180 protein-coding genes, 2 tRNA genes and 1 riboswitch (1 of these 183 cut by a window edge) are annotated in these 228,408 nt (G+C 36.3%); of the genes, 87 read left to right on the plus strand and 95 right to left on the minus strand.

Going from position 1 to position 228,408, the window contains the following annotated elements:
* Positions 1-528 carry the 5' portion of a M48 family metallopeptidase gene (locus tag A3EE_RS20230; protein WP_018342894.1) on the minus strand. 570 nt of this gene lie to the left of the window's left edge, so 528 of the gene's 1,098 nt are visible here — the first part of the coding sequence; its start codon is at positions 526-528; its stop codon lies beyond the left edge, outside the window.
* A 5-nt stretch (positions 529-533) separates the two neighbouring features.
* Positions 534-1,487 (minus strand): YjgN family protein, encoded by a 954-nt coding sequence (locus A3EE_RS0107840; RefSeq protein ID WP_018342895.1) that lies wholly within the window; start codon positions 1,485-1,487, stop codon positions 534-536.
* Positions 1,488-1,647: 160 nt separating this feature from the next.
* Here A3EE_RS0107840 and A3EE_RS0107845 point away from each other — a divergent pair, with 160 nt between their 5' ends.
* The gene (locus A3EE_RS0107845) at positions 1,648-2,268 is read left to right on the plus strand and encodes a pseudouridine synthase (protein ID WP_018342896.1); all 621 of its coding nucleotides are present in this window, start codon (positions 1,648-1,650) and stop codon (positions 2,266-2,268) included.
* 28 nt (positions 2,269-2,296) lie between these two features.
* Here A3EE_RS0107845 and A3EE_RS0107850 read toward each other — a convergent pair whose 3' ends face one another.
* The 3 genes from A3EE_RS0107850 to A3EE_RS22255 form a co-directional block, all read right to left on the minus strand.
* Positions 2,297-3,340 (minus strand): PorP/SprF family type IX secretion system membrane protein, encoded by a 1,044-nt coding sequence (locus tag A3EE_RS0107850; protein ID WP_018342897.1) that lies wholly within the window; start codon positions 3,338-3,340, stop codon positions 2,297-2,299.
* Positions 3,340-7,482: a T9SS type B sorting domain-containing protein gene (locus A3EE_RS0107855; protein ID WP_018342898.1), complete on the minus strand. Its 4,143-nt coding sequence runs from the start codon at positions 7,480-7,482 to the stop codon at positions 3,340-3,342. The genes A3EE_RS0107850 and A3EE_RS0107855 overlap by 1 nt, the downstream gene beginning before the upstream one ends.
* 368 nt (positions 7,483-7,850) lie before the next feature.
* Entirely contained in the window at positions 7,851-8,105 is a 255-nt protein-coding gene (locus tag A3EE_RS22255) for a cation-transporting P-type ATPase (protein WP_026209663.1), read from the minus strand.
* Between the two features lie 255 nt (positions 8,106-8,360).
* Here A3EE_RS22255 and A3EE_RS0107865 point away from each other — a divergent pair, with 255 nt between their 5' ends.
* The 4 genes from A3EE_RS0107865 to A3EE_RS0107880 all read left to right on the plus strand — a co-directional run bounded on the left by A3EE_RS0107865 (position 8,361) and on the right by A3EE_RS0107880 (position 12,882).
* A complete protein-coding gene (locus A3EE_RS0107865; RefSeq protein ID WP_018342900.1) occupies positions 8,361-9,218 on the plus strand; it encodes a universal stress protein in 858 nt (285 codons plus the stop codon).
* 42 nt (positions 9,219-9,260) lie between these two features.
* Positions 9,261-9,653, plus strand: coding sequence for an Hsp20/alpha crystallin family protein (locus A3EE_RS20235; RefSeq protein WP_018342901.1), 393 nt, complete (start codon positions 9,261-9,263; stop codon positions 9,651-9,653).
* A gap of 92 nt (positions 9,654-9,745) precedes the next feature.
* On the plus strand, positions 9,746-12,175 hold the full coding sequence (gene ppsA, locus A3EE_RS20240; RefSeq protein WP_018342902.1) for a phosphoenolpyruvate synthase: 2,430 nt from the start codon (positions 9,746-9,748) through the stop codon (positions 12,173-12,175).
* 248 nt (positions 12,176-12,423) lie between these two features.
* On the plus strand, positions 12,424-12,882 hold the full coding sequence (locus A3EE_RS0107880) for a DinB family protein (RefSeq protein ID WP_018342903.1): 459 nt from the start codon (positions 12,424-12,426) through the stop codon (positions 12,880-12,882).
* 299 nt (positions 12,883-13,181) lie between these two features.
* On the opposite strand, the gene A3EE_RS0107885 is transcribed toward A3EE_RS0107880, so the two are convergent.
* Positions 13,182-14,486, minus strand: coding sequence for a PQQ-dependent sugar dehydrogenase (locus A3EE_RS0107885; protein WP_018342904.1), 1,305 nt, complete (start codon positions 14,484-14,486; stop codon positions 13,182-13,184).
* A 112-nt stretch (positions 14,487-14,598) separates the two neighbouring features.
* On the opposite strand from A3EE_RS0107885, the gene A3EE_RS0107890 reads away from it, so the two are divergent.
* Positions 14,599-15,489 carry an SMP-30/gluconolactonase/LRE family protein gene (locus tag A3EE_RS0107890; protein ID WP_018342905.1) on the plus strand — a complete coding sequence of 297 codons (891 nt, stop codon included), beginning with the start codon at positions 14,599-14,601 and terminating at the stop codon, positions 15,487-15,489.
* A gap of 168 nt (positions 15,490-15,657) precedes the next feature.
* Here A3EE_RS0107890 and A3EE_RS0107900 read toward each other — a convergent pair.
* Together A3EE_RS0107900 and A3EE_RS0107905 are read right to left on the minus strand one after the other, a co-directional pair.
* Positions 15,658-15,731: transfer RNA gene (locus A3EE_RS0107900), tRNA-His, on the minus strand.
* A gap of 74 nt (positions 15,732-15,805) precedes the next feature.
* Positions 15,806-17,137, minus strand: a complete 1,332-nt coding sequence (locus A3EE_RS0107905; RefSeq protein ID WP_018342907.1) for a dihydroorotase — start codon at positions 17,135-17,137, stop codon at positions 15,806-15,808.
* 52 nt (positions 17,138-17,189) lie between these two features.
* Between A3EE_RS0107905 and A3EE_RS0107915 the strand changes: the two genes are divergently transcribed.
* Together A3EE_RS0107915 and A3EE_RS0107920 are read left to right on the plus strand one after the other, a co-directional pair.
* Complete coding sequence (locus A3EE_RS0107915) at positions 17,190-18,557, plus strand: DEAD/DEAH box helicase (protein WP_018342908.1); 1,368 nt, start codon at positions 17,190-17,192, stop codon at positions 18,555-18,557.
* A gap of 429 nt (positions 18,558-18,986) precedes the next feature.
* A complete protein-coding gene (locus A3EE_RS0107920; protein WP_018342910.1) occupies positions 18,987-19,796 on the plus strand; it encodes a glycerophosphodiester phosphodiesterase in 810 nt (269 codons plus the stop codon).
* On the opposite strand, the gene A3EE_RS0107925 is transcribed toward A3EE_RS0107920, so the two are convergent.
* The 3 genes from A3EE_RS0107925 to A3EE_RS0107935 all read right to left on the minus strand — a co-directional run bounded on the left by A3EE_RS0107925 (position 19,782) and on the right by A3EE_RS0107935 (position 23,304).
* Positions 19,782-21,413, minus strand: a complete 1,632-nt coding sequence (locus A3EE_RS0107925; protein ID WP_018342911.1) for a glycerol-3-phosphate dehydrogenase/oxidase — start codon at positions 21,411-21,413, stop codon at positions 19,782-19,784. The genes A3EE_RS0107920 and A3EE_RS0107925 overlap by 15 nt on opposite strands.
* Before the next feature lie 124 nt (positions 21,414-21,537).
* On the minus strand, positions 21,538-22,113 hold the full coding sequence (locus A3EE_RS0107930) for a hypothetical protein (protein WP_018342912.1): 576 nt from the start codon (positions 22,111-22,113) through the stop codon (positions 21,538-21,540).
* Between the two features lie 48 nt (positions 22,114-22,161).
* On the minus strand, positions 22,162-23,304 hold the full coding sequence (locus A3EE_RS0107935) for a DUF1573 domain-containing protein (RefSeq protein WP_018342913.1): 1,143 nt from the start codon (positions 23,302-23,304) through the stop codon (positions 22,162-22,164).
* 149 nt (positions 23,305-23,453) lie between these two features.
* Between A3EE_RS0107935 and trpS the strand changes: the two genes are divergently transcribed.
* Positions 23,454-24,422, plus strand: coding sequence for a tryptophan--tRNA ligase (trpS, locus tag A3EE_RS0107940; RefSeq protein ID WP_018342914.1), 969 nt, complete (start codon positions 23,454-23,456; stop codon positions 24,420-24,422).
* Between the two features lie 80 nt (positions 24,423-24,502).
* Here the strand turns inward: trpS and A3EE_RS0107945 are convergent, their stop codons facing one another.
* Complete coding sequence (locus A3EE_RS0107945; RefSeq protein ID WP_018342915.1) at positions 24,503-24,928, minus strand: hypothetical protein; 426 nt, start codon at positions 24,926-24,928, stop codon at positions 24,503-24,505.
* A gap of 175 nt (positions 24,929-25,103) precedes the next feature.
* On the opposite strand from A3EE_RS0107945, the gene A3EE_RS0107950 reads away from it, so the two are divergent.
* Positions 25,104-26,864 carry a phospho-sugar mutase gene (locus A3EE_RS0107950; RefSeq protein ID WP_018342916.1) on the plus strand — a complete coding sequence of 587 codons (1,761 nt, stop codon included), beginning with the start codon at positions 25,104-25,106 and terminating at the stop codon, positions 26,862-26,864.
* 75 nt (positions 26,865-26,939) lie between these two features.
* Here the strand turns inward: A3EE_RS0107950 and A3EE_RS0107955 are convergent, their stop codons facing one another.
* Together A3EE_RS0107955 and A3EE_RS0107960 are read right to left on the minus strand one after the other, a co-directional pair.
* Entirely contained in the window at positions 26,940-27,629 is a 690-nt protein-coding gene (locus A3EE_RS0107955) for a hypothetical protein (protein ID WP_018342917.1), read from the minus strand.
* 332 nt (positions 27,630-27,961) lie between these two features.
* Positions 27,962-28,813 carry a dienelactone hydrolase family protein gene (locus tag A3EE_RS0107960; RefSeq protein WP_018342918.1) on the minus strand — a complete coding sequence of 284 codons (852 nt, stop codon included), beginning with the start codon at positions 28,811-28,813 and terminating at the stop codon, positions 27,962-27,964.
* A gap of 1,013 nt (positions 28,814-29,826) precedes the next feature.
* Between A3EE_RS0107960 and serA the strand changes: the two genes are divergently transcribed.
* The 5 genes from serA to A3EE_RS0107985 all read left to right on the plus strand — a co-directional run bounded on the left by serA (position 29,827) and on the right by A3EE_RS0107985 (position 36,346).
* A complete protein-coding gene (serA, locus tag A3EE_RS0107965; protein ID WP_018342919.1) occupies positions 29,827-31,728 on the plus strand; it encodes a phosphoglycerate dehydrogenase in 1,902 nt (633 codons plus the stop codon).
* A gap of 176 nt (positions 31,729-31,904) precedes the next feature.
* Entirely contained in the window at positions 31,905-32,990 is a 1,086-nt protein-coding gene (locus tag A3EE_RS0107970) for an aminotransferase class V-fold PLP-dependent enzyme (RefSeq protein WP_018342920.1), read from the plus strand.
* A 2-nt stretch (positions 32,991-32,992) separates the two neighbouring features.
* Positions 32,993-33,397: a MaoC family dehydratase gene (locus A3EE_RS0107975; protein WP_018342921.1), complete on the plus strand. Its 405-nt coding sequence runs from the start codon at positions 32,993-32,995 to the stop codon at positions 33,395-33,397.
* The gene (locus A3EE_RS0107980; RefSeq protein WP_018342922.1) at positions 33,394-34,269 is read left to right on the plus strand and encodes a bestrophin family protein; all 876 of its coding nucleotides are present in this window, start codon (positions 33,394-33,396) and stop codon (positions 34,267-34,269) included. The genes A3EE_RS0107975 and A3EE_RS0107980 overlap by 4 nt, the downstream gene beginning before the upstream one ends.
* Before the next feature lie 121 nt (positions 34,270-34,390).
* Complete coding sequence (locus A3EE_RS0107985; protein WP_245553817.1) at positions 34,391-36,346, plus strand: sensor histidine kinase; 1,956 nt, start codon at positions 34,391-34,393, stop codon at positions 36,344-36,346.
* Positions 36,347-36,422: 76 nt separating this feature from the next.
* Here A3EE_RS0107985 and A3EE_RS0107990 read toward each other — a convergent pair whose 3' ends face one another.
* On the minus strand, positions 36,423-37,727 hold the full coding sequence (locus A3EE_RS0107990; RefSeq protein WP_018342924.1) for a pyridoxal phosphate-dependent aminotransferase: 1,305 nt from the start codon (positions 37,725-37,727) through the stop codon (positions 36,423-36,425).
* Between the two features lie 273 nt (positions 37,728-38,000).
* Positions 38,001-38,100: riboswitch (SAM riboswitch) on the plus strand.
* A 121-nt stretch (positions 38,101-38,221) separates the two neighbouring features.
* Between A3EE_RS0107990 and A3EE_RS0107995 the strand changes: the two genes are divergently transcribed.
* The 5 genes from A3EE_RS0107995 to A3EE_RS0108015 all read left to right on the plus strand — a co-directional run bounded on the left by A3EE_RS0107995 (position 38,222) and on the right by A3EE_RS0108015 (position 41,271).
* Entirely contained in the window at positions 38,222-38,461 is a 240-nt protein-coding gene (locus A3EE_RS0107995; RefSeq protein ID WP_018342925.1) for a hypothetical protein, read from the plus strand.
* 214 nt (positions 38,462-38,675) lie between these two features.
* Complete coding sequence (locus A3EE_RS0108000; RefSeq protein WP_018342926.1) at positions 38,676-38,987, plus strand: hypothetical protein; 312 nt, start codon at positions 38,676-38,678, stop codon at positions 38,985-38,987.
* Between the two features lie 118 nt (positions 38,988-39,105).
* The gene (locus A3EE_RS21280; protein ID WP_018342927.1) at positions 39,106-40,581 is read left to right on the plus strand and encodes a PAS domain-containing sensor histidine kinase; all 1,476 of its coding nucleotides are present in this window, start codon (positions 39,106-39,108) and stop codon (positions 40,579-40,581) included.
* A gap of 26 nt (positions 40,582-40,607) precedes the next feature.
* A complete protein-coding gene (locus tag A3EE_RS0108010) occupies positions 40,608-40,853 on the plus strand; it encodes a DUF6364 family protein (RefSeq protein ID WP_018342928.1) in 246 nt (81 codons plus the stop codon).
* A 1-nt stretch (position 40,854) separates the two neighbouring features.
* Positions 40,855-41,271 (plus strand): type II toxin-antitoxin system VapC family toxin, encoded by a 417-nt coding sequence (locus tag A3EE_RS0108015; RefSeq protein WP_018342929.1) that lies wholly within the window; start codon positions 40,855-40,857, stop codon positions 41,269-41,271.
* A 23-nt stretch (positions 41,272-41,294) separates the two neighbouring features.
* Here A3EE_RS0108015 and A3EE_RS0108020 read toward each other — a convergent pair whose 3' ends face one another.
* A complete protein-coding gene (locus A3EE_RS0108020) occupies positions 41,295-42,611 on the minus strand; it encodes an ABC1 kinase family protein (protein WP_018342930.1) in 1,317 nt (438 codons plus the stop codon).
* Positions 42,612-42,754: 143 nt separating this feature from the next.
* Complete coding sequence (locus tag A3EE_RS0108025; protein ID WP_018342931.1) at positions 42,755-43,426, minus strand: TetR family transcriptional regulator C-terminal domain-containing protein; 672 nt, start codon at positions 43,424-43,426, stop codon at positions 42,755-42,757.
* Positions 43,427-43,568: 142 nt separating this feature from the next.
* Here A3EE_RS0108025 and A3EE_RS0108030 point away from each other — a divergent pair, with 142 nt between their 5' ends.
* From A3EE_RS0108030 to A3EE_RS21285, 5 genes are all read left to right on the plus strand, one after another.
* Positions 43,569-44,018 (plus strand): hypothetical protein, encoded by a 450-nt coding sequence (locus A3EE_RS0108030; protein ID WP_018342932.1) that lies wholly within the window; start codon positions 43,569-43,571, stop codon positions 44,016-44,018.
* Positions 44,019-44,034: 16 nt separating this feature from the next.
* Entirely contained in the window at positions 44,035-44,736 is a 702-nt protein-coding gene (locus A3EE_RS0108035) for a hypothetical protein (protein ID WP_018342933.1), read from the plus strand.
* 35 nt (positions 44,737-44,771) lie between these two features.
* Positions 44,772-45,437: a hypothetical protein gene (locus A3EE_RS20250; protein WP_018342934.1), complete on the plus strand. Its 666-nt coding sequence runs from the start codon at positions 44,772-44,774 to the stop codon at positions 45,435-45,437.
* A 36-nt stretch (positions 45,438-45,473) separates the two neighbouring features.
* Entirely contained in the window at positions 45,474-46,163 is a 690-nt protein-coding gene (locus A3EE_RS0108045; protein ID WP_018342935.1) for a hypothetical protein, read from the plus strand.
* A 114-nt stretch (positions 46,164-46,277) separates the two neighbouring features.
* The gene (locus tag A3EE_RS21285) at positions 46,278-47,171 is read left to right on the plus strand and encodes a glycoside hydrolase family 16 protein (RefSeq protein WP_018342936.1); all 894 of its coding nucleotides are present in this window, start codon (positions 46,278-46,280) and stop codon (positions 47,169-47,171) included.
* Positions 47,172-47,257: 86 nt separating this feature from the next.
* On the opposite strand, the gene A3EE_RS0108055 is transcribed toward A3EE_RS21285, so the two are convergent.
* From A3EE_RS0108055 to A3EE_RS0108065, 3 genes are all read right to left on the minus strand, one after another.
* Complete coding sequence (locus tag A3EE_RS0108055; RefSeq protein WP_018342937.1) at positions 47,258-48,058, minus strand: LuxR C-terminal-related transcriptional regulator; 801 nt, start codon at positions 48,056-48,058, stop codon at positions 47,258-47,260.
* A gap of 262 nt (positions 48,059-48,320) precedes the next feature.
* Positions 48,321-49,121, minus strand: coding sequence for a helix-turn-helix transcriptional regulator (locus A3EE_RS0108060; protein ID WP_018342938.1), 801 nt, complete (start codon positions 49,119-49,121; stop codon positions 48,321-48,323).
* A gap of 240 nt (positions 49,122-49,361) precedes the next feature.
* On the minus strand, positions 49,362-50,924 hold the full coding sequence (locus A3EE_RS0108065) for a T9SS type A sorting domain-containing protein (protein ID WP_018342939.1): 1,563 nt from the start codon (positions 50,922-50,924) through the stop codon (positions 49,362-49,364).
* A gap of 411 nt (positions 50,925-51,335) precedes the next feature.
* On the opposite strand from A3EE_RS0108065, the gene A3EE_RS0108070 reads away from it, so the two are divergent.
* From A3EE_RS0108070 to A3EE_RS0108120, 11 genes are all read left to right on the plus strand, one after another.
* Positions 51,336-51,803, plus strand: coding sequence for an Lrp/AsnC ligand binding domain-containing protein (locus A3EE_RS0108070; RefSeq protein WP_018342940.1), 468 nt, complete (start codon positions 51,336-51,338; stop codon positions 51,801-51,803).
* A gap of 200 nt (positions 51,804-52,003) precedes the next feature.
* A complete protein-coding gene (sufB, locus tag A3EE_RS0108075; protein ID WP_018342941.1) occupies positions 52,004-53,449 on the plus strand; it encodes a Fe-S cluster assembly protein SufB in 1,446 nt (481 codons plus the stop codon).
* Between the two features lie 144 nt (positions 53,450-53,593).
* Positions 53,594-54,355, plus strand: a complete 762-nt coding sequence (sufC, locus tag A3EE_RS0108080) for a Fe-S cluster assembly ATPase SufC (protein ID WP_018342942.1) — start codon at positions 53,594-53,596, stop codon at positions 54,353-54,355.
* A gap of 17 nt (positions 54,356-54,372) precedes the next feature.
* Positions 54,373-55,650 (plus strand): Fe-S cluster assembly protein SufD, encoded by a 1,278-nt coding sequence (sufD, locus tag A3EE_RS0108085; RefSeq protein WP_018342943.1) that lies wholly within the window; start codon positions 54,373-54,375, stop codon positions 55,648-55,650.
* A gap of 146 nt (positions 55,651-55,796) precedes the next feature.
* A complete protein-coding gene (locus tag A3EE_RS0108090; RefSeq protein ID WP_157446939.1) occupies positions 55,797-57,056 on the plus strand; it encodes a cysteine desulfurase in 1,260 nt (419 codons plus the stop codon).
* 3 nt (positions 57,057-57,059) lie between these two features.
* Complete coding sequence (locus A3EE_RS0108095; protein ID WP_018342945.1) at positions 57,060-57,485, plus strand: SufE family protein; 426 nt, start codon at positions 57,060-57,062, stop codon at positions 57,483-57,485.
* Positions 57,486-57,489: 4 nt separating this feature from the next.
* Positions 57,490-57,816 (plus strand): SUF system Fe-S cluster assembly protein, encoded by a 327-nt coding sequence (locus tag A3EE_RS0108100; RefSeq protein ID WP_018342946.1) that lies wholly within the window; start codon positions 57,490-57,492, stop codon positions 57,814-57,816.
* A gap of 163 nt (positions 57,817-57,979) precedes the next feature.
* Positions 57,980-58,387, plus strand: a complete 408-nt coding sequence (locus tag A3EE_RS0108105) for a BrxA/BrxB family bacilliredoxin (protein ID WP_018342947.1) — start codon at positions 57,980-57,982, stop codon at positions 58,385-58,387.
* 99 nt (positions 58,388-58,486) lie between these two features.
* Positions 58,487-59,029, plus strand: a complete 543-nt coding sequence (locus A3EE_RS0108110) for a hypothetical protein (RefSeq protein WP_018342948.1) — start codon at positions 58,487-58,489, stop codon at positions 59,027-59,029.
* Positions 59,030-59,056: 27 nt separating this feature from the next.
* Complete coding sequence (locus tag A3EE_RS0108115) at positions 59,057-59,590, plus strand: hypothetical protein (RefSeq protein WP_018342949.1); 534 nt, start codon at positions 59,057-59,059, stop codon at positions 59,588-59,590.
* Positions 59,591-59,663: 73 nt separating this feature from the next.
* Complete coding sequence (locus A3EE_RS0108120) at positions 59,664-61,145, plus strand: DUF2079 domain-containing protein (RefSeq protein WP_018342950.1); 1,482 nt, start codon at positions 59,664-59,666, stop codon at positions 61,143-61,145.
* Between the two features lie 43 nt (positions 61,146-61,188).
* On the opposite strand, the gene A3EE_RS0108125 is transcribed toward A3EE_RS0108120, so the two are convergent.
* Positions 61,189-62,049: a WG repeat-containing protein gene (locus A3EE_RS0108125; RefSeq protein WP_018342951.1), complete on the minus strand. Its 861-nt coding sequence runs from the start codon at positions 62,047-62,049 to the stop codon at positions 61,189-61,191.
* Between the two features lie 23 nt (positions 62,050-62,072).
* The gene (locus tag A3EE_RS20260) at positions 62,073-62,822 is read right to left on the minus strand and encodes a TylF/MycF/NovP-related O-methyltransferase (protein ID WP_018342952.1); all 750 of its coding nucleotides are present in this window, start codon (positions 62,820-62,822) and stop codon (positions 62,073-62,075) included.
* Positions 62,823-63,084: 262 nt separating this feature from the next.
* Here A3EE_RS20260 and A3EE_RS0108135 point away from each other — a divergent pair, with 262 nt between their 5' ends.
* From A3EE_RS0108135 to A3EE_RS21290, 7 genes are all read left to right on the plus strand, one after another.
* A complete protein-coding gene (locus A3EE_RS0108135) occupies positions 63,085-63,675 on the plus strand; it encodes a 2OG-Fe(II) oxygenase (protein ID WP_018342953.1) in 591 nt (196 codons plus the stop codon).
* 96 nt (positions 63,676-63,771) lie between these two features.
* On the plus strand, positions 63,772-63,984 hold the full coding sequence (locus A3EE_RS0108140; protein WP_026209669.1) for a hypothetical protein: 213 nt from the start codon (positions 63,772-63,774) through the stop codon (positions 63,982-63,984).
* 115 nt (positions 63,985-64,099) lie between these two features.
* The gene (locus A3EE_RS0108145; protein WP_018342954.1) at positions 64,100-65,176 is read left to right on the plus strand and encodes a PAS domain-containing sensor histidine kinase; all 1,077 of its coding nucleotides are present in this window, start codon (positions 64,100-64,102) and stop codon (positions 65,174-65,176) included.
* 34 nt (positions 65,177-65,210) lie between these two features.
* Positions 65,211-66,287: a porin gene (locus tag A3EE_RS0108150; protein ID WP_018342955.1), complete on the plus strand. Its 1,077-nt coding sequence runs from the start codon at positions 65,211-65,213 to the stop codon at positions 66,285-66,287.
* A gap of 31 nt (positions 66,288-66,318) precedes the next feature.
* Entirely contained in the window at positions 66,319-67,038 is a 720-nt protein-coding gene (locus tag A3EE_RS0108155) for a class I SAM-dependent methyltransferase (protein ID WP_018342956.1), read from the plus strand.
* Between the two features lie 214 nt (positions 67,039-67,252).
* Positions 67,253-67,708: a cold-shock protein gene (locus A3EE_RS0108160; protein ID WP_018342957.1), complete on the plus strand. Its 456-nt coding sequence runs from the start codon at positions 67,253-67,255 to the stop codon at positions 67,706-67,708.
* A 155-nt stretch (positions 67,709-67,863) separates the two neighbouring features.
* Positions 67,864-73,236: a glycoside hydrolase family 9 protein gene (locus A3EE_RS21290; RefSeq protein ID WP_157446940.1), complete on the plus strand. Its 5,373-nt coding sequence runs from the start codon at positions 67,864-67,866 to the stop codon at positions 73,234-73,236.
* A 106-nt stretch (positions 73,237-73,342) separates the two neighbouring features.
* On the opposite strand, the gene A3EE_RS0108170 is transcribed toward A3EE_RS21290, so the two are convergent.
* The 4 genes from A3EE_RS0108170 to A3EE_RS0108185 are packed head-to-tail and all read right to left on the minus strand — an operon-like array spanning position 73,343 to position 77,870.
* Positions 73,343-74,632 (minus strand): MFS transporter, encoded by a 1,290-nt coding sequence (locus A3EE_RS0108170; RefSeq protein WP_018342959.1) that lies wholly within the window; start codon positions 74,630-74,632, stop codon positions 73,343-73,345.
* A gap of 39 nt (positions 74,633-74,671) precedes the next feature.
* The gene (locus A3EE_RS0108175) at positions 74,672-76,234 is read right to left on the minus strand and encodes an alpha-amylase family glycosyl hydrolase (protein ID WP_018342960.1); all 1,563 of its coding nucleotides are present in this window, start codon (positions 76,232-76,234) and stop codon (positions 74,672-74,674) included.
* Positions 76,235-76,257: 23 nt separating this feature from the next.
* Entirely contained in the window at positions 76,258-77,193 is a 936-nt protein-coding gene (locus A3EE_RS0108180; RefSeq protein WP_018342961.1) for an NAD-dependent epimerase/dehydratase family protein, read from the minus strand.
* 17 nt (positions 77,194-77,210) lie between these two features.
* Entirely contained in the window at positions 77,211-77,870 is a 660-nt protein-coding gene (locus A3EE_RS0108185) for a phosphoadenylyl-sulfate reductase (RefSeq protein ID WP_018342962.1), read from the minus strand.
* Positions 77,871-78,095: 225 nt separating this feature from the next.
* Between A3EE_RS0108185 and A3EE_RS0108190 the strand changes: the two genes are divergently transcribed.
* From A3EE_RS0108190 to A3EE_RS0108235, 10 genes are all read left to right on the plus strand, one after another.
* Entirely contained in the window at positions 78,096-78,503 is a 408-nt protein-coding gene (locus A3EE_RS0108190; protein WP_018342963.1) for a 6-pyruvoyl trahydropterin synthase family protein, read from the plus strand.
* The gene (gene folE / locus A3EE_RS0108195; RefSeq protein WP_026209671.1) at positions 78,466-79,155 is read left to right on the plus strand and encodes a GTP cyclohydrolase I FolE; all 690 of its coding nucleotides are present in this window, start codon (positions 78,466-78,468) and stop codon (positions 79,153-79,155) included. Before A3EE_RS0108190 ends, folE begins: the two co-directional genes overlap by 38 nt.
* Positions 79,152-79,604 carry a MarR family winged helix-turn-helix transcriptional regulator gene (locus A3EE_RS0108200; RefSeq protein WP_018342965.1) on the plus strand — a complete coding sequence of 151 codons (453 nt, stop codon included), beginning with the start codon at positions 79,152-79,154 and terminating at the stop codon, positions 79,602-79,604. Before folE ends, A3EE_RS0108200 begins: the two co-directional genes overlap by 4 nt.
* An 86-nt stretch (positions 79,605-79,690) precedes the next feature.
* Positions 79,691-80,230 (plus strand): RNA polymerase sigma factor, encoded by a 540-nt coding sequence (locus A3EE_RS0108205; protein ID WP_018342966.1) that lies wholly within the window; start codon positions 79,691-79,693, stop codon positions 80,228-80,230.
* A gap of 3 nt (positions 80,231-80,233) precedes the next feature.
* A complete protein-coding gene (locus A3EE_RS0108210) occupies positions 80,234-81,148 on the plus strand; it encodes a hypothetical protein (protein WP_018342967.1) in 915 nt (304 codons plus the stop codon).
* A 79-nt stretch (positions 81,149-81,227) separates the two neighbouring features.
* Positions 81,228-82,130, plus strand: coding sequence for a cell division protein FtsX (locus A3EE_RS0108215; protein ID WP_018342968.1), 903 nt, complete (start codon positions 81,228-81,230; stop codon positions 82,128-82,130).
* Positions 82,131-82,134: 4 nt separating this feature from the next.
* On the plus strand, positions 82,135-82,347 hold the full coding sequence (locus tag A3EE_RS0108220; protein ID WP_018342969.1) for a DUF3098 domain-containing protein: 213 nt from the start codon (positions 82,135-82,137) through the stop codon (positions 82,345-82,347).
* 3 nt (positions 82,348-82,350) lie between these two features.
* Positions 82,351-83,142 (plus strand): undecaprenyl-diphosphate phosphatase, encoded by a 792-nt coding sequence (locus A3EE_RS0108225; RefSeq protein ID WP_018342970.1) that lies wholly within the window; start codon positions 82,351-82,353, stop codon positions 83,140-83,142.
* 23 nt (positions 83,143-83,165) lie between these two features.
* Positions 83,166-83,846, plus strand: coding sequence for a tRNA pseudouridine(55) synthase TruB (gene truB / locus A3EE_RS0108230; RefSeq protein WP_018342971.1), 681 nt, complete (start codon positions 83,166-83,168; stop codon positions 83,844-83,846).
* Positions 83,843-84,775: a bifunctional riboflavin kinase/FAD synthetase gene (locus A3EE_RS0108235; protein WP_018342972.1), complete on the plus strand. Its 933-nt coding sequence runs from the start codon at positions 83,843-83,845 to the stop codon at positions 84,773-84,775. The genes truB and A3EE_RS0108235 overlap by 4 nt, the downstream gene beginning before the upstream one ends.
* Before the next feature lies 1 nt (position 84,776).
* Here A3EE_RS0108235 and A3EE_RS0108240 read toward each other — a convergent pair whose 3' ends face one another.
* Complete coding sequence (locus A3EE_RS0108240; protein WP_245553818.1) at positions 84,777-85,784, minus strand: endonuclease/exonuclease/phosphatase family protein; 1,008 nt, start codon at positions 85,782-85,784, stop codon at positions 84,777-84,779.
* A 111-nt stretch (positions 85,785-85,895) separates the two neighbouring features.
* On the opposite strand from A3EE_RS0108240, the gene gldC reads away from it, so the two are divergent.
* The 5 genes from gldC to A3EE_RS0108265 all read left to right on the plus strand — a co-directional run bounded on the left by gldC (position 85,896) and on the right by A3EE_RS0108265 (position 92,868).
* Positions 85,896-86,231, plus strand: coding sequence for a gliding motility protein GldC (gldC, locus tag A3EE_RS0108245; RefSeq protein ID WP_018342974.1), 336 nt, complete (start codon positions 85,896-85,898; stop codon positions 86,229-86,231).
* A 248-nt stretch (positions 86,232-86,479) separates the two neighbouring features.
* Complete coding sequence (locus tag A3EE_RS0108250) at positions 86,480-87,856, plus strand: TolC family protein (protein ID WP_083921255.1); 1,377 nt, start codon at positions 86,480-86,482, stop codon at positions 87,854-87,856.
* A gap of 27 nt (positions 87,857-87,883) precedes the next feature.
* A complete protein-coding gene (locus tag A3EE_RS0108255) occupies positions 87,884-89,011 on the plus strand; it encodes an efflux RND transporter periplasmic adaptor subunit (protein WP_018342976.1) in 1,128 nt (375 codons plus the stop codon).
* Positions 89,012-89,028: 17 nt separating this feature from the next.
* Positions 89,029-92,190 (plus strand): efflux RND transporter permease subunit, encoded by a 3,162-nt coding sequence (locus tag A3EE_RS0108260; RefSeq protein ID WP_018342977.1) that lies wholly within the window; start codon positions 89,029-89,031, stop codon positions 92,188-92,190.
* Positions 92,191-92,244: 54 nt separating this feature from the next.
* Entirely contained in the window at positions 92,245-92,868 is a 624-nt protein-coding gene (locus A3EE_RS0108265; protein WP_018342978.1) for a TetR/AcrR family transcriptional regulator, read from the plus strand.
* Positions 92,869-92,944: 76 nt separating this feature from the next.
* Here the strand turns inward: A3EE_RS0108265 and A3EE_RS21295 are convergent, their stop codons facing one another.
* The 7 genes from A3EE_RS21295 to A3EE_RS0108305 form a co-directional block, all read right to left on the minus strand.
* On the minus strand, positions 92,945-100,303 hold the full coding sequence (locus A3EE_RS21295; protein WP_020526091.1) for an immunoglobulin domain-containing protein: 7,359 nt from the start codon (positions 100,301-100,303) through the stop codon (positions 92,945-92,947).
* Between the two features lie 56 nt (positions 100,304-100,359).
* Positions 100,360-106,239 (minus strand): immunoglobulin domain-containing protein, encoded by a 5,880-nt coding sequence (locus tag A3EE_RS0108275; RefSeq protein WP_020526092.1) that lies wholly within the window; start codon positions 106,237-106,239, stop codon positions 100,360-100,362.
* A 106-nt stretch (positions 106,240-106,345) separates the two neighbouring features.
* Positions 106,346-107,152, minus strand: a complete 807-nt coding sequence (proC, locus tag A3EE_RS0108280) for a pyrroline-5-carboxylate reductase (protein ID WP_018342979.1) — start codon at positions 107,150-107,152, stop codon at positions 106,346-106,348.
* 58 nt (positions 107,153-107,210) lie between these two features.
* Positions 107,211-108,506 carry a glutamate-1-semialdehyde 2,1-aminomutase gene (hemL, locus tag A3EE_RS0108285; RefSeq protein ID WP_018342980.1) on the minus strand — a complete coding sequence of 432 codons (1,296 nt, stop codon included), beginning with the start codon at positions 108,504-108,506 and terminating at the stop codon, positions 107,211-107,213.
* Positions 108,503-110,209 carry a hypothetical protein gene (locus tag A3EE_RS0108290; protein WP_018342981.1) on the minus strand — a complete coding sequence of 569 codons (1,707 nt, stop codon included), beginning with the start codon at positions 110,207-110,209 and terminating at the stop codon, positions 108,503-108,505. Before A3EE_RS0108290 ends, hemL begins: the two co-directional genes overlap by 4 nt.
* Before the next feature lies 1 nt (position 110,210).
* Complete coding sequence (gene guaA, locus A3EE_RS0108295) at positions 110,211-111,740, minus strand: glutamine-hydrolyzing GMP synthase (protein ID WP_018342982.1); 1,530 nt, start codon at positions 111,738-111,740, stop codon at positions 110,211-110,213.
* Positions 111,741-111,905: 165 nt separating this feature from the next.
* Positions 111,906-112,334 (minus strand): tellurite resistance TerB family protein, encoded by a 429-nt coding sequence (locus tag A3EE_RS0108305; RefSeq protein WP_018342984.1) that lies wholly within the window; start codon positions 112,332-112,334, stop codon positions 111,906-111,908.
* A gap of 410 nt (positions 112,335-112,744) precedes the next feature.
* Between A3EE_RS0108305 and crtD the strand changes: the two genes are divergently transcribed.
* From crtD to A3EE_RS0108325, 4 genes are read left to right on the plus strand one after another with little or no spacing between them, the layout of a single operon-like run.
* Complete coding sequence (crtD, locus tag A3EE_RS0108310; RefSeq protein WP_018342985.1) at positions 112,745-114,217, plus strand: 1-hydroxycarotenoid 3,4-desaturase CrtD; 1,473 nt, start codon at positions 112,745-112,747, stop codon at positions 114,215-114,217.
* Positions 114,211-114,879 (plus strand): carotenoid biosynthesis protein, encoded by a 669-nt coding sequence (locus A3EE_RS0108315; RefSeq protein WP_018342986.1) that lies wholly within the window; start codon positions 114,211-114,213, stop codon positions 114,877-114,879. The genes crtD and A3EE_RS0108315 overlap by 7 nt, the downstream gene beginning before the upstream one ends.
* Positions 114,866-115,324 carry a sterol desaturase family protein gene (locus tag A3EE_RS0108320; RefSeq protein WP_033417704.1) on the plus strand — a complete coding sequence of 153 codons (459 nt, stop codon included), beginning with the start codon at positions 114,866-114,868 and terminating at the stop codon, positions 115,322-115,324. Before A3EE_RS0108315 ends, A3EE_RS0108320 begins: the two co-directional genes overlap by 14 nt.
* Positions 115,321-116,013: a lycopene cyclase domain-containing protein gene (locus A3EE_RS0108325; protein ID WP_018342988.1), complete on the plus strand. Its 693-nt coding sequence runs from the start codon at positions 115,321-115,323 to the stop codon at positions 116,011-116,013. Before A3EE_RS0108320 ends, A3EE_RS0108325 begins: the two co-directional genes overlap by 4 nt.
* Before the next feature lie 31 nt (positions 116,014-116,044).
* Here the strand turns inward: A3EE_RS0108325 and surE are convergent, their stop codons facing one another.
* The 6 genes from surE to dnaG all read right to left on the minus strand — a co-directional run bounded on the left by surE (position 116,045) and on the right by dnaG (position 123,661).
* Positions 116,045-116,821, minus strand: a complete 777-nt coding sequence (surE, locus tag A3EE_RS0108330; RefSeq protein ID WP_026209674.1) for a 5'/3'-nucleotidase SurE — start codon at positions 116,819-116,821, stop codon at positions 116,045-116,047.
* Between the two features lie 84 nt (positions 116,822-116,905).
* Entirely contained in the window at positions 116,906-118,123 is a 1,218-nt protein-coding gene (locus A3EE_RS0108335; protein WP_018342990.1) for a bifunctional 3,4-dihydroxy-2-butanone-4-phosphate synthase/GTP cyclohydrolase II, read from the minus strand.
* 29 nt (positions 118,124-118,152) lie between these two features.
* Complete coding sequence (locus A3EE_RS0108340; protein ID WP_018342991.1) at positions 118,153-119,349, minus strand: glycosyltransferase; 1,197 nt, start codon at positions 119,347-119,349, stop codon at positions 118,153-118,155.
* Positions 119,346-120,539, minus strand: coding sequence for a glycosyltransferase family 4 protein (locus tag A3EE_RS0108345; RefSeq protein WP_018342992.1), 1,194 nt, complete (start codon positions 120,537-120,539; stop codon positions 119,346-119,348). The genes A3EE_RS0108340 and A3EE_RS0108345 overlap by 4 nt, the downstream gene beginning before the upstream one ends.
* A 4-nt stretch (positions 120,540-120,543) precedes the next feature.
* A complete protein-coding gene (locus A3EE_RS0108350) occupies positions 120,544-121,668 on the minus strand; it encodes a glycosyltransferase family 4 protein (protein ID WP_033417730.1) in 1,125 nt (374 codons plus the stop codon).
* Between the two features lie 31 nt (positions 121,669-121,699).
* Positions 121,700-123,661, minus strand: coding sequence for a DNA primase (gene dnaG / locus A3EE_RS0108355; RefSeq protein WP_018342994.1), 1,962 nt, complete (start codon positions 123,659-123,661; stop codon positions 121,700-121,702).
* Positions 123,662-124,068: 407 nt separating this feature from the next.
* On the opposite strand from dnaG, the gene A3EE_RS0108360 reads away from it, so the two are divergent.
* The 7 genes from A3EE_RS0108360 to A3EE_RS0108390 all read left to right on the plus strand — a co-directional run bounded on the left by A3EE_RS0108360 (position 124,069) and on the right by A3EE_RS0108390 (position 134,243).
* Positions 124,069-125,172: an Mrp/NBP35 family ATP-binding protein gene (locus A3EE_RS0108360; RefSeq protein WP_018342995.1), complete on the plus strand. Its 1,104-nt coding sequence runs from the start codon at positions 124,069-124,071 to the stop codon at positions 125,170-125,172.
* 3 nt (positions 125,173-125,175) lie between these two features.
* Complete coding sequence (locus A3EE_RS0108365) at positions 125,176-125,430, plus strand: NifU family protein (RefSeq protein ID WP_018342996.1); 255 nt, start codon at positions 125,176-125,178, stop codon at positions 125,428-125,430.
* A 42-nt stretch (positions 125,431-125,472) separates the two neighbouring features.
* Complete coding sequence (locus A3EE_RS0108370; RefSeq protein ID WP_018342997.1) at positions 125,473-128,166, plus strand: D-alanine--D-alanine ligase family protein; 2,694 nt, start codon at positions 125,473-125,475, stop codon at positions 128,164-128,166.
* A gap of 1 nt (position 128,167) precedes the next feature.
* On the plus strand, positions 128,168-128,944 hold the full coding sequence (locus tag A3EE_RS0108375) for a PASTA domain-containing protein (protein WP_018342998.1): 777 nt from the start codon (positions 128,168-128,170) through the stop codon (positions 128,942-128,944).
* Between the two features lie 37 nt (positions 128,945-128,981).
* Positions 128,982-131,159: a T9SS type A sorting domain-containing protein gene (locus A3EE_RS0108380; protein ID WP_018342999.1), complete on the plus strand. Its 2,178-nt coding sequence runs from the start codon at positions 128,982-128,984 to the stop codon at positions 131,157-131,159.
* Between the two features lie 62 nt (positions 131,160-131,221).
* A complete protein-coding gene (locus A3EE_RS0108385) occupies positions 131,222-132,625 on the plus strand; it encodes an undecaprenyl-phosphate glucose phosphotransferase (RefSeq protein WP_018343000.1) in 1,404 nt (467 codons plus the stop codon).
* A complete protein-coding gene (locus A3EE_RS0108390) occupies positions 132,615-134,243 on the plus strand; it encodes a hypothetical protein (RefSeq protein WP_018343001.1) in 1,629 nt (542 codons plus the stop codon). The genes A3EE_RS0108385 and A3EE_RS0108390 overlap by 11 nt, the downstream gene beginning before the upstream one ends.
* Before the next feature lie 331 nt (positions 134,244-134,574).
* Here A3EE_RS0108390 and A3EE_RS0108395 read toward each other — a convergent pair whose 3' ends face one another.
* The 4 genes from A3EE_RS0108395 to A3EE_RS0108410 all read right to left on the minus strand — a co-directional run bounded on the left by A3EE_RS0108395 (position 134,575) and on the right by A3EE_RS0108410 (position 138,522).
* A complete protein-coding gene (locus A3EE_RS0108395) occupies positions 134,575-135,486 on the minus strand; it encodes a DUF6089 family protein (protein ID WP_018343002.1) in 912 nt (303 codons plus the stop codon).
* Between the two features lie 155 nt (positions 135,487-135,641).
* Positions 135,642-136,541 carry a hypothetical protein gene (locus A3EE_RS0108400; protein ID WP_018343003.1) on the minus strand — a complete coding sequence of 300 codons (900 nt, stop codon included), beginning with the start codon at positions 136,539-136,541 and terminating at the stop codon, positions 135,642-135,644.
* A gap of 171 nt (positions 136,542-136,712) precedes the next feature.
* Complete coding sequence (locus tag A3EE_RS0108405) at positions 136,713-138,113, minus strand: ammonium transporter (RefSeq protein ID WP_018343004.1); 1,401 nt, start codon at positions 138,111-138,113, stop codon at positions 136,713-136,715.
* Positions 138,114-138,183: 70 nt separating this feature from the next.
* Positions 138,184-138,522, minus strand: a complete 339-nt coding sequence (locus A3EE_RS0108410; protein ID WP_018343005.1) for a P-II family nitrogen regulator — start codon at positions 138,520-138,522, stop codon at positions 138,184-138,186.
* 504 nt (positions 138,523-139,026) lie between these two features.
* Here A3EE_RS0108410 and A3EE_RS0108415 point away from each other — a divergent pair.
* From A3EE_RS0108415 to A3EE_RS21830, 13 genes are all read left to right on the plus strand, one after another.
* The gene (locus A3EE_RS0108415; protein ID WP_018343006.1) at positions 139,027-140,400 is read left to right on the plus strand and encodes an NAD-dependent succinate-semialdehyde dehydrogenase; all 1,374 of its coding nucleotides are present in this window, start codon (positions 139,027-139,029) and stop codon (positions 140,398-140,400) included.
* A gap of 154 nt (positions 140,401-140,554) precedes the next feature.
* Positions 140,555-141,547 (plus strand): glycosyltransferase family 2 protein, encoded by a 993-nt coding sequence (locus A3EE_RS21300; RefSeq protein ID WP_018343007.1) that lies wholly within the window; start codon positions 140,555-140,557, stop codon positions 141,545-141,547.
* Positions 141,548-141,569: 22 nt separating this feature from the next.
* Positions 141,570-143,246 (plus strand): LIC_10190 family membrane protein, encoded by a 1,677-nt coding sequence (locus A3EE_RS0108425; protein WP_018343008.1) that lies wholly within the window; start codon positions 141,570-141,572, stop codon positions 143,244-143,246.
* A gap of 139 nt (positions 143,247-143,385) precedes the next feature.
* Complete coding sequence (locus tag A3EE_RS21050) at positions 143,386-144,546, plus strand: WcaI family glycosyltransferase (RefSeq protein ID WP_018343009.1); 1,161 nt, start codon at positions 143,386-143,388, stop codon at positions 144,544-144,546.
* 75 nt (positions 144,547-144,621) lie between these two features.
* Positions 144,622-145,446: an ABC transporter permease gene (locus tag A3EE_RS0108435; protein WP_083921257.1), complete on the plus strand. Its 825-nt coding sequence runs from the start codon at positions 144,622-144,624 to the stop codon at positions 145,444-145,446.
* 12 nt (positions 145,447-145,458) lie between these two features.
* Positions 145,459-146,634 (plus strand): ABC transporter ATP-binding protein, encoded by a 1,176-nt coding sequence (locus tag A3EE_RS0108440; protein ID WP_018343011.1) that lies wholly within the window; start codon positions 145,459-145,461, stop codon positions 146,632-146,634.
* Positions 146,627-147,391, plus strand: a complete 765-nt coding sequence (locus A3EE_RS0108445) for an FkbM family methyltransferase (RefSeq protein WP_018343012.1) — start codon at positions 146,627-146,629, stop codon at positions 147,389-147,391. The genes A3EE_RS0108440 and A3EE_RS0108445 overlap by 8 nt, the downstream gene beginning before the upstream one ends.
* A gap of 457 nt (positions 147,392-147,848) precedes the next feature.
* Positions 147,849-147,922, plus strand: a tRNA-Ile gene (locus tag A3EE_RS0108450).
* Between the two features lie 272 nt (positions 147,923-148,194).
* On the plus strand, positions 148,195-148,833 hold the full coding sequence (locus tag A3EE_RS0108455) for a type IV toxin-antitoxin system AbiEi family antitoxin domain-containing protein (protein WP_018343013.1): 639 nt from the start codon (positions 148,195-148,197) through the stop codon (positions 148,831-148,833).
* The gene (locus A3EE_RS0108460; RefSeq protein ID WP_018343014.1) at positions 148,830-149,681 is read left to right on the plus strand and encodes a nucleotidyl transferase AbiEii/AbiGii toxin family protein; all 852 of its coding nucleotides are present in this window, start codon (positions 148,830-148,832) and stop codon (positions 149,679-149,681) included. Before A3EE_RS0108455 ends, A3EE_RS0108460 begins: the two co-directional genes overlap by 4 nt.
* Positions 149,682-149,859: 178 nt before the next feature.
* Positions 149,860-150,495, plus strand: coding sequence for an HAD family hydrolase (locus tag A3EE_RS0108465; protein ID WP_018343015.1), 636 nt, complete (start codon positions 149,860-149,862; stop codon positions 150,493-150,495).
* Positions 150,488-151,750, plus strand: a complete 1,263-nt coding sequence (locus A3EE_RS0108470; RefSeq protein WP_018343016.1) for a site-2 protease family protein — start codon at positions 150,488-150,490, stop codon at positions 151,748-151,750. Before A3EE_RS0108465 ends, A3EE_RS0108470 begins: the two co-directional genes overlap by 8 nt.
* A 734-nt stretch (positions 151,751-152,484) precedes the next feature.
* Positions 152,485-152,625, plus strand: a complete 141-nt coding sequence (locus A3EE_RS21830; RefSeq protein ID WP_018343017.1) for a hypothetical protein — start codon at positions 152,485-152,487, stop codon at positions 152,623-152,625.
* Between the two features lie 237 nt (positions 152,626-152,862).
* On the opposite strand, the gene A3EE_RS0108480 is transcribed toward A3EE_RS21830, so the two are convergent.
* The 32 genes from A3EE_RS0108480 to A3EE_RS21320 form a co-directional block, all read right to left on the minus strand.
* Positions 152,863-153,408, minus strand: a complete 546-nt coding sequence (locus A3EE_RS0108480; protein ID WP_026209677.1) for a putative colanic acid biosynthesis acetyltransferase — start codon at positions 153,406-153,408, stop codon at positions 152,863-152,865.
* 180 nt (positions 153,409-153,588) lie between these two features.
* Entirely contained in the window at positions 153,589-154,029 is a 441-nt protein-coding gene (locus A3EE_RS21305; RefSeq protein ID WP_018343019.1) for a VanZ family protein, read from the minus strand.
* A 308-nt stretch (positions 154,030-154,337) separates the two neighbouring features.
* Positions 154,338-154,934 (minus strand): archaeosortase/exosortase family protein, encoded by a 597-nt coding sequence (locus tag A3EE_RS0108490; RefSeq protein WP_018343020.1) that lies wholly within the window; start codon positions 154,932-154,934, stop codon positions 154,338-154,340.
* Between the two features lie 9 nt (positions 154,935-154,943).
* A complete protein-coding gene (locus A3EE_RS0108495) occupies positions 154,944-155,144 on the minus strand; it encodes a hypothetical protein (protein WP_018343021.1) in 201 nt (66 codons plus the stop codon).
* Positions 155,145-155,157: 13 nt separating this feature from the next.
* Positions 155,158-157,890, minus strand: a complete 2,733-nt coding sequence (locus A3EE_RS0108500; RefSeq protein ID WP_018343022.1) for a T9SS type A sorting domain-containing protein — start codon at positions 157,888-157,890, stop codon at positions 155,158-155,160.
* Between the two features lie 579 nt (positions 157,891-158,469).
* A complete protein-coding gene (locus A3EE_RS0108505; RefSeq protein ID WP_026209678.1) occupies positions 158,470-159,465 on the minus strand; it encodes an acyltransferase family protein in 996 nt (331 codons plus the stop codon).
* Between the two features lie 79 nt (positions 159,466-159,544).
* On the minus strand, positions 159,545-160,396 hold the full coding sequence (locus A3EE_RS0108510; protein WP_018343024.1) for a glycosyltransferase family 2 protein: 852 nt from the start codon (positions 160,394-160,396) through the stop codon (positions 159,545-159,547).
* A gap of 35 nt (positions 160,397-160,431) precedes the next feature.
* Positions 160,432-160,878 (minus strand): VanZ family protein, encoded by a 447-nt coding sequence (locus tag A3EE_RS21310; RefSeq protein ID WP_018343025.1) that lies wholly within the window; start codon positions 160,876-160,878, stop codon positions 160,432-160,434.
* The gene (locus A3EE_RS0108520; RefSeq protein ID WP_018343026.1) at positions 160,878-162,026 is read right to left on the minus strand and encodes an acyltransferase family protein; all 1,149 of its coding nucleotides are present in this window, start codon (positions 162,024-162,026) and stop codon (positions 160,878-160,880) included. The genes A3EE_RS21310 and A3EE_RS0108520 overlap by 1 nt, the downstream gene beginning before the upstream one ends.
* Positions 162,027-162,048: 22 nt before the next feature.
* The gene (locus A3EE_RS0108525; RefSeq protein ID WP_018343027.1) at positions 162,049-163,434 is read right to left on the minus strand and encodes a hypothetical protein; all 1,386 of its coding nucleotides are present in this window, start codon (positions 163,432-163,434) and stop codon (positions 162,049-162,051) included.
* 5 nt (positions 163,435-163,439) lie between these two features.
* Positions 163,440-164,417 carry an aldo/keto reductase gene (locus A3EE_RS0108530; protein ID WP_018343028.1) on the minus strand — a complete coding sequence of 326 codons (978 nt, stop codon included), beginning with the start codon at positions 164,415-164,417 and terminating at the stop codon, positions 163,440-163,442.
* Between the two features lie 12 nt (positions 164,418-164,429).
* Entirely contained in the window at positions 164,430-165,599 is a 1,170-nt protein-coding gene (locus A3EE_RS0108535; RefSeq protein WP_018343029.1) for a glycosyltransferase, read from the minus strand.
* Between the two features lie 200 nt (positions 165,600-165,799).
* Positions 165,800-167,653, minus strand: coding sequence for an asparagine synthase (glutamine-hydrolyzing) (gene asnB / locus A3EE_RS0108540; protein ID WP_018343030.1), 1,854 nt, complete (start codon positions 167,651-167,653; stop codon positions 165,800-165,802).
* 187 nt (positions 167,654-167,840) lie between these two features.
* Entirely contained in the window at positions 167,841-169,001 is a 1,161-nt protein-coding gene (locus A3EE_RS0108545) for a glycosyltransferase (RefSeq protein ID WP_026209679.1), read from the minus strand.
* A 5-nt stretch (positions 169,002-169,006) separates the two neighbouring features.
* Complete coding sequence (locus tag A3EE_RS0108550; RefSeq protein WP_157446941.1) at positions 169,007-170,449, minus strand: hypothetical protein; 1,443 nt, start codon at positions 170,447-170,449, stop codon at positions 169,007-169,009.
* 209 nt (positions 170,450-170,658) lie between these two features.
* Complete coding sequence (locus A3EE_RS0108555; RefSeq protein WP_018343033.1) at positions 170,659-171,702, minus strand: glycosyltransferase family protein; 1,044 nt, start codon at positions 171,700-171,702, stop codon at positions 170,659-170,661.
* Between the two features lie 48 nt (positions 171,703-171,750).
* On the minus strand, positions 171,751-172,917 hold the full coding sequence (locus A3EE_RS0108560) for a glycosyltransferase family 4 protein (RefSeq protein WP_026209680.1): 1,167 nt from the start codon (positions 172,915-172,917) through the stop codon (positions 171,751-171,753).
* A 10-nt stretch (positions 172,918-172,927) separates the two neighbouring features.
* Positions 172,928-173,995 carry a glycosyltransferase gene (locus A3EE_RS0108565; protein WP_018343035.1) on the minus strand — a complete coding sequence of 356 codons (1,068 nt, stop codon included), beginning with the start codon at positions 173,993-173,995 and terminating at the stop codon, positions 172,928-172,930.
* A gap of 7 nt (positions 173,996-174,002) precedes the next feature.
* Positions 174,003-175,307, minus strand: coding sequence for a lipopolysaccharide biosynthesis protein (locus tag A3EE_RS0108570; RefSeq protein WP_157446942.1), 1,305 nt, complete (start codon positions 175,305-175,307; stop codon positions 174,003-174,005).
* Positions 175,308-175,327: 20 nt separating this feature from the next.
* Positions 175,328-176,410, minus strand: coding sequence for an acyltransferase family protein (locus A3EE_RS0108580; protein WP_018343038.1), 1,083 nt, complete (start codon positions 176,408-176,410; stop codon positions 175,328-175,330).
* Positions 176,407-177,405, minus strand: a complete 999-nt coding sequence (locus A3EE_RS0108585) for a glycosyltransferase family 2 protein (protein WP_018343039.1) — start codon at positions 177,403-177,405, stop codon at positions 176,407-176,409. The genes A3EE_RS0108580 and A3EE_RS0108585 overlap by 4 nt, the downstream gene beginning before the upstream one ends.
* 5 nt (positions 177,406-177,410) lie before the next feature.
* Positions 177,411-178,280: an NAD-dependent epimerase/dehydratase family protein gene (locus A3EE_RS0108590; protein WP_026209682.1), complete on the minus strand. Its 870-nt coding sequence runs from the start codon at positions 178,278-178,280 to the stop codon at positions 177,411-177,413.
* A gap of 107 nt (positions 178,281-178,387) precedes the next feature.
* A complete protein-coding gene (gene rfbH / locus A3EE_RS0108595) occupies positions 178,388-179,692 on the minus strand; it encodes a lipopolysaccharide biosynthesis protein RfbH (RefSeq protein WP_018343041.1) in 1,305 nt (434 codons plus the stop codon).
* A gap of 108 nt (positions 179,693-179,800) precedes the next feature.
* Positions 179,801-180,883, minus strand: a complete 1,083-nt coding sequence (gene rfbG, locus A3EE_RS0108600; protein ID WP_018343042.1) for a CDP-glucose 4,6-dehydratase — start codon at positions 180,881-180,883, stop codon at positions 179,801-179,803.
* 1 nt (position 180,884) lies between these two features.
* The gene (gene rfbF / locus A3EE_RS0108605; RefSeq protein ID WP_018343043.1) at positions 180,885-181,658 is read right to left on the minus strand and encodes a glucose-1-phosphate cytidylyltransferase; all 774 of its coding nucleotides are present in this window, start codon (positions 181,656-181,658) and stop codon (positions 180,885-180,887) included.
* A 211-nt stretch (positions 181,659-181,869) separates the two neighbouring features.
* A complete protein-coding gene (locus A3EE_RS0108610; RefSeq protein WP_018343044.1) occupies positions 181,870-182,907 on the minus strand; it encodes a ferredoxin--NADP reductase in 1,038 nt (345 codons plus the stop codon).
* Between the two features lie 61 nt (positions 182,908-182,968).
* Positions 182,969-185,440, minus strand: a complete 2,472-nt coding sequence (locus tag A3EE_RS0108615; protein ID WP_018343045.1) for a GumC family protein — start codon at positions 185,438-185,440, stop codon at positions 182,969-182,971.
* A gap of 5 nt (positions 185,441-185,445) precedes the next feature.
* Positions 185,446-186,222, minus strand: coding sequence for a polysaccharide biosynthesis/export family protein (locus tag A3EE_RS20300; protein WP_018343046.1), 777 nt, complete (start codon positions 186,220-186,222; stop codon positions 185,446-185,448).
* A gap of 490 nt (positions 186,223-186,712) precedes the next feature.
* Complete coding sequence (locus A3EE_RS0108625; protein ID WP_157446943.1) at positions 186,713-187,804, minus strand: glycosyltransferase family 4 protein; 1,092 nt, start codon at positions 187,802-187,804, stop codon at positions 186,713-186,715.
* 269 nt (positions 187,805-188,073) lie between these two features.
* Complete coding sequence (locus A3EE_RS0108630) at positions 188,074-189,153, minus strand: glycosyltransferase family 4 protein (RefSeq protein WP_018343048.1); 1,080 nt, start codon at positions 189,151-189,153, stop codon at positions 188,074-188,076.
* A gap of 117 nt (positions 189,154-189,270) precedes the next feature.
* Positions 189,271-189,927 carry a glycosyltransferase family 4 protein gene (locus A3EE_RS21315; protein ID WP_018343049.1) on the minus strand — a complete coding sequence of 219 codons (657 nt, stop codon included), beginning with the start codon at positions 189,925-189,927 and terminating at the stop codon, positions 189,271-189,273.
* A gap of 6 nt (positions 189,928-189,933) precedes the next feature.
* The gene (locus A3EE_RS21320) at positions 189,934-190,491 is read right to left on the minus strand and encodes a hypothetical protein (RefSeq protein WP_157446944.1); all 558 of its coding nucleotides are present in this window, start codon (positions 190,489-190,491) and stop codon (positions 189,934-189,936) included.
* A gap of 152 nt (positions 190,492-190,643) precedes the next feature.
* On the opposite strand from A3EE_RS21320, the gene A3EE_RS0108640 reads away from it, so the two are divergent.
* Positions 190,644-191,996 (plus strand): hypothetical protein, encoded by a 1,353-nt coding sequence (locus A3EE_RS0108640; RefSeq protein WP_018343051.1) that lies wholly within the window; start codon positions 190,644-190,646, stop codon positions 191,994-191,996.
* A 5-nt stretch (positions 191,997-192,001) separates the two neighbouring features.
* Here the strand turns inward: A3EE_RS0108640 and A3EE_RS0108645 are convergent, their stop codons facing one another.
* From A3EE_RS0108645 to A3EE_RS0108660, 4 genes are all read right to left on the minus strand, one after another.
* Positions 192,002-193,177, minus strand: coding sequence for a hypothetical protein (locus tag A3EE_RS0108645; RefSeq protein ID WP_245553819.1), 1,176 nt, complete (start codon positions 193,175-193,177; stop codon positions 192,002-192,004).
* 158 nt (positions 193,178-193,335) lie between these two features.
* Entirely contained in the window at positions 193,336-194,208 is an 873-nt protein-coding gene (locus tag A3EE_RS0108650) for a hypothetical protein (protein ID WP_018343053.1), read from the minus strand.
* Positions 194,205-195,359: a glycosyltransferase gene (locus tag A3EE_RS0108655; protein ID WP_018343054.1), complete on the minus strand. Its 1,155-nt coding sequence runs from the start codon at positions 195,357-195,359 to the stop codon at positions 194,205-194,207. The genes A3EE_RS0108650 and A3EE_RS0108655 overlap by 4 nt, the downstream gene beginning before the upstream one ends.
* Positions 195,356-196,393: a glycosyltransferase gene (locus A3EE_RS0108660; protein ID WP_018343055.1), complete on the minus strand. Its 1,038-nt coding sequence runs from the start codon at positions 196,391-196,393 to the stop codon at positions 195,356-195,358. The genes A3EE_RS0108655 and A3EE_RS0108660 overlap by 4 nt, the downstream gene beginning before the upstream one ends.
* Positions 196,394-196,614: 221 nt before the next feature.
* Here A3EE_RS0108660 and A3EE_RS22260 point away from each other — a divergent pair, with 221 nt between their 5' ends.
* A complete protein-coding gene (locus A3EE_RS22260) occupies positions 196,615-197,625 on the plus strand; it encodes an acyltransferase family protein (protein ID WP_018343056.1) in 1,011 nt (336 codons plus the stop codon).
* A gap of 5 nt (positions 197,626-197,630) precedes the next feature.
* Positions 197,631-198,668 (plus strand): acyltransferase family protein, encoded by a 1,038-nt coding sequence (locus tag A3EE_RS0108670; protein ID WP_018343057.1) that lies wholly within the window; start codon positions 197,631-197,633, stop codon positions 198,666-198,668.
* 25 nt (positions 198,669-198,693) lie between these two features.
* Here A3EE_RS0108670 and A3EE_RS0108675 read toward each other — a convergent pair whose 3' ends face one another.
* The 12 genes from A3EE_RS0108675 to A3EE_RS22175 all read right to left on the minus strand — a co-directional run bounded on the left by A3EE_RS0108675 (position 198,694) and on the right by A3EE_RS22175 (position 212,628).
* Positions 198,694-199,707: an acyltransferase family protein gene (locus tag A3EE_RS0108675; RefSeq protein WP_169334020.1), complete on the minus strand. Its 1,014-nt coding sequence runs from the start codon at positions 199,705-199,707 to the stop codon at positions 198,694-198,696.
* Between the two features lie 134 nt (positions 199,708-199,841).
* Entirely contained in the window at positions 199,842-201,131 is a 1,290-nt protein-coding gene (locus A3EE_RS0108680; protein WP_018343059.1) for a protoporphyrinogen/coproporphyrinogen oxidase, read from the minus strand.
* A gap of 86 nt (positions 201,132-201,217) precedes the next feature.
* Complete coding sequence (locus tag A3EE_RS0108685) at positions 201,218-202,912, minus strand: FkbM family methyltransferase (protein ID WP_018343060.1); 1,695 nt, start codon at positions 202,910-202,912, stop codon at positions 201,218-201,220.
* 52 nt (positions 202,913-202,964) lie between these two features.
* Positions 202,965-203,954 (minus strand): glycosyltransferase family 2 protein, encoded by a 990-nt coding sequence (locus tag A3EE_RS21325; protein ID WP_018343061.1) that lies wholly within the window; start codon positions 203,952-203,954, stop codon positions 202,965-202,967.
* 81 nt (positions 203,955-204,035) lie between these two features.
* Positions 204,036-204,929: a glycosyltransferase gene (locus A3EE_RS0108695; protein WP_245553820.1), complete on the minus strand. Its 894-nt coding sequence runs from the start codon at positions 204,927-204,929 to the stop codon at positions 204,036-204,038.
* A 2-nt stretch (positions 204,930-204,931) separates the two neighbouring features.
* Positions 204,932-206,053, minus strand: coding sequence for a glycosyltransferase family 4 protein (locus A3EE_RS0108700; protein WP_018343063.1), 1,122 nt, complete (start codon positions 206,051-206,053; stop codon positions 204,932-204,934).
* A gap of 160 nt (positions 206,054-206,213) precedes the next feature.
* Complete coding sequence (locus tag A3EE_RS0108705; protein WP_018343064.1) at positions 206,214-206,957, minus strand: glycosyltransferase; 744 nt, start codon at positions 206,955-206,957, stop codon at positions 206,214-206,216.
* A gap of 37 nt (positions 206,958-206,994) precedes the next feature.
* Positions 206,995-208,266, minus strand: a complete 1,272-nt coding sequence (locus A3EE_RS0108710) for an ABC transporter ATP-binding protein (protein WP_018343065.1) — start codon at positions 208,264-208,266, stop codon at positions 206,995-206,997.
* Positions 208,267-208,274: 8 nt separating this feature from the next.
* A complete protein-coding gene (locus tag A3EE_RS0108715) occupies positions 208,275-209,129 on the minus strand; it encodes an ABC transporter permease (RefSeq protein ID WP_018343066.1) in 855 nt (284 codons plus the stop codon).
* 10 nt (positions 209,130-209,139) lie between these two features.
* On the minus strand, positions 209,140-211,557 hold the full coding sequence (locus A3EE_RS0108720; RefSeq protein WP_018343067.1) for a GumC family protein: 2,418 nt from the start codon (positions 211,555-211,557) through the stop codon (positions 209,140-209,142).
* 9 nt (positions 211,558-211,566) lie between these two features.
* Positions 211,567-212,274: a polysaccharide biosynthesis/export family protein gene (locus tag A3EE_RS0108725; protein WP_245553821.1), complete on the minus strand. Its 708-nt coding sequence runs from the start codon at positions 212,272-212,274 to the stop codon at positions 211,567-211,569.
* A gap of 225 nt (positions 212,275-212,499) precedes the next feature.
* A complete protein-coding gene (locus A3EE_RS22175; protein ID WP_018343069.1) occupies positions 212,500-212,628 on the minus strand; it encodes a hypothetical protein in 129 nt (42 codons plus the stop codon).
* Between the two features lie 76 nt (positions 212,629-212,704).
* Here A3EE_RS22175 and A3EE_RS0108735 point away from each other — a divergent pair, with 76 nt between their 5' ends.
* Positions 212,705-212,959 (plus strand): hypothetical protein, encoded by a 255-nt coding sequence (locus A3EE_RS0108735; protein WP_018343070.1) that lies wholly within the window; start codon positions 212,705-212,707, stop codon positions 212,957-212,959.
* Positions 212,960-213,125: 166 nt separating this feature from the next.
* Entirely contained in the window at positions 213,126-213,479 is a 354-nt protein-coding gene (locus tag A3EE_RS22265; RefSeq protein ID WP_018343071.1) for an exosortase/archaeosortase family protein, read from the plus strand.
* 230 nt (positions 213,480-213,709) lie between these two features.
* On the opposite strand, the gene A3EE_RS0108745 is transcribed toward A3EE_RS22265, so the two are convergent.
* From A3EE_RS0108745 to A3EE_RS0108760, 3 genes are all read right to left on the minus strand, one after another.
* The gene (locus A3EE_RS0108745) at positions 213,710-222,691 is read right to left on the minus strand and encodes a hypothetical protein (protein WP_018343072.1); all 8,982 of its coding nucleotides are present in this window, start codon (positions 222,689-222,691) and stop codon (positions 213,710-213,712) included.
* Between the two features lie 541 nt (positions 222,692-223,232).
* The gene (locus A3EE_RS0108755) at positions 223,233-227,252 is read right to left on the minus strand and encodes a beta strand repeat-containing protein (protein ID WP_018343073.1); all 4,020 of its coding nucleotides are present in this window, start codon (positions 227,250-227,252) and stop codon (positions 223,233-223,235) included.
* Positions 227,253-227,646: 394 nt separating this feature from the next.
* Complete coding sequence (locus tag A3EE_RS0108760) at positions 227,647-228,366, minus strand: T9SS type A sorting domain-containing protein (protein WP_425386821.1); 720 nt, start codon at positions 228,364-228,366, stop codon at positions 227,647-227,649.
* Between the last annotated feature and the right edge of the window lie 42 nt (positions 228,367-228,408).

Genomic DNA, 228,408 nt, shown 5'->3' on the forward strand with positions numbered 1-228,408 from the left:
ATTTATTTTTTCGGCATATTCATTTACCAGTACAGTCTCAAAACTATCTATTTCCAATTTTTCAGCCATCTGTTCGAAAACGTATTCCCCTAATTCTTCATCGTAACTTGCAGGCATATTTTGAACAACCTGAACGGCCAGAAAAGGAATAAAATACAAATAAGAACAAACCACAAACGCAGCAACTGTTGCAATGACAATGCTTATCCGTTTCCAATTCATGGTTTCAATAAACATATCTGTTTTATCAAACTCCACTGTCGGATAATGGGCACGAATTTTAACGTTCAGAATATCATTTGAATACTCAATGGATTGATGTGGAAATTCTCCATACTTGAATAACGTTACACCTGCCAATACCCGAGCGGGGTGTATCTGATCAAGTTTCCAGATAACCTCTACAGTTTCTGCTGTGAAATAATCGGTATACGTCAACGTCCATCTATCAGCATAAAAACGTAAGGTCGCCTTATTAGCAATGGAATTCTTGCCCGAATAATAAATTACTGCAAATCCGTCTGTCATACTTACTAGAAAATATTAAGGTCTAATGCATCTGATAAATCTTCTCCTGTTGCATCTTTATAATCTGCTTCAGTCTGTGTGATCGCATTCATATCAATCTCATTACTGAAATGCATATTCGACAGTTCAAAAGTCATATCTCTGATTAAAACAAATACCATCCCTAAGCCTAATGTGAAAATAAGTATTAAAAAATCACCAAGAATCAATGCAAAATAGCTTCCACCGTCCATTGTCGATTTCACCGGATATTCTACTCCATTTTGCACAACACTTGTATTTCTAATCTTGAAATTTTTAAGTGATATCAAAAACCAAGGCATATAAATATAAAATGTTATTATAGTTAAAAACATTCCCAACCAATACTTGCCTAATAGAGGTAATCCTCTACCTGAAAATTTAAATTCGAGTGTTCCGAATCGAATATTGGACAATACATATTTGCGCATGTTAACAAGCAACCATGGAATATAGAAACCTATAGTTAAAATTGAGAATAGAATACCTAGTAAATAAATTTTATACAATTTGCTTAAACTACCTCTGTAGCCCATATGAATTCCTCTCCAGGAAGTACGAGACAAGCGATAACGCAATACACCATGAATAGCCAAGGGGATTAATGCCAGTACAACTAAATACAATACCCCTGTAGCTATTAAGACCATCTTAGGCTCACCCATCCATGTAAAGACCTTAACTGATCCGAAAAGAACCAGGAATAAAATAAATACTTTAATATAAGCTCTGAACATCTCTTTTCCGGTACCATGAAATATAAAGCGGCTGCCATGAAATTCTGTTTCAGAATACATGTACTGTAACATCTTCGCTTTAGCCCATGGGTAATACAATCCTAAGGTTATGATTGTAAAAAAGAAATTCACAAGCATGATCACAAATAACTTCGATGGCTGTGCAGTGAATGTTAAATTCGAATAATTTTTCAAATTCATTTTATTTTAGGAGTTAAAAAGTTAATCTTTCAATTTAATTAATAATTTGAAAGATTTTCATTACTCTGAAGCATTAAATTATCAACTACCTACTAGTAGCTAGTTTAAACAAATAAATCCCCTATTTTTACAGCTAAGACCGTCAAACGCTGCCTTTTAAATGCCTATCGAAACAATTTCTACAAACCGCTACTTTATCATCAATAAACCTTTTGATATGGTATCGCAATTTGTCAGTACGGATCAGGTTCGTTTACTGGGCGATCTGGATTTCGACTTCCCCGAAGGCACGCATGCGGTTGGGAGATTAGACAATGAATCGGAAGGATTACTAATTTTAACGACCAATAAAAAAGTAACACGACTTTTATTTCAGGGAGAAAAAAAACATACCCGCACCTATTTGGTTCTGGTAAAAAATATTGTCTCAGAAGCGACGGTAAAACAGCTTCAAACAGGAATTTCAATCCGGGTAAAAGGCGGCGAACAATATATCTCTTCTCCCTGCCAAGCATCTATTGTTTCTGATGCTAAAGCAATTTACCCATACGCATCTGATACACGCGAAGCCTATCCGCATACGTGGCTTTTACTCACACTCACAGAAGGTAAATTTCATCAGGTGCGCAAAATGGTATTGGCAGTAAATCACCGGTGTCTTAGACTCATTCGGGTATCGATTGAGAATATTGTATTGGGTGATTTAAAACCGGGTGTGGTAAAGGAATTTGAGGAAGAGGAGTTTTTCAGGTTGCTGGATATAGATCCTTCCAATAAATAATGTATTAAATCATTTTATATTTTACCTTTTAAAAAACAGGGCATTTTAAACGCTTCTGAATTTTCTTTTTTTCCTTCGTTTTAAACTCATAAGACAATGTTAATTCATGAGAGCCGCCTGTTCTTCCATTCGTAAGCTTCGAAAGCGTGTAGTCATAACTATATCCCATGTGAAAACCTTTATGAATAAAACCTACTAAAAACACCAACGCATCGTGATTCGTTTTTTCTCCCGGATATAATTTAATCGGAATACCTCTATACCAGAAACCAACAACCAATTGATTGTATTGCCCATACAGCCCTATATCTAACTGATCAGATTTCCCCTGCATTTTATACATAAAAGTTGGTGTGATACTTTTTTCTTCATCCGGATTCACATGTTTTTTTCTCCATTCCGGAGTAAAAGAAAATGTATAACCACCGAATAAACTTGCTTTAATAGGAAGTCTGCTTTCTCCTCTTATAAAAGTCTGGTTGGGACGTGTTAAATGATTCACGGAAATGCCAATCCAAAATTTTTCAGAATACAATAATCCTCCTGCTGAAACATCTGCATACGATACGGTTGTCGTATTGGGAAATTCATTTGTAGCGCCGCCTTTAAAACCATCGTCATTGTATTGCGAACCAAACGTCAATCTATTAAAGTCAATGCTTCTATTCACATAAGACAATTGAAGTGCGGGACGAAAAACAAGCTTCTTATTCAGATCGGCCTGAAATGCGTAGACCATTCCAATATCTGTAGACTTTAGTTTTGATGCAACAGATAAATCGGACGAAGCAATCACACCTACGCCACTTTTATATCTGGTAAAATAATGATCTGCAGAAATGGTATTCGAAATATACGATGCTTCCAGGCCAGGCCACTGATACCGTGTAGCAAAAATAGCACGACTATTCTCTTCTACTCCGGCAAAAGCAGGGCTCAGATATAGGGCATTAGCATAATACTGTGAATATTGCGGATCCTGTGCCTGTACAGAAATTACAGAACAAACCAGGACTGCACTATACAGCATGATGTGTGCGTATGCCTGGCATATTTTTTTCAGTATATGCATTATCGTACCAATGTTATACTACCTTTCATGACCTGATCTTTCTGTGTAACATCATAAATGCTTTTATAATGAATAATCCATGGGTAGCTACCAATCGGCATTTGCTCACCTCGATACATACCATCCCAACGTTTTTCTCTTTCGGTTGATATGAAAATAATTTCACCCCAACGGTTAAAGATCGTAATATTAAAGTCTGTAAAATTCTTTCCGAATATTTCAAGATCATCGTGTGTTCCGTCTCCATTCGGAGAGAAAGCACTAGGTACATACAATGCTGCTTCGCAGAAGTTCTTCACTTCAACCTGTCCGGTAACAGAGCATTGAAAGGCATCCCAGACAGTTACCTGATACGTACCTTCCTGAGAGATCTGAATTTGCTGTGACGTTTGTCCGGATGGAGTCCAAAGGAAAGTATTGCCATAGTTTGATCCGATAATCATCGGTCCTTCATCAAAGCAGTGCGTTATAGAATTGTTTGAAAAAATAGATTGTGTCGGTAGCGGCCGAACCGCCACATTCATTGATGCAGTTGTGCTACAGGAATGAACGTCTGTAACTTTTACCGTATAGGTCGTTGTATGTGCAGGCTGAACCTGGATTGTCTGCTGCTGCATTCCACCAGGCATCCATTGATAAGATATCCCCCCGGTTGCTGAAAGTGTTGCAGCACCCGCTGCACAAATAGTTGTGTCTTGTCCGACATTAACTATTGGCAATGGATAAATCGCTATTATATTTAAAGTGTCAGAAGCTACACAGCCATTGCCATCTGCAACACGAACCCAATAAGATCCTGTAAGATTTGCGGTAAATGTTTTTGTAGTTGCAGACGGACTCGTACCATTCCATGTATACGAAACAAAACCATTACCTGCGTTTAATACCAAACTCTGTCCCACACACAGCGAAGTATCTGCACCAAGATAGATGTTTGGCAATGGTTTAACTGTAAGATGTAATGTAACAATACTGTCGCATGCTAATGTTGCTAAGGTATCGTAATATGTACCTGTTTGATTATACACATGCAAACCGATAGCGTATGTTTGATTCATACAAATAACGCGATTGATTGTATTCCTTTTGTATGGGAGAACTGTCAGATTCAGAATTACAGTACTATCGCAGGTAGCAGTTGGTATTATGGTACGATATATTCCCGTTTGATTGTATGAATGTCCGGCAACCGTAGTACTCTGCCCTTCGCAGATTGTTTGTAGAAGAGAATCTTTTTTAGCAGACAACACCGTAAGGTTCAATATAACAATACTGTCACAACCTGTAGTAGAAAGTGTATCTCTGAATATTCCTGTAGTTTTATATGATTTTGTTCCGATCACAAATACATTTCCTGCACAAACGGTTCGAACAAGCGAATCTTTTTTATACGGCAATACTTTAAGATCCAACACGATTATACTATCGCAGCCACTGGATGCTATCAGTGTATCTGAATATATACCGGTTTGATAATAGATCTTATTTGCAGAAGCTTTACCTACACCTGCACACACGATAGCTCTAGTCGTATCTGCAATGCCATTTACTTTTAGATCTGTAATAATTAAATCATAACAGCCACCTGCATTCTGTACGGAATCTTTATAGATACCGGGCAGTGAATATTGATTTGTACCTACTGTTACGAGATCCCCTTTACAAATAGTAATATGACTCGTGTCTGATTTCTGCGGCAATATCAGAATAGACGTATGCACAATACTGTCACATCCCAATGTATTTGTCAGCGTATCGGTATATATACCAGGCAGAGTATACACATGTGAGCCTACTGTTATGTGTGTCGTACCGCAAAACGGAATGATCTGTCGCGACTCATCTTTCAAACCAACATGATACGTAGAACGAAATGTATCTGTACAACCATTGATGGTCACTTTTTTAGTAATGATGTATGTTCCGGTATCGGCAGGGCTTAACGCAGGAATGACTAATGAATCACCAACATAAATAGTACCATCAGGTCGCTTCCATTCATAAGAAAAAAATGTTGAACTTACACCTTTAAGCACAATTCTGCTTCCTGTACACGATGCTCCTTTTTTTATAACAGGAGGAAACTTTGCTGAATCAACTGTGATCTGTCGGAGATTGCTATTATTACATGCATCCTTTATCCGAATGCTGTATGTTCCATAAGAAGGCAACTGAAAGACATTGCTGCTCTGCCATGGAAACGTTTGCGGACCTGAAACAATTTCGTATTGATAAGGTGGTACACCTCTTGTACTGTCAACATTCAGCTGTACATAACTACTGCCATTACAAAAAACAGTTGTATTGGATTTAAATACATTGCTGCTGTAAGGAAAAATAGTGATGGTATCCTGAACATGCCAGCAATCCTGGTTGCCATCTGTAGCTGTACCGTCATACACACCACCGCCCATAGGATCATAGCCATAATAGATTTGCAGCATGTATTTACCTGGCTGCAATGAAGGAATAGAATCTACTTCATTATATCCTCTTCTATAATAGATCAACGCACCGGTTGTTAGATTAGTAACATACGTACCGATTGTCATAGAACTTCTGGGATCTATATACAACATATTATCACCCAAACAACCGTTCTTTACCTTATAAGAATAATTAAAATCTGCTATTGAAGAAGGAAATACAACCAGATTTCCAAACACTTCATTCCCACAGGTATCCCATGCTCTATAGGCATAAGTTCCCTCAGCAAGGTTTTTAAGAGAAAGCCCATTAAACGAATTTGGTGTAAATGTTTTTGGATAAGTGATTACATCACTGAACTCGTATTTTGGTTTGGTACTTTTTACAGATGAAGGTCCGGATAACAAAGTAATTTTAACCGAAGACGTAAAATTATAAATATTGAAATAACCTACAGCAGTTGAATCCATGCAACCTACACCGGAAGATGTTTCAACTCTGGGGGCAGCAATTACCGGCCATAAAATTGTTTTATCATATACCGTTCCGCAACCATCAGTCATGTGCAATTGATATGTCCTTCCGCTTACCTGTGGGTCAATTGTCAATGCACAATAAGTATAGGGACAAACGTCCGAATCTACTACTGTATTGGTTGCTACATCTGTTAATGTAAATGATAGAGACGGATTAGATGATGTCCAGGTATATGGATAATAGGGTGGATTTTTCATACGCAAACCTGCGCCCAGCTTATTACCACAATTGGCAATCGTACTGTAATCTAATTCAAATTCAAACGGTGAAGTCATTGCTCTCGAAGCACAAATCATGTTCCCACAGGTATCGGAAAGGCAGCCATAAATATAACTGCTGTAACCTATGCCTGCGCCTACAATCGTATCCCGTATTTCAAAATAGCCCGGTGCATACGTAATCGTATCCATGGGCACCGCGTATACATATTTCACCTGCACTCCTGCACTTGTATTTAGTGTAAGCTTTAAAGGCATGCGAGCTTTTTCCTTAAAGAGACGGATCTGCATAGAATACACAGCAGAATCACAGCTCAGTTTATTAACTGTAGGAACACCATCGTAAAAATGTGAAAGACCTGAGCCACCTGTAACAAGAACGACAGTACGCGTTTGATAATTCAGGCAGGCATCTGTCATTTTTATTGTATAGGTACCTTCTGTTAAATTTTTTATGCTATCACTTGCCTGAGGAGCTGTTGTAAAAGGAGATGTAACCTCCCAGGTAAAAGGAGCCTTACCTGTTCCGGTTACTGGGTGACCCAAAATCATTCCGTCAGAAGAACCCGGACAGATCGGATTAATCGCAGCGGGCTGCATATCAGGTAATCTATATGTACCATCGACAACAAATTGCTGATCTTTAAATGCAAAATCTATATCATATACACGCATGGTGTATGTGCCGGGAAACAAGGAATAAAAGGTTGAGTTGTTTTGAAGAGGTGCAGTAGATGGACCTGCAATAATTTCATAGATCAAAAACGGATCGGGCTTGTTGCTTGTTGCTGTAACAGTTACTGTTCCATTATTCCCGCAGGTACTTTCGGTTGTAGTAATAGATTGAATGGTTATGGCTGCATGAGCAGATGAACCTGCAAGTAGTAATAAGAATAAAAAAAGTACGCGGCTTTGTACACACAGGTATGAGATGATTTTGTAATACTGTAAATACTTCATAGCCTGCTTTCCTTTATATATCTATCATTCAGCTCTAATACTTTTTCAATATTCTATTATATAGATATCGAATTAAAGTAATTACAAAATGATCTATGAGTAGATACAGATTTTGTTCCTTTGGTAACCTTTCAATATAACAAATAAGGTATAAAGGATTGAAGCAATGCAAGCAAACAGTTCATATTAAATAAAGTATGAGATAATGATAACAATTTTTTAATAGCAACAGCTATTAACAATTGTATGTTCAACAGGTGAAAGGTAGTGAATGAGTGAAATACAAAACAGGTTTTATTACACATAAAAATATTTGAATGAATTGAGAAGACTTTAAGTTTTTCAAGGGTATTCGACCTCTCAGAATCCTAACACAATGAAATAACAGGAACTACCAGAACAGAATATAAAAAACGTTTAACCAATTCTCCTCTAGAAAATAAATAAGGGAAGCACCTAACAATAACAAGATCATTGGTTCTTTTAGAATGCTTTTTAATGCATTCAGTACAGGGTATTCTTTTTTTATAGTCATATTCATTTCTTCCATATGTTCTACGGGAAAGAAGCACTTGTTCGTTTGTAAGACCTTTTATACTTGTAGCTATTACAGACATCATCATAGATTGAGATTGCTACATTACTCAAAAGAGGTGAAATATGGTAACCAATATTTTGAATATTGTTCATACATGCGCTGTTACAACTTTTTATCAAAACTCATTAATCAAATAACAGTAATGTGTCAAAAAAGAAGCCTATACCGGTTAAAAAAAGGGGGTTCACCGATAACTAATAAAGATCATTGTGTCTAATGCTTTTTATCATACCCTTAATTAAATAGCTTTTATAATTTTAATAAACAACCACTTAAGCTTATGAAAACAATTTTAGTACCCACCGACTTTAAAAGCCACTCTGAAAAAGCATTGAAAGTTGCAATGAAAATCGCAGCAAAAGCAAGTGCAAAAATCATTTTGGTTCATTCTTTTGTCTTATATGTTACAGACATATATGCTACATCAGATATGGCCGTCGATATATATGAAGAAGAAAAGGAACAATCCAAAGAAATCCTACGCAACTACTGTGAAAAAATAAGATTAGAAAAAGATGTTCTTGGAAATCCACTTCAGGCAGAATACATCGTACATCAAAATTTTGCACCTTCAGAAATTCTTTTAACAGCTTTGAATACAAAGGCAGATCTTATTGTCATGGGAGCCGAGAAACATTCAAACCTATCAATTATTTTAGGAAGTATTGTAAATGAAGTTATGCATAAGTCTGATTGTCCAGTATTGCTGATACATGATGAAACTGTAGAATCTGATTTCAGCACAATTTATTTGGGTATTGAAGATTTACAGAAAGAACTTCCTTCTGTTCAGCAAGTCATTCCTTTCGCAAAAGTTTTTGATGCTACGATTTCCATCATTCATATAGACAGCCAGATCTTGACGATGCCGGATCTGCGAAACATGAACATTGAAAGAGCACAAGCCGAAACACTTCTGAATACATTAAAGCAAGAGTATGATTTTTCAGACATGTACCTCCGTTATTCGGTAGCAGATGAAATCATTCAAACAATGGATGCTATTCTTTTAGAAGAATCGCCGCAGATACTTGCTTTACGATACCAGAAAAGAAAATGGACAGATTCGATTTTTCATAAAAGCCTCATCCGGTATCTAATGATACATTCTAGTACCCCTTTGCTCATTATTCATTAACACATTTCTTTTTATACTATTTAACTTTTAAACAATTCACGTATGTCCCAGCAAAACACAAGTCCCGCTGTTAAGGCGAACAATGGCAATATCAAAAATGAATTATTTCCTTCTACATCTGCGCACTCCAAATCGTCCCTGATCCATAATCTTCCCGCTGCCAATATAAAAGACCTGCATGCGCATTATGAGATTGAACTGGCCGCTCCTGGTTTCAAAAAAGATAATTTTATGGTTAACATAAACAAACAAGTGGTAACAATTTCAGCAGATAAAAAACCATCGGAAAGAAAAAAATTCGTTCAGAGAGAATTCAAGTATGGCTCCTTCAAACGCACTTTTGCCTTACCCTTACCCATTCATAAAAAGAAGCTGAAAATGTATTACAAAAACGGAATATTACTACTTAGTGTTTCTAAGAAAAAAACTACTTGAACAGCATCTCTACTATCATCATTTGACAACAATTTTAACATAAGATTTCATCCATCATTTTTAATTGAATAACCACCTAAACAACTACCGCTATGAATACCTACATACTATCTTTCAACCAGATTAATATCAATACAATCGCTACTGTTGGAGGCAAAAATGCTTCTCTCGGAGAAATGTTCAACGGACTTAGTGAAAAAGGCATACGAATACCGAATGGCTTTGCAACTACAGCCTTTGCGTACAAACAGTTCTTAAAAACACACGGTCTATACGAAACAGTGTCAGAAACTCTTTCTACACTCGACACCAAAACATTTTCCAACCTGGCTTCTGTTGGTGAAAAAATCAGAAACATGATTCTGGCAACTAACATACAACCAGATCTTGCTTCAGAAATATGTACTGCATACAAACAGCTTTGGCTTTCTCCTACTATGCCCGTTGAGGTTGCGGTCAGAAGCAGCGCTACTGCAGAAGATCTTCCGGATGCCAGCTTTGCAGGACAGCATGAATCGTACCTGAATATTTTAGGGGAAGAACAATTGCTTCAAACATGTGTACGTTGTTATGCATCTTTATTTACAGACAGAGCAATTAAATACAGACACGACCATGGCTTTGACCACATGAGTGTATCTCTTTCTATCGGAATACAACGAATGGTGCGTTCCGATATGGCTTCTTCTGGTGTCTGCTTTACCCTGGATCCAGATTCAGGGACAGACACTGTCATACTGATTACAGGGGCTTGGGGATTGGGAGAAAATGTTGTTCAAGGTGCTGTAAATCCGGATGAATTCTATGTCTATAAAAAAGCACTTCGGGAAAACAAAAAACCGATTCTATCCAAGAAACTCGGTACCAAAGCAAAGACAATGATGTATAATCTGGATATTTCTTCCAGTGAACGGATTGTAAATGTAGATACCCCGGCTGAAAAAAGAACGGCCTTTGTACTAAGTGAACCAGAAATCATTCAGCTTGGCAAATGGGCGTTGCTTATTGAAGAACACTACAAAAAGCCAATGGACATTGAATGGGCTAAAGACGGAATAGATGGAAACATATACATTGTACAGGCACGCCCCGAAACTGTTTATAGCAAACACACCCAACTGGTAAGCATTACAGAATACCACTTAAAGGAAAAAGGAAAAATAATTGCCAGAGGAAATGCGATCGGAAATAAAATAACCAGTGGTAAAGCCCGCATCATAGAATCTCCAAAAGATTCAGATCTGTTGCAGGAAGGTGAAATATTGGTTACGGATATTACCAATCCGGATTGGGATCCAATTCTGAAAAAAGCATCTGCAATCATAACAAACAAAGGCGGACGTACCAGTCATGCAGCGATCGTTGCCAGAGAGATGGGCGCTGTAGCTGTAGTTGGCACAGGTGATGCAACCTCTTGCATCAAAGACGGGGATATCGTAACCGTATGCTGTTCAGAAGGAGAAAACGGACTGATCTATTCCGGAAAACTTGCATGGGAAGAAGTAACGACAACGATCACATCAGAAGATAAGCCGCATACAAAAGTGATGTATATTCTTGGAGACCCCGATCAGGCATTTCACCTGTCCCGTATCCCCAATGATGGTGTAGGGTTAATGAGACTTGAATTCATTATCAGCAATTCCATACAAATACATCCAATGGCTCTCGTAAAGTTTGATACACTAAAAGATCTTGATGCGAAAGCAGAAATCGAACTACTCACAGCAGATTATGCTGACAAGAAAGATTATTTCACAGAAAATCTCTCAAGAGCCGTTGCTACAATTGCTGCAGCCTTTTACCCAAAAGATGTTATTGTACGCATGAGTGATTTTAAAACGAATGAATATGCCAATCTATTAGGTGGAAAAGAATTTGAACCGAAAGAAGAAAATCCGATGCTTGGTTTCCGTGGCGCAAGCAGATATTACCACAAAGCATATGCAGAAGGCTTTGGACTTGAATGCAAGGCCATGAAGATTGTACGCGATGAAATGGGACTAACCAATGTAAAACTTATGATCCCTTTCTGCCGCACCGTTGCAGAAGGAACAAAGGTACTTTCCATTATGAAACAGTATGGATTAACTCAGGGAGAAAATGGACTGGAGATTTATGTTATGGCTGAAATACCAAGTAATGTAATTCTTGCAGAAGACTTTGCCGACATATTTGATGGTTTCTCTATAGGCTCTAACGACCTTACTCAGCTCACACTTGGAATTGACCGCGACTCTTCCATCGTCAACGAACTCTTTGACGAAAATAATGAGGCGCCTAAAAAAATGATACGTCAAGTAATTCAAGCAGCAAGGCTTGCCGGACGAAAAATAGGATTGTGTGGCCAGGCTCCAAGCGACTTTCCATTGTTTGCTGAATTCCTCGTAGAACAAGGGATTGATAGCATCTCCTTCAATCCCGATGCTTTACTTAAAGGAACAAAGAACATCCTGAATGCGGAGAAAAAAATATCCATTAAAGAGAAACAGTTATTAAATATGCTGGAGAAGATTGAATAAATCGTTTTCAGGAAATTTTGTTCCTTATAATATCATATCACAATAGTATATTATGCAGGCTCTATAAAACTTGTATCAATTACATGCAAGTTTTATAGAGTTTCTTTATACGTATTACATATTGCTATTCAGACAACAGCCTTGCTTATTTTAAACCAAAATTTCAATAAAACATTTTAGTAGATATTAACATTAGCTTAAAAAATGCCTACTAAAATTTTTATCTTTTAAAATCAAAGAGAAACCTTATGAAATCAGAAACACAATTACTTATGGCATTATGGATAGAAGCCCGGACACGTTTTTCAAATCAGTTAAAAACATTAAATGAACAGGACTTAAGGAAAAAGCTTAGCTATTCGCCAAATTCTGTAGGATTTCTCATACGTCATATCGGAGATGTTGAACTATTATTTGCCAAAAATATATTTGGTTCAACTGAAGTTAAAGTTACAGCCAAAACTGTCATCGAAAAAAAAGATACTGGAGAATGGACAAACTTACAAAACCTGAATGAATACGTGAATCATTCATTTGAAACGCTCAAATATATTATAGAAAAACAATCTGATACAGATTGGGAATCAGAAATTACAACCATTGAATTCGGCACAAAAACCAAAGCTGAAGCATTGGGCAGAATCATTTCGCACTCTGCATATCACGCAGGGCAAATAGCAATAGTTAATAAATACGGTACTGTTTAAAAGAATGCTCGTATATGAATGAATAATAAAGTTTAGTGTGCAAAACCTCTTCGCTTCTAAATGTCAACAATAATTATAAACCTCTAACTTGCCCTCTCTGTTCGGTTCGCTGCAATAAAGTGCTTTTGTTATTTGAAATTCATTTTAAAAAAACACACTAAAAAAAAGAAAGGTCTCTTGATTTCTCAAGAGACCTTTAGGGTAGATGGTTGAAATGTTCAACCGGTTTTATGAATACATCAGAACATTAATCGATTAAAATAATGACATATCAACTATTTAATCATTTACTCATATTGTTATTTTTTATACACAAAATATAAGGTACCGAATTTATCATCGGTGAAATAAAATGCATCTTCTCCTAAAGGAAATATTCCGCAAGGCCTTCCATGAATCTTATTGTTTTCATCTCTAAATCCTGTAATAAAATCTTCTGGCGCAGTATTTTCTCTTACTCTTTGCAGGCAATATCCCCTTCCTATTGCAGGATTATAAGATCCATGCTGCGCTACCAGGAAATAATTCATGAGTGCCGGATCTGAAGCCCTTTCTTTGCCAAACCAGGATAGTCCGAGAGGGGCAGTATGTGCTCCAAAATAACTAAAGGCGCCTGGAACATTTTTAGCACTAATTTTTATTTTTGAGGTGTCATATTTAGGATCGTCGTACACCTTATTATTTGAGTGATAACAGTATGGCCAGCCATAATGTTTGTTTTCAAGCAATCTAAACATAGCATCATCAGGCATGTCTGTTCCTAAGTGATCTGCTGCCATATTGGTTGCAAAAAGATTTCCTTCGGCCCACTCTAATCCTACCGCATTTCGTAATCCCTTTACAAATATTTTTCTATTCTTACCATCCGGATCCATCTCCACAACAGCAGCTCTTACTTCTTCCTTTTCAATACATGAATTACAGCTGCTGCCAACAGAAACATAAAGCTTATTATTGCTACCGAATTGAATGGTTCGGGTTAAGTGCCACCCACCATATCGGTAGCTTAAACCATAATCCGGATAGGTGTCCAGCACTTCAGGCTCTGATGATGGTTTTTCGTCGCCTTCTTCATAAGCATAACGAATCAATTGGTCTGTCAAAGCAATGTATAGCCAGTCTTTTCCTGAAGCATCTTTATAAAAGGCAATACTATTAGGATTGTGTAAATTCTCAAGATATGTGATTCGCTTTTTGAATGTCATGGACGAATCATCGAAGTCCGATAAGATGTATATCTTCCCTTTCTTATTATCTTCCAGATTATACATATCCGTTAGAAACAACTTTTCGTCAGGACTCTGTGCCATAAACCGGATTCTTTTCATTCCCCACGCCACTGCTTTAATGTCAAAACCTCTGGGAATATTAAGTGTAAAGGTGTCTCCGTTTGGATGCTGAATGGTATGTGGAATTAATTGCAATGCTGCTACATCGCCCTCCGGAAGAGGGATTACTGTTTCTACTGCAGCAGATGGTTGAGCTTCTGATGTTACATGTTCGATAACAGTTTGTTTGCTCTCACTGGATTCTTTTTCATCTGAACAAGAAGTTATTAAAAGAGAAATACACAGGAAAGCCCAAAGGCCATTATAAAAATTCATATACGTTTTGTTAAATACAGCTCAAATATGCAAAATTATATTTTTCTTCAAAAGAACAATAAAAAGGAATATTAGAACTTATATTTACCAGCGAATGATTCGTTTATCTCACATGAAAAATTTGATTTGGTTGATTTTATTAGGTCCTATTGCCTGTTCACAGAAAAACATTGAATATAAACAGGAGAAAGATCTTTATAAATCTGAAAATTTTACTGACTCTCTATTTAGCATTGGTATTGAAGGACCGTGTTATTATAAGGGATTCTTATATGTTGTGAATCTTCACAAGAGAGGCAATATCGCTAGAGTAGATAGTAATGGACAGGTTGAATTATTTGTTGAACTGCCTGAGGGAAGTATCGGAAATGGCATACGTTTTTTCAAAGGAAAAATGTTTGTCGCAGATTATAAGAAACATAATGTATTAATTGTAGATCCTGATACCAAAGAAATTTCCATGTATGCCCATAGTGATTTCATGAATCAGCCTAATGATATAACCATTCGAAATTCAGGTGTCATCTTTGCTGCTGATCCGAACTGGGGCAAATCGAATGGAAAACTTTGGAGCATTAATATTGATGGAACTACCAAACTTCTTGAAGACCGCATGGGCACCACTAACGGAGTAGAGATAAGCCCTGATGGAAATACGTTATATGTCAATGAAAGCGTTCAGAGAAACGTATGGAGGTATGATATTACTCCTACCAATGAGTTAAAAAATAAAACACTGTTTTATAAATTTGATGACTTTGGTATGGATGGAATGCGGGTTGATAGCCTGGGCAATCTATACATTACAAGGTATGGAAAAGGCACGATAGCAGTTATATCTCCTCTTGGGAAATTAATAAGAGAAATTAAGTTAATAGGTATGAAACCGACTAATCTTTCTTTTGGAGGAAAGGATGGAAAAAAAGTATTTGTTACAATGCAGGATACAAGAAGAATAGAAGTATTCGAGAATGAAGTACCTGGCAAAGACTACGTGTATTAAGTCTCTTTCCCTTCTCGTTTAGAAGATTCGTGCCTTTTATCGGATAGATCATGATGTGGCATGATAGCTTTGTAATATTGATAAATCTTAATACAACAACGTAGCTTTTTATTTTTATCACCCATATAAAAATAAAAAAGGTCTCTTGATTTCTCAAGAGACCTTTAGGGTAAATGATGGGGTTCGAACCCACGACCCTCGGTACCACAAACCGATGCTCTAACCAGCTGAGCTACATCTACCGTGTTCTAAAACGTTTGTTTTAGGTCTGCAAAACTACGACATAGCAGATAAAAATACAAGTCTTCTGCAAAATTTATCTTTCAAATATCAACCGTGCCCCTTTTTGTTCTTCATTAAACGTTCCATCGTGATAGGCCCAATGACCTGAAACAAAGGTATCTGTTACCTTAGATTTGAATTGATGTCCTTCAAAAGGCGACCAATTGCATTTTGAAACAATAGTATTTTTTCCCACAGTCCATGGGCTGTTTAGATCCACTAAAACCATATCTGCAAAATATCCTTCACGGATAAAACCTCTCTTTTCGATCTGAAATAACTTAGCAACATTATGTGCGGTTTTCTCAACGATCATCTCCAGCGAAATTTTTCCTTCGTGATATTTATCCAGCAATGCAACCAGACTATGCTGCACTAAAGGACCACCGGAAGGTGCATCCAAATATGGAAGCTCTTTTTCTTCGATCGTATGTGGCGCGTGATCTGTTGCGATCACATCAATACGCCCGTCTAATACTGCTTGCCAGATTGCTTCTCTGTCTGCAACCGTTTTTACTGCCGGATTCCATTTGATGTAATTTCCTTTCGTTGCATAATCTTCGTTTGAAAACCACAAATGATGTACACAAGCTTCGGCTGTAATTTTCTTTTCTTCCAGCGGAATATCATTTCTGAATAAATCTAATTCTTTCGCTGTAGAAATATGCAGGATATGCAAACGTGTACCGTGCTTTTTAGCCAGTGCTACTGCCTTCGACGAAGATTCGTAGCATGCTTCTTCGCTGCGGATCAGATGGTGATGTGTTGCATTCAGCTTGTCGCCATACAATGCTTTGTACTTCTCTGTATTCGCCCGCACAATCGGATCTTCTTCTGCATGAATTGCAATAAGCATTTTTACTTTCGAAAAAATCTCATCCAGCATGGCAGTATTATCTACCAGCATATCGCCTGTAGAGGATCCCATAAAAATTTTAATCCCGCATACATTCTTCGGATTCGTCTTCAACAACTCTTCAATGTTCGTATTGGTTGTACCCATGAAAAAAGAATAGTTTGCAAGACTGGTACGTGAAGCGATCTCATATTTTTCTTCCAGCAAAACCTGCGTTACCGCTGGCGGTTTTGTATTGGGCATTTCCATATAACTGGTGATCCCTCCAGCTACTGCTGCGCGGGATTCCGTATAAATTGTTGCCTTATGTGTTAAGCCTGGTTCTCTGAAATGTACCTGATCATCAATCAAGCCCGGCAATAAATATTTACCCGTTGCATCTATCGTTTGATCCGCTTCAGCAGCAATCTTTCCTATTTGTTTGATCAATCCGCCCTCTATCCATACATCTCCCTGAAAGATCTGACCTTCATTTACTATATTTGCATTACGTATTTTAATCGTGCCCATATTTCATTCTTATTTTGGGTCAAATTTAATCCATTATTTCATAGAATTTACCTTGAATTTCGAAGAACTTAAATTAAACAGACAGCTGCTGAATGCGATTGAAGAAGCAGGATATACTGAACCTACTGAGATTCAGTTAAAAGCCATTCCTCAAATCTTAGCAGGTCACGATATTATTGGTGTGGCACAAACAGGTACGGGTAAAACCGCTGCCTATGCCTTACCTATTTTGATGAAAATAAAATACGCTCAAGGCCATAATCCAAGAGCGGTTATTTTTGGACCAACACGCGAATTGGTTATGCAGATCGAAATTGCAGTTAAACAATTTGCTAAATATACAGACCTGCGTATTGTTGCGCTTTACGGAGGCGTTGGTACAAAACTTCAAAAAGAACACTTACAAAAAGGTGTGGATATTATCATTGCTACTCCAGGCCGTTTTCTGGATCTGTATTTAGAAGAAGAATTCGTTTTGAAAGAAGTTAAAACGATGGTATTAGATGAAGCAGATAAAATGATGGACATGGGCTTTATGCCCCAGCTTCGTAAGATGCTGGAAGTGATTCCGCGTAAGAGACAAAATTTACTCTTTTCTGCAACCATGTCTGAACGTGTAGAGCGTTTAACAGAAGAGTTTCTTGAATACCCAATGAAGATTGAGGTGACACCACAGGCTACCCCTGCAACGTTGATCAGTCAGAAATTATATACAGTCCCCAATTTTAAAACAAAAATTCACCTGCTGGAATACCTGATCCGGAAAGATGAAACTGTAACGCGGGCTATTATTTTTGTTCGTACAAAAAAATCCGCAGATGATATTTATAAATTCATCGTTCGCAAAACAACAAATACGTGTCGGATCATCCATGCCAATAAAGATCAGAACAGCCGCATCAATGCGATGGATGATTTTAAAGATGGATCGATCAAAATCTTAGTTGCTACCGATGTGGCGTCACGTGGTATTGATGTACGCGAAGTAAGTCACGTGATCAATTTTGATGTACCGATTATTTATGATGATTACATTCACCGGATCGGTCGAACCGGAAGAGCCAATCACACGGGTGTTGCGATTACTTTTGCTACAGAAGCAGAATTGTATCACATCCATAAAATTGAAAAGATCATTCGAATGCCGATTCCAGTAGAAGAACTTCCTTCAGAAGTTGAGATTACTGAAACAGGTTTTGAAGAAGCACAGGAATTTGCCCGAGAACTGGATTTTTACAAGAAAAAAGAGGATCCTACATACAAAGGAGCCTTCCATGAGAAAAAAAGAGAGCTAAAAACAGAGAACAAATCTTCTACGTTCAAACCCGGCAAAGCCTCTAAACCAAAGGTGTCCAAGGCGAATAAACCACAGCCGAAAGCGAAGCCTCAAAAACCTAAAGCACCGAAAAAGCCGAAATAGCAATAAAATGTGTATAAATATTTTTGCAACTATTGGAATTAACAATTGTATACAGTAAATTTGGTCATCTTAAAATAAAGAATCTTTAGATTTACATAGCTGATTTATCAAATCCCTCTGAAAATCTAAAAACATTTAAGATTCCATAGCTGGTTGAAAGATCCCGGAGTTTAGTTGGCCCCCCGCCGCTTGCTCCGGGCTTATTTTTTATATACGTTTTAAGTAATAAGTTTTAAGTTCTAAGAACTCATTATAAGTTATCAGATGTTTATTGCATTTCTGCCGCCGAAAATCGTATCTCTTCTTCCTTTCTTATAACTTATTACATAGAACTTATTACTTTTTTTCCTATCTTCTGTATCCATTTACCATTCTTTAAACGTATTAATTTACTGTTTACTGACCACTGTTTACTGACCACTGACCACTATGATAATACCAGCTTCTTTTGATATTCAAGGACATCGCGGATGCAGAGGACTATTACCTGAAAATACAATAGCTGCTTTCACAAAAGCATTATTAATGGGTGTAACAACATTGGAATTTGACCTGGTTATTTCGAAAGACAAACAGGTAGTTGTTTCGCACGACACATTTTTCCATCATGAAATTACAATGATGGTTGATGGCGAAGATGTGACCGAAAGCAATGAACATCAATTCAATTTATATAAAATGAATTATGCTGACATAAAAGAAATAGATGTCGGGATGAAACGCCACCCCAGATTTAACAGTCAGGTGAAAGTGCCGGCGGTAAAGCCTTTATTAAAAGAGCTCATCGAAACAAGCGAGCGTCTGTCTTCAAAAATATTATTTAATGCAGAAATAAAATCTACCGTTGAAGGTGATGGTATTGATCATCCCCAGATTGCCGAATTCTGTGATCTGGTCATTGCCCAAATTAAAAAAGCACATCTTACAAATCGTTTTACCATACAATCCTTTGATACACGCGCATTGGAGTATATGCATAAAATGTATCCGGAAATAAAACTTTCTTATCTGGTTGAAACAAAAGGAACATTGGAAAAACATTTGAAAGCGCTTACGTTCACGCCTACGATTTACAGTCCTGATTATACACTCTTAACAAAAAAGGATGTGGATACAGCACATAAGTCAGGCATACGTGTTATACCCTGGACGGTTAATACAAAAGAAGAAATTGAAACGCTCATTAAAATGGGTGTCGACGGTATTATAACCGATTACCCGAATTTATTTTTTGAGTAAAAGCTGAAACGCATCTGTATAAGCAATGCGTTGCTGATCAGTCCAGCTAAGTAAGATCTGCATACAGGAAATTAATTCCTTGTAATAGCCTTCCGCTTCATTGCGTCTGAAATAAAAATCTGCGGTACGTCTTATAATGAAATCTTCGGGTTTGCAAACAAACTCATGCTTGATGGTATATTGCAGCTGTGCTTTCAACCACTTAGGAAGATTGTGTAATGCAATGCGTTCATCGATCTGATGCAGCTCTGCAACATAATGTTCGATGTTGCTTCCATACAAGCGGATCAACCGTGTTGCAGTCAAGGCATCAATTCCTTCGCTTGTCAACTCTGGAAGCTTCAATGCAATAAACGCTTTCAAGCCTCCGTGCTTAGCAATGTCACCACCATACAACATGTGTTTCTCTGTTGTACAGGAATCAATGTCGTATGTATCTTTCAATCGTTCAGCCAGAATATCTGTGATGCGTTCAGCCATTTTGCGATAGCCTGTTAGCTTACCGCCGGCAATACTGAGTAAGCCTGTCTTACTTGTAAAAATCTCGTCTTTGCGTGAAATAGCAGAAGGAGACTTGCTGTCTTTCTGACGGATCAAGGGACGCAGGCCCGACCAGTAACTTTCAATATCTTCCTCTTTTAATTGAACAGTTGGAAACACAAGCGTAACACATTCGATCAGATATTTCTTATCGGATTCTTCTATGCCCGGCTCTTCAAAACTTCCTGTATATTTGGTATCAGTAGTTCCGATATACGTCTTCCCTTCTCTTGGAATTGCAAATACCATTCGTCCATCTCCAACATCAAAATAGGCAGCCTGCTTAATCGGAAACTTTGCATAATCCACTACAACGTGTACACCTTTTGTAAGAAGCAATTTATCTTTTCGTATATCTGCATCCTGCGCATCGATCCCGTCAACCCAGGGTCCGCTCGCATTTACAACTTCTATTCCTTTAAAAGTATATTCTTTATTTGAAAGTGTATCCAGCACCTTAACACCCACAATTGTCTGTGCTTCATAGATCAATTCTATAACTTTTGCATAGGTAAGAATTACTGCACCTTGTGTTTGTGCAGTATGTGCAACAGCCATTGTTAAGCGCGCATCATCGGTACGATACTCATAATAATGTATGCCACCTGTAACACGGGCTCCCGCGAGCAAAGGTTCCTGCTCTAAGGTAGCAGCTTTATCCAATACTTGTCTGCTTTCACTTTTCTTTACACCTGCTAGCAGATCGTAAATCCATGTACCTAATGAAGCCATCCACTGCGGCATAGAACCGCCTTTAATGATCGGCAATAACATAGGTTCCGGAACGGTTATGTGTGGAGCTAAATGATGAACAACGGCACGCTCTCTCCCTGTCTCTTGCACCAAGCCAAATTCCAATTGCTTTAAGTAACGTAATCCGCCATGGATCAATTTTGTTGAACGCGAAGAGGTACCTGAAGCAAGATCATTCATTTCAATCAACAAGGTCGGAATACCGCGGGTTTGTGCATCCAATGCAATGCCGCTACCGGTAATTCCTCCGCCAATCACAATCAAACCGAATTCGGTATGTGTTGCATTTTCTAAAAGTGCTTGTCGTTGTTGATAGTAGCTCAAAATACCTTCGTGTTTAAAAAGCAGTTAATTTTTAATTTTCAAATAATTAAACATGTATTAAAACGAAAATGATGTAAATAAGTTTTTGAATATGTTAACGGTTCGATTATAACTAATGTCTTGACTATTTTTTATAAACTGAATTAAATTTTAATCTTCCTAATTCTTCAAATGAGTCAACCTTTCCCCTTTTAATCAAATACCAGCCATCTTCAAAGAGTTTGTAAATTTTCACTTCACTTGGATAAACATAATCATAAGTGTCGAACTCATTTTCTGGCTCTTCAGGAATTTTCTTAGGTATTTCAAAAGCATAATATTCAGCACCAGCAATTCCATTCTTTATTGACTTTCCTTTAAAATCAGTTCCTTCTTTTAATTCAATTTTCCTGTTACTGTAAACAATTAAGTCAAAGTTTTTATTAGCAAAACACTGTGCCATAATAAAAGGCCCGGTGGAATCAGATACATTTATGCCTTGAATACCTCCTTGCCACATATCAAGAGAATCACAGTCTGTCAAAAAATCAAAATCGATTTTTTCAATTTTAACTTCCTCTCTAGGATGTATATTGGTATTTTTATCAATGATCGTATCTTGTACGATCTCTGTTTTTTTAATCAGAGATTCTTTATTAGATGAGTCTTCGCATCCCAATAATATATATGCTCCAAGTATTAAGATTAACAACTTTTTCATTTTATTATTGACTTTAATACTAAATTTATAACACAAAATATTTAACGTCTACTGTCCACTAACAGGCACAACAACCGGTAGTTCTTCTATCACCGTTGCTTTCAGCTTCACTATTACGATCGGGTTCGCAGCATCTGTTGAAAAAATACTGATCATTTTATCTTCTACACCCAAACGATCATTTGTATCAAAAACAATTTTAATAGTAGTTGATGCGCCGGGTTTTAATGTGACTTTATCAGCAAAGGCTTCTATACACGAACATGATGTGCGTACAGAACGAATCGTTAAGTCTGCCATTCCTGAATTGGTAATGCGTATTTCTCTTGTCGTTTTCTCATTTGTTTTGATTGAACCGAAATCAACAAATGTTTTATCAACCAGAATTTTTGGGCCCGTAACGGAAGCTTCTTCAGCAGGTGTATAAGTATCTTTTATTGTAGCAGTCAATACCAACGGCACTTTCGTCACCGTACTTCCCGACAAAAACAATACTTCAACCTGCTCAGCAAAATAACCCAGATTAGGAACATCCTTGGTATTCAACGAAACTTTGATCACACCGCGTTGTTTTGATTCAATTTTAGTTGGCAGTAAAACAACCTTCATATATGCCGGCAATTTCATTTTATCCGCTTGAATTAAAATGGTCTGACTTCCTGAATTGTAAACAGGAATCTCCATACTTACCGGACTCTTTGTAGACACAACTCCAAAATTGGCGTAATTTTTTTGCAGATAAATATTGTTGTATTTAAAAGAAGACGTGCGCTCCCATTCCGGCAATGGCTGCGGAGACGGAGTTACATAGCCTTGTACATATAAATTAATTGGCGCCTTTGAAGCATTACCTTTGACCGTAACTTTTTGATTGAATACGCCGGGATGATTTACCAGATCTACATACAACACAATCTGACCTTTTCCACCTGCATGTATGGTATCCGTTGGATAGTCCGGTGTGATGCATCCGCAGGAAGGATCTACATTTTCAATAATAAAATGTTCCGGACCAAGATTTACGAATTTAAAGGTGTGCGATAAAACACCTTGTTCTTCTTTCACCGGACCAAAATTAATAAGCGTATCAGAAAACTCTAAGTGTCCAATCTCTTTAATGGTTTGAGCTTGGGCAACAGCTGAAAAATATACACTCAATAAAAGTGTGCTTACGGTTAGGATGAACTTCATGTAAATAAACAGTTATAGTCAAAGATAGTAAATTTAGTTACTAGTTACTAGGTACTAGCTTCTAGTTACTAGACAATAAACTATTTCAGTATCTAGTAACTGGAAACTGGCAACTAGTAACTATATTTGTTCATTAACCAATACACAATATGGCCAGAATTTTAACAGGCATACAAAGCAGCGGCAGACCACATCTAGGTAATTTATTGGGTGCAATCCTCCCTGCAATTGAATTGTCCAATACACCGGGTAATGAGTCTTTATTTTTCATTGCAGATTTGCATACACTTACCTCATTAAAAGATGGAGCAGTACGCAAAGCCAATACGCATGCAGCAGCTGCAGCCTGGCTTGCATTTGGTTTCGATACAGATAAAAATATATTCTTTAAGCAATCAGATCTTCCTCAGGTATGTGAATTGACGTGGATTTTAAATTGCTTTACGCCTTATCCAATGCTGGCAAATGCGCATTCATTCAAAGATAAATCGAGCAAATTATCGGATGTAAATGCAGGGTTGTTTGTCTATCCGGTATTGATGGCGGCAGATATTTTAATGTACAATGCGGAGATTGTGCCTGTTGGTAAAGATCAGATCCAGCACCTGGAAATTGCCCGCGATATTGCTTCGGCTTTTAATAAACAATACGGCGAAACCTTTGTATTGCCGAAGGAGAAAGTGGATAACAATGTTATGACAATCCCGGGTATCGACGGACAAAAAATGAGTAAGTCGTACAACAACTACATTGATATCTTTGTCTCTGAAAAAGAATTACTGAAAGTAGTTAAGACTATTGTTACAGACAGCAAAGGATTGGAAGAACCGAAAGATCCGGATACCTGTAATGTTTATAAAATATATTCACTGGTAGCTGACAAAGATCAGATCACAGACATTCGTGCGAAATATCAGGCAGGTGGTTTCGGATACGGCCATGCCAAGCAGGCCTTATTTGACGTCCTTTGGACGAAATATGCGAAAGAGCGTGAATTGTTTAATTATTATATGAACAACACCCACGAAATTGATGCGAAGTTAAAAGCCGGTGCTGAAAAAGCCTGGGCGATAGGAAGTAAAGTATTTGCAGATGTTAAAGAGAAGGTCGGTTATTAAACAAAATAAATTTCATACTATAAAAAAGCCCTATAAGAAATGAAAACTTATAGGGCTTTTTCATGTATTGAGCGAGCAGGTTATTGACCTTCTCCCCAAACAACTACCTTTTTATCTTTACCCGTTATTAAGACCAATCTCAATGGATTTGGTACAAATATCAAACGTGTATCTGTATTTTTAAACTTTCCGCTTTCAACCAATACGCCTTGATCTGCAGCGATCTCAAACTGCTGACTTCCATCTGCATTTTTTGCTACAGGTTTATAATATGCACCAACATAAGCAATTGGCAATAACACATCGTTATCTGCATCGATCTTCACATGTACCTGATCCAGAACTTCTTCTAATTCATCTCCGTACGCATCTAAAAAATCATCTTCCATATCATGCAACTCTTCTTCAATGTCATCATAATCCTTATGATCGTAAGTAAGTGCATTCAATTCGTTCTTTTTAAGAACAATTGCTTCTAAATCTTTATTTAATTGTTTTAAATCCATTCGAAGTTAATGTGTAGAATTTCCTCCAAGGTAAGGGAATCCCTTCTTTTTTTGAAACCTTCTGCACTTTTTTTTCCAAAATTCAGGTAAAAACGTTATTTTAATAATACCGTATAATAATTCGATTTATATTGTAGAAATTTTAGTACCCATTAAATACTTAGTTTTAATTGTTATGAGCGAAATCACGACACAATTGCCAAAGGCAGACGATGCAACCAAAAAGAAAATTCAGACATGGCTGACCGGCAGTTATGATGCAGATACAAAAAAACAAATTCAATCTTTGGTAGACGCAGGAAAAGAAGATGAATTGATCGAATGTTTTTATAAAGATCTTGAATTTGGTACAGGTGGTTTGCGTGGACTTATGGGTGTTGGTTCAAACAGAATGAACAAATATACCATTGGTGCTGCTACTCAAGGTTTATGTAATTATTTAAAAAAGAATTTCCCGGGCCAGTCATTAAAAGCGGCAATTGCCCATGACAGCAGAAATAACTCAGATTTTTTTGCTCGTACTACGGCTGAAGTTTTTGCAGCAAACGGCATCAAAGTATATTTTTTCAAAGCGCTACGTTCTACTCCGGAACTTTCATTTGCCATCCGTCACTTCGGCTGTCAGACGGGTGTAGTACTTACAGCTTCCCACAATCCAAAAGAATACAACGGCTATAAAGCATACTGGAACGATGGTGCACAAGTAATCGCTCCGCATGATAAAAACATTATTACAGAAGTTCAGAAAATTTCAAGCATCGACGATGTTAACTTCAAAGCAGATCAATCATTGATTACAGAGATCGGTGAAGAAGTTGATAATGCATATTTAAATGAAATTAAAAAACTGACAGTATCTCCGGATGCAATCAAACGTCAGAAGGATATGAAGATCGTCTTCACTCCTATTCACGGTACAGGTATCGTTTTGGTTCCTGAAATATTAAAACGTTTCGGTTTTGAGAATGTACGTGTAGTGCAGGAACAAGCTGTTCCGGATGGCAACTTCCCTACGGTAGTTTATCCGAATCCTGAAGAGAAGGATGCTTTGAGCTTAGCTGTAAAGCAGGCTACAGAATGGGATGCAGACTTAGTAATGGCTACCGACCCGGATGCGGATCGCGTGGGTATTGCTATTAAAAATGATAAAAATGAATTCCAGTTATTAAACGGAAATCAGACAGGTAGTTTATTGATCCTATACATGCTGCAGGCATGGAAGAATGCAAACAAAATCACAGGCAAAGAATTTATTGTTAAGACAATTGTTACAACCGACCTGATCGAAAAGATCGCTACTAAGTTTGGTGTTAAGTATTACAACACACTTACAGGTTTCAAATACATTGCTGCAAAAATTAAAGAGCTTGAAGGCAAAGAACAATTCATTGCGGGCGGCGAAGAGAGCTACGGTTATTTGATCGGCGATAGCGTGCGTGATAAGGATGCGATCGCATCGTGTGCGTTCATTGCTGAAATGGTAGCCTATGCAAAAGATCAAGGCAAATCATTATACGACACGTTGCTTGATATGTATGTAGAATATGGTTTCTACAAAGAGAACCTGATCTCCTTAACAAAGAAAGGTAAATCGGGAGCAGAAGAAATTCAAACCATGATGAAAGAACTTCGTGCGACACCTCCGAAAACATTGAGCGGTTCTCCGGTTGAATGGATGTTTGATTACGACAGTCAGCTTGCAACAAACATTATTACTGGTGCAACTAAGAAAATTGAATTGCCGCAGGAAAATGTACTTCAGTTTAAAACAGCTGATGGTACACTAGTATCCGCGAGGCCTTCAGGTACAGAGCCGAAGATCAAGTTCTATTTCAGTGTAAACGAACCGTTGGCATCGAGAGCAGAATTTGCAGCCGTTGATAAAAAATTAGATGCGAAGATTCAGACCTTGATTAGTGATTTGAAATTGGCGTAACAAATTAGAAATTATGAATAAAAAAAAGCTCCGGGGAATACTCGGAGCTTTTTTATTTATTTCAAAAGGCAATTCTTACCAGAACTTCCACCAAGGCTTAAAGTTTTCAAAATCTGAAAGTTTATTTTCAAGTTTATCAACAGCAGATTCAGGTCTTAAGTCTACGTCAACAGAGGTGAATGTATATCCATCCATCATATGAAACGAATTAAAATCTACAGCATCCTCCAAAGGAGTACCAAGATACCTCGCATAAAAATCCATACCAAAATCTATCATTGCTCTCTCATTGAAAACAAATTCTCCTTGTCTATATTGAACTTTCCCATCCCATACAATAGCATCTTTTAAAAAAGGCTTTTCATGTTCTAAATGTTCTCCAAAACTTACAATTCTTTCATTTTGCTCATTCACCGCTATTAATCGAACAGTCGTTCCCGATTGGATCAATCCGATCCCCCATGCAATGTTACCAATACTCATAACGTTAATAGCGATTTCAGATGTAGGAAATACGCTTATAAGCTTTTGCTCAAAAGGTGGAGCATAAGGTGCTAATAATTGCGAAGGAAAATCCAGCAGATTAATAATTAAATGATTGTTGTACGTAGTTATGTAAACTTCATTTGCTGCCGGAACCAGACTTTCGTAATGTGTTTTCGAAGTTGTTTTAACCAAACCTTTAAAGCCTAGTTTTCGCAGTGTTTCTTGGTAGTTCGTGTTATTAAAATCTTTAACAATTATTGAAGAATATTTCCAACCCATATCGTATAGTTTTTATAAGAAGTTATTTCGACAAGGTAATTAAATTAATTCAATGTGAATTAATTTAACGAAATCAATTTGTACATAGTTGATATAGGTTTAACTCATATTGGGGATCTCCACCTCCAACCTAGCTACAAATCACGCTGCTGTTGCGCAGTCAACGACCCATAAAACTATTAAGCTAAAAAACTTTTTGTGTTCGCCGCGACGAACACAAAATAGTTACCTGACGAAAGAGCCTAAACAAAAAGTGGTCTGAAGAAAATAACTCTTCAGACCACTTTTCAATTTATTATAAGCTATCGAAATTTATAACTCATTACGCATAATTACAATAAAAATGCCTTCTTAATAAACGCCACACTCATCCCCCATGCTTCTTTTGTATATGCTTTGTTATATTGCGGATTGCTCGGATTTGCAAAGGCATGATCCGCATCAAAAATTCTGAAGGTGTAATTTTTATGTGCTGCAGTCAAATCTTTTTTAAATGTTTCAACCATCTCCGGATTGATCCACTTGTCTTTTGTACCAAAGATACCCAATACATCCCCTTTTAAGGATGTAAGTTTCGCAGGATCTTTTTCCGTCATACCATAATACATAACTGTCCCTTTACTTTTGTCGCCTGCCAGGATAGAAGATTGCAACGCCCAGCCGCCACCGAAGCACCAACCCATAGAGATGATCTCTGCTTTAGTCCCTGCAAATGTAAATGCGCCATTCAAGATAGAAATAATCCGTGCAGCATTTGCTGCGCCCATGTAAGCAGCCGCAGAATCTCTATTCGAAGTAACCTTACCATCGTACAGATCCAGTGCCATAATATTTACTTTACCGCCAAGATCCGCATACAATTTATCCGCATCTTTTTTGATGTAATCGTTTAAGCCCCACCATTCGTGGATTAGAAATACATATTTATTGCTTGACGACGAAGCTTTAATCATATAGGCATTTGCTTTTTTACCATCTGCAGCATCAAATTGTATCATTGCACCTTTTGCATCCACCAATGTATATGCCTTGGGAGATTTATGCGCCTTTCTGAAAGCAGCATCTGAACTGAATACAGACATACCTGAATTACTTGCAGCCGCAACTTTACAGCAGTTCGGCTGTTGAGCAAATGCCGTTGCACCAATTACAATTGAGGCAATTAGTAAAATTATTTTTTTCATAGTTGAGTTTATTTGAGTGTTATAACTGTTAAACATAATTTAGGCAGAATTGTTCGAATTCTATATGCATTAAAAAACGAATATCTTATACACGTGCAATTTGCTGCTGGCGTAAGTATATTACTCTTAAATTTATTGTATTAAGCTATTAAATCTAAACCTACACGATTTACACTGTATAAATTTAAAAGCACTTTTCATTCATTTTGTTCCTGCAATTTTCGAACTTTGTATTAGTAATGAAGGCGGGATTAACCTTCTATTTTTTATTGGTTTACCAAGCGCGAGCAAGAATACTTCAGCGCCCTATTTACTCCACATAATACTCTCACACGGAACATTCACGGAATATAGTCGGAAAATACCCGGAACATCCATGCTTGCACCAGTCTTTATGCATCATTCAGGCATACTCCTTTCGTACTTCTGCTATACTTTGCTGAGTACTTTTGCTTTGGATTCTCCTACTGTTTTTCTAAATATAACTACTTACTACAAACAGCATGTCCAATGCCTACATAGCCGATTACACACTTAATACAGATTTTTTCATTCAAATCACAGATATATTAACAGATTATCCACTTAAAATTCAAATACTATCAACATAAGTATGCCATCGAAAAAAGGCGTTTATTTATTTAAACAAGCAATCTCTTACTTATCAACCTCCATATTCACACAAAACCAACATTTTATCCATACAGCCAAGCCTGGTTATAAACATATCTCTAACTGAAAGTTATCCACTATATTTTCGCTTCTGAATCAATTAAAACCGAATCCTTTTATTACCAAAGCATTATTATTGGATTATCTCTGCCTATAAGCCTTTTTCAGACACTTTTAAACCAATATCTTTTATTACAGATTGCCCCAAGTGTTTGCCTCAAAAACTTCGTTTTTAGATAAAAAATGCGGAAATTTGCACCTCCTTACCTAGAGCACACGATCACGCTTGAGATAAGATTTAACAATTGATTACAAGAACAATTTAAGCATACAAAATTTGCATGGAAACAATCGAGAAGGTTCCGTATTTCGTCATTGACTTTGACAGTACATTTACTCAAGTTGAAGCTTTAGATGAATTGGCTACGATTTCATTAGCAGGTAATCCAAATCAACAGCAGATCATTCAACAAATCATTGATCTTACCAATCTTGGTATGGAAGGCAAAGGTTCGTTCAGCGAAAACCTTGTTAAAAGATTACAGCTTGTTAAAGCAAACAGATCTCACCTTGAACCATTGATTGAACTGTTACGCTCTAAAGTTTCCAAATCTGTAAAGCGTAACAAACATTTCTTCCGCGATTATGCAGAGCAGATCTACATTGTTTCTTCTGGCTTCAAAGAATTCATCTTGCCGATCGTAACAGAATTCGGCATCAAAGAAGATCACGTACTTGCAAACACATTTACGTTCGATAAAGACGACAACATCATTGGCTGCGATTCAAACAATCCGCTTAGTCAGGATAAAGGAAAAATCAAGTTAATGGAAAAACTTGGTTTGACAGGTGATGTACACGTGATCGGCGATGGCTACACAGACTACGAGATAAGAGGTGCAGGTCTTGCTACTAAATTCTATGCATTCACAGAGAATGTAAGTCGTGCTGCGGTAATTGCAAAAGCAGACAGCATTGCTCCAAACTTCGACGAAATATTATTCCAGGAAAAACTTCCGATGACGATCTCTTATCCAAAGAATCGCATTAAAGTTTTATTGTTGGAAAACATTCATACAGACGCTCTCAAATTATTCAGTGGTGAAGGTTATACCGTTGAAGTAATTGCGAGTGCATTGGAAGAAGATGAATTGATCGAAAAGATCAAAGACGTTTCTATCATTGGTATCCGTTCTAAAACAACGATCACTGCAAAAGTATTGGAGCACGCTCCGAAACTATTAGCGATCGGTGCATTCTGTATCGGTACAAACCAAATTGATTTAAAGGCTGCACAAAAGAAAGGTGTTGCAGTATTCAATGCACCATTCAGCAATACACGAAGTGTGGTTGAATTGGCAATCGGTGAGATCATCATGCTTTACAGACGTACGCTTGAGAAGAGTATGCAAATGCACTCCGGTAAGTGGGACAAGTCTGCTAAGAACTCATTCGAGATCAGAGGTAAGAAATTAGGTCTTGTAGGCTACGGCAACATCGGTTCTCAGCTTTCTGTGATTGCAGAATCACTTGGAATGGTTGTGTATTACTATGATATCGTTGAAAGACTTTCTCTTGGTAATGCTAAAAAATGCAACACATTAAAAGAATTGTTAAATACGGTAGATGTTGTTTCCTTACACGTGGACGGAAGACCAAGCAATAAAGGTATTTTCGGTGCGAAGGAATTCAATGAAATGAGACAAGGTTCTATCTTCTTAAACTTAGCGCGCGGACCGGTAACGGATCTTAAAGCGTTAGCAGAAAATCTGAAGAGCGGCAAAATCTTAGGCGCTGGTCTGGATGTATACGAATACGAACCAAAAAATAACGACGAAGAATTCATCAACGATGTACGAGGCTTACCAAACGTAATTCTTACACCGCACATTGGTGGTTCTACAGAAGAAGCGCAATCAAACATCGGCAACTTCGTACCAAACAGAATTACGGATTACATCAACAACGGTACAACATTGCACAGTGTTAACTTCCCGAATATTCAGCTACCTGAATTGCAGGAAGGTCATCGTTTCATGCACTTACACGAAAACCAACCGGGTGTGCTTGCACAACTAAATAACATATTCGCAAAACACAACATCAACATTTTAGCACAGTACTTAAAAACCAACGAACAGGTTGGTTATGTAATTACCGACATCGCTAAGATCTACGATAAAGAAGTGTTGAACGAATTAAAAGAAATCCCTGGAACAATCCGTTTCAGAACGTTATACTAGTCGCTAGTTTCTAGGTGCTAGTTACTAGACAATAGAAGATAGTTACTAGGCACTAGTTTCCAGTTTCTAGACAATAAAATATTAGTTCTAAATACACTTTTAAAATAACAAAGTCAGTTACTAGTTAAGTAGAAAAAAATCTAGCAACTAGTAACTGGCAACTAGTAACTAACAAAATGAACAATAAAATCTACTTTACCCCCGGCCCGTCTGAATTATACCCAACCGTTCGTCAGCATATGATCACGGCGTTGGATGAAAAGATTGGTGTTATCTCTCACCGCAGTAAGAAGTTTGAAGAAGTGTACAAAACAGCTTCAGACAATCTTAAAACATTATTAGAACTTCCTTCAAACTATGAAGTGTTGTTTCTTGCTTCTGCTACAGAGATCTGGGAACGTATCATTCAGAACTGTGTAGAGAAAAAAAGTTTTCATTGTGTAAATGGTTCTTTCTCAAAACGGTTTTATGAATTTGCCGGTGAGCTTGGTCGTGAGGCATACAAAGAAGAAGCTGCTTTTGGAAAAGGCTTCTACCCTGCCAACATCACTGTTCCTGCAGATGCAGAGATCATTTGCTTAACGCACAATGAAACCAGTTCAGGGGTTTCTATGCCTGTTGAAGACATCAATCAGTTCAGAGAAAAAAATAAAGAAGCATTGATCTTTGTTGATGCAGTATCTTCTCTTCCTTATCCAAAATTTGACTGGACTAAAATAGACTCTGCATTTTTCTCTGTGCAGAAATGTTTTGGTTTGCCTGCAGGCTTAGGTGTTTGGATCTTGAACGACCGAGTGATTGCAAAATCAAAAGCTTTGTTAGCGAAAGGACAATCTATCGGAACATACCATACGATTCCTTCAATGTTGGAGAAAGCGAAGGTAAATCAAACACCTGAAACACCAAACGCGATCAATATTTTCCTATTAGGAAAAGTTACGACAGATATGTTGCAGATCAGTGCAGATGGAATACGCAAACAAACAGAAGAAAAAGCAGCATTGATCAATAAATACATTGAATCAAGCAAGGTCTTTAGCTTTGGTGTTGAAGATGCGAGATTGCGTTCTATGACAACGATCGTTGCAAATACTACAATACTACCCGGCGATATCAATAAGGCATTAGAACCTTTTGACATGGCTGTTGGTGCAGGATATGGTTCTAAAAAAGAAACGCAAATACGGATTGCCAACTTCCCTGCACACTCTTTAGAGCAGGTTCAAAAGCTTGTTAAAACATTACAGGAAAAAATCGGTTAATTATGCTACAGGTTGGTGATACATATTCAGAAAAATTCTCTTATACACAAGAGCAGGTACAAGCATTTGCAGAACTTTCGGGTGATAAGAACCCGCTGCATTTAGATGCAGAATATGCGGCTACTACAATGTTCAAAAAACCGATCATTCACGGGATTTTAGGTGCAAGCATTATGTCAAAAATTCTTGGCATGCACTTTCCAGGAGAAGGAACTGTTTATTTAAGACAGGAAATAGATTTTAAGCGCCCCATGTACGTTGAGGTACAGTATGAGGCTCAACTTAAAGTTATTGAGATCAACAGCGACAAACACACTGCTGTTGTTGAAACAAAAATAGTAGATAAAGAAACAGGTAAAGTAAATGTATTGGGTAATGCCCATGTCATGCACAAAGATAAAATATGAAATTAGATAAGGAGTCGTTAAAGCTTGCACTTATATTCAAGGGTGCTATCGTAAAAAGATTACTTGCAGGAATGCTGGTACTTACTTCGATCACATTTGTATTGGTATATCTTCACAACAACAATGCAGAAGAATATAAAAAACTGAACATGACAATCAGTGGAGCGTTACCTGGCTACATGGGGGCTGCATTAGGTTTATTACTTGTATTCAGAAACTCTACAGCTTATGACAAATGGTGGGAAGCACGCAAAGAAGTAGGCGCACTTGTAAATACTGCCCGCAATTTAGCCATTACATTAAATGGGCTGCTTCCTTTCAATACTCCTGAAAGAAAAGACGTATCGCATTTATTGATCTGTTTTACATTTAGTCTAAAAGCACATTTAAGAGATCAAGTCGAAAAAACATCGCTTGATATTCTTTCTGAAGAAGATCGAGTATTAGTTGAAAATGCCAAACACAGACCGGTTGTAATTGCCAACATTATGACGAATAAAATTGAAAATGTTTGGAAACGCAAATTGATTACAGATATTCAACAAAGCCTTCTTATTGAAAAAATACACGGCTTGGTAGATATTTTGGGGAAATGCGAACGCATTAAAAATACTCCGATCCCAATGGCGTATATGTATTTATTGAAATTTCTGATTAATTTATACGTAATTATTTTACCATTCAGTCTGGTTGATGAGATCGGTTGGTTATGTATCCCTTTGGTAATACTTTTATATTACATTTTAATGAGTATTGTAATTACTGCTGAAGAAATTGAAGAGCCATTCGGTTACGATTTGAATGACCTGGAAATGGATAAAATTGCATTAAATATCAAAAACAATATTGAAGAAATTGTAACGCATGACTAAACCTCCTTCATATAGAGCTGCATTTTTTAAGTCGACGATAGTTATCCTTTTTGTTTTTTTAAATTTATTACTAACCTTAAATACCTTCGCCGGAAACACATGGGAGACAACAATCGCTCCCATGACCACAAACAATAGGCACGCCGGCGGAAAATACGTGCATACCTTCAACCCCAATAAGGCGATCTCTCCTGATAGTGCATTAAGGCTTGCTAAAAATTATTCCTTTAAGAAAAATGGAATTGATATATATTCAAGAGTAAGCACTATAAAACAGCCGGTATGGGTCTATTTTAAAACAGATAGTTTTATTTCATCTGAAACACATTTTTTAGTTATTGAAAATTGCAACTTCAATCTCATTACACTTTATGCATATCAAAATGACTCATTAAAACTCATTGAAAGAAAAGGTATGAGTCTGCCGTATCAAAAAGACAATTTATTCCCGGAACAAACTTCCTTTTGCATTCAGCCCAACACCATCTATTTTATTGAAGCATATGATTTATTCAATATTGTTTTACCCATCTTCATACGCACCAACACAGTTAATATAAAGAGTTCTGTTTTTAAAAATTATTTCAACGGATTTTATTGGGGTGTAATTTCAGTAATGGGTATCGTTGCGCTGTTCTTCTTTATTCGTTCTAAAGAACGAGCCTTTCTATATTATTCTCTTTTCTTATTCGGAACAATCGTTTTAAACCTGTGCCTTGAAGGATATCTCTTCGCTTATTTTTGGCCCGACCATCCTGAAATAAATACACATAAAATTGCCATATATGCATTAAGTGCTATAACAACTCCGCTGTTTGTTTATCATTTCCTGGATATTAAATCCTATTACCCAGGAACGAAGTTTGTCTTCCTGATCCTTACAGGTGTTTTTTTACTGATCCCGATTATGAGCTTTATGGGTTGGTATGCGCAAGCTCTTTATTCTTTGCAGATGATAGCGTTCCTGCAAATCATTGTATACATCGTATACGGCATTTCAATATGGAAGAAAGGCAATCAGAATGCATTGTATTTCATACTTGCCTGGTCTCTGTATTTATCTTCTATTGTATTTGCCGTTCTATCTTCTTTAAATATCATTCCGCGTACTACGTTTGTAAATAATTATGTACAGATCGGAACACTCATTCAGGGAGGTATTTTTTCTTTTATTATGGCAGGAAAGTATCAGCAATACAAACTGACGCATATTCAGTCGCAGGAAAAAATTATTGATGTGTTAAAAGAACGTGAATTGTTATTAACGAATCAAAATGACACACTTGAAACAACGGTATTCAATCGTACACAGGAATTAAATCGTACAAACAACGAGTTAAATACCCTGAATACAAAATTAAATGAATTGGTTTCTCAAAAAACATGGGAACTTCAAAAATCTCTTGAAGAAATCGTTAGCACAAACAATCAACTTCACCAATTCAATTACATTACTTCTCATAATTTACGAGGGCCTGTATCAAGCTTAAAAGGCCTGATCGAATTATATTCTGAAGAAAAAGATGCTACAGAACGTGCTGTTTACATTGAAAAAATCAGACATGTAATTAATCGAATGGATGAAATACTAATTGACCTGAATAAAATTTTATCTTATCGAAATAGCAATTCTATTAAAGAGCTTATTGATTTTGAAACAATGATCTCAAATAATTTAAGGCAATTAGAAATCCAACGAATTCAGGTAAATCTATACATAGATCCAAGTCTTGAGATATACGGCATCAAATCTTTTTACGAAAGTATTTTTTACAACTTGTTAACCAATGCCCAAAAATATTCGAGCCCGGAACGAACATTAAAAATTACGATACAAATAATCCGCTTAGCAGAGCATCGATTTACATTAACTGTGTCGGATAATGGTATCGGAATGGATGAATCTAAAACAGGAGATAAATTATTCGGCTTCTATAAACGCTTCCACACACACGTGGAAGGAAAAGGCCTGGGTTTATATATTACAAAAAATCAAATTGATATGCTAGGCGGTACGATTCGTGCCGAAAGCGAGTTAAATGTAGGCACGACATTTATTATTGAACTACCGTGTTAATGTAATATGTTTTATGTTCTAAGTTTTAAGAAAAAAAGTAAATCTTAAAACTTAGAACATATTACTTATAACTACTTCAGCTTTTCAAATATTCTCTGATCGCATCGCGGATGCTCGTGAATGTTTGCTGCAGCAATTCTTCATTCTCTTCCAGCAACGTTACTCTGAAGCCTTTTAAATCTGAGCAGAACGAAGAGATCGGCACTACACAAATCCCTTTAGATGCAAGTAAATAATATACAAAACGTTTATCCAGATCAACATTCGGCTCGCTAACCCACTTTTCTACCAAAACCTTGTTTGCTGCATTACTAATCGGCAACGTTTGTTTATCATTCAACACACCGTCTTTAAATACAATGGTATTATAAAAGGCACCATATGTTTCGTTAAACATCAGCTCAGGAATCTGTCCAAGTATACCTGCAATGATTTTACTGCGCTTGCCGATCTTATTATTTAATTCTTCTCTGTATGGCAAGTAACGCGGATCAGACATGATCACCGGAATTGCTAATTGCGGAAGTGTTGTAGAACAAACTTCGATCATTTTTGCATTATCCAATGCTGAACAGAATTTATCAAAGTCCTGATCTTTGCCGCGATTGTAATATTCCATCCAGCCACAACGGGAACCCGGCCAAGGAAATTCTTTCGAAATCCCCTTCATGGCAATGCCCGGAACATCTTCAATTACTTCTGCTAATGAATACGCACGGGCACCGTTGTACGTAATGTTCAAATAAATTTCATCACTCAATAAAAATAAATTAAACTCTCTCGCTATTTCAACGATGCGCTTTAACGTCTCTAATGGATAGACCATCCCTGTTGGGTTATCTGGATTGATGATCAGAATTCCAATGATGTTCGGATTGTATTTTACTTTATTATACAGATCATCCAGATCGGGATACCAATGATTATTGGGATCTAATTTGTATGTGATCGGATCCTGACTTGCGTGTGCAGCCTCTGCAGAAGAGTGTGTAGAGTATGCAGGTGATGGCCCGATAACACGAGAACTGCGGCTTATAAATTGATACACTTTTGCAATTGCATCTCCCAAGCCATTGAAGAATAAAATATCTTCCGCTGTTATTTGCGCTCCGGCTTTTTTATTATTTAACTCGGCTAAAAATTGACGCGTCTTCAGAATTCCTTTTGAAGGAGAATAACTGTAACTCTTATTATCTAAGGTCAGATTAGAAATTGTTTCTCTGATCCATTGAGGAACGACATTATTTTTTTGAATCGGATCACCAATGTTTTCAAAAACAATTGATTGTCCGTTTTTATTTATCAGATCGGCCTTTTTAACAATCTCTCTGATTTCATAACTGAGCTCCTTCGCTCCATCACTTAATATCTTATTCCTCATTCTAATTTGATTAAAATCCTGCTAATTTAAGAACACTTTACGGTATTGTCTGCAGTTTATCTTCGAAAGTGGAAAGAAAGTTTATTCTGCATTTTCAACCATTGCAATTCATTCATTTTATAAAATACCTGTATACACGCATGAAGCAATTTCAATACAGATAAAAACAGAATAATATTCTGTATAATATAATATTTTTAATTATTTAAGAATAATATTTGCTATTATTCATTTTTATTTTACATTTGTATCACCTACCCGATTGAGGGTCGTGTATTATAAAGAATGAAGGGAGAGATTAGGCTCTGTGAACTTCTGGCAACCTGCCCACCAAAGCAAGGTGCCAATTCCTACCCATGTGGAACTATAAAAATTACGACTATGAAAACAAGATATTGTTGCTAAAGCCTGACTTCTCGAAGTTACCAGCTGACTTAACCTGCGGTTTAACGTCATGCCCAAAATCCATTTCTTACACTCAATCTATTACACGTATGACAACTACAATTCAATATAAAACGCTTTCAATAACAAAAAATGCCGTTTCTAATGAAACAACATTTTCAAAACCTGAATCTGTTTACACACCAAATCTGTTTGATGAGCAATTGATAAATATTATCAAACCTTCCGCAAGCCTTGTGGAAATAGACCAAACGATATTTGAAAAAAACATTTTGAGTTCTTTAAAAACAAACAATCCATTACATAGCTATGTTTGGTTTTTAAATTAATACAATCTTTCACTCAGTATTGGCTTGTTCAGTATTTGTATTCGCATCACTTGATGTTCATACAAAACTCTGATCAAGCCAATCTTTGTTTTCTTCCAATAATTTTTATTTAATTATGAATTATAAATGATAAATTATGAATGAAAAGCTTATTCCCTAAGCTATTCAGTTTTGGAAATTCATAATTTATAACCTATAACTCATAATTCAATCTATGTCTGCTTCGCTTGATGACATGCCTGCTTATGAACATTTTCAGGATGAACTGGATCTTGAGCTTGCCCGCTATGCCAAAACACATGCATTATCGGATCTGTATGTTGAGAACGAATTTATTCAATACATCTGCTTTTCACTTTTTTTAACTAAACCCAGCGAGCTCACTTCCGAAATCCTGGAGCATTTTTTGTCGGAAAAACCTGAAAGCAGATCAGCTGTAGAAACCTTTATTTTATACATGAATGATAACGATAAATCTTACCTAAAAAACATGTTTACCAATAATTTCAATTTCACCAGCAGATAAGCTATCTACTCAAGAAATCAATACATTGAAGCCGTATTCAATTTATTTTTTTGTAGTATTGATATGAATTTATGCCGTATCCTTTTAACAAAACCGTTAAATAACCGAAGCACAGACAATGGAATTAAATAATATCCAAATAGAATCTTCAGCTTCTGATAACCAAGACATCATTTTTATAATTAATGAAGATTATATTTTCTTAGAAGTAATCGCAATAAACGAAGACCTACTTTACAAAAAGAAAAGCGACATAATTGGCTTTTCTATCAATGCCGTTTTCGACGAAGATAAAAACAGAAATTTATTTTCCAATTTAATAAAAAACACATTAGTATCCGGAAAATCCATAACGATCAAGTATAACTTAACCGTTATGGCAGGAGTTGAATTATTTTTTGAAGCAATCTGCTACCCATTCCGGATCAATTTTGATGGCAAACGTTCCGTAATGATTCATATTAAAAACATTACTGAAAAAATCGCTACAGAAAAAGCATTACAAAAAAGCGAGACAAATTTTCGAAGTATTTACGAAACAACAAATGTAGGTATTGCTATCAAAGATGATCAAGGATACTACATCGCTGCAAATAAAGCGTTTGAAAATATTTTAGGTTATACAGAAGCAGAACTAAAAGGAATTCACTTTACACACTTTATTTCTCCGGAAGACCTGGAAGCAGAGCTTACTGTACATAAACAATTAATAACAAATCAAATCAATAAGTATAATCTTGAAAAGAAATTCATAACAAAATCAGGAGAAATAATCTGGGGCAATCTGAATGTTGCAGCAATCACAGATATCGGCAATAAAACAACCAGCTGCATAAGCGTACTTGTTGATGTTACAGAAAGACGTACACACGAAGAAAAGCTTATGAGCTTAAATACAACAAAGGATAAGTTTTTCTCCATTATTTCTCATGACATACAAAATCCTCTTATTGGTATTATTGGCTTAGGTGAAATATTAAAAGACCGGGTAGATACAATTGAAAGCTGGGAGCGTGATAAAATAATACGATGGATCATTGAAGGAAGTCAAACGGCAAGAAACCTTTTAATAAATCTATCCGAATGGTCGCGTTCTCAAAGTAATCAGATCGAATTGCACCCAACGCAATTAAATTTATTTGAACTAGTTGAAAACAACATCGCCATTGCAAAAAATCTTGCTGAATACAAACGCGTAACTATTGAAAATAAAATACCTGAATACTTTTCTGTTTGGATCGACATCAACATTCTTAATACCATTATCCGTAATTTAATTACCAATGCAATTAAATTTTCTCATAGTGAATCTGTAGTTGAAATTACCATTGCGACTGAAGGAAATGAATGCATCGTTTCTGTGAGAGATTTTGGAATCGGAATGACTCCTGTACAATTGGAAAAATTATTCATTCCTACAAAAAAAGTAAGTACACTCGGAACTTCTAATGAAAGAGGAACCGGATTAGGCCTTATTTTATGTAAAGAATTTATAGATAAATACAATGGTAAAATATGGGTTAAAAGCTCTCCCAATGAAGGGTCTACCATCAGTTTCACCATACCTATGCAACCGAACCCAGACCAGAAATAACATTTTTATAACAGTACTATAACCGTATGGACGTTAAACTAACTCTGAAACTTGACGAGGAAATAATTAAAAAAGCCAAATTATTCGCAGCAGATAACAATACAAGTCTGTCGCGAATGATTGAAAATTATTTATTGCAAATAACTTCTGAGTCTACAACTGAAACAAAAGTTACAACGCTCGTTAAAAGTCTTTCCGGAATTATTGATTCTGAACTTGTAGGAGATTATAAAAAACAAACTACAGATCATTTAATTCAAAAGCTCTCTTAATATGGAACGCATCTACGTAGACACGGATATTGTTATGGATCTGTTGGCAAAGCGCGAACCGCATTATCAATTTGCAGCTCAATTATTTTCTTTAGCCGATAAGAATCAAATCGAAATATGTATCTCCCCTCTTACGTTTTATAATATAAGCTATATCGTTTTTAGAAATTACAATTCTTCTGAATCAAGAAAAAATCTATTGAAGTTTAAAACACTAGTTACTTTTTTACCTGTGAACGACAAAGTGATTGACCTTACCTTAACCTCCAAATTTAAAGATTTTGAAGATGGCATCCAGTATTATACTGCCTTGGAGCACAATGTCAATACACTTATTACACGAAATCTAAAAGAATACAAATCTGCTGAAATCAATATCATTACAGCAGAGCAGTATTTGAAGAATAAAGCGAAATAATTTATCCTTTTAGATATTCTATTTTAAGCTTCTGCAGGTACTTCACCGTATGACTTTGTGCGTATGGTTGCTCCCAATTGATTGAGCAGATTATACAAGCCAAAATATGTTCGGTTAATATAGATACCGTGGCGAGAGCCACGTGCTTGTCTGGCATCTTTTATTTCTTTCACGTTACTTATGTGTTCACCAAATTCATAAATTTTGGTAAAATAAGAATCATCGCTAAAATCAAATGTTTCAGCATGAAATGGTAAGCCCAGCAAACGTGTCATCTCACAAAACAAATCAAAGAATATCTCGCGCTGTTTAGGTGTATCCTCTGCATCAAAGAAATTAAGTCGCTCAAATGTTTCCAACAAAATCGTTTTATCGGCTATTACTTCTTTATTCAGCAATTTAAAATACTCATTATAAAATTCATCTGGAATCTCTTTTACACATCCAAAATCAATTACACCTAAGGTGCCGTCTTTCCGCATCAAGAAATTCCCCGGATGCGGGTCGGCATGAACCGTACGTAATTGATGCATTTGAAAATCATAAAAATCCCATAATAATTGCCCAATATGATTACGTACTTCCTGTGAAGGATTGGTTGCCAGAAATTCTTTCATGTGTAATCCATCGAGCCAGTCCATTGTTAGAATGCGCTTGCTGGAATACTCCGGATAATAAGCAGGAAAAACTAACCCCGTTATATGTGCACATTGCTTAGAAATTTCGTCCGAACGCCTTAACTCAAGTTCATAATCGGTTTCTTCAATGAGTTTGGATTCTACTTCATCCATGTACATATCCAAATCCTTTTCCTTCATGTTTAGCAAGCGAACAGCAAATGGTTTTACCAATTTCAAATCAGATGAAACACTTTCGGCTACACCTGGGTATTGAATTTTCACGGCATACACTTTACCATCTTTGATTGCCTTATGAACCTGCCCGATGGATGCTGCATTTGAAGCATTACGCTCAAATGTATCAAATAAAGAATCCGGCGATTTACCGAAATATTTCTGAAAGGTTTTTACCACTAATGGATAGGATAAAGGCGGTGCACTGTACTGTGCCATTGTAAATTTATCAACGTATGCTTGTGGGAGCATATTCTTATCCTGACTTAACATCTGTGCAACTTTAAGCGCACTACCTTTAAGCTGACTCAGGGTATCATATACATCTTTAGAGTTATCTTCATGCAGCTGCTCTTTTGTTAATTCTGAATCAAAAGCCTTCTTCGCATAATATTTAATATAATTCCCTCCGATCTTCGCCCCTGTTTGTACAAATTTTGTTGCGCGTTCAACTTTGCTTGTAGGAATACTGTTTTGTTCTTTCATGATTCGGATTTGTTGGATTAATTGAAAATTAGGATTTGCTTCATAGTTAATTGATGCTGTAAGCCGAATCTAGTTGTTGAAATATGGAAAATGTTAAGTGAAACGACAATCCAATTAATCCATATATCCAACAAATCCGAATCCTATTTCTGAAATAAAAACTTTCCAAAATCCACCACTGAATCCAATACAGTATTCCCCATCAAATCAAACGAAAGATTTACCGCTTTTTCAATGGCTGCATCCGTACGTTCAAAACCACGGCTCTCATCGTCCATCCAAAACTTCAACACAAACATCAATTGCATCCAAACAAGTTTGTCGTAGTTGTCTGATAAGTATGGGCGTTTTACGACTTCGTTCTTTTCAATACCTTCGTTGATTAAACTTTTGGCATATGTTAAGAAGGGTTCTCTGAAGGCTTTGATTGGCGAGCTCATCCAGTTATCTGGACGAAGGCTGAATTTAGAAGTATGAACAATATAACTGCGGTAGTTTTTCAATACCTCAATCCATGTGTAATAGAACGAAAGTAGCTTTTCTCTCGCTGAATACGATTCGTAGACTTCTTCGCTTTTAAGTTTTGTAAGTGTTTCTTCAAATATGCCCATCCATACATCCTTTTCAAGAGATTTGAACGAGTTGTAATGATCGTAAAACTCCGATTCCCTCCTATTCAGTGTTTTCATGAATTGAAAAACTGATTGCGGAAGTTTTCCGTTCATAAGTACATATTCTATAAAGGTATCCCGAAGTTGCTTTGCAGAAATAGCTTCTGAAGTATGTTGGTGCGATTCTTCTGTATGTGTTTCCATAATCTTAAAACAGATGAAGTGTGGAGAATGTTCTTGTTGCTTCTTATTAATTTCAACATTTATCGACTCAAAGTCAATTAATTCGGAAAAGAAGTTACTTTACTGCCCCAAAGTCGTATGTATGACTTTAAAACACCCCAAAATGATATCATTTAAAATCTGGTTCTCTTTTTCGTTGATTGTTTTATTTTCGATACAATCTTTTGGGCAAACTGATAAAAATTCCGACAGTACTGCAATAAAGGTCGAAGCAATGCCTAATAAGCAATACACGAACTTTATGATTCTAACGAAAGAGTGCAAGCATTGTCAGGATAAATTTAAAATAGAAATATGGATCAATGATAATATTTACTTAAATACGATTGCAATAGATTCCCTTGTCATTCATATACCCACTGCACAGCCCAACGATATAATTTCCATTAAAAAATACAAATATTTTGATCATACATGGAATTGCAGAAGTTGGACTTACAACCGGGGATACAAGTTTAAAATTAAAAACAAACCTATAATACGCATAAAATCTACATTAAAAGTAAAAAGCAATTACCCTCATAAAAAAGGGCAAGTCAATTATGATATGTAATTTTATTCAACGTTAAATGATCCGATTCAAAGACATACATATCCCCAAGCCCTGCTCGGTAGAATACGATTCATTGCAAGGCGATGAAACAAAACGGTTTTGCGGTAATTGCAAAGAGTATGTGTATGATTTCAGAGGAAAGAATGAAGCGTATTTAAATCAGGTGACCGAAACCCAGGGGAAGGTTTGCGGTATTTATTATGAAGATCAAATACGGCAACCGAGTTTACGCATAAAACGTCCATTTTACTTTGCAATTGCAACAAAGATTGTAAGCATAGGTCTTTTCATAAAAACTTTTTTTAGCACCCACACCGCCGATGCTTCGACTACCTATACACCCTCTATACATTTCGAGCAGCAGGACACGATTGCAGTCATCAAAGCGGAGTTTAAAAACAAACCTAAAAAACACAATTCTTATACTATAAGCATTTTTATCAACAATGTTTTATACAAAAAGAATGTATCTGTATATGATGGTTATTTGTACATGCCTGATACTACCTCACCCGATGATAGCATTAAAATTATAGTATACAAAAAGAAAGCCTCACGCTATAGCAATGTTTCCTATTCCATAAAACCTAAAGAGTATTTATTTACATTTAAAGAATCGGATAAAATTGTTGTTGAAATAGATTACAAATTCCATTTCACTTTGATCAAAAGAAGAAACATCAGAGGCAAACGAAGAGCTGCCGTGGGATATTATTAAGGGTTACTACACAAACTAAATTACATATTCACTCAATGATCCGATTCAAAGACATACACATTCCCAAGCCCTGCTCTGAAGATTATGACTCGCTTTCAGGCGACGAGGTAAAACGCTTCTGCAGCAGCTGTGAAAAGCATGTCTATGATTTTAGAGGTAAAGATGAAGTTTATCTGAATGAAGTCTTTCAACATTCAACAAAGACCTGTGGTATTTACTATCTGGATGAAATAAATACTATCAAAACAAATGCTATCAAAACAAACAAAAAAAGTTTATTCATACACGTTATAAGCTTCTTGATTTTCATTAAAGCTTTCCTGACAATACAGGATACAAAAGCTTCACAACGCATCATTCCTCAAACAGTACAACTGTCTGAAGATACAGATAGCACTGAAATCAAAACAACATTTAAAGGAAGACCGATTCGATCAAGAGTAAAAATCAACATTTATATTAACGATACTTTGTATAAGCAATATGCTTACCCTGAACAAGGCTATCTCTATTTACCTGACTCGCTAAAAGCCCATGATAAAATCAAAGTGAAAATTTTAGGCAACAAATTGTACAAGTCTAAAACATACAAATTCAAGTTTGCACATGTGGACAAAATAACTGTTATAATCGCTGGTAAATCACCGATACATTTATTTAAAAGAAGAACTATTGTTGGTGCCATGGGAGATTTTTGGTAGTTTTTTTTTATCAGTAACCCTTATACAATATCAGACATGATCCGATTCAAAGACATACACATCCCAAAGCCCTGTTCCGTAGATTACGATTCACTTCCAGGCGATGAAGTAAAACGTTTCTGCAGTAGTTGTGAAAAATATGTTTATGATTTCAGAGGAAAAGATGAAGTATATTTTAATTCCATTATTAATGCACATGGAAAAGTATGCGGTTTTTTTTATGAAGACGATATTAAGTCAACAGCCGTAAAAATTAAGCGTCCATTTTATTCTGCTTTTGCTGCAAAACTATTCGGTATATTTTTATTCATTAAAACCTTATTAAGTTCAGACCATGCGCAGGCGTCGACATTCCAAACACATACCACTACTCAGCAAGCAACAGATAGTAGTGGTGTAAAAGTGAATATCAAAAATCGTCCTTCACAATATCAGGCATACTTACTAGATATCTTTATCAATAATACCTTATACAAATCAGGCGCTAATCTTGATGATGGAACGGGCTTTATATGGCTGCCCGATTCGTTAAAAGAAAATGACAAAATCAGAATTGTAATAAAGGATTACGGCGACAATCGAGGATCGTATAAAATTCATAGGAAGGAATATCATTTCAACTATAAAGAATCTGAAAAGATAACGGTCAAAATAAAATTCCATAAAAGATCTGAAATACATCTCTTCAAGAAAAGAAGAAGATCTACTGGTGGAGTCTATTATTAAATTCAGAATTCTATATTATTATTCGATTTTATAAATAGAATCGAATAATAGTACATCTTACAGGAGCATTCAGAAGAAATGCGTATTTTGATATTAAACCGTATTCCAGATAGTATGAAACACATCATCCATTCTACCTTCCTCCTATTCTTCATAGCTTCCATTACAATTTCCTGTAAGAAAAAAGGTGACGAACCTACAATAGCTGCAGACACCATGAATTATGACATGGATGAAGCTGCAGTTATTAATGCTGGCTGGACCAAGACTATGGACGAACCTTTCAATAATGATCTAAGCAATTGGAATATCTGGCAAAGCGGTGCATACAACAACGAATATCAATACTACTCCAACAGCACAAACAATATTCATCTCAACAACGGGCAGCTAATTATTACTGCCATTAAAGAATCCGCAACGGGTAATACAGATCCGTACACAACAACACAAAAAACATTTGCATTTACTTCCGGACGAATGGAATATAAAACACCCATTTCCGCGAATAGTACTACACCTAAGATTAGATATGCTGCACGCATTAAACTTCCTGCGGGTTATGGTATGTGGCCAGCCTTCTGGAGCACCGGTGCAAACTGGCCTCAAAATGGAGAAATCGATGTAATGGAAGCAAAAGGACAATTACCTTTTGCTTATGGCACCAATTATTTCTATGGATCTACATCAGGCATTAGTCAGGTACCTTCAAACAGCGGACTTAATTATACGACAACAAAAGACTTAACAAAATACTGGCATGTATATGAAGTGATCTGGGAAGAGAATAAACTCACGTACATGTTAAACGGAAAAGTGATCCGTACACTAACAAGCGACGTCGCTCCTGGACAATACATCGATGATATGTTTGGCAAATCTCAAAACATTACGTTAAACCTTGCTGTTGGCGGAGATTATTTTAGAAATCCGAACTTGCCTGATCCGAATGATATTGTTACGGGTAGCATGTATGTAGACTGGGTAAAAGTTTTTACAAGTAACTAACATAAAAAAGAAGTCCTGTACCTTTTGATACAGGACTTCTTTTTTATATCCTATTTCTACATACACGGATTTGAAAAATATTCATTTTACAAGTATATATTTTTCAAAAAAGCAAATTGAATCAATTCAGCCATATTTTTGGAATTGGTTTTATGCAACATGTTTTTGCGATGGGTGTGAATAGTGTTTTCACTCACAAACAACTTAGCAGCTATTTCTTTACTTGTATGACCTTTTTTTACTAAAGCCAGTATTTCTATTTCTCTTTTTGATAATTTCAATTGAGAATTATCTTCGTTAAAAGATGTATAAGATATGGTTTGTTGAATTTGTCCACTTACCGCTTTATAGATTAAGAAATCGATATTGCCGTCTTTTTTAATATGATTAATATCATTCATTAAAAACATCATATACATGGGAGATCCGTCGGGATAGGTTTCGATAACACCAAATTGAACCTGGCACCAAAATTCGTGTTTGTCTGACCGTACTGCTCTAAAGGTAGAATTAAACTTATAGCTTTTAGCATCTTCATTGTTTGCTACTGCTTCTGCGATTGTTTCACTGATTTTGGGATATAAATAGGCATTATAAATTGCCATGTGTGTGGGATGAAAAGTATCATATACTATCTGCATTCCGTTTTCGCTTACAAATGCCTCTCTGGAATACCCCATGAGGCTAGAAAAATTTTCATTGCAATATATGTATCTTAATTCTTTATGGTCAAATATATTTACCGCTACTGGAAAGCTATTGAATAAGACATCCAGTTCTTTTAAAAATATTGGCTTGTGATTGTCCAGTGATTGTGAATTCTTTTTCTCAAATAGGTTTTTCAAATTCACTTCAAAGTCAACAAATGAAATTATTTCATTTTCCATAATTCATTAATAAAGTTCTAAAATCTTATTATATAATAGCATTTGTCATGCAAATTTAACCAATTGCCTGATAGAAGTTGAAATATTTTTTTTACTTGACTTGCTTTTTATTTAGTTACTCTCCTATTTCTACATAACCGGTTTTCAATAGGATTGAAAGACATTCTCTTTTTTTAATTGCGTTAAAATAGCCGAATAAGCTTATTTCTTTTCGCCAATATTTCAGTAGTAAATACTATGAAAATATTTTAAAATATTTATTTTACAAGTATATATTTTTCAAATTAGCAAAGTGAATCAATTCAGCCATATTTTTGGAATTGGTTTTATGCAACATGTTTTTGCGATGGGTGTGTACAGTGTTTTCACTCACAAACAACTTTGCCGCTATTTCTTTACTTGTATAGCCTTTTTTTACTAAAGCCAGTATTTCTATTTCTCTTTTTGATAATTTCAATTGAGAATTATCTTCATTAAAAGAAGTATAAGATATTGTGTGTTGAATTTCGCCACTTGTTGTTTTATAGATTAAGAAATCCATATTGTTATCTTTTTTTATATGACTAATATCGTTCAATAATGACAAAGTAAACATCGGAATTCCATCTGAATAGGTTTCAATAACTCCAAACTGCACTTGACACCAAAATACGTGTTTGTCTGAACGAATGGCTTTAAAGGTAGAACTGAACTTGTAGCTTTTAACATCTTCATTGTTTGCTACTGCTTCTTCCATTATTTCAACTACTTTGGGATATAAATAAGTATTATAAATTGCCATGTGCGTGGGATGAAAAGTATCATATACAGTTTGCATTCCATTTTCGCCCATAAATGTCGATCTGGAATATCCCATGAGACTAGCGAGATTTTCATTGCAATACGTGTATCTTAATTCTTTATGGTCAAATATATTGGCCGCTACTGGCAAGCTATTGAATAAGACATCTAGATCTTTTAAAAATGTTGGGTTATGATTGTTTAATGATTGTAAATTTCTTTTCTCAAATAATTTTTTCAAATTCAGTTCAAAGTCAACAAATGAGATCATTTCATTTTCCATAATTCATTAATATAGTTCTTAAATCTTATTATAAAATAACATTTGCCTCAGCAAATCTAACCAATTGAGTGAAAGAAGTAAATTTGACAAATACTAAAAAATAAATGCCTTGAATTAAATTTACAAGGCATTTATTTTTTAGTATTTAATTATTCTCTACTATTTTTTAATCTACCAAGATTTCAAAAAAACAGAAATCTATAAAGAACTTAGTATGTTATCTTAGGGCGATCAGGAAATTTACTCTTTAGTGAATTTAAAATTATTTTTGTTCCCATCAGCAGTAAATTGAAGAATATAAGTTCCAGGTTTAAGAGTGCTCACATCTATTTGTCCATTGTCGTGATGCAGGATGATTTTACTTCCCAGCATATCATACACACAAATATCTGTTAACTCTGTTGTATTTTGTTTGATGGATAACGTTTGCTTTGTCGGGTTTGGAAACCATAGAGCAGTAGAAGCTTGCCCTGCCAATTTAGTATCTGTAGCAATGTGTGTTGGTGTGAATTCATATAACTCCCTTCCTGTACTCTCTTCGTAACCGAAAAAGAACACCTTGGTTTCAGTAGCGTATATATCACTCTGAGTCAAATCAACTTCATATAAATCAGATCCTCCAAGTGTTCCATCAGATATAAATAATCCATATTGATCCGTTCTTGAATCTGTTCCATTAAATACAAGTCCTGTATTGGTCTTTACCAGCATCAAATCAGAATTGTCATCAATAGGATTACCAATCACAGAAATTGTACCTGCTGGTGTACCGTCAGTTTTGTATATATTCTGCTTATATCCATCATAAGTTGCAGAGAAATAAATTTCACCCATGTATTGAATAATTTGTTTGGGAAAGCTAAGTAAATTACTCTCAGTATACAGGCTTTTTGTACCTGCAACTGTACCGTCTGACACAAACAACTCCAGGGTTCTACTCTCAGGGTCTCCGGAAGGAAGCATAGCATTAAAATAGTATTTTCCATTCAGGAGATAACAACCTTCAAGACCAAATGAAAAACTGCTTTGAAATTCTTTTAGCTTTTTTGATCCTGCTTGAGTTCCATCAGTAACATACAATGTCTTTGCCGTTTGTCCATGAAAATAATAAATAATTTTATTGTCAGGTAGTTTTTCGAAAAACCACGGACCAGCAGAATAAGCTTCATCCATTTCCAATAATTCTTCTAAAGTCTCTGTAGCTGTATTGTACTTGTACAGCATGGATAATTGGTTATCAAACGACTGAGGGGCGGTGTAATATATAATGTTCCCGTCTACAAAATAATCTTCTATCGAATTAGAATTTCCGTCGGAAACTAAAACAGTCGATTGTTTCTGACTTATAGAATAGCTTATTACATCTGAAAAAGAATTGTAATAAAGCAGATCATTTTTTATACGCAGATTTACTCCTGTGAATGATGCTTCCTGCACTACCGTTCCGTTTAATGTTCCATCCGTAAAATAAAGTACATCGTCAATCAGAATTAATCCACCAGTATTATCCTTTTTTATAAAATCCTGAATTTTGTTGGAAAATTTAGATTCGGTATCTACAAGTATATAAGTGCCTGCAGCCGTACCATCTGAGCGCCACAGCTGATACGTACCATTATCCCCCATCTTCAGTGATATAAGAATTACGTCGCCAAGGTTTCCGATTATTTCGGAGTAAGTCATAGAAGATTCTGCACCTGGCAGAATGTCTTTAACCAATCTTGCATTAACATTTTGAGACTTTGCTGTAAAAAATGTGAATACAAATAAAAGCAGTGGTAATCGAAGTAGAATTTTGTTCATAAGCGCTATTGTGAATAGATAATCTAATAGTAAAAGTATTTAAAAGAAATTCTGTTTTTAAAATTAATAAAAAAGGCCTTGCATCTTTCGATACAAAGCCTTTTTATTAATTGCTGTAGGGGAGGGATTCGAACCAACTCACGGAGCAATTAGCCATAGTACATAACATTAAGTGGTCAACCCTAGCTTTTGTGCTTTACACTACGTTTATTTTGAACTCTCCACCCCCGAGACAGGAGGGCATGTCTGCCAATTTCAACACCCTACAGTATAATTGTCCGACTGACAACAATACAAAAGTAATAGACCGAACCTTTTATTGCAAATATTATCGTAAATTATTTTAATATTTAACATTTTATCAATAGATTAACATTATAATTATTAATTTAATAATTAAGACCTGAAAATATGGCTTTACATTCCGAAATTGATAGCATCGATCTGAAAATTCTAACTGAATTGATCCAAGATGCTTCCCTACCCTATACAGAGATTGCAAAAAAAATTGGCGTATCCGGCGGAACCATCCACGTGCGCATGAAAAAAATGGAAGATCTGGGCATTGTAAAAGGCTCGCACCTGGAAATCAATTACAACCGTTTGGGCTACGACATCACCGCTTTCCTTGGAATTTACCTCGATAAGAGCGAGTTCTATGATAAAGCAGTAGACGATCTTCGTAAAATTCCGGAGGTAGTAAATGTGCATTACACTACAGGAAACTACAGCATGTTTGTTAAAATTATCTGTCGGGATACGCAACATCTGCGGGAAGTTCTCCACGATAAAATCCAAAAAGTCTACGGTATCCAGCGCACGGAAACCAGTATCTCGCTTGAAGAGTCGATAAATAGAACATTGGCACTTGACCTCTAAGTTATAATCATCTAATACATAACAACTACTGTATCTCAGAAGAGTTTCTAGTACCTCGTACCTCGTAACTAGGAACTGGTGAAGATGTACCCAAAAACACAACATTTCAATAAATATTTGTACCTAAAAGAACTCATTGTTACCAAATTTGTTCTACTTTTGTATTATAATAGAATTAGTCTAAACTAATTAAAAGACCCATGAGCGATAGTAATAAAATACTGGAAGAAATAACTTCATCGGAATACAAATGGGGATTCGTTACGGATATCGATAACGATTCTTTGCCAAAAGGTTTAAATGAAGATACAGTACGTTACATATCCGCGAAGAAAAATGAACCTGAGTGGTTGCTTGAGTGGCGATTGGATGCTTTCCGTAAGTGGTTAAAAATGGAAGAGCCTATATGGCCAAATGTAACATATCCTAAAATTGATTTTCAGGATATCATTTACTACTCTGCTCCGAAGCAAAAAGTTACATTAAACAGTTTGGATGAAATTGATCCGGAACTACGTGCAACGTTCGAGAAGCTTGGTATTTCGTTGGATGAACAAAAACGTATGACAGGTGTAGCGGTTGATGCTGTTATTGACAGTGTTTCTATTACTACTACTTTCAAAGTAAAATTATCAGAGCTAGGAATTATTTTCTGCTCAATGAGTGAAGCTGTTCAGGAACACCCTGAATTGGTTCGTAAATATTTAGGCAGCGTTGTTCCGGTAACGGACAACTATTATGCTGCTTTAAACTCTGCAGTATTCAGTGATGGTTCATTTTGCTACATACCGAAAGGTGTTCGCAGTCCAATGGAACTATCTACCTACTTCCGTATCAATGCTGCCAACACAGGTCAGTTTGAGCGTACGTTATTGATTGCAGATGAAAGTTCTTATGTTAGTTATCTGGAAGGTTGTACAGCTCCGGTGCGTGATGAAAATCAATTGCATGCTGCCGTTGTAGAACTTGTTGCCATGGAAAAAGCAGAGATCAAATACTCTACTGTTCAGAACTGGTATCCAGGTGATAAAAATGGTAAAGGTGGCATCTACAACTTTGTAACGAAACGTGGTATCTGTGCAGGCGACTACGCTAAGATCTCATGGACACAAGTAGAAACTGGTTCTGCAGTTACATGGAAATATCCAAGCTGTATTCTTAAAGGCGATCACTCGATCGGTGAATTCTATTCTGTTGCTGTTACCAATAACTACCAGCAAGCAGATACCGGAACGAAGATGATTCACATCGGTAAAAACACGAAGAGCCGCATTGTATCAAAAGGTATTTCTGCAGGTCATAGTCATAATAGCTACCGAGGTTTAGTGAAAGTAATGAAACGTGCTGAAGGCGCGCGTAACTACTCGCAGTGTGATTCGCTTTTAATGGGCGATCAATGCGGTGCACATACCTTCCCGTACATCGAAGTTGAAAACAATACGTCTACTGTTGAACACGAAGCAACAACTTCTAAGATCGGTGAAGATCAGATCTTCTATTGCAACCAACGTGGTATTGCTACTGAAAAAGCAGTTGCCTTGATCGTTAACGGTTATTGCAAAGAAGTATTAAATCAATTACCAATGGAATTTGCTGTTGAAGCCCAAAAGCTTCTTGCGATCTCGTTGGAAGGCAGTGTAGGATAAACGTTTTAAGTAATACGTTTTAAGTTTTAAGAAGTCGTTTCGATATCAACCCTTAGAACTTATTACTTAAAACATTGAACAAACAAATATATCTTAATAGAGTGCAGCATTAAAATACGCACCTCTGATTATTAAACAAACGTTATGTTATCAATTAAAAATTTACACGCCCGCATTGAAGAAAAAGAAATTCTTCGTGGTATCAACCTTGAAGTAAAAGCGGGTGAAGTGCATGCTATCATGGGACCAAATGGTTCTGGTAAAAGTACCCTTGCTTCTGTTTTAGCAGGACGTTCAGATTATGAAGTTACAAGCGGAAGCGTTACTCTAAATGGCAAAGATCTATTGGATTTATCCCCTGAAGATCGTGCTCGTGAAGGAGTGTTTCTTGCATTCCAATACCCGATTGAAATTCCAGGTGTTAGCACCATCAATTTCATGAAAACAGCAGTAAACGAAATTCGTGAGTACCGTGGTCAGGAAACAATGGATGCTGTTTCTTTCTTAAAATTAATGAAAGAAAAAATGAAGTTGGTTGAGATCGATGAGTCACTATTGAAACGCGCATTGAACGAAGGTTTCTCAGGTGGTGAAAAGAAACGCAATGAGATCTTTCAGATGGCAATGCTTGAACCATCTTTAGCAATACTTGATGAAACCGATTCAGGTTTGGATATTGATGCGTTGCGTATTGTTGCAAACGGTGTGAATAAATTGAAGACTCCAAACAATGCTACAATCGTTGTAACGCACTATCAGCGTTTACTTGATTACATTATACCTGATTTTGTTCACGTATTATACAAAGGACGTATTGTTAAATCCGGCACAAAGGAATTAGCATTGGAATTAGAAGAAAAAGGCTACGACTGGATCAAAGCTGAAGCAGATGCACAAACGGTTTAATACCGCATTACAAGACAATGACTACAGAATTAAAAGAATCGCTGATACAGCATTTTAATACGCTTGAAAAAACACCGTCTTCTGCACTATTAGTAGATACACGTAAAGAAGCGATCAGTGCTTTCCAGGAATTGGGCTTCCCGACTACAAAGCACGAAGAATGGAAATACACGAATTTAAAAAATACGATTGCTAAAACGTATGCAATTGAATCTGCTGCAACTTTTTCTGCAGAAGATATCAAAACGCTTACAGCATTACCAATCGATTGTTACAAAGTAATTTTCGTAAACGGCATCTTCTCCCCTTCTCTATCTACTATAGATGCTGCAGGTGTGACGATTGAGCCTTTTCAAACAAGCAATCAGGAAGTAGTAAAAAACTATTTCGCAAAAAATCTTCCATACAACGACAGTATGGTTGCATTGAATGTTGCCTTTGCTACTGCAGGAACTTTGATTCATGTAAAAGCAAAACAACATGTTGCAAAACCAATTGTCTGTTTCTATTTATCGGATGTGCGTTCAGCAAATGTATTTGCACAACCAAGTGTTTTAGTAGTTGTAGAAGAAGCAGCATCAGCAACTGTGGTTGAATTGAACCGCAGCCTGGGCTCAAACACCGCGTTCACAAATGCATTTACACATGCGATCCTGAAAAAAGAAGCGTATCTGGAGCAATACAAAATTCAAAACGATATTGACAACAGCAACTTCGTTCACAATTCTCAGATTGTTCATGAAGGGAAAAGTAATTCGTATACAACCACCATTACATTAAATGGCGGCTTGGTACGAAACAACTTAAACATCACGCTGGGCGCTGAACATTGCGAAGCATATTTAAATGGCTTGTATCTTGAAAAAGGTGCACAGCACGTAGATAACCATACGCTTGTAGACCACGCCATGCCGAACTGTTACAGCAATGAGTTATATAAAGGTATTCTGGATGGAAAATCTACGGGAGTATTCAATGGAAAAATCTGGGTTCGTAAAGACGCTCAGAAAACAAATGCATTCCAATCCAATAAAAATATATTGCTATCAAAAGAAGCATCTGTACATACAAAGCCGCAATTAGAAATCTTCGCAGACGACGTTAAATGTTCGCACGGAGCTACTACAGGACAACTAGATCCGGAAGCAATGTTCTACCTACGCGCACGTGGTGTTGGTGAAGACAAAGCGAAGAAAATGCTTGTTCATGCTATTGCGTTTGATGTATTGGATAAAGTAAAACACGACGAACTTCGTGCTTATTTGGAACAAGAGATTGAAGAAAGATTGAAGTAGTTGCTAGGTTCTAGTTGCTAGGTACTAGACAAAAAGAACTTAGCAACTAATAATACTTAAATATTGTTACTAGAAACCAGAGCCTAGTAACTAGCAACTAAAAATGTTACTAGCGTCTAGAAACTGGTAACTAGAAACTAGCAACTATGATGACAACCATCAATACTGACCTTTTAACCGCCGATGGAACGTTAAACATCGACCGTATCCGGGAAGATTTCCCGATCCTGCATCAAGAGGTGAATGGCAAACCTTTGGTGTATTTTGATAACGCTGCTACTACTCAAAAACCGATACAAGTTGTTGAAGCCCTTACGGCTTATTATTTAAACGACAACGCAAATATTCACCGTGGCATCCATACGCTTGCTGAACGTGCTACTGCTGCGTTTGAAGCTACACGAGATACGGTAAAAACATTCATCAATGCAAAGGAACGCGAAGAAGTGATCTTTACGCGCGGCACAACAGAAGGCATTAATTTAGTTGCTTCAACCTGGGGACTTGCCAACCTTAAAGCTGGTGATGAAATTGTTGTTTCCGCAATGGAACACCATTCAAACATGGTACCCTGGCACATGCTTGCGCAGCGTACCAATGCTATTGTAAAAATACTACCGATGAATGATGCCGGCGAATTGCTTACTGAAGCATTCGACACCATCATTACTTCAAAAACGAAAATACTTGCTTGCGTACATGTTTCCAACACACTCGGAAGCATTAATCCGGTAAAACAATTGATCGCGAAAGCACACGCTGTTGGCGCAGTTGCATTGATCGACGGTGCTCAGGCGGTTTCTCATTTAGATATTGACGTGCAGGATCTGGATGCGGATTTCTATGCATTCTCAGCACATAAATTATACGGCCCTACAGGTGTAGGTGTCTTATACGGCAAACGCGCGATCTTAGAAGCGATGCCTCCTTATCAAGGCGGTGGCGAGATGATCAGCGAAGTAAGCTATGAGAGCTGCACCTACAACGAACTTCCATACAAGTTTGAAGCAGGTACACCAAACATTGCAGATGTAGTTGCCTTAAAAGCTGCGATTGATTACGTGAATTCTATCGGCAAAGCACCCATCCGTGCATACGAACATGAATTGCTGGATTATGCGGTTTCAAAACTAAAGGATATTGAAGGCATCCGTTTGATAGGTACAGCAAAAGAAAAAGTAAGCGTACAGTCATTTGTATTTTCAGACCTACACCATCAGGATTTAGGTATTATTTTAGATAAAGAAGGCATTGCAATCCGTACCGGTCACCATTGCACGCAACCGTTAATGGGAAGATTAGGTGTTACGGGAACTTCTCGCACCTCTTTTGCATTTTATAATACAAAGGAAGAAGTTGATCAATTCATTGCTGCCATTTACAAGGCGATAAAATTATTCAGATAATACATGGCAACAATTAACGAAATTCAGGATCAGATCATTGAAGACTTTGGTTTGTTTGATGAGTGGGACGATAAATACGCATACATCATTGACCTTGGAAAAAAACTCCCTGGTATTGATCCGAAATATAAAGTTGAAGAGAATATCATCAAAGGTTGTCAGTCGCTGGTGTGGATGGTAAGCACCTACAAAGACGGCAAGGTATATTTTGAAGGCGAAAGTGACGCGATCATTGTAAAAGGATTGGTTGCATTACTTTTAAAAGTATTAAGCGGACAACCTGCTGAAGACGTTGCAAAAAGCGATATGTATTTTATACATAAAATAGGTATGGAGCAGCATCTATCCATGACGCGTTCAAACGGATTAGCGTCGATGGTAAAACAAATGAAAATGCATGCCCTTGCATACCAAAGTAAAACAGTATAATACTATGAGTGAAGTAGAAATAGATCAGGCTGAATTAAAAAATAAAGCGATCGAAGCCATACAAACGGTGTACGATCCGGAGATACCTGTAAATATCTTTGAATTAGGATTGATATACGAAGTGAGTGTATTCCCAGTCAACAATATATTTGTACAGATGACATTGACTTCACCAAACTGCCCTGCGGCGCAATCTATGCCGGCTGAAGTAGAAACGAAGATCAAGGCAATTGAAGGTGTAAATGAAGTTACGGTAGAGATCACATTCGACCCGGCCTGGAGTCAGGAAATGATGAGCGATGCAGCAAAGCTGGAGTTGGGGTTTATGTAATTCGTAAGTATTAAGTTTTAAGTAATACGTTTTAAGAATGCATCTTTAAACTTCATCTTAAAAACTTAATCATTCCTAATACCTCAGTCTGTCTACATCTCGATTAAATCAGAATAGAAACAAAGAAACTTAAAACTTATTACTTAAAACGTATAACATACATATGTATCCAGAACAATTAGTAGCCCCAATGAAAGCGGAACTTGCCAATGCAGGTTTCACTGAATTAACAACTCCGGAAGCTGTTGAAGCTTTTATGAAAAAACCAGGCACATCCATGATCGTGATCAACTCTGTGTGTGGTTGCGCTGCAGGTACTGCAAGACCGGGTGTTAGAAAATCAATCGAACATTCTAAAATTCCTGCAAATTTAGGAACTGTATTTGCTGGTGTAGATAAAGAAGCTGTAAGTAAAGCACGTGAATTCACATTGCCTTACCCTCCATCTTCTCCTGCAATTGCCGTATTTAAAGATGGCAATCTTGTTCATTTTGTAGAACGTCACCACATTGAAGGTCGCTCTGCAGATATGATCGCAACACACCTTAAAATGGTTTACGACGAATTATAAGATTCTAGATACTAGAAGATATTCAAATAACAAAAGAAGCTGCGTAATGTGGCTTTTTTTGTTTAAAATTAGGTTCAACTTTATTTAGAATGCGTTAACATGAAACACTTTTTTATCCTTATATGTATTTTTATTGGAACAACATCTTTTCAAACAAGGAATCAGGATCTTATTGATGAAATCACAAAATCACTTTTAAAAGATTTGAAAAGTTGTGATTCAAAAGGCTTTCAAAACAAATACAGTATCACCAATTCTGATTTGAAATGGTATACAAATACTGTAAACTCAGATAGTCTAATCGAACCAAATAAAAAAAATGAATATATAAATGAATTAAATTCACTAAAAAAGTCACTGCAAACAAAAGCATTAAAAAGCGAATATGAAAAAATTTGGTTGTCCAATTTGAATACATACCAAATAAATAAAGATAGCATAACAATAACTGACTTTTTTTTCATGTTTGGCAATCAAAAGCTAAATCTAGATTGTTTAGTTATGGAAATGAAATTGTTTCATAAAGGATCGTATTATAAAATCAAATTAGATCTTGCAAACTTCGACAATAAATGGAAAGTACTTTTCATTTCAGAATTCGAACCATGCGATAAATACTACATTAGCGATTATAGATTTTAAAATTCTGCTACTCTAATAAAAACAATAATGAAAAATATATTTTCACTACTTATTTTAATTATTTTAATTACAACATCATTCACAACCAGCCCAATTTCTCCAATTGAAAAAAATGGAGAAATTCTGCTAAATGATTTATTAAATAACGATTCAGAATCTTTTAAAAAGAAGTATCAAATTGACAGCAGCGACCTTCAATGGTACGAGAATAAAATCAATTCAGACACCTTACTTACCGATGAAACAAAACTTGAATACATAGATAATTTCAAAGAATTCAAACTGAAAAATAATAATTCTCAAGAAATTCGATATACTCGAAAATGGACGTCTTTACTAGAAAAATACAACATCAAGAAAAGTGACATCAAATACATAAAAACATATTACATCCAAACCAATCAAAATTTTCATATAAATGGTTTGGGGGTATTCATTAAATTTTTCGCTAACAACTCTTATTATTATGTACAACTAAGCGTTTACGAAATAAATAAAAAATGGAAAGGTGCTCTATTATCCAATTCAGACGAATGTGATAAATACTTTGATGGAATTTAAATTAATATTCGGTATTAATTATTAACGAACCAAAGACAATTAAAAAAAATATAAAATCAATCAATACTTTTAAATGAACAAGTCGAACAGCTTTAAAATTTTAGTAGCAATTATACTTTTTTTTGCAATTGTATATTCTTCCATCTCTCTGGTTAATCACTATTGTTTCAGAACATATGCTTTAGACCTGGGCATGTTCAATCAGGCTATCTATAGCTTTTCACATTTTAAAATGAATTATTTCACGCTGGATATATCCGGTGCTGAAATCAACTACTTCGGAGACCACTTCTCTCCGATCACAATATTACTGTCTCCATTCTATTATATATTTGGCTCCTATACCTTATTGATCATTCAGATCGCTGCTATTTTATTCGGCGGATATGGTATATATAAATACGCTTCATTATCGCATCCCAATTCATACCTGCCCTTATTACTGACAGTCCATTTTTTTTCAATCTGGGGAATCTATTCTGCGTTATCTTATGATTTCCATACCAATGTACTTGCTGCAATGTTTATCCCTTGGCTGGTGTATTTTTATGAAAAAGAAAACAAGAAATATTTTTTGATCGTGTTTGTTCTTATACTCCTTGCAAAAGAGAACATGGCGCTCTGGCTTGCATTCATAGTAGCAGGATTAGTCTTAAAAAATATTTTAGAAAAAGGAACTTCATTTCCATTCAAAAAAATCCTTTCATTCGAAATTCCTCTGATCTTAATTTCGTTTGTTTACTTTGTAGTAATTGTCGCTATAGTAATGCCATTAATCAGTCATGGTGAGGGTACAAATCAAATTGCACGATATGGGCATTTAGGCAATTCCTTTTCGGAAATCATTCTATCTATTTTAAAAAATCCTAAATACATATTCTCGCTGTTTTTTGAAAGCACATCAACAGATCCTATAACTACAGGCATTAAATCAGAATTGCATTTTATGGTGCTGATTTCAGGTGGCTTTGCATTGCTTTACAGACCCTATTATCTAGTAATGCTTATTCCCATTTATGCGCAAAAACTACTTACAACAGACTATGGATTTTGGGGTATTAACAATCAGTATTCAATTGAGTTTGTTCCGATACTTACACTTTGCTTATCTGACTTATTGTTAAAAATAAAACCTATTAAACTTATCTATGCCATAACATTGGCAACGGTATTCTTAACGGCTGCTTATACGATCCAGACCATTCGTACCCGAAAATCTATTTGGTATGAAAATACAAATTCTATTTTCTTCGAGAAAAAACACTATCAAACAGAATTTAACAGAAGTGAAATACTGAAAGCATTGCATTCAATTCCTCAGGATGCTTCGGTGTCAGCCTCTCCGGCCATTACACCACACATTGCATCCAGAGATTCCTTGTATCATTTTCCTGTTGTTAAAAATGCTTCTTACATTGCTTTATTTACAGAACACAGCAGTGTATATCCTTTAAATCAGGAAGAGTTTATTTCTAAAATTCAGGAATATAAAACAGGTGGAAAATACGATGTGATTTATGACAAAAACTTTCTGCTGATTTTAAAAAGGAAATAAGAAGCAGAAAAATTTAAGAGGCAATAAATCACTTTATTAATAGCTAGTATTTATAATCAATAGTCTCCAATACTACTCCTTTTTTATCTATGATTTGTCTCAATGGTTTTACCGGATTACCCGACATAACCATTGATCTTCCATTCACAAAATCTTCTGCAGAAAGATAGATTGCCTTAACCACAATTTTACCTTGTTTATCCATAAAGCCGTACAAGGTATTTCCCGAAGTAGACTTCCAGTTGATTTTCACAACACCTTCATTGTATGCTTGATCAAGTTGATAGATTGATAGTGCAGCAAATAAAAATTTCATCTGCGTATCCATTACTTTATTATTAATAATTGCAAGTCCCTCAGAGAATCTAAATCGAATAAGCTGAATATCGTCACACACAAAACGACCTAAAGATGAGGGTTGGCTAGTAATAATTGCACCGCCCGATGTTAAAGGCATATTGCCCATCAATGGATCAATGTGATATTCCTTGCCTTTTAAATCTACAACACCGTCTACTTTATCTCCATTGATCGAATAAAAAGCAAAGCCTTCATTCACATCAGAAAGGTTTTTGTACTTCAGTGGTATTACAATCGTACCCAAGCTATCAATTGCTCCATACAACCCATTAATGCCAACTACTGCGTAGCCTTTATGAAATGCTTTTGCTAGATCAAACTTTAAAGGTATCGTAATATTGGTTGCTGAAGTGCCAAATCCAAACGATTTTGGACCAACAACTGAATATGCATTGCCTTTGATTTGAACGCGCACGATTCGTTTTAATGTACTTATATCATTGTTAAGTACTGTAATACACGAATCTTTTACACAAGGCGACTGAGCAAAACCATCAATAAAATAAAACAATGAACAAACGATTAATACTATTTTCAGTTTCATATAATTTACTTAGTTATACGTTATCATTTACTATTTTTAATGATCATAACACTGCCCTGCCAATCCAGTACTTCTATTAATGATTCCGGGATTGTACCCATAAATTCATCAACCGCTTTTTTAATTCCTTCCCAGTTATGATTGTAATCGTGAATAATAAGAACTCCACCGGGAGCAACCTTTGGATAAAAATATTTCAATGCTTCAATCGTTGGTAAATAAAGATCTGCATCAATATGCACCAACGAAAATATTTTATCCGTTACTGATTTTGCAGTAGCAGGAAAATATCCCGGATAAAATGAGACATCTTTTACATTTTTAAATAATTCTTTAACAGTTTCTAGAGATGTATCCGAAAAATTATCTGTTGTATAACGCTCATCTTTATTTTTTTCAATATCCAGATCCTTTGAATCAAATCCTTCGAACGTATCAAATAAATGCAACCTGCGGGTAGCATCCATGTGGTGCATCATAAGAGCAGTTTCTCCTTTATAAACTCCCAGCTCTGCAAATGCGCCTTGTATCTTCATTCGTTTCAGTCGTTCTACTTGAAACCACAGATTATAAAAACGTACTTTATCTCTGTACGTACGTTCCATTTTTACAAGCTCTTTAGAAATCATTCCTTGCTTAACAGCATGCTCCCACTTGTGTGGCTTACTGATTTTATAAGACCAGGAAGTCTCCATTACTTTGAAAGCCAGGAATAAAAAAATCAGTATCAAAACAATACTAATGAGCTGAACAATGGAAATAGATAATAACATAAACACAGAATTGACCGGAACGAAGATAAATAATTACTTAGTAATTCTATAATACCATCGTATTATTCGTACATTTTCAATTCGTATATCCGTATTCGAAATAGTAAATGGTGTTTTATCGTAAACTACCGAAGTAAATACCTACCTTCAATCATCTGACAAATCAACCACGTATAATCCCCCAAGGTTAAAAAACAGATTTGGGTAATAAACTATCGGAAACATACAATATTTCTGGCAGTAATTACTTTAAACCTGTATCATGGAAGAGTCTTTTGAATCTTTGATCAATAGCTATATTGAAACAAATGTAGGTATTGCCGAAAATTTTTTACCTGATGCCCTGGCATCAAAGTTAACATCCAACCTACTGAATTTATATAATGAAAATTTAATGTCTTCTGCAGGAACCGGTAGTTTCGGAAATGTGGCACACAATAAAAATAATCGTGGCGATTCAATTTATTGGTTGGATAAAAATCACAACAACAAAGATGAAAATGATTTTTTTGATCACATGGATGCATTCGTTGATTATCTAAACGGGCAGTGCTATACCGGAATTAAAAGCTACGAGTTTCATTACACGTTGTACAAACCCGGCACATATTACAAAAGACATCTGGATCAATTTCAAAACAGTGCCAACCGTGCATTTTCAATTATTAGCTACTTAAACCTTGATTGGAAAAAGTCTGATGGCGGAGAACTTTGCATTCATCATGAAAAAAATGAGCAACGCATATCACCTAGCAATGGCAAAACGGTATTTTTTAAAAGTAATGAATTAGAGCACGAAGTTTTAACAACAACTGTCAATAGATTGAGCATAACCGGCTGGTTAAAAACATAACCATACAAATTCAATTTATAGTAAATTAAGCCACTTAACAGATTTGCAGTTTCAGTCAATTAGTAATATCTTCATACCAAACTTATCACTACAGCTATGAAAAAAATGCATACTTTATTAAAAGAGATCAACATACTCACGTTGAAAATTGAACGCGATTACCCCGAATTATACGAGCATTTAGATGAAAATCCAATAACGATACCAAATATTCCTCACCCTCATTTGGATACTCAAATTTTTTCAGAGTATCTCGAGTCTTTAAAAACACTTTTAGAAAATCATTTAGCTTCTCACATCAAAAAGTAACTTAGAGAAAAAATTCCTATACAATTTTCATAGCAATTCATTTCGAATCAACACTACTACACCCCTATCATGTTTAGCCGCTCAGGTTGCATGATCAAGCTATAATATTTAAAATATGAGTAATTCCGAAGAAACTTTATTCAAAATGGATTCGTTTTTTGAGTTATCAATGGACCTATTATGCATTGCAGGTTTTGATGGTTTTTTCAAAAAAATCAACCCTTCTGTTTCAAGGATTTTAGAATACACAGATGATGAACTTTATTCAAGACCTATTAATGAGTTTGTTCATCCTGACGATCGTCATATTACAAGTATGTATAGAGATAAAATTTATGAGAACATTCCTCTTTTAAATTTCGAAAACAGGTATATCACAAAAAGTGGATCTATTGTCTGGTTCACTTGGACTTCCATGCCATCGATAGAAGACAGACTGGTATATGCAATTGCAAAAAATATTACGCACAAAAAAATTGCAGAAGAAGCCAGGAACAAAATGGTTTCAAGTTTGACTGAAGTAAATAATAATTTTAAACAATTAACCTATACGATCTCTCACGACTTAAGATCACCGATTAATAATTTACTTACCATTTTTGATTTTATAGATTCAACCAAAATAAATGATATTAAGACACTTGAATCTATAGAAATGTTAAGACTTGCCAGCGAGAATTTAAAAACAACAGTCGATAATTATGCAGAAATTTTAAATAACAAAGAAAAATACCAAACGAATTTAACAGTCTTAAATCTAAAGCACACCCTGCATGCTGTCCTTACATCTATTCATACATTAATTGTAGATTCAAATACAAAATTTGAAATTAATTTCTCTCAACTTGAATCCATTACATTCAATAAGGTTTATTTAGAAAGTATTTTTTTAAATCTCATAACCAATGCAATTAAATATTCAAAGCCCAATTGCAGTCCTATTGTAAAAATATCATCACGAATACATCAAGGGGTAAGTCAATTGATTATATCCGATAATGGACTAGGCCTTAATCTTTCTGATGTTAAGGATGAAATATTTACGTTACATACTAAGTTTCATGAGCACGCCGACAGTAGCGGAATTGGGCTATATTTGGTATATAGCCATATTAATAACATGGGTGGTAAGATTGATATTGAAAGTGAACCTAATAAAGGAACTACATTTATCATTTCATTTAAAAAATAATTTATTCCATTCATTCTGATGTCTATTCTGATTAATGAAACAAATTATTTATAGTATATTTTTCCTGATTTGTTCAAATGCATTTGGACAACAAGACTCTATTAAATCCTCTTTAAAAGTCAGCGGCTATATTGAAGTATATTATGGTTATGATTTTGGAAAACCTTCAGATCACAACAGACCACCTTTCATCTATTCATTTAACAGAAGCAATGAAGTAAATCTAAACCTTGGATTTATTAAAGCTTCATTTGAAAATACATACACCCATGCCAATCTTGCGATCATGGCAGGTACTTATTCAAATGCCAATCTGGTATCCGAGCAAGGAGTGCTGAAAAATATTTATGAAACGAATGCTGGAGTTAAAATCCACAAAAATAAAAACATATGGATCGATGCAGGAATATTTGGTTCTCATCTGGGAATAGAAACGGCTGTTGGAAAAGATTCCTGGAATTTAACCCGAAGTATGGCAGCAGATAATTCTCCTTATTATGAAACCGGTGTTAAAGGCACCTATATAAGTGATAATTCCAAATGGCTTTTATGCGGTCTGATTCTAAACGGATGGCAACGCATTCAAAGAATTGATGGCAATAATTCCTTAGCAGTGGGCCATCAGATTACTTTTACACCATCAAAAAAATTCACCTTAAATAGCAGCTCTTTCATTGGCAATACCAAACCTGATTCTGTAAAACAAATGCGCTATTTTCATAATCTTTATGCAACGTATGAATGGAATTCAACATGTGGATTAATAGCAGGATTTGATATTGGTGCTGAACAAAAAAATAAAGGCAGTACTGCTTATAACATATGGTTTACTCCTTACCTGCAGCTCCGTTACAAGCTATCACAAAAAATAATTCTTGCTGCACGGGCAGAATATTATTACGATAAAAATCAAGTGATCATTTCTACCGGTACTATCAACGGATTTCAAACCCTTGGCTACTCCATCAATACAGATGTACAAATCCATACCTATGCAGTATGGAGAATTGAAGCAAAAGCATTGAATAGCAAAGATGAAATATTTACATTGCACAATAAAAGCAGCAGACTGAATTACGCTCTTACAACATCACTAGCTATTGCTTTCTGATCATACATTCCTTCAGATTTCTCTATATACTATGACACCTATTGCAGACCCCATTGGAAGTGCAATCCTGGATTTTCTTTCAACTAAAAATCAGAACGCAATTCTTGTCGAATCGGATCAGACTGAAGACGAAGAAATTCCGGTACCGTACCTTTTCAGAAACAAAGAAGAACTGCCGGAAAAAGAAGTTTTTGCCTTATCAAAAGCACATGGACGTATACTTGATGTGGGTGCAGGTTCAGGTGCGCACAGCTTGATACTTCAATCTGCTCAACAAAATGTAGTAGCACTTGACGTTTCAGAAAAATGTTGTGAAGCAATGAAACTGCAAGGAATTACACAGATTGTCTGTGCAGACTTTTTCACTTTTCAAGACACCGAAAAATTTGACACCATCCTTCTATTGATGAACGGATTCGGCATTGCCGGCACCCTTGACAATCTTGAGCCGTTGTTGCAGCAATGTAAATCCTTACTTAAGCCCGGAGGTATTATTATTGGCGAATCTGCAGATATCCTATACCTATTCGAGGAAGAAGACGGTTCATGTAGTATTGACTTAAATGGGAATTATTATGGCGAAATGAACTACCGAATGAGCTACCAAAACGAAGTGGGCAATTGGTTTCCATGGTTATATATCTCAGCTGATTTGCTCATAGACATTGCTGATAAAGCAGGATTTCAGATGAGCGAAATCAAGCACGGTACTGAAGATGATTTCATAATTTTTCTTCAGTTAAAACAATAATTTTACACCCTTTAATACAATAAATCAGCTTTAAAATCCATTTAACCTGATTCATAACAATACATATACCTATGCAATAAAAATTAAATACTGCTAATTTTATCGTACATTGCATGTATATATCATATAATCCAGAAGTGGCGGCGCAATTCTACCAGTTCAATTATATCCTTATAATTAATCAGACATTTAGAATCAATCGCGTAAGCACACTATGAGTAAATCACAAGAAACCTGGAACAAAAAAGAAGCAGAGAAGAAAAAAGCAAAAAAGAAGCAAGATAAGGAGCAGAAGAAAGAAGAGCGTAAGGCCAATGCCAAAGATGGCAGTAGCTTTGAAGATATGTTGGCTTATGTAGATGAATATGGTAACATTACATCAACTCCGCCAGATCCGCTTAAAAAGATTGTGATAAAAGAAGAAGACATTCAGATCGCAATCCCTAAACTTGCTAATATGGCTCCTGTTGATCCTGTTCGCAAGGGAATTGTGACATTTTTCAATGATTCTAAAGGATATGGTTTTATTAAAGATACCGATACACAAGAAAGTATCTTTGTACATATTAACGGTTTAGTTGATTCAATTAAAGAAAATAATAAAGTTTCCTTTGAAGTTGAAATGGGACCAAAAGGACCTAATGCAGTAAATGTAAAACTGGTAAAATAGTTTTAGTTTAACCTAGACGATTTTAAGTCCCGTCTCGACCCCGATAGCTATCGGGGTCGAGACGGGACTTTTTTTATGAAATCATTACATTTCCAGAAAAACAACGAATAATCCAACTTATTTATATTATATTTATACTTCTAAAATATAATATAATGAAAAAAATCCCCCTGTTTCTCTCATTATTCTGTAGTTTCCACCTCCTTTTCGCCCAAACCGGGATGCTGGAAAACTTCAACGACAATTTACTGGATCCGAATTGGAAAAGTGTTCCCGCAGGAAAGTTTACGTTTACTGAATCATCCAGTCAATTGGCAGTAGCAACTTCTGCAGTAGGTCCGGGCTGGGAGAACTTCGAATACAGCTTTAGCTCTGTAAATCTAACAAGCAACCCAACTGTTACAATCAAAATAAAAAACAGTACAGCATTAACACTTCGAATAGACCTCGTTGATATCAATGGAAAATCAACAAATGCAAGTCCGGTATCAAAATCAGTTGCCATCAATGGTTCACTAACAACACTTACCTACGACTTTACAAATAAGTTTAGCCAGTCTGATGGAGCAACGGTTGATAAAACAAAAATCAGCAAAGTGGTTTTCTTTATTAATCCGGGTGGAACTTCCTATTCAAATACAATCACACTGGATGATGTTACCGTTGGAGATGCCATTGCTACTACAGCCGGAAACATTGTTCTCAATCAGGTGGGCTATGAATTAACGGGGACAAAAACAGCGATATTTACAAATAGCACTACAAGTTTAACAGCTACAACCTTCGATATTTTATCTTCTACAAACGCTGTTGTATATACCGGCAACATTGTATCAAAAGGAGCTGTAGCAGGTTGGACCGGTAGATACTTCTGGGAATTAAATTTCAGCAATTTTCAAACAGCCGGCATTTACAGAGTACGAGTAGGAACAAAAATTTCTTATCCATTTGAAATCGGACTAAATATTTTATTCAGTAAAACAGCTTTTTCTGTTGTTGATTTTTTCAAGGGAATGCGTTCAACAGTTGATGCAGATAAAACCCTTTCCTTCAATGGTCCGCGTAATGACCAGGTGAATGTATACGGTGGCTGGCGTGATGCCACAGGGGATCAAGGCAAACACATGTCTCACCTCTCCTATGCAAATAATTTCAACCCGCAGCAAATCCCGTTTGTTGTTTGGTCTTTATTGAAATCATATGAAATGTCTACTACCTCATTTTCCGCAAAATCAACGGATCTATTGAACGAATCAAAATGGGGTGCTGATTATCTGTTGCGAAACATTGATAAACAACAAGGCTATTTATACTTATCTATTTTTGATGATTGGGGCAATAACCCATCTTCCCGTGAAATTACTGAATGGGGACAACCAGGTTCAGGAAACGACGGAGCGCGAACACCGAATTACCAGGCTGCGATGCGTGAAGGTACCGGTATTGCAATTGCTGCACTTGCCAGAGCCTACCGCATGAATCTAAATGGTGATAGTACAAAGACGCAATATCTAAATGGTGCTATACGCCTTTACAATCACATCACCTCACCAGGTACCGGATACGCTACAAAAAATCTGGAATACTGTAACGATCACACTGAAAACATTATTGACTTCTATTGCGGTCTGCTAGCTACGATTGAATTGTATAAAGCTACGAACAATGCCACATACTTAACGGCTGCTTCTGCTTATGCAGATAAAATGATCAGCATGCTGGATCCTCAAGGCTGGTTCAGATCTGATGTTGCGGGTAATCGTCCATTCTACCATGCGGCGGACGAAGGCCTACCTCTTATTTCATTAATGGAATATATGGATATTGATGCATCTAAGAATACTGCAATTACTCAGGTGATCAATAAAAATATTACCTGGTACATGAGTATTTCAAAAGAAGTAAACAACCCGTTCAATTACATGCGGGAATATTACAAACCTTATGTAAGCGGCGCATTGGGCACTGCAAAAAAAGGATTCTTTTTACCTCATGATAACGAAACGGGATATTGGTGGCAAGGAGAAAATGCACGTTTAGCATCTATGTCTACTGCATTGTTAATGGCCGGAAGAAAATTGAACACTCAATTTGTAATGGGTACCGATTCATTAAGCACATACGGCTTAGCTCAGTTGGATTGGATCTTAGGTAAAAATCCGTTTGATGTATGTATGATGACAGGTGCTGGCACAACCACATACCAGAGCTATCCTGTGGGTGCTGCGATACCAAATGTAACAGGCGGCATCTGTAATGGTATCTCTTCTAAAAATTTAGAAGAAACAAATATTGATTGGATGCCTTATGCAACAAGCGACTGGCAAAACTGGAGATGGATCGAACAGTGGCTTCCTCACGATGCCTGGTATCTACTTGCAGTTTCATCTATTGATGTATCCAACAAAGCAGCAGTTCTCCCTATAGCAGCTTCTTTCACAACAAGTACAACAATACTATGTACCGGTGTTTCTACAACGTTCACCAATACATCACAAGGAACTGTTTCAACATATGCATGGAACTTCGGATCAGGAGCATCTATTGCAACTGCAACTACAGCAGGACCGCATAACGTTTCATGGACAACAGCCGGCACTAAAACCATTACACTAACTATTACAGGCCCTACAGGAACTTCTACTTCTACATCAACTGTAACTGTAAACGCTGTACCAACAGCCGCAGGAACAATTACAGGAGCTGCTTCTGCCTGCATTAACACTACGGGGATTATCTATTCAATCCCTGGCATTGCAACTGCAACGGGATATACATGGTCATTACCTACAGGGGCTACCATTACAAATGGTGCAAATACAAATAACATTACAGTTGCATTTGCGACAACGGGATCAGGTACCATTCAAGCCACGCCTGCAAATACCTGTGGAAACGGAACTGCAAGTAGTAAAGCAGTAACAATAATTGCAGCACCTGTTACCGGCACAATTACTGGTCCGGCTTCACTGTGTGTATATAGTACAGGCATTATTTATTCTACTCCTGCTATTCCAACAGCAACAAGTTATTCATGGACCTTACCACAAGGTGCAAACATTACAAGTGGCGATAATACCAATAGTATTACCGTATCGTTTGGAGAAACCAGTGGATCCATTCAGTTAACTCCGGCAAATACCTGCGGCTACGGCACAACTGCAAGTACTGCTGTTACCTTATCCCCATTACCTTCATGGCCTAACCCTGTATCTACGCCGGCTTCTATTTGTCCGAACGCTACCGGAGTAGTCCTTTCTGTTGCACCTGTAGCAGATGCAACCAGTTACAAATGGGTTGTGCCAAATGGTGTAACAATAACAAACGGAGCAAATACAAATAGTATTACCGTTTCGTATGGACCAACAATCAGCGGGGGCTATAATGTTAGGGGAGTCAATAGCTGCGGTACCGGAATGGGTAGAGATGCTGGCATTCTGATATCTCAATTGCCAGCAAATGCTGGAGCTGTAACAGGTCTTGACGCTACGTGTGCAAATACAACCGGAATTACCTATTCTATAGCAAGTGTTCCAAATGCTACCGGATATACATGGTCTTTACCAAGCGGTGCAACCATTACAAATGGAGCAAACACAAACAGCATTACTGTATCGTTTGCAACTACCAGCGGTACCGTTCAGGTGACACCAATAAATACTTGTGGCAGCGGTACACCCAACTCTAAATTTGTATCCGTAAACAGTGCACCAACTGTTGCCGGTACATTATCAGGTTATACTTCTGTTTGCGCAAACAATACAGGGATTAACTACTCTATACCAAGCGTTACAAATGCTACAGGATACATCTGGACTTTACCAACCGGAGCAACCCTTACAAACGGGGCAAATACAAACAGCATTACCGTTTCATTTGCAACGACCGGAGGAACTATTCAGGTAACACCGATTACAGCATGTGGCAACGGCGCACCATCCAGCATCAGCGTTACAGTAACAAATCCACCAGCTGCTGCCGGTACAATAACAGGTACTGCAACATCATGTTCAAACAGCACCGGTGTCATCTATTCGATCCCTGCTATTGCAGCAGCAACGGATTACAACTGGTCTTTACCAAGTGGGGCAACAATCACAAATGGTGTAAATACAAACAGCATTACGGTTTCTTTTGCAAGCACTGAAGGAATCATCCAGGTAACGCCATCCAACATTTGTGGTACGGGTACTGCAAGCTCTAAAACAATCACACTAACAGGTTCAGCTACTGCTGCCGGCACAATCACCGGTATTGCTTCTACCTGTGCAAATAGTTCAGGAGTTGCCTATTCAATTCCTACAATTGCAACAGCAACAGGATATACATGGACGTTACCTACAGGTGCAACAATTACCAACGGAGCAAATACAAATAGTATTACCGTTTCATTTGCAACAACAGGCGGAAACATTCAGGTAACTCCATCAAACAGTTGTGGTAATGGAACTCCAAGTTCAAAAACAATAACGTTAACAACAGTACCTACTGCTGCCGGCGCAATAACAGGCCTTACAAGCAGCTGTACAAACAGTACCGGTGTTACTTATTCAATCCCTGCGAATGCAACAGCTACAGGTTATATATGGACTGTACCAGCAGGTGCAACGATTACCAACGGAGCAAATACAAATAGTATTACAGTTTCATTTGCAACAACTGGCGGTAATATTCAGGTTATACCAACAAACAGCTGTGGCAATGGAAGTCCTTCAAATACTTCCGTATCAATTGCAACGATTCCGGTTGCAGGAACAATTTCAGGAGCAGCAAGTACATGTCCAAATACAACAGGTGTCTCGTACTCTATATCCAGCATTGCAACAGCAACAGGTTATACATGGACAGTACCAACTGGTGCAACAATTACCGGTGGTGCAAATACAAATGCAATTACCGTTTCGTTCGCAACTACAGGTGGCACCATTCAGGTGACTCCGATCAGCACATGCGGAAACGGAGCACCCTCCAATAAGTCTGTAGCTATTACACCTATTGGTACTTCACCTTGCGTTGCTCCTACCACTTCAAGCATTTCCGGTCCGGCAACGATAACGTCGAATCAGCAAAATGTAACCTATACAGTAGCGAATAACAGCGGATCAGCATATACATGGACCGTGCCGGCAGGTGCTACCATCGTGAGCGGTCAAGGCTCTAATACAATCACCGTTTCATTTGGCACAAACGGAGGCTCCATTACCGTGCAGGAATCCAATGCATATGGCACAGGTACAACGGTAAGCACAACCGTAACAATTGTTTCTACAGCTCTATCCATGGGATTAGAATCCAACTTGTCGGTCTATCCAAACCCAACCAATCAATACAGTATTCTATCTGCAACAAACATCGATCAGGAAAGCGTTCAGGTATCCATTATAGATATGCATGGAAGAGTTGTATCTGAAAGCAAATGGATCACAAGTAACGAGCTTACCATCGGAGAAGAACTGCCGTCTGGCATATACATCATCCAATTAAAAATTCAGGATCAGATCGTAACCAAAAGATGGATCAAAATATAAATCTGTTCTTTTAAATACGTTCCACTAAATTCAATAAAAAAGTCCTGTTCCGATAATATCGAAACAGGACTTTTTTTATTGTAGGATTATTTTTTCTACAAATCCATTAAGCCAATATTTCTTCATCTCTTAAATCTTTGCGCTTAATATAATTGGAGAGTTTAAATCCGTATACAGATATGTACAGATAACAAACAACTACAATTACCAATGCAAAATCGTAATTCGCATAAGCAAAATTACGAACATTGAAAGGTATCACTGCGCCTCCCACAATAAACATGATCAATACGGCAGAACCATCTAAAGAGAATTTACCTAGACCATTTACACCAAGTGTAAATATACTCGGGAACATGATTGCATTGAATAAACCCACAGACATGATTAAATGACAGTTATAATCCATGTATTCTTTAGGCATTAATATCGCAACAATGATTAACAAACTAGAGATAGCACCTGCCATACCCAGTGCTTTATTTGTTGGTACAAACAGCAATAACAACGCACCTAAGAATCTACCCACCATTGCCAGCTCCCAATAGGTGCTTGCCAATTCAGGAGAGAAATCTTCCAGATAATTTGCCAATGCTACTTCGGCTCCCACATATGCAAATATTGCAAACGCACCCAAACGTAATTGAGAAAAATGCATTACGTGTCTTCTGCGTTTTGAGGTAACTTTATTTAACGGCTCTAAATTCTGCGTATCCATTTCAGGCAAGTATATAATCATCAAAAATATTGCGAACAACACCATGATAATACCAAAAAATAAATATAAATAATCGATGTAAGCAGACTCAATCATTACCTTATCTGTAAGCGGCAACAGCTCTAAATAATCAAACGGGATCTTTATGTAATGACTTAAAATTTCCATTGAAATAATTGGTCCGATAACAGCCCCCAAGGAATTAAAGGCTTGCACAAAAACAAGTCTGCTCGCTGCTTTTTCTACTCCGCCCAATAATACTACATATAAGTTCGCTCCTACCTGCAATATTGTTATGCCTGCTGCCATGCAGAATAAGGCACCTAAAAATAAATAATACGATTTATCAGAGAACCAGGTATATGATTTAGACATTACCGAAAGCATAAACAAGAAACAGCCAACACAAGCAAGTAGCCATCCTACCAGAATTCCTTTTTTATATCCGATCCATTTGATCATCCTTCCCGCCTGCAAAGACACTACAAGATAGGTACAGAAAAATGTTAAATTAATGAATGTAGATACCGAATAATTCAGTTCGAATATTACTTTAAAATGATGGTATAGAAATAAATTCAAATTTGTTAAAAGGCCCCACATAAAAAACAAAAAAGCCATTACAAAAATCAATACCCAACGTTGTCTCTTACTAATATGAAGATTTAATTCTTTCATTTATATAATTTTCAAATACTATGTTCAAACAAATAGCTCCTATATAGCCACACCTAAATCCAAAACAATAAAACCAAATGGTGCTATCGAAATGTCGCAAACGATGTTGTTTCTTATTTGTGCTTCGAGTTCAATACGACCATTATCGCTATATAAATATACGACTAATTTATTAGTACGGGATATTGGGTGAGCGAGTTTAATTGAAACCTGCTCATTTTCAGCGCCTAAATTATAAAAAATCAATTTAGAAGCACTTAAACTACTAATTTGCAATGCAATACACTTATTAAAAACAGAATTAAGTATTTTGCAGCTTTCAACTTTCCCATGGAACATTTTCCATTTTACTCTTAATGCTGAAAATTGCTGAATTGTTTTAAAGTAAATTGAATTCCGATCAAACAGATCTCCCGTACCCAGGGGATCAAACAAACACTCTCGTATCTCCCCATCATTTCTGCCCCTGCCGGTCAAACCCTGTTCTGTACCGTAATACACACATGGCAAACCAGGAATTAATAAAAATGCACGAAGCAGATTTACTAAAACAGGTTCGTTTAACGCATACCCAATCCGCTGTTTAGGCATTTGCCCGATTTGATCGTGATTGTCAAGAAAACGCACAGGCAAGGCTTTCAGATGCCCTTCTCCAAAACGTATTTTGCTATTCTTTTTACGAAGTAATTTATCTACAGAAGAAAAATAAAAGTTAAAATCCAGATAACCGTCAATTGTTGGATATTCTTTTACAATGGATTCACCTCCGATAATTTCTGCAAACACGAAAAAATCTTTTTGCACTTCGGCAGCATTCTTTTTAATCGCCGTAATGAATTGATTCAACCAGCTTGGATTGATATGTTTTGCAGCATCAATGCGAAACCCATCGCAATCGGTTAATGCAAACCAATAGGAATAAACAGCAACCATGATGTCCAGATTCTGCTGGCCAACGATCGAATCGTTTTGGATCAGATCTTTCAATTCAAATATATCGCCGTCCCATGTTTCAGGCTTCTCCTCCCACTGCCGTATCCTTCCTTTGCGGCTATAACAATTAAAATTTCTTAATTCTATAGGAATTGGTTTGTCTTCAAATCGCCATGCCTTTGTCGCATACTGAATTCCGTTTTTATACACCGGATTTGAAACTTTATACGACCAATTATCTCCTGTATGATTTAAAACAATATCAAAAAATACACGCATGTGTAATGCATGCGCTTTTGCAACAAGTTCAATGACATCTTCTTTGGATCCCCATTGAGGATCGACTTCCAAGAAATTCTCAATGGCATAACCGTGGTAGGATTCTGTATTATTTTGCAAAAATGGATTGATCCAAACAGATGTAAATCCCATTTCAAAAATATAATCCAGCTGCTTTGTAATACCTTTGATTGTACCGCCACATCTGGCTTTCAGCTGTTCGGCGTTTCCAAAACCCTCTCTGGAAGAAATGGTATTCCGATCTTTACCATCATGAAAACGATCTACCAGCAAAAAATACATGATCTCCTCCTCTATTGGTTTTTCAGAATTCCAATAGTGTTTTCCTTTAGTAATTTCTGAAAGAGAAATTTCTTCGATCGACTTCATAAAAAAAGCCCCAAGGGGCTTATTTATACAGATGCTTGAAACGTAAAATGCTTTTTAAATTCTGCCAACTCCTCAGTAAAATTCGTTTGTTTAAGAGGGATGTATTTTAACAATTTCGTTTCAGGATTTATTTTTTGTTCTCTTAATTCTAAATGCTGATTGATGAAAATGAATTCCAATGAAGGATACAGATCTTTTACCTCATCGATCAGATCATAGATCTCTAAATTGCGTTCTGTTAAATTATATATATCTGAAGGAATATCTTTTGTTAAAATTGCTTCCAGCGAATCAACCGCTTTCTGTACATGAATAAATGAACGACTTTGACGGCCATTTCCATGAATAGAGATTCTGTTTTTGTAATGTGATTCAAACATAAATTTATTGATCACCGCATCAAAACGCATGGAAGATGAATAACCATATACATTACCCAAACGAATAATGATTGCATTCATTTTTTCTCCAAGCCTTGACACATGCTCTTCGCCACGCATCTTTGAAACACCATAGATTGTTTTAGGATTAACAGCTACGCTTTCATCGATCAATTGTTTGCCTGAACCGTATACAGAACAACTGCTCACATAGATCATTTTTTTGACTGTTTTGATATCTTCAATGGCATACACCAATTCAGCTGTACCCCAGTGGTTCACCTGTTCAAATAAATGACTGTCTGTATTTGCAAACGGTGTAGAAGCACGGGCAGCTAAGTGATATACAACATCAATCCCTGTTAATACTTTTCTGATTTTGCGTGTATCTAATAAATCACCAAATTCAAATTGAATCTTATCTTTAGAAACATGTTTGGATGCATTAATAAATAAATTATAATTCTCTCTGGACAAATTATCATACACCACAACTTTTGAAACGTCAGGATTTCCTGCAAGTTTAAGCACTAATTCCGTCCCTACATATCCGGCGCCACCAGTAACCAATACATTCATATTATACGATTCTTAAATTAATTCTTACTTACTAATTCGGTATTTAAACCGCATTCTGTTTTATTCAAACCAAACCAACGGCCTTGTCTGTTGTATGTATCAATATCAAATTTACGTGTACATGGTTCGCACCCGATACTCAAGTATCCTTTTGCTTCTAAAGGATGACGAGGTATTTTAAATTCTTTGATATATTTTTCAATCATACGTACGTCCCAATCCAGCATCGGATGAAAACGTATTGTATTGTGAGGAGCAGGCTGCTCAACACCAAAACTTTTACGCACTGCGCTTTGATCTGCACGTACACCATTGATCCATATATCGTAATTAGGCAATACAGCATCCAACGGTTGTACTTTATTCAAATAGCAGCAGTAATCGGGGTCTGAAGTAAATAATAATCTTCCTTCAGCATCTTTCTGCATATTTCTTGGAGTAGAAGAAGATACAACCTGAACATTTAACTTGAACAGGTCTGCAATTTGATCCCGATAGGTGATTGTTTCAGGAAAGTGATATCCTGTATTGATAAAATACACCGGAATTGTATTGTCAAATTCACTCAGAAGGTGAAGCAACACGATACTATGTGTCTGAAAAGAAGATGAAGTAAAAAGCTTTAAGCCCTTTTCCTGATATTCTTTCAATTTTTTGTATATATCTTCCTTTACCATTTCGAAACAAAATTTAATTCTGCAAATTACTAAATAACTACCTTGCAACAAAATTTACTACCCAACAAGTTCCATTTATGAAATATTATTTCGAAATTTAGACTTTATCCTCCCAAACATTTAATTTTTAATTAAAAGTCGAGGATAAATTCTGCAAAAGAAAAGGATTCGAGTTTATGAAATTGTAATTTTGTTAGATATTCGAAATATAAAATTCAAAATATATTGAAAACGGCTATCTTCAGAAAGGAACATTTTAACGCTGCGCATCGTTTGTTTAATTCAGCATGGACAGATGAACAAAACAACCAGGTATTCGGAAAATGTAATAATCCCAATTATCATGGCCATAATTACGAATTGATTGTTAAATTAATAGGAGAAGTTGATCCTGTTACTGGATATGTGTTCGACACAAAGGTATTGAGCGATTTAATTAAAAAACACATACTCTCCCGTTACGATCACAAAAATTTAAATTTAGATTGTGAAGAGTTTAAGCATCTGAATCCAACAGCTGAAAATATAGCTCATCAAATTTACAAAACCTTGCGATCGTTGATTGAACCGTCGATTGATCTGAAAGTAATCTTATATGAAACAGAACGAAACTTCGTTGAATACCCCGCATAAACCAGCTATAATGGACGAATCAGGTGATGACCATATTTCTTCTTCGGCAGAAACGCCATTAAGAGAAGATGCATTTGAAAAAGATGACGCTTTAAAAATTGAATTAATACAAAAACATTTTAAAGAAATTATGCACATACTTGGTCTTGATCTAACAGACGACAGTCTGAAAGGCACACCAAACAGAGTTGCTAAAATGTATGTTAAAGAAATATTCAGTGGTTTAAATCCAGCAAATAAACCCAGTGTAAAACTGTTTGAAAACAAGTATAAGTATAATGAGATGCTCGTTGAAAAAGACATTACGCTTTATTCTTACTGCGAACATCACTTTGTACCAATCATTGGCAAAGCCCATGTAGCGTACATTTCAAACGGACAAGTAATCGGATTATCCAAAATCAACCGATTGGTTGAATATTATTCTAAGAGACCTCAAGTGCAGGAACGTTTAACCGTTCAGATTGCAGAGGCTCTTAAAGAAGCGTTGAAAACAGATGACGTGGCTATAGTCATCGATTCGGCGCATTTATGCGTTTCTTCCAGGGGGGTGAAAGATACAGCCAGCACAACTATTACAGCTCATTACTCTGGAAAATTCAAAGAAGATCAAACCAAAAATGAATTTTTAGCATTTATCCAGAAAAAATGAGATTAGAAGACGAAATTAAACAAGTAAAAGCATTCACTAGTGAATACAGTAAAGCTGCTGTAAACCTTATATACACGTATAACTGGCTAGATTCATTTTCTAAAGTTTTTTTCAATGAATATGATATCACATCACAGCAGTTTAACATTTTACGTATCCTAAAGGGGCAACATCCCAACCCTTCAACCATCAACTTATTGAAGGAACGCATGTTGGATAAGATGTGTGATGCGTCCAGACTGGTAGAACGTTTACGTATAAAAGGTTTGGTAGAACGCTCCAAAGCATCTACAGACAAACGTGCCGTAGATATCTTCATTACTAAAAAAGGCGAACAGCTTTTGGCAAAAATTGCTATAAAATTCCCGGAGTTTGAGCGGAAATTCTTAACGCTGACTGAAGAGGAAGTTGCAGATTTGAACAAGTTATTAGACAAATTAAGAGGGTAATCCACCTACTTATCCACATAATTCAAAATTTAACATATATATCAACTGAACTCGGTTACCAAACTTGTAGTAAAAGTATATAAATCATGAATGACCAAGAGATTTTAGTGCGACTAAAACAGGGCGATGAAAATACCTTGGACTTACTCTATAAACAGCATTACCGGATGATGGTCAAATTGATCCTCAAAAACAACGGTAGTGAAGAGGAAGCAAAGGACATTTACCAGGAGGCACTAATAATACTTTGGCAGAGAGCGCGAGACCCGGAATTTATACTCACCTCTAAAATAAGCACTTACCTTTATAGCGTGTGCTTAAATCTTTGGAGAAAAGAGCTTGAACGAAAAAAACGCTTCTCACACGAAGTAAATGACGGTGTTGAGATCATGGATATGGACAGGGATGAACGCATTAAAATTATCAACAATTGCATTCAAAAACTGGGTGATACCTGTAGAGATATTTTAACATATTACTACTTTGATCGCTTATCGATGGTAGAAATTGCAGAAAAAATGGGTTTTGCAAATTCAGATACGTCTAAGACAAAAAAATACAAATGTAAAAAGGAGCTTGACCTCCTTGTGAAATCTTTATATAAAGAAAGTGACTTTCTTGACTAATTTATGAATATTACAGAAGAAACAATTGATTCATTCTTGCGTGGGGATTTAAACAGTGCCGAGACAGCAGCTTTTAACAAAGCCGTATCCGCCGACCCTAAGCTTCAACAAGAAGTATCAATCCAAAAAGACATTATTGATTCGGTAAAACAATACCGCCATCAACAACTGAAGAATCGCATGAATGCTATTGAAGTGAAACCTGTTGGATTTGGCTTCTTAGGCTCGCCTTACGTAAAGTTAGCTGCATCTGTAGCTATCGTTGCATTGATCGTAGGCTCATTCTCTTTATTTAACAAAGGAAATGAAGGTTCTACAGTTGCTGTTGAATCAAATACTATTGACGATAATACGTCTGCAACAGCAGCTAATACTGAAATAGAATCGCCTGTAGTTTCATCTTCCCAAACGACTTCCGGATCTGAAACACCTTCTGTTGCTGCAGATCAAAAAACTACAGCAACATCTGTGATCCCAAATAACACCAAAGCAGTAAGCGGCTCTAGCAAAAAATCAAAATCGCAAAACAACGCATCGGATGTAGCACATACAGATCTTTCTGAAGAACCTCTTGATACAGACAATGCAATTGACGGCATCAATGACAACTTTGATATGCCTGCAATGAATCATGGCGGAAATACTTCTACGATCTCTTCGCCTCAAATTAAGGTTAGTATTGTTAAAGAAAATAACTTAGGATATCGATTCTTTAACAATCAGTTGTTCCTTCATGGAAACTTCTCAAATAGCACATACGAGTTGTTTGAATTGAACAACAAACCATCAAAACAATTGTTTTTATACTTTGAAAACAACTATTACGAACTGATTCAGGGTAAAACAAAAGTGACTTCACTTAAACCGATTACCGATAAAGCGATTTTACTGCAATTAACTCAGCTAAGAGAGCATTAATCCTAATAACTTCCCGTATTCAAATTGGATAGGTCAGATTTACTTGGTAAATTTGACCTATCGTTTTTTATAGCAGTACGTGGCAGAGATAACAACAAAAAAGAGAAAAAAAATACTGGGGAGCTTTCCCTATACAACAGTAATTTTCAGCATAACCTTATCTTTAAGTGTTATTGGTGTTTTTGGACTTATTTTGATTAATGCTCAATCGATCAAGAAGATCATCCACAATCAAGTCGGCGAAGTACAGATATATGTACACAATCACATCAATGACTCAATGCAGACAGCTTTTAAAACAAACTTGTATCAAAAGAATTATTTAGCGAAAGACGCCTCTGGTGCTCCTGAAATTACCTACATTTCAAAAGAAGCGGCAAAGGACGAATACATCAAACAAACCGGACAGGATTTTACAAAAATCATTGACGAGAATCCGTTGCGGGCATCCTACACCATTCACATTGCAGAAAACTATACAGATTCTTCATCCATGAATTTCATTATCAAAGATCTGAATGCCGATCCTGCAGTATATGAAGTTATTTACGAAGAAGCATTGCTTAAAAAAGTAACACGTAACATCCGAAACGCAGGAATTGTGTTAGCAGCATTTGCGCTCCTCCTTACCATTGTTACCTTCTTCCTTATCAATAATACAATTAAATTAGCGTTATACTCACAACGCTTTTTAATCCGAAGCATGCAATTGGTTGGGGCCCGCCCCTTTTTCATACAAAAACCTTTTATATACAGAGCCATGCTGCAAGGCGCTATCAGTGGTGTATTGGCATCCATCTTATTATTTGCTCTTCAACAGTATGCGTTTGCTTCCATTGAAGATTTACAAAAATTATACGTACCTGAACTAACGTATATGCTATATAGTGCGCTTATCTTTATGGGTGCGTTAATTGGCTTAATCAGTTCATACCTTTCATTACGCAAATACATGTTCTTGTCTTTAGACGATTTATATTAAAATTATGAGCAAAGAAAAATTAGTTTTCGGAAACATCAACTACATCATCATGGTGGCAGGTGTATTATTAATGGTTATCGGATATTTCATTATGGCATCTGATACAACACAGTATGGCTTTGGTCCAAAAGGCTTAACTGTTGGACCAATGATCGTATTGTTAGGTTTGATTGTAGAAGTTGCTGCAATATTTTATACGCCAAAGAACAAAGCTTAAATCATGAATTGGATTGAGGCTATTGTTTTAGCAATCGTTGAAGGCATTACAGAGTTCCTACCTGTTTCTTCAACAGGTCATATGATTATTGCATCAGCAATAATGGGAATTAAAAATGATCCATTTACAAAAGTTTTTGAAGTTGCGATACAATTCGGGGCAATCCTATCTGTAGTTGTACTGTATTTCAAACGCTTCTTCAAAAGTTTCGACTTCTATTTCAAATTATTTGTAGCCTTTATTCCCACAGCGATTGTTGGCTTACTACTAAAACAACATATTGATGAGCTGCTTGAAAAAGTTTGGGTAGTAGCTGCCGCTCTTCTGTTAGGTGGTATTATTTTATTGTTTATTGATAAGTGGTTTGAAAAAAATGAGACCGAAGGCACGGATGAAGTATCTTATAAAACCGGCTTTCTGATTGGATGTTTCCAATGCTTAGCTATGGTTCCTGGCGTATCCAGATCTGCTGCTACAATCATTGGCGGTCTTACACAGAAACTAACCCGTAAAGCAGCGGCTGAATTTTCTTTCTTCCTTGCTGTACCTACCATGTTTGCTGCAACAGCAAAAAGTCTGTACGATGAAAAAGATCTGATTCTTGAATCGACGGATAAAATTCCGTTACTGCTATTAGGTAACATCGTTGCCTTTGTTGTAGCCATGCTGGCAATAAAATTCTTCATTAATATTTTGACTAAATACGGATTTAAAGTATTTGGTTACTATCGAATAGCACTTGGTGCATTGCTGTTGATTCTACTTCTTATGAACGTAGATCTTGCAGTTGTTTAATCTTCCCTCCTCTTCGTATATAGATGTCTGCCGCTATTGAAACTCCTCAGCACGATCTGGTATTATGTTTAGACAAACCATACCATTGGACCTCCTTCGATGTGGTGAAAAAAGTACGCAGAACATTAAAAATGAAAAAAGTAGGTCATGCCGGAACGCTTGATCCACTTGCTACCGGCTTACTCATTGTATGCACAGGTAAAAAAACAAAGACGATCGAGTCTTTGATGGATGATGAAAAAGAATATTCAGGAGCAATCTCATTAGGAGCAACAACAGCTTCTTATGATTTAGAATTACCTCTTGAAAACATAAAAGACATTTCACAGATTACCGAAACACAAATCCGCAAAACGGTTAAACAATTTTTAGGAACCATTACACAAACTCCTCCGATTTATTCTGCTGTTAAGGTAGATGGCAAAAGAGCCTACGACGAAGCACGCAAAGGCAATGAAGTTGTGATCAAACAACGTCAGGTTTTCATCAAAGAATTCCGAATTACCAACATTGAATTACCTCTTGTACACTTCAATATCGTTTGCAGCAAAGGAACGTATATTCGCACGATTGCAAATGATTTTGGAATTGCCTTAAATTGCGGTGCGCACTTACATGCATTACGGAGAGAACGTATTGGAAAATATTCTGTTCAGAGTGCACTCACTCCGGAACAGCTGGAAGCACAATATGCAGCCTTATGAAGATTTACCGCGACATAAAAGAATTTCAAACATTACATAAAGCCGTTGTAACAATTGGCGCATTTGATGGCGTACATATAGGTCATAAAAAAATATTAAACCGTTTAACAGAGTTAAGCAGCCTTGTGAACGGAGAAAGTGTATTGATCACATTCTGGCCGCATCCTCGATTTGTTTTAAAGAAAGATGCCGAACCAATTGGCCTGTTAAACACACTCGAAGAAAAAATACATTTACTCGATACTTATAAGATTGATCATTTATTGATTCTAAATTTCAATGAAGAATTTGCCAAACTAACTGCAGATGATTTTATTGAAAATATATTGATCAAAACAATCGGCACACGTTATCTGGTATTGGGCTACGATCACCGCTTCGGTAATAATAGAGAAGGCAGCATCGATTATTTAAATCAGCATAAAGATCGCTTTGGCATTGAGTCCATTGAAATTCCGAAACAGGAAATCGACTCGCTGGCAATCTCTTCTACACTTATTCGCAAAGCCTTATTAAACGGGGATAGCACTGTTGCCAATCAAAATTTAGGATATCCGTATTTACTGAGAGGTTTTGTAATTGAAGGAAATAAATTGGGAAGAACGATTGGATTTCCAACAGCAAATATTTTTATCGAAGATCAGGATAAGCTCATTCCTAAAAATGGTGTTTATGCTGTACATGTATATATTGAAGGTGAACGTTACAAAGGCATGTTGAATATTGGCGTGCGCCCTACGATTAACAACGACAAACGCAGAACTATAGAGGTGCACATTTTTGATTTTAACGAAGATATCTATGGAAAGACAGTACGTTTAGAACTTCATACATTCATGCGCGATGAAGCCAAGTTTGAAGGCCTCGATGCATTGATTCAGCAATTAAAAAAAGATGAAATAAACAGCAGAGCATTATTATTGAACTAAACTACTTTTTCAGTTCAATATACACAGGAAAGTGATCGCTGTACCCACCGTAATACTTATCTCCCACAAAGGTTCTATACGGACCTGAATTCACATCCTGCTTATAATACAACCACTCCGGATCATATATTTCTGCAGACACAAACTGAAATCCTTTTTTATCCATAACAGATTTGCTTAACAACATCTGATCAAACAAAAGCCAATCTCTTTTATATTTACAAGTCCCTTCTCCTGCATTTTGCTTTGCCTCAAATGGATTAACCATATCTGCGGCTTCATTCTTCTTAGTAGGCTGAAGCTTTGTAATACTTGATATACTTTCATCGTTAGGCTGATCATTGAAATCACCCATAACAATAATAGTACGTGATGGATTTTCTGTTGAAATAGAATCAATCAAACGGAGTGTAAGCTTAGCTGCTTCCAGACGTTTATGTTCCGACTCTTCCTGCCCTTCCCTACGCGATGGCCAGTGGTTTACCAATACGTGAACCGTATCATTCCATAAAATACCTTTTACAACCAGTACCTCACGTAAAAACACATCCGATTCAGAAGATGATAAATACGAAGTAAGCGGAGTAAAATAACTTGTATTGTATAACAAGCATACATCAATACCTCTATTGTCGGATGAGTTATAATGTATGATCTGATAGGAAGAATCTTTTTTCACCAAATCTTCAAGCACGGTTTTGTTTTCAACTTCTGCCATACCAAACAAAGCCAGTGTATGATTTTCATTCAAGCTTTCCATTACTTCCTGAATGTGCTGAATCTTTTGTTGATAGCGCTCATCAGTCCATTTTAATTTGCCTGAAGGCAAAAAATCGTTATCGTTGGTATGTTTATCATCTTCCGTATCAAATAGATTTTCGACATTATAGAAAGCTACTCTGGCTAACGAGGAAGCAGCTTTATTGGATTTATTCGCTGTTTCGGTGTGATACGAACAGGAGAAAAAGATCATAGATATCATCAATACTACTATCCTACTGATATTCATACACTTCATTATTTTATAACAACAATTCTGCTTCATCAGGATAATATTACGATTTCTAAATTTGTTTTAGATGTAAATCATGAAGAAATTAGCAGAAATATTAAGTACAAAATGAAAAATTCAGAAATAAAATTCAGCGTTACGCTGGATGATAAAAACGTACCGGAATCCATTATGTGGGAAGCAACAGATGGCCCTTCAGATAAACCATTGCCAACCGATGCGATCGCAATTTCATTATGGGATCATTCACAAATGAATACCATGCAGATCAATATATGGACAAAAGAAATGCCCGTTGAAGAAATGAAACGTTTTGCGATTGAAGGTATTGGTGGAATGGCAGATTCAATTGAAAATGCTACAGGAGATATAAAAATGGCAGAAATGATTCGCGACTTATGTAAAAAGCTCGTTATTCACGTAAAAGAAAATGCCTCTAAATAAGTAAAAGCCCTCTTAGAAATCCTGAGAGGGCTTTTTTTTTTGAATACGACCCTATTTTTTCTAATTCTTAAAATACTTCTCAAAATAATTAAATCCCTTCTCTGAATCATCTAATTGCAATTCATCAACCTTAAACTTTTCGACCAATATATATAATTAGTCGAAAAGTTTATTACTTTTGTTTTACCGGAATCTAACAACCGAATATCCTATTCCAGGCAATCCTTTAAATAAATCATGCAATCAAGATGAAACAATTAAGTATACTTTTATTGCTATCATTGATGTATACTGCGGTACAGGCACAGCAGGACACAACAACATCCGAACCCACAAGCTTTTCATTGCAGCAGGCAATTGAATACGGCTTAAATGAAAACTTCAACGTAAAAAATGCCAACCTGCAAAGTGATTTGTCAACTGCTCAAAAAGGAGAAGTACGTGCAAATTTGCTACCACAGGTTTCTGCCAATGCGGATTTGATCCACAGTTTTAACGTTCAGCAAAACATTACAGAAAGTGGTGTCGGTTTTCAGGCAAATTCACCACTACCCAAAGGTACTCCTATTGCATTCCAGTTAGGCTTGAGAAATACCTTTACACCAAATGTAAGCGCATCACAAGTCTTATTTGATCAGGCATTCTTTTCTGCACAAGGCGCTGCAAAAGCAAATGAAGAAATTGCAGAAAAGACAATTACACAGACGCGAATTGATGTCAGTGTAAATATTACAAAAGCATACTATGGTGTATTGGTAAATGAGCAACAACTAAAAGCTATTGAATCAAACTTAACAAGTCTTGATTCTTCCTACCAGGAAACCATTGCACGTTATGAATCGGGCTTTGCACGAAACATTGATGTAAGCAGAATTTTAGTGAGTTTGAACAATGTGCGTGAACAGAAAGAAGAGACGACACGTTTGGTTGCTTTAAGCCGTTCTATTCTGCGCTACCAAATGAACCTATCTGAAAACAATCCATTGATCTTAACAGATAGTCTATACCCGGCAATGATGGATGATATTCAAAAGATTTTAACAGAAAAAAAATCTGCGGTATACACCAACCGTATTGAATATTCAATTATGCAAAGTCAGGAAAAGTACAATAACTATTTATTAAAAAATGCAAAGGCAGGTCACTATCCAAGATTAGTAGCAATAAGCACCTTTGGTTATAATCCAGGTGCAACGTACTTTGCAGATTTATCACAGTCTGCACGTTGGCATAATTATTCAACCATTGGTCTGCGTCTGCAAGTACCTATATTCTCTGGATTAGCCGTAAATTACAGAGTTCAGCAACGACAGATTCAATCAAAAATAACAGAGAATAAAAAACACTCTCTGGAAAAAGAAATAGATCTTGAAGTAGAACAAGCGCTGATCAATTTATATAACAGTGTACAATCGTTTAACATACAAAGAGAAAATCTAAACCTTGCTCAGCAAAACCTGGAAATACTCCGTGCTGAATACAAAGCCGGTATTGCGTTAAACGTTGAAGTAACAACAGCTGAATCCGATCTGATTACAGCTCAAACAAACTTCTTCCGTGCAGTATATGTAGCCTTAATATCTAAGGCGAACTACGATAGAGCAGTTGGTAACATCGTTCGATAATTTAAAAGCATTTTAATAAATACACTTATGAATAAAAAAATCAAACAAGGAATTCTATTGATCGTGATCAGTGTAGTTGCTGTTGCATGTGGCGGACCGGCTCAAAATACACCACCTCCAAACCCAGCAGTTGTTACCGATACTGTTGAACTTAAGAACCCAACATACTTTGATGTATATCCGGGAAATGTTGTTGCATTAAACAATGTAGATCTGAATTGTGAAGTAAGCGGATTTATAACCGGAGTCTTTTTTCAGGAAGGCCAACAAGTTCGTAAAGGACAGAAGCTATATGAGATCGAGCAAACCAAATACCAGGCTGCTTATTCAAGTGCGGAAGCATCTCTTAAAATAGCCCAGGCGAATTATGAAAAAACACGCAAAGATGCGGAGCGCTATAAGCAACTTGGTGATAAAGGAATGACAACACAACAAAGACTTGAATACTCCGAAGCAGATTTAGCTACTGCAGAAAGTCAGATTGCGGTTGCCAAAGCAAATCTTTTGCGTGCACAACTTGATCTACAACATGCAACAATCACTGCTCCGTTTGATGGTACAATCGGAATATCATTAGTTAAAAGAGGAGCCTTTGTTACGGCAGGACAAACGAAATTAAATACCGTTTCTTCCAACAATCCGATCGCTATTGATTTTGTAGTGAATGAAAAAGAAATTACTCGTTTTGTAGGCTTAGAAAATAAAAAACTTTCAAGAACTGATTCTTTATTTACGTTGGCACTTCCTGATAAAAGTATCTACCCTTATCCTGGTAAAATTCTTTTCTTAGACAGAGCGGTGGATATGCAAACAGGGACATTAAAGATTAGACTTGAATTCCCTAACCCAACCCGTGCATTAAAAGATGGTATGAGCTGCAACATTCGTGTTGAAAACAAATACTCAGACAAGGTGGTTGTGATTCCAAACAAAGCAGTTGTTGAGCAGATGGGTGAGTTCTTTGTATATGTGATCGAGCAAGATACAGCAAGACAACATAAAATAAAAGCTGGAAAAGTTGTAGGCAAAAACATCATCATCTTAGATGGATTAACAGCCGGAGAACAAGTTGTTGTTGAAGGAATACAAAAATTACGTGACGGTGTGGCTGTTCAAACCGGCGCTCCTAAAGCAGCAGAAGCTCCTAAAAAATAATTAAGCAAAAAACGTATATGATTGCAGATGTATTTATAAAACGACCCGTAACAGCTATTGTTGTTTCGGTTGTAATTACACTGGTTGGTATTCTTACATTAATGAATTTACCAATCAGTCAGTATCCCGATATCACTCCGCCCATCGTACAGGTTACTGGTAACTTTGCCGGTGCGGATGCACAAACTGTTGAACGTACGATCGCAACGCCTATTGAATCGCAGGTAAACGGTAGTCCGGGCATGTCCTTCCTACAGTCGAACAGCACCAGCGATGGTACTATGACAATGAACGTAACATTCGATGTAGGAACGAATATTGACATCGCTACATTGGATGTACAAAACAGAGTAAGTGTAGCTACACCACAGTTACCGGACGATGTGAAGAAGACCGGCCTTACTGTGCGTAAACGTAACCCGACAATTTTAATGTTGGTTGCCTTGTATTCTCCTAACGGAACACACGATGTAAAATTCATGGACAACTACACCAACATCTTTATCAAAGATGCGCTTTTGCGCGTAAAAGGTGTGGGTGATATTTTCACGCGAGCAGATAACTTCAGTATGCGTATCTGGATGAACCCGGATAAACTTGCGCAATATGGTATGACTGCAACTGAAGTTGTAACAAAACTACAACAGCAGAACGTGCAGGTTGCAGCAGGTTCTATTGGTTCATCTCCGCAAACACCGGATCAGGCATTTGAATACTCCCTACAGGTAAACGGCATGCTTGAAAAAGTATCCGACTTTGAAAACATTGTAGTACGTACCAAACCGGACGAGGGTAATATCGTTTATCTAAAAGATGTTGCACGCGTTGAGTTGGGTAAATTCAATTACTCAAGCAACAACTTTGTAGACGGAAAACGATCTTCCTATTTATTGGTTTACCAATCTCCTGGAAGCAATGCGCTTGAAACAGCAGAAGGCGTATACAAAGCAATGGAAGAATTGAAAAAATCTTTTCCAAACGACGTTGCTTATGTAGTTCCATTTGAATCTGTTTCTGTAGTAGATGTATCCATCAATGAAGTTGTACATACACTTGTAGAAGCATTGTTGCTTGTAATCGTTGTTGTGTTCTTATTCTTACAAAGCTGGAGAGCAACATTGATTCCAATCCTTGCTATTCCGGTATCCATCATTGGTACGTTCATCTTCTTTATTCCACTTGGATTTACAGTTAATACATTAACCTTATTTGGATTCGTATTGGCGATTGGTATTGTAGTGGATGATGCGATTGTTGTAGTTGAAGCCACACAGCATTACATAGATCACGAAAAGCTTTCTCCGAAAGAAGCTACCATTAAGGCGATGAAAGATATTTCAGGGCCTGTAATTGCGATTGCACTTATCCTTGCTGCAGTATTCGTTCCGGTAGGATTCATACCAGGTATTGTAGGACGACTATACCAACAGTTTGCGATCACTATTGCTGTATCTGTATTGCTTTCAGCGTTTGTTGCCTTATCATTAACTCCTGCATTGTGTGCCTTGTTATTAAGACCAATGCACTTAGATGAAAATTCAAAAGGCTTAAATAAATTCTTCTTTAAATTCAACTACTGGTTTGCGCGTGTTACTGCATCGTATTCCAATGGTGTAAAATACTGCATCAGAAAATCACCAATGGTATTAGTAATACTGGCATGTATTTTCGTTGCAACATTCGGTTTATTCAAATCCAAGCCAACCGGATTTATTCCAACGGAAGATGAAGGTCGTTTGATCATTACATTTGAATTACCTGACGGAGCATCTACTACACGTACGGTTGAAGTATTAACCAAGATCATGGGCATTGTAAAAGCAAACCCTTCTGTAAATCACTTTGCGGCATTGGGCGGTTTAAATGCAATCACCTTCAGTTCTAAATCAAATAGCGGTACGTTATTCTGTCAGTTAAAACCATGGAAAGACCGTAAAGATGCATCCATGCAGGTTGATGCGATTGTGGGACAATTCCAAAAAGAATTTTCTGCGATCAAAGAAGCAAATATTATTGTAATCCCTCCTCCTCCTATTCCGGGTATGGGTACAGCTTCTGGTTTCAGTTTCATGATCGAACAAAAACAAAGCAACGATGACATCAAAGGGTTTGAAAGAGTGGTAAAACAATTTATGATGGAAGCCAATAAGCGTCCGGAGATTGCAAGAGCCTTCACATTCTTTACTGCACGTGCGCCTGGTTACAAAATAAATGTCGACAGAGTAAAATGTGAACGTATGGGTGTATCTACCGGAGATGTTTTCGGAACCATACAAACATTGATGGGCAGTAGATACATAAATGACTTCTCTATTTATGGAAGAAACTTCAGAGTAGTTACACAAGCCGACACCATGTTCAGAAAAGACATTTCAAATATGGATAAATATTATGTTCGAAATGTAAGCGGAAGTATGATACCGTTAAGCTCACTAGTTACGTATGAAGCGGTTGAAAATGCACCATTGATTTCACATTACAATTTATTCCGTTCTGCAGAATTTAATGGTACTCCTAAACCAGGCTACAGTAGTGGTGATGCAATCAAAGCACTTGAAGAAGTGGCTGCACAGGTATTGCCTGCAGGTTATGGTTATGAGTTCTCAGGTTTAAGTAGAGAAGAGATCAAATCCGGATCCAGTGCTGTATATATATTCGCTTTATCAATCATATTTGTATTCTTGTTCTTAGCTGCATTATATGAGAGCTGGTCTGTACCATTCTCTGTAATGCTTGCAGTACCGCTTGGTGCATTCGGTGCTATCTTAACACTTTATTTCTTACCTAAATTAAGTAACAACGTTTATGCTCAGATTGGTTTAATCACGTTGATCGGTTTAGCGGCGAAGAATGCCATTCTTATTGTAGAATTTGCAAAAGAACGTGTAGATAAAGGAATGGAAATTGTAGCAGCTACAATTGAAGCGGTTCAGCTACGTCTTCGTCCGATCCTTATGACTTCACTTGCATTTATTCTGGGTGTATTACCATTGGTAGTAGCATCAGGCGCAGGTGCTGTATCCAGACAAACTATCGGATGGACAGTATTTGGAGGCATGCTTGCTGCTACAGGTTTGGCTGTGTTTATTGTGCCGGTTTTATATGTTGTGATTACAAAAATTGCATATAGAAATAAAAAATCTCTACCGGCTGAAACTTCAACAAACAATCATTCTTAATTTATCGTACAATACAGCATCCCTTAAACCGGATGCTGTATTTATTTTAAACAAATGTCTGAACCAAAAAACAAAACCGAAGAAGGTAAGCTTGAGATCATTATCAATGCAGCTCAAAAAAGATTTGCGCATTATGGTTTATGCAAAACAACCATGAATGAAATTGCTGCAGATGTAGGTATGGGTAAAGCTTCGCTGTATTATTATTTCCCGGACAAGGAAACCTTATTTGCATCTGTTATTAAAAAAGAACAACAGGTCTTTTTTGATGAAATGAATAAATTTCTCAATTCGGATATGGAAGCTACATTGCAGCTTAAAAAATATGTCAAGTTGAGAAGCCAGCATTTCAGACACCTTTTAAATCTTTCCAAACTACGTTCCGATTTCTTTAACAATGTAAAAACGGTTTACACGAAAGCATTTGAAAATTTCAATAACATGGAACAGGAAATGGTAGCAAACATCATTCAACATGGAATTGCTACGAAAGAATTTAAAAGGATTAATAAACATGAATATGCTGAATTTCTAGTGCACTTGCTTTTAGGAGTAAGAATGGTAAAGTTGAAATACAAAGACATCAATGAATTTGGAGAAGCAGACTACGAAGAGCTCGACAAAAAAATGTGTAAGGTTGCCGGAATGTTTTTAAAAGAAATTCAAGCAGAACAATAGAGTATATTAAGTTGCTTATAAATAAAAAGACTCACGTTTTTAGCGTGAGTCTTTTTATTTATAACAGTAGATTTAATTATTTATCGAATACAATTTTTAATACTGCCTGCTCCCCTTCACCTTTTATTACAAGCAGATACATTCCTTTTGGTAAATCTTGCGCATATACTTCTTCGCTCAGATTCGTTGTGCCGGCAATTATTTTTCGTGCCACAACCACGCCTTCCATCGATATAATTTCAAGTTCTTCTACAATAAACGGTGAATAATTATTCGACAATGTAAAGTGACCTGCAGATGGATTTGGTGCAATCATAAATCCTTTTGTCAATGCATCCTGTGTAGATGTAGGAGTTGATACCGTTACAACAGTTGCATTTGAAGAAAGCTGAGAAGCACAAGGGCTCATGATCAAACAGGTGTAATTATTATCGCTATCGCTAACCTGGGCATTTGATATCTGAAGAGATGCTGTATTCGCTCCGGAAATTCTTGAATCGTTCACCAGATCTACTCCGTTTTTCTTCCACTGATACGATAATGTAGGTCCTGTTGCAGTAACAGACAGTTGAATCAATTCACCTGTTTCCAGTACCTGTGCAACCGGTTGTGTTGTAATAGCAATTGAACTTGTCGATTGAGTCAGATTCGCAACATTAGAAGTTAATGTACCACATGTACCCGTAACAGTTACTGTATAACCAAGTAAGTCTGCGTTCGAAACATTTGATATACTTAGATCTTTTGTAGTAACTCCTGAGTATGTTGCATTATTAGCCAAACTTGTACTGCCTGTTTTCCATTGATAGGTAAGATTATCTCCGGTAGCACCTACAGAAAACGTTACGTTGTTTCCCAATGCACACACAGATTGACTACCAGGCTGCGAAGCAATTTGTGTAGCCGAAGCTACTACAATCGTTAAGCTAGTTGAGCTAGCAGTAGAGCTCGTAACACAGGTAACAGAAGATGTCAACACAACCGATACAGCATCGCCATCTACTAAACCGGAAGTTGTGAATGTATTCGTTGCAGTGGCTCCCCCTGCATCAGCCCCATTTATTTTCCACTGATACGATGCAGTACCACCATTTACAGGTACAGCAGTATAAGTCACAGATCCACCTAAGCAGATCGTACTCTTATCAGAAGTAATTGATACAGCAGGAGTCACATTTGTTGTTATAGCAATTGTTTTACTATTAGAAGTTACAATAGTACTCGCTACGCACATTAGGCTGGAAGTCATTTTAACATTCACTATATCTCCATTTGACAAAATCGTAGAAGTATATGTATCCGCTGAAGCAGTTGCACCTTGTGATATATTATTCACAAACCATTCGAACAACGGTGAAGTACCACCATTTGTATATGAAGCACTATACGTTACAGATCCTCCAACACATATAGTATTAGCAGATGTTGCGATTGTTACTGTTGCAGTTACAATCGGATTTACCGTCATTGTAATTGCTGTAGACGAAGCATTTGTTGTACTGGCACAGCTGGAATTACTAACCATATCTACACTGATCTGATCTCCGTTTACTAATGCCGAATTTGTATATGTGGCATTAGTTGCACCGGAAATATTAACTCCTCCCTTTTTCCATTGGTATGTCGGTGCTGATCCTCCATTTCCCGGAGTTGCGGTAAAGGTTACCAATGTGCCTGCACAAATTGTATTACCTGGATTCGCAGAAATTGCTACGCTAGGCGTCACACTTGTTGTAACAGTAATAACAATCGGAGTTGAATTTGCAGTATTTGTTGATGTACAAATAGCGTTGCTTGTCAGTTCTACAGAATAACTATCGCCATTTGCAGCAGTTGTTGTGGTATAAGTTGAATTTGTTGCTCCGGAAATATAACCACTTCCCAATTTCCATTTATACGTAGGCGTTGTACCACCATCTGTTGGTGTTGCAGTGAACGTAATACTTGTTCCCGTACAGATCGTAGAGTTATTTGCGGTAATAGCAACTGTTGGTGTTACAACCGCATTTACGGTTATTGTTTGCGTTGTTTGACATCCATTCGAATTAGTATATGTTATTACACTTGTACCACTAGCAACTCCTGTAACCAGACCGGAAGCATTTATTGTAGCAACACCTGTTGATGCAGATGTCCAGGCATTTGAGGCCGCAGCAGTAGCAGAACCTGTTAGTTGAACCGTAGAACCTGTACACAAACTCGATGTACCCGTAATGGTTGGCAATGCATTTACAGTCACTGTAGCAGAGAAGCTACAACCTGTATTTGTTGTATATGTAATGAGAGTTGAACCAGCTGCCACACTTGTAACCAATCCTGTAGTGCTTATGGTAGCAACTGCTGGTGTAGCCGATACCCATGCATTACTTGTTGCAGCTGTTCCTGATCCTGTCAATTGTGTTGTAGAACCTAAACAAACAGAAAGTGTTCCTGTAATGTTCGGTGTTGCATTCACCGTTACAGTTGCAGTTTGTGAACATCCATTACTATTTGTATACGTAATATCAACTGATCCTGCAGCAACACCTGTAACCACTCCGGCATTTGATACTGTTGCAACAGAAGGTGCAGAAGATACCCAAGGACTTGATGCATTTGCTGTTCCTGAGCCGACTAATGTTATTGTAGAACCTGCACAAACAGCAGTAGGTCCGGTTACTGTTGGTAACGAATTCACCGTAACTGTGATATTGTTAGATGCAGGTGATGTAGGTGATGCACACAACGCATTGCTTGTCATCACAACAGAATATACATCTCCATTAACGGCGCCCGTTGTTGAATAAGAAGTCCCTGTAGCTGCAGGTGTGATAGCTGTTCCATTTTTACGCCATACATAATTTGGTGTTGAACCAGGGTTTGTAGGTGTTGAAGTGAATGTAATCACGTCACCTGAACAAATGGTAGACGAAGTAGTCGCAATCGTAATCGTTGGAACGAGTGTCGGATTAACTGTAATAACTACAGGAGTTGAAGTTGCCGTTGCAGGACTTGCACAACCAGATGAACTCGTGAGCTCCACTGTATAACTATCATTATTTACAGCAGCATTTGTTGTATACGTTGCATTTGTTGCGCCGCTAATTGTTACTGTATTCTTTTTCCATACATATATTGGTGTTGTACCTCCATTTGTTGGTGAAGCTGTAAATGTGATGCTTGTTCCAGCACAGATTGCACCTGTTGGTGATACAGTAAGCCCTACTGCTGGAGTTACATTAGCATTCACAACCATTGTAATTATATTCGAGCTCGCATTTGGTGTGCTAGCACAACCCGAGTTACTTACCATATCTACACTAATCTGATCACCATTTGCCAATGTTGTGCTTGTGTATGCTGTATTTGTTTCACCTCCAATATTAGTACCGTTCTTTTTCCATTGATACGTTGGAGCTGTACCGCCATTACCGGGAACTGCTGTAAACGTTACACTTGTACCTGTACAGATTGTACCTGCTGGTGAGGCCGTAATACTAACTGCCGGTGTTACAACAGTTGTTACTGTGATAACTATTGCATTTGATGTTGCCGGATTGCCACTTGGACACGGTGCATTGCTTGTCAGAACTACTGTGTAGCTATCTCCGTTTGCTGCTGTAGTTGTTGTATATGTTGCATTTGTTGCTGATGCAATATTAACGCCTCCTTTTCTCCATTGATATGTTGGTGCTGCACCTCCGTTTGTTGGTGTTGCGGTAAATGTTACACTTGTTCCTGTACAAATTGTTGTCGACGGTGTCGCTATACTTACACTTACCGGCAAGATCGGATTAACTGTCATTACAATTGCAGTGCTTGTTGCTGTCGTTGGGCTTGCACAAGTAGCATTGCTTGTCAGTGTCACTGTATAGCTATCTCCATTTGCTGCAGCTGTTGTTGTATACGTAGCATTGGTTGCACCTGCAATATTAGTACCGTTTTTATTCCATTGATATGTTGGTGTTGTACCTCCGTTTGTTGGTGTTGCAGTAAATGTTACGCTTGTTCCTGCACAAATCGCTCCTGTTGGGCTTACTGTTGTTGCTACGTTTGGTACTAAGGCCGGATTAACTGTCACAACAATTGCTGTGCTTGTTGCTGTTGTTGGACTAGCACATGTTGCATTGCTTGTCATAACTACATCATAACTATCATTATTCACAGCTCCCGTTGTTGTATATGTTGCATTCGTTGCCGATGCAATCGGTGTAGTATTCTTTCTCCACTGATATGTTGGTGTACCGCCATTTGTCGGTGCTGCTGTAAAAGTTATGCTTGTTCCTGCACAGATTGCGCCTGTCGGTGAAACTACTGTTGTTACACTTGGCACCAAAGTCGGATTAACTGTAATTGTAATTCCTGTACTTGTTGCTGTTGTTGGGCTTGCACAAGCAGCATTGCTTGTCAGTGTAACTGTATATACATCACCGTTTGCTGCTGCTGTTGTTGTAAACGTTGCATTTGTTGCTCCTGCTATATTTGTACCACCTTTTTTCCATTGGTATCCAGGTGTTGCTCCTCCGTTTGTTGGTGTTGCTGTGAATGTTATACTTGTACCTGCACAAATTGAGCCGGTTGGAGATACTGCTATAGATACTGCCGGTACTAACACCGGATTAACTGTCATAACAATCGCAGAACTTGTTGCTGTCGCTGGACTTGCACACGTTGCGTTGCTTGTTAACGTTACGGTATAGCTATCGCCGTTCGCAGCTGTTGTTGTCGTATATGTTGCATTTGTTGCACCTGTTATTGCGACACCACCTTTGTTCCATTGATATATTGGACCCGCTCCTCCGTTCGTTGGGGTTGCGGTAAATGTTACACTTGTGCCTGCACAGATTGCTCCTGTTGGAGAAACAGTTGCTGTGACGGATGGTGTTACTGCTGGATTAACTGTAATTGTAATTCCTGTACTTGTTGCTGTTGTTGGGCTTGCACACGTTGCGTTACTTGTCAGTGTTACTGTATATACATCACCGTTTACAGCTCCTGTTGTTGTATACGTTGCATTTGTCGCACTAGCAATTGGTGTACCACCTTTATTCCATTGATATATTGGAGCTGCTCCTCCATTCGTTGGTGTTGCGGTGAATGTTATACTTGTTCCCGCACAAATTGCTCCCGTTGGAGAAACCGTTGCTGTGACAGATGGTGTTACTGCTGGATTAACCGTTACGGTCAACGTAAATGGAGAACCTGCACATCCGCCAGTTGTTGCAGTTGGAGTAATAATATAATCTACCGTAATAGGCGAAACTGTAGAATTCGTCAACGTTTCAGTAATCGGACTGGTTAAACCAGAACCTGTGTTTGGTGTAATACCCGCTTTAAGTGCTCTACTCCAGTTATAAGAAGATGGAACACTGCTTGTAATCACGTAATTTAAAGCAACACCACTACAAACAGTTGTTGTAGCTGAAGAAGTAATAGATGGTTTAGGATTAACTGTTACGGTCAACGTAAAAGGATCACCCACACAACCACTTGAAGTTGCTGTTGGGGTAATGATATAATCTACATTGATTGGTGCTAAAGTACCGTTCGTTAATATTTCAGCAATAGGTGTTGTTGAACCGGATCCAGTTGAAGGAGTAATGCCTGTTTTTAGAGCTCTTGTCCAGCCATACGATGCGGCAATATCGCTTGTAATGCTGTATCCTACAGAACTACCACTACAAGCCGGTGAAGTCGCAGCAGATGTTATTACTGCTTTAGGATTTACAGTAAGCGTAACACTATTGGATGGTACTGTTTGACATGCATTGATAACATCAACTGTGTAAATACCTGCTTGGGCAACAGTAACCGCTGCAATAGAGTAACTTGCATTTGTTGCTCCACTTATAGCAGATCCAGCTTTTTTCCATTGATAAGAAGTAGCATTGCTGGCAACAACTGTAAATGATGCAGCAGCATCTTCACATCTCACAATACTAGTTGGTTGAGTACCTATTGATGGAGGTGTACAAAGTACATGTCTTGATATAAAACCATCTTGCGTACCTGAAAGAGCTAGTGTAGCTACAGCACCCAGGTTATAATCTCCCGCGCCTAAATAACTACCAACAACTAAGATTTTACCGGAAGAAGCAACAGCTACTCCATTTGCTTGTTCATCACTTGCACCGCCTAAATTATATGCACCTGTAGCTAATCCTGAACCTCCTGAAAACACGGCAAAAAAAGCATCCTTACCGCCTAGACCTGTAATTGTTTTCGAGTTGCCGAAATTAACAGAACCACTCGCATAGCCTCCTGCAACAATATTTCCTCCTCCATCAAATGCTAAAGAAGTCAACAATTCTTCTCCTGTACTTCCTGTTGCTGCATGCCAGTTATAAGTACTGTCAGATTTATAGCTTGCTACAAAAATATCATTCAAACCAACGCCTGCAAAATTAGCAGAACTGGTAGGTGACGGATCAAAATCTACATCCAGTGCATCATTTTTAACAATACCTCCCACAAATACATTTCCTGAAGTTTTATCAACAAGTAAGTCTGTTCCTTTATCCGCTAACCCTGCTCCGATATTAAAAGCCCATTGACAGGTCATTCCTGAATTATATTTTGCTATAAACGCATCCATAGAGCTATTAGGCAGAGTCAGATTACTTGCATCCGAAACAGTTTTTGTACCTATAGGATCTATGTCTATATCTTGTCCGGTAAAATATCCTGTCAGATAAATATTTCCACTATTATCCAGATCAATACCTGCACCACCATCAGAGCTAGCACCTCCAACACTGTATGCCCATGCATTTGTTAAGGTTGTTGTATCATACTTTGCAACAACAATATCGGATATACCGCTAGCAGATGACGATATTTTTTTTGAAGTTCCTCCCGGATTAAACTCAACATTAGTACTGAACAGTTCACCTGTAACATATAAATTGTCACCAAAAATAGAAATGTCATTTAACACGTCTCCGGTATATCCTGTAGCATTATTAAATATTTTTTGAGATTTAAAGACAAGCGCATTATCATACTTTGCTATTGCCATAGAACCTGCTAAGCCATTTGTACCAAATCCTGTTGCAAGAGGATCAAGCTTTACTCCATTTCCATATATACTAGCTAGTAAGTATACATTCTGCTTAGCCGCGTCAACATAAACCTTTACACCCTTATTATTAACATTTGCACCAAAAATAATTACAGTCTGCAAAATACCGTTTACATTATATTTAGCAATAAACCCAGAACCGCCAGTTCCTGCACTTTTTAATGTAGCTGTCCCAAGCGGATTGAAATCAATACTTGAACCAATAGCACTACCGCAAACAAAAAAGTTTCCGTTCGCATCTGTATCAACAGAAGCAACATTTATCGTAGAACCTGAACTTCCTAAATGGTAAATTAGGTCTGACGTTTGAGCTTGCAGCATTCCTGTACATAAGAATGCTACAACTAAAAAAAGGCATTTGATGTGTTTAATCATAATAGTTATAGTTACGGATACAAACTAACAGTTTATAGCTATATAAACAATATCCATTAATGAATTACTTCTATTTTATCTACATAGAATTCATTTCCTAAATAAATTTGGATGAAATACATGCCTTGTGGCAATGTTGAAGTATCTATCGTTATTTTTTCTGAATCAGAATTCAATTGAAATGTGCTATTTAAAACCAATGCTCCCTGAGCATCATATAATACAAAGGATACTTCTCCTGTATTGTAATCTTTGATTTCAAGGGTAGTGCGGTCATTCGCAGGTTTTGGATAGATCGCAACATTCTGCCCGTTCAGATCAGCAACTGAAATAGCTGTACATACTGAAACAGTTAATGTAGCTGGTTGAGATATTGCCACAGGAGGGCAAATACCTGTTACATTACATGTATAATCTCCATTATCTGCAATGGTTGTACCCGTGATTTTTAATGTAGCAGTCGCAGCGCCGGATACTCTTCCTCCATTTGTTACAGCAACACCATCTTTATACCATTGATACACAATATTACTACCTGTAGCTACAATACTGAATTGTATTGGCTGACCAAGACATACAGATTGAGGGAACGGATGTTGAATGATAGACGGAGAATCAATCATTAATGCTGCCGGTGCAGAGTTTTGAACCGCACCACACGCTTCAGTTACAACGCATCTGTATGCTCCTTCTTCAGATAGATCCACATTGGAAACAACCAGATTTTTTGTTGTTACTCCACTGAATTTTCCACCGTCAACCAAATCTGTGTATATAGATGCTGCATTTGCTTTAAACTGCCATTTGTATACTATACCTGATCCGGCAATGCTTACCGTATATAATACACTTTGTGTTTTACATACATTTGCTGAAATCGGTTGCTGCGTAATAGACGAAGAAGTTGTTGTTGACACTACTGCAGTCTGACTGGTTGTAGGTGTTGAACAACTCGTTGCTACCGAACAGGTATAATTTCCTGCATCCGCCGCTGTAGTTGATGTAATGGTTAACGTAGCACTTGTTGCACCGGAAATAGTAGATCCGTTATTTACAAGATCAACTCCATTTTTTTGCCACTGATAGATAACAGTACTTGCACTGGACACAACAATATTTAATGTCAGCGATTGTCCTGTGCATATTAAAGCACTTGCAGGAGGCTGAGTAGTAATGGTCGGTGTTGTAGATAAAGACAATACAGATGTACTGCTTGTTACACTTGAACCGCAAACAGTTGTAATCTGACACGTATATGAATCGGCATCCGACGCGCTCACAGATGAAACTGTTAGTGCGCTGGTTGTTGAATTTGAAATATTTCCTCCATCAACTAACGCAACAGAATTTTTAAACCATTGATACGATACAACACTGCCTGAGGCTACCAAACTGATTGTTGCATTATCTCCCGGACATGCACTTATATCTACAGGTTGAGTAGTGATTGCAACTGGGGAATTAACTGTCAATATAGCTGCTGCACTTGAAATAAAACCACAAGAGGCTGTTATATCACATGTGTATGTTCCCGCATCGGTTGAAACAATGCTTGCAATCGTATAAGTAGAATTTGTTGCACCTGATACAGGCGCACTTCCTTTCATCCACTGATACGTCAATCCTGCACCTGAAGCAACCACATCGAATGAAACAGATGTGCCTGTACATTGTGTTGACGAAGCAGGCTGAGAAGTAATAACTGTTGAATTGTTTATCGTTAAGGTCGCAATATTAGATGTCAATGTAGCTGAACATGTACTTGAAATGTCGCATGTATAGTCGCCTGCATCAACTAATGCTATGGATGATAGTGTCAATGTAAATGTTGTAGCACCTGAAATATTTCCACCATCTGTTAAAACAGTTCCATCTTTTCTCCATTGATACGTGAGCGAACCACCGGTAGCATTACATGTAAATACTATTGATGATCCTGTACATGCCGTTTTAGATACTGGCTGAGAAACAATGCTGCTGCTTGAAGCTAGAGTTAAAGTTGCACCTGTTGAAATTGCCTTTGGTGTACATGTTCCGCTCACTTCGCATATATATGTACCGGCATCTGAAGCTGTTGTTGTAGATAATGAAACGGTAGCAGTCTGAGAGCCGGATATAGCTCCTCCATCCGCTAAAGCAACTCCATCTTTTTTCCATAAATAGGTTAAAGATGTTCCGGTTGCTGTTACAGAAAACGATGTAGGAGTTCCCGTACAAATAGATTTATTAACAGGTTGGGCTGTAATTACGGGTACAGTGTTAATTGTAATCGTTGCAGCATTTGATGTTAAAAATCCGCTGCACGTATTACCGGTAACGCATGTATAAGATGCTGCATCAGCAGATGTAGTTGAAGTTAATGTTAATGTTGCAGAAGTAGCACCACTCACATTCCCTCCATTAGTTAAATTTGTCCCCCCTTTTTGCCATTGATAGCTGATACCTGTACCCGAAACAATTATCGAAAGTGTTGCGGTTGATCCTGCACATGCACTTACATCAGCAGGTTGAGTAGTGATCGTTGCCAAAGAACCAACTGCCAGGTTTGCAATATTTGTAGTTACAGACGGAGTACATGTTCCTGATATTACACAGGTATATGCACCGGCATCTGCTACAGTAGCAGGGTTAATCGACAAGACAGATGTTGTTGCACCTGAGATAACTCCGCCGTCAACAACGTTCGCTCCACCTTTCTTCCATTGATAACTTATACCGGTTCCCGATCCCCCAACAGTGAATGTAGCCGGGGCAGATCCACAAATAGTAACATCTGTTGGCTGAGTAGTAATTGCCGGCAAAGCATTTACTGTTAAGGCTGCAGATGTTGAATTTAAAACACCCGAACATGTATTTGTTATTGTACATGAATATAAACCTGCATCCGATGCAACCGTATTGGCCAACGTCAATACAGGAGATAATGCTCCACTAATATTTCCAACGTTTGTCAGATCCGTTCCGCCTTTTTTCCATTGATAGGTGATTCCGCTTCCGCTTGTTGTAATACTAAATGTTGCTGTTTGTCCGGCGCATGTTGTTGCTACTACAGGATTACTTGTTATTGCAGCTGTTGAATTTACCGTTAACGCAACTGCATTCGAAGTAATAGCAGGTGAACATGTTCCGGAAACGATACAGGTATAATTACCTGCATTCGCCATCGCGATCGATGTTATTGTTAATGCATTTGTTGTTGCTCCACTAATACCACCTCCATCAACTACATTAACGCCGTTTCGTTGCCATTGAAATGTAAGAGAAGAACCGGTAGCAGTAATATTAAAATTAGCTGTAGCTCCCTGACACAATGTACTTGCAGTTGGCTGTGCAGTGATCGCCGGCAAACTATTAACAGTTAAAACTGCATTATTTGTCAATGCTGCAGGAGAACAAGCTCCGGTAATTGAACAGGTATAGGTACCTGCATCCGCTGTAGTGATAGAAGTCAATAACAGGCTTGAAGTTGTTGCTCCACTGATATTGCCGCCATTCACAAGATCAACTCCTCCTTTTTTCCATTGATGCGTTGTTGCTCCGCTTGCTGTAACTGAAAATGTTGCGCTTTGTCCTGCACAAATGGTTTGTGTAGCTACAGGTTGTGTAGTTATTGCCGGAGCAGATGTAAGTGATAATATTGCCGCAGTAGTTGTAGCAGAACCACAAGAACTTGTTATTACGCATTTATAATTTGTTGCATCACCGGCTACAACACCTGTGATTGATAGTGCAGTTGATGTGGCGCCTGATACAGTTCCGCCATTGGACATATTCACACCATTTTTTTGCCATTGGTATGTCAAACTCGAACCGCTTGCTGCAGTAGTAAATGTAACATTTCCACCGAGACATGTAGCAGCAGCAGTTGGGTTTGTTGTAATTGTTACACCAGAAGATATTGTCAATGCAACGGCATTACTTGTTGCTACCGGAGTGCATGATCCTGTAATGTCACAACTATAATTCCCGGCTTGAGCAGCAGTAGCGCCAATGATATTTAATGTAGCAGCTTGCGCTCCTGAATAAATCGCGTTATTAGAGATTGGAGTTCCATTCAATTTCCATTGATAGGTTGGCAATGTCCCTGTAACTGTTACAGCAAAAGAAGTATTTGTCCCTGAACAAACAGACTGAGCCGTTGGCTGCGTTGTTATTACAGGAGGAGTATTAACAACAACAACTGCATTATTTGTAGTTGCCGAATTTCCACAAATTGTAGCAACTAGTGTATATGTACCGGCATCACTTGCAACAGAAGATGTTATTGTTAATGCCGATGTAGTAGCACCCGAAATAGTTCCGCCATTCACTACATTTGTTCCGCCTTTTTTCCATTGATATGAAATACTTGAGCCGGTTACTGTTGCCGATAAATTAATTGTAGCTCCTGCACAAATAGTCTGGCCTGAAGGTTGTGTCGCAATCACAGGTGTAGAACTACATTCCTGATATTTGCTCCAAAATGAATTTGTACCCGTTGGTGCTGCCAAGGTTGATGAACCTACTCCCGGATCAAAATCCCCGATTGCTCCTGAATAATATCCTCCGGCATATACCATGGCGACTGAATTAAAAGCCATTGCAGTACCTCGGTCATCCGCTGCACTACCAACACCAAAAGCCCATTGATTTATACCTGCAGATGTATACTTGGAAATAAAGATATCTTTCCCACCAGTAGCTGTAAGATTAAGTGCTGTGCCACCCGGATTAAAGTTTACGGTTGCTCCTTCAAAATAACCTGTCAAATAAATATCTCCGCTGGCGGTTGCTTTGATAGCTGTAGCTTCATCATCTACATTGCTTGCTCCTATTTTTTGAGCAAAAACGGGCGCCAACGTACTTAAATTATACGAAGCAAAAAGAATATCTTTTCCTGTTCCTCCAGAAGTTAAATTTTGTGTATTCCCACTTCTGGGATCTGCATCTATAAAACCTGTAAATGTACCAGCTACATTTAATGCACCGGATGAACCGATATGCATTCTATTTACCATTTCAATAGAAGCCCCGGATATCTGACCAACGTTTACATAATCCCCGGCAGATGTGTACTTGGCAATAAATGCATCACCACTTCCTTGAGGGGTAACTTCTGTTAAGATGGAACTGCTGGATGCTGCAAGCGGATCAAAATCAGCCGTATCAAATAATTGACCAGCTACGAAAACATTATTTGATGCATCGATAGCTAAAGCTGTCCCCTTTTCAGCACCTGTAGTACTTCCAAGACTAAAGCCCCATTGAAATACTCCACTGCTCGAAAATTTTGCTACAACAACATCTAATAAACCTGGCGAGCCACCCTGACTGAATATGGTAGCAGTAGTAGCCTGTGTACCTCCTGAATTTTTTCCATAAACAGATGCGTCTGCAGAAATATATCCTGTAACATAAATATCACCATTTGCATCCAATGCCATGTCAAGAATCTCATCGTTTCTGTTTGCAGCACCAATGACTTGTACCCACATAAAAGTACCCGTACTTGAATACTTTGCAATAAAACCATCCGGATTGGTTGTAGTTGGACCTCCCAAACTTGTTCCTGCAACAAATCCATCAAAAAGTATTGATGTGCCATATAGTGATCCAGCAATGTACATATTACCGGATCCATCCACTGCCACCCGATAACTTTTAACACTTGCTCCTGAAATCTTTTTACTGAATGTTACTGCACCTGTTGAATTTGCACGAATTAAAAAAGTATTGTCCGCTGCACCGCCGGACATAGAAACAGGAGCTGTTATATTTGTATTGTAATATCCGGTACTGTATATATTATCAGAAGCATCCGTAGTAACATCCTGCAAATAGGCTGCACTACCACTAACAATGGGTATAGTTGATTGCCATGTTTGAGCATTCCCTTTTATGGCTGCAAAAAATAAAACTATAATAATAACGGATACTCTGTTGTATAAATGCTTCATTTACAATGATTTTAGATTCAAACAAATCTTCGTCCTCTTTCAAACGAAAAAGTATAGCCGAAGGTTATTATTTAAATATAAAATATTGAATAAATAAAGCCTCTTTTTAGGCTCCGCCAGAAAGTTCTTTTGCCCTTTTCTCTGCATTTTTCAATGCTTCCATGATATGAGGGCCAACTTCACGCTGCTTTAATGTGTTTAAGGCAGCTTCTGTTGTACCACCTTTTGAAGCAACCATTGCTATCAATTCATCAATTGTCAGCTTTGAATGGTTTAAAATCTGAAACGCGCCCATCATGGTTTCTTTAACCAACATGCCGGCTATATTCTCATCCATCCCCATTTGCTTACCTGCTTCGATCATATGCTGCACGATATAATAAAAATACGCTGGCCCGCTTCCGCTTAATGCCGTAACAGCATCCAGCATGGTTTCATCTTTCATGAAAATGGCTTTGCCAGTTGTTTCCAATAACATGTCTACAACACTTATATTTTCAAACGAAGCATCTTTAGCAACTGTAAATGCGGTAATACCAAAACCCAATTGCGCAGGAGTATTCGGCATGGCACGTACAACATTTTTATGAGACAACAGATCCTGAATTTGTTTAATCTGAATTCCGGCCATGATCGACAAGATCATTTGGTTTTCGGATAAATAGGATTTCAATTTTTCTGAAAGAACTCTGAAGTCTTGCGGCTTAACAGCTACAATTAATATGTCGTAATTTTTAATAGACTCATCAATATCTGCCGATAAAGAAGCAACACCTTCTAATTTCAACTGTTCTCTTTTCTCGTCGTGTTTTTCAACAATTAATAATTCATCTTTTGAAACAATCTTTCTGCTGACAAATGCTTTTGCGTATGTCATCCCCATATTTCCACCACCTAAAATTGCAATTTTCATATCGAATTCGTTATTAATGTTTCTTAACCTGTATCGTTTAATTCTGTAACGCTAAAATTTATTTAGAATGAATTTCTCTCATGCTTTCTTCATGCGCGTGAATGATCTGATCTGCCAACTCTGTTGTTATTGCTGTTGAAATGAACAGACTTTCAAATTGTGATGGCGCAAGATATACTCCTTTACTCAACATAGCCTGAAAATAGGAAGCAAAAGATTTCAGATCCGACTTTTTTGCAGATTCAAAATCATCTACTGCTGTATTAGTAAAGAACATGGTAAACATAGAACCTATGTGATTAAATGTGTAATCCAATCCCAATAAATTATTTGCTTTACGCATTCCATGAATGATGTATTCTGTTTGTTTATCAAGCTGCGTATAAACAGATGGATTACCTTTTAAATATTTCAAAATGGCCAAACCAGCTGACATTGCAATTGGATTGCCTGAGAGTGTGCCTGCTTGATATACAGGTCCCGCAGGAGAAACCTTTTGCATAATTTCTTTTTTGCCACCGTATGCTCCTACAGGCATGCCGCCTCCAATAATCTTACCCATGGTTGTCATATCGGGCTTCACACCCAATATACCTTGCGCGCCGGAAATAGATAAACGAAAGCCACTCATCACTTCATCAAAGATCAAAACGATGTTTTCTTCATCACAGATTTTTCTTAATCCTTCTAAGAATCCAGGCTTAGGTAAAACACACCCCATGTTACCCGCAACAGGTTCAACAATAATGGCTGCGATTTTATTTTTATTATTCTCAACCAATGTTTTTACCGCATTGATATCATTATAAGGAGCTGTTAACGTATCGTTCGCTACACCTTGCGGCACTCCGGGACTATCCGGCACACCCATTGTAACTGCACCACTGCCTGCTGCAATCAAAAATGAATCACCATGACCGTGATAACATCCTTCAAACTTTATAATTTTTTCTTTCCCTGTATAACCACGAGCCACACGAATTGCAGACATGGTTGCCTCTGTTCCCGAATTTACCATGCGAACCATTTCAACCGATGGAACCATACTCACGATCAACTCAGCCATTTCTACTTCTTTGCGAGACGGCGCTCCGAATGATAATGAATTGGATAAGGCATCACGAACTTCTTTTTCAATCAACTCATTTGCATGGCCCAATATCATTGGCCCCCATGAATTGATCAGCTCAATAAATTGATTATCATCTTCATCAAATAAATAGGCTCCTTTTGCACGCTTTATAAAAATAGGATTTCCGCCTACTGCTCTGAATGCACGTACTGGTGAATTTACACCGCCTGGAATTACTTCTTTTGCTCTAGAAAAAAGCGCAGAACTATTTATATTTTTCATTGAACCGGATTTGCTAATGTAAGTTTCAAATTATTGAAATAATAAACCGGCACATAATTATTGCAAGCAGATCTACTGAAATTAAAACCTGCCATGAAATGTCCTTTGTGCGTTGGACTTGTTCTTAAATAATTAAAATATCCTGTACCATATTCTTTCATGGATGCACCAGCCAATGACATTAACTCATAGCCGATGACACTGTATTTGGAAGGATAGGTATTATACTTTTTAGTATACGAAGACATAAATAACTTATACGTCCCATCATAAAACGTTACAAAATCAGGATAAATAAAGTACACCTTTCTTCGTTCAAACTGCTCGTAGGTTTGATTATTAATATTGAGCCAGTTGCTTTTTGTAATAATCGGAATTGCCATCCGACTTATCTCCAATGCACTGATTACATTTGAGGCTAAAGCAGCATCGTCACCGGAAGCAACAAATACATGACTTATTTTATTGAGATTAATTGAATCTGCTATGATCTTGCCGACATTGCCAATTCTAGATCTTGTTATCTTAACACACTTAGAAACTTTAAAACCGTTTGCGATCAATGAATCCCTGTAATAAACAGCCAACAGAGAATCTTTAACATCAACTGCAGAATAAAAAATAACTACTTCATTCTTAGCGATCAGATCATTATCCTGCGCATCGTTCTTACGATACACAAAATTTTTCTTTGCAAAAGCAGCCGTCTGACCAGCCATCACCTGAAGCGAAGGTTGAAACAATAATGTCTGGGTTGTATTTTCAATAATAGATGAATTAACCGAAATGGGATTTATTACCGGTATGCTATTCTTCTCTCCAAAAGCTGTAACATACGGTATTAATGCGGGAGATAGCGGACCAATGATCAGATCCATAGATTTAAATTCAGGATAAGCAATAATTTTCTGAATTGCTGCTACATCTTTATCTACATCATAAGGGTGGACAATAACAGTAAGTCCACTTTTCTTCAATGAATCAATCGCTACCAAAATCCCCTGATACATTTCATCGACATAACTATTCAGCGGATGTTCAGAAATATTATCTGTTAAATTAAATGGAAATATCACTGCAACATGATATTCATTCTTCTTAACATAATTCACTGTTTTTTTAATCTTCGTGAATTTATATTCCTGCGCTAAGTATTCATAGAGCATATTATTTTTTGAATTCACCGGATATGCCGCAAGCTTATTAAATAAAGCCTTTGCAAGCTCTTTGTCGGCAGAATAAACGCGCTGCAGTTTTATCAGTGTATCGATGGGTTCAATTTTTGAATAATACGATTGCTTACACGTTGTAACCGTAATCTCCATTCCGTTTATATTAGACAATGAAGGAATCGCAGAACGGTAATTTTTCATTTCAAAATAAACGCACGACAATAAATAATTGGCTTCGTTTATTTGTTTCCAGTTCGGATCCCTATTGATTAGCTGCAACAACATTTGGCGCGCTTCATTATACCTACCTGCTTTAAAAGCAGACAATGAATAATAATACTGTGCGTACGAAGCATAAGCATTTGATACATCAGGAGATGTTACAGGTAAAAAATACTCCATTGCAATCTCATATTTTTGCAATTCGTATACCTGTTTTGCTCTCGTATAATCGCTCTTCCAATCTTGTTGAGCAAACAATGCTACTGAATAAAACAGTACAACAAGAAGTAAGAGTGTTTTTTGTTTCATATTATTCCCATTCAATGGTTGCAGGTGGTTTAGAACTTATGTCATACACAACTCTATTAACACCTTTAACACGATTTATAATTTCATTTGAAATATCTGCAAGAAACTCATACGGCAAATGTATCCAGTCTGCAGTCATACCGTCTGTACTACTCACTGCACGAAGCGCTACAACATTTTCATACGTTCTTTCATCACCCATTACCCCTACCGATTTAACCGGCAATAATATCGCACCTGCCTGCCAAACCTGATCGTACAATCCTTTTTCTTTCAATCTCGAAATGAATATGTAATCAACTTCCTGTAACGTCTTAACCTTTTCAGCAGTGATATCACCTAAGATACGAATGGCTAAACCCGGACCAGGGAACGGATGTCTTTTCAATATAATATCGTCAATACCTAAAGCTTTTCCTACACGTCTTACTTCATCTTTGAATAAGGTATTTAAAGGCTCAACAATTTTCAATTTCATCTTCTCCGGCAAACCACCAACATTGTGGTGAGATTTTATAGTTGCTGAAGGTCCTTTAACAGAAACCGATTCAATAATATCCGGATAGATCGTTCCTTGACCCAACCATTTAACATTATCAATCTTGTGAGATTCCTGATCGAATACCTCTATGAATTCTTTACCAATCGCTTTACGTTTTGCTTCCGGATCACTTAAGCCTTCTAAGGAAGAATAGAATTGTTTTTTAGCATCGACACCAATCACATTTAAACCCATGTGTTTGTATGAATTCAATACTTCATCGTATTCATTCTTACGCAACAAACCATTATCGACAAAAATACACGTCAAGTTTGGTCCGATTGCTTTATGGATCAACACGGCAGCTACAGATGAATCAACACCTCCCGACAAACCCAATACTACTTTATCAGATCCGATTTTATTTTTCAGGTCTGCAATTGTTGTTTCAACAAATGCATCCGGCGTCCAATCCTGTGAACAACCACAGATCTGTACAACGAAGTTTCTTAAGATTTCTTTTCCTTGAAGAGAGTGCGTTACTTCCGGGTGGAACTGAATACCATAAGTTGTTTCGCCTTGTACTTTATACGCTGCTACACGTACGGTTTCCGTACTGCTTAATATTTCAAAATTTGAAGGAATTTCTACAATGGTATCACCATGAGACATCCATACCTGTGAGTCGGGAAGAATTTCTTTGAACAACTCTTCTGAAGTATGGACATTATTTAAACGTGCTCTGCCATATTCACGAATGGTAGAAGGCTGAATAGATCCTCCTGATTTATGAGCAATTAATTGAGCACCGTAACAAACTCCAAGTAAAGGAAGTTTGCCTCTATAAAGTGTAAGATCAACATCCGGAGCATTTTCCTCACGAACAGAGCAAGGACTGCCTGAAAGAATAACACCTTTCACAGATGCATCCAGTTGAGGAGCCTTATTATATGGGTGAATTTCACAATATACATTTAATTCTCTTACTCTTCTGGCAATCAGCTGAGTGTATTGAGATCCAAAATCCAGGATTAATATTTTTTCAGTCATGCTACAAAGTTAAAAATACCAGCCTTTTTTCCCATCACTTTTGCCTTCTAATACATAATAAATTAGGCCTTTGGTGATAACTTTTGCCGGAAAGCTGAACCCGTTAGACATAAAAAAAGGCCGAAAGTAAACCTTCGACCTTTATTAATTAAACTCAAACAAAAATTATATGAAAAGATATTCGGCAGCACGTGCCTTTAATTCTTCTTTTGATAAATCTAGCGCCATACCATCTACTAATGACTGCACCAATATCCAGGCTACAGCTTTACGAACGCCCATTTTCTCTGCAATTTCAGTTGTATAAGTCAATTCTTTAGGACTTACTTCACCGTCGATGCGCATCATCTCAACTAAATCATATAGTTGATCGAAACGTTGCTCATCATTCGTAGGCTTTTTGTAAAAGAAGTCATCCGAAGAATCTACCATTTCAAATACTTCTTCTGCAGAAACGCCATTGCGCTCCCCTATTTTGATTAATAAACCTGATTCTGATTTTGAAATTTTACCGTCAGCTTTAGCCAATTGAACTAAGTTCATTATATGGCTTTTGTGTGCTTTAGTTTTTTTAGTTGCGAAAAGTGTTAACATGATCTTAAATCGTTTTGTTATGATACAAAGGTAGATATAATTCAATTAATGTCAATTTATTTACCAATTATTTTTCATCACAAAACAGGAAGATTTATACTATTATAAAAATAAGCATATATTTAAATACTTATTTTACAATACTTTAAATACAATTAAATTATTTTAAAATATTTTATAAATTAAAATAATCCTATTAATAGATTAATGGCAAAAATTAAAATAATACAATTTTAAAACAACGCATTTAAAAGATTTTATATAAAAACACATAATTATATCATATCAAAGATTTGTAGTATCATACACATCCATTAGTATTCATTATAAAATGACAAAAAAATGAATTTGCTAAAAGAAAAATAGTCTGTACTTTATAGATGGAAAAAATAATCAAATTTTAAAACGAAATGAAAGCTATTGTGATTGGTGGTGGATTGGGTGGATTGAGCACTGCTATACGACTGGCTAGCGCTGGGTATAAAGTAGATGTTTTTGAGTCAGCTTCTGGTGCAGGAGGTAAATTAAATGAAAAAGTCATTTCTGATTACCGGTTCGACCTAGGCCCTTCGCTTTTAACGATGCCTGATTTAATAGATGACTTATTTATTGAAGCTGGCGAAGATCCAAGGCTGCATTTTAATTATTCCAAATTAGATACAATCTGCAATTATTTTTATGAAGATGGCACTGTTTTTAAATCCTATGCAGACGATTCTAAATTTGAAAATGAACTTTATAGAATATTTAGACTCAACAAGAATGTATTCAGATCTTATTTTAAAACCATTCGTACTATATATTCAATAACAGCACACATTTTTATTTTTAAAAGCCTACATAGATTCCGTTCATTTACAACTTGGAAAACACTTGTGTCAATTTTCCAATTACCACTTATTCGTTCCGGAGTAACGATGAATAAGATGAATGAGTCTTTTTTTTCTGACCCCAGATTAATTCAGTACTTCAATAGATATGCCACCTATAATGGGTCAAACCCATACAAAGCACCAGGAACAATAAATCTCATATCACATCTTGAACATGAAATGGGAGCATATTTACCCAAAGGAGGTATGTATGCTATTACGAATAGCTTATATGGATTGGCTTGCAGGAAAGGCGTGAATTTTCATTTCAATGAACTTGTACAAGAAATAATAGTTTCAAACAAAAAAGCTGTTGGAATCAGAACTGCTCAGTCCACCTACAATGCAGATATTATCATTAGCAATATGGATATTTTTCATACATACCGAAAATTATTACCCAATCAACCAGCACCGGAAAAAATATTGCGTCAAGAAAAAAGTTCATCAGCATTAATTTTTTACTGGGGGCTTAATACGAGTTTTTCCAAATTAGGCTTACACAATATTTTATTTAGTTCAGATTACAAAAAAGAATTTAAATCAATTTGGGAAGAAAAAACCATTGATGAAGACCCTACAATATATATTAACATAACATCTAAATACGAGTCGAATGATGCACCCACTGGTTGTGAAAATTGGTTTGTAATGATAAATGTCCCTCATAATTCGGGTCAGAATTGGGAATTACTAAAACAACAAGCGCGTAAAAATATTATTACCAAAATCAATCGCATGTTGCAAACATCTATTGAAGAACATATTGTTGTTGAAGATTATCTGGATCCTATTTTAATAGAATCCAGAACTAGTTCTTTTAAAGGGGCATTGTACGGAAATGCTTCGAATAATAAATTAGCAGCATTTTTAAGGCATTCAAATTTTAGCAAAACCATAAAAGGTTTATACTTTTGTGGAGGAAGTGTTCATCCGGGCGGAGGCGTACCGCTCGCTATTTTATCAGGAAAAATAACCGCTGAGTTAATAAAAAAAGATTTACCATGTTAAAAAAGCTTTATCAAAATCAACTTTATTTTTATTCCATCATTGCTGTCATTATTTATTTAGTTGGTATTGTAGGCATAACATGTATTCCTGAATTGTTTAAACCTGTAACCCCATTAAATCTATTACTTTCAGCGCTATTTATCCTTTATTTCGATAAAAGCCCGAGAAAAAAGATACTTTTCTTTGCAGCTTTTACTTTCATTACTGGCTGGATAATAGAATGGATAGGTGTTTACTCAAAATTAATATTCGGAGAGTATCAATATGGACCAACATTAGGATTGGCTATTGACGGAATCCCTGTTTTGATTGGAATTAATTGGTTTATTTTAAGTTATTATTCAGCAAATTTAAGTGAATGGATATTTCCTAAAACGAATATCTATCTGAAAACAACCTTTGGTGCATTCCTCATGGTTGTTATTGATGCTGTTATAGAACCCCTATGCGGTGATTTGGATTTTTGGTACTGGAAAGGTGATCACATTCCAATGCAAAACTTCATTGCCTGGTTAATATTTTCTTGGGGATATATATTTCTTTTTTATAATTTAAAGTTAGATTCAAACAATAAAGCTTCCCGTGTGTTATACGTAATACAACTAATATTTTTCTTAGCTTTATTCATATCATTCAAATTAATACCATATGCTAATCAATAGTTTAATTGTATTGTCTACATTTTGTTTCATGGAGTTTATGGCCTGGTTTACACATAAATTCTTAATGCATGGTTTTCTGTGGTTTCTGCATGAAGATCACCATACAGGTAAATCAGGTTTCTTCGAAAAAAATGATTCTTTCTTTTTAATCTTTGCAATACCAAGTGCCTATTGTTACATGACAGGTTTAATGTATAATGACTTTAGACTGTATATTGGAATAGGAATTTCTTTGTACGGCCTTGCTTATTTTTTTATACACGAAATCATTATTCACCAACGATTCAAATACTTTAGAAATTGGAATAATAAATATATACTCGGCATTAGAAGAGCGCACAAGATTCATCATAAATACCTTGGCAAAGAAGATGGAGAAAACTTCGGAATGCTTATAGTCCCTATGAAGTATTATAAAACAAACTATACCGAAATCAAAAAATGAATTACATCTACCTTTGGCTGGATTTATTTTGTATTTCCTTTCCATTTATATTAAGTTTTGATAAAAAAGTTGCCTTTTATAAAAAATGGAAGTCTCTATTTCCTGCAATTGCAATCATCGGACTATTTTTTATCATATGGGATATTATTTTTACTAAAAATGGTATTTGGGAATTCAATGAGAAATATTTAATAGGTACCTATATTTACAATTTACCTGTTGAAGAAGTTCTATTCTTTATTTTTGTTCCTTATTCCTGCGTATTTATATATGCGTGTATTAAAGCATATTTTTCAAGTAATTTTTTAGAAAAGTTCCATAGAAAAATTACGCTTCTTTTATTATTTGCATTGCCGATTATTGCTATTCTCAACGCGGATAAAGCATATACCTTTTACACTTCCTTTTTTAGTTGGGTGTTGATTTGGATACAATATTATATTTTAAAAAAATCGTATATGAGTTGGTTCTATGTGGCATACATCATCCATCTCATCCCATTTTTAATAATTAATGGTGTACTAACCTATAAGCCAGTTGTAATTTATAATAATATGGAAAACGTTGGAATACGTTTGTATACCATACCTATAGAAGATCTTCTATATTCGTTGTTTCTATTTTTAGGAAATATTATGATTATGGAATTGCTCGAAGAAAAGCGAAATACAAAACCGTTCCACAATTAGCGACGTATTCAAAATAAGAAACAAATTATTACTAATTAATAAACTTCCAGTCTCGATTTAATTGTCCAATTAATTGATGAGCTGTAAGATCAAAGCTACAAGGTACAACCGATACATAACTGTTGGCCAATGCCCACTCATCCGTATCTTCACCTGCATCTTTGTTTTCAAAACTTCCTGCCATCCAGAAATATCTTCTACCGTATGGGTCAAAGCGTTCATCAAACTTCTCTTCCCAACGAGCATGTGCCTGACGGCATATCTTCACTCCTTTTATAGGGGCGGCACTTATTGGAGGAAAATTAACATTTAATGTAATGCCTTTAGCCAAGCCATTTGTCAGTACTTCTGTAGCTATTTGCTTGACATATTTTTTAACATGCGAAAAATCTGCGTGCGCATCGTAATCACATAATGAAAAACCAATTGCCGGTAAACCTTCCAATGCTGCTTCTATGGCTGCAGACATAGTACCTGAATACAATACACTGATCGAAGAATTGCTGCCGTGATTTATACCACTCACAACCAGATCCGGTTTTCTGCCTTTTAATACATAATGCTTCGCAAGCTTAACGCAATCAGCAGGTGTGCCTGAACACTCATACGCAATGATACCAGGGAATAGATCACTAGATTCCAGTCGTAAGGTGTTGCCAATAGTAATAGCATGACCCATGCCTGACTGCGGTGAATCAGGAGCTACAACAACGACCTCGCCCAATTCAGACATTACTTCAATTAATGTTCGGATTCCGACAGAAAATATTCCGTCGTCATTACAAACAAGTATCAATGGTTTTGACATATATAATTTCTTAGGATACTGTATATCCGGCATTACCTTTTTTTGATCCGCGGCAGACTATCGCAGAAATAAGTATTGGAACGGTTAATCTTTTTTCAAGATTGTATGTCCCATTTTATCTCTTTTAGTTTGTAAATATCCAATGTTATGCGGATTAGACGCAATCTCGATTGGCACTGCCTCTGTGATCTCTAAGCCATAACCCGCAAGGGCTGCACGCTTTACAGGATTATTCGTAATTAAACGCAGTTTAGATATTTGCAAATCACGCAGGATCTGTGCACCTGTTCCATAATCACGCTGATCCATTTTGAAGCCCAGTTCAAGATTTGCTTCAACAGTATCGCGACCTTGCTCTTGTAATTTATATGCTTTAAGCTTATTCAATAAACCAATACCTCTTCCTTCCTGGTTCATATAAAGAATAACTCCTTTACCTTCTTTTTCGATCATCTCCATAGCTGCATGTAATTGCGGTCCGCAATCGCAACGGCAAGAACCGAAAATATCACCTGTCACACACGATGAGTGTACACGCACAAGGACGGGTTCATCTTTCTGCCAGGTACCTTTAATTAAGGCCAAATGAATTTCATCTGTGCTTATTTCACGAAAAGCGATCAGATCAAAATCCCCAAGATTGGTAGGCATATCTACACCAATCTCTCTCTTTACAAGGCTTTCGTGCGTAAGTCTGTATTCAATCAAATCCTTGATTGAAATTAATTTCAAATCAAATTTCGTAGCAATTTGTTTCAGCTCAGGCAAACGCGCCATGCTACCATCTTCGCTCATGATCTCGATCAACACTCCTGCCGGCTTAAAGCCCGCAAGGCGTGCAAGATCTACAGCAGCTTCCGTATGTCCCACTCGTCTTAAGACACCTTCGTCTTTTGCTTTCAATGGAAATATATGTCCCGGGCGACCAAGATCTTCCGGTTTTGTATTTGGATCAACCAATGCCTGAATAGTCTTTGAACGATCGGATGCAGAGATCCCCGTTGTACAACCATTTCCTAATAAATCTACAGATACTGTAAATGGGGTTTCGTGTGTAGCAGTATTGCTGCCAACCATCAAGTCTAATTTCAATTCTTTACAACGTGCTTCAGAGATGGGAGCGCAGATCAATCCACGTCCTTCTTTGGACATGAAGTTAATAATCTCAGGCGTTACACATTCCGCAGCACAAATAAAATCGCCTTCATTCTCTCTATCTTCATCATCAACAACAATGATCACCTCTCCTTTACGAATTGCTTCAATAGCTTCCGCAATTGAATCTAATTTTATTTGTTCCATATTTATTTCAACAATATTCAATCTTATACTTATTGATTTATTTCCACACGTTTCTCAACTACTTTCTCAAATGCTTGTTCTAATAAGACAGTCGTTTGAGACCAGTCAAAATGGCGTTTTATAAATTCTTTCCCTTCATTACCAATTTTTTCGGCAACAAGTTCATTTTTCAATACATATTCTATGCGATCTGCAAATTCCTGTGCGGTATCTGCTATATAGATCTGATGCCCATGAACAGCTCCAAGTGCCTTATTTGCAAGACTCGTTGTAATGGAAGGCAATCCGCAAGCCATTGCTTCCAATAATTTATTCTGTAAACCCGAACCGCTTAATAAAGGTGCTACAAACATTCTTGATTCCAGAATGTATGGTTTAATATCTTCTACAAAGCCTGTAACGCAAACCTGGTCTGATTTCAATTTCAGTACATCTGCAGCCGGACTTGTACCAGCTAAACACACCGACAAATTCAATCCTTTCAATGCCAACAAAGGCAATACGTTTTGTACAATAAATTGTGCCGCAACAATATTGGGGTGATATCCCATATTGCCGGTAAAGATCAGATCATACTTTTTATTCAACCGTTCAGCCGCTGCCAAATAATATTCATTCACACCGTTGGGTATAATAGACATATTTTTTTGTACAGATTTAGGAAGAAATTCTGCATCCTGATTTGTGATGATCGAATGTCCCTGAAATAATCTACCCGCATTAATCTCATATCTTTTTAAGCGCTTTGCTTCAATTCGAACAAAGGGTTTCTGATAGAAATTCGAAAACTTAATACGCTTGTACATCCCTTCAGATAAGGCGTCCATATAATCCAAAAAGAATGGCACATCTTCTTCAAATGGTAAATTTTCAACCAATCGAATCAATTGAACATATACAATATCAATATTGAATTTATAGATCCATTGACTCATGATCATTCTCATTTCACTATTCTTAAAATAGTTCACCTGAAAAGGTGCCTTATTGAATAGAGAAGAAAATAAATTCAAATAAATATGCTTCTTGTTTAATCCGATGATTTTAATTTCTGTACAATACGCTTTCAATTTCGAAACATGCTGCTCCGAAACAACCTCATCTGAAAGGCATAATAAAAAAATAGTATGTTTTTTGGAAAGCTCTTTAATTTGATAAAAAGCCCTTAGCTTATCACCCTTGTCTGTGGGATAAGGAAATCGGGATAAGGCAACTAAAATATTCATTCCAACTCTTTGTACATTTTCTCAAACCCGGAAATCAATGTTTCCCAGGAATATTCGGATACTGCTCTATTTCTTGCATGCTGAGCAATCTGGCGCGCCAGAGCTTCATTCTGCAAAAGTAAAACAATCCCATTTTTCAATTCAGTTGGCGTATCGCAAATAAGTATATCTTCATTCGGTATACAATGTATTCCTTCTGCTCCTATCGTTGTAGAAACAATCGGCATACACATACCCATTGCCTCAACTACTTTTAAACGCATTCCGCCACCGGAACGCAAAGGTACGACAAATACATTGTGATTTTGTATAAAATCCGAAGCATTCGGCACCAGTCCTTCTAAAATCACTCCTGGTCTGTTCCATTTATCAAAAGAAGCATCCATTCCTTTTCCTGCTATATAGAACTTAGCCTCAGGAACTTCTTTTAATACTAAAGGCCATACCTCTTTGAGAAACCATTCAATTCCTTCTGTATTAGGCATCCATTGCATGCTTCCAATAAAACAAACAGAATACGGCTTTTTAACAGGATTTTGAATAAGGCTATCTTCAAAACCAGCCTGTATCGTTGTTAGTTTCCCTTTATAATTCTTTGATCTGTAATACGCCTCATCGTCCGGAGTGATGGCAACAATCGCATCAAACTGATGAAGTGTTGTTTCTTCAAACGTTTTGATTTTCTTCGCCAATTGTTGGATAAAAACTTTCTTTAGAGGATTCGTGGTATGCAATGCCAGCCGCTCCCAGATCTGGTGCTCGATATTGTGTGAACGAAGTACGATTTTCGCGTTTGAAAGCCTTCTCAGTAAAGGTATATAGAGCGCCATATATGCACCTTCGATCTGAATAAAATCGTATTCATTTTCTTTTAATGCATTTGTTAATACTTTCTCAAACTCTTTTGATCTGAAACGTTCAATGTTATAAGCCGTTTCAGAAAAAAAACTTTTTAACAAACCTGTTACTGTAATGTTTGTATTGATGTCCGTATAAAAAAAGTTGCGATAGCCTGCAGCAATGGATTGGGGGGCTTCATGATGTTTATTGGTATTCAGAAAAGCCAGATCAACCGAATGCCCAAACTTTTTTAAATAGTGTGCCACATACCATGCAGCAATATTTCCTCCATCATTTAAAGGGAATGGAATACGATTTATGATCTGTAAAATACGGAATTGAGAAGCCATGAATCTATTTCATCATTTTCTCAAAACTCTCCCACAATAAGGAAGCCGTTTTATCCCAGGAAAATTTTTGTCGTTGAATAAGGCCTGCCGCAAGTACTCCTTCTTTCACATGAGGAACTTTGTACAATTGCAGCATTGCATTTGCAATTGCATCAACCGATTCCGGATTCACTAAAACAGCTGCCTTTCCTGCAACCTCAGGCAATGAAGTTGTGTTGGAAGTAATGATAGGCACCTCGCAATTCATTGCTTCTAATAGTGGAATACCAAATCCTTCAAAGTAAGGAACAAAGGTCAATGCGTAAGCAGAACCTAAAATTTTAGCTAATTCAGGCGTTTTAATATGCCCTAAAAAATGTATATCGTGTCTGTAAATTAATGTGTGATAAAGCGATTGAATGTCTTTGTTGTTCCACATTGCTTTCCCAACCAACAACAATTTCATATCGCAATTTGATGTTTTCTTAAATACATCAAACGCACGCATCAGGTTCAATATGTTTTTACGCGGATGCATGGAACCGATGTATAAAAAGAAAGGTCTTCCGGAAGAATATTTATAACGGATCTTAACCTGTTCGGCTTCCTTAACAGGTACAAACAGGGCATTACAACCATTATAAACGACATCAATTTTATCCGGTGAAATTTGGTATGTTTTTGCGATGTCTGCTTTCGAAAATTCAGAAACTGTAGCAATCCTTGTTGCCTGATGGGCAAACTTAGGCATGTTCTTTTTATAATATTTTGCAACGCCTTTAGGTAAATCCTGAGGTCTGTGCTCAAAATTTATATCGTGAATTACATTCAGTGTTTTTACTTTCGTAGATTTTGAAAGGTATCCATCGGTTGTGATAAAAGCATCGGCTTTTACTTTCTTCAACATAAATGGAACGCTCCATTCAAAGAATAAATACCACAATATCGGATGTCTTGATTGAGGATATAAAACGTGCGGAACTACGTTTTTACCAAAAATAAATTTATCGCTGTATGGTCTGTCAAAGAAAAAATGAAACGTATGTTCCGGATGCTGTTCGGTCATCCGTTTGAGTGTTTCATAGGTAAACCAGCCGATCCCTTCGAGGCGGTCTTCCAATAACAGACGGGTATTTACAGCTATATTCAAATCTCTTTTCGGTTTAACTTTCAAATTACAATTAGCCAACTACAATACCAAGTGTCTTATCGATATCTTTAGAGATCACCTTGAGTTGCATGGCCACCTGAAGCAGATGCATCAGATCATCTACGCTTCCTTCCTTTTGAATCCGGTCAATCTCTTTCATATTGTCCCGGATCATACACTTTAGCACAACCCTCTTCAGCCTTAATACGGTCTTGGGGACTACAGAGTTTAGTACCTCAATTTCTTTGGGTACAATAATCTGGAATTTCTCCCAGTTTTCGCTTATGTGAAATTTGGTAGACAATAGATCAATCGCGGCATCGCGCACATATTCAGGCTGGTCTTGCTGAATAAAATAGGTATGTAATACCTGCTCGCCCCGCAATCTTACCTGAATAATATGTTTGATAATATAATCGTATGCTGCATTCTTAAATTCAACATCTTGTAATTCATGGATCAGATAGTCGGACAAAGGCATCTCCTGCTCCATTGTTGAGGAAGCAAAGTTTAATAGATAACGCATCATCTCGCGCTCATGCATTTTAAGAGACTCTTCTTCCAGACTCAGCCTAACGATATCATCCGGCAATTCAATCTCCGGAAGCTCGGGCAAGGCTGCAAATGCTTCACGTTCGCTGATCTGTTTTTTCGCTTCCTGCTGCCCTTTTTGTAACGCCTTTTTATTGTATTCCGAAATCAGGATCTGCTCATCGATCTCAAGTAATTTGCTACATTCTCTAAAGAATACAGAACGTTTGATTGCATCGGGAACCTTAGAAATACTCTCGACAATATCTTTAATTACCTCTGCACGTTTGATCGGGTCGTTGCCAACCTCTTTCAAACTGATCGACGTTTTGAAAGATATAAAATCCCGTTTCGTCGATTTTATATATTCCTTAAATGCTGTGGGTCCAATTTTTTGAACATAGCTATCCGGATCTTCCCCTTCAGGAAATACCACAATAGATACATTCATATCCTGCTGTAAGATCAGATCTACTCCACGCAAAGCTGCTTTAATACCTGCGGAGTCACCATCATATAGAATGGTAATGTTAGGTGTATACCGCTTGATCAGTTTAATCTGATCTTCAGTAAGAGAAGTACCGCTTGAAGCAACCACATTCTCTACACCCGATTGATGCAGGGATACAACGTCGGTATACCCTTCTACCAACAAGCATTCTTCTTCTTTGCGAATCGCTTGTTTCGCCTGAAATAAACCATATAAAATTTTACTCTTATGGTAAATTACAGACTCTATGGAATTGAGATATTTGGCTTGTGTTTTATCCGTTTTTAAAATACGTGCACCAAAAGCTGTTACTCTTCCGGCAACGTTGTGAATCGGAAACATGACACGACCGCGAAAACGATCGAAAAATTTCCTGTCACCGCTATCGTTTGCGTTATCACGCTCAATTGTAAGACCCGTCTTTGTTAGGAATTCAGTCTTATAGCCTTTTTCGATTGCAGATTTTGTAAACGCATCCCATTGATCGTGGCTATAACCCAATTCAAATTTTTTAATCGTTTCATCTCTGAAACCACGCTCTTTGAAATAACTTAAACCGATGGATTTACCATCTTCTGAATTCCATAATTGATCGGTATAATATTGGCTTGCATAGTTGGTTACAACAAGCATGGAATCTTTTTCACTTTGCTCAAAATTCTGTTCCTGAGTAAGTTCTTCTTCCTTGATTTCGATGTTGTACTTTTTAGCCATATAGGCCATAGCTTCCACATAGGTAGCACCTTCATGTTCCATAATGAACTGAATGGCATCGCCACCTTTTCCACAACCGAAGCATTTATAGATCCCTTTGGCTGGCGTTACGGTGAAAGAAGGTGTTTTTTCGCTATGAAATGGACAACAGCCTGAATAGTAGTGTCCTTTACGCTTTAAGGTCACAAAATCACCAATCACCTCGACAACATCGATGGCTTGCTGAATTTGATCTATGGTTTCTTTATTTAAGCGCACGTTTTCTTATACTATTTCCGTTAAGCCCAGTAAACATCGCATCTTTCAAACGAGTTCCTCAAACGAAGTAGTTGTACGTTTGTATATGGGCAGTTTACAAAGGTCTTCTATAAAATGCAGATAACCGAAACGCCTTCCCTTTTATTACCACAATGTACCCCACCTGTTATGAACTCAAAAAGAAAGCTTATAAACTTAGTTATACACATTTTACGCTGAGATTTCAATCCGTTTGAAGTCTGATTTTCTGAAACGCTTGTGACAAATGAACTTGTATGCGTTCGATGGTGTTAAAATCAGGCTTATTTCAAGATAAAATACCCTGCTTCTTACGTCCGATTTACAAGCGGATAAGCTAGTATATAGCCTCTAAATTCATTAAATTGCACCAAATAGTATAGAATAAAATGTCCATTACTCAAGAACACGTTTTAGCAGCATTAAAAACCGTACCCGAACCTGATTTGAAACAGGATCTGGTTACGCTGAACATGATTCGTGATATCGTGATTGAAGGAAACAACATCTCCTTCACGGTTGTATTAACAACACCTGCTTGTCCGCTTAAAGAATTGATCCGAAATTCCTGTACGGAAGCAATACATACATTGGTGTCTGCTGATGCTATTGTTACTGTAAACATGACAGCTGATGTAACAACCGGTCGTTTCAATAGCGGCCCGGTATTGCCCGGCGTCAAAAACATCATTGCTGTCTCATCCGGTAAAGGTGGTGTAGGCAAATCAACAGTAACAGCCAATCTGGCTGTAGCCCTTGCAAAATCAGGAGCACGTGTTGGTATCATCGATGCTGATATCTCCGGACCATCGATGCCTACCATGTTTGATGTAGAAGATGTTCGTCCGAATGTAATCGAAAACGAGAACGGCAAACCTACGATCATCCCGATCGAACAATACGGTGTTAAAATTATCTCCATTGGTTTTCTATCGCCTGCAGAAAGTGCTGTAGTGTGGAGAGGCCCAATGGCAAGTTCAGCCTTGCGTCAGTTCATCAGCGACTGTGATTGGGGCGAGCTTGATTATTTATTGTTTGATATGCCTCCGGGCACTAGTGATATCCATTTAACATTGGTACAAACCGTTCCTGTTACTGGTGCCATTGTGATTACAACTCCGCAGAAAGTTGCTATCGCAGATGCACAAAGAGGGTTGCAGATGTTCCGTCAGCCACAGGTAAATGTTCCTATCTTAGGAATTGTTGAGAATATGGCCTGGTTCACACCTGCAGAACTTCCGAACAATAAATATTATATCTTTGGTCAAGACGGAGGTAAAAAATTAGCGGAGAAATTTGATGTACCCTTATTGGGTCAGATTCCGTTAATTCAAAGCATCCGTGAAAGCGGCGATGCAGGTAAGCCTGCAATCATTAATCAGGATAGCATCAGTGCAGAAGCATTCAAACAATTGGCAGAAAATCTTGCACAACAGGTTGCTATCCGCAATGCATCATTAGCAGAAACAAAAAAAGTAGAAATTAAAGTATAAACCGTGAGCCTAACAACTGAAAACACTGAATTGCATCAACGAGTTGAAGAAGCTCTTGAAAGCATCCGTCCGTATATGATTACTGATGGCGGAGATGTTCGTATTGTAGAAATTACAGACGACATGATTGTAAAGCTTGAATTGCTTGGAGCTTGCGGTACATGTCCAATGTCTGCAATGACGTTAAAAGCGGGCGTGGAAGAATCGATCCGCAAAGCCGTACCTGAGATCAGAGGTGTACATGCGATCAACGTATAAAGACATTTAAATTATTTTTAACTCACAGAAGTTTACATATTCATGAGAATAGGAATCATCTTTGGTGGACAATCAAGAGAAAGAGAGATATCATTTGCCGGCGGAAGAACTGTTTACGATAATTTAAATAAAAACATTTTCACAACAGTCCCTATCTTCATAGACAGTCTCGGTCAATTTATTTTATTGGATTGGCAATACATCTACAAAGGTACCATCCGTGATTTTTATCCTCCGTTTGATTTTTTACCAAACAGCGAACATGGTTTCCAGGTTTACATTGAGTCTTTAGGAAATCTTTCCAAAGAAGAACGTGAGACCATCATTCAAAAAGTAGGTAAAAAAATTGAACCTGCTGACTTAAAAGAATTAATAGACTTTGCATTTCTAGCACTTCATGGCCCCTATGGCGAAGACGGTGCAATACAAGGCATACTGGATTGGAACAACATCCCCTATTCAGGCTCAGGAATACTTCCCTCTTCCATAGGGATCAATAAGCATATACAAAAAAAGCTCCTTGCGCAGGCAAATTTTAAAGGACCAAAATATACGATATATCAAAAATCAGATTGGTTAACGGGCGCAGATCCTGCCGATCTGTTAAAAACATTTGAAGCTGCAGTTGGTTTTCCATTTGTAGTAAAAGCACCATCACAAGGTTCATCCATCGGAATTTCTGTAGTAAGTGAACGCAACCCCGATAAGTTGCGCCTTGCATTAAACAGAAGTTTTTTCTTACAGGAAATCACTGCTGAAGAATGGAATAAAAAATCTTCTTCAGAAAAAGTAAAATGGGTAGCTACTCTTACGGATATTCGTGAAGGCATTGGTATGCCGGTTAACGATGTTCTTAATGGTAAACTATTTTATCATCCGGAAGAATTGCTTCAGCATTTAGATACGAAACTAAAAACAACAGATCGTATCTTACTTGAAAGTCTGGATAACGAAGAAGAGATCATCATAGAATCATTTATTGCAGGAGCAGAATTCTCTTGTATTGTTATTCAGGATGAGCAAGGTAAACCAGTAGCATTGCCACCAACAGGTATTGTTAAAGGCAATGACTTCTTTGATTACAGATCGAAATATTTACCGGGCATGTCGCGAAAGGTTACACCGATCGACATTCCTGCACAACAGGTAGAATTAATTCGCAGCGAATGCTGCCGTTTATATAGCGCATTGCAGTTCAATGTATATGCACGTATTGATGGATTTATTTCAGCAGAAGGTGAAGTAATATTAAATGACCCGAATACAACATCGGGTATGATGCCTTCTTCTTTCTTCTTCCATCAGGCTGCTGAGATCGGTTTAAACCCTTCTCAATTCCTGACTTATATTATCCGTACTTCGTTACAGGAACGAATCAAAGAAGGAAAACGCAGCTTAAAGAATAAACAATTGCTCCAATCTCTGGATCTTGCAATTGCAGAACAAAAAAATTCTTCAAAAGAAAAAATACGCATTGCAGTTGTAATGGGGGGGTACTCTTCAGAAAGACACATCTCTGTTGAAAGCGGCAGAAACATTTTTGAAAAACTATCTTCCAGCACAAAGTATGCGCCAATACCTGTATTCTTAACAGGCAGTGATGAGCAGCATCGTTTATTCGTTCTGCCTATCAATATTCTGTTGAAAGATAACGCAGACGACATTCGCGAAAAAGTTATTGACTTCAAAGGCCACCACCCTATCTTAGTTCAGATAGCAAAAGAGACTGAAGCGATCACAAACAGATATGTAAGCAATGCGATCAGAGATCCAAAAGAAATTTCCTACAAAGAACTTTCAGATATGGTTGATGGCGTATTCATTGCCTTGCATGGCCGTCCGGGCGAAGATGGCAGCATGCAAAAATATTTAGAACAGTTCCATTTGCCATACAATGGTTCAGGTATCGAAAGTTCTCAGATCACAATCAATAAATTTGAGACGAACAGAATCCTAAGAGAGAATGGCATTTCAGTTGCAAACCACCGCATGGTTTACCAAAAGGAATGGAATGAACTTGGTGAAAAATTATTAACCGAGATCGAATCTGGCTTTGTATATCCGATCATTGCTAAACCATCGGACGATGGCTGCAGCTCTGCGGTTAAGAAAATCAAAACCAGAGACGAACTACGCGCGTACATTCGTTTAATGTTTGGGGAAGAAGAAATTCAAGGATCTAAAAGTTCTGAAATATTACAATTAAAATATAAAGAAGAATTTCCTCAAAAGAATTATTTCTTAATTGAAGATCTCGTATCTCAAGGCAAAGCGAAACATTTCCTTGAAGTAACAGGAGGTTTAATGACGCGCTTTAATGGAGCAGGTGAAGTTGAATATGAAATATTTGAACCATCCGAAGCATTAGCAAATGGAGACGTATTATCTCTGGAAGAAAAATTCTTAGCCGGTGAAGGACAAAACATCACTCCTGCACGCTACACTAGCAACAAGGCCGACTATGAAAAAGTAGCTTCTGAAGTTCGAAGTACACTAAAGAAAGTTGCAAAGATTCTGAACATTCAAGGCTATGCACGTATTGATGCATTCGTTCGTGTATTTGAAGACAATACTTCTGAAACAATTATCATTGAAGTGAACTCCTTGCCGGGCATGACACCTGCAACGTGTATCTTCCATCAGACAGCAATCAACGGATACAAGCCGTACGACTTCATCGACAATATATTGAACTTTGGTATTCAAAGAGAAAAGAAAAAATTAGCAAGCATTTAATATGAAATTATTTAAAGCAGATTCATTTAAAGATGTATTGATTCATTTAGCAATCATCGTAAGTATATTCGTTGTGCTTATACTCATATTCTTTTATGCATATCTACCATCCGTAACAAAACACGGTGAATATATTACGGTGCCTAAATTAGAGGGCTTAACCATTGAGCAAACTAAAAAAATATTACACGATAAAGGTTTGCGTTACGAAATCAGTGACTCCACTTTTAAACCAGGCATTAAGGCATTTACTGTTTTAACGCAGCATCCACTTGCAGGCAGTGAAGTAAAAGAAAACAGAAGAATCTACCTAAGCATTTCATCGCTTAATCCTCCTAGCATTAAAATGCCGGATCTATTAGACAATTCACAAAGAGGTGCTGAAATGCAATTGAAAAGTTTAGGCCTAGTTGTTGGACATATTTCTACTACACCCAATCCAAATAATTTTGTGTTAGGTCAGTCGTATAATGGCTCACCTATAAAAGCAGGTTCTCCGATACCTAAAGGCTCTAAAATTGATCTGTTAGTAGGCTCCGGAAGAGGTGATACAGAAGTTGATGTTCCCAATTTAGTTGGAATGTCTTTGGATGAAGCCAAAGCAATGATTAAAAGTATGGGTCTGGTAGAAGGTTTAATGATCATAGATCCATCCTCTAAAGAAGCGGAAAATACGGTAACTAAACAGAAACCGGCATACCAAACAGGGCAAAAACTTCGTTCTGGTGATATGATAGACCTATGGTATGTTGGCGGTCCGGATACTGTCAAACCATAACTATTAATACGTATCAATCAATATTTTAATTTTATCAATGAGCTATAAGGGACTTTTTTTTGTTATACCTGTTTTATTACTGACTGCATTTTTATCGCATGCACAGCAGATGGGCTTGGCTCCACTGACTCAATATTCGGTTGGAGATACAAGATCAGGTGTGCAATTGCGTACAACAACAGTAACTCAACAAGACACGTTAAAAATTCCGTTTATAGAAGATTTTACAGGATATGGTTTACCTATCGATTCTATATCTGTTGACACACTGCAGACAGCAACTGACTTAGTATATAGGGTTACGCATTTAAAACTGCATGGATTAAAAGATAAAGATAGTATTCGCGTATACAATATATCAACTTCGAACATACCTGTCAGTGACCTGTTAACAGGGAAAAAATTTGTTAAGGTAATTAACAAATACACGTTTCAGTTATTTAATGATCATAATTTACAAACACCTGCTACAGTAGCTGCAGAAAGAATCCATTATTTTAATTGGCTTCGCTTGGGTAAACAAGGATACAGCACAATGCCTGATACATTGGTTTTTCTGGATAATCAAGGTGGTGTTTTTATAAATAACGATATGGCTGTTAATATGGTCAATAATGGAGTTGCAACTTTTGATGGTGTGAATTATAAAGGCATTCCTTATTCTACAACAACAACTAAAGGCTATGCTGACAATTTAACTTCCTTACCATTTAATTTGTCGGGTTATACTATTAATGACAGTATCTACATGAGTTTTTACTGGCAATCAAGAAGCTTAGGAGAGAGCCCTCAATCGAATGAATTTTTATATCTGGAATTTCTGAATGCTTCAGGCACTTGGGTTAAAGTCTGGACCCAAAAGGGAGGTACTCAGACAAAGGACACCTTTGATTTTGCCATAATACCTATAACAAATTCCTCTTATCTCCATAAAGGTTTCCGTTATCGATTCCGTTCGTATGGTGTCTTAAATGGAAGATTTGCCGTATGGAATGTCGATTACATATACATTAATAAAAACAGACTCACGGCTAACGAGCCTAAACTTAAGGATGTTTCTATAATTACAACCAACAGAAGTGCATTAAAAAACTATACATCGGTACCTTATAAACACATCAAGGATCTGCCTGTTGCTACTATAACCAGTGAAACAGCACAGGCATTTATGAAAATAAGAGATAGCTTAAACATTTACCCCATCGATCTCCTTCATGCTTTTGCAATAAAAAGACAATACCTTGTGAGAGATAACAGAGGCAACGATAAAATCAAGTATAATATCGATCCGTTTTTTGCATCAAATAATGTATTCACTCAAACATTCACAGATACAATAGTTGGCAACTTAATGGATTCAGCATATGTCTTAAAGGAAGAGTTTTCATTCCAACCCTTAGATACACTTGGCGCCATTGACATGACCTTCAATAATTTCACATCCATTGAAACGTATTTTCATGATTCGTATGCCTATGATGACAATACCCCCGAATGGGCATTCGTAAGTGCAAATGCAGGCGGCACCAAAATAGCAAATGGATATAAGATATTAAAAGCAGATCAACTAACCCATATTGATTTTTGCTTCATAAGAAATAATGGTCCGAACCTAACTAATTTTGCACTTACGATGAGTGTCTGGGAGCTGGATACAGCAGCTCATACAGCAGCCCCCCCCCTTTGTGAGCAGCAAATCGCTATACAATACAGTACAGATATAAATGGTTTTGTTCGATATGAATTAACAACACCCCTCCCGTTGGATTCTGGTAAAACATATTATTTTGGATATTACCAGAAGTTCAGCGATGCGCTTTTTTTAGGCTTCGATAAAAATAACGATCATCTCGACCAAGTATACTTCTGCAATAGCAACGATGTCTGGGATAACTTTAAAGTTATATCTCCTGTACCCGGTTCTCTTATGATTCGTCCGGTTTTCAGTGACAATGAAATCATTACCGGAACAAGCGATCCGTTAGCCCAGCATAATCAATTTACTTTTTATCCAAATCCGGCTAAATCACAGTTACATTTCACCGGCGAACCCGAATATATAGCGATTTATGACTTAAGCGGACTTTTACTTTTAGAAAAAAAGATAGAAGGTACAGAACCCATTTCAATAGATGCCTTGCAAAATGGATTGTATGTGATCATTCTTTCAAAAGACAACTACAAAGAAGCAAAAAGGCTCATTATTCAAAAATAAGTGCTACCGATTCAGAAAGTGTAATTCTCTTTTTGTAATTTCACTTTCTATTATATTAAAATATGAATTCAAAATACAGCAAGTTTTTATGGTTAATCCAATTTCTAGGAGATGTATCATTAATAAATGTTGCGTTTTTTACTGCCTATTTAATTTCTGACCAAACTCCCCCATTCGGTCAAATTAAAGATCATTACATAACCTTGCACATAATTTTCAATATGGCCTGGTTCATTCTAGCATTCATTTTCAATATATATGTTTATTCCACAGCCAGAAGACGTAAGCTCGAATTGGTTGTATGGAATATTATCAAGATCGTATCTCTTCATGTTTTAATCATTTTTACATTTATCGGAGCATTAAAAGATTCTTATTACTCCAGACAAATGATTTTAATAACCTATTTATTAATAGGCGTAAGTATATTCGTATGGAGAATATTTTTCATAATGCTTCTGAACTGGTACCGAAAATCCGGATCTAATTTTAGAAATGTACTTATTATCGGAGCCGGTCCTGTAGGATTACAGGTAATGAGATACGTAATTTCTAAAGACAATTCCGGATATCGTTTCATGGGCTTCTTAGACGATGCAATCAGCCATGTAAAACATAAAGAACTGGTTCTGGGAAATGTTGATGCGTTAAAAGAGATTTGTGAATCTAAAATGAAAATTGATGAGATTTTCTGTACGCTTCCATTTACTTCTTCCAAAAAGATCCGATCAATCATTGAATATGGAGACAACCACCTCATCCGTATCCATCTGGTTCCTGACTTTAGAGGCTTTTTAAATAAAAAAGTTGATTTGGAATTTTATGATCATGTCCCTGTTTTAAATATTCGAAAAGAGCCTCTGGAGAATTTATTCAGTCGGATGTTAAAACGATTGTTTGATGTTGTTTTTTCTCTATTCGTTTTAATATTTATATGCAGCTGGTTGTTCCCTTTACTTGCAATTGCGATTAAGCTAAGTTCTCCAGGACCAATACTCTTCATTCAAAAAAGAAGTGGTCGAAACAATGAAGAATTTGATTGTTACAAATTCAGAAGTATGTCTGTGAACAAAGACTCGGACAATGTTCAGGCAATTAAAAATGATACCCGTATAACATTGATCGGTAAATTTTTAAGGAAATCAAACCTCGATGAACTACCGCAATTTGTCAATGTGCTTATCGGAAACATGTCTGTTGTTGGTCCACGTCCGCATATGTTAAAACATACAAAAGACTATTCTGCAATCATTGATAAATTCATGGTGCGCCATTTAATCAAACCAGGCATCACTGGCTGGGCACAAGTCAATGGATTCAGAGGTGCTACAACTCAACCCAGGTACATGATGAAACGTGTTCGATATGACTTATGGTACATCGAAAACTGGACCTTCTTACTGGACATTCAGATTATTTTCATGACTGTTTATACAATGCTTAAAGGCGATAAAAATGCGTTTTAAACTTGGATGTATTATTTTTATAGCTGCATTTCATACAGCTGCCCTAGGACAAAGCAGATTTAGCCCGTTAGAGCGTCAATATTTACTAAGTGAAGAAGCTTCTATCCATTCTAAAGACAACGATCTACACACATCTATTCAGCCATATTTTATAAAAGAAACAAAGGGGTTATATAATCAAGATAGTTTACGAAATGGAATAAAATATTCTATTCAGCGAAAAAACTTTTTTACAAAAGTTGCTGATAACTTTGTAAATAATTATTTGATACCAATTGATTCAGGCATCGTATCAATCAGAGCCACTCCATTATTTGATTTTGAACTTCAATACGACCCAGGTAAGAAGCAACAGTATTACAGAAATACCCGAGGCTTTTTAGTGTATGGTGATTTTGGAGATAAGTTTTCCTTCTACACCGGCTTTTACGAAAACCAGGCGAGCTTTCCCGATTACATCAATACATTTATAGATTCTAATTTAGTTGTACCCGGACAAGGACTAACCAAAAGTTTTAAAGGAAATGGAGGACAGGATTTCAGTATTCCTTTTGGGTATGTGTGTTATGCGCCCAACAGATATGTAACGGTCCAATTTGGTCAGGATAAAAATTTTATCGGAAATGGGTATCGTTCTTTATTACGCTCAGACAATTCAACCAATAATCCATTCTTTAAAATACAAACTTCGTTTTGGCATATTAAATACATGGTCATGTATGAACAATTCCAGGATGTTCGTGCAGAAGCATCAACGGTGCTGGGGAAAGGCTACCCGAAAAAATATTCCACTACCCACTACTTAAGCTGGAAGATTAATCGATCTTTTGAGTTAGGCTTTTTTGAATCCATTATATGGCAAGCTGCAGATTCTAATGGAGTAAGAGGTTTTGACTGGTCTTATCTAAACCCTGTAATTTTTCTAAGACCAACTGAAGCTTACAACGGGTCTGCCGACAATGCGCTGATGGGTATAAATGTAAAATACCAGATCCTACATAATATGTATGCATACGGGCAATTCATTTTAGATGATATGAAATTCGATGAATTAAAGAAACCGAACTCAGCATATCCTCAAAAATATGGCTTTCAATTAGGGGGACGTTATTTTAATATTGCCAAAATCAAAGGTCTTGCTGTACAAGGTGAGATGAATTATGTAATGCCATACACCTATTCACATCGTTTATCGCTGCAGAATTATTCGCATTACGATCAATCCTTGGCACACCCACAAAATGCCAACTTTATTGAATACATTGGAATCATTGATTACAATAAAAAAAGATGGTCTATTTCAAATCGATTGGTTTATTGTACCTATGGAGCAGATCAAACTGCTGCAACAAACTTTGGACATAACATTTTTGCAGACATCAGTCAATATCCAAGCAATTATTATACAAATGGCCATCAAAAAATTCTGCAAGGATATAAAACTACTCTCTTTTACAACACCTTCACTGCTGCATACATCATCAACCCCAAAGTGAATATGCGTCTTGAAGCATCCTTTACGTTGCGTTCTCAAAAAACAGCAGATGCAAAGGATACAGATAAGATTATTGGATTCAGTTTTAAAACTGCTTTATTCAATAAGTATTATGACTTTTAAAATCTTAGTTGATCTTTAGCTACTTCTATCTAACATCTCCTTCAATAAGATCTTATCAACCGGAGATTTACGTGAGGCTACCAATTGAATCTCATAATAATAACTCACAGATTTATAAGATTAATTTCAGTCCTAAAAAGTGTTTTATTTTTTGTTTAATAGGCAGTTAGTTTTTTCTTTTCAATCCAGGTCTTGTCATTCACCGCAGACATAATGAATGTAGAATATTTGGTGTCAATTTATTTAAGATGACACAGCCCTATACAACAAAAAGCCATACCTTAATTATTAAGTATGGCTTTTTGTTTATAGGATAATCAACCCGAAGGTATTAGTTTTTACGTAATAACGTTTTATCGTTATGGAATTTAGGCTTGTGATTTTTCGTGAATGTATATACTATACCTGCTGAAAAAATGAAGTATCCGTCATTATTTTTCGGATTCCCTCTATAATCCTGAGGTGTATTTGCATCCGAACCGTTATAAGGGAAATTTGTTGATTTATTCGACATGGCCGCAGAAATGGTATTGTCGAATGAACTCGCAGGATCATATTTTGCTTTACTAACGTCGTCAATATGATCTGTGGTTGTGTAGCGGTATCCGCCCTCAACCATAAAACTCCATTTGTATGTGTATCTGAATTTTAAGCCAAAACCAGCCGTATATAAGAAAGCTATATTTCCGTATTTGGTGTGTTCTGTTTCCAAAGGACGCAATTGATGCCATTTACCATTTCCCATCTGTCCCCATGGATCATAGGTCATTAAGCCCACACCTGCATAAATATATGGATTGATCTTTGGACGTCTACGCATCATTTTTTCATAGGGAAAAAAATCAAATTGTCCGGAAGCAATAAATTCCCAGTTTGAAGATCTGAAATTTAAATTTCGATATTTGTAGTAGTCATCGGAATACAATCTAAAAAAACGAACATCTGCTCTTAAACTCAGACGTTTCTTTAAATAATTTGTTCTTAACAATGCACTTGCGCCTATTTGAGGTCTGAATTTAAAGCAATCAATACCTTCGCATAAATCTCCATAATACGTAGCGTATCCAATAGTTCCAAAGATACTTATCAATTCATTTTTAGAAATCTTTTTCAGACTAATGCCTGGTTGTGCTTTGCCTTTATGATATTGACCTTTATAGATTCGTCTTGTTTGCGCATTCGTAATAAATGACAATAAAAGACTTAAAACTATTAGAATTACTGAAAGATTGCGCAATCTCATGATGTTAATTTAATATACCTCTTAAAAATAAGAATTCAAGTTAATTATTACAAATTTCAGTTCGTTTATTTGTACATATTTTATACATAATATCTCTATTAGACATATTTCAATTATAAAATATAACTTTATTCATATTATTATATCAGAGATTCTTATTTCCGTAGCAAGTTTCCTCCTCTAGATGTTCTACGAGTATGGTGTTTTGTAAACGTATAGGTCATTCCTACAGAGACGATAACATACCCATCATTATATTTTCCACTACCCCTACCTGTTTTAACTGTAGTGGGATTGGGTTGAGTTGATTTATTTGACATCATCCTTGATATTGAATTATCAAAAGAATTTCCTGCAGGATAATATGGACCATTTACATCATCAATATAATCGGTTGTTGTAAAGCGATATCCTGCTTCGAACATAAAATTCCAGCGATAGCTGTGACTGTATTTAAAACCCAGTCCTACCGTATACACAAAAGTTACATTGCCGTATTTAACATGCTCTGTTTCCAAAGGACGCAATTGATGCCATTTACCATTTGACATTTGTCCCCAGGGATCAAAAGTCATTAAACCTATACCTGCATAAACATATGGATTAATTTTTGTTCTTCTGCGCATCAGTTTTTCATAGGGGAAAAGATCAACCTGCCCTAAAGCTAAGAATTCCCAATTGGTAGATCTGAAATCTAAATTTCTATCTTTATAAATATCATTTGAGTGTAATCTGAAACCACGTATATCCGCTCTCAGGTTTAAACGTTTTCCTAAATACTGGGTACGTAATATGGCTCCCAAACCCATTTGAGGTGTGAAAGAATGCCCGCTAAATGTACCGGATAAATCACCGTTGTAAGTTGCCAAACCGCCCGTTACACATAATGTAAGCAATTCGTTTTTTGTAATATTTCTTAAGGAAATATTTGAAGTTCTTCTTCCTCCTCCATGATATTGTCCTTTATACAGCTTTTTTTGCGCCTGTGCAGCTACATCAATAGCTAGAATACTTAAGATTAAAAAAATGGACCTAATAAATAATGATTGAAACATAGTCGTAGTAGATGTAAACATACTGTTCATTTGAAAAAAACAAACTTTCAGGTTTTATTATTCAACGATGAAAGATACTAAAATTACTACTGTATTTACATAGGATATTTGAAAATAATAATGCAAAACGTACAACATAGTTTCAATTTTGCATTATTATAATGAATTATATTAATATTCTTTATCCATATCAATGTTATAGGCTTTCATTCCATGTTCAGCAATATCCAGGCCTTCAATTTCTTCTTTTGCAGAAACTCTTAATCCCACCGTTTTAGAGATAATTGTAAAAACAATATAGGATACAGGAAATACAAAAGCAGCAACTGCAGTAATTCCAATTAACTGTGTTATCAACTGAGAAAAACCAGCGCCTTCTGCAGAACCACCAAAACCTTTATCTCCTAATATTCCCACAAACAAGGTGCCTAATATACCACATACCAAATGCACGGAAGTAGCTCCTACCGGATCATCGACTTTAATTTTATCAAAAAACACCACAGCAAATACAACCACAGAACCTGAGATCAAACCGATAAGAATGGATTCGTTCGGACTCATTAAATCAGCTCCTGCAGTAATACCTACCAAACCGCCTAAAATACCATTCAGTATCATTGATAAATCAAGTGTTTTCAAATATACATAGGCTGTGATTAATGCGCCAATAGCACCTGCCGCTGCGGACAAAGAAGTAGTTGCCAAAACCAATGAGGTGCGTGCAGGATCCGCCGATAATACAGAGCCTCCATTGAAACCAAACCAGCCCAACCACAATAGAAATACTCCGATTGTAGCCAACGGCATGCTGTGCCCGGGTATAGGAATAATTTTACCATCAACATATTTCCCAATACGTGGACCAAGTACAATCACCCCGGCCAACGCCGCCCAGCCACCTACACTATGCACTATGGTAGATCCTGCAAAATCATAGAATGATGGCAAGTCTCCACCGATTACATTTAACCAGCCACCGCCCCAACCCCACATGCCAACGATTGGATAAATTACTCCTATAATGATAAAAGTAAAGATCATATAACTGGTTATTTTAATACGCTCCGCTACAGCGCCGGAAACAATTGTTGCAGCAGTTGCAGCAAACATTGCCTGAAATAAAAAGTTTGTCCAATAGGTGTAGCCACTGTTATACGATAGATCCAGCTTGCCATCTATCAATGGTTCCTCAAGTCCAAATCCTGCAAAGCCATATATTTTTTCAGCATAGTTGGCTCCCGGATACATTAAATTAAGTCCCCATAAAGAAAATATAATGATGCCAATAGCAGGTGTAATGGTATTTTTAAATAAAATATTTGTTGTATTTTTTGATCGGGCCAAACCTGATTCAACGCTGGCAAAACCAAGATTCATGATGAAGACCAAAGCGGTACAGATCATCATCCAAATATTACTTGATGTTAAACTGATTGACTCAACCTGTGCCTGTGTTGCATTTACTAAAGTTGCCGATACCAATGTATCTACAGGTATTGCACTGACCGTTTTTATGGTATCTATGATTGTAGCTGCCGCCTCTACTGTATCTAATACTGCTGTTGTCATAGTATTTTATATTTAGTTCGTTTAATTCAAAAAGTATAAATTGATAAAAGGGGTTCTTCTTATGCTTCCGTTATTGCAAGGCAGGCACTCCTCTTTCGCCCGTGCGGATACGTACACATTCTTCAATGTTTGAAACAAATATTTTACCATCTCCGAGTTCGCCGGTTTTGCAGGTATCAACGATGCATTTAATGACTTCTTCTACTTTTTCACTAACAATAATTTCCAACTTTGTTCGGGCAATGTATCCTAAATCATATTGTACTCCTCTATACACTGCCTTTTCTGTTGCCTGATGTCCAACACCCTTCACATCTGAATACGTAAAAAATTGAATGCCCATTTTATTCAAGGATTCTTTCAATTCCAGAAATTTAGAAGTACGAATAACAGCTTCAATTTTTTTCATGGCTCATTTCTTTTGGTTAATTATTTAGTGTATTCAAAGATGCTCTTTTCATTCTTATATAATACGAACTTATCAATTCTCATCAAATTGTACTAATCCTATAAAACAATTTTATCCTCTTTTGTAAAAAACACTTAAAACGCATAAGAAATTATTGAAAAAATTACATTTATACCGTTTTTATACAACTTAAAATATTGCTATAAATAGTATTTATTAATGCATTATATAAGAAATATGGTTTAATTTAAAACTAAAAAATACAAATATTAATAATTATTGTAAAAATTAAGGTTGATTATTAGACATATTTAAAAAAAGTTAAAAAATGACAAAATGAAAAATATCATTAAACAACTGTTCTTTAGTATGATTCTTTTACAAAATATACAATATGACTTTTTCTATGTTATTCAATATCATTCGCATAAGGTATATGCTTACTAATTTATAGAGTATATCTTTTATAAATGAGTACATTTATATACAAGAAAATGCATAAAAATGATCGTTTCGCACAATCCATATACTTCCGCTATAACATTCCAAGGCACATTTGATACAGCTGAAGAATTGAAAACAAAACTAGCCTTATCACAATCAACCTATTCTTATTGGAAAAACACACCTCTATCAGAACGTAAAGATTTTTTTGATGGACTGAGTCATCTAATGGAAGAAGAAAAATCTGCGTTAGCCCTACTGATCAGCAATGAAATGGGGAAGCCGATTTTGGAAAGTATCGCTGAAATAGAAAAATGCATCGGTCTTGTACGTTGGTATGTAGATCAGGCAGAGTCTTTCCTCCAACACAGCGCTGATCTAAAGATGAATGAACAAAACAGCTACAGCTATATTCAATACGAACCGATTGGATGTATACTGGGTATCATGCCCTGGAATTTTCCTTTTTGGCAAGTGTTCAGATTTGCAATTCCAACTCTTTTGGCAGGCAATATAGCAATCCTAAAACATGCGCCAAATGTGCAAGGTTGCGCATCTGCTATGCAGTCTCTTTTCGAACGTTCGGGCTTTAAACCCGGCACATTCCTTTCTGCATTTGCTTCCGTTGAAGATATTGAAATCCTCATTTCTTCTCCTATCATACAAGGTGTATCTTTTACCGGAAGCGAGAAGGCCGGCAGAGCTATTGCAAAAACAGCAGGTACCCATTTAAAAAAATGCGTATTAGAACTTGGCGGCAGCGATCCATTTATTGTTTTGGCTGATGCGAATATAAGCAGCTGTGTAAAACAAGCTATTAAAAGTCGTTTAGTGAATAACGGCCAAAGCTGCATAGCTGCAAAACGTTTTATTATTCATGCAGATTGCTATGATCGTTTTATGCATCAGCTATCAATGGCTCTTAGTTCTCTTAAATTAGGCCCCCCCTTATTGGCTGATACGGATCTTGGACCAATGGCCCGTCCCGACCTTAAAGAACAATTGAAGAGTCAAGTTGATAAAACAATTGCTGCGGGTGCAAGCGTCTACTACACACATCCATTCAACGATTCTGACAGCAATTTCTTTTCACCGATTATTTTAGAAAATATACCCGCTGATTCTCCTGCACGCAAAGAAGAATTGTTTGGACCTGTATTTACATGCATCTGGGTTTCAAGCGAACAAGAAGCAATTGAGATCGCGAATGAAACGTCTTTCGGTCTTAGCGCAAGCATATGGACAAACAATATTGAACATGCAAAACAATTATGCAATCAGATCGAATCCGGATCGGTATTTATTAATGATATGGTACGTTCCGATGCACGTATCCCTTTTGGTGGAATTAAAAACTCAGGTTATGGCAGAGAACTTTCCATATATGGCATGCATGAATTTGTTAACATCAAGACACATTGGGTTTCTCTTTAGCTTCCAGTTACTAGTTACTAGTTTCTAGACGAAGAAAGTACGAAGTACTGAGTATAAAGTACGATGACGCTTAAATTTCATCATTCATTCGAAAATCTGCTTTGCGCACTTTGCGGTTTATTTTTATATTGTATTGAAATAACTATTCAACATCTTGCTACCTAAAATTTCCATCGTAACACCTTCCTTCAATCAAGGCCAATTTATTGAACAAACAATTGATTCGGTCTTATCTCAAAACTATTCAAATCTTGAATATTTTATTATAGATGGAGGCAGCACCGATAATACTGTAGAGATTATAAAAAAGTACAGCAAGCATTTAACGCATTGGGTAAGCGAAGCTGATCACGGACAAAGCCATGCTATAAATAAAGGTTTAAGATTAAGTACAGGCGATGTCTTCAACTGGCTCAATAGTGATGATTATTATGAACCAAACACACTTGATTTTGTAGGCAAACAATTCATGCAAAAAGATTGCCTCGTGCTTTGTGGCAGAAGCAGAATATTTGATGATACCGGAATTGATTTTTTTTCTACCGGTACAGATGTATACAAAGATAATCTTGCTAAAACTATAGGCTGGGCACGTATTGATCAACCGGAAACATTCATCCGTAAACAACTCCTTGATCAGATCGGATTTGTAAATGAAAAGCTGAATTATGTAATGGATCGAGAACTTTGGATGCGTATTTTATTTAAAATTGATCTAAAAAATATTTATACAACAGATGCAGTTTTAGCCAATTTCAGATTGCATGCCAATAGTAAAACAATTGCAACAGCTTTAAATTTTGAACGTGAGATGGACTCATTGTGTCATACAATTGCTTCGACATATTCATTGCACAACAGTACAAAAGCCTTTGAATCTTCGTTTGAATTATCATCAAAGAAAGTAAACACATTATTAAATACGAACGATCAAAGGTTGGTAAGCGATGCTATAAATTATTATCTATTCAAACGATTCCTAGAATCATATACTTCAAACGATTACAAAAACGCGAAAAATCTACTCAACTATATTGATATCGCCCCATTAACGAATGAAGAGAAAAAACAGATCAAGCAAATAACCAAACGGATGAATATGCCTATCCTGTTCAAAAAAATATTCAATGCGTTTAAATCAATCTAACGTACTATAAAACAACGAACCGATGATTGCATTATTTTTATCAAGCTTTATATCTTTATTTCTTTTTATTTCTTTTGGATTCTTTACCACAAAAATTGGCTCGTTCAAAAGCAATATCTTTGAAAAAATATTAATCGGGTTTGTTATTATAAATACATTAACATGTTTGATCTCCATCTTTATACCAATAACATTTACTGTCACACTCAGCTTCATCATTTCTGCAGCTCTGATCACTTTCTACATAAAAAATGAATTGATTAAAACTGCAAAATCAATTCATTCAAATTGTCATATTCTGTTATTTGCTACGCCTTTTGTAGTCGTAGGTTTTTATCTTGCTAGTCAGGAACCTGCCGTTTTCGACTCCGGACTTTACCACATTCAATGCATTAAATGGATCGAAGAATACCCGACAGTTCCTGGACTAGCGAATCTACATCACCGCTTTGGCTTCAACCCAATTGTGTTTAGTTTGTATGCACTAACTTCGCTTCAATCTGTTTTCGGTCAGGAAATTTTCTGCATCAATTTGGTATTATTTTCAATACTGACGGTATACTTTATTCGAAATCTTTTTAATACATTCAATCAGCACGGTTTAACGACCTATTTTATTTTTCAGGCAATCTTTTTTTATGTTTTGATTTTATTAAGCACTAAAATTTCTTCTCCTTCGCCGGATTATACTTCTTCAGTATTCTTATTATTTATTTTTCTTAGAATCATTGAGATCGAGCGTTCAACTAAAACAATAACATTCAACACCTTCATCCCCATAATTCTGTTAAGCGTGTATTGCATCATGGCAAAGCTCTCTAGTGTACCGATCTGTTTGATCACTGGATATATTTTATTTACCTACACTGCACATTGGAAGGAAGTTTTACGAATCAGCATTATCGCATTTGCAATTTGTATCCCATGGCTTATAAATACAGTATTGTTAACAGGGTGGCTAATCTACCCATTCTCCGCAATTGACCTATTCTCATTTGATTGGAAAGTACCAACACATATCGTACATCAAGCAAATACTGAAATTGTAGGATGGGCGCGCTCTCCCAACGACTTTTATTACGAAGTTTCACAAATGCCTTTAACGAAGTGGGTATCCATCTGGTGGAACGCTTTAACGGTATACATAAAGTTGCTTATTATTGGAAGCATAGTATTGCCAATGCTTTTATTCATAGGACAAATCTTAAAAATCATACCTGCTAAACGTCTGCTAAACATTACTGTATTAACTTCTGTGTGCGGAGTAGTGTTCTGGTTTTTCACTGCACCGGATTTTAGATTCGGACATATATTTATATTAATTGCTTGCTGCAGTCCGCTGTTGTATTTCAATTCAGCATTTCATTTTTTCAACAACTATTCAAGTAAACAAAAACAATTATTCTTCATACTTGTGTGCTCAATACTGTTATTTAAATTAATACGAAACAACTACGGTTTCGGAGCATGGGGATTACGTCGTACATTAAGTAAAAACAGCATACTACCTGAAAAAATAAATTCAAATGGTGCTACCTATACCCATGTATATGTAGGAAATAAAAAAATCTATGTCCCCCTTATGGACGAACGCTGTTTTGATCATGAAATACCATGCAGCTACCTTGACCTATCGTCTATACAATTAAGAGGAGTCAATCTGGCAAACGGTTTTAAACCCATACAGAATAATAAATAAGTACTTAAAATCAATTTATTTAACGTATTTGCTCTATCAATTTTATAACTACCTTTGAGTAAATGAATATTTTAATACACGGCATTAACTATACACCTGAACTAACAGGTATCGGCAAATATACGGGCGAGATGGGCGCATGGCTGGCGAAAAAAATCACAACGTTGATGTGATTACTGCAATGCCCTACTACCCTGAATGGAGTAAAAAAGCGGCTTACAAAAACAAGTGGTGGTTCAAAGAAACGATTGCAGGTGCATCCGTATACCGTTGTCCGTTATATGTACCTAAAAAAGTTACTGGTGCTAGCCGGATGATACACGAGTTTAGTTTTTTCTTATCCTCCAGTTTTTATTGGATCCGGTTTTTATTTAAAAAGTACGACATTATATTCACTCCTTATCCGCCATTGATCATTGGTTTTTGGCCCTGGTTGTATAAAGTATTCCACCCCAAATCAACGTGGGTATTCCATATACAGGATCTGCAAGTAGATGCTGCAAAAGAACTGGGCTTAATTAAAAACAAAACAGCCTTACGTATCTTAGAAAAGATCGAACTTTTCTGGCTAAAAAAATGCGATTATGTTTCTTCCATTAGTGAGGGTATGAGAGATCGTATCCTTGCCAAGGGTATTGACAAATCAAAATACATCATGCTTGCAAACTGGGCTGAAACGGATATTATAAAACCATTGCCAGTTTCAGAATCTATGCGCACAGAACTTGGAATCCCGCTTGATTCTAAGGTGATTTTATATTCCGGTAATTTAGGTGAAAAGCAAGGTGTAGAATTATTGATTGATGTTGCGGCTGAATTTAAAGCGCAGCCGGATATACTTTTTGTGATTGCAGGTGAAGGCGCCTCCAAGATCCGTCTTATAGAATATGCGACAGCAAAGAATGTAACGAATGTACTTTTCCTTCCCTTGCAGGAATACAGCAAACTCACCTTCTTTCTGGCTTGTGCAGACATTCATATGGTGATCCAGAAAAAGTCGGCTGCCGACTTAGTATTGCCTTCAAAATTTATGAGTATTCTTTCAGCTGGCGCTGTAGCATTGGTGACTGCAGAACCGGGCACATCCTTGTATTCAATGATAACCGACCATTCATTAGCACACATGTGTGAGGCTGAAAATAAAACGGCTGTCTTTGAAAGCATCAACAGCATACTGGCTAACGATCAGACTCAGATTAAAAACAATGCCCGTACATTTGCAGAAAAACATTTGAGCATTGATTCAATCCTTGCTACATTTATTCAGAAATTCTCTAAAAATTTGTCCGAATACGTTTAATCTCCGTATATGCTCTTATTCATTTTTCAACCCAGCGACGAATATTAAAAACCCTGAATTTAAAGACTATACGCATTGGAATTCGATATCAAACCTGTAAGTAAGTTCTCCATTAATGCCCAAGAGATTTGGTCGTATAGGGAGTTATTTTATTTTTTCACCTGGAGGGATATTAAAGTAAAATACAAACAGACTGCATTGGGCATGGCATGGGCTATACTTCAGCCTACCATCATGATGCTTGTATTTACCTTTCTGTTTGGAACATTGATACAATCGGGCTCTGATAGCACTTTACCGTATGCAATCTATGTGTATTCCGGACTTATGTTGTGGGGCATTTTTTCAAATGGAATCCAGGCCGCAGGCAATAGTATGGTAACCAATGCCAACATTATAAAAAAAATATATTTTCCGCGACTGATCATACCGCTTTCTTCTATCCTTGTAGCAGTCTTTGATTTCTTCATGACATTAATCCCTTTTGTATTGCTGCTATTTTATTATCATGTTGAAATACATATCGCAAGACTCATTATCTTTCTGCCCTTCAGTTTATTCATTATCTTAATAACAACAATTGGAACAGGCTGCTTTCTTTCTGCCTTAAATGTTAAGTACCGGGACTTCAGATTTGTAATTCCATTCCTTGTTCAATTTTCATTGTATAGCAGCCCGACTATATACAAAATAGATAGCATAACAAATCCAACAATAAAATTTATATTATCTGTTAATCCCATCAGTGTTGCGATAAACATTTTTAGAAGTGCCTTTGATGCAACAGCAATTATTGATTACACGCTTGTAGGGATTGGAACAGGTCTTGCTTTTGCATGCTTCGTTTTGGGTATTTATTATTTTAGAAAAACAGAATCTTATTTTGCGGATCTCGCATAATCCTATACAACTATGCAGCCGATATTAGAAGTTCAATCGATAGGTAAAAAATTCAGCATTCAGCACCAGCGGCAACCGTATCTTAGCATACGGGATTCGCTTGCTCATCTATTCTCTAAAAATCAAACGCAGGAAGACTTTTGGGCATTGCGCAATGTTTCCTTCAATGTAATGCCGGGAGAAAGTATTGGCATTATCGGAAAAAATGGTGCAGGCAAATCAACCTTACTTAAAATACTATCTAAGATCACTCCCCCGAGTACAGGAAAAATAACCTGCAGAGGACGCATTGCAAGCTTGCTGGAAGTCGGTACAGGATTTCATCCGGAATTAACTGGCAGAGAAAATATTTATTTGAATGGTTCCATATTGGGACTAAAGAAAACAGAGATCACAAAACAATTTGATGCGATCACTGCATTCAGTGGTGTGGAAAATTTCTTAGATACTCCTCTGAAGCACTACAGCAGCGGTATGCAGCTTCGACTTGCCTTTGCAGTTGCTGCACATCTAGAACCCGACATACTTATTATTGATGAAGTACTCGCAGTTGGCGATGCCGACTTTCAAAAAAAGTGTATGGGAAAAATGAATGAAGTAAGTAAAAATGGGAGAACCATTTTATTTGTCAGTCATAATATGGGCCAGCTGGAATCACTTTGTTCAAAAGCATTTATTTTAGAAAATGGAATTTCTTCTCCATTGATGCAATCAAGTGAAGCAATTAAACAATACCTCCAAACGAGTCAAACAAAGTCTGCCATAACAAATCATTCGATCAATGCTTCTATTCTGATCGAACAGTTTGCGGTACATTCAACCTTTATTTATTCGAATGAATCTGTAAAGATTTCCTTAGCTCTGCAGTTTGCATCAAAAATATTATTGAAAAGTATTGCATTGCTGTTGTACAATTCTGCAGGTGTACGCATCGGCATCATAGATCTAAGAAACGCAATCAGTACTTCTTCCAATTCTTTCAGAACTACGCTTGAACTTCATAAACTGCCTTTAGTTGCCGGCACCTATTCCTTTGGTCTGTATATCGACTCAGATGCAGGAAGCGGCAACTATCTGGATTTGATTTGTCTGGATGTTCTGGAAAAAGAAACTACCGATGTAATTAAATACCATCCGAATGTTCGAGGTATTATAGACATCAATCATAACTTTATAAGCAATGAGTGATTTTAATTCGTATAGCCAATATGGCGAAGATTATGTTGTCTATTCTTTTTTCAAAAAGCGTACAATGGGCATATTGATTGATATAGGCGCATTTGACGGATACCACATCAGCAATAGCTATGCTTTATATAAAAAGGGATGGGAAACAATTGCCATTGAAGCCAACCCAATCTTCTTTGATTTTTTGATCAAGAATAGGCCCGATGCGATCAATATCAATAAAGCTCTTGTTAAAAATGAAGAACAAAAAGAAGTTGTTTTTCAAACAGAACCTACAGGCTTATATTCAGGAGTCAAACCAAATACTGAATGGTTTGACACAACCAATAGCAATGAGATACGAGTACCTGCCTCTACGCTAAATCAAGTTGCAAAAGAGTATGTAGGCAAGAAACAGATCGATTGCATCTCCATTGATGTTGAAGGTACAGAAGAAGAAATTTTATCGGGTTTCGATTTTAATACCTACAAACCTACGATGCTGATTATTGAAGCCAACGATAAAGAAACAAAGGATCGTTTGGTTTCCTTAATGAAGGGTTTTAATTATACATTAAGTGCAGAGATCAATGTAAACCTGTTCTTCTTATATAAACCATCCTTGCTGGACATTATTCGTTTAAATGCGATACGGGTAAATTGTATTGCGGTAAAAACATTGCATCCTATTATTGAGAGTTCAAGCCAGAAACCCTTCAAGCCGGAATCACGCATTGCACATGTAAAAAGAATGCTGCGTTTTTTATTGAAAAAGTAGTCAGTTGACAGTCAGACCTCATCCCCAGCCCTCCTCCTAAAAGGAGAAGGGAACGTTCCATTATCTTCCTATTTGTAGAGTTAGCAAAGCACTTCAGCTACTGAATACAAGCCTTTGACTCAATTCAACCATTCGACAAGCATATCAAAAACGAGTCAAGACTCTCTTCTATTAAACATCAGTAGAGTGCTTCGCTAACTCTACTGATAGACTGGGTGATTCTTTAAACTTCCAAAAGTGAAGTTTAAAGAATCATTTAACAAAATAGAATGGTCAAACAGAAGGAGTTCCTAGAAAAGAATGTTCAAAAAAGAAATTACACTGAAGAACCTGAAGCAAAACTTTATGAGACTCAAAAATCTTGTCTATCATGTTAATCCTAAAATCCTGTTCTTTATTTGTTTAATTCAGCACATTTCTGTAACATTGCAGTTCGAAAGGAATTAATTCCTTTCTCGGGCTCTTAGCTCAGATGGTTAGAGCATCTGACTCATAATCAGGGGGTCGTTGGTTCGATACCAACAGGGCCCACATAAATCCTTCTAAGTCATTGATTTAGAAGGATTTTATTTTTTAATCATTCTAAGATAGTCCGAAAAATCTTTATTACTTTTCTATCCATCTACTATTTTCCTTCCCTTCAAGCAATTATCATAAACGAACGTATGTCGTTTCTTAAGAATGAATTAAAATAATATGATAATCGGAATAAATCCGATTATATTAATTTATACTAACATTAAATGTTTAATTATTTGCATTTAATCGGATTTATTCCGATTTTCATGTGTAAATATTTCAACATGGAACTAAAAAAAATAGCTAAAGGATTTGGAGACGCTCCCTTTTCCAGGCATTTAATGCTGGAACTACTTAAGGACTATAAGCGGCCCAATGATAAAATTAGTGAATTAGTAAAGAGTGGAGAATTACTTTCAATCAGAAGAGGGCTTTATGTACCAGGGCCCGAAACAGATTTACCTGTCCCCATGCCATTTTTAATAGCCAACCATTTAAGGGGACCAAGCTATGTATCAATGGAAGCTGCATTGTCGTATTGGGGGTTCATACCCGAACGCGTGTATGAGATCACTTCAATAACAATGAAAACTGCTAAAAAATACAACACTCCAAAAGGAAGATTTACGTATCAACACCTTCCTTCTCCGTATTATTCTTTTGGAATAGAAATTATACAGCTTACTCCTAAACAATATGCGCTGATTGCTTCCCGTGAAAAAGCTGTTTGTGATAAAGTGATTCTTACATCCGGAATTACCTTAAGAAGTACACGTCAAACAAAAGATTTCTTATTGGAAGATCAACGGATGGATGAAAGCATGCTACGAAAATTAGATACTTCAATTATTCATTCGTGGTTAGATGATGCTCCTAAAAAAAACAGTCTTGAAATGCTCATTAAAACATTAAAGGAACTATGATTAAAGAATGGATAGCAGAATACAAACCACAGAACGAAGACGAAACGTTATCTGCTTTGCGTGAAATTATGCAGGAGATAACCCTGGCTGGATTATCAAGAACAGATTTTTTTGAAAAGGCAGCTTTTTATGGAGGCACAGCATTACGTATTTTTTACGGACTGGATCGTTTTTCAGAAGATCTGGATTTTTCTTTACTCAAATCGAATCCGGACTTTTCGTTAGAACCTTATTTCCCTTCAATTGTTTCTGAATTTGAAGCGATTGGAATAACTGTTAGCATCAAAGAAAAAGATAAAAAAGTGCAATCAAATGTCGAGTCCGCTTTTTTAAAATCAGAAACGATATGGAAGGAATTAGTGCTCGAAGATATTGTTAAACAGCTAGGCATACAATCAAACAGAAATATTAAAATTAAGATAGAAGTGGATCGCAAACCTCCGCTTGGTTTTGAGACGGAAGAAAAATTATTGTTGCGTCCATTCTCCTTTTATGTGAAATGTTTTACACAACCAAGTTTATTTGCAGGGAAAATGCATGCGCTTCTATTCAGAAAATGGAAAAAAAGGGTAAAAGGAAGAGATTGGTATGATCTGGAATGGTACATCAAAAAAGGTACTCCTTTAGACGTTCGTCATTTTTTACGGAGAGCTATAGATACCGGAGACTGGAAGGAGAAAAATAGTACTCCGGAACAAGTCATCGGCCTACTTAAAGAAAAGATCAATGCTGTTTCATTTGATCATATAAAAGAGGATGTTATTCGTTTTATTAAAGATGATAAAGTCATTCAAATTTGGTCTCCGGATTATTTCAATCAGTTAATTGAAAAACTAAAATTTAAATAGAACCATACAAGCACTGAAATGGCTTTATATGAGTCTGCATTCAATAATTACCCATTGCTTCATGCAAAATCATATAAAGGATAAATAAAAGGCATACTTATCCTGCACACAAAAGAACTACCAAGTATCTTTTATTACTTTAATACATCGTACCTTTATATTATTTTACACGAATAAGATGAACGATTTTACATCCATTAAAAATATTATTTTCGATCTGGGAGCAGTTATTATTCCGATCGATTTCGAAAAAACATTTCAGGCTTTCGCAACACTTAGCTCCCTTCCTGTTGAAGAGATCAAACGCAGATATCAATCTACTTCTCTATTTATTGATTTTGAAAAAGGAATCATTGGCAATTTCACATTCCTGCAAAAACTACGTTCGCTGCTTGAGGTAAATGATACCACCAGCGACCAGCAGCTTATCGATGCCTGGAACACCTTATTATTACCCATTCCTCAAGAACGTATAGACCGGATCAAATTACTTGCTTCAGATTACAGATTGTTTTTATTAAGCAACACAAATCCTGTTCATATTAAAGATGTGAACCGGATTTTGTATGAATGTACTCAGGTGTCTGCGCTGGAACAATTGTTCGAAACAACATGGTACTCCTACGATCTGGGCTTAATAAAACCAAGTACTGAAATTTATGAAACCGTTTTACAACTGAAAGAACTCAAGGCAAGTGAAACGGTTTTTTTAGACGACAATGCCGATAACATTGCAGGAGCTTTAGCAACAGGCATTCATGCGCTGCATGTAACAGAAGAACACCATTTACTTGAACAGCTAAAACATGCTTAAGAAATACAAACAACTGCTCATACATATCTTTTTATTTCTGCTAACCTTTGCTACGACTACGCTTGCAGGTGCGGACTGGAAAGGAGAATATGCTAATTCGATGTGGGATTATATCTGGAGTGGATTAAATTTCTCCATTACATTTCTGGGTGTATTAACCATTCACGAATTTGGACATTATTACTTTGCTAAAAAATATAACCTGGATGTTTCGCTTCCATATTATATTCCATTTTATTTTCCGGGAACCCCATCAATAGGCACATTCGGAGCATTCATTCGGATGAAAGGACAAATTCAATCCCGTACAAGCATCTTTGATATTGGTATTGCAGGCCCATTAGCGGGCTTTGCAGCAGCATTCCTTTTATTGATCTATGGTTTTGCAACGCTTCCTGAAAAAGAATATATCTACCGCATTCATCCCGATTATGAACAATTTAAAGGTGATTATGCGAACCATGTGTACACATACGATTATATGAAAAGTCAGAGTGATGCATATGTAAATAAAAAATTCATAGAAGATTCGATTTATTATGTTGAACATATTAAAACAGAAACGGATCTTGTTAAACCTGAACGCGTATATGAAACCAGCTTCTCTGTTCTAACAGTTGGCGACAATTTATTGATGCTGTTTTTCAAAAAACTTTTCTCCTATCAGGGAGATAAAATACCGAACCAATATGAGTTCTTCCATTACCCTTATTTGTTTGCAGCATATCTGGCACTCTTCTTTACTGCATTGAACTTAATTCCAGTCGGACAATTGGATGGCGGTCATGTTATATATGGTTTGTTTGGTCATAGTACACACAAAAAAATTGCAGGTACCTTCTTTACAGGCTTTGTAACACTTGCAGGTATTGGGTTATTTCAACAGAATCCGGCAGATATCAATTTCTTCACTGCAGATGCGCTCGATAAAATTCAATTCGTACTCTTGTATTTAGGCTTTTTATACCTGGTATTTTCAAGAATGTATGAGAATTATATGAATGCCATTCTAGCTGCTGTAGCAGTTTTCACCATTCAATTACTTATTGAATTTATCTTTCCGGATGTTACCGGTTATAATGGCTGGCTATTGTATGCATTTCTGATCGGTCGCTTCTTAGGTGTATACCATCCGCCTTCAATTGATGAGCGTCCGCTTGATCTGAAGCGTAAATTATTGGGATGGTTTGCTGTACTGGTGTTTATAGTGTGCTTCACACCTGAGGTCATTACGTTTCAGGAGATAGCACGATAAACAAGGGGCAGAACACGATTAAAGGATTTCAGGAGAACAGGATTTTTGCGTCTCGTAATTTATAGTTTAGACTTATTGGTATGCTTTACTAATTCTGACCACTGCCTACTGACAACTAACCTCTATCTGCACCACTCTATCCGTAGAGTTAGCAAAGCGCTCTACGGATATTTAATAAAAGAGTGTCTCTGACTCGTTTTTGATTTGTTCATTAAATAATTAAACCGAGTCAAAGACTCTTATTCGTTTGCTGATTCGTAAACAAGGGGCAGAACACGATTAAAGGATTTCAGGAGAACAGGATTTTTGCGTCTCGTAATTTATTCTTTATGGTCTTAATACTTTATACTCTATATTCCACACTTTTTCCGCTGTTGTTGGTGATCTGCGTAAGTGCGCTTCCTCTACCATCACATATGTTCAAGCAGAAACTCCAACAACAGCCAATCAAAGATGCTTAACTAAACGACATTGGATAAAATATCTGAAGCCGCCCTTTTTACTGACCACTGACAACTGTCTGCTGACCAGTATCCACTGTTTACTGACCACTAGCTTTTCATCATAAAATTTGATATATTAGTATATGGATTCATTTAGATTAGATCGTACAAAACTTCAAATACACAGCTTACATTCAGAAGAGCCAAGTGTAAATTATTTACGAAGTCTTTCAGACGAAAAACGAATTGAAGCCATCCAATTTTTACGAATTCAATTACATCCTGAATTAAATGACCCTACAACCAGACTTCAAAGAGTTTATTCAATTACTCAACGCTAAAGGTGTTAAATACTTAATTGTAGGTGGATATGCAGTTGGTTTTCATGGTAAGCCTAGATATACAGGGGATATGGACCCACTCTATCCGTAGAGTTAGCAAAGCGCTCTACGGATATTTAATAAAAGAGTGTCTCTGACTCGTTTTTGATTTGTTCATTAAATAATTAAACCGAGTCAAAGACTCTTATTCGTTTGCTGATTCGTAAACAAGGGGCAGAACACGATTAAAGGATTTCAAGAGAACAGGATTTTTGCGTCTCGTAATTTATAGTTTAGACTTATTGGTATGCTTTACTAATTCTGACCACTGACCACTGTCTACTGACAACTAACCTCTATCTGCAAAACGAACAGCTGGATTTCCTTTATATATCCCGGGTGCTGCTTCAATACTTTTATATACGCTGCTACGCGCACCAATCACGATGCCCTGATTGATTTTAACTCCTGGACCAATGAATACATCTGTTGCAAGCCAGCATTCATCCTGAATAACAATAGGCCTCGAAAAAATATCAAAGGTTTCTTTAGAAAAGTCATGGCTTCCGGTGCACAGATATGATCGTTGAGAAACAACCGCATTTTTACCAATCGTTATTTCACCTAAGGTATACAATACCACATCATCTCCTATCCAGCTAGATTCTCCAATGGTTAATTTCCAGGGATACGTTATTTGTACAGAAGGACGAAGAATTACTCCTTTACCGATCTTTGCTCCGAATAGTCTCAATAAAAACCGTCTCCAGCCATATAAGATCTGCGGAGAAGGGTGAAAGAACAAGGCCTGAACAACCCACCAGATCTGTACATACCAGCCTGGTTTACCTCTGAAATTATCAGGCATTTGAAAACGGGATAGATCTTGATACACGTATAGTTAGATTTGATTTAAATGCAATTTAGTATTTAGTACTAAGTATTAAGTACTAAGTACTAAAAAAATATCTGATTGATAGCGATATCAATACTTACTGACCATTGACTCTCTATCCTTAGAGTTAGCGAAGCGCTCTAAGGATTTGTAATAAAAAAGAGTCTCTGACTCGAAACTTTACATGGTATATTTACCTGATAATTGTCTACTGATAACTACCCCAAGGCAGGCACCAAATGTATTTAAAATTACATCATCCACATCTGTAATACCGCAAACAAAAAAATACTGCACACACTCTATGCTGCAACTAAACAAGAATGCCATACTCATTACAAAGAGCGGAGTATATCTTGTTGACTTATACAGCAGCAAAAAGCTAAAAGGAACAAACAGCAAAATATTACCTATCAGATTGTATAATAAAACATATTGATCGGCAAATGACTTGTCCATCAATTGTGCTAAGGTAAATCCTGTATTGTGAAATGGTATAAGCTCAATATGTACATCCCTTGACTCTGCTGTTAATATGGATCTCGGACCGTTAAAAAAAACAATGTAGCCAACAAGAAACAGATAAAGTATAAATAATATATACCGATAACGTGTAAACATACAATCAATATCCTCGCTTGGTTTAAAACAAAAATGCGAATAAAAAACTAGCTATAAAAATCAATAGATGTTAATAAAGCACATCTTGCTGTTGTTCGTGTCCGCCAAGCGGATCGCCCGAACGAATGGCCTATGAGCTGAAAACAAAGCGAACCAACAATAACATGTCTATCTACTGACCACTGTCTACTGACCCTCTCTATCCTTAGAGTTAGCGAAGCGCTCTAAGGATTTGCAATTAAAAAAGAGTCTCCGACTCGGAACTTTATGTACTATGTAATAACTCCCACTCGTCTAGCAATTAGAAACTACCACCTAGCAACTTCCTCTCCTCTATTCGAAAACCATTCTACATATCCTAAAAATAAAAGTGCAGTAATTCCATAAATAATATAATTGTATATAATGTGCTGATCTTCTAAATCAATATCATATTGAGCCAAAACTGCTAATAAACTAATCCGAATAATATTCACAAAATGAATAATTAAAATAGAGGCCAAAATATAATATAATTTCACTTTCCATTTTCCGGGAAAACATCCAACCAACACAGCAATTGTCATCCACACATAATAACCAATGCAATAATAACCTACCCCGATTCCTCCTGTTCCTATAATGCCAACAATATCACCGTTCTTAAACACATTAAATTGTAATGCTGACAAAAGATAATAAGAACTCGAGACAATAGTCATTACGAACCAATCCAATACATTCCATTGCATCAATAGTTTAGACTCTATGCCTCCTGGAGTTACTAATCCAACATACGTTGTGATAACAGCATCAAAAAAAAAATAAAAGAATACTGCTTTGAATGCAAACAAAAAAAATAGTCTATATCGCTCATCTTGTGCTTTATACCAAAGCGCCAGATTACGTATAAATGGACTATTCATATAATCAGATTACTGTTTGTTTTTTTTGAAAACAAACTTATAAAAACCTATTCCAAGACCTCCAAGTAATGCTATCAATATTCCTCCATCCAATGGTGCTCCTACATCGGGATCGCCTCCGCCAGGATCACCAGGCAATTGAGCATGCACATGAACCACTGTCAACAACAAACAGCTCAATAGCAAAATGGATTTAGTATATTTATTCATAGCTGTATTAAATTTATTTGACAATGATTTTTTGGCTTACTGTCGTGCCATTGTACTGAACCACTACATTGTACATGCCTCCTTCGATTGAAGCAGGTAATTGAAGCGTGTATACCGATTGCGCACTTTCAACTCGTTCAATAGATAAAATTTTATTTCCCATCATGTCATATACACTTATATCAACAGGATTGTTATTTGCTCCAGTATATTTAAGCGAAACGTTTTTATCTGCACCAGCAGGATTTGGATAAATAAGCAATGCTTCCTGTGTATTCGTTCCGGAAAGTATCGGCGTTGTTAACGCTGTCTCCACAACCAATTTAAATCTGTTCGCTGCAGTCAATTCATTTACCCCTACCGTGTACGTGTATGCAAATGTACTACTAATCGGAAACTTTTTCTGCAAATATGAATCAAATAAATATGTTTGATAATCATTGTTAATTGAATATTCAGATACAGCCAATCGATACTGGCCAGCTTTTACATTGTGCGTAAACAAAAAGATCGTATCCACAGCAGCGATGTTCGTATTAAGCGTGTTTATAGAGAGTATAGAAGCATTTTGCTGGTACGAGCCTAATGCAGGATAATAGCTATTGTACAATTTATATGCATCCAGTTCGCCATCAAAATCAGAAGTAGCGTCATCCTGAAAAACAATTACGGTTTCATCCAAAAAGTTTGTCGCGTTAACGCTATCCAATTGCAATCGAAGCAATTGTTTATCTGTGCCAATGCGATATATAGATGGTGCGGTTGTTGTTTTATGTGTTTCGTGCAACGTTAAAGAAGGCGAAGATGCATTTGCTTTCACCCAGAATCCTTGAGAAGAACTGATCACACCATTGCTACAGTTCACACCTATACCATTAACATACGTTCTGTACACAGGTGAAGCATTGTTATTGTCCAGATAATAAATCGCATTATCAACACCCACTCTATCTGATGCATCTATCAGGCTCCAGTCAATGGATGCGGGATACGGATTGCCAACCAGATTCCAACCATCTTCTGCAGCTCCTCCGAAAGTAGAAGTATAGGTAACAGGCAGGGCAATATTACCTTTGTAAGGAGTTCCTGTCAATGAAACTACTTGCGGACGATCGACATTATCCCGAACAAAAATAGAATATCCCTTCCCTCTGATCAGCGTAGCAGCAGATGATAAACCAGATGCCGGAAAAGCAGTATAGCCTACATCACGCAAACCGGCGCTTGCTTCATTATAGGTAAATAAACTTGGTGTAGTGCTGTTAAGACCAACTCCTGTGCTTGGATTGGAAAATGTTCCTGTAATGGGAATGCTTGCCTGCCATCCCGAAACTTTTGCATTATTGACTGGTGACGATAAATATCTATAGATACGCTTTGATGAATAAATGTATTTTTGGACCGTAATGTTTCCATTAAGCGTTGCTCCTGTTAAGTTCGCAATACTCGCTGTAACCGTAGGCGAAGTAGCAAGCAATGTAAGATTCCCGTTTGCATTCAGTGCAGCGCCCGGTTGTATGGTTAACACACCTGACTGTTGCTGAGCTGAAGCCAAGGTTACAATAGCCGGTGCTTGAATAAGTATATTATTAAACTTCGTTATTGAAGTACCTGAGACACTTTGAACCGCTCCTTTCCCATTGAATACTACCGTATAACTTCCTGCATTGAAGGTACTGTTATTGGTAAAGTTTCCTGCTACACTAAAACTACCTGCCGCTGTTTTTGTTCCGGTCCCACTTAATTTTAAACCGTAATAGTTTACTGCCGGTATAGATTGCGGTGTGGAAGATATAAATTCTATGGTACCGGTAGTCGGGTTAAAGTTGCCGGATATATATACCAGACTTCCGGATATATGAATGGTACCGGCAGTAGCTGTATATTGTGTTCCATCCATCGTTACATTATTTACATATAGATCCGCTGTTTCTCCTACTAAAAAACCGCCGCCTAAATACGAATTACCAGAAACAGTAAAATTATTATTTCCTCCTTGTACCAAACCTGCATTAAAGGTTGACTGTAAAGTAATATTCTTTACTGAAACCGGCACGTCAATAAATGCATTGGAAATACTATTCTGATCAAAATAGATATTATCATTTGTTCCCGGAAGACTCGCACCACCAATACCTCCGGAAGTTGCAGACCAGTTTTCTCTATTACTCCATAAAATATTTGTATTGTAATAGCTAAAATAACTCAGTTCAATCGTTCCTTGCTGACCGGATTGGTTTTCTGCAGCAATAATAAAACGTACCTGTGTTGTAGCAGGATCCCACGAATAATCACTCATGTTGATGGTATAAAACCCTGCACCCGACTGAGGATCCTGTAAATCCTGTTCAGAGATAAATGTACCTGATGCATTATATTCCTGAACCTGAATATAAAAGGTTTGTGTACCTCCTGTTAACGCCACTACCTGGTATTGAACCTTACCATATACCTTGTCCAGACTTAATAATCTTGGAGTTGTGCCTGTTGTAACACTGAACAAGCGGTTGGCATTTCCTCCCGCTGTATTATCCATTTTTAAAATGGCCGAAGACTTCGTTGTTGCTGTCCAGCTTCCTGTTCCATTATCTTCCGTCAGCCTCCAGTGTGAAAGATCTGCCGAAGTGGCAAAATTATCCTGATAGATGGCTTTACCTACCCAATATCTGTTTTGTTGCGCGTATACTTTTGAACCAAAGAAGATTCCTATAAAGATAAAAGCAAGAATGTTGAATTGCTTATTCATAATTATTTCAATATTTTAAATTTTTAAAATAAAGTACTGAGCTGTTTTATCAGTACTTTATTAAAAACTACTATATCAAATTACGGATTTTAAGGAAAATAGTATAAAATGGATTGGAGGCGGTCTTGTAATAAAAACAAGAATTAACGTATGTTAATGAAAGGCTTTATTCCTGAATTTTATACAAAAAGTGTTTAATTATTTAATAAAGAAACATAATATATGACAATCATCATTTTTCAAATACTGACTATTTAATTATTTATTACAAATCAAATTTTAAATTGAATTATTCCGACTTGATTCTGAATTAAGAATTGTTAATAGGTTTTATTAAAAATAAATCCGTATGTATGTTTTAATAATAAATGTTTAAACATTTATTTCCATAAAAGCATTTTAATTATTTTGTCAGTGCGTCAGTCTGTTACCGAACAAAGCAAATAACCTATTAGTCAATGATTTTTTGATTAGGTGATTGCCTACTAGAAATGAATCTGATCGCAGAAGTAAATAGCTGATGAGGGAATACACCATTAATATTATTCTATTTCTTCATCAGCTATTACAGGATCATATTTAAAAATCTATTTTAATTGATTTTGCCAAAAAATGTGACGGTCTTTCAATTAACAAATAATATAAATATGACAATGCCCCTGTCGCAATTACTGCAACGGCAAATACCCAGAATAAATTCTGAAGATCCAGTTTGAACATATCAACTACAATTATAGCCACAGCCTGATGAACCAGATAAATTGAATAACTTATCATTCCTCCAAATGCCCATACCTTACTTTCTTCTCTGGTAGAGAAGTATTTAATTTCTGCTGCTAGCCAATAATATGCTATAAAAGAAAAAGGCAGCAATGTGTATGAAAAATTGATATTGAAATGAAATCTTAACACTGAAGTCAATGTTGCAATTCCCCATAAAGCTATTCTAAATACATTTATATATCGAACAATAAAATCAGTTGTCGGAAGCTTATGCTGTGTAAACTGTTCTGCCAATAACACTCCAAGCAACCATATCGGCAAACCTATAATCCAGGTAGTAGCAAAACCAGCCCTATGAAAATTTCCATCAGCATCTCCATTTAAAAATGCGAATAAGATTGTCCATATAGCGCTAATTAAAAAAGTGGCTAAGAGTAATTGTTTTAGTTTCCCTCTTTTAATAAGCATCAAAATCAATGGATATAAAATGTAGTATACCACTTCACAAACTAAACTCCACAACACCTGCATTTCAACCTTAAAATAGATTTGAAACATTAACAATGCTGCAATTGCCGGCAAACCGATACGTATTATTCGTTGTATCAGAAATTGAACCGGCTTCATAGGCTTCCCGTTCGCATATGGATAATGAATACAAAAGCCTGAAATAATAAAGAAAACAATTACTGCTGCAACACCAACAAACATGTTGTTGTACACTCCCCTAATCCCGGTTAATATTAAACTGGAAGAAACAAATTCTTCAGTAAACAACTGAAAACAAAAATGACTTAAAACAACTATACACGCACAAAACAATCTAATTGTATCTAATCCTTTAATTCTCATAGCTCTACTTTATTGAAAGATTTGAAATAAGCTTTCATTCTAACATCACAACACAAGACTGATTCTGTCTCTCTACAATTTATGACTTATTTTTAATTCTCTGCTCATACATTTTAGCATCTACTAAAAAACGATACCAAAAACCCTGAAGAAAATGCCAGATCAAGCCAGGAGTGCCATCAAGAAAGCCTAATAAAAAAATATATCTATAAACAAAGTAGATAAACGGCCTAACAAACAGAGGGATTTTACTATATATCTTTTCTTTAATCCAACGTTTTCTGGAATATTGTTCCCCGACCAATGTTGATTCAACATTTTGGGATGATGTTGTATGATTAGCAATATGCAACAGATCGATTACTTCTCTGGATGCATAGCTATTGTGTTTATTAATCCACCAGGTGAGATCATTCAGATTGTGATCCACCATGTCTTTGTCAAAAAAGATCGTTTTACCTTCCTCTAAAACAACATGCTCGTCCATCCAACGATCTTCTAATTTAGCAGTACCAGATCTCCAGATCCGTAAAAGATTATGGGGATAAAAACCTCCTCTACGAATCCATTTATTCATGAAAATAACTCTCCGTTTCAAAATAATTCCACCTACATCAGCAGGTAAGCCAGGCAATTTATGATTTACCTCATCAATCAGTTCATCTAGTAAATACTCATCGCAATCCATTCGCATGGTCCAGGTCGTCTCTATCGGACAGTTTTCTAAAGCCCAATTAAATTGACTTGCATAATTCACCCAGGGATTTTCATATACCTCTGCACCCAGAGAGCGTGCAATTTCTACGGTTTTATCAGTTGAATAACTATCAATAATAAAAATTTTAGAAGCAATCTTATTTAAATTACTTATGCATCTAGCAATATGCTTTTCTTCGTTAAATGTTAAGATTATTACTGTTATAGAATTCATACTTTTATATAAAACGATTTGTCTTATATCCCCGATTAAAATTTAGCTAATCCATTTTTGAATAAAAAGATTGGCAAGCATCCAATTAAAACTCCCAATGAATTGAGAATTACATCATCAATATCGGGGATTCCTATTGATAGCTTCCATTGCATTAATTCAATTATACAAGATAAAATAATTCCGCTTAAAATAATACTTATTACCCCCTTAATCCGGAATACATACTTACATATTAGCGGAAATGGCACAAACAATAATATATTTCCTAAAAAATTAGTGTAGAATTCCCATTGCAATTGATTAGAAGAATTTTTTATTTCTAAAAACCATTTAGCGGTATTCATAAAAGGGATTGTATTCAAATGTTGATCAACATCTTCAGCATGAATATTTATTCTTCGCCTGGAAAAGAAAACAATATAGCAGAGCAGACCAAAGTAAATAAGAGTTACGAAATATTTTACAATTTTACTTATCACTATTTGCCGCTGTTTGAAATTATTATTTTATCCTTAAATTTTAAAAACCACTTTTCAAACAAATTCCAGCTGATCAACGCTACCACAACGGTTATACTGATATTCAAAATAATAAAACCTATTGACCAAAAAGTTTGCAGACCAAAAATAACTTTAGGCTCTCCTACAATTTTAAGCATGAACTGTCTCACAAGTGGATGAAAGATATAAATGGCATAACTGTATTTACCAAAAAAAACTAAAAAAGAACTCCTGAATATAGGTCTTAATATAAAGGTATTGCTTGATTGAGTAAGTAAAATCAACATAGAAAAAGTCATTGCTGTTAATGTATATCCAATTGTATATACAAGAAGATGCTTGCCTGAACTTGGGCCGAATACATAAATCAGAGAAATCGTACTCAAGGCTAAGCCCAATAATATTTTTTTTACGATATGGTAATTAATTTCCTCATGTTCGCTAATAAACACAGCAACCAAAGCCCCCATTATCAACGCATCCATACGGGTCAAGGTAAACACATAAATAACTTCTGGATCCACTTCAGAAAGTCCTAAGTAGATCCTTAAAAGCAATGCTGCAGCTATTAAAGTCCATGAAATCATTTTTAGACTTCTGATTGAACTGAAGTATACGATACATGGCCATAAAATATAAAATTGCTCTTCAATGGACAATGACCATAAATGTCCTAACCCTCCTCCAAAAAATGTTCCATCCATTACTTGCTTTATATTTGATAGATATAACCAAAACCATGCTTGTGATTGTTCTGTCAAAAGCATTTTACTTTGTTCAAATTCAGAAACTCTATTAAAAAGGATCGGATAAATTATGAAGAATATCAGTATGAGATATAAATAGTATAAAGGAAAAATCCGTAACGTTCTTTTGTAATAAAAAGAGATAAAATAATTGGATCCGCTTTTAGTATTTAATAAAATACGGGTAATCAAAAAACCTGACAAAACGAAAAATAAATCTACACCTACCCAACCAATTGCGAATAATTCTTTAAAAAAATGATCGAAGGAATTATTAGAAAGGATCGGTTGATTTAAAAAATGAAATATAATTACCAACAACACAGCCAGTCCTCTTATGCCGTCCAACTCTACAATATGATTTAATTTAGTCGTTTTCATTTTGCGTGCTTAATAAGGTTATCTATATCGGATATGTTGTTTCAATATGATGCTCTATAAAGCAAAAAAGTGCAGCTGTAGGATTAATCCCACCAGAACGCTGTAATAAACCTGTATTGAAAACAAATAGATTAACATAAGGATTATACAGTTCTGTTATATCTTTATTTTCATCCGAAGAAAATAATCTGTATGGATGATACGTATCTTCTAATTTTAAAGAACTTGCATCGTTATCTTCTAATTCAATAAAATCAATTTTATTTTCTTTTAATATTTTAGCAATCGATTCTTTTATTTTTTTCAATTTATAAAGCGAATCTTCAGAAATACTATATTCCAATTCAACTCCATTTTGTTTATAGATATCCTGCTCGTTTGATAATACTACACTGTTTTCACTCTTTGATAATTCAATATCAATATTTAAAAACCAACTTTTATAAACATACAGTTTCTTAAGAAAAAAATAACTGTACACAAACGGGAAGATTGCGAATGCCTGACTAGCTGCAGAGAATAAAACTTTGGAAGAAAAATCACCTTTAAAGATCAATCGTTTTAAAAATTGAAAAAAGATGAATTTTTCATTGAATACCGGGTGAATATAGTAAGACACATTATCCATTTCGCCAATTAATCGGGACGTGATCATTGAGCCATTTTCAAACCTGAACTGAAAATCCTGAGAGCCTATCTTGGTCTGTGTTGTTTCTATCTCAAAAGCCCTAAGGGACACATGATCCGAGAAGCCTTTTGAAACTTCTGCCATGTCAATCAATTCAGATACATGCATCAGTCTTAAGGATTCAAATGCCCCGGAAGTAAGATAGAACACATCTGCTTCAAATATGGTTGATTCATTATGTGATTCTTGTATTGCAATTGAATGTATTTTACCTTCAACTTTATTGAGTTTAACAACACGAACATTTGAATGAATAATAACTTGTTTATTTTTAGAAAGATTGAAGTGATTAAATAAATTCCGTTGACTGAATTTTAACCAAACACCTTGTTTCCGAAACATCCCTGAACCGAAATCATTCTCGGTTAAAATAGGTGGTTGTTTAAAGAAACGGCTCAACACTTTAGAACGATAAGTTATATTCGATTCAATAACCGTTTTCATTCCATTGGGATTGGAAAAATCTTTATTAGAGAAAAACAAAAGTTGCCCTCCCCATTTTGCCGATGTTCCTCCCAGACCAAAAAAACGGCCGTCTGAAGTTGCTCTATACAATCCTTTTTTCAATTTAGATACAAAACCAATCTCTGCTTCAGATTTGGTATTCTGATCACCAACTTCAAATAAATGTACTTCAACATCCGAAAACTTTTCGGTTAGCGCATTTGCTAAATATGATCCATACGTCCCTGCACCTATTATGGCAATCTTCTTTTTCATAATAATTATTTTGTCTGCAACAGCCGATTGGTAATCCGTTTCTGAATTTCAGTGAATTGTTCAAAGGCATTTGGCGGCAGATTCTTTACTCGATTCCAGGAATCAATTGTTCCAATTATCTTTTCATTGCTTGAAGAAGTAAATAACGTTATTCCATTTACTGTACTTGCATATTGATGCATTAAAAAAACGTCGATCAATTGTTTCTTACAATCAAACCCTAGTTTATCAGATATTGACCTAGCAAATATTTCATCTGAATGCAGAATCGTCTTTACTTGATTCAGGTATTGTAACGGACTAAAATAAAAACGTTGCTTAATTTGTGGTCCTCTTTCCAATGATTCCGGCACAGAAAACGGAAAGCTATTACTTGTTTGCAATACTGTATGAGCGCTATTTAACGTGTTGAATTCTTTTTCAATTATATCAGAAAAACTTGCGATACCAAATTCTTTGATAACACCTTGTCTTTTTTTATTTTCTAAGAAATCAATAAGCTCTGCGTTATTTGCATCCGAAATGAGCGGTTCGTGCATTACATAATAATCGATATAATTCGTTTTTAATTCTTTCAAAGAATTGTTCAACGATTTCTCTGCATTTGCAACACTAAAATCTTTTGGCGTCATTGTAGCACTCGACGCTATACTTTGAGTGGTATTTTTTAGTTTTGATTTTTTAACAACTCTATACGCTGAACGAATGATGTTTTGCAAAAAAAGGTTTTTTAATACAGAATTATTTGCAAGTATGCCAAACTTCGTTGTAATGGTAAGTGTATCGCGTTTGTTTTTTACAAATTCACCTAACATTCCTTCGGCTAAACCAAAACCATACAAAGGAGCTACATCAAAATGCCGGATGCCATTTTCATAAGCCGTTTCTAAGTTTCGAAGAGCTTGCTTTTTTGTATAGTTGGATGTTAATCTTACACACCCAAATCCCAGATTTACAGTTGAATTAGGATTATCCTGCTTCATTTTCGTTTTGAATTAATTCGTATTTTTTAAACACTGATTATAATAGGCAATATACTTAGTCCCAACATTGCTCCAGGAGAATTGTGCAACATACTTCTGTGCCAATTCTCTTACTTCGCTCCGATCTTGATTTAATAGTTGATTTTTGATTGCATCAAAAATCGAATCCGGATTTAGATCAACCGTACGTCCACAACCAAACTTTTCTACATCTAACCAAGGTGTATATATACTTGCTATGATAGGTGTACCTGCTGCCAAAGCTTCAGCATATACATTTCCAAAATTTTCGTTGTGAGACGTCAATACAAACAGATCTGCATTCGATAAAAAATTTATTTTATTCTGCCCCGAAATCGGATCAATGATATAGATTGTTTCCCCCATTTCATTTTCTGTGATCCATGATTGCAATGATGCTTTTTCACCTTCATCATCTCCGGCAATAAATAATCTTAGATTCACTCCGCTATTGCGTAATCTTTTAATTACAGGTAATAATATATCATAACCTTTCTTTTTGTGCAACCTTCCTAACGATACCAGGATAAAATCAGGAGTATCCTGACATCCAGCATAGGTTTGCATAAACTCTCTTCGAGAATATGTGGTTGCATTAACATATTCATCTAATTCAATACCGTTTGGAATAACTTCAACGATTGCTTCAGAGTAATGATTTTTAATTTCTTCTTTTTCCTGTTCAGATGTTGCAAACCATCTGGCGTTGGTTATCAACGGCTTCATTAGATGATTCAGCCATATTTTTTTAAACTTCAGGCCCTGTCCCATGATCCAGTTACCCATAGCCCCTCTGGGTGATATGAATACAGGAATATTGTTTCTTTTACAAATCCACAACGTTAACAACGTTGAAAAATTAAATATAGGTTGTACATGTACAACGTCTGATTTTTTCAAAATGGGTGTTATTTCCCATAACATATCCCATGAAAAACGATCTGTAATTGTTTCTTTGAAATAACGTACGCGAAAACCGTCCATTGAAACCCAATCTTTTGTTGAAACATCTAATCTCTTTTCACGATTTACATTTGTAGTCACAACCGATACATACTGATTTTGTTTAGCCAATGCCCTGCACGTATATAAAGATGAAAAAGTAGGACCTCCATAAATAACGGCAGGATAAAAAGTTGGAATGACAATCGTTATTCGCATGAACGGACTAATTATATACTTAAGATTTTTGAAATAGTAAGATACAAAAAACTACCGTTATTCATTGTCCACTCAGTGAAAACACTGAATAATAATTGCCGTAACTAAAAAATAATTTCTATTTTCTTTGAAGAAATTACTCAAAAACTATCCCTGTATTTCTTTAATAGACTATTAAAAAGCTAATAATCCGCTTATTATCAAAATTCATTTTCAAACAACCAACGATCAAGCACCACTAAGGACCAAATATGCATCCACATTACTTCATTGTTACCTTTTAAAAATCGACTCCATAAAACTTTTAAAGCTTCTCCATCAAACTCTTTACGCTTAGCTAAGCGTTCGATTGACAGTTCACAAAATTCCTTTAATTCTCCTCGCAACCATGTATCCCAAGGAAATGCAAAACCCATTTTAGGACGGTATACTATTTCATCCGGCAAATGCTCTTTAAGTGCATCAACCAGTAATTTTTTTGGCGTAATGCCATCTGATTTAAAAGCATCTTTTACCTGCAATACATACGACACAAAGTTATAGTCAAAAAATGGCTCTCTCAATTCCAGAGCCCAGGTCATACTCATCAGATCCGTATCTGTCAATAATACATCAAGTGTATATCCTTTCAATTCTGCAACGCTGTATTGTCCGTAAGGCTCTAATTGTTTCGCATGGATCAGATCTTCCTTTTGATGTAACGAATGACCGTTGATGATTTTATTTTTCAATATTGAGCGAACTTCTTTTTGTAAAAAAATACGACGGTTATTATTGTAAAATGAAATCAACCCTTTCGTACTGTCCTGACAATAATCAGCCAGTTTGGCCAAACTACGCGTTGGTCGACATTTAAATACTATTCCTGCAATGAATGCTATTATTTTATTTTGTAATAAAAACGAAATCGATACAATTTTTTTCCATCGGTAAAAACCAGGATATCCGCTAAAAAGCTCATCCCCACCTAGACCAGACATTGCAACCTTCGTTCCCGTGCCGGATACAAACTGAGATACAATGTATACATTCAATCCATCAATCCGCGGCGAATCCATTTGTTTAAAATAATTCGGCAATTCTTGTAATACACGTGATGGAGTTAATATAAAATTACGATGTTCTGTATTATTTTTAGCTGCAATCATCGTTGCATACTTACTTTCATCGAATTTTTTTTCTTCAAATCCGATCGAAAAAGTACGGATAGGTTTATCCGTATGTTTGCGCATCACCCCTACTACTGCAGAAGAGTCAATACCACCCGATAAAAAAGCTGCAACGGGTACATCAGAAACCATACGGCTTGCCACACTTTTTTCGAACAGATCTTTTACTGTATCTACCACTTCGGAATAGGTCGATTTAAGTATCTGTTGATCGACACTTTCGGGTACTAAATTCCAATATGTTTTTAAATTTAATTTACCAGCTTCAAACCAGCCAGATGTTGCAGGAGGTAATTTAAAAACTCCATCAATCAACGTGTATGGCGTACGTACAGACAAAAATGACAGGTAATCAGAAACAGAATCTTCATTCAATTTCTTTTGTACCAAACCCGAACAAAGTATGCTTCTCAACTCAGAAGAAAATATCAATACATCATTTACGATTGCATATACAAATGGTTTTACTCCCAAACGATCGCGTGCAATAAATAATTTTTGGTTTTGTGTGTCCCAAATAGCAAAAGCGAACATTCCATTAAAATAGTTCACACAATCTTCACCATATTTAATAAATGCGGCTAATAATACTTCTGTATCTGAATTGCTTTGCCATGGATAATCTAACTCAGCTTTAATTTCCTGATAATTATAAATTTCGCCATTAAACACCATTACATACCTCTTCGTAACATCCCAATAAGGTTGGTTTCCCGATGCAGTTAAATCTATAATTGAAAGCCTTCTATGCCCCAATGCAACGGCCTCATCAACATATACAGCTCCGGCATCCGGCCCTCTATGAACCAGTGCATCTGTCATTACTTGAATCTTAACTGTGCTCTCCTCACGTTCCAAACCTATTATCCCTGCTATTCCACACATAAAATTGTATCGTTTTAAAAGCCCTCAACAAGCACTTAATATTACTTAATAGAATACCAAATTAAAAAGTGATAGTTATCAATTATATACAACTACGTTTAACTATAATTATTCTCAAAATTTTATCCAAAAGAACCGCAAATCAGTAGCATAAACTGATAATTAAAAATCATATTCAAATCATAAATTATACAATTTTAGTGTAAAGATTATTGATTGCATTTAAGCTCTGTTCTGTGGAAAAGCGTTCAACAAAATTTAAACCTTCATGTATTTTAGTATCCTTTTGTTCCTGGGATAAGCCTATGACATTTTCCAATACTTTTGAAGATTCTTTCAACCAAACCTGCCTTTCGTCTTTTTCATGTGGCATGCGCTTGATATAATATGCAATCTCTCCTCCTACTTCATTCATCGGCGCTTCATTTGTTGTTATCACAAGCGTACCCGATGCCAGAGCCTCTGCGATTGGCCAGCCAAAGCCTTCTGCTAAGGACGGAAATAAAAGCAACGTTGCTCCACTATATGCTTTATTTACAAAATCATTTGGAGTATCCAACGCTAAATAAATTGAAGATTTAAATTCAGACTTCTCAATTGCTTCCAGAACTTTGCCTTCAGGTGTTTGCCCCAGTAAAATTAAAGGTATATCTTTTTTAAATTCTGAACGCCATGCCGAATATAAATCTATTGCACCTTCTCTGTTTTTATACCACTGATTCCCGCCAACATGAAGGATATATCCGCTAGGTAATTTTTTATTAATAAATGATTCCATTTGATGTTTGGATTCTAATGGGTCAAGTTTTTCAAACGTTTGATTCAGTCCATTATACACCACTTCCGAAAATTCTATTTTTTCACCTAGATAATATTTGTGTAGATCTGCTTGTGTTTGTTTCGAAACAGAAATAAAGTTCTTGCCTTTTGAAAAACCTTTCCTAATAAATGATTGATACAAACGTCCCGAAAAACTAGTGGGGTTTTCTGCAAATTCTCCTAATGCAGATCTGAGCGCTAGAAAATCATGGCAATGAACAATATGTTTTCGCGTGGCAACCAAAGGCACCCAGGGCCCCAAAGCCTGATCAGCAAAAACAAAAAGTGTATCCTTGTCGTATTTTCTTAAACGAATCCAAACCAGCAAAGGAAACACAATGTATTGATCAATATATCCAAACCATTTACTAGTAAATGAATTAAAGCCTAATTTGTAGAAAAAAGGTGACGGTGATAAGGTTTGTATATCATCCCCTTTCGCTTTAAAATAATCCCATAACATTTTTGCATATCGCGGCATGCTTTGCGATTGCATAAAGCTAGGATGTGTAAATAATATTATTTTCATTCGATCTATCTCCTGCTTTTAGATTTTTTTAACGCTTCTTTTATCATCTCGTCTTTTGACATTTTATTTTCTTTCGGGAACCCTACAATTCCCAAAAGTCTTAATACCCATATAGCAACCCAGTATATTAAAAATATTTGCCATACCCCTCTAACCAATACACTCACCGTAGCCGTTACACCTTCGAAGGCAATGGTGAAAAATATACTGAATGGCAGAAGTAGTCCAATCGTAGAGAATGCCCTTTGATCGTTTCCTCTTTCATTAATAACGGATATCATACCACTAAAAATTGCAAAGATCAATCCGTAAAGTATAATGACCGCCAACGGATACCACCAACCAAAAACTCCGTATGCATGAGCAACCAAAGAACCTGTAATAAAATTACCCAAATTGGATCCCGCGTATATGTTATCAATTAAATCTCCGATGGAATATCCGTTGATTGCATTTTTATTAATCTGTATGTCGAGCATTTCCAATACCGGTGTAGGAAATTGAGCCAAGGTCTTATCAACCAGAGATTGCATTAGAAGTGCTCGCTCTTCATTGTCAAACGTATTGATCCTATAAAAACAATTGTCATCAAATTTGATCTGAATAAAACGTTGAAGAAAAGGATTGGAAACATAATCTTCTGTCCACACCTCATCTGCCCCCCCTTTATCTGCTATAAATTCAAAATTTACGGTTTTGTATTCATGCAAGGCTTCTTTGTCAAAGAAATTTTCAATGGTTAATGCCAATTGTTCCGAACTTGTTCGTTCTTCTCTACCTGCTCTCGAAGCCAATATTGCCGTTGAAAAATCCACGAAAAAACTCAATAAAAGAAGACCTCCAATGCTAAGAAATATTACTTTCGAAATTATTTTTTTATCAACCTGTACTTGTCCCATGAGTAAGGCTATGACCCATGCAGAAGCAATCACCGCTATGGGAGCCACCATACCCATACGGCTATTTCCGGACAAGGAAATCCCTGCTACTAACAGATAATAAAAAAACAAACCCCATTTCAGCCATTTTGATACACCTAGTTTTGAATACGGAGGCACGATTAACAAAAAGGGAGCCCATACAAAGAAATCAAAGGCATCGAAAAACTTTTCCAATGTCAACGGAATTGGTAAAAAGCTCGCAAATACCGTTGCCAGACCAATAGCACCTATACCCAACACACCTTTTTGATTTAAAAACTTATTAGAACCAACAAGCGAACCCAACTTACTGAAACCATATCGGAAGGGGAATAATATATTCGACTTTGCAACAATATGCGCTGCCAATAATGAAACAGAAAAAACCAAACGATGAAAAAATGTTTCTTCCGGAATCAACAAACCAGTGACCAACGAATTTCCATCCAAAAGTGTTCCTACAGCAGCGACCAAGGTATTGGCCGTAACAGTTAGAAAGATGATCGTGGCAGAAAAAGCCTTTCCCATAGAGGAATTAGTAGATTGAAAAATTACCAAACATGAAATACAAAAGGCGGCTAAAGCAAAAAAATTCGAAAAAGCATTTGGGAAACTAAAGTCAACAAAAAGCTGAACAATAAAAACGATTAAAGATAAAATCATCAATCCATTGCGAACAAATGACAGACTTTGCTTGGTTGCTTCTCTATTAGTTAGAATTTTAGGCATAAAGTTACTTATATCTTATTCTTTAGCTTTCCAATCAAATCCTGCATTCTGAATTGAATGCCATAATTTAATCTGTTAAACATTTCAAAAGCTGTATTGCCCATTTGCTCACACAGTTCGGGTCTATTTACTAAATGTAACAATTTCTCAGCACATTCTTCTTTTGTAGAAAAAAAAGCGGCATTCACATCTTCAGTAAACAGTGCTTCATGTGTGGGTGTACGTTCAGCCAATAGCAATACTCCGCAAGCTGGGACTTCATAACTTCTCATCGTCCATTCGTCGTGATTGGAATGTGAAACCAAACCCAAACATATCTGAGAATCGCGGATAACATTTGCATATTGTTCGCCTTCTACTGCAGCGTGAAATTGTGTTGGGAATTTTTTAGGCAGATCACTTCGCGTATCCCATCGTGTACCAAAAACATGCATAGGAATCCCTTTCTCTAATAAAAAAGAAATCAATTCAACTCTATTATCCATACAGGTTCCAACAAAACTAACCGGATATTTTTTAGGAATTATTTTTTTAACTGCAGGATAAAAAAGCGGAGAATACATTCCATGTTCCCACATGTACATTTCTTTTGCTCCAAGCGCTTTCAAATGAATAACATCACTTTCACGCTTTACTATGTGAACATCAAATTGGGGAACAATTTCAAAATAATCTTTCCACATCCATTGATCACTTTTTCGATCTCCCCAAGGATTATCATCCTGCATGGAAACCCAAATTGCATTGGGTAATAGTTTTTTGATTTTTAAAATGGTTTGGGATTGAAACTCTTTAGCCCATTCCATCCATATAAGATCAGGCTGTTCCTTAATACACAGGTCAATTAGATCTTGTTCAAGTCGAACCGTATTTGATAAGAGCTTTGGATTTTTCAACAGTTTTGCAACCTTTCCTGCAAAACGTCCTAAAAAATTCTTGTAACCATCTTTATCTAACACATGTACATCCATCCCACACTCCCGCAATGCCCATAGTCTTTGATGACCTGAAGCACTGGGTGATTTTAAAAAAGCTACAAAAACAACTTTCATTTCATTATTTTATTAAAGCCGACATAGAGCAATTGGGTGAATATATAATTAAGATTTCCTGATTATTGTTTTTAAGAACGATGAATACTGATCTCCATACGTATCCCATCCACCAATGGATGAGACCTTATTTAATGCAGCATTACTCATTTCATCTCTCAACATTTTATTATCTGCGAACAATTGTAGGCGTTCCCAGATCGCATTTTCATTGCGTATGGGAATAATAAAACCTTCTTTTCCATCATCAAAGAGATCTCCGCCACCGGTATTATTTGTAACAATCAATGGACAGCCGCAAGACAAGGCTTCACCTTGAACCATTGCAAGCCCCTCTTCAATACTACTCAATACAAAAGCATGTGATAGATTATAATAACGTATTAGTTCTTTATTTTCAACACGGGAAATAAAATCAATGTTGTTTAAATTTTCTTTTAGCAACAATGCTTTTATCTCTTCACTTACATTTCCAATTACTGTAAATTTTTTAGCCGGATGTTTTAATTTTTGGAATGCTTTGAGTGCATACATAAAACCTTTCCGAATGCTTACCCCTCCAACCCATAAAACATTAAACTCATCCAAAGCCGGATCAGATGTTTTATAGAAGCGATCTAAGCGTGCACCATAAGGTATTTTTTTAATTTTTGATTCGTGAATCCCCTGTTCAATAAATGACTGTTTTACAAATTCAGAAGGAACCGTGATGTAATCACTCTGGCGATATTCCGATTCTTCTTTATCAATCACCCTCGGATCAACGCCTTCAAATACAAAGCCCCAACGTTTATATTCTTCTGTCAAGATATCGTTTTGATATCGAATATGGGAAGATCCTCTATCACAAATATAATTTCCGCCCAACTGCTGAGCATACGTACCGCAATACAATCCGGAACCAGATAATGCAATTAAATTTACCGGAGAAGATAGATTTGATTTAACATGTTGATCAAGACTTTGACTCGCGAGCCAGCACCATTCTTTATTCAACCAATTCAATTTATTTACACCTAACCTTGCTGCATACATATAAGGTGCCTGCAGCCATGGAAAAGCATGGATCTTTTCTTGGGGAATCCCCTGCTCTTCTTTCAATTTAAATTTAGGAAATCCTGTATAAATAGAATTCAACATTTGGTGTTTCTCCAATTGCCTTGCCAAATGAAAATGATGAAATCGACCTATGCTTACTTGTACTGCTTGTAACATATTTGTTCTATTAAAGATCCATCCAGAGTTTTGTTATTCTTTCATCTGAAAACCATTTCAAATAACTTGATCGGGACAATTCCTTTATTTTAACATCCGGTTTATTCAATTGGGAAATATAGCCGCCAAATTCTTCAATTGATTTTAATGCAACACACTTATTAAAATCTGAATCAAGAGGTGCAGCACCAAAAGCTATAGTACCTCCGCCAGATGTTGAAATAACAGGCACACCCAAACTAAGTGACTCTAATATTACTGTGGGAATCCCTTCACCATGCCCTATCGATGGCACAAGCAGATAATCGATCGAATTGAAAAAATCAGGCAAAACGACTTCTCTGTTTGTTGCTCCAAACGCGCCTTTATATTCAATGCGTTTATCCGTTGATGCAGCTTGAATGATATCATTTTTACATTCTCCATCACCCAAAAAGTATATATGATGTGAAAAATTATTTTCTTTCCAAAGTTTCAACGCTTCAATGATTCCTTTTGATTTGAGCAAATTTCCTACGATACCAAAAGTTATCTGTTCAGTAGTGTTTTGAGAAAATGAAACTATTGTCTTTACTTCACTAAATTGAGGCAACCATAAGACCGGCTGTTTTGCATTGACCAATTTAGAAACAGGCTCTATCGAAGCCGGAGAGATAACAATGATGCCCGTAAATGCACGAATACCCAAACCCAATCTCTTAACCTGAGATGCAGTTGGATCATGATTGATATAGTAAAAATATGTCTTCTTAAACTTCCCAAGCAGTGCCAAAATTGAGGCTACACTACCCATTCCTATTGAAATGAAAATATCGCTTTTATTGTTCAGGATAAATTTCAATGCTTTCATCGAAACGCTAAAAGAATTTTCGCCCTTTTCTCCAACACAATAAACCAAACAATTTAATTTATTTAATTCTTCAACAATCCGTGTATTAATACCTCCATGCGCTTCCTGATAACGCACAATCACTGTAACATGAACATTATTTGCGCGATACATTTTGGCTAAGCCCAACACAATTGTAGAGTTCCCTCCAACGGTAGGCAAGGTCGAATATAATGTAATTGACTTCATATTTATTTTAACTTAACTGCCAACTTTTCCATTCTTTTACTAAGGTAATTACAGCAAAGGGTATAGAACACGTCAACATAACCAATGCATATGTTAATGGTAAGAATTCAATACCATCAACTACATAATATAGTACAAGAGCACCTGAAATTAATTTCATCACACCAAAGAAGATTGTATAACCCAATCTGCTTTCAATTCTATCAAATGCATTTAAAAAAGAGGCTAAAGCATTATCAACGCATGCAATAAGTGTATACAAAGCAATTCCGCAAGCCATTTGTATGGTCATTCCAGTGGTATTGTTTGACCAAAACTTAATGAAAAGATCGCCCATCAGGATAACACCTATTCCAAATAGAAATGCAAATAATAAAGAACCTAACAATGTTTTTACGAGATGTTTTTTCAACTCCATAATCAAGCCTTTCGCTTTATAGCTACTAAGCAATGGCCACAAAGGCCGTAACCAAATATTTTGCAATTGAATGAAATTGATAAATAAGGTCATTGGAATCATAAACATGGGCACAATTGCTGCACCTTTTATTGTTCCTACTAAAAAAGCATCGCTTTGCAAGATCAACAACTCTCCAATCATTGTTAAAAAGAAAAGTCCGCCCTTTGACATTAATAATTTATTGTCTTCTGAAGAATATTGATGTCCGGTTAATTTAACATCAAACTTAATCATACCAATGATTGTAGATAAGCCACTTCCTACCGACAAACCGACTAAACTACATATAGCCAGAATTACAATCGAATCCCATTTAAAATAAACAGCAAGTAAAAGCATTAAAAATGAAAAAATACTGGTAGCCAATTCAAAGAAAACCGGCATCGACAAATAACCATGTACATTAAATAAAACACCTCCAACTCTGGTAGGTAAGCCAAGCGCAAACGTTAATAGACACAATATAAAGGCAATCTTAAATTCAATTGCTAATTCCGCATTTACGGAGAACCAACTATCTACCGGAACAAATAAAAACAATATCCCTAATACGAACAGGCCCACTCCAATGCCGCACAACAATTTAAATCCAAAGGATAACAAGGCATCTGCTCTTTTTTTCTCTCCCAAACCCAACAGGTTAATCAGTCTGTTTTGTAAAGCAGATGGTATGCCCAAATCCGACATACTCAACCACCCTACAATGGATGTGATGATCAGCCATAAACCGTATCGTTCAGCTGAGATAACCCTTAGTATTATGGGTAATGACACAAATCGTATGCCTATGCTTACTACCCTTGCCACCAAGCCAATTACTGTAGCTGAAATAAATGATTTACTAGAAGACATCAGTCGTTTTATCAGAATATTTAATTAGAAGAAATGGAAAACTTATCTCTAAGTTTCGTTACAGGGACTTCAAAGTATTTATACAATATCCATGAAACCACGAAAATAATACTTGTTTCGCCGAAGCGAAGGAGCAACTTTGTGAGCGCATTGATTTCAATATCACGAAATACTCTTTCGAAAACATCAAAAATCAACATATGAGACAAATAAACGCTGTATGAACACAATGAAATTTTCATTATAGTATTTCGCAAAAAAGGATTGCTGATATTATAATCCTTAACAATAATTAAAATAATTGCTAACATGATTGGCAATACCGTAAAATACAAGACTGTATACAAACTAGATTCCGTTGTTTTCAATAAAATTTTGGTTAAACAACCTATTAAAATAATAGCTAAAACAGGAACTGCCTTTTTCTTAAACCACGCTATAATCTCTGGATGAAAAGTAGTTATATAAGCTACCAACACGCCATACATCATTGCATCTAATCGGGCAACAACTATTTTTCTTTGCCACGAATCCCAATCACCCTTATCACTATAAAAGATTCTTATTAATACAGGTATAACAATAAAGCATACAGTAGTTATTAAGAATATACGCTTCTTGTAATTTAATTCTAATTTATCTGCACGCTTTGTGATATAGATTAGCCAAATAAAAAACGGAAATAACAAATAGAAAAACTCTTCAATAGCTAAACTCCACGAGACCCCGAAAAACCCTCCTATAGGCTTATAAAGATTTTGGCCGAACCAAATGTAATTCAACAGATCAACCGAAAACGGATTGTGTTGAATAAAGAGGTAATACAAAAAAAACACAATAAGAAAAAAATAATAATTAGGAAGGGTTCGAAACCATCTTCTAACCCAGAAATTTAATATTGTAGTTTTCCCAACTTCATTACTTAGAACAAAATCATTTATTATAATGGTACCTATCAAGCATCCGCTTAATACAAAAAATATTTCTACCCCCCATAAACCAAATATGCTTAAATAGCTGCTAAAAAGATGGGATATTAACACAAACAAGATTGCGAGACTTCTTAAAATGTCCAAACCTATGATTCGCTCTTTATTTATCATTTTTTCTTAACGTCTTTAAAATAATATTTAACATCAGCCAATAGACACTTTACCACCCATATCCAGCCTTGAATCCATATCAGCAAACTAATATTATTTTTAGCCTTTCCTTTTTTAGCAGACAATAAGTCTAAACCAAAATTTAATAGAGCCGGTCTGATTGGCCAGGAAAAAGAGGCCTGAGTGAGTCTATGGTAGTATCCCTGATATTCATCAACAGGAAAGGATTTTACTAATTCATACACATCAAGATTTTTACCGCGCAAATAAAATGCGATTTGATCTCGTAAATGTTTTATTGTTTCAACTGAAATGAACCCATGATGTTTTAATGCAGAAGTAACATTGCTTGAACTCTGTCTTATTAAAACATTTACATCACTGTTCATTTCATACTCATATGTCTGTAAATAATTTGCTAAAAAAATCTGATCGGGCATCCAAACGGATGATAATAAAAAACCTATTGGTGCTCTTTTAAATACAATCGCACTCATATGTCCAAAATTACACGAAGAAATATAAAACGCTCTAACAGGTTCGTTAAGTGATTGTATCTTATCGTAATTCTCTTTACACTTTTTCACCAGAATATCCTGAACACTATCAATGCTTCCCTCAAAATTAACATACCCAGTAAAACACATAAAGGATTTCTCATTACGATTCAATAGTGCAACAGAAGATTCTAAATATTCTGGAGACCAATAATCATCGTCATGAAGAAATGCAACTAAAGGATTCGTACCTACAGTCAAACACCTCTGCCAATTTTCTGTCATTAAAAGCCTTGTATCAAATCTTATATACTTAATACAAGAGTCATTTTTCTTTTCAACAATTTTTTTATATTCTAAATGCTGACAGGCATTATCCAGAACATAAATATTTTGAGGTTTACAAATTTGAGACAAAGCAGAATCTAAAGCTATTTCAAAATATTCAGCAGTACCTGCACATGGAATAATTACATCAATGTCTTTTTGATCAAACATGGCTTTTAAAGATTGTTTTTGAGTAAATCTGACAAACCTTTATTGTAATCGTATTCAGGAAGCCATCCAACTTCTTTCAAACTATCAATAGTTGCTTTTGATTCAACAAACTCGCCCTTCCGTGTAGGTATAGCACCAAAGTTGAGGGCGGAGGAGGAATTACTAATGTGTTTTGCTGCTGAAACAAAATCCTTAATACTTATAGAATTTCCTGTCCCAACTTCAAACTCTGTATACGCCTCTAATGAATGTATATTTTCAGTCACCTTCCAATATGCTTCCACTACATCTTTTATATATACGAAATCCCTTTTCTGTAGCCCTTCAGTCAGATCTATTACTGTTTCATTTAGAAGTAGTCTTTTAATGATCATCGGTACAAATTTCTGTTCCGAATCTCCGCGACCATATACATGTTCTAATTTTAAATTAACACACTTTATTTTAGCACTAAAGGTTTTAAAAAATGTTGTAAAAAATGTTTTTGATAATGTATAACTATTCAAATGACTATACTCACCAGCTGATTTTGTAAAGAATGTATCTGTATTGATAAAAAAATCAACATTATATTTTGTTGCCAGTTCCAACAAGCATGTTGGAAATATCAGATTTGCCTCCAAAATTTCAGTGGCTTTAGAATTAATCCCATATGAAGTAGCAACATGTATAACACCATTGATTTGATTTGTTCTGAAAACTTCTTCCAGATTTTCATCAATCATGTATAATCTTGTATTCTTTATATCACTGATAACAGAAGTATCAGAAGTCGTTCGAACAAGCGCTATAATGTCGTAACCTTCTGCACTAAATTTTTCAACTAAGTGTTTCCCCACAAAACCGGTTGCTCCGGTAAGTAATATTGTTTTCATGTACATTCTAGCCAGTCAAATCCTGCATCATAGTTCTAATACCAGATACTTTATAGGAAGCACCTTTTTACTACTGCCGTGTTGGGATACCCGACATAATCATTAAACTATCCATTCAAATACTCTCTGATCACACCTGCGATATAATCGTAATGTGTCTCATTTAAGCCTGGCCATACGCCCAACCAGAATGAACGGTTCATGATGATATCTGTATTTTCAAGATTACCGATCGAACGGTGTTCAACGTTTGCATATGCAGGCTGACGAAGTAAATTTCCTGCGAACAACAAACGTGTTCCAATTTTATTTTTTTCTAAATGCTGCACCAGCATATGGCGATCAGAAGCATCTCCTTCACGCAAGGTTAATAAAAAACCAAACCATGAAGGGTCACTATCAGCTGTTGGCTCAGGTAAAATAAATACTTCTTCAAATTCTTTCATGCGTGCATACAAAGCCTTGTAATTCTCTCTGCGACGCTGAACAAAATAATCTACCTTTTTCAATTGAGATACACCAAAAGCAGCCTGCATGTCTGTTACCTTCAAATTGAATCCAACATGCGAATAGGTATACTTGTGATCATATCCATAAGGCAATGTACCCAACTGCTGTGTAAAACGACAGCCACAGGTATCATCTTTACCCGGTTCGCAATAACAGTCGCGTCCCCAGTCTCTGAAACTTTCTGCTAATTTTGACAACACCGGATTATTGATCAGCACTGCTCCGCCTTCACCCATGGTAATGTGGTGTGCAGGATAAAATGAGAATGTAGAAATATCTCCGAAGGTACCTGTCTTCTTTCCTTTATATGTTGCGCCTAAGGAGTCACAATCGTCTTCAACAACCCATAGATTATATTTTTTAGCTACACGCATTACTTCGTCCAGATCAAATGGATTCCCTAATGAGTGAGCAATCATGATGGCTTTTGTTTTTGGAGAAACCGCCAATTCGATCTGATCGGCTTTTACGTTGTGTGTAGCAATATCTACATCCACAAATACCGGTATTGCGCCAAATTGAACGATTGGATTTACTGTTGTAGGAAAACCCGCTGCTACTGTAATTACTTCATCGCCAGGCTTAATCGCACGATCTCCCAGTTTCGGAGATGTCAATGCATAAAATGCTACAAGATTTGCTGAAGAACCTGAGTTTACTAATAATGCTTTTGGCGCACCGAAATAAGCGGCAAATTGTTTTTCAAATTCATTTGCAAAACGCCCTGTAGTTAACCAGCCATCCAATGCTGCTTCAACACCAAAAAGAATGTCTTCTTCATCCAATACTTTTCCGGTAACAGGAATATAGTTTACACCCGGAACAATAGTCTGAGTGGTTTTTACTTTTGCAATTGCTCTTAAGCTTTTTTCTAATTCTGGCGTGTTGATATTCTTAAGCATTGTTTTTCTGTTTTAATCTCCATTCATTCTTAGCCGTGGTTGTGTCTTTTCGACCAACCACCTGTGAGTGGTTGGTCGAAAAGACACAACCACGGCGAGTCACAACGTTTATTTCTGATTAATAAAGTTCTTAATTTGTTGTTCTGTAAATACAATAATCTCAGCAGGTGTATGCAGATAACACTTGTACCATTCTACTGTTTTAATGATCGCTGCAGACGCATTGTATGTTGGGGTCCAGCCTAACTCGCCGATTGCTTTATTGATATCCAATTTTAACAAGCCTGCTTCATGAGGCTGATTCGCTGAAGACTCAATTTTAAATCCTCCATCGCCCCAAGCCTGTATAGCAAGTTCTACCATTCTGCTTACGGGTAAGGCATCGTTAAATTCCGGTCCGAAGTTATACGCTGTACTATACTTGATCGCATCTTCGTGCAATTTACTTCCAAGCAACAGGTAGCCCAATACAGGCTCTAGTACATGTTGCCACGGACGCACAGCATGCGGGTTTCGAATTACAACTTCTTCTTTTTTTGATAAGGCACGTACAATATCCGGAATCAGTCTATCCTTTGCCCAGTCGCCACCACCGATTACATTACCTGCACGCCCTACTGTTATAGCTTTCTTGTGTTCGGAATATGTCTTGGTATTGAAAAACGAATTTCTGTATGAATCGATCACAAGCTCTGCACATGCCTTACTTGCGCTGTATGGATCATAGCCTCCTAAACGATCTGTTTCTCTGTATGGATAAATCCATTCATTGTTGTGATATACTTTATCAGTAGTGATCAAGATCACATCACAAGGCTTATTCAATGCACGTACACCGTCTAATACATTTGCCGTACCGATCGCATTTACTTCAAATGTTTCTGAAGGAAATTCATACGATAAGCGCACCAATGGTTGAGCAGCAAGATGAAATACAAAATCGGGTTGGCACTCTGCAATAGCCTTTTGCAAAGCTTCCCGATTACGAAGATCATTAATATGTGACTTACACAGCGTATCCCCTTGAATCAGATGATACAGATCAAATGCATTTTCAGGAGCCAACGAATAGCCTGTCACCTCTGCTCCTAGCATAGAGAGTATCTTCAGCATCCATGAACCTTTAAAGCCAGTATGTCCTGTTAAAAAAACACGTTTCCCTTTATAGGTATTTTCTAATGATTCAAACATATTACCACGTTTTCCATTGAGCTTTATTATTCACCCAATCCTGCTCCAATTCTACTTTATCACGAAGCGTATCCATTGGCTTCCAGAAACCTTCATGCTTAAAAGCAGCCATCTGTTTATCTTTCGCAAGATTTTCCATAGGGTCTCTTTCCCAGATCGTAGCATCTCCACCTTTAATGTAATCAAATACGCCGGGCTCACATACAAAAAAACCTCCATTGATCCAGGCACCATCCCCTTTGGGCTTTTCCATAAAAGATAATACGGTATCATCCTCAGACATATTGATCGCACCAAAACGTCCGGAAGGTTGTACAGAAGTTACTGTACACAATTTACCTTTTGACTGATGAAATGCAACCAGTTTTTTTATATCTACATTGCTCACACCATCTCCGTATGTAAGCATAAATGGTTCGTTGCCGATGTGCTTCTGAATACGTTTTACACGTCCACCCGTCATAGAATCTGCGCCTGTATCCACAAGCGTTATTTTCCATGGCTCGGCATTGGTATCGTGCACCTGCATCGAATTCGTTGCCAGATCTATGGTAATATCCGATTTATGCATAAAATAATTTGCGAAATATTCTTTCACAACGTATCCTTTGTATCCCAGACAAACGACAAAGTCATTATATCCATGACTGGAATACATTTTCATGATGTGCCACAACATCGGCATGCCGCCGATCTCAACCATGGGCTTCGGTTTTAATACCGTTTCTTCGGAAAGCCTGGTGCCTAAACCACCTGCAAGAAGTACTACTTTCATGTTTTTTTATTTTTTTAGTTTCCAGGCACAAGTTTCCAGTTGCTAGACAAGAAAATAGCCCCCCTTTTTATATATCAATTGCACGTAATCTGAACTCCCATTTGCAGTTAAAAGAACTACGAAGAACTCCCCCTTCTCCTTTAGGAGAAGGGCCGGGGATGAGGTCGTAAGCCACCTTTATTTACATCGTCTAGAAACTAGCAACCAGCAACTATATTTCTACTACAACATCCCCTGTAACCGGATACGAACAGCAAAGCAAATATTCATTTTCAATAAGATCTTTTGAAATTTCTTTCACTCCGATCGTTTTGATTTCACCTTGTATCAAACGGCCTTTACAAACGGAACAATTTCCTGTCTGGCAGGAATAATTCAGTTCGATCAGCGCATCGAGGCCCGCTTCGAGAATGCTTTTTCCTTTAATTACTTCTACAGTGAATTCTTCATTATCTTTTCGGATCCGGATGGATTGCGTCTGTATGAATTTGAAATCTTCTTCATTTTTAACAATCTCAAAATCTTCTGAGTATATATTATCAGATAACACATGCGTTTCAGCAAGCGCTGTCTTTACAGAATCCTTTAAGCCTGAAGGCCCGCAAATAAAATGGCTGGTATGTTCAATCGAAGATACTGACCGGATGTATTCAAATGCTTTTGAAGGCTGAATGCGGCCTTCAATAATGTGTGTGCCTGCACTATCTATTTCAGGTCGGGTATGAAATTCAATACAGGTAAATCTATCCGGGTAATCCTTCTTAAGTTTTTCAAGAGCTTCTTTAAAAATAACTGTCGAATGGCTTCGGTTACCATAGATCAATGTTACTTTATTTGAATGATTAACTAACGTATCTTTTAATATAGAATATAATGGTGTTATCCCGCTGCCTACACCCCACAGAACAAGATGTTTATCGGCCGCTTTATCTGCTACAGGAACTATAAAATCTCCCATAGGCTCCATCACTTCTACCGAATCACCTTCTTTCACTACATCCAGAATATGATTGGATACAATGCCTCCGGGAACACGTTTAATGGTTACATCTAATGTTGAATCAATTCCGAAGGTTGAAGAAAAGGAATAAGGACGAATATAGCGGCGTCCGTTTATTCTGAAGATCAGTGTCAAATACTGACCTGCCTGATATTTGATTTTTTTTAGACCCGGCTGTTTAAATGATAACGTAACTGCATCATCAGTTTCTTTTCGAATAGATCCTATTTTAAGCGAATAAACAATCATTTACCTACAGCTGTTGATTAGATACCCTATATGCATTTCTTGCAGAAATGCATATAGGGTATTAGATTTTTTTCTTACGAGTGATGTATTTGTATTTAAATTTTTTCCAGGCACTTTTCCTCGTTGATTCTTCATACCCATAATAGCCATTATCCTGACCATAATAATAGCCCATACCGTAACTATAATAATTCTTATAATCGCGTTTGGCATCATTTAAAACGATCCCTAAATTTTTCATATTTCCTGCACGATAGAAATCATCAATGATGTAGAGCGACTGTTTTACCGTAACACCTTGACGGACGATATACAGGGAAATATCAATATTACGTACCACATTCAGATAATCGACAACCAGACCTACTGGAGGACTATCCAGTATAATAATATCGTAATTTTTTTTCAGATATTCCAGCAGTTCATCCATACGTTTACTGCTTAGTAATTCTGATGGATTTGGAGGAATAACACCTGATGGTATAAAGAAAAGATTTTCATTTAACGCTGTAGGATAAATAATATCCTTAATGGATCTCATCCCAGCCAGATAATTGGATAAACCTGCATCTTTGTTTTCAAAGATCTCTTTATCAATACGCGGTTTACGCAAATCCATCCCAACCAATACAACTTTTTTTCCTCCAATGGCATAGATGGATGCAAGATTTAGCGCAACAAATGTTTTCCCTTCTCCAGATACGAACGAAGTAACACCAATAACTAAACCCGTTGTTTGTTTATTCAAAAATTCAATATTTACTTTAATGGATCGGAACGACTCGGACAAACCCGATTTAGGACTGTCCAATACATTTTTACCATCATTCTCTTCATTGTGTACGACAGAACCTAAGAATGGTACCTTCGTGTATTCTTCTACCTCTTCTTTGGTATATATTTTATTATCGAGATAATACAATACCAATGTAATGATGATGGGAATTAATAATCCTAAAAATATACCTGCGATATACAATGATTTTACATTGGGAGATATTTTTCTTGCATCGTATTTTGTTGCCATATCGATCACCTTATTATCAGGCGTACTGGAAGCCTTGGCAATGCTGGCCTCTGCTCTTTTTTGAAGCAGGTAACTGTAGATTTCATCATTCACATTAAACTTACGTTCAATGTTTATAAATTCTCTTTCAACAACGGGAAGACGTCCCAAACTAGATTGAATGCTTGCTATATTCCTATCCAGTTCCTTTAACGTAATTACAGAAACTTTATTCAGGTTATTTAAATTTTCAATTAACGCATCTTTTGTATACTTGATCTTACTATCCAGATTTGCAACAAACGGATTGTTACTAGACGGATTATTTTTCGTCAGCGCCTGTTTTTCATTTGCAAGGGTAAGCAATTCGCCGATCAAACGATTTAAGGTTACATCATTGATATCTAATGTGGATGGCACAACAAGGGCTGTATAATCCTTTTCTGCGGAAGTATAATCACGCAAATACTGATAATACTTTTGTCGGATTAGTAAATGTGCGCGTTCTGATTCTAAGCTTTTTAATGCTTCGTAATCTACTGCAGCTTCGGAACTGATGTTCATTACTTTATTTTTCGAACGGAAACTTTCCAGATCGTTTTCAATTACATTCAATGAGTCTTTAATGATGCGTAATTGAAAATCTATAAAACTGATCGTATTGGAAGCGATCTGATTTTTTTCATCCAGCCCGTTTTGGATATACACGCGACTCAGCATGTTTGCAAAATCAACAATTTTATCCACGTTCGCTCCTTTAACAGATACCTGTAGAATAGACGCCTTTTTATTAATTTGAGACACATCAATTTTTCTCCATTCTCTGGCTAATGATGCTTTATCATTAAAAATAAAATAATATCCGTTTTCTGTATTTATTGGAATGGATAATGTAGTATCTCTATATACTGTAAATTTACTTTCGCCCAAGGTAATAGGAACACCATATGTAGCCGTTTTACTTTCACTTTTGATCGTAATTCCTTCTACTACTTTCTCCGTTAGAATATTATATATGTTTGCCCTGGTTGCAGCTTCTATCCAGATGCTAAACGTTGTTTCACTTGTTGGCTTTAAATAAATTTTAGTATTGATAAACTGCGGAGACAATGAGTCGGGCACTACATAATAAAAATTATTCGGATATGATTCAACATCTTTGATTGATCCCATATGAAAATAAGAATAATCAAAATTCAATTGTTCAATGGTTTTGTAAACCACGCTTGTCGATTTCATTACAAAAATTTCATTCTCGAGATTGCGGAATGGCTGAAACATATTCATTCCGGAAATAATATCACCGGAAGAGCCTAATGATTCACTGGATTTATCTTTAATAAAAACTTTTGTAGATACACTGTATACTGGAATTGCATACTTCAAATAAACATATACGGTTGCTAAAGCAATAGCCAGGGATAAAATAAAAATATACCAACGTCTTTGCCCTATTTTATAGATTTTATAAAAATCAATAATTTTCTCTTGATGTGTATCTGCAAAATTATTCTGTGCGTTTTCCATTAAGATTATTTATTCAAATAGGTTAAAATTAAAACTAACGCAGAGATCCCTGCAAATGCAATAGATAAGTTGGTTAAGTTAAATTTAGAAGCAAGTGTTCTAGTGGGTGGTACATACACAATATCATTGGGTTGTAAAAAATAATAAGGAGAATGCACCACATTGACATCATTCAGATTTAATATGCCCCTTTCAAAAGAGCCATCTAAGTGCTGACGAATAACTTCTATCTGAGAACGTTTACCTGTAAGGGTTAAGTCACCAACAGACGCCAATGCTTCCAGGATACTTACGCGTTCATTTGAAAAATATGCATCTCCGGGTCTTGTTACTTCACCCAAAACAGCAACTTTAAAACTGGCAAATTTAACAATAACTGTTGACGGAGAAACCATCGCATTCACCTGTTGTGTTACATCCGCTCTGACTTCATTCAACGTTTTGCCTTTTGCTTCGATATCACCTAAAATAGGTAATTCTACGTATCCGCTATCATTTACCAAATACCCTTGAATGTATAAATTTCCCGGAGTAACCTGCACATTACCTCCTGAAGTCCCCATATCGGTGTTGAAGAATGCGCTCAAACGTGGATCAACACTGATAATTTTGATATAAAGAATATCCCCCGGTCTTAATTGATAGTATTTAATAGGATTGCTAAAACTATCGGTTGAAGATGTAGTTATATCCCCGTGAAAATACGTCTGCTTTTTAATGCTGATACAAGATGCCGCAAGAAGAAAAAGGGTTAGTATTAAAAATAAATGAAGTTTTCCCACTATAATGTTAAGTATGTTTAGTTATAACAATATTACACTATTTTCAATCTATAAAAAATTATATTAGGGATTTATACATTTTTTTTAATTACTCTTTTTTAAACAAACCCAATAGCAATATTTCATCCTATTTTATATAAATATAATTTAATTATTAAGACTCAAAAGAAAATCAAAGCCGATTTAAGAACTGCTTTAAGCACGCATCCATTACCTGGAAACTATCTGGATAGAAATAAATTAGCAAATTTGTTGAGTTAAAACATGAAATAGTCCAGTTTTAACAACTCCGATTATCCTTCTTATTTCAAGGAAAATCAATATTCAAAAACTCATATTTAAATAGGAAACTTCAATATGGTTTTTTAAGAACTTATTAGATTTATGCAAGCATTCAAAAAATCACCATTACACGCTTATCTCATCGTGTTGCTGACCTAAAAATCTATTCTGCCAGACTTAATCTTTTACTTTTTTCGGAATATTACTATCAGATTTTCTTTGAAGAACCCTTCAGAATTGTTTCTATTTTAAAGAGAAAATTTTCGGGATTGAAACGCTTTTGAGCGGCTTGAGCTGTTACCAATAAACTATTATCCAACTCAGGTAATTGTTTCGTTACATGAACGAGTGAATCGGCAAGAGCAGAAACATTCTGCGCTTCGGTTTTAAAAAATGAATCATAGCCACTGATATCTGCAATACCTCCCTGATGAGTCGATACAACAACATTACCTGTTACATATGCTTCAATGATGCTTAAAGGCTGCCCCTCCATGATGTACCATGTTGGCAATACAAATACATCCGACCAATACAACAGCTCTTTTTTCTTTTCAAAATCTGCTAAGCCAAAAAAATGTACGCTGTCTCCTAATTCATTTACTTTTTGTTGAAGTGTATCGTGGATACCTTTTTCCAAACCACCGGCAATTGCTACCTCAAACAAGATCTCTTTATCTTTTAAGATACGTAATGCATCCAAAAAATCCAGTATGCCTTTACCCAACATAAGATTACTTAAAAATAAAAACCGCGTTTTCTCATTCTTACTGCGTTCTGTACTTTTCCCAATCAAACGTGGATCATAAAAATTCTCTACGACTTCTACATTCGCTTTAGGAAAGGTTTCCTTCAAGTCATTCGAAAGGCCTGTAGATAGAGCTATGACAGTCTTACTCCCTTGTAATAAATTTTTAAACAACTGTTTTTTGGAAGCGCTCATTTTTTCATAAGCCTTGCAAACATAACCTCCATGAATATGCAAAATATAGGGTATACCCATCAACCTGCATAAAACAATAAACGGCGAATATTTAACAAGTCCCCAAAATGTTTGTCCAATAGCCATATACACGACTGACTTACCCAATACTTTCAGGATGTGCTTATAAATGCTTAGGAACGTGATGATCTTTGATAAACTTATCTTATCTCCTTGTCTGGATGCAATCAAGCCGGTTTCTGTATTAATATAGGATACTTTTTCGCCTTTGGAAATTAACCATTTATATAAAAAATCATTGCTTACGGTTACCCCATTTACTGCAGGCGGGAAAGGCCCTATCATTAATATTTTCATGTACCACTCGAACTGATCCCAAAATTAAACAATTATTAAGAAAAAGGATACCGCTCAAAAAGTTAAAAAATAAAATTTGTATTGAAAACCTATGCAACTATTGCTAAGGTCTGAACGTGAGCGCTAAGGATTCAACAAGCGTATCAAAATGAAATTAGTGACATTTATCATTAAAATCTTCCAAATGAGTGAGTCTGCTATACCTGAATTACATACATAAGAGAGTATTTCTATGGATCTTCGAATTAGTTGCACATGCGGAGCAGAGCTTAATCCGTAATCCCCTTCACATGGTTTGCCCATGTTTCCGGAGTCAAACGTGCAACAAGCATCTTTGAATGATTACCAAATTGCACTACTTCATCTGCATTCAGATTGGCAAATTTATTCAATGCATTGGTACAATCAAGTAGATGTTCTGCATTAAACGAAAACCCATTTTTATTCGGCTCTAATAATTCTGGCAGGCATCCGCATTGATCAGATAGTATAACAGGCAATCCGGCTGCCATGGCTTCGTTTACGACCAGGCCCCAGGGTTCGAACGTACTTGCTAATACAAATGCAGCAGACTCCGCATATAACTCAGGAAGGGCTTTATAGTTAACCCAGCCCGACAATTCTACTTTCTCTTGTAAGTGCTCTTTGTGTATATATTCTTTTAGCGATGCCTTCAAGGGACCATCTCCTACTATTTTTAATACATAGTGTTTTATCAGATCAGATGCTGCAAACGCTTTTATTAATACCAATAAATTTTTCTCTTCGCTGTAACGTGCTACACAAATGATCTGTTTTTTATCCTGCACCCTGCCGATATTTTCATGCGTAGCAAAATGTGCATTATCTACTACACTATAGCCTTGAATGATCTTAGCCGGATCAATGAAATAATTTTGAGTAAAATGTTGATAGGCTCTTGCTCCGGAAACAAAGAAATAATCTCCTAGGAATTTCAACAGGTAGGATTTCAAACGGTCTTTTACTTTCCCGCGCGAATACCATGACTCTGAAAATATAAGCGTACGTACACCAACTAACTTTGCATACAATAAAAACAAATGGTACTCACTCCGCCCGTATGGCATCGCCACGAAACCTATATCATTCGCTTTAATGATTTTTCTGAATGCTTTAAATCGTCCGATAAGATCTTTCTGTTCTACAGGTAGATTTGACAACAGCGTGTGGGTTGAATTGGCAACACTATCCCATTTATAGAGCGCATCTGAACCTGCAAGATCTGCGGTATATACAGCACCTTTGAATACCTTTTCACATGCTTTCACGCGTGCTAAATGATAATCTCCGATTCGATCCCAAACAAGTAAAATGGACTGCTTTTTCATACTGTTCTTATATTATCACAATCATTATCTGTTGTACACAATGTGGCTTTCCACCATCCTCGGTCAACCACCGATTGAATCCATTTATAATTTATAATTCAACGGACTGTTTACTGACTACTGATCACTGTTTAGGATTTCAGAAAGCGCTGAAGCAAATGATTCTGTTGAAAATGCTTGCACTCTGGACAAACATTGATTTGAATAGTTTGATAATACTTCCGTATTACTGAGTATTTCATTTAAAATATTCACCAGTGAAACAGCGCCTGCATTTTCCATTATCCATCCGTTCTTACCATGTTCTACAACCGTTCCGCAAAATTTTGTTGCTATAACAGGCAGCTGCCAGGCCATTGCTTCCAATTGCGTTAAACCAAACCCGTCTGAAAAGGTTGGGAATAAAAAAACATCTGTTTGTTGATAAGCAATATCTACTTCTTCTCTTGTTAAAATACCTTTGTATTGAATATTGGGCAATGCAAATTCCGATGCATCCATTTCATTTCTACCAACAAAAATAAATTCGACCGGACAATCTGCCATTTGCTTTGCAGCTTCAATCACAAGATGTATTCCTTTACGTACCGCTAAAGTCCCTAAAAACAAACAACGTAAAGGCCGTTGTTTTGTATAAGATGCTGGGTATGTTCTTTTAAAATCAGTATGTTTTTTTTCAATGGTATAGGGCAACGGAATGACCTTGATCTTCGTTTCTTCAACACCTTGTTTTACGATGGCATTTTTACTCCACGCTGAATTTACAAAAATCACATCTGACTACTCGCACTCTCTTTTCCATTGATCCCAATACGATTGTGGAGCTCTTTGCCAGGTTGTTTCTACGGAGTATTTATTTATTAAATCAGCAACCAATTCTTCTTCTTCAATGCCGGGATCCATTTGATACAGCACCGTTTTAATACCTTTACTTTTGACATATTCAAAGCATTTGAGGGACGTATAGCTGATCCCTAGTATTACTTGTGGATCCGGAATTTCTTTTACTCTTTTGAGCGCTTCCGTCTCAAATTTTTGATCGCGCAGTATGGTTGATTTCCAGCTATACACATACTTAAGCCGAAGAAAGAATTCAAACAATAAAAAACTACTGCCGAACGAATACACACGTGCAGAAGGAATAGACGAACTGTACCTGCCTGCCAGTGATTTTATTGATGTAACGGGAATCAAGGAAAGCAATTTTCTCAGCCAGCCCGAACCGACCCAGGTATCCGTTATCAATGTACGCAATATACCCTTTTGCTCTAATGATTTAGGGATCAAATAATGAGCACGGGCGCCTATATGGATACAAATAACTTTAGGATTCTGCACGTTATTTTTATTACATTAGATAAATTTCTAATTACTAACTCAATTCCCTAATTTGTGTTTTCATAATTAGAGGAAAGATTTTATTTACCTATACAAATCCATATTCTTTTGAACATGGCAATTCATATATCAAGTTCCTTATACTATTAAACATGTCATCAACTATCCAAGTTAAAAAAGATTACGTTAAGTTAAGTATACTGTGCATAACACTTTTGTTTACCTTAGTAATTTTCACATATAAACCATGGGTTGGTTCTAACCGTTCTCCAATTAAACATGATGTTTCAGGGTACTATTTATATTTACCTTCCATCCTTATTTATCATGATGTTAATGCTGCTTTTTTATCCCAAAATCCTGAAATACTCCATGCAGGCAGATATACATATTCAAAGGAGGACAATACAGGATACATAAATAAATACCCGATAGGTCTGGCTTTCGCATACCTTCCTTTTTTTCTGCTCGCTCATTTTGCATCCTTATTGTTTGGCTATACCGCTGATGGATATTCAACTTTGTATCTTATTGCTATGGCCTTTCACCCTATTTTATATTTGGGGATCGGCTTGCATTATCTGAGTAAAAGTTTGCGATTTTATTTTAATGATACAGCAATAATACTAACGATCTGTGCACTAACACTGGGAACTAATTTGCTTTTCTATTCCACTTTTGCAGGCAATATGCCTCACGTATATTTATTTACCCTACTTTCAATCATTATTTACTACTCAATCATCTGGCATAATAAACCTACATTAAAAAGTACTTTAATAGTATTCTTTTGTATCGGTTTATCAACAATTATACGCCCAACAGCGTTTCAATTTATTTTAATTCCACTCTTATACAATTACAAAAGCTTACTTACTCAACTTCAACTATTTCTCTCACAGTGGTTGAATATTTTAATAGGCCTTATCGTTTTTTCAATCATAGTTTCCACGTTATTTATTTACTGGAAATTAACAACCGGCTCTTATATTTATTATAGTTACAGAGATGAAAGATTTGATTTTCTGCACCCTCACATTATCGAAGTTTTGATAGGATTCAAAAAAGGGTTGTTTATATACACTCCAATATTGGTATTTGCATTGTTAGGATTAGGAAAATTTAAACAAAATGCGCCTCCCTTATTCATAGCATTTGTATGCTTTTTAATTACGTATATATACGTTACAGCTAGTTGGGGATGCTGGTGGTATGGTGGTTCCTTTGGAATGCGCGCATTGGTTGAAACATATGCAATTTTAGCGTTTCCAATGACTGCTTTTTTTGATTTCATTTTATCAAAAAAGTTTTTATTGAAAGTCGCCATTGGATTTGTCGCTTGTTTATTTGTATGCCTGAATGCATTTCAAAGTGCTCAATATTTGAAATCTGTCATTCATTTTGAAGGAATGAATTATAAGGCCTATTGCTTTGTTTTTGGAAAAATAAATTTATCAGAAACAGATAAAGCTAAGCTTTCTAAGTTGTTAGATGAAAATCCTTAAAAATATCAACTATTCGTAGTCTCGGGAATCTCTTGAACGGCTTTATTTGATTTCTTTAAAAATTTGCGATAGTAATGAACGAAAACTATTACCGGCCAATAACTCATTAATACAATTGCTACATCGCCCGGTAAATCACCACTCCTGAAAATAGGTATCAGAGCTGTCAATAAAATACCTGTTAATATCCAGGATAAATCTGAGCTGAACTGATTGAGATAACGGTATAGCCAAATTAAGCCAAATGTCCATAAAATGGAAAATATAATTATACCTTCTGTTCCCATTTCACCATAAAATACCCCATATAACGTTGGGGAAAAACCAATGGTAGACTTTTCCAATCCATATTTTTTTTGATAATTCTGAAACCAACCTGCCAATGGTTTATCAGGCCATAAATTTCGGGGAATCGGTCGTAATAAAATATTTAAATGATCGAAGCCATAATTGTAATCTAAATATTTAGGATAGACTTGATACATCATCATAAAGCCATCTATAAAATTAACGTCATCCGATTCTTCCATACGATCAACACTCTCTTCAAATAATTCCTCTGCAGTAACCGTACGAGCTTCCGCATTTGTATAGCGCAATACGCGTGCAGCTGAAAAGATGACCAGTATCAAAAATAGCCCCAATGCCATTAACCAAATTTTACGCAGCGGCTTGATATTACGGGTAATAAAATAACCGCAAGGAATCATCCATCCCAAAAATTGAAAGCGTAGCTCCGGACTATAAGAAATAAACGCTGCTATTACAAATGATATAACATATACAATCTTCACTTGAATATTAGAAGACTTGGCATAAATGAATATCATTAAAAATAATATTATAAAGGAGCTGTTACCAAGCTTTGTAAGATAGCTATAGCTATTTTCCACATCCTGCAGAACAATTTGAAAAAAAGAAAACACTCCCAAGCCAATGAAAATATAGGTTTTTCTTTGGAGTAAAAACGTTTTCAATAATTCGTTTGAGTCTTTTATTTTTTTTACAGGAGCTTTATAGAAATACATAAATGTATAAATCATTATAGTACTTCCCATCATTATAAGCTCTGCAACGGTGTAGGCAATTTCAAAGTTGAATACAAAATCAATCTGATAATTAAAACTCACAAAATGACTCAAACCTAATTCTAAAGAAAGAACTCTGTATTGAACCATCATATTAAATAATGCAATAAATATAGGGATCTCGCAACGCTTCTGTAAATAGAAGACTATTGAAGCCACTAAATTTATACTGAGTATAACGTAAATCAGATCTTTATCCACTCTGCAACTATTTTAAAACTATTGATTTAATATTCTTTAGTTACCGCCTTTTATAATTTCTTTAACACCTTTTGAGACAAAAGAATTATTTTGAAATAAAGAGAATTTAAATAAAAACCGAAATTCCGCATGGGTATAAAACTATGCATTTCTCTTTTAGCATTTGCTCCTTGAAAATGTATCGTATTAAATCGAACATATTGATTTGTCACCTTCAGAATACCATACGGGAGACTATTAATAAATTCGAAATATTTCCTATTGTCTTTCATTACAAAATATTCATGACCTATTTCAAAGGCAGGGTCAAAGGTAGCTTGTCCGTCTGTAAAATATATATTGATTACATTATTCGGTTTGGCTTCCATATACTTTGTAAGCAAGGTCATATCAGAAACTCCTCCTGCTCCATGTTTCAAGATAAATGCCTTATAGTATTCATCTAACTCAGCATATGCCTCAGGACTGGTATAAATGGAATATATAAAGTTACAAAAATCAATCAATACATCTTTATCAATAAAGTTTGTATGCCCCGAGATCCCACAAAGGGTCATTCCTGCATGAGCATACTTCTCTCCAAGTACCTTAATATCTTCATACAGTAGAACATCTGAATCGAGATACAAACATTTTTGAATATTGTTCTTGACCATAAACTCCTTCAATACAAACCAACGTTGAATACAGATCAATTCAAACTCCATTGAATTGGTACTAAAGTGCTGATAAATTTCGCCAAAAGCATTTGCCTCTTTTTCAAAAGCATGTATGTTTACATGCTTAATTAACGGTTCATATTTTTCAGATTCTTTTGTACCTATTAAATAGGCAAGAACAGTTGGATTTGTCGCCCTTAACTGAAAAAAGGTATTGTATAAATAAGCGCTGTTGCCTTTATGAATAAAAACTACCGGAATCATACTGTATCGTTTTTATCTGATAAGGAATTTACGTGTTTTAACACTGTGTCAACATTCGATTTCCAACTAGCATATTCAAGATATTCATCCCACATGGCAATATGCGCGTCTTTATTATTCAAATCCAGTACATTTAAAACTGAACCTACAAAAGCTTCTTTATTCATTGGAACTACCTCTCCAATTTTAAATTTCTCTACTGTTCGCGTCAGTGCAGAGGTTCCGTCACTTACAATCAGTTTCTTTTTGTGTGGCGCAATCAAATTCAAAATGCCACTTTGTGAGGTAAATGAATGTTTATAATATAAAAGTATAAGATCACAAGCGATTATCACAGATTGAATTTCATCATCACTCAATCTTTTTTCAATCCAAATAACCTGATCTTCTAAGCCTAATTGTTCAATCTGTTTTTTATACACATCAATTGAAACATCTGAATTTGAAGGGTTGCCAGCAATGACTAAGATCATTTGAGGCAAATCCAATAAACTATCAATAAGAAGGGTGTAATTTTTTTCATCCCGGATGTTACCAATAACACCCATTAACTGAGACGATCCTTTTTTTTGCACTAATAAATTATGTAATTCATGATCAAACGTTTCATGAATATATAAGCCATGAGGGATATCTATTTTAGGTATATTGAATGCATAATATTTTTTATCAGGTAAATATTTATGATAAAACGCAATATCCATTATACGCATAACCTTATGCATCGTATATTCCGAAAGCCATTTGAAAGGAAGATAATTATCCCGATCCGGATCATGCAAAATAACAGCAAACACGTGTTTCTTTTTCAAGCCCTTAAATAAGGGTGTCCAGAAGATGGAAGTAATCTGTTCGTAATCATTAAACAGAACGACGGATGCCGGTTGATTTTTTAAATAACGATATACTTTAAGAGGATTAATAATGCTTCGATAAATGAAATACCCTTTACGTAGTAAAACCGATTTTATTTTTAAAACATCTGATATCAAAACTTTTTTAAAAATCTCATCTTCCTTATTGCTTGCATTCTCAGGAACCAATACCACACAGGATGAAACATCTTTGTGTTTGATGTATTCATTCGCAATGCAACGAGAATATTCATAATTTCCGCCAAAACTATTCGTATTTAAAACAATAATTCTCATGTGGTCGAAAATTGTTGTTTTAATTTAGCTGCACCATCTTTTCTGAACTGAGGTGATTTGAAAAATCCTTTATAGTACCCTTTTAAATAATTGATCCGGGTACGTTCCAATAAATAGAAGCTGTATAAAAACACGCCAACATTATACTTTTCATTGCGTAGACGCAGCCAGTTTTTAAAATGATAATAATATGATTTAAAACCAACCAGTGTAGGCAAAAGTGTCGCCAAATACCATCCGTCTAATTTATTCAACAAAACGAATGGCGGTAGAACAAACAACATACAAACAAATAATGTACGCAATACCAATTCTATGACTTTACCGATTGTGCTGCGTTTATTGATGCCGGATTCGCCATCTCCTAAGCCATATCTAAATGCTTCTTTTGAATATCCTGTAGCCGTTTCATGTCTTCCCCAGTACACATAGCGTTTATCCACCATATGAAATTGATATCCGCTTTTTTTAACTAACCTTCCGAAGATGGTATCATCTGCTGCCAGAGTTAGCCATTCGCAATAGCCTCCTACCTTATTAAATACCTCTTTATAATATGCTACAGATCGCGAAGTAGGCGTAAACCATTCCTCGTAAATATCATCTTTATATCCATTAAATAATAAATACGCTGCTTTTGCAGGAAGTGTATTTAAATCTTCCTCTTTCACATCAAAAGCTCCGCCGACAGCCTTAATTGTGGGGTCATTAAACGGTGTGATAATGCTTTCCAACCATTCCGGATGGAAACGGCAACCAAAATCTGTACTTGCTATTAAATCGTATGATGCCTCGCGTATTGCCATATTACGGCCTTCAGCCACATTACAACGTTCTTTTTGAAGTACTTTAATTGGTATTACAGACTCCTTTTGCCATGCTAACAAAATCTCATATGTACCATCTGCAGAACCGGCATCTGTTATAATTATTTCTGATGGTTGAAGAGTTTGCTTCTTTAATTCGTCAATGGTTTGTTGTAAACGAAGAGCTTCATTGTAAACGGTAGAAACAAGGGTAAACTTAAGGGGCATAGTATCGCATTTTCAATTACAATTTAACCATTAATGTTGTGGGAGCAAAGAAGTTCAATAAATTATAATGGTTGAAAAGCCTACATCGGCTCCCATTTAAAGCTTTTGAATAGCATCATTCATTAATCATCTATTCTGAATAATGACCTTTTGAATTAAAAGATCATTTGATATAATACTACTGTAATTAATTATCTTTGATTTCCATTAAAATCTGCATAATGTATTTTAAGATCGAAAATCGATTTGAATCAATAGATATTCTCAGAGGAGTTGCAGCACTTTCCGTTTGCATATATCACTTTTCAATTGGACTACCAGACTTTCTTTCAGATGAAAATCCATTAAAAATTATTGGACAGCATGGATACCTTGGCGTTCAAGTATTTTTCATTATATCAGGGTTTATCATACCTTTCTCTCTTTATAAAGGAAATTACAATTCAACAAAATTTTTTACTTTTTTTTCAAAACGAATCATACGGATAGATCCTCCTTATTTAATAAGTATCGCATTGGCAATATTGTTGAAATACTTAAGCACCTTTAGCCTCCTTTATCGAGGCCCCGAATTCAATATTAGCGCGCAGAATATTTTATGTCACATTGGGTATCTCTGTGATATTTGCAACGAAGACTGGATCAATCCTGTTTATTGGACTTTGGCGATCGAATTTCAATTTTACATTTTAATAGCAATATGCTATACACACTTTATTGTATCAAAAAATAACTATCTATTTTATGCTGCACTATTTTTATTAAACATTCCGGCATTGTTATCTTTGACAAATCCAGATTACATTTTACACTACATTTCTTATTTCACTATAGGCATTGTTTATTTTCGGACAATACTCAATAAAATAAAACCTGTAACATTTTACATAATTACTTCCCTCCTCTTACTTGATATATGTATTGTACATGGCGGTGCCGAAATGCTTGCAAGTGCTGCTACTGTATTAATAATCTTATTCGTAAAAAAATCGACAGCACCTTTTATTTTTTTAGGAAAAATATCTTTTTCACTTTATTTATTGCATACAATTATTGGTTCCAGAATAATAAATTTTTCTATTACCATTACCCAGAACGAAGTCTATAGAGTTTTGATTGTTTTTATAGCATTACTGATATCAATCGTATGCGCATATGTGTTTTACTTGTTTATTGAAAAACCATTTATGAAATTATCTCAACGGATAACATATACTAAAACCAACGCTTAATTTTCATGTATTATAAGCAATTTAATGGAATTCGGGCTTTAGCTGTAATCGGTGTCATTCTTCACCACTGGACTTACGCACAAAATTTCTTAGCTGACTTAACGCATCATGGAGCAAATGGAGTGCCTCTTTTTTTTGTACTCAGCGGTTTTTTAATTACTACTATTTTAATCAATGTAAAAAGTGCTGATGAACTTAACAGCTGGACTGCAATCAAGTTATTTTATGCAAGACGTATGTTGAGGATTTTCCCTATTTATTATTTAGTCATCTTCCTCTTAATGCTCATTGTCCCAATAGCTATTAGCCCTCATTTGATTTGGTTAATCAGTTATCAGTACAACAATGAGATATTCTTCCATGGTTGGCAATTACCAAGTTACATTCATCATTTATGGACCTTATGTATTGAAGAACAATTTTATCTGATTTGGCCATTCATAATGCTTTTCTTTTCATTCAATAATGCATTTCGGTTTATTATCTTCCTGATCATCGCAAGTATTGCGTGTACCGGTTTCCTATATTTAAAAGACCCACAAAGTCCTTATTCATTATTTACACTTTCATCTTTCCCGGGACTTTGCATTGGGAGTCTTCTTGCATTTTTAAGATATAGAAAAATCAACATTCCGTATAGAAGATATCTTTTCTTGCTAGCATTAATTGGGTATGTAGTATTACATACATCACACATTCATTTTTATGGAAAAGGATTATTAAGTGTAATTTCTTTTACTTCTGTTTTATTGTCCGTGCTTATTATTGACAAAACAGTTGATGGTTTCAAAGGTTGGCTAGGGGCATTATTAGAAAATGAAACAATATCTTTTATTGGAAAAATAAGCTATGGGCTTTACCTATACCATATGTTCATTCCGCATATAACATCTTATTATTTAAATCAATTTTCTTTGGCATGGTATACGATGGCATTAATAAACATCAGTGTTTTAATGCTCTTCGCAGTGCTTTCCTGGTATATCATTGAAAAACCAATAAATGATTTAAAACGTTATTTCAACTATACGAAAGCTGCTTAACTATAAAGTTGTTTAATAAAAAACATTATATACTTTTCAACTTTAATGCATTCTTCTCAACCAAATGCCAGGACAACCACGCAAATGGGAAAACTGTGATCAATGCTATCAAACTCAATAAATAAGGATCAATTTCAACACCTAAAAGTGCTAATATGGATTGCTGAACAATCATTCCATAAATATAAATACCGTAACTATAATCTCCGTTTTTACCCCACATAGATATTCGAGGATTAATTGAAAGGTATCCTACATATAGTATCAGATAAGGCAAAGCAACATATTTAAGCAACCAGGGAATATTAAAAAAAATGCAAATAACATACCCTGCCAACGCAAGTGCTGCAAATTTATTCGTATAGCTTATACGTTCTCTGTAAAGATAGGCTATGACACCTGATGTAAAATATAATCCAAAGTCGGAAAAATGATTTAATCGAAGATCGGTATACATCAAAAAATAAAAATACTTGGGCGGAACAGTACAATATATATTTATAAGCTGCACTACGAAAAAAATAAAAAATACTATAAAGATTATCCATTTTCTTTTGAAAATTCCGATGAAACTTAATCCTAGTACCATCATATAATAAGAAAATTCATAGGCAAGTGTCCATATGGATCCATTAACAACCGGAACAATATTCGATTCAAAAACAGATGGCAGTGTCTCCTGTGTTTTGAATAAGGTAAGATTAATCAAATACGACCAGGTGCTTCTTAATTGAAAGTATTCAGTAATTGTTTTACTTGTAAAGACAGGCCCTATAATACATACTGTAATTAAGACACATATTATCAATCCAGGAAATATTCTCAATATTCGCTTCCAGACAAAGGCGCCGCGTGAAGTACTTCTATCCATGCTTTGCATAATCAGCAAGCCTGAAATCACGAAAAAGGTTCTTAACCCTAAGGTACTAATCATAATTTCTCCACCACTCATCTTATAGAGAATATCCTGCTCAACACCAACACCAACCAATACAAGAGAATGTGTAACAATAACCATTGCTGCGGCAATAATGCGCATAAAATTAAAATTGTTCTCTTGTTGCGTATTGGGAATTGAATATGTCATTAAAAAAGTCCTGTGATTAACTGTGATTTAAAAGGGATGCATCGCATAACAAAACATACCAAAACTAGTCGCACCGATTTTATCAATTAAAATACTTTTTTGTTTGCAGCAAGAATTTGTTCTTTAAGCCCAAAGGCCGCTTCCATGGCTTTGTCCATATTATAGTATTCCCATTCAGCAAAACGACCTAAGAGATGAATACCATAGGGCTTAAGATATTCTTTATAAGCCTGAATGATCTTGCGTGTTTCATGATCCTGAATCACGTATGAATTGGGCTCATTGTTATAATCTATAGGAGTAAGATTACCAGGCAGCATTTTAAGCTCCAGGAGCATCTCTTCATATGTACAAATCCCTGAAAACTCAACTGTACAAGATGACCTGTGAGATTCTATCAAAAGATCTGAGTTGTTTGTCGGGCTGAAATTGCCTGTATAAATAATACGATGAGCTTTGAATTTCGGTTCGGGGATATATAACCAGGATAAATCATTTGCATCGCAGCTACACAATACACTTGATGTACCATTTGAACGCAGTTGTTTTATTTGATCATTATACTTGAATGATTTATCAGATGAAATAGTTAAAAGATCCGGAAGTTTTCTGATATCACCTGTATAAATTATATGATTAAAGGATTCTCCAAATATTTTCACCGAACGATTGTCTATGAATATTTCCTCTAATGAACTATTACAGGTTACTGACAAGCCATATGCTAGCCGTTCTGCAATAAACTGAGATCCTCCCGATTTGGGATAATAAAAATTCGCATGAACCATTTCGCCTTCTTCTTTTCGAATAATGTTCGCTGAAATAATTTCAAGCAGTCGGGGCATTGGCAATTTCCCTTCCAGCCATTGCATAGAAACCTTACTTAAATCTGTCTTCCAAATTTTATTATTGTAAGGTTTGAAATATAATTTGTACAGAGTAGAACCAAATGTGTTTTGAAGAAACGTTTCAAAATTATCATAAGCCATTGGATCCTTTGCGCCTACTTTATTTATATCTACCAATTCCGCCATCACTTTTTCTACTATATCCGCATCTAGTTGATATAAGAAATTTTCTATCGGATAACCAATAAATCTATTTTCAAAAAATATTTTAGCATTTCTTTTTGCCTGAACAAATTCTGTTTCTTTATTAAATTTTGTCCAAAACCAATCTAGTATTTCCTTGTTTTTACTATTAAAAACATGACCTCCTACCCGATGATATAGCACATCCTGCGCTCGATCACAATGCACCAAGCCACCAATAGTTGACTTACGTTCAAATACTCTCACTTCATTGGTCTCGTTTAATATTGAGGCTATAGACAAGCCTGAAATACCGGAACCAATAACAGCAATTTTATTTTTCATGAATGATTTCCCTCTTTACTATTAATTTATACCAAAATGAATACGTTCTTACTTATCTATATAACTGGACGATAAAATCGAGCATCCTATAACATGTTTTTACGGTATGCAACTAAGGTTTCATGAAAATTCTCATACTCAAAACCAAGCTTTTCAAGCAGAGAAACTACCAGTTTTCTGTCTACTACTTCGTCATGAATTTCTAAGGCCATGAAATTAACCTTCTCCAAGGTCTTACGAGCGATCTCTTCATTTTCAAATAAATATTTTTCAGATCCTTCGATATCAATTTTCAATATATCTATATAAGGAAAATTATATTTATTTAATACATCACTAATTGTAATACCTGTAACGGTTTCATGTGAAGCAGATTTTCCATTGACTGTTTTAAGAAAGAATGCATATTCACGACCATCTCTAAAATCAGTTGTAATTTCAAGATTTGAATTATCTTTCCATAAGCCAGACTTATCTGCAAAAACTGTATGACCCATATTATTCAATTCAATATTCTTTTTTAATATATCAAAGTTTCCACTTTGAGGTTCGATTGCAACAATTTTTGCTTTAGGAAATAGTGTTTTAAAATAAACAGTGCTGCAGCCCACATTTGCACCTGCATCAACTATGTATAAAACATCTTTCGTCTTTAACTTATTTACAATATCAATCAGAGGCTTATATTCTTCAAACCTGAAAATTTGTCCATAAATATTAAAATCTGTTGTCATTCTACGCAAGCACAATTTTAATCCATTATATCCATAGATATTTTTGAATGTTGCAATATTGGTATTGTCAACCTTTTGCAATTTATTTCCATTTTTAACAATGTAAGACATCTGATCACTCATGACAAAAATATCCTGAGAAATGAATGACGGAACTTTACCAGTAATACGGCTAATAATAAACCCAACAATTAAAAGTACGCCTTCTTTAAACGACAATTGGCTCAATACTTTAACCTTATTATTAAGCATCATACTGTAGTTAAATCTTTTAATAAATTTATATATAGGGTGTATTGTTTTGTATAAAAAATTATAAAATTTCAACAAAGTTACTTTAGCTTCAAATAAAGAAATTTCCTGTTTTTTTATTTCAAATTTGTCGCTTACATACTTATACAACTCCTCATCTAACTTATTCCGCTCTTTGATTGCCTCTAACTCCAACGGAGTTAGCGTCATTGTTTTATTTTTTGTTACATTCTTAATTGAATAATAAATTTTTTTCCATCCCAAATAATGATTCAAGAATATCAGCGATTCGTCAAACCTTTCAGTAAGTCCGATAAACAAAAACATAGAATCAATATTCGATTTTGCAGTAGCTAACATTTCTTGCGTACATTGTCCATATGGTGTATCATAGTCTCCAGCAATATAACGCGTTTGACCATTATCCATATCTTTCAATTCAGCGCAATTCATATACTCTATCAAAGTCATTTTAGATGCATATATATGATTATGCCCTTTAGCAAATTCTTTATTATAAAAATAATCAGAAACTGCTCTTTCATGTGGTATTCTCAAAAACGAAATATATCTTGTTTGCTCAGAAAAATATTTGTGCCAGCCAAAAGGGAAATGCCCATGAATTATTTTAATAGATTTTTTATCTTTAAGTGTATTGTTTTTAATTTCTTCCTCACTTAAAGCCACTCCTTCTATATTAGCATTTAAAATTTCATTTCGTTTAAACATCCTGTCAATAATAGAATAGAATGTAGTGCCAGCTGTTTTATATATGTGAATTGAAATTAAAATCATGTTGATTAAGTCTATTTATTGCAAGCCAATAGCCCACATTGGCTGATTAATATTACTTTATACTTTTCAGGAAATCATTCAGCAGATTTTCACTTCTACTTATTCCATGCATAGGTTGCCAGTTGCTTGCAGTCAATTTTCTGCCAATTTTCATTTTCAATCTATAATATAGTCCAATTGCCCATTGTCCAGTACCCGCTGCATCAAGCAATATTTTCTTAAATGCTTCATCCTTAGTAACAGTTGCCATCTGATAATATTTTGATTTAAATATTAATCGATCAAACCACGAGAAATGTTCGGACCGCATTGAATGATTATAGGCTTGTTGTAAGATACGAAATTTCTCTTTATCACGGCTTAAATTATCCATATTAGCACCTGTAGACTGGTATACATGCAATCTGTATATAAATGCGCATGTATTTATATGTCCTGGAAAAGGTTCTTCCTGAGCAAGCTTCCATAAATAAATCCAATCTTCACTCGTTACTATATCCGTTGGCCATGGACCAATCTGTTCTAAAAAAGATTTGCGAAATAACATAGAAGGGATTGGTATAAATAAACCCCAAATCATCCAATGCTGGAGTGAACGAGTCTGAGAAAAAGAATTATAATTCATAATGATCTCTTCCGGACTTTTCCATTCACCATGAATGCATTCAGCATATATATATGGACTCGTTATGAATTTTTTATTGGATTGCAATAAGGCTTTAGCTTGCTCATATAAAGATGTAGGTGTCATTAAATCATCTGAATCAAAAAATTTAATGCATTCACCTGTGGCTATTTCCAAGCCTGTATTTCTAGCTGCTCCAGGACCAACACCTTTATTTTTTATAAAAGTGACCTTATCCTTATATGAAAAAAGAGCATCCACAATACCATCTGTTGAACCATCATCAACAAGAATTATTTCACATGGTTGTAACGTCTGACCTAGTATACTATCCAGCGTTTGCCCAATAAGATCAGCCCTGTTTTTAATAGGGATAATGACTGATATTTTAGTCATCTCAATTGTGTCAACCTCCATGCAATACGTATTTCTATTTATGATACTCTCAAAATTCAACTATTAAAATTCCACTTTTGGTATACGATTCAGTCTTATACTTTATTTTTTACTCGAAAATAAAAACTGAAAATACTCTTTCGCTTTATTTTTATTCAGCTCCCCTTTTAATGTAAAATAATGCATAATCTTTATTAGATAAAAAGCATATGCATATATATGTCCATGTATCTGAATTAAAAAATTATATTGATTAAGCAGTATTTTAGTTTTAAAATTAATCCAGGGATTTTTTATTGCACTACTTCCTGCAATATGATGAATTACGACTCCTTCAGGTATATATACAATTTTAAGTTTTAATGTATGCTTAATAAAATAACACCATTGAACGTCTTCATAATACATAAAAAAATCTTCGTGCAGTTTTTGCAATGGAAATTGCTTTAATACAGCCCGCGGCATTAATAAAAAAGCTCCCCAAAGCCAGTCTGTCTCCGTATATTTTGAATAGTCCCATAAGTCATTATGAAGACGATTTCTTTTTTTATCTTCCGATTCAAATTTAGATAATCGAAACAATTCAAATAACTCTGCCTTTAATGAAGGGAAGCGTCCTGCAACTGGTTGCGGCCGACCATCTGGATAAATTAATTTCGTACTTAATGCTCCGATATTTTTATCACTCTTCATTTTTGAAACAGCAATACTTACTGCATCATTTACGAACTCAGTATCGCTGTTTAATAATAATATGTATTCTCCATGCGCATTCGCTAATCCCAGATTATTTCCTCCAGCAAAGCCAAGATTTGATTCGCTTTGTATAAAAATAATACTTGGGAATTCTTCTGTCAGAATCTGCATATTACATTCGGAACTATTATTGTCAACAAGTATAATTTCATACTCAACACCTTTTGTATGCTCAATAACTGATCGTATACAGCTAGTAGTTAACTGCAACGTGTTATAATTGACAATAATAATAGACACTGTTATAGGCATTGCTTCAGGCTTTTTTGAAGAGCTAATGCATGTACCGTCGGATTAAAATTAACCGTTGCAAAGTCAAAAGCTCGCGTTGTAATATCTCTCGTATCCGTAATTTCCCAAAGATGCTTTAGAATATGTACTAGTTCATTTACATTTTCCGGATTGAATAAAAAACCTGTTACTTCATGCTTTATTAATTCTTTCCCCGCTCCCGTATTAGATACAATTGCAATCCTTCCTGATTTCATTGCTTCTACAGTAACCCTGCCAAATGCTTCATTTTTACTGCATATCAGTATGCAATCCGCCTGTCGAACATGTTCCCAAGGTGCATCAGAATGCCCAGCGAATGTAATCTGTTCCGCTAAATCATTTTCTTTAATAAAATTATCGAGCAAAATAAAATAAGATGGATCAACACCGCCCACAAATGTTATATGCGGCATAATACCTGCTGCCTTTAATATATACAACGCTTGCAATGCAATCATTTGATTTTTCCCTGCTGCTATTCGTCCAACCATACAAATAGATAGAGATTGGCTTTCTTTCGTTAACATCGGTTGCCACTGCGGATAATTCACCACATAATTTATCTGATCAATTTTGTCAGTCGAAAAATAGGGCAAATAATGCAGCAGCAATGCAGAAGAATTTACAATAATTTTTTTTGATAGAATGTTCGCTAAAAATAATGATGTTTTCTTCCCGTAATTAAATTTCAGATTATGATCAATATCTCCATATTCATGTATATACCATATATGAGGTACGCCTGCCAATTTAGAAGCAAATGCACCACAAGGTATTCCAATGGTATGTGTTATTACAAGATCAATCTGATTGTCTTTAATAATCTTTTTTATCTTAAAAATTGAACGGAAATATCCATATAACATTTGAATTTTCAGTAAAAAAGAAAATGCAGGATTTGATATCCACCAATTATTTTCAACTACAAAAATTGCTGAAGCTTCTTTTGATAAATTTTCAAATAAGGGACCACGCTTGGGCACTACTACAAAATTTTCAAATCCATCCTCCTTTAACACCTGAATCGTTTCAAACGCACAAAGTTCGCTTCCTCCAGGAAAGGCAGATGGTAAAACATGAAGTATGTTCATTTTCTTTTATAAATGTAATAATCAGCAAATGATTTACTACTATCCTTAATTTCTGAACCGTAATCAATTCGATGCATTTTATTTAAGATATACTTTTCATGCATATATATTTATACTTCTTACGTAACTAATAGCCTACAGCTAAAATTGACTAAAAATATTAATTAATTATATGAGAATTCCCTTTCAATCGCTGAATGAAATAATACCACAAAGTTGATATTGAATTTGTAATTGCTTTCTTTGATACACTGGCAGAAGGTGCTCTATAATGAATTGGAACTTCCATGTATCTTTTCTTTCTTAATAAATATCTGATTTCTGTTTGATAAAAATGTGCTTTTGATTTTAATGGATATTTTATGAATTGTTCGACAACATTTTTATTAAACCCTTGATATCCAGATGTCATATCATTCATTGATGTTCCAAGCAACATATTTGAAAGTTGCGTTCCAACTTTAGAAAGAAATTTTCTATTAAATGCTGAATCTGCTGTTGAGCCGCCATTTATAAAGCGACTCCCAAAAGCGCACTCGTTGCCTTCATTTAAAACTCTAATAAACATTGGCAAAGCTCTGGGATCATGAGACAAGCCTGCATCCATTTCTATAATAAGAGTGTGGTTATTATCATACGCAACTCTATATCCTTTCATATATGCGTCCACAACATTTCTATTCTCAGGAGAATACACCGTTATAAATCTAGCATCGCTTTCTGACAATTCTTTGCACAGTTTTAGCGTATTGTCTTTAGATACGTCATCAACAATAAAATAAACGGTTCCACAGGCAAGCTTATCTAATACATTTTGCAATAACTGTATAAATGGCTCGAAGTCTAGCTCTTCATTTGCCATTGGTATAATTACAGCCCAATTATTATTTAAATACATATTCATGTTATATTTAGCAAATTCTTACAACAAACTGATTGTATTACCTTAATGAAAAATCAGTTACCATCGCCAATTGCTTTTCAGGAACCTTCCCTCCTGTACCATAATAATCATTATACAAAATGTTTATTCTTGATACATTCATTATCCAATCTGCAATACCTAAATCATTTGCAGCATAGAGATTAAAATTATAATCTCCCTGTGCCAGTCTGATTTTTTCTACCTGAAAAACAATTACCTTTTTATCAGCATCAATATTTTTTTTATAAATAGAAGAACTTAACCAGGCAACTCTATTATTTAAACTATCATTAATATCTATATCAATTGTAGTTTTAGTACTCATAAAGAAAGCGTCATCAGCTTCATACGAAACATGAATTTCAACTCCTTCACCAACAAAAAAATGTGATGTTGGCTTTCCTTTTAAATCATAAAACTTAATGTCTACAAATCTAAGTAGCCCATTGCCTTGGCGGTTATTTAAATCTGATATTGATGTTTGTAAAGAGTCAATTTCATTTTCTGCATACAAATTAACGACATCATCTATCGACCCGTCCCCTATCAGCATTCCATTTTTCAATAAAATACCTTTTTTACAAAGTGTTTTAATCGCAGTCATATTATGACTTACAAATAATACAGTCCTTCCATCATTTCGACTTACCTGATCCATTTTATTCAGGCACTTCTTCTGAAATTCTGCATCTCCAACGGCTAGCACCTCATCAACAATCAAAATTTCCGGTTCAAGATGTGCAGAGACTGCAAATGCCAACCTAACGTGCATCCCTGAGCTGTATCGCTTTACAGGAGTATCGATATACCGTTCGCAACCAGAAAAATCAACAATTTCGTCAAATTTACTTTTTATTTCTTGACGGGTCATTCCCATAATCGAACCGTTCATGAATATATTTTCACGACCTGTCAATTCAGGATGAAAGCCTGTACCAACTTCAAGCAAACTCGCAACACGCCCTCTCATTTTAACTTGCCCCGTTGTAGGAGAAGTTATGCGCGAGATTATTTTAAGCAATGTACTTTTACCAGCTCCGTTTTTACCAATAATTCCGACAGCATCGCCTTGCTGAATTTTAAAATTAATATCTTGCAATGACCAAACGAATTCTTCATTTGTTTTTTTAGTTCGATCATTTACGAATCCGATTTTTTTTGTTGGATCTTCCTTACCTCTTATTCGTGCTACAAATCTATTCACATCTGAAACTATTGTTCCAGTACCTGAAGAACCTAATCGATAACGCTTAGATAAATTTTCAACTTGTATTGCAATTTCTGACATGATAGAAATTAAATTGAGTCCATGAAATTCTTTTCTACTTTATTGAAAATTGCAATTCCCAAAATCAATAAGATAATTGTAATGAAAGCAGAATAAAACAATGTATAAATATCTAATACACCTATACCAAATATGCTATACCTAAAGGTTTCAATAATCCCTGTCATAGGATTTAGCTTTAGTAAAAAAATAAAAGTAGGATCTTTGATTGAGGACAATGGATAAACGATTGGTGTAGCATACATCAATAAGGGTACACCAAATGTTACTAAATAGCGCAAGTCTCTATATTTAATTGTCATGGAAGAAATAATAATTCCCATTCCGATTGATAAGGCCGCCATTATTAAAACTAAAATTGGGAATAATAATATACCCGAATTAATAGCCGGATAGAAATCCTTTGAAATCAAATAATAAGTAAATATGATTACGAACAATATCAATTGAATTCCAAATGAAATCATTGAAGACAAAACGACAGAGATAGGTACAACTAATCGAGGGAAATATATCTTACTAAAGATATTTGTATTGGCTAAAAACGTTTCTGAGATTTTCAAGAACGTAGATGAAAAATAATTCCAGAATAAAACCCCGCTTAAATAAAAAAGAATCTGAGGCTGACCATCTGTAGACAAGCCCGCAATTTTACCAAAAACCACAATGAATACAATTGTGGTTATCAGCGGCTGGATCAAGAACCATATGGGTCCCAGGATCGTTTGCTTATATTGAGCAATAAAATCCCTCTTCACAAACATAAATATAAGATCTCTGTACTTCCATACGTCCAGTAATCTTAATTCGAACCAGTTAGATTTTGGTTGTATATATATATCCCATTTCCCTTTATCTTTCATGGTGCACATTTTAAAACTTGTTTTTGAAGTTCAAAAACCTCTGCCACCATTTTTCTTTTACTTCCGGCTCGTATCCATATTCCAGAGGATTTCCATAGTATGAATATTTGCGCAGTAAGTGAGCCGTTATTCCATTAAAAATAATAGCGTGCGGCTTGTTAATATATTTATTTTTCAAGTCCTTGATCGCCTCCAATGTTTCTTTAGGAGTATAGTCATAACGAACGATGTATAAATTAACATCTATATGTTTGATCACAGACATATAGTCAGATACCAATCCTACCGGAGGCGAATCCATAATAACGACTTCAAATTTCTCTTTGATCTTCTTTATAAAGTCATCCATTCTCTCTGAAGCTACCAATTCAGATGCATTCGGCGGTACAGGTCCGGGAATAATTTGATATAAATTATTAATTTCACCATCATGGATTATTTGATCTAAGGTAGCCAGCCCAATAAGATATTGACTTAATCCCATGGATCCGCTTGGGATAGCATTTGCCTGCATGTTAAATGCTTTACGCATGTCTCCGCGAACCAGCAATGTTTTTTTGCCACTAATTGCATAGATCCTGGCTAGGTTATGCGAACAGAAAGACTTTCCATCTCCGCTTATACAGGAAGTTATACCAATCATGAACGTTTGCTTGCCTTGCAGCATAAACTGCAGATTTGTTCGTATAGACCTGAAACTTTCTGTAAGAGAGCCGTGCCCTGAATGAACAAGTTTTTCAATTGAATCATTACGGGTATAACCTACCGTTCCCAATACGGACACATCCGTAAACTTAATAATGTCTTCTTTTGTATGAATCTTATTGTCGATTTTGCCATATACAATAAGTGATACGATAATCACTCCTATTCCACCTAAAATATATGTTGTATATATTTTACTTACGGTTGGTGCCACCTGAACATAATCATCTTCTAAAGGACTTTCAACCGTAAATGCATCCGGCAGATTGGATGCCCGTGCGATGCTGGCTTCAGCTCTTTTTTGAAGCAAATAATTATAAATTTCATCATTAATTGTATGCTTACGTTCTATATTAATCAGTGTTCGTTGCTGCATCGGAATGGAAGACATCTGGGTTTCCATTTTAGCGATCCGGTTATCAATATCTTTAATGGAAGATCTTGAAGTATTAACAAGATTGTTCGTAGTTTCCAGAAGCGCGTCTCTTGTGGTTTTAACTCGGATCAGCAATGTTTGAAATGCCGGGCTTTTTTCACTACTGCTGTAGCGCAACGTATTTTTTTGTTGATACAGTTCTACTAACTGACCAACCAATTGATTTAATACTACATCAGAAATATTAATCGTAGATGGCGCAACTAAATCAACTAGCTCTTTATCTGTATTCAAATACCCTTTTAAATATTCATAATATCGCAGCTGTAGTTCGGCTTCTAATTTTTTACCTTCAAGCTCATTTAATTGGGTTATGATACCGATAGATTGTTCTTCGAAATTGTATATTTTATTTTTCGTCCTATACGATTCAATTTCATCTCCGGTATTATTTAAAGAATCCGAAATTACTTTTAGTTGAGAATCAATAAAATTAATTGTGTTGTTTGCGATTTGATTTTTATCTTCTAACTCTTTTCGGATATATACTTCAGACAATTTGTTTAAGAAGGCAACTTCCTTTTGTATAATGGAACCGGATGAGGAAATTGTAATAATAGAAGACTTGTCATTTTCAGTAACAATTAGCTTTGCTTTATATTCCCGTGTCAGTGAATGTAAGTCTCTACCAACAACCGAAAATTGAAGACCGTTATCACTGTTATTGTAATAACTTGTTTTAAGGATTTTGAAATTAAACAGTCCCCCTAAAGAAATGCTTTGTCCGAATTTGAACTCTGCATTCTCAAGACTTTTTACTGAAACGACTGTATCTACATATTCATTTGTAATCGGGTCATACAATCTCTGTCCGCCTCCGGGCACTGTTAGTGTAAAATATTCAGAGTTGATGATCGTAATGAACATCGGCATATTTGTGATGATCAATCCTGAATCACATGCTATTTCAAACGGTTGTACTTTATATATTTCAATGTCACGTAAACTTCCTTTAACACGATATGCCCAGGTAAAATCCAGTTCATCTACAACAAGGCGAATTCTGTTGTAGGACTTTATCAGTTCCATCTCATTCTTCAAATTCTTAAATGGCTGAAACATAGACGAACCTTCAAGAAATGATTTACTTCCGTAGGAATAGGATGATTTATCTTTAATATGCATGGTTGTTTTAACCATGTATATTGGAGTCGAATAACGGATTTTGTAGAAAGAAAATAATAAAGAAAATAATAGGATAGCCACTACTACATACCAGAATTTTGATAAAATTCTAAAATATTCTTTAAAATTAATGAGATCTTTTTCTTCTTCTGATTCACTCATGATGGACTATTAAAATCTGCTTAATATTAATAAGATTAAGGAAACCGAAGATAGGGCAATTGAAACATATATAATGTTTTGCTTGTCTACTTTAGCATGCTGAGGCTGTATGTACAAAATATCATTTGGCTGCAGATAATAATTATCTGAAGTAAACGAGGAATAATCTGTCAGATTTATTTTGTAGATTTTCTTTGTGCCGTTTTCCAATGTTCGGATAAGCTGAACCTTTTCCTTATTTGCATATTCAGACGCATCCCCCGCAGTTGCTATCGCTTCGTAAATCGTACACGTTTCATTTGAAACAAAATGCTGTCCCGGATTCTGAAATTCACCCAGAGCTAAAAATTTAAATGAAGCCAGCTTAACGTCAACGGTTGCATATTTAAAGTAATCATTTGCTTTCAATGTAATGATTGAATCTGCTTGCATAATAGTATAGTCGATCAATTTCACTTGACCAATAATAGGCAGATCTACATAACCGGAATCATTTATATAATAATCCAAAAAATAAGCTTGATCCCCGGAATTATTCATTGAGGATTCTTCTTTTGCCAAAATCTCTTTACTTTCTGAATCCGGATTCAGAATTTTTATTTTTAACACATCATGTATGCGCAATGTGTAGGTTTGAGAAAAATTTGGAGCAGGAAGTTCTGCCTTATCATCTTGAAAATAAAGTGTTTTTTTATAATTTAAACATGAACTTAACACTACAACTATGAAAAATATAATTACTCGGATAGTGTACCTGTTGTTATAAAAATTCATTTTTATTTTCATCTGACTTATTAAACCTATTCACAGTATTTTATATGCAATCTAACTCATTATTTTTTTATAATGAAATTTAACTTCCCAGCTGTTTGCGCCAAACAAAGCAAACTCCCATCAAGGCAAATAACCTAAGACCCCATATTGTGTTTCTCAAATCTTACACTAACGCATGAAATAAAAACACATCAAATCCAGCATATATAAACCCGTTACAGCCACTTGTTTTACTTCGCTCTGATTGGTTGTATGATTCATATCAATTTCAAAATTATACATATCTTTTAGTATCATTTGTAGTCTTTTTTTACTAAATTGCCGTATACTTAAACTAATTCAGTTAAGTAATCAACGTTATACGTAGTAAAATATGAATCTATCAGCTAAAATTCTTTCAAAGAACGGCTTGAAGCTATCTCTAGTTGCGTTATTCCTTCATTTGTCTTTTGCGGTATTTTCACAACCATGCCCTCCTGGAAATCCTGCTGGTGATCCTGCTTGTGATGGTAGTGACCCTTCTCTTCCATTTGATGGAGGTGCTAGCTTACTTATCGCTGCAGGCGTGGGTTTGATTGGAAAAAAAGCGTTGCAAAATAGAAAATCGTCTCGATCTGAAACCCTATAAAAAATACCTCATTCTAGCAGCAAAGCTTCTAGGATTTTATCTACTCTTTTACACACTTTTCAGGTTATATGTTGGAATAGTAGATCCCAGAGGTACTGTCTATTCCCCTTTCCTACATTCCTTCAGTTTATTACAGCTTGTTTTAGATTCTCTTATCTACCCAACGATGTTTTTGCTGAAAATCGTTGGATTTGAAACAAGACATACCTTAGATACCGTAGGCATCTTAGGCAAAAATGGAGTACATATAGCGTATCCATGCCTGGGAATTGAAATAATGATTGCTTTTATAGCACTATTCTATGCCTTCCCTGGAAGCAAAAAACGCTACTTTGTTATTTTTGGCCTTATAGGAATTCATTGCCTGAATATTATTCGCATTTTTTCAATCATATTACTGAATAAACAGCTACCTAATATTGTTGACCTGACCCATACCTTATTCAACTTTTTTAGCTACTTGCTCATTTTAAGTCTCTTTTACGTTTGGTATAAAAAGCACAGCGAAAGTAAATTTTAGCACTCAATACGAATCCAATACCTCTCTCACCTTCTCTTTATAAATAAATATACTATTCATATTAATCGATCCCTATACAACATCATATTGTATAGAGTGTTGTAGTGTATACTATACTACTGTCTTCATACGTATTTCAATCTCACTATGTATCAAACAAAAAAGTCCCGTTACATCCCGATAGCTATCGGGATGTAACGGGACTTTGGTATTATATAGTTCTATTCAGCTTACTTAACTATGCTAACCTGTCCGGCAAAGCTGATATTAACCATCGTAACTTTTATTACATACAAGCCATCCGGAATAGATGGAGTAAAGAAGTTATTGCCGCTTGTCAGCGATACGTTTGTCAATACTTTAACACGATTTCCTGTTGCATCCAGAATCTCAATTGTACTTAGACCAACCATGTTACTTTTCACAACGAATCCTCCATTTGGACTCGAAGCAATCTGCATTTCAGCCATCGTTGAAGCTTGATTAACACCTGTTGTTAGTGTCTCGCGTAACAAGTCAAAACGATTGATGCTATCTGTTTTCAACCCTAAATACGTGTAGTCCATTGTTTTCACTACCGTGCGTGTTCCCAATTTTTTATCTACTAAAATATACTGCAATGTTGGATCGCTACATGTAATGCTCAATACATAATCTCCATCGGCAGGTAGTTTTGTAAATACCGGAATGGTATCTCTTACCGAAGGGCTTGCTATTGAATTGATCGAGTATTTCGTTGCACCATACGTTGTATAGATTGAAGGAACTGAACTTGCATTTAAGAATTTGTATGCATCCAATTCATTATCAAAATCATTAGTCGCATCCTCATTAAAGCGGATAATCGCATCATCTGATGCAGTCGAGCTCTTCAAGGTTAAACGAACGGTTTCATCCGCTGCTGTACGCCACATAGAAGCATATGTTGAAGTACGCACACTGTTTGTCATAGCAACAGTAGCTGTCGGGAACGATGCATTTCCATCATATGCCACAAAGAACGAGTTCATTGCCGGAATATATTGAGTTGCAGTGTTTGTTCCTTGTCCGCTTACATAACTCGCATATGAATTTGTTGTCGGATTCCAGAAATACGTCGCATTCATAATACCTGTCTTAGTCCAGCCGGAAGCCGCTTCCCAGTCCAGCGTACTTGGATATGGATTCGAAACAAACATAAATTTAGTTGCTACGTTCGGAGACGAATACGAATAGCCTGCAGCATGATTGTATGTACCTGTAAAGTCTACCAAAGTTGGTGTCGGGAACCACATACTATATGCGGTACCTGGCGACAACGTTGTGCTTAAACTATTAACAGGTGTCCATGCAAATGTAGGTGTGTTGTATTGGAACAAACGTGTTTTAGTTGTTACCGGATTAATCACCTGAGCATTATCTGCCAGATCAGCTGCTGTTACACCATCCAGCGGACAAGAAATATAATGTGTTGTGTTTGAAACAACATTCCTGTATACAGTGACATTGCCGCTTACACTACCAACATTACCTGAATTGAAACCTATATTACCACCACCGTCAATATTGATCTTAACTTTATTACCTGTTGATAATGTACCTGCAGTAAGAATTAATGTACCATTCAACGTTAACGGTGTAGATACAGTTAAGCCTGCAGTATTATTTAATTCCATATTAAATAAAGTAGGTATGCCAGAAACGGTTGATGCTGTAGTACCTTTAAACACAAGCTTAGAACCTGCTACTGAATTTACAGTTCCATTGTTCGTTACACTTGCATATGCATTTAATGTACCGCCAGAAGCCAATGTAATTGTACCATTATTGACAATTGATTTAGCATCTGAAGATGCTGAAACAGTCGGCATAAAAGGTACGCCTGATGCAGGAATAGTTATTGCATTTGTTGATGTTGGTACAATAGTAGTGCTCCAGTTAGTAGGCGTATTCCATGCTGTACTTGTAACACCTATCCATGTTAGTGGACAAACCGTATTTGAAAAAGAGATAGACAAAGAAGACATTGCTCCGGTTCCACAAGAATTAGAAGGTGTAACAGTAAATGTTCCGCCTACAGCAGATCCAAAATTAACCGTTATTGCATTTGTATTGGCACCCGATGTAATTGACGCACCCGAAGGTATTGTCCATATATAAGACGTTGCAGCAACCGCTACTGGAATTGAATAAACAGCACCCGTTGAAGCTGGACATACAACAGTTTGACCAGTAATGGCAGCAGCAGCAGCAGGAAGTGTTAAAACAGAAAGAGATTTAGAAGTTACACCGCCATTACCGCAAGAATTTATTGGCGTTACAATAATATTCCCTCCCGTAGTACCGAAGCTTACCGTAATTGATGCTGTTCCTGAACCCGCCGTTATTGTAGCACCGGAAGGTAATGACCAACCATAACTTGTTGCATTTGCGACTGCTGCAATACTATATGTAACACCTGTTTGATTTGGACAAACAGAACCCAGACCTGTAATTGCACCTGCATTACCAGGAAATGGATTTACAGTTACAGCTAATGATGTTGCAGCAGCAGCATTTCCACATCCATTAACTGGAGTAACGGTAACGTTGCCTGAAGTAGAAGCAAATGTAACAAGTATTGAATTTGTTGTTGCGCCAGATATAATAGTTGCGCCCGTAGGAACAACCCATGTATAGGATGTTGCTGATGCAACAGCAGGCACGCTATATGCTACAGAGAATTGTCCGGAACATACGGTGCTTAAGCCCGTAATTGCTCCTGCTGAAGGAGGAATCGCAGATGTAACAACAACACTAATGCTTGAGAACAGACCGTTCCCGCATGCATTTTGAGGCAAAACTTGAACGGTGCCAGAAACAGCCGACGTACTGAAATTTGCTACAATTGAATTTGTGCCTGCACCCGATACAATAGACACGCCAGTTGGCAATGTCCACAAATAAGTTGTTGCATTTGCAACTGCCGCAATACTATAGGTGACATTTGGAGAACCTGAAGCTGAACAAACTGCCAATGGCCCTGTAATTGCACCTGCATTGCCCGGCTTTGGATTAACGGTAACAGTAATCACATTTGAAGAATCAATTCTACTACATGCATCTGTAGCTTTTCTTCTATAATAAGTTGTTTGAGTCACACCAGGCGCAGCAGGCGTATATGTTTTAGAATTACCTCCAATATTTGTCCAAGGACCTGTAGAAGAAGTAGTAGAATTTTGCCATTGATATGTAATTGAACAACCCGAAGTTGCATCCGCAACAGAAGTTAATGCAGCTGGAACTACAGTACTACAAATACTTTGATTCGAACCGATAGTACCAGGCAATAAGTTTGCAGGTGTGGTGGATGTAATTGTTAATTTACAGTATGCACCACCACCACTTTGTCCATACCTGATTTCTACTTGAGAATTTGCCGGCAATGTTGCCGTCCAAACATTTATTTGTGGTGTACAACAAATACCTGTTCCCGTATATACAGTTACGCCATTTATTATGATTACAACATCATCATCCACTTGCGCATCAAATTGATAAGTACCTGCGGCTAGTAATTGTCTATATGACACACTAAAATTAGTAGTACCCACTTGACATCCTGAATAACCTGCAGATGTAGAAGGAGCAGATGTCCACGAATTCCTAGTATCAAAACTATAGTTTACAGCAGATGTGTTATTTTCTACATAACTACCATATAAGGTTGTAAAATTACGCCCGTTATATACATATGCATTCCATGCTCCAATACCCCAAGTAAGGGTAGGTGGCGAAGGCACTCCAACTGTAACTGTAAATACATTTGAATACGCTACAGTTCCACAAGCATCCGTAGCCTTTCTTCTATAATAAGTTGTAACACTAATAGAACCAGGTATGTATGTGTTAAGTGTAGCGCCAGAAATATCTGTGTAACCTGTACTTGAAGATGTTGTTGAAGACTGCCATTGATAGGTAGCATAACAACCTCCAGAAGCATCTGCTGTTGAAGTAAACGGAGCTGGTATATTTCCAGAACAAACAATTGGAGTAGTAGAACTAATTGTACCACCCAAAAGTGTTGTTGGCGTTACCGGATACACCATGGATAATTGTCCATAAGAAGAACCTCCTCCAGTATCTGCCCATCTGAACTCTACAGTAGAAGAAGCATTCAAAGGACCTGTCCATACATTAGTTACCAGAGCTCCCCAACTTACACTCGTATAAACCAAGACTCCATTAATATAAACTGCACCTGCATCATCAGACAAATAATCTAATCTATAAGTACCTACAGGAAATCCTTGTCTTTTATAAATAACACCATGCTGATCTGCATTCACGGAACAGCCTTGATAGCCAGCTGCCGCAGAAGGTGTAGAATTGACACCCCAGCTATTTCTAGAGTCAAAACTTGGGTTTGTTGCAGAAAAACCATTATCAACATAACTACCTCTTAGTGTGGTATACGTTACATCATTGTAGGCATATACATTCCATACGTTAGAGCCAAACACGGATGCATTTGGTAATGGAAGTGGCGCACCAATTGCTATTGAAATCACATTTGAATATGCTACAGCCGTACATGCATCGGTTGCTTTTCTTCTATATGAAGTAGGTACTGTAATTGCAGTTGGCGTGTATGTTACTAAAGTAGCGCCGGCGATATCTGTATACCCACTACCACTATTTGACTGCCATTGGTAAGTTGCATAACAACCACCAGAAGCTGCTGCAGTTGATGTGAATGGATTTGGACTATCTCCCGAACATACGGTAGTTGTAGTATTTGCAATGGTTCCTCCAAGTAACGGTGTTGGTGGAGTTACAGAAACAAATGTAATTGCACCTTGTGAATTACCTGTCCCTTCTGTCCATCTAAATTCGACTTCAGAACTTGCATTCAAATTACCAATCCAAACGGCGTTAATATAAGTAGGAGTATATGCACCTCTGGAATATACTAAAAGACCATTAATATAAAGTGTACACGCATCGTCATTCATAACGTTTAACGAATATGTACCCGTAGTGAAGCCTGTTCGCTTATAAATAACACTATGGTTATCTACGCCTACCTGACAACCTGTATAGCTAGGTGCTAAAGAAGGTGTGGAATTTAAAGCCCAAAGAGATGCGGAGTTAAAACTTGGATCTGTCGATGAAGTACCATTATCAATATAAGAACCCGATAACGAAGATGCCAAATAGTTTTGTGCATTATATACATAAGCTACCCATGCATTCGCAACGGTAACTGAAGTATCTACTGGAACAGGTGGTCCAATTGCTACCGTTACAATATTAGATGTTGACGTTTGACCACATGCATCTGAAACATTACGTCTATAATTTGTACCAAGAGTAATTGCAGTTGGCGAATAGGTTGCTGCATTTGCACCAGCTATATCAGCATAGCCACTACCATCATCTGACTGCCATTGATATGTTAAATAACAAGAGCTCACCGCCGGGTCTGTAGAATTAATTATTGAAGGGGTATTACCTGAGCAGACAGAATTAGGTCCACTCAATGCAATGATACCTCCATAAAGTGGTACTGTTGGTATAGTAAGCGTAATATTTAAACGACCATAATTACCTACATCATTTGCATTCTTATAGTGATATTCGATTGTTGAAGAAGCATCTAAATTACCTGTCCACACATTCGACACAACTGCACAACAACCTGTTCTGCCATATACCAATACACCATTTATGTATAAATAACCTGCATTGTCAGAATCAAAATCTATTTGATACGTTCCTGTAGGAAAACCTTGTCTCTTAAAACTAACTCCTGATAAATTAGGAATAACCTGGCAACCTGCATATCCCGGAGCTGCAGACGGCGTGTTTGCGACTGTATAAATAGTTGATGTGTTAAAACCTACGTTTGCTGCTGAGATACCGGAGTAGGTAAAAAATCCTTTATAATCCGTCCAGTCTACATCTGCAGCATTATATACACCACCATTTACATTGGTAAAATCATATACATAGCCATTCCATGTATTTAAAGGAAAGATAGAAGGATCACCCTGTTGAACAGTAGTAATCGTTACTGTTACAGTATTAGTATAAGCAGTTCTGGCACAATTGGCATCTATTACTGCACGTCTGTAACACGTTGTTTGAGTTAAAACAGGTGCATTATACGTAGCATTAGTTGCTAAAGCAATATCTGTAAATGTTCCTGTGCAGCCTACATCATTTTGCCATTGATAAGCAATAACAGAACTACATAAACCCGAAGCTACTGCTGTACTTGTAAAAGGTAAAGGATCATTATTTGGACATAATATTTGATCCCCAGCAATTGTCCCTGCAATTAATGTAGGGGTAGGAATTAAATTGAATGTTAAAGATCCGGAGCCACCTCCGCCATTGTTTTTATAATGAAAATCAATTGTTGAAGTAGCATCCAAACTACCTATCCAAACAGCAGTAGAAGAACCATTTGTTGTTCTGCTGGATACCAACGTTCCATTAATGTATAAATATCCTGCATCATCCGCACTGAAATCAATCGAATACGTACCTACAGGAAATCCTTGTCTTTTAAATTGAACACCCGTATTTTGATACGTTGCTAATTGACATCCGGTATATCCCGGAGCAGTGGCAGGGCTAGAAGTTGTAGTATAAAGAGTTGTTGAATTAAATGACAAACTGTTAACCGGGAAAAACCCTTTATAATTTACCCAATTATTATCTCCTGTAGACCATGCTCCTGCTGGACCTTGATCAAATACATACCCATTCCAAACATTGGCAGGAAACACAGAGGAATTTCCCGGAGGAGTTGAATATACTGTTATTTTTACGGGAGTAGAGGTTGCTGTAGCGCCGCAGGCACCAATTGCAATACGGTTGTACCATGTTGTAACTGTTAATCCGGAAGGGATTGTGTACGTTGCACTCACTGCTCCTGAAATAGGTGTCCATGTTAAACTATCTGTTGACGATTGCCATTGATACCCTGCTAATGAACAACCGGTTGTTACCGGACTTGCAACATTACTTAATGCTTGAGCTGGAATATCTCCGTTACAAATAAATTGGTTCCCTCCGATTGTTCCTGCAGTTATCGTACTTGCAGGTGTTGCTATTGGCGCAAAAGTTACTTGCAATCCACTACCGCCACCACCTTGCGTTAATCTAAATTCAACTTGATCAGATGCACCCAATGTACCTGTCCACACATTGCTTTGTAGTGTATTCGTATAAGAGAGATTCTGAAATACTTGAGTTCCATTCAAGAACATGGTAAATCCATCATCCTGAAAGTTCACACTTAAATTATATGTGCCAGGTGTAAAGTTGGTTTGCTTAAAACTGATAGACATGTTTGTAGCAGGTACCGAACATCCCAGATATCCCGATGCAAGCGAAGGAGAAAGACCACTCGCCCATCTGGTACGGCTATCAAATGAAAGCGAAGGTTCAACGTAGTAACCTGTATAATTTGTAAAGTTAACGGATGAATAGCAATACGCATTCCATACTCCGTTGCCATAAACACTTGGTGTACCCGGAGCAGCTAAGGCATTGGGAGTAAATGTTGCAACGTTACTTGTTGCATTCGGGCCACATAGCCCTGAAACAACTACACTATAATTATTAGCAACTGTTGGATTGTTTAAAGCAAGAAGATTTGTTGTTACACCACTATAGATTCCTCCGTTTGTAAGCGGCACTCCATTTTCCAGCCATTGATACGAAATCGATGTACCCGTAGCTGCTGCCTGAAATGTAACGGATCCGTTGTTGCCAGAACAAGTAGTAACAGTGGAAGCAGGTTGTGATGTAATAACAGGAGCTGAATTAAGAGTCACTCCGGAGGTAGCTGTTACTACTGCACAACCGCCTCCTGCTGCAATGGTATTTGTTACTGTATATACTGTGGTCCCAGGATTTACAGTAGCAAGGTTTATTACTCCGGTAGTAGTACTTACAAAACCAAGGCCGCCTGTTGCTGTAAATACTCCGGCTACACCTCCCCCACTAAATGTAGGAGATGGATTTGTACCATTTGTACAATAAGGAGTACCTGTATAACTGAATGTCGCTACAGGGAGTGTTTTAATCGTAAGTGTTTTAGTTGATGTTACTGGCACACAAGTACCATTCCCATTCGCAGTTAATGTTAATGTAACACTACCCGCAGTAATATCTGCTCCGCTTGGTGTGTAAGTAGCTAAAGTAAGTGAAGTCGGATTTGCAAAACTACCAGTTCCGCTGGATGTCCAGAGGATTCCTGAGTTATTTGTAGAGCTGGATCCTGTAGTAATATTTACTGCTCCGGAGTTGGAGCATGTATTTATTGCTGTTCCGGCAACAGCCGTCGGAGTAGCAGTTATAGTAATATTTTTGGTAGAAGTTACGCTTGTACACGTTCCGGTTCCCGTTGCAGTCAGTGTTAAAATTCTGGTTCCTGCAGTAACATCGGCTGCTGTTGGAGTATAAGTTGTTGCAGTCAGAGAACCATTATTGGTAAATCCCCCTGTACCGCTGGATGTCCAGGTTATCGTACCGTAATTTGCAGCGCTTGAACCTGCCGTAATATTTACTGCTGAAGTTCCGCAAGTAGCAATTGCTGTACCTGCCCCAACCGTTGGCGGAGTGGTTATCGTAATCGTTTTAGTAGAAGTTACGGTTGCACAACTTCCCACAGCAGTTAATGTTAATGTTCTGCTTCCTGCTGTTACATCAGCGGCACTTGGAGTATATGTAGCTGTAGTAAGTGAATTCGCATTGGCAAAAGTACCTGATCCATTAGATGTCCAGGTTATGCTTGTGTACCCCGAAGCACTGGAACCTGTAAAAATGTTAGCTACTGCTGTACCGCAAGTAGATATTGCCGTCCCTGCTGCAACGGTTGGTGTTGCAAGCAACGTAAATGTTAGAGGAGTAGTTGCACAAGTACCTGTTGAAGGACCACTCGCATTATAAGGAATAATCTTCCAGTAATACGTTGTACCGCATGTAAATGTACCGCCATACGTATATGTTGTGGCTGTAACACTAGTTCCATTTACAAGTTCATTAGCCGCAGTGGTTGTACCTATATATACATAATACCCAGTGGCAGGTGTTCCTGTTGAAGGAGCTGTCCATGTAAACGGTGTTGATGAGCTGACTATAGTACCTCCGGTTGCAGGAGCTAATGCCGTTGCACAATTCGGCACCGCTGCTTCTGCATAATAATTAAAACTTAGAAAAGTTATAATTGAGAGCATACTATAAAGGGTTCTAAAAAATGAATCGTAAAATTTTTTCATAGTCTTAATTGGAATAACTTATCTTAAGTTAACGACTATGAAAGGATTGTGTTAAGACACTCAGCATATAATGACAATTGTCAATGTTATTATTTGAAGAAATTTCAACCAAAAACGTCTTTAATAGATCTTTACTACATTTTTTCTACGTAATTTCAACATAAAAATGTACGTACAAACACGTTATCTGATATTTCATCTCTGAATAGCTATGTTTAAACATGTAAGTTTAAACTGTATAAATTAACAATTGTTATTTTTTATTAGAGGGATATTTTAAGGATATTTTGAATAAAAATGGTCAAAATCCTACAATACAGACTTTAGAATTACGCTACTTTATTGTGATTTCCAATGGTTTTAGCAAGCTGAACCGCGTGCCTTAAATCTATAAATATTTCAATTTTCAGTTCAAACATTCTTAAAACAAAAACACCCAAACCATTTTAAAATGATTTGGGTGTTTTTTAGAGTTTTATCAAAACTCCATCAACATCAATTATCTAATAATGCTGACATGATCAACATAACTTGTGTTATCCATATTCACTTTGATCAAATAGAAACCACCTGCTACTTCCGGAGTAAAGAAATTATTTCCATTTGAAAGCGATACATTCGACAGTACTTTCACAACATTTCCGGTTACATCCAATATCTCAATGGTACCTGTTCCTGAAAGTGTACTCTTCACCAAGAACCCGTTCGGACTGGATAAGATAGCAATGCTTGAATTCCCTGTGCCTGTATTTACACCCGTTGTGGTTGTTTGACGCATCTGAAGATCAAAGCGATTCAGATCATCTGTTTTTAATGCTGTAAAGGAATAATCACCTGTAGTTACAACTGTTTCAGTTCCCAATTTCTTATCTACCAAAACATATTCCATTGATGGATCACTGCTTGTTATGCTCAATACATAATCTCCATCTGCAGGCACTTTTGTATATACTGCAATTGTGTCTTTTGCAGTTGGATCTGCTATTGAATTGATCGAATATTTTGTAGAACCAAACATCGTATAGATCGAAGGAACGGCACTTGGATTCATCATCTTAAAGGCATCCAGATCTCCGTCAAATTCATTTGTTGCATCTTCGTTGAAACGAATTACCGTTTCATCTGAAGCGTTTGAACTTTTTAAAATCAAACGAACCGTTTCATCTGAAGCCGCACGCCACATAGAAGCAGCTGTTGCAGTACGAACCAGACCGCTCATTGAAACCGTTGCCGTCCCTCCTGAGCCATTATATGCTACAAAGAATGAATTCATTGCAGGAATATTTTTTGTAGCTGAGTTTGATCCTGCACCGAAGACATAACTTGAATAGGAGTTTGATCCTGGATTCCAGAAATATACTGCATTATTAATACCGCTTTTTGTCCAGCCTGAAGCTGCTTCCCAATCCAATGTGCTTGGGTATGGATTGGATACAAACATAAACTTCGTTGCAACATTCGGTGACGAATACGAATAGGTAGCAGCGTGATTATACGTTCCCGTAAAGTCTACAGAAGTAGTTGCAGGGAACCACATACTGAATGCATCTGAAGGAGCCATGGTCGTGCTCAAGGTACTTACGTCCGTCCATGCATATGCAGTATTATCAAATTCGAACAAACGTGTTTTAGTTGTTGTCGGATTGATTACCTGTGCATCATCAGCAAGATCAGCTGCTGTAACGCCGTCCAACGGACAGGAAATATAATGTGTCGTACTTGAATTAATTGCTCTGAATACCTTAACGTCGCCACTTACCGAACCCGCATCACCCGATGCATAACCGATATTTCCGCCATTATCAATATCAACCGCAAGATTGCCGTTCGTTGTCAGGGTTCCATTAGTTAAGGCTAATTTACCTTTTAACGTAACAGCATTTGCAGCACCACTTGCGATCGTTACACCAGCTGCATTGTTAACCGTAGCATTGTATAGTATTGGAACACCTGTGATTGTTGCTGCATTTGTCCCTTTAAATGTAACAACAGAACTTGTAGCAGAAGAAGGTGTAAACGTTCCACTATTCGTTAAAGAACCATATACATCCATTGAACCTGTACCAGTCAATGTTACAGATGAACTAGGATTTATAGTAAGATTTGCAACAGTAGCTGTCATACCTGCTGTAATTACTGGTTTGTTTGTAACATTTGGAATTACAACAGTGTTTCCAGAAGTCGGAACAGTACCTAAACTCCAGTTACCTGTTACAATCCATGAGGTATTAGATGCACCCGTCCAGGTGTTTGTACATGGATTCACTGTAACTGTGAATGGATTAGAAGTATTACCGGTACAAGTAGCTGATGCTGGTGTTACAGTAAACGTTCCAGATGCATTACCCATTGTTACCGTAATACTTCTTGTAGTACTTCCTGCGGTAATAACAGCACCTGCAGGAACTGTCCATGTGTAATTGTTTGCATTGGTAACAGCCGCGATCGAATAAATTCCACCAGCTGTATTCTGACATACCGGAGTAGTTCCTGAAGGGGTGGCCGGTGAATTAAGAGTAGAATTTGAAACAACAAATGTTGTAGTAGCAGTTGCTGATGGACAACTTGTAGCAGCTATTGTATAGGTTATAGTGTATGTTCTATTAGAAGTACTTGTATTTGGTGTAAATGCCCCTGTAGATGTAGAGAATCCTGTTAATGTACCAGTTGAAGAATAAGAGAATATACCACCTGTAGTTCCTGTGATTGTTGGCACCTGAGTAGTTGACGTATTCCTGCAATATGTTGACGCCGAATAGGCGATCGTTGCAGCATTCGTTGGACTAACTGTAATAGCTTTGCTTCCAAGTGTTACTCCCGTTGCATTTCCACAACCGTTATAAGGAACAACGCTTACTGTTCCATTAGTCGTACCCATTGTTACTGTAATTGAGCTTGTACCCGCACCTGCTGTAATAGTTGCATCCGAAGGAACACTCCATGTATATCCTATTGCACCCGTAACACCTGAAACACTATATGTATACGATGTATTTTGACACACAGCCGCAGTGCCGGCAATAGAGGCTGTACCCGAAGGAATAACCGAAGAAACCGTAATACTTGCTGTAGCTGTTGCTGCAGGGCAAGCTGTAGCCGCCATGGTATAGGTAATTGTATAAGATGTTGCTGTACTTCCATTCGGAACAAAAGATCCCGTTGATGTACTGAAAGATGTTAATGTACCCGCTGTTTTTGTAAATGTACCGCCTGCAGTACCTGTTATCGTTGGTACCTGAGCTGCACTTGTACCTGTACAGAAGTATGATGAAGAAGGATATGTGATCGTTGCAGCATTGGTTAAATTAACTGTAACCGTTTTGCTTCCTATTGCAGCACCAGTTGCATTTCCACATGTATTGGATGGCGTAACGCTTATCGGTCCGCTTGTAGCGCCCATCGTTACCGTAATAGAGTTTGTTCCTGCTCCTGCTGTAATCGTTGCATCAGATGGTACACTCCAGGTATAACTTGTTGCACCCGTCACACCAGATACGGAATACACCTGACTACTTCCCTGACATACCGCAGATGAGCCTGTAACTGTAGCTGTACCTACCGGTTTTGCTACCGTCACAGCCAAGGTAGAAGTATTACCTGTACATGTTGAACTTGATGCCTGTACAGTAATATTTCCCGAACTAGCCGCCGCTGCTACACTTACTGTTATGGATCTTGTACCTGCCCCTGCTGTAACAGTAAAACCCGAAGGAAATGTCCATGTATACGTAGTAGCTCCACTAACTGTTGGTGTAGTAAATGTTGTCGAAGTAGCAGAACAAAATGTTGTAGTACCTGTAATGGCGCCTGTTACCATACCTGTCAAACAAGCTCCGCTGCATGGACCGGTGTTACAATCACTACCAGAACCAAAAATAGTACTGCTACCAAAAACATTTTGATTGGTCATTGAACCAGTCGATGTAAATGTACCAGTACCTGTCACTGTTGGATTTGAAATAAATCCTACTGAACTATAATTACCACCGACGGTAATAGAACCATTAACAACAACATCTCCATCCGTATTGTTAAAATCTCCTCCAATAACTAAACTTCCTGTAGCATCTACTATAATATTTGATCCTAGATACATTGTTAAATCACCTGTAATGATTAAGGTTGCTCCGGGATAAACGTGTATTGTTCCGCCAAGCATACTAGGAACACTACTGATCGTAACAGTAGCAGGAGATTTAATATCCAGCTCACCTCCTGTAGCACCCAAAATTACACCCATAGTTACAGTAGGTGTCCCGCCTGTATTGCTTGCATTAAAAGTATATACTCCCCCTGCATTTATTGTAAGGTTAGAATTTAGATTTAAGCCATGATTAACCGTAACCACATCTGTCGCTCCGGGAACCGAAGCCCCTCCCCAGGTTCCGGTTACATTCCAATTTCCAGTAGTTGATGAAGTTCTGCTAGCAGCATGTGAAAGCGTTGGCAGTAGAAAAATTGTAAAAAGAAGTATTATGGAATAAAATGATCCAATAGAAGGGGAATGATTTTTAAACATACTGGTATTGAATAAGAATTGAAGATTCGTAAAAAATCGAACGAGTCTATCCTCTAATGGTTATCCACAGATGTAATGAATTCGAATTAACATATGTAATATCAGATATTATAAAAAATTTAAAAAAAAAGATAAGAAATTAAAAAACAGATATTTAAATAAAAAAATAAAAAAAATAGTAGATGTTCAAACATGTACTATTAATTAGTAAAACATACAAAATAACCTCAAAATAATATCTCGTATTACAGATTATGAATTAACATATGTTAAGTAATTTATTAAAAAACACTTTCAAATCATTAAGACGATACTTTTAAGTTACTGTTAAATTCAATAAATCACCTGAAAGAATATAATCTTCAGGTGATTTATCAGAATATATGAAGTTAATTCATCTAATAATACTTACATGATCTACATAGCTCGTGTTATCCATATCCACTCTGATCAAGTAAAAACCNCCTGCCACTTCCGGAGTAAAGAAGTTATTTCCATTTGAAAGCGACACGTTCGAAAAGACTTTAACAACATTTCCGGCTACATCCATGATTTCAATTGTACCTGTACCTGATAAAGTACTTTTAACTAAAAAACCATTCGGGCTTGATAAAATAGCAATGCTTGAAGTTCCTGTACCCGTATTCCCTCCTGTTGTGGTTGTCTGACGCATTTGAAGATCAAAGCGGTTCAGATCGTCTGTTTTTAATGCCGCAAACGAATAATCACGTGTAGTAACTACTGTTTCTGTTCCCAATTTCTTATCTACCAACACATATTCAATGGCTGGATCACTGGTTGCAATGCTCAATACATAATCTCCATCTGCAGGTATTTTTGTGTATACAGCAATCGTGTCTTTTGCATATGGATCTGCAATTGAATTGATCGAATATTTCGTAGAACCAAACATGGTATAGATTGAAGGAACTGCCGTTCCGTTCATCATCTTAAAGGCATCCAGATCCCCATCAAATTCGTTTGTTGCATCTTCGTTAAAACGAATCACTGTTTCATCTGCTGCACTTTCACTCTTCAATGTCAAACGAATTGTTTCATCTGAAGCAACACGCCACATAGACTGAAACGTTGCCGTACGAACCAGACCATTCATTGAAACGGTTGCTGTTGAAGGACCAGTGCCCGTATAGGCCAC

It is taken from the genome of Cytophaga aurantiaca DSM 3654 (genome assembly GCF_000379725.1).
Classification (GTDB): domain Bacteria; phylum Bacteroidota; class Bacteroidia; order Cytophagales; family Cytophagaceae; genus Cytophaga; species Cytophaga aurantiaca.

What these genes read in the sequence shown, in the direction of transcription:
- A3EE_RS0107840 (WP_018342895.1), bottom strand. Translation starts at nt 1,487, where the DNA reads ATGAATTTGAAAAATTATTCGAATTTAACATTCACTGCACAGCCATCG.
- A3EE_RS0107845 (WP_018342896.1), top strand. Translation starts at nt 1,648, where the DNA reads ATGCCTATCGAAACAATTTCTACAAACCGCTACTTTATCATCAATAAA.
- A3EE_RS0107850 (WP_018342897.1), bottom strand. Translation starts at nt 3,340, where the DNA reads ATGCATATACTGAAAAAAATATGCCAGGCATACGCACACATCATGCTG.
- A3EE_RS0107855 (WP_018342898.1), bottom strand. Translation starts at nt 7,482, where the DNA reads ATGAAGTATTTACAGTATTACAAAATCATCTCATACCTGTGTGTACAA.
- A3EE_RS22255 (WP_026209663.1), bottom strand. Translation starts at nt 8,105, where the DNA reads ATGATGATGTCTGTAATAGCTACAAGTATAAAAGGTCTTACAAACGAA.
- A3EE_RS0107865 (WP_018342900.1), top strand. Translation starts at nt 8,361, where the DNA reads ATGAAAACAATTTTAGTACCCACCGACTTTAAAAGCCACTCTGAAAAA.
- A3EE_RS20235 (WP_018342901.1), top strand. Translation starts at nt 9,261, where the DNA reads ATGTCCCAGCAAAACACAAGTCCCGCTGTTAAGGCGAACAATGGCAAT.
- ppsA (WP_018342902.1), top strand. Translation starts at nt 9,746, where the DNA reads ATGAATACCTACATACTATCTTTCAACCAGATTAATATCAATACAATC.
- A3EE_RS0107880 (WP_018342903.1), top strand. Translation starts at nt 12,424, where the DNA reads ATGAAATCAGAAACACAATTACTTATGGCATTATGGATAGAAGCCCGG.
- A3EE_RS0107885 (WP_018342904.1), bottom strand. Translation starts at nt 14,486, where the DNA reads ATGAATTTTTATAATGGCCTTTGGGCTTTCCTGTGTATTTCTCTTTTA.
- A3EE_RS0107890 (WP_018342905.1), top strand. Translation starts at nt 14,599, where the DNA reads ATGAAAAATTTGATTTGGTTGATTTTATTAGGTCCTATTGCCTGTTCA.
- A3EE_RS0107905 (WP_018342907.1), bottom strand. Translation starts at nt 17,137, where the DNA reads ATGGGCACGATTAAAATACGTAATGCAAATATAGTAAATGAAGGTCAG.
- A3EE_RS0107920 (WP_018342910.1), top strand. Translation starts at nt 18,987, where the DNA reads ATGATAATACCAGCTTCTTTTGATATTCAAGGACATCGCGGATGCAGA.
- A3EE_RS0107930 (WP_018342912.1), bottom strand. Translation starts at nt 22,113, where the DNA reads ATGAAAAAGTTGTTAATCTTAATACTTGGAGCATATATATTATTGGGA.
- A3EE_RS0107935 (WP_018342913.1), bottom strand. Translation starts at nt 23,304, where the DNA reads ATGAAGTTCATCCTAACCGTAAGCACACTTTTATTGAGTGTATATTTT.
- trpS (WP_018342914.1), top strand. Translation starts at nt 23,454, where the DNA reads ATGGCCAGAATTTTAACAGGCATACAAAGCAGCGGCAGACCACATCTA.
- A3EE_RS0107945 (WP_018342915.1), bottom strand. Translation starts at nt 24,928, where the DNA reads ATGGATTTAAAACAATTAAATAAAGATTTAGAAGCAATTGTTCTTAAA.
- A3EE_RS0107950 (WP_018342916.1), top strand. Translation starts at nt 25,104, where the DNA reads ATGAGCGAAATCACGACACAATTGCCAAAGGCAGACGATGCAACCAAA.
- A3EE_RS0107955 (WP_018342917.1), bottom strand. Translation starts at nt 27,629, where the DNA reads ATGGGTTGGAAATATTCTTCAATAATTGTTAAAGATTTTAATAACACG.
- A3EE_RS0107960 (WP_018342918.1), bottom strand. Translation starts at nt 28,813, where the DNA reads ATGAAAAAAATAATTTTACTAATTGCCTCAATTGTAATTGGTGCAACG.
- serA (WP_018342919.1), top strand. Translation starts at nt 29,827, where the DNA reads ATGGAAACAATCGAGAAGGTTCCGTATTTCGTCATTGACTTTGACAGT.
- A3EE_RS0107970 (WP_018342920.1), top strand. Translation starts at nt 31,905, where the DNA reads ATGAACAATAAAATCTACTTTACCCCCGGCCCGTCTGAATTATACCCA.
- A3EE_RS0107975 (WP_018342921.1), top strand. Translation starts at nt 32,993, where the DNA reads ATGCTACAGGTTGGTGATACATATTCAGAAAAATTCTCTTATACACAA.
- A3EE_RS0107980 (WP_018342922.1), top strand. Translation starts at nt 33,394, where the DNA reads ATGAAATTAGATAAGGAGTCGTTAAAGCTTGCACTTATATTCAAGGGT.
- A3EE_RS0107985 (WP_245553817.1), top strand. Translation starts at nt 34,391, where the DNA reads ATGACCACAAACAATAGGCACGCCGGCGGAAAATACGTGCATACCTTC.
- A3EE_RS0107990 (WP_018342924.1), bottom strand. Translation starts at nt 37,727, where the DNA reads ATGAGGAATAAGATATTAAGTGATGGAGCGAAGGAGCTCAGTTATGAA.
- A3EE_RS0107995 (WP_018342925.1), top strand. Translation starts at nt 38,222, where the DNA reads ATGACAACTACAATTCAATATAAAACGCTTTCAATAACAAAAAATGCC.
- A3EE_RS0108000 (WP_018342926.1), top strand. Translation starts at nt 38,676, where the DNA reads ATGTCTGCTTCGCTTGATGACATGCCTGCTTATGAACATTTTCAGGAT.
- A3EE_RS21280 (WP_018342927.1), top strand. Translation starts at nt 39,106, where the DNA reads ATGGAATTAAATAATATCCAAATAGAATCTTCAGCTTCTGATAACCAA.
- A3EE_RS0108010 (WP_018342928.1), top strand. Translation starts at nt 40,608, where the DNA reads ATGGACGTTAAACTAACTCTGAAACTTGACGAGGAAATAATTAAAAAA.
- A3EE_RS0108015 (WP_018342929.1), top strand. Translation starts at nt 40,855, where the DNA reads ATGGAACGCATCTACGTAGACACGGATATTGTTATGGATCTGTTGGCA.
- A3EE_RS0108020 (WP_018342930.1), bottom strand. Translation starts at nt 42,611, where the DNA reads ATGAAAGAACAAAACAGTATTCCTACAAGCAAAGTTGAACGCGCAACA.
- A3EE_RS0108025 (WP_018342931.1), bottom strand. Translation starts at nt 43,426, where the DNA reads ATGGAAACACATACAGAAGAATCGCACCAACATACTTCAGAAGCTATT.
- A3EE_RS0108030 (WP_018342932.1), top strand. Translation starts at nt 43,569, where the DNA reads ATGATATCATTTAAAATCTGGTTCTCTTTTTCGTTGATTGTTTTATTT.
- A3EE_RS0108035 (WP_018342933.1), top strand. Translation starts at nt 44,035, where the DNA reads ATGATCCGATTCAAAGACATACATATCCCCAAGCCCTGCTCGGTAGAA.
- A3EE_RS20250 (WP_018342934.1), top strand. Translation starts at nt 44,772, where the DNA reads ATGATCCGATTCAAAGACATACACATTCCCAAGCCCTGCTCTGAAGAT.
- A3EE_RS0108045 (WP_018342935.1), top strand. Translation starts at nt 45,474, where the DNA reads ATGATCCGATTCAAAGACATACACATCCCAAAGCCCTGTTCCGTAGAT.
- A3EE_RS21285 (WP_018342936.1), top strand. Translation starts at nt 46,278, where the DNA reads ATGAAACACATCATCCATTCTACCTTCCTCCTATTCTTCATAGCTTCC.
- A3EE_RS0108055 (WP_018342937.1), bottom strand. Translation starts at nt 48,058, where the DNA reads ATGGAAAATGAAATAATTTCATTTGTTGACTTTGAAGTGAATTTGAAA.
- A3EE_RS0108060 (WP_018342938.1), bottom strand. Translation starts at nt 49,121, where the DNA reads ATGGAAAATGAAATGATCTCATTTGTTGACTTTGAACTGAATTTGAAA.
- A3EE_RS0108065 (WP_018342939.1), bottom strand. Translation starts at nt 50,924, where the DNA reads ATGAACAAAATTCTACTTCGATTACCACTGCTTTTATTTGTATTCACA.
- A3EE_RS0108070 (WP_018342940.1), top strand. Translation starts at nt 51,336, where the DNA reads ATGGCTTTACATTCCGAAATTGATAGCATCGATCTGAAAATTCTAACT.
- sufB (WP_018342941.1), top strand. Translation starts at nt 52,004, where the DNA reads ATGAGCGATAGTAATAAAATACTGGAAGAAATAACTTCATCGGAATAC.
- sufC (WP_018342942.1), top strand. Translation starts at nt 53,594, where the DNA reads ATGTTATCAATTAAAAATTTACACGCCCGCATTGAAGAAAAAGAAATT.
- sufD (WP_018342943.1), top strand. Translation starts at nt 54,373, where the DNA reads ATGACTACAGAATTAAAAGAATCGCTGATACAGCATTTTAATACGCTT.
- A3EE_RS0108090 (WP_157446939.1), top strand. Translation starts at nt 55,797, where the DNA reads ATGATGACAACCATCAATACTGACCTTTTAACCGCCGATGGAACGTTA.
- A3EE_RS0108095 (WP_018342945.1), top strand. Translation starts at nt 57,060, where the DNA reads ATGGCAACAATTAACGAAATTCAGGATCAGATCATTGAAGACTTTGGT.
- A3EE_RS0108100 (WP_018342946.1), top strand. Translation starts at nt 57,490, where the DNA reads ATGAGTGAAGTAGAAATAGATCAGGCTGAATTAAAAAATAAAGCGATC.
- A3EE_RS0108105 (WP_018342947.1), top strand. Translation starts at nt 57,980, where the DNA reads ATGTATCCAGAACAATTAGTAGCCCCAATGAAAGCGGAACTTGCCAAT.
- A3EE_RS0108110 (WP_018342948.1), top strand. Translation starts at nt 58,487, where the DNA reads ATGAAACACTTTTTTATCCTTATATGTATTTTTATTGGAACAACATCT.
- A3EE_RS0108115 (WP_018342949.1), top strand. Translation starts at nt 59,057, where the DNA reads ATGAAAAATATATTTTCACTACTTATTTTAATTATTTTAATTACAACA.
- A3EE_RS0108120 (WP_018342950.1), top strand. Translation starts at nt 59,664, where the DNA reads ATGAACAAGTCGAACAGCTTTAAAATTTTAGTAGCAATTATACTTTTT.
- A3EE_RS0108125 (WP_018342951.1), bottom strand. Translation starts at nt 62,049, where the DNA reads ATGAAACTGAAAATAGTATTAATCGTTTGTTCATTGTTTTATTTTATT.
- A3EE_RS20260 (WP_018342952.1), bottom strand. Translation starts at nt 62,822, where the DNA reads ATGTTATTATCTATTTCCATTGTTCAGCTCATTAGTATTGTTTTGATA.
- A3EE_RS0108135 (WP_018342953.1), top strand. Translation starts at nt 63,085, where the DNA reads ATGGAAGAGTCTTTTGAATCTTTGATCAATAGCTATATTGAAACAAAT.
- A3EE_RS0108140 (WP_026209669.1), top strand. Translation starts at nt 63,772, where the DNA reads ATGAAAAAAATGCATACTTTATTAAAAGAGATCAACATACTCACGTTG.
- A3EE_RS0108145 (WP_018342954.1), top strand. Translation starts at nt 64,100, where the DNA reads ATGAGTAATTCCGAAGAAACTTTATTCAAAATGGATTCGTTTTTTGAG.
- A3EE_RS0108150 (WP_018342955.1), top strand. Translation starts at nt 65,211, where the DNA reads ATGAAACAAATTATTTATAGTATATTTTTCCTGATTTGTTCAAATGCA.
- A3EE_RS0108155 (WP_018342956.1), top strand. Translation starts at nt 66,319, where the DNA reads ATGACACCTATTGCAGACCCCATTGGAAGTGCAATCCTGGATTTTCTT.
- A3EE_RS0108160 (WP_018342957.1), top strand. Translation starts at nt 67,253, where the DNA reads ATGAGTAAATCACAAGAAACCTGGAACAAAAAAGAAGCAGAGAAGAAA.
- A3EE_RS21290 (WP_157446940.1), top strand. Translation starts at nt 67,864, where the DNA reads ATGAAAAAAATCCCCCTGTTTCTCTCATTATTCTGTAGTTTCCACCTC.
- A3EE_RS0108170 (WP_018342959.1), bottom strand. Translation starts at nt 74,632, where the DNA reads ATGAAAGAATTAAATCTTCATATTAGTAAGAGACAACGTTGGGTATTG.
- A3EE_RS0108175 (WP_018342960.1), bottom strand. Translation starts at nt 76,234, where the DNA reads ATGAAGTCGATCGAAGAAATTTCTCTTTCAGAAATTACTAAAGGAAAA.
- A3EE_RS0108180 (WP_018342961.1), bottom strand. Translation starts at nt 77,193, where the DNA reads ATGAATGTATTGGTTACTGGTGGCGCCGGATATGTAGGGACGGAATTA.
- A3EE_RS0108185 (WP_018342962.1), bottom strand. Translation starts at nt 77,870, where the DNA reads ATGGTAAAGGAAGATATATACAAAAAATTGAAAGAATATCAGGAAAAG.
- folE (WP_026209671.1), top strand. Translation starts at nt 78,466, where the DNA reads ATGAAACAGAACGAAACTTCGTTGAATACCCCGCATAAACCAGCTATA.
- A3EE_RS0108200 (WP_018342965.1), top strand. Translation starts at nt 79,152, where the DNA reads ATGAGATTAGAAGACGAAATTAAACAAGTAAAAGCATTCACTAGTGAA.
- A3EE_RS0108205 (WP_018342966.1), top strand. Translation starts at nt 79,691, where the DNA reads ATGAATGACCAAGAGATTTTAGTGCGACTAAAACAGGGCGATGAAAAT.
- A3EE_RS0108210 (WP_018342967.1), top strand. Translation starts at nt 80,234, where the DNA reads ATGAATATTACAGAAGAAACAATTGATTCATTCTTGCGTGGGGATTTA.
- A3EE_RS0108220 (WP_018342969.1), top strand. Translation starts at nt 82,135, where the DNA reads ATGAGCAAAGAAAAATTAGTTTTCGGAAACATCAACTACATCATCATG.
- A3EE_RS0108225 (WP_018342970.1), top strand. Translation starts at nt 82,351, where the DNA reads ATGAATTGGATTGAGGCTATTGTTTTAGCAATCGTTGAAGGCATTACA.
- truB (WP_018342971.1), top strand. Translation starts at nt 83,166, where the DNA reads ATGTCTGCCGCTATTGAAACTCCTCAGCACGATCTGGTATTATGTTTA.
- A3EE_RS0108235 (WP_018342972.1), top strand. Translation starts at nt 83,843, where the DNA reads ATGAAGATTTACCGCGACATAAAAGAATTTCAAACATTACATAAAGCC.
- A3EE_RS0108240 (WP_245553818.1), bottom strand. Translation starts at nt 85,784, where the DNA reads ATGAATATCAGTAGGATAGTAGTATTGATGATATCTATGATCTTTTTC.
- gldC (WP_018342974.1), top strand. Translation starts at nt 85,896, where the DNA reads ATGAAAAATTCAGAAATAAAATTCAGCGTTACGCTGGATGATAAAAAC.
- A3EE_RS0108250 (WP_083921255.1), top strand. Translation starts at nt 86,480, where the DNA reads ATGAAACAATTAAGTATACTTTTATTGCTATCATTGATGTATACTGCG.
- A3EE_RS0108255 (WP_018342976.1), top strand. Translation starts at nt 87,884, where the DNA reads ATGAATAAAAAAATCAAACAAGGAATTCTATTGATCGTGATCAGTGTA.
- A3EE_RS0108260 (WP_018342977.1), top strand. Translation starts at nt 89,029, where the DNA reads ATGATTGCAGATGTATTTATAAAACGACCCGTAACAGCTATTGTTGTT.
- A3EE_RS0108265 (WP_018342978.1), top strand. Translation starts at nt 92,245, where the DNA reads ATGTCTGAACCAAAAAACAAAACCGAAGAAGGTAAGCTTGAGATCATT.
- A3EE_RS21295 (WP_020526091.1), bottom strand. Translation starts at nt 100,303, where the DNA reads ATGATTAAACACATCAAATGCCTTTTTTTAGTTGTAGCATTCTTATGT.
- A3EE_RS0108275 (WP_020526092.1), bottom strand. Translation starts at nt 106,239, where the DNA reads ATGAAGCATTTATACAACAGAGTATCCGTTATTATTATAGTTTTATTT.
- proC (WP_018342979.1), bottom strand. Translation starts at nt 107,152, where the DNA reads ATGAAAATTGCAATTTTAGGTGGTGGAAATATGGGGATGACATACGCA.
- hemL (WP_018342980.1), bottom strand. Translation starts at nt 108,506, where the DNA reads ATGAAAAATATAAATAGTTCTGCGCTTTTTTCTAGAGCAAAAGAAGTA.
- A3EE_RS0108290 (WP_018342981.1), bottom strand. Translation starts at nt 110,209, where the DNA reads ATGAAACAAAAAACACTCTTACTTCTTGTTGTACTGTTTTATTCAGTA.
- guaA (WP_018342982.1), bottom strand. Translation starts at nt 111,740, where the DNA reads ATGACTGAAAAAATATTAATCCTGGATTTTGGATCTCAATACACTCAG.
- A3EE_RS0108305 (WP_018342984.1), bottom strand. Translation starts at nt 112,334, where the DNA reads ATGTTAACACTTTTCGCAACTAAAAAAACTAAAGCACACAAAAGCCAT.
- crtD (WP_018342985.1), top strand. Translation starts at nt 112,745, where the DNA reads ATGAAAGCTATTGTGATTGGTGGTGGATTGGGTGGATTGAGCACTGCT.
- A3EE_RS0108315 (WP_018342986.1), top strand. Translation starts at nt 114,211, where the DNA reads ATGTTAAAAAAGCTTTATCAAAATCAACTTTATTTTTATTCCATCATT.
- A3EE_RS0108320 (WP_033417704.1), top strand. Translation starts at nt 114,866, where the DNA reads ATGCTAATCAATAGTTTAATTGTATTGTCTACATTTTGTTTCATGGAG.
- A3EE_RS0108325 (WP_018342988.1), top strand. Translation starts at nt 115,321, where the DNA reads ATGAATTACATCTACCTTTGGCTGGATTTATTTTGTATTTCCTTTCCA.
- surE (WP_026209674.1), bottom strand. Translation starts at nt 116,821, where the DNA reads ATGTCAAAACCATTGATACTTGTTTGTAATGACGACGGAATATTTTCT.
- A3EE_RS0108335 (WP_018342990.1), bottom strand. Translation starts at nt 118,123, where the DNA reads ATGGAACAAATAAAATTAGATTCAATTGCGGAAGCTATTGAAGCAATT.
- A3EE_RS0108340 (WP_018342991.1), bottom strand. Translation starts at nt 119,349, where the DNA reads ATGAATATTTTAGTTGCCTTATCCCGATTTCCTTATCCCACAGACAAG.
- A3EE_RS0108345 (WP_018342992.1), bottom strand. Translation starts at nt 120,539, where the DNA reads ATGGCTTCTCAATTCCGTATTTTACAGATCATAAATCGTATTCCATTC.
- A3EE_RS0108360 (WP_018342995.1), top strand. Translation starts at nt 124,069, where the DNA reads ATGTCCATTACTCAAGAACACGTTTTAGCAGCATTAAAAACCGTACCC.
- A3EE_RS0108370 (WP_018342997.1), top strand. Translation starts at nt 125,473, where the DNA reads ATGAGAATAGGAATCATCTTTGGTGGACAATCAAGAGAAAGAGAGATA.
- A3EE_RS0108375 (WP_018342998.1), top strand. Translation starts at nt 128,168, where the DNA reads ATGAAATTATTTAAAGCAGATTCATTTAAAGATGTATTGATTCATTTA.
- A3EE_RS0108380 (WP_018342999.1), top strand. Translation starts at nt 128,982, where the DNA reads ATGAGCTATAAGGGACTTTTTTTTGTTATACCTGTTTTATTACTGACT.
- A3EE_RS0108385 (WP_018343000.1), top strand. Translation starts at nt 131,222, where the DNA reads ATGAATTCAAAATACAGCAAGTTTTTATGGTTAATCCAATTTCTAGGA.
- A3EE_RS0108390 (WP_018343001.1), top strand. Translation starts at nt 132,615, where the DNA reads ATGCGTTTTAAACTTGGATGTATTATTTTTATAGCTGCATTTCATACA.
- A3EE_RS0108395 (WP_018343002.1), bottom strand. Translation starts at nt 135,486, where the DNA reads ATGAGATTGCGCAATCTTTCAGTAATTCTAATAGTTTTAAGTCTTTTA.
- A3EE_RS0108400 (WP_018343003.1), bottom strand. Translation starts at nt 136,541, where the DNA reads ATGTTTCAATCATTATTTATTAGGTCCATTTTTTTAATCTTAAGTATT.
- A3EE_RS0108405 (WP_018343004.1), bottom strand. Translation starts at nt 138,113, where the DNA reads ATGACAACAGCAGTATTAGATACAGTAGAGGCGGCAGCTACAATCATA.
- A3EE_RS0108410 (WP_018343005.1), bottom strand. Translation starts at nt 138,522, where the DNA reads ATGAAAAAAATTGAAGCTGTTATTCGTACTTCTAAATTTCTGGAATTG.
- A3EE_RS0108415 (WP_018343006.1), top strand. Translation starts at nt 139,027, where the DNA reads ATGATCGTTTCGCACAATCCATATACTTCCGCTATAACATTCCAAGGC.
- A3EE_RS0108425 (WP_018343008.1), top strand. Translation starts at nt 141,570, where the DNA reads ATGATTGCATTATTTTTATCAAGCTTTATATCTTTATTTCTTTTTATT.
- A3EE_RS21050 (WP_018343009.1), top strand. Translation starts at nt 143,386, where the DNA reads ATGGCTGGCGAAAAAAATCACAACGTTGATGTGATTACTGCAATGCCC.
- A3EE_RS0108440 (WP_018343011.1), top strand. Translation starts at nt 145,459, where the DNA reads ATGCAGCCGATATTAGAAGTTCAATCGATAGGTAAAAAATTCAGCATT.
- A3EE_RS0108445 (WP_018343012.1), top strand. Translation starts at nt 146,627, where the DNA reads ATGAGTGATTTTAATTCGTATAGCCAATATGGCGAAGATTATGTTGTC.
- A3EE_RS0108455 (WP_018343013.1), top strand. Translation starts at nt 148,195, where the DNA reads ATGGAACTAAAAAAAATAGCTAAAGGATTTGGAGACGCTCCCTTTTCC.
- A3EE_RS0108460 (WP_018343014.1), top strand. Translation starts at nt 148,830, where the DNA reads ATGATTAAAGAATGGATAGCAGAATACAAACCACAGAACGAAGACGAA.
- A3EE_RS0108465 (WP_018343015.1), top strand. Translation starts at nt 149,860, where the DNA reads ATGAACGATTTTACATCCATTAAAAATATTATTTTCGATCTGGGAGCA.
- A3EE_RS0108470 (WP_018343016.1), top strand. Translation starts at nt 150,488, where the DNA reads ATGCTTAAGAAATACAAACAACTGCTCATACATATCTTTTTATTTCTG.
- A3EE_RS21830 (WP_018343017.1), top strand. Translation starts at nt 152,485, where the DNA reads ATGACCCTACAACCAGACTTCAAAGAGTTTATTCAATTACTCAACGCT.
- A3EE_RS21305 (WP_018343019.1), bottom strand. Translation starts at nt 154,029, where the DNA reads ATGTTTACACGTTATCGGTATATATTATTTATACTTTATCTGTTTCTT.
- A3EE_RS0108490 (WP_018343020.1), bottom strand. Translation starts at nt 154,934, where the DNA reads ATGAATAGTCCATTTATACGTAATCTGGCGCTTTGGTATAAAGCACAA.
- A3EE_RS0108495 (WP_018343021.1), bottom strand. Translation starts at nt 155,144, where the DNA reads ATGAATAAATATACTAAATCCATTTTGCTATTGAGCTGTTTGTTGTTG.
- A3EE_RS0108500 (WP_018343022.1), bottom strand. Translation starts at nt 157,890, where the DNA reads ATGAATAAGCAATTCAACATTCTTGCTTTTATCTTTATAGGAATCTTC.
- A3EE_RS0108505 (WP_026209678.1), bottom strand. Translation starts at nt 159,465, where the DNA reads ATGAGAATTAAAGGATTAGATACAATTAGATTGTTTTGTGCGTGTATA.
- A3EE_RS0108510 (WP_018343024.1), bottom strand. Translation starts at nt 160,396, where the DNA reads ATGAATTCTATAACAGTAATAATCTTAACATTTAACGAAGAAAAGCAT.
- A3EE_RS0108520 (WP_018343026.1), bottom strand. Translation starts at nt 162,026, where the DNA reads ATGAAAACGACTAAATTAAATCATATTGTAGAGTTGGACGGCATAAGA.
- A3EE_RS0108525 (WP_018343027.1), bottom strand. Translation starts at nt 163,434, where the DNA reads ATGAAAAAGAAGATTGCCATAATAGGTGCAGGGACGTATGGATCATAT.
- A3EE_RS0108530 (WP_018343028.1), bottom strand. Translation starts at nt 164,417, where the DNA reads ATGAAGCAGGATAATCCTAATTCAACTGTAAATCTGGGATTTGGGTGT.
- A3EE_RS0108535 (WP_018343029.1), bottom strand. Translation starts at nt 165,599, where the DNA reads ATGCGAATAACGATTGTCATTCCAACTTTTTATCCTGCCGTTATTTAT.
- asnB (WP_018343030.1), bottom strand. Translation starts at nt 167,653, where the DNA reads ATGTGTGGAATAGCAGGGATAATAGGTTTGGAACGTGAGGAGAGCACA.
- A3EE_RS0108545 (WP_026209679.1), bottom strand. Translation starts at nt 169,001, where the DNA reads ATGAAAATAATATTATTTACACATCCTAGCTTTATGCAATCGCAAAGC.
- A3EE_RS0108550 (WP_157446941.1), bottom strand. Translation starts at nt 170,449, where the DNA reads ATGGGAAAGGCTTTTTCTGCCACGATCATCTTTCTAACTGTTACGGCC.
- A3EE_RS0108555 (WP_018343033.1), bottom strand. Translation starts at nt 171,702, where the DNA reads ATGAAAGTTGTTTTTGTAGCTTTTTTAAAATCACCCAGTGCTTCAGGT.
- A3EE_RS0108560 (WP_026209680.1), bottom strand. Translation starts at nt 172,917, where the DNA reads ATGTTACAAGCAGTACAAGTAAGCATAGGTCGATTTCATCATTTTCAT.
- A3EE_RS0108565 (WP_018343035.1), bottom strand. Translation starts at nt 173,995, where the DNA reads ATGAAGTCAATTACATTATATTCGACCTTGCCTACCGTTGGAGGGAAC.
- A3EE_RS0108570 (WP_157446942.1), bottom strand. Translation starts at nt 175,307, where the DNA reads ATGTCTTCTAGTAAATCATTTATTTCAGCTACAGTAATTGGCTTGGTG.
- A3EE_RS0108580 (WP_018343038.1), bottom strand. Translation starts at nt 176,410, where the DNA reads ATGATAAATAAAGAGCGAATCATAGGTTTGGACATTTTAAGAAGTCTC.
- A3EE_RS0108585 (WP_018343039.1), bottom strand. Translation starts at nt 177,405, where the DNA reads ATGTTTGATCAAAAAGACATTGATGTAATTATTCCATGTGCAGGTACT.
- A3EE_RS0108590 (WP_026209682.1), bottom strand. Translation starts at nt 178,280, where the DNA reads ATGAAAACAATATTACTTACCGGAGCAACCGGTTTTGTGGGGAAACAC.
- rfbH (WP_018343041.1), bottom strand. Translation starts at nt 179,692, where the DNA reads ATGCTTAAGAATATCAACACGCCAGAATTAGAAAAAAGCTTAAGAGCA.
- rfbG (WP_018343042.1), bottom strand. Translation starts at nt 180,883, where the DNA reads ATGTTTGAATCATTAGAAAATACCTATAAAGGGAAACGTGTTTTTTTA.
- rfbF (WP_018343043.1), bottom strand. Translation starts at nt 181,658, where the DNA reads ATGAAAGTAGTACTTCTTGCAGGTGGTTTAGGCACCAGGCTTTCCGAA.
- A3EE_RS0108610 (WP_018343044.1), bottom strand. Translation starts at nt 182,907, where the DNA reads ATGATTGTTTATTCGCTTAAAATAGGATCTATTCGAAAAGAAACTGAT.
- A3EE_RS0108615 (WP_018343045.1), bottom strand. Translation starts at nt 185,440, where the DNA reads ATGGAAAACGCACAGAATAATTTTGCAGATACACATCAAGAGAAAATT.
- A3EE_RS0108625 (WP_157446943.1), bottom strand. Translation starts at nt 187,804, where the DNA reads ATGAAAATATTAATGATAGGGCCTTTCCCGCCTGCAGTAAATGGGGTA.
- A3EE_RS0108630 (WP_018343048.1), bottom strand. Translation starts at nt 189,153, where the DNA reads ATGAAAAAGCAGTCCATTTTACTTGTTTGGGATCGAATCGGAGATTAT.
- A3EE_RS0108640 (WP_018343051.1), top strand. Translation starts at nt 190,644, where the DNA reads ATGTCATCAACTATCCAAGTTAAAAAAGATTACGTTAAGTTAAGTATA.
- A3EE_RS0108645 (WP_245553819.1), bottom strand. Translation starts at nt 193,177, where the DNA reads ATGATGGTTCAATACAGAGTTCTTTCTTTAGAATTAGGTTTGAGTCAT.
- A3EE_RS0108650 (WP_018343053.1), bottom strand. Translation starts at nt 194,208, where the DNA reads ATGATTCCGGTAGTTTTTATTCATAAAGGCAACAGCGCTTATTTATAC.
- A3EE_RS0108655 (WP_018343054.1), bottom strand. Translation starts at nt 195,359, where the DNA reads ATGAGAATTATTGTTTTAAATACGAATAGTTTTGGCGGAAATTATGAA.
- A3EE_RS0108660 (WP_018343055.1), bottom strand. Translation starts at nt 196,393, where the DNA reads ATGCCCCTTAAGTTTACCCTTGTTTCTACCGTTTACAATGAAGCTCTT.
- A3EE_RS22260 (WP_018343056.1), top strand. Translation starts at nt 196,615, where the DNA reads ATGTATTTTAAGATCGAAAATCGATTTGAATCAATAGATATTCTCAGA.
- A3EE_RS0108670 (WP_018343057.1), top strand. Translation starts at nt 197,631, where the DNA reads ATGTATTATAAGCAATTTAATGGAATTCGGGCTTTAGCTGTAATCGGT.
- A3EE_RS0108675 (WP_169334020.1), bottom strand. Translation starts at nt 199,707, where the DNA reads ATGCGCATTATTGCCGCAGCAATGGTTATTGTTACACATTCTCTTGTA.
- A3EE_RS0108680 (WP_018343059.1), bottom strand. Translation starts at nt 201,131, where the DNA reads ATGAAAAATAAAATTGCTGTTATTGGTTCCGGTATTTCAGGCTTGTCT.
- A3EE_RS0108685 (WP_018343060.1), bottom strand. Translation starts at nt 202,912, where the DNA reads ATGATTTTAATTTCAATTCACATATATAAAACAGCTGGCACTACATTC.
- A3EE_RS21325 (WP_018343061.1), bottom strand. Translation starts at nt 203,954, where the DNA reads ATGGAGGTTGACACAATTGAGATGACTAAAATATCAGTCATTATCCCT.
- A3EE_RS0108700 (WP_018343063.1), bottom strand. Translation starts at nt 206,053, where the DNA reads ATGAACATACTTCATGTTTTACCATCTGCCTTTCCTGGAGGAAGCGAA.
- A3EE_RS0108705 (WP_018343064.1), bottom strand. Translation starts at nt 206,957, where the DNA reads ATGAATATGTATTTAAATAATAATTGGGCTGTAATTATACCAATGGCA.
- A3EE_RS0108710 (WP_018343065.1), bottom strand. Translation starts at nt 208,266, where the DNA reads ATGTCAGAAATTGCAATACAAGTTGAAAATTTATCTAAGCGTTATCGA.
- A3EE_RS0108715 (WP_018343066.1), bottom strand. Translation starts at nt 209,129, where the DNA reads ATGAAAGATAAAGGGAAATGGGATATATATATACAACCAAAATCTAAC.
- A3EE_RS0108720 (WP_018343067.1), bottom strand. Translation starts at nt 211,557, where the DNA reads ATGAGTGAATCAGAAGAAGAAAAAGATCTCATTAATTTTAAAGAATAT.
- A3EE_RS22175 (WP_018343069.1), bottom strand. Translation starts at nt 212,628, where the DNA reads ATGATACTAAAAGATATGTATAATTTTGAAATTGATATGAATCATACA.
- A3EE_RS0108735 (WP_018343070.1), top strand. Translation starts at nt 212,705, where the DNA reads ATGAATCTATCAGCTAAAATTCTTTCAAAGAACGGCTTGAAGCTATCT.
- A3EE_RS22265 (WP_018343071.1), top strand. Translation starts at nt 213,126, where the DNA reads ATGTTTTTGCTGAAAATCGTTGGATTTGAAACAAGACATACCTTAGAT.
- A3EE_RS0108745 (WP_018343072.1), bottom strand. Translation starts at nt 222,691, where the DNA reads ATGCTCTCAATTATAACTTTTCTAAGTTTTAATTATTATGCAGAAGCA.
- A3EE_RS0108755 (WP_018343073.1), bottom strand. Translation starts at nt 227,252, where the DNA reads ATGTTTAAAAATCATTCCCCTTCTATTGGATCATTTTATTCCATAATA.